190 protein-coding genes, 3 tRNA genes, 2 rRNA genes, 1 other RNA gene and 8 pseudogenes (2 of these 204 running past the window's edge) are annotated in these 230,686 nt (G+C 60.1%); 82 read left to right on the top strand and 122 right to left on the bottom strand.

Annotated features, from left to right (window positions below; all coding sequences use genetic code 11):
• Positions 1-603, top strand: the 3' end of a protein-coding gene (locus tag AB4O12_RS26080; protein WP_095180402.1) for an L-serine ammonia-lyase. 774 nt of this gene lie to the left of the window's left edge; only the last 603 of its 1,377 coding nucleotides appear in the window; the start codon falls outside the window, past its left edge; it ends in the stop codon at positions 601-603.
• A 263-nt stretch (positions 604-866) separates the two neighbouring features.
• Positions 867-1,184: a DUF3509 domain-containing protein gene (locus AB4O12_RS26075; RefSeq protein ID WP_016771632.1), complete on the top strand. Its 318-nt coding sequence runs from the start codon at positions 867-869 to the stop codon at positions 1,182-1,184.
• Here AB4O12_RS26075 and AB4O12_RS26070 read toward each other — a convergent pair.
• On the bottom strand, positions 1,181-1,681 hold the full coding sequence (locus tag AB4O12_RS26070) for a phosphate-starvation-inducible protein PsiE (protein WP_039759287.1): 501 nt from the start codon (positions 1,679-1,681) through the stop codon (positions 1,181-1,183). The two genes, AB4O12_RS26075 and AB4O12_RS26070, sit on opposite strands and share 4 nt — an antisense overlap.
• A gap of 347 nt (positions 1,682-2,028) precedes the next feature.
• Here AB4O12_RS26070 and AB4O12_RS26065 point away from each other — a divergent pair.
• Positions 2,029-2,283, top strand: a pseudogene (locus tag AB4O12_RS26065) (YebG family protein); the annotation flags it as partial.
• A 155-nt stretch (positions 2,284-2,438) separates the two neighbouring features.
• Here AB4O12_RS26065 and AB4O12_RS26060 read toward each other — a convergent pair.
• A complete protein-coding gene (locus tag AB4O12_RS26060) occupies positions 2,439-3,458 on the bottom strand; it encodes a Glu/Leu/Phe/Val dehydrogenase family protein (protein ID WP_041479665.1) in 1,020 nt (339 codons plus the stop codon).
• 184 nt (positions 3,459-3,642) lie between these two features.
• Between AB4O12_RS26060 and AB4O12_RS26055 the strand changes: the two genes are divergently transcribed.
• Positions 3,643-4,446, top strand: a complete 804-nt coding sequence (locus AB4O12_RS26055; protein WP_056782998.1) for a SirB1 family protein — start codon at positions 3,643-3,645, stop codon at positions 4,444-4,446.
• 139 nt (positions 4,447-4,585) lie between these two features.
• Here AB4O12_RS26055 and maiA read toward each other — a convergent pair whose 3' ends face one another.
• The 3 genes from maiA to hmgA are packed head-to-tail and all read right to left on the bottom strand — an operon-like array spanning position 4,586 to position 7,846.
• A complete protein-coding gene (maiA, locus tag AB4O12_RS26050) occupies positions 4,586-5,221 on the bottom strand; it encodes a maleylacetoacetate isomerase (protein ID WP_056782996.1) in 636 nt (211 codons plus the stop codon).
• A gap of 12 nt (positions 5,222-5,233) precedes the next feature.
• A complete protein-coding gene (gene fahA, locus AB4O12_RS26045) occupies positions 5,234-6,538 on the bottom strand; it encodes a fumarylacetoacetase (RefSeq protein WP_460059941.1) in 1,305 nt (434 codons plus the stop codon).
• 3 nt (positions 6,539-6,541) lie between these two features.
• On the bottom strand, positions 6,542-7,846 hold the full coding sequence (gene hmgA / locus AB4O12_RS26040; RefSeq protein ID WP_150742806.1) for a homogentisate 1,2-dioxygenase: 1,305 nt from the start codon (positions 7,844-7,846) through the stop codon (positions 6,542-6,544).
• 163 nt (positions 7,847-8,009) lie between these two features.
• On the opposite strand from hmgA, the gene AB4O12_RS26035 reads away from it, so the two are divergent.
• The gene (locus AB4O12_RS26035; RefSeq protein ID WP_150636138.1) at positions 8,010-8,789 is read left to right on the top strand and encodes an IclR family transcriptional regulator; all 780 of its coding nucleotides are present in this window, start codon (positions 8,010-8,012) and stop codon (positions 8,787-8,789) included.
• A gap of 26 nt (positions 8,790-8,815) precedes the next feature.
• Here the strand turns inward: AB4O12_RS26035 and AB4O12_RS26030 are convergent, their stop codons facing one another.
• From AB4O12_RS26030 to AB4O12_RS26015, 4 genes are all read right to left on the bottom strand, one after another.
• Positions 8,816-12,280 carry a dermonecrotic toxin domain-containing protein gene (locus tag AB4O12_RS26030; RefSeq protein ID WP_460059940.1) on the bottom strand — a complete coding sequence of 1,155 codons (3,465 nt, stop codon included), beginning with the start codon at positions 12,278-12,280 and terminating at the stop codon, positions 8,816-8,818.
• A 153-nt stretch (positions 12,281-12,433) separates the two neighbouring features.
• Positions 12,434-14,809, bottom strand: a complete 2,376-nt coding sequence (locus AB4O12_RS26025; RefSeq protein ID WP_460059939.1) for a LuxR C-terminal-related transcriptional regulator — start codon at positions 14,807-14,809, stop codon at positions 12,434-12,436.
• A gap of 315 nt (positions 14,810-15,124) precedes the next feature.
• Complete coding sequence (locus tag AB4O12_RS26020) at positions 15,125-16,492, bottom strand: DUF1329 domain-containing protein (protein WP_016771641.1); 1,368 nt, start codon at positions 16,490-16,492, stop codon at positions 15,125-15,127.
• Between the two features lie 23 nt (positions 16,493-16,515).
• Positions 16,516-18,309, bottom strand: coding sequence for a DUF1302 domain-containing protein (locus AB4O12_RS26015; RefSeq protein WP_460059938.1), 1,794 nt, complete (start codon positions 18,307-18,309; stop codon positions 16,516-16,518).
• 710 nt (positions 18,310-19,019) lie between these two features.
• Here AB4O12_RS26015 and AB4O12_RS26010 point away from each other — a divergent pair.
• Positions 19,020-20,093, top strand: coding sequence for an S-type pyocin domain-containing protein (locus tag AB4O12_RS26010; protein WP_305382232.1), 1,074 nt, complete (start codon positions 19,020-19,022; stop codon positions 20,091-20,093).
• A gap of 255 nt (positions 20,094-20,348) precedes the next feature.
• Here AB4O12_RS26010 and AB4O12_RS26005 read toward each other — a convergent pair whose 3' ends face one another.
• The 4 genes from AB4O12_RS26005 to AB4O12_RS25990 form a co-directional block, all read right to left on the bottom strand.
• Positions 20,349-21,260, bottom strand: a complete 912-nt coding sequence (locus tag AB4O12_RS26005; protein WP_056782986.1) for an SDR family oxidoreductase — start codon at positions 21,258-21,260, stop codon at positions 20,349-20,351.
• Positions 21,261-21,413: 153 nt separating this feature from the next.
• Entirely contained in the window at positions 21,414-22,316 is a 903-nt protein-coding gene (locus tag AB4O12_RS26000) for an alpha/beta fold hydrolase (protein ID WP_350482091.1), read from the bottom strand.
• Positions 22,316-23,098 (bottom strand): class II aldolase/adducin family protein, encoded by a 783-nt coding sequence (locus AB4O12_RS25995; RefSeq protein WP_073473740.1) that lies wholly within the window; start codon positions 23,096-23,098, stop codon positions 22,316-22,318. Before AB4O12_RS25995 ends, AB4O12_RS26000 begins: the two co-directional genes overlap by 1 nt.
• A gap of 175 nt (positions 23,099-23,273) precedes the next feature.
• Entirely contained in the window at positions 23,274-23,729 is a 456-nt protein-coding gene (locus AB4O12_RS25990; protein ID WP_110646375.1) for a flavodoxin, read from the bottom strand.
• A gap of 153 nt (positions 23,730-23,882) precedes the next feature.
• On the opposite strand from AB4O12_RS25990, the gene AB4O12_RS25985 reads away from it, so the two are divergent.
• A complete protein-coding gene (locus tag AB4O12_RS25985; protein WP_016771648.1) occupies positions 23,883-24,359 on the top strand; it encodes a PAS domain-containing protein in 477 nt (158 codons plus the stop codon).
• Positions 24,360-24,413: 54 nt separating this feature from the next.
• Positions 24,414-25,019, top strand: a complete 606-nt coding sequence (locus tag AB4O12_RS25980) for a hypothetical protein (protein WP_024011639.1) — start codon at positions 24,414-24,416, stop codon at positions 25,017-25,019.
• A gap of 3 nt (positions 25,020-25,022) precedes the next feature.
• Here AB4O12_RS25980 and AB4O12_RS25975 read toward each other — a convergent pair whose 3' ends face one another.
• Positions 25,023-25,982, bottom strand: coding sequence for a MerR family transcriptional regulator (locus AB4O12_RS25975; RefSeq protein ID WP_460059937.1), 960 nt, complete (start codon positions 25,980-25,982; stop codon positions 25,023-25,025).
• A gap of 211 nt (positions 25,983-26,193) precedes the next feature.
• Here AB4O12_RS25975 and AB4O12_RS25970 point away from each other — a divergent pair, with 211 nt between their 5' ends.
• The 5 genes from AB4O12_RS25970 (at position 26,194) to AB4O12_RS25950 (ending at position 28,699) form a co-directional block, all read left to right on the top strand.
• On the top strand, positions 26,194-26,763 hold the full coding sequence (locus AB4O12_RS25970; RefSeq protein ID WP_041477999.1) for an antibiotic biosynthesis monooxygenase: 570 nt from the start codon (positions 26,194-26,196) through the stop codon (positions 26,761-26,763).
• Between the two features lie 58 nt (positions 26,764-26,821).
• Positions 26,822-27,532 (top strand): dihydromonapterin reductase, encoded by a 711-nt coding sequence (gene folM / locus AB4O12_RS25965; RefSeq protein WP_095180387.1) that lies wholly within the window; start codon positions 26,822-26,824, stop codon positions 27,530-27,532.
• 72 nt (positions 27,533-27,604) lie between these two features.
• Entirely contained in the window at positions 27,605-27,976 is a 372-nt protein-coding gene (folX, locus tag AB4O12_RS25960) for a dihydroneopterin triphosphate 2'-epimerase (RefSeq protein WP_016771653.1), read from the top strand.
• A 95-nt stretch (positions 27,977-28,071) separates the two neighbouring features.
• Positions 28,072-28,368: a DUF1244 domain-containing protein gene (locus tag AB4O12_RS25955; RefSeq protein ID WP_056782977.1), complete on the top strand. Its 297-nt coding sequence runs from the start codon at positions 28,072-28,074 to the stop codon at positions 28,366-28,368.
• Positions 28,361-28,699: a HopJ type III effector protein gene (locus tag AB4O12_RS25950; protein WP_151550915.1), complete on the top strand. Its 339-nt coding sequence runs from the start codon at positions 28,361-28,363 to the stop codon at positions 28,697-28,699. Before AB4O12_RS25955 ends, AB4O12_RS25950 begins: the two co-directional genes overlap by 8 nt.
• A gap of 194 nt (positions 28,700-28,893) precedes the next feature.
• Here AB4O12_RS25950 and trxB read toward each other — a convergent pair whose 3' ends face one another.
• Positions 28,894-29,856, bottom strand: a complete 963-nt coding sequence (trxB, locus tag AB4O12_RS25945) for a thioredoxin-disulfide reductase (RefSeq protein ID WP_016771656.1) — start codon at positions 29,854-29,856, stop codon at positions 28,894-28,896.
• Positions 29,857-30,168: 312 nt separating this feature from the next.
• Between trxB and cysZ the strand changes: the two genes are divergently transcribed.
• Both cysZ and AB4O12_RS25935 read left to right on the top strand, forming a co-directional pair.
• Positions 30,169-30,921, top strand: coding sequence for a sulfate transporter CysZ (gene cysZ / locus AB4O12_RS25940; RefSeq protein WP_038861129.1), 753 nt, complete (start codon positions 30,169-30,171; stop codon positions 30,919-30,921).
• A gap of 40 nt (positions 30,922-30,961) precedes the next feature.
• Positions 30,962-32,161, top strand: a complete 1,200-nt coding sequence (locus AB4O12_RS25935) for a glycosyltransferase family 4 protein (RefSeq protein ID WP_460059934.1) — start codon at positions 30,962-30,964, stop codon at positions 32,159-32,161.
• Positions 32,162-32,288: 127 nt separating this feature from the next.
• Here AB4O12_RS25935 and AB4O12_RS25930 read toward each other — a convergent pair whose 3' ends face one another.
• The 3 genes from AB4O12_RS25930 to AB4O12_RS25920 form a co-directional block, all read right to left on the bottom strand.
• Positions 32,289-33,392 carry an NADH:flavin oxidoreductase gene (locus AB4O12_RS25930; protein ID WP_122750878.1) on the bottom strand — a complete coding sequence of 368 codons (1,104 nt, stop codon included), beginning with the start codon at positions 33,390-33,392 and terminating at the stop codon, positions 32,289-32,291.
• A 155-nt stretch (positions 33,393-33,547) separates the two neighbouring features.
• A complete protein-coding gene (locus AB4O12_RS25925; RefSeq protein ID WP_016771660.1) occupies positions 33,548-34,030 on the bottom strand; it encodes a glutathione peroxidase in 483 nt (160 codons plus the stop codon).
• A 123-nt stretch (positions 34,031-34,153) separates the two neighbouring features.
• Positions 34,154-34,639 (bottom strand): FKBP-type peptidyl-prolyl cis-trans isomerase, encoded by a 486-nt coding sequence (locus AB4O12_RS25920; protein ID WP_016771661.1) that lies wholly within the window; start codon positions 34,637-34,639, stop codon positions 34,154-34,156.
• Between AB4O12_RS25920 and AB4O12_RS25915 the strand changes: the two genes are divergently transcribed.
• From AB4O12_RS25915 to AB4O12_RS25905, 3 genes are read left to right on the top strand one after another with little or no spacing between them, the layout of a single operon-like run.
• Positions 34,608-34,934, top strand: coding sequence for a DUF3565 domain-containing protein (locus tag AB4O12_RS25915; protein WP_073473919.1), 327 nt, complete (start codon positions 34,608-34,610; stop codon positions 34,932-34,934). The two genes, AB4O12_RS25920 and AB4O12_RS25915, sit on opposite strands and share 32 nt — an antisense overlap.
• A gap of 51 nt (positions 34,935-34,985) precedes the next feature.
• Entirely contained in the window at positions 34,986-37,085 is a 2,100-nt protein-coding gene (pta, locus tag AB4O12_RS25910; protein ID WP_282384090.1) for a phosphate acetyltransferase, read from the top strand.
• Positions 37,086-37,991 carry an acyltransferase gene (locus AB4O12_RS25905; RefSeq protein WP_236169719.1) on the top strand — a complete coding sequence of 302 codons (906 nt, stop codon included), beginning with the start codon at positions 37,086-37,088 and terminating at the stop codon, positions 37,989-37,991.
• A 216-nt stretch (positions 37,992-38,207) separates the two neighbouring features.
• Here AB4O12_RS25905 and cysN read toward each other — a convergent pair whose 3' ends face one another.
• The 3 genes from cysN to AB4O12_RS25890 form a co-directional block, all read right to left on the bottom strand.
• A complete protein-coding gene (gene cysN, locus AB4O12_RS25900) occupies positions 38,208-40,106 on the bottom strand; it encodes a sulfate adenylyltransferase subunit CysN (RefSeq protein ID WP_073473760.1) in 1,899 nt (632 codons plus the stop codon).
• Between the two features lie 9 nt (positions 40,107-40,115).
• On the bottom strand, positions 40,116-41,033 hold the full coding sequence (cysD, locus tag AB4O12_RS25895; RefSeq protein ID WP_016771664.1) for a sulfate adenylyltransferase subunit CysD: 918 nt from the start codon (positions 41,031-41,033) through the stop codon (positions 40,116-40,118).
• A 248-nt stretch (positions 41,034-41,281) separates the two neighbouring features.
• On the bottom strand, positions 41,282-42,040 hold the full coding sequence (locus AB4O12_RS25890; RefSeq protein WP_130901481.1) for a Nif3-like dinuclear metal center hexameric protein: 759 nt from the start codon (positions 42,038-42,040) through the stop codon (positions 41,282-41,284).
• Between the two features lie 104 nt (positions 42,041-42,144).
• Between AB4O12_RS25890 and algW the strand changes: the two genes are divergently transcribed.
• The 3 genes from algW to AB4O12_RS25875 all read left to right on the top strand — a co-directional run bounded on the left by algW (position 42,145) and on the right by AB4O12_RS25875 (position 46,228).
• The gene (gene algW / locus AB4O12_RS25885) at positions 42,145-43,302 is read left to right on the top strand and encodes a Do family serine endopeptidase AlgW (protein ID WP_016770590.1); all 1,158 of its coding nucleotides are present in this window, start codon (positions 42,145-42,147) and stop codon (positions 43,300-43,302) included.
• An 88-nt stretch (positions 43,303-43,390) separates the two neighbouring features.
• Positions 43,391-45,496 (top strand): TonB-dependent siderophore receptor, encoded by a 2,106-nt coding sequence (locus AB4O12_RS25880; protein ID WP_460059931.1) that lies wholly within the window; start codon positions 43,391-43,393, stop codon positions 45,494-45,496.
• 12 nt (positions 45,497-45,508) lie between these two features.
• Complete coding sequence (locus AB4O12_RS25875; protein ID WP_460059930.1) at positions 45,509-46,228, top strand: DUF4198 domain-containing protein; 720 nt, start codon at positions 45,509-45,511, stop codon at positions 46,226-46,228.
• Positions 46,229-47,598: 1,370 nt separating this feature from the next.
• Here the strand turns inward: AB4O12_RS25875 and hisC are convergent.
• The 10 genes from hisC to AB4O12_RS25825 form a co-directional block, all read right to left on the bottom strand.
• Entirely contained in the window at positions 47,599-48,651 is a 1,053-nt protein-coding gene (hisC, locus tag AB4O12_RS25870; RefSeq protein WP_460059928.1) for a histidinol-phosphate transaminase, read from the bottom strand.
• A gap of 3 nt (positions 48,652-48,654) precedes the next feature.
• Positions 48,655-49,992, bottom strand: a complete 1,338-nt coding sequence (gene hisD / locus AB4O12_RS25865) for a histidinol dehydrogenase (RefSeq protein ID WP_056782950.1) — start codon at positions 49,990-49,992, stop codon at positions 48,655-48,657.
• Positions 49,993-50,118: 126 nt separating this feature from the next.
• Positions 50,119-50,754, bottom strand: a complete 636-nt coding sequence (gene hisG, locus AB4O12_RS25860; protein WP_016771668.1) for an ATP phosphoribosyltransferase — start codon at positions 50,752-50,754, stop codon at positions 50,119-50,121.
• A 128-nt stretch (positions 50,755-50,882) separates the two neighbouring features.
• A complete protein-coding gene (gene murA, locus AB4O12_RS25855; RefSeq protein WP_460059927.1) occupies positions 50,883-52,148 on the bottom strand; it encodes a UDP-N-acetylglucosamine 1-carboxyvinyltransferase in 1,266 nt (421 codons plus the stop codon).
• A gap of 22 nt (positions 52,149-52,170) precedes the next feature.
• The gene (locus tag AB4O12_RS25850; RefSeq protein ID WP_016771670.1) at positions 52,171-52,410 is read right to left on the bottom strand and encodes a BolA family protein; all 240 of its coding nucleotides are present in this window, start codon (positions 52,408-52,410) and stop codon (positions 52,171-52,173) included.
• A gap of 115 nt (positions 52,411-52,525) precedes the next feature.
• Entirely contained in the window at positions 52,526-52,831 is a 306-nt protein-coding gene (locus tag AB4O12_RS25845) for an STAS domain-containing protein (protein ID WP_056782947.1), read from the bottom strand.
• Positions 52,828-53,481, bottom strand: a complete 654-nt coding sequence (locus AB4O12_RS25840; RefSeq protein ID WP_076565863.1) for an MlaC/ttg2D family ABC transporter substrate-binding protein — start codon at positions 53,479-53,481, stop codon at positions 52,828-52,830. The genes AB4O12_RS25845 and AB4O12_RS25840 overlap by 4 nt, the downstream gene beginning before the upstream one ends.
• 11 nt (positions 53,482-53,492) lie before the next feature.
• Positions 53,493-53,960 (bottom strand): outer membrane lipid asymmetry maintenance protein MlaD, encoded by a 468-nt coding sequence (gene mlaD, locus AB4O12_RS25835; protein WP_016771673.1) that lies wholly within the window; start codon positions 53,958-53,960, stop codon positions 53,493-53,495.
• Positions 53,960-54,757, bottom strand: a complete 798-nt coding sequence (gene mlaE / locus AB4O12_RS25830) for a lipid asymmetry maintenance ABC transporter permease subunit MlaE (protein ID WP_016771674.1) — start codon at positions 54,755-54,757, stop codon at positions 53,960-53,962. Before mlaE ends, mlaD begins: the two co-directional genes overlap by 1 nt.
• Positions 54,757-55,566 (bottom strand): ATP-binding cassette domain-containing protein, encoded by an 810-nt coding sequence (locus tag AB4O12_RS25825; protein WP_056782943.1) that lies wholly within the window; start codon positions 55,564-55,566, stop codon positions 54,757-54,759. The genes mlaE and AB4O12_RS25825 overlap by 1 nt, the downstream gene beginning before the upstream one ends.
• Before the next feature lie 272 nt (positions 55,567-55,838).
• On the opposite strand from AB4O12_RS25825, the gene AB4O12_RS25820 reads away from it, so the two are divergent.
• The 10 genes from AB4O12_RS25820 to AB4O12_RS25775 all read left to right on the top strand — a co-directional run bounded on the left by AB4O12_RS25820 (position 55,839) and on the right by AB4O12_RS25775 (position 62,841).
• Positions 55,839-56,813: a KpsF/GutQ family sugar-phosphate isomerase gene (locus AB4O12_RS25820; protein ID WP_024011623.1), complete on the top strand. Its 975-nt coding sequence runs from the start codon at positions 55,839-55,841 to the stop codon at positions 56,811-56,813.
• Complete coding sequence (locus AB4O12_RS25815; RefSeq protein ID WP_016771677.1) at positions 56,813-57,337, top strand: KdsC family phosphatase; 525 nt, start codon at positions 56,813-56,815, stop codon at positions 57,335-57,337. Before AB4O12_RS25820 ends, AB4O12_RS25815 begins: the two co-directional genes overlap by 1 nt.
• Positions 57,338-57,345: 8 nt before the next feature.
• A complete protein-coding gene (gene lptC, locus AB4O12_RS25810) occupies positions 57,346-57,918 on the top strand; it encodes an LPS export ABC transporter periplasmic protein LptC (RefSeq protein ID WP_024011622.1) in 573 nt (190 codons plus the stop codon).
• Positions 57,905-58,450 (top strand): lipopolysaccharide transport periplasmic protein LptA, encoded by a 546-nt coding sequence (gene lptA / locus AB4O12_RS25805; RefSeq protein ID WP_016771679.1) that lies wholly within the window; start codon positions 57,905-57,907, stop codon positions 58,448-58,450. Before lptC ends, lptA begins: the two co-directional genes overlap by 14 nt.
• A complete protein-coding gene (lptB, locus tag AB4O12_RS25800) occupies positions 58,450-59,175 on the top strand; it encodes an LPS export ABC transporter ATP-binding protein (RefSeq protein ID WP_024011621.1) in 726 nt (241 codons plus the stop codon). Before lptA ends, lptB begins: the two co-directional genes overlap by 1 nt.
• Before the next feature lie 166 nt (positions 59,176-59,341).
• Positions 59,342-60,832 carry an RNA polymerase factor sigma-54 gene (locus AB4O12_RS25795; RefSeq protein ID WP_041477979.1) on the top strand — a complete coding sequence of 497 codons (1,491 nt, stop codon included), beginning with the start codon at positions 59,342-59,344 and terminating at the stop codon, positions 60,830-60,832.
• A gap of 73 nt (positions 60,833-60,905) precedes the next feature.
• Positions 60,906-61,214, top strand: a complete 309-nt coding sequence (gene hpf, locus AB4O12_RS25790; RefSeq protein ID WP_007912419.1) for a ribosome hibernation-promoting factor, HPF/YfiA family — start codon at positions 60,906-60,908, stop codon at positions 61,212-61,214.
• Between the two features lie 11 nt (positions 61,215-61,225).
• Positions 61,226-61,690: a PTS IIA-like nitrogen regulatory protein PtsN gene (gene ptsN / locus AB4O12_RS25785; RefSeq protein ID WP_041477978.1), complete on the top strand. Its 465-nt coding sequence runs from the start codon at positions 61,226-61,228 to the stop codon at positions 61,688-61,690.
• A gap of 2 nt (positions 61,691-61,692) precedes the next feature.
• Positions 61,693-62,550: an RNase adapter RapZ gene (gene rapZ / locus AB4O12_RS25780; protein WP_041477977.1), complete on the top strand. Its 858-nt coding sequence runs from the start codon at positions 61,693-61,695 to the stop codon at positions 62,548-62,550.
• Positions 62,551-62,565: 15 nt separating this feature from the next.
• Complete coding sequence (locus AB4O12_RS25775) at positions 62,566-62,841, top strand: HPr family phosphocarrier protein (protein ID WP_016771685.1); 276 nt, start codon at positions 62,566-62,568, stop codon at positions 62,839-62,841.
• A 34-nt stretch (positions 62,842-62,875) separates the two neighbouring features.
• On the opposite strand, the gene AB4O12_RS25770 is transcribed toward AB4O12_RS25775, so the two are convergent.
• From AB4O12_RS25770 to pmbA, 6 genes and pseudogenes are all read right to left on the bottom strand, one after another.
• Positions 62,876-63,769: a ZIP family metal transporter gene (locus AB4O12_RS25770; RefSeq protein ID WP_041477976.1), complete on the bottom strand. Its 894-nt coding sequence runs from the start codon at positions 63,767-63,769 to the stop codon at positions 62,876-62,878.
• A 29-nt stretch (positions 63,770-63,798) separates the two neighbouring features.
• Positions 63,799-64,410 (bottom strand): superoxide dismutase, encoded by a 612-nt coding sequence (locus tag AB4O12_RS25765; RefSeq protein ID WP_095180375.1) that lies wholly within the window; start codon positions 64,408-64,410, stop codon positions 63,799-63,801.
• A gap of 1 nt (position 64,411) precedes the next feature.
• Positions 64,412-64,852, bottom strand: coding sequence for a hypothetical protein (locus AB4O12_RS25760; RefSeq protein ID WP_252887322.1), 441 nt, complete (start codon positions 64,850-64,852; stop codon positions 64,412-64,414).
• 27 nt (positions 64,853-64,879) lie between these two features.
• Positions 64,880-64,996 (bottom strand): annotated as a pseudogene (locus AB4O12_RS25755) (hypothetical protein); the annotation flags it as partial.
• A pseudogene (locus AB4O12_RS25750) lies at positions 64,990-65,070 on the bottom strand (FagA protein); the annotation flags it as partial. The pseudogenes AB4O12_RS25750 and AB4O12_RS25755, both read right to left, overlap by 7 nt.
• Positions 65,071-65,322: 252 nt before the next feature.
• Positions 65,323-66,670 (bottom strand): annotated as a pseudogene (gene pmbA / locus AB4O12_RS25745) (metalloprotease PmbA).
• Between the two features lie 108 nt (positions 66,671-66,778).
• Between pmbA and yjgA the strand changes: the two are divergent.
• The gene (gene yjgA, locus AB4O12_RS25740; protein WP_016771692.1) at positions 66,779-67,303 is read left to right on the top strand and encodes a ribosome biogenesis factor YjgA; all 525 of its coding nucleotides are present in this window, start codon (positions 66,779-66,781) and stop codon (positions 67,301-67,303) included.
• Between the two features lie 51 nt (positions 67,304-67,354).
• On the opposite strand, the gene tldD is transcribed toward yjgA, so the two are convergent.
• From tldD to mreB, 8 genes and pseudogenes are all read right to left on the bottom strand, one after another.
• Positions 67,355-68,797, bottom strand: coding sequence for a metalloprotease TldD (gene tldD, locus AB4O12_RS25735; protein WP_016771693.1), 1,443 nt, complete (start codon positions 68,795-68,797; stop codon positions 67,355-67,357).
• A gap of 4 nt (positions 68,798-68,801) precedes the next feature.
• On the bottom strand, positions 68,802-69,662 hold the full coding sequence (locus tag AB4O12_RS25730) for a carbon-nitrogen hydrolase family protein (RefSeq protein WP_423520746.1): 861 nt from the start codon (positions 69,660-69,662) through the stop codon (positions 68,802-68,804).
• A gap of 128 nt (positions 69,663-69,790) precedes the next feature.
• The gene (locus AB4O12_RS25725; protein WP_460059926.1) at positions 69,791-73,594 is read right to left on the bottom strand and encodes a YhdP family protein; all 3,804 of its coding nucleotides are present in this window, start codon (positions 73,592-73,594) and stop codon (positions 69,791-69,793) included.
• A gap of 75 nt (positions 73,595-73,669) precedes the next feature.
• A complete protein-coding gene (rng, locus tag AB4O12_RS25720; protein ID WP_016771696.1) occupies positions 73,670-75,127 on the bottom strand; it encodes a ribonuclease G in 1,458 nt (485 codons plus the stop codon).
• Positions 75,128-75,185: 58 nt separating this feature from the next.
• On the bottom strand, positions 75,186-75,782 hold the full coding sequence (locus AB4O12_RS25715; protein ID WP_150636098.1) for a Maf family protein: 597 nt from the start codon (positions 75,780-75,782) through the stop codon (positions 75,186-75,188).
• Between the two features lie 37 nt (positions 75,783-75,819).
• Positions 75,820-76,311 (bottom strand): rod shape-determining protein MreD, encoded by a 492-nt coding sequence (gene mreD, locus AB4O12_RS25710; RefSeq protein WP_042608773.1) that lies wholly within the window; start codon positions 76,309-76,311, stop codon positions 75,820-75,822.
• Positions 76,311-77,379, bottom strand: a pseudogene (gene mreC, locus AB4O12_RS25705) (rod shape-determining protein MreC). Before mreC ends, mreD begins: the two are co-directional and overlap by 1 nt.
• Positions 77,380-77,555: 176 nt before the next feature.
• Positions 77,556-78,593: a rod shape-determining protein MreB gene (gene mreB, locus AB4O12_RS25700; protein ID WP_002555108.1), complete on the bottom strand. Its 1,038-nt coding sequence runs from the start codon at positions 78,591-78,593 to the stop codon at positions 77,556-77,558.
• Positions 78,594-78,804: 211 nt separating this feature from the next.
• Between mreB and gatC the strand changes: the two genes are divergently transcribed.
• From gatC to AB4O12_RS25670, 6 genes are all read left to right on the top strand, one after another.
• On the top strand, positions 78,805-79,092 hold the full coding sequence (gatC, locus tag AB4O12_RS25695; RefSeq protein ID WP_122601838.1) for an Asp-tRNA(Asn)/Glu-tRNA(Gln) amidotransferase subunit GatC: 288 nt from the start codon (positions 78,805-78,807) through the stop codon (positions 79,090-79,092).
• 16 nt (positions 79,093-79,108) lie between these two features.
• Positions 79,109-80,560, top strand: coding sequence for an Asp-tRNA(Asn)/Glu-tRNA(Gln) amidotransferase subunit GatA (gene gatA / locus AB4O12_RS25690; protein WP_016771701.1), 1,452 nt, complete (start codon positions 79,109-79,111; stop codon positions 80,558-80,560).
• 10 nt (positions 80,561-80,570) lie between these two features.
• On the top strand, positions 80,571-82,016 hold the full coding sequence (gene gatB, locus AB4O12_RS25685; RefSeq protein ID WP_016771702.1) for an Asp-tRNA(Asn)/Glu-tRNA(Gln) amidotransferase subunit GatB: 1,446 nt from the start codon (positions 80,571-80,573) through the stop codon (positions 82,014-82,016).
• Positions 82,017-82,234: 218 nt separating this feature from the next.
• Entirely contained in the window at positions 82,235-82,606 is a 372-nt protein-coding gene (locus AB4O12_RS25680) for a septal ring lytic transglycosylase RlpA family protein (protein WP_460059925.1), read from the top strand.
• 97 nt (positions 82,607-82,703) lie between these two features.
• Complete coding sequence (locus AB4O12_RS25675; protein WP_052392150.1) at positions 82,704-83,714, top strand: calcium/sodium antiporter; 1,011 nt, start codon at positions 82,704-82,706, stop codon at positions 83,712-83,714.
• Positions 83,711-84,091, top strand: coding sequence for a carboxymuconolactone decarboxylase family protein (locus AB4O12_RS25670; RefSeq protein WP_123443389.1), 381 nt, complete (start codon positions 83,711-83,713; stop codon positions 84,089-84,091). The genes AB4O12_RS25675 and AB4O12_RS25670 overlap by 4 nt, the downstream gene beginning before the upstream one ends.
• Positions 84,092-84,191: 100 nt before the next feature.
• Here AB4O12_RS25670 and AB4O12_RS25665 read toward each other — a convergent pair whose 3' ends face one another.
• From AB4O12_RS25665 to kdgD, 5 genes are all read right to left on the bottom strand, one after another.
• Positions 84,192-85,133 carry an AEC family transporter gene (locus tag AB4O12_RS25665; RefSeq protein ID WP_041477966.1) on the bottom strand — a complete coding sequence of 314 codons (942 nt, stop codon included), beginning with the start codon at positions 85,131-85,133 and terminating at the stop codon, positions 84,192-84,194.
• Positions 85,134-85,383: 250 nt separating this feature from the next.
• Positions 85,384-86,937: a galactarate dehydratase gene (gene garD / locus AB4O12_RS25660; RefSeq protein WP_016771706.1), complete on the bottom strand. Its 1,554-nt coding sequence runs from the start codon at positions 86,935-86,937 to the stop codon at positions 85,384-85,386.
• An 11-nt stretch (positions 86,938-86,948) separates the two neighbouring features.
• Positions 86,949-88,310 carry an MFS transporter gene (locus tag AB4O12_RS25655; RefSeq protein ID WP_041477964.1) on the bottom strand — a complete coding sequence of 454 codons (1,362 nt, stop codon included), beginning with the start codon at positions 88,308-88,310 and terminating at the stop codon, positions 86,949-86,951.
• Between the two features lie 153 nt (positions 88,311-88,463).
• Positions 88,464-89,909, bottom strand: a complete 1,446-nt coding sequence (locus AB4O12_RS25650; RefSeq protein WP_024011600.1) for an aldehyde dehydrogenase family protein — start codon at positions 89,907-89,909, stop codon at positions 88,464-88,466.
• 71 nt (positions 89,910-89,980) lie between these two features.
• A complete protein-coding gene (kdgD, locus tag AB4O12_RS25645) occupies positions 89,981-90,892 on the bottom strand; it encodes a 5-dehydro-4-deoxyglucarate dehydratase (protein WP_039759443.1) in 912 nt (303 codons plus the stop codon).
• Between the two features lie 298 nt (positions 90,893-91,190).
• Between kdgD and AB4O12_RS25640 the strand changes: the two genes are divergently transcribed.
• Entirely contained in the window at positions 91,191-91,571 is a 381-nt protein-coding gene (locus AB4O12_RS25640; RefSeq protein ID WP_056782919.1) for a hypothetical protein, read from the top strand.
• A gap of 3 nt (positions 91,572-91,574) precedes the next feature.
• Here AB4O12_RS25640 and AB4O12_RS25635 read toward each other — a convergent pair.
• The 4 genes and pseudogenes from AB4O12_RS25635 to AB4O12_RS25620 all read right to left on the bottom strand — a co-directional run bounded on the left by AB4O12_RS25635 (position 91,575) and on the right by AB4O12_RS25620 (position 96,151).
• Positions 91,575-92,325, bottom strand: a pseudogene (locus AB4O12_RS25635) (FadR/GntR family transcriptional regulator).
• A 186-nt stretch (positions 92,326-92,511) separates the two neighbouring features.
• Positions 92,512-94,239 carry an ABC transporter ATP-binding protein/permease gene (locus tag AB4O12_RS25630; protein WP_056782917.1) on the bottom strand — a complete coding sequence of 576 codons (1,728 nt, stop codon included), beginning with the start codon at positions 94,237-94,239 and terminating at the stop codon, positions 92,512-92,514.
• A 96-nt stretch (positions 94,240-94,335) separates the two neighbouring features.
• The gene (locus AB4O12_RS25625; RefSeq protein ID WP_003221630.1) at positions 94,336-94,896 is read right to left on the bottom strand and encodes a response regulator transcription factor; all 561 of its coding nucleotides are present in this window, start codon (positions 94,894-94,896) and stop codon (positions 94,336-94,338) included.
• Positions 94,889-96,151 (bottom strand): ATP-binding protein, encoded by a 1,263-nt coding sequence (locus tag AB4O12_RS25620; protein WP_016771713.1) that lies wholly within the window; start codon positions 96,149-96,151, stop codon positions 94,889-94,891. Before AB4O12_RS25620 ends, AB4O12_RS25625 begins: the two co-directional genes overlap by 8 nt.
• A gap of 409 nt (positions 96,152-96,560) precedes the next feature.
• On the opposite strand from AB4O12_RS25620, the gene AB4O12_RS25615 reads away from it, so the two are divergent.
• The gene (locus tag AB4O12_RS25615; RefSeq protein WP_016771714.1) at positions 96,561-97,277 is read left to right on the top strand and encodes an SIMPL domain-containing protein; all 717 of its coding nucleotides are present in this window, start codon (positions 96,561-96,563) and stop codon (positions 97,275-97,277) included.
• A 169-nt stretch (positions 97,278-97,446) separates the two neighbouring features.
• On the opposite strand, the gene AB4O12_RS25610 is transcribed toward AB4O12_RS25615, so the two are convergent.
• Complete coding sequence (locus AB4O12_RS25610) at positions 97,447-97,809, bottom strand: DUF6124 family protein (protein WP_041477958.1); 363 nt, start codon at positions 97,807-97,809, stop codon at positions 97,447-97,449.
• A gap of 1,273 nt (positions 97,810-99,082) precedes the next feature.
• Here AB4O12_RS25610 and AB4O12_RS25605 point away from each other — a divergent pair.
• The 8 genes from AB4O12_RS25605 to AB4O12_RS25570 all read left to right on the top strand — a co-directional run bounded on the left by AB4O12_RS25605 (position 99,083) and on the right by AB4O12_RS25570 (position 109,862).
• Positions 99,083-100,708: an ABC transporter substrate-binding protein gene (locus tag AB4O12_RS25605; protein WP_236169302.1), complete on the top strand. Its 1,626-nt coding sequence runs from the start codon at positions 99,083-99,085 to the stop codon at positions 100,706-100,708.
• Positions 100,709-101,011: 303 nt separating this feature from the next.
• The gene (locus tag AB4O12_RS25600; protein ID WP_041477956.1) at positions 101,012-102,610 is read left to right on the top strand and encodes an ABC transporter substrate-binding protein; all 1,599 of its coding nucleotides are present in this window, start codon (positions 101,012-101,014) and stop codon (positions 102,608-102,610) included.
• Positions 102,611-102,786: 176 nt separating this feature from the next.
• Positions 102,787-104,208, top strand: coding sequence for an OprD family porin (locus AB4O12_RS25595; protein ID WP_016771718.1), 1,422 nt, complete (start codon positions 102,787-102,789; stop codon positions 104,206-104,208).
• A 77-nt stretch (positions 104,209-104,285) separates the two neighbouring features.
• Complete coding sequence (locus tag AB4O12_RS25590; protein ID WP_150636090.1) at positions 104,286-105,881, top strand: ABC transporter substrate-binding protein; 1,596 nt, start codon at positions 104,286-104,288, stop codon at positions 105,879-105,881.
• 73 nt (positions 105,882-105,954) lie between these two features.
• Positions 105,955-106,965 (top strand): ABC transporter permease subunit, encoded by a 1,011-nt coding sequence (locus tag AB4O12_RS25585; RefSeq protein ID WP_016771720.1) that lies wholly within the window; start codon positions 105,955-105,957, stop codon positions 106,963-106,965.
• 11 nt (positions 106,966-106,976) lie between these two features.
• Positions 106,977-107,903, top strand: coding sequence for an ABC transporter permease subunit (locus AB4O12_RS25580; protein ID WP_016771721.1), 927 nt, complete (start codon positions 106,977-106,979; stop codon positions 107,901-107,903).
• Positions 107,904-107,913: 10 nt separating this feature from the next.
• Positions 107,914-108,882, top strand: coding sequence for an ABC transporter ATP-binding protein (locus AB4O12_RS25575; protein ID WP_016771722.1), 969 nt, complete (start codon positions 107,914-107,916; stop codon positions 108,880-108,882).
• Complete coding sequence (locus AB4O12_RS25570) at positions 108,882-109,862, top strand: peptide ABC transporter ATP-binding protein (protein WP_071174376.1); 981 nt, start codon at positions 108,882-108,884, stop codon at positions 109,860-109,862. The genes AB4O12_RS25575 and AB4O12_RS25570 overlap by 1 nt, the downstream gene beginning before the upstream one ends.
• 207 nt (positions 109,863-110,069) lie before the next feature.
• On the opposite strand, the gene AB4O12_RS25565 is transcribed toward AB4O12_RS25570, so the two are convergent.
• The 3 genes from AB4O12_RS25565 to AB4O12_RS25555 form a co-directional block, all read right to left on the bottom strand.
• Positions 110,070-110,333: a hypothetical protein gene (locus AB4O12_RS25565; protein WP_071174375.1), complete on the bottom strand. Its 264-nt coding sequence runs from the start codon at positions 110,331-110,333 to the stop codon at positions 110,070-110,072.
• Between the two features lie 155 nt (positions 110,334-110,488).
• Positions 110,489-111,673, bottom strand: a complete 1,185-nt coding sequence (locus AB4O12_RS25560) for an MFS transporter (RefSeq protein WP_071174374.1) — start codon at positions 111,671-111,673, stop codon at positions 110,489-110,491.
• An 823-nt stretch (positions 111,674-112,496) separates the two neighbouring features.
• On the bottom strand, positions 112,497-114,080 hold the full coding sequence (locus AB4O12_RS25555) for a peptide chain release factor 3 (protein ID WP_039759481.1): 1,584 nt from the start codon (positions 114,078-114,080) through the stop codon (positions 112,497-112,499).
• Between the two features lie 448 nt (positions 114,081-114,528).
• Between AB4O12_RS25555 and AB4O12_RS25550 the strand changes: the two genes are divergently transcribed.
• From AB4O12_RS25550 to AB4O12_RS25530, 5 genes are all read left to right on the top strand, one after another.
• Positions 114,529-115,218, top strand: coding sequence for an ABC transporter permease (locus tag AB4O12_RS25550; protein WP_166554532.1), 690 nt, complete (start codon positions 114,529-114,531; stop codon positions 115,216-115,218).
• A 20-nt stretch (positions 115,219-115,238) separates the two neighbouring features.
• On the top strand, positions 115,239-116,132 hold the full coding sequence (locus tag AB4O12_RS25545; protein ID WP_252887314.1) for a glycine betaine ABC transporter substrate-binding protein: 894 nt from the start codon (positions 115,239-115,241) through the stop codon (positions 116,130-116,132).
• Positions 116,133-116,145: 13 nt separating this feature from the next.
• Complete coding sequence (locus tag AB4O12_RS25540; RefSeq protein ID WP_460059923.1) at positions 116,146-116,799, top strand: ABC transporter permease; 654 nt, start codon at positions 116,146-116,148, stop codon at positions 116,797-116,799.
• A complete protein-coding gene (locus tag AB4O12_RS25535; RefSeq protein ID WP_016771732.1) occupies positions 116,796-117,953 on the top strand; it encodes an osmoprotectant ABC transporter ATP-binding protein OsmV in 1,158 nt (385 codons plus the stop codon). Before AB4O12_RS25540 ends, AB4O12_RS25535 begins: the two co-directional genes overlap by 4 nt.
• Positions 117,954-118,607: 654 nt before the next feature.
• Positions 118,608-119,771 carry a type III PLP-dependent enzyme gene (locus AB4O12_RS25530; protein ID WP_073473833.1) on the top strand — a complete coding sequence of 388 codons (1,164 nt, stop codon included), beginning with the start codon at positions 118,608-118,610 and terminating at the stop codon, positions 119,769-119,771.
• Positions 119,772-120,068: 297 nt separating this feature from the next.
• Here AB4O12_RS25530 and AB4O12_RS25525 read toward each other — a convergent pair whose 3' ends face one another.
• The gene (locus tag AB4O12_RS25525; RefSeq protein ID WP_110646622.1) at positions 120,069-120,824 is read right to left on the bottom strand and encodes a tetratricopeptide repeat protein; all 756 of its coding nucleotides are present in this window, start codon (positions 120,822-120,824) and stop codon (positions 120,069-120,071) included.
• Entirely contained in the window at positions 120,821-121,501 is a 681-nt protein-coding gene (locus tag AB4O12_RS25520; RefSeq protein WP_024011586.1) for a Fe2+-dependent dioxygenase, read from the bottom strand. The genes AB4O12_RS25525 and AB4O12_RS25520 overlap by 4 nt, the downstream gene beginning before the upstream one ends.
• 208 nt (positions 121,502-121,709) lie before the next feature.
• Here AB4O12_RS25520 and AB4O12_RS25515 point away from each other — a divergent pair, with 208 nt between their 5' ends.
• The 3 genes from AB4O12_RS25515 (at position 121,710) to AB4O12_RS25505 (ending at position 127,390) form a co-directional block, all read left to right on the top strand.
• The gene (locus tag AB4O12_RS25515) at positions 121,710-124,031 is read left to right on the top strand and encodes a TonB-dependent receptor (protein ID WP_460059921.1); all 2,322 of its coding nucleotides are present in this window, start codon (positions 121,710-121,712) and stop codon (positions 124,029-124,031) included.
• A gap of 236 nt (positions 124,032-124,267) precedes the next feature.
• On the top strand, positions 124,268-126,796 hold the full coding sequence (locus AB4O12_RS25510) for a PepSY domain-containing protein (RefSeq protein ID WP_460062511.1): 2,529 nt from the start codon (positions 124,268-124,270) through the stop codon (positions 126,794-126,796).
• A gap of 225 nt (positions 126,797-127,021) precedes the next feature.
• Entirely contained in the window at positions 127,022-127,390 is a 369-nt protein-coding gene (locus tag AB4O12_RS25505; protein WP_056782898.1) for an endonuclease domain-containing protein, read from the top strand.
• Positions 127,391-127,856: 466 nt separating this feature from the next.
• On the opposite strand, the gene AB4O12_RS25500 is transcribed toward AB4O12_RS25505, so the two are convergent.
• The 4 genes from AB4O12_RS25500 to ptsP form a co-directional block, all read right to left on the bottom strand.
• Positions 127,857-129,398 carry an alkaline phosphatase D family protein gene (locus tag AB4O12_RS25500; RefSeq protein WP_460059920.1) on the bottom strand — a complete coding sequence of 514 codons (1,542 nt, stop codon included), beginning with the start codon at positions 129,396-129,398 and terminating at the stop codon, positions 127,857-127,859.
• Between the two features lie 175 nt (positions 129,399-129,573).
• Positions 129,574-131,307 (bottom strand): PTS fructose-like transporter subunit IIB, encoded by a 1,734-nt coding sequence (locus AB4O12_RS25495; protein WP_073473839.1) that lies wholly within the window; start codon positions 131,305-131,307, stop codon positions 129,574-129,576.
• 11 nt (positions 131,308-131,318) lie between these two features.
• Positions 131,319-132,260, bottom strand: coding sequence for a 1-phosphofructokinase (gene pfkB / locus AB4O12_RS25490; protein WP_110646626.1), 942 nt, complete (start codon positions 132,258-132,260; stop codon positions 131,319-131,321).
• Positions 132,261-135,122, bottom strand: coding sequence for a phosphoenolpyruvate--protein phosphotransferase (ptsP, locus tag AB4O12_RS25485; protein ID WP_460059919.1), 2,862 nt, complete (start codon positions 135,120-135,122; stop codon positions 132,261-132,263).
• A 304-nt stretch (positions 135,123-135,426) separates the two neighbouring features.
• Here ptsP and cra point away from each other — a divergent pair, with 304 nt between their 5' ends.
• The gene (gene cra / locus AB4O12_RS25480; RefSeq protein ID WP_024011578.1) at positions 135,427-136,422 is read left to right on the top strand and encodes a catabolite repressor/activator; all 996 of its coding nucleotides are present in this window, start codon (positions 135,427-135,429) and stop codon (positions 136,420-136,422) included.
• A 3-nt stretch (positions 136,423-136,425) separates the two neighbouring features.
• Entirely contained in the window at positions 136,426-137,202 is a 777-nt protein-coding gene (locus AB4O12_RS25475) for a TatD family hydrolase (protein ID WP_273527909.1), read from the top strand.
• A 122-nt stretch (positions 137,203-137,324) separates the two neighbouring features.
• Here the strand turns inward: AB4O12_RS25475 and AB4O12_RS25470 are convergent, their stop codons facing one another.
• From AB4O12_RS25470 to AB4O12_RS25455, 4 genes are all read right to left on the bottom strand, one after another.
• Entirely contained in the window at positions 137,325-138,014 is a 690-nt protein-coding gene (locus AB4O12_RS25470; protein ID WP_370695133.1) for a methyl-accepting chemotaxis protein, read from the bottom strand.
• 1,583 nt (positions 138,015-139,597) lie between these two features.
• Positions 139,598-140,437, bottom strand: a complete 840-nt coding sequence (gene ampE / locus AB4O12_RS25465) for a regulatory signaling modulator protein AmpE (protein ID WP_056782885.1) — start codon at positions 140,435-140,437, stop codon at positions 139,598-139,600.
• Entirely contained in the window at positions 140,434-140,994 is a 561-nt protein-coding gene (gene ampD, locus AB4O12_RS25460) for a 1,6-anhydro-N-acetylmuramyl-L-alanine amidase AmpD (RefSeq protein ID WP_460059918.1), read from the bottom strand. The genes ampE and ampD overlap by 4 nt, the downstream gene beginning before the upstream one ends.
• A 64-nt stretch (positions 140,995-141,058) precedes the next feature.
• Positions 141,059-143,236 carry a DUF1631 domain-containing protein gene (locus AB4O12_RS25455; protein WP_460059917.1) on the bottom strand — a complete coding sequence of 726 codons (2,178 nt, stop codon included), beginning with the start codon at positions 143,234-143,236 and terminating at the stop codon, positions 141,059-141,061.
• 267 nt (positions 143,237-143,503) lie between these two features.
• Here AB4O12_RS25455 and nadC point away from each other — a divergent pair, with 267 nt between their 5' ends.
• Entirely contained in the window at positions 143,504-144,352 is an 849-nt protein-coding gene (gene nadC / locus AB4O12_RS25450; protein ID WP_056782879.1) for a carboxylating nicotinate-nucleotide diphosphorylase, read from the top strand.
• 117 nt (positions 144,353-144,469) lie between these two features.
• Here the strand turns inward: nadC and AB4O12_RS25445 are convergent, their stop codons facing one another.
• Positions 144,470-144,769 carry a DUF6388 family protein gene (locus AB4O12_RS25445; protein ID WP_041477935.1) on the bottom strand — a complete coding sequence of 100 codons (300 nt, stop codon included), beginning with the start codon at positions 144,767-144,769 and terminating at the stop codon, positions 144,470-144,472.
• 354 nt (positions 144,770-145,123) lie between these two features.
• On the opposite strand from AB4O12_RS25445, the gene AB4O12_RS25440 reads away from it, so the two are divergent.
• Complete coding sequence (locus AB4O12_RS25440) at positions 145,124-145,375, top strand: type II toxin-antitoxin system HicA family toxin (protein WP_056782877.1); 252 nt, start codon at positions 145,124-145,126, stop codon at positions 145,373-145,375.
• Positions 145,372-145,713: a type II toxin-antitoxin system HicB family antitoxin gene (locus AB4O12_RS25435; RefSeq protein ID WP_056782875.1), complete on the top strand. Its 342-nt coding sequence runs from the start codon at positions 145,372-145,374 to the stop codon at positions 145,711-145,713. The genes AB4O12_RS25440 and AB4O12_RS25435 overlap by 4 nt, the downstream gene beginning before the upstream one ends.
• A gap of 20 nt (positions 145,714-145,733) precedes the next feature.
• On the opposite strand, the gene AB4O12_RS25430 is transcribed toward AB4O12_RS25435, so the two are convergent.
• From AB4O12_RS25430 to rlmE, 16 genes are all read right to left on the bottom strand, one after another.
• Positions 145,734-145,806 (bottom strand) — tRNA-Thr (locus AB4O12_RS25430).
• A 189-nt stretch (positions 145,807-145,995) separates the two neighbouring features.
• The gene (pnp, locus tag AB4O12_RS25425) at positions 145,996-148,101 is read right to left on the bottom strand and encodes a polyribonucleotide nucleotidyltransferase (RefSeq protein ID WP_024011572.1); all 2,106 of its coding nucleotides are present in this window, start codon (positions 148,099-148,101) and stop codon (positions 145,996-145,998) included.
• A 204-nt stretch (positions 148,102-148,305) separates the two neighbouring features.
• On the bottom strand, positions 148,306-148,575 hold the full coding sequence (gene rpsO, locus AB4O12_RS25420) for a 30S ribosomal protein S15 (RefSeq protein WP_016771751.1): 270 nt from the start codon (positions 148,573-148,575) through the stop codon (positions 148,306-148,308).
• Between the two features lie 143 nt (positions 148,576-148,718).
• A complete protein-coding gene (gene truB / locus AB4O12_RS25415) occupies positions 148,719-149,636 on the bottom strand; it encodes a tRNA pseudouridine(55) synthase TruB (protein WP_150636060.1) in 918 nt (305 codons plus the stop codon).
• Between the two features lie 4 nt (positions 149,637-149,640).
• Positions 149,641-150,042 carry a 30S ribosome-binding factor RbfA gene (gene rbfA / locus AB4O12_RS25410; RefSeq protein WP_016771753.1) on the bottom strand — a complete coding sequence of 134 codons (402 nt, stop codon included), beginning with the start codon at positions 150,040-150,042 and terminating at the stop codon, positions 149,641-149,643.
• A 159-nt stretch (positions 150,043-150,201) separates the two neighbouring features.
• Positions 150,202-152,727: a translation initiation factor IF-2 gene (gene infB / locus AB4O12_RS25405; protein WP_041477933.1), complete on the bottom strand. Its 2,526-nt coding sequence runs from the start codon at positions 152,725-152,727 to the stop codon at positions 150,202-150,204.
• Between the two features lie 27 nt (positions 152,728-152,754).
• Positions 152,755-154,236: a transcription termination factor NusA gene (gene nusA, locus AB4O12_RS25400; RefSeq protein WP_024011569.1), complete on the bottom strand. Its 1,482-nt coding sequence runs from the start codon at positions 154,234-154,236 to the stop codon at positions 152,755-152,757.
• Positions 154,237-154,283: 47 nt separating this feature from the next.
• A complete protein-coding gene (gene rimP / locus AB4O12_RS25395) occupies positions 154,284-154,742 on the bottom strand; it encodes a ribosome maturation factor RimP (RefSeq protein ID WP_007973115.1) in 459 nt (152 codons plus the stop codon).
• Between the two features lie 139 nt (positions 154,743-154,881).
• Positions 154,882-154,958: transfer RNA gene (locus AB4O12_RS25390), tRNA-Met, on the bottom strand.
• A 97-nt stretch (positions 154,959-155,055) separates the two neighbouring features.
• Positions 155,056-155,141 (bottom strand) — tRNA-Leu (locus AB4O12_RS25385).
• 22 nt (positions 155,142-155,163) lie between these two features.
• Positions 155,164-155,547: a preprotein translocase subunit SecG gene (gene secG / locus AB4O12_RS25380; protein ID WP_016771756.1), complete on the bottom strand. Its 384-nt coding sequence runs from the start codon at positions 155,545-155,547 to the stop codon at positions 155,164-155,166.
• 4 nt (positions 155,548-155,551) lie between these two features.
• Positions 155,552-156,307, bottom strand: a complete 756-nt coding sequence (gene tpiA, locus AB4O12_RS25375) for a triose-phosphate isomerase (protein WP_041477932.1) — start codon at positions 156,305-156,307, stop codon at positions 155,552-155,554.
• A 65-nt stretch (positions 156,308-156,372) separates the two neighbouring features.
• Positions 156,373-157,710 carry a phosphoglucosamine mutase gene (gene glmM / locus AB4O12_RS25370; protein ID WP_460059916.1) on the bottom strand — a complete coding sequence of 446 codons (1,338 nt, stop codon included), beginning with the start codon at positions 157,708-157,710 and terminating at the stop codon, positions 156,373-156,375.
• A 16-nt stretch (positions 157,711-157,726) separates the two neighbouring features.
• Positions 157,727-158,578 carry a dihydropteroate synthase gene (folP, locus tag AB4O12_RS25365; protein WP_056782869.1) on the bottom strand — a complete coding sequence of 284 codons (852 nt, stop codon included), beginning with the start codon at positions 158,576-158,578 and terminating at the stop codon, positions 157,727-157,729.
• An 8-nt stretch (positions 158,579-158,586) separates the two neighbouring features.
• Positions 158,587-160,494: an ATP-dependent zinc metalloprotease FtsH gene (gene ftsH, locus AB4O12_RS25360; protein WP_016771759.1), complete on the bottom strand. Its 1,908-nt coding sequence runs from the start codon at positions 160,492-160,494 to the stop codon at positions 158,587-158,589.
• A 202-nt stretch (positions 160,495-160,696) separates the two neighbouring features.
• On the bottom strand, positions 160,697-161,326 hold the full coding sequence (rlmE, locus tag AB4O12_RS25355; protein ID WP_056782866.1) for a 23S rRNA (uridine(2552)-2'-O)-methyltransferase RlmE: 630 nt from the start codon (positions 161,324-161,326) through the stop codon (positions 160,697-160,699).
• Positions 161,327-161,427: 101 nt separating this feature from the next.
• Here rlmE and AB4O12_RS25350 point away from each other — a divergent pair, with 101 nt between their 5' ends.
• A complete protein-coding gene (locus AB4O12_RS25350) occupies positions 161,428-161,736 on the top strand; it encodes a YhbY family RNA-binding protein (protein WP_016771761.1) in 309 nt (102 codons plus the stop codon).
• A gap of 9 nt (positions 161,737-161,745) precedes the next feature.
• On the opposite strand, the gene AB4O12_RS25345 is transcribed toward AB4O12_RS25350, so the two are convergent.
• The 8 genes and pseudogenes from AB4O12_RS25345 to grpE form a co-directional block, all read right to left on the bottom strand.
• Positions 161,746-162,150, bottom strand: coding sequence for a hypothetical protein (locus tag AB4O12_RS25345; protein ID WP_056782864.1), 405 nt, complete (start codon positions 162,148-162,150; stop codon positions 161,746-161,748).
• A gap of 28 nt (positions 162,151-162,178) precedes the next feature.
• Complete coding sequence (gene greA, locus AB4O12_RS25340) at positions 162,179-162,655, bottom strand: transcription elongation factor GreA (RefSeq protein ID WP_038861135.1); 477 nt, start codon at positions 162,653-162,655, stop codon at positions 162,179-162,181.
• Positions 162,656-162,657: 2 nt separating this feature from the next.
• Complete coding sequence (carB, locus tag AB4O12_RS25335) at positions 162,658-165,879, bottom strand: carbamoyl-phosphate synthase large subunit (protein WP_016771764.1); 3,222 nt, start codon at positions 165,877-165,879, stop codon at positions 162,658-162,660.
• A 124-nt stretch (positions 165,880-166,003) separates the two neighbouring features.
• A pseudogene (gene carA, locus AB4O12_RS25330) lies at positions 166,004-167,141 on the bottom strand (glutamine-hydrolyzing carbamoyl-phosphate synthase small subunit).
• Between the two features lie 258 nt (positions 167,142-167,399).
• The gene (gene dapB, locus AB4O12_RS25325; protein ID WP_041477928.1) at positions 167,400-168,203 is read right to left on the bottom strand and encodes a 4-hydroxy-tetrahydrodipicolinate reductase; all 804 of its coding nucleotides are present in this window, start codon (positions 168,201-168,203) and stop codon (positions 167,400-167,402) included.
• Between the two features lie 9 nt (positions 168,204-168,212).
• Complete coding sequence (gene dnaJ, locus AB4O12_RS25320) at positions 168,213-169,337, bottom strand: molecular chaperone DnaJ (RefSeq protein WP_460059915.1); 1,125 nt, start codon at positions 169,335-169,337, stop codon at positions 168,213-168,215.
• 297 nt (positions 169,338-169,634) lie between these two features.
• The gene (gene dnaK / locus AB4O12_RS25315) at positions 169,635-171,551 is read right to left on the bottom strand and encodes a molecular chaperone DnaK (protein WP_042608859.1); all 1,917 of its coding nucleotides are present in this window, start codon (positions 171,549-171,551) and stop codon (positions 169,635-169,637) included.
• Between the two features lie 102 nt (positions 171,552-171,653).
• Positions 171,654-172,220 carry a nucleotide exchange factor GrpE gene (gene grpE / locus AB4O12_RS25310; protein WP_258707586.1) on the bottom strand — a complete coding sequence of 189 codons (567 nt, stop codon included), beginning with the start codon at positions 172,218-172,220 and terminating at the stop codon, positions 171,654-171,656.
• A gap of 240 nt (positions 172,221-172,460) precedes the next feature.
• Between grpE and recN the strand changes: the two genes are divergently transcribed.
• The gene (gene recN / locus AB4O12_RS25305; RefSeq protein WP_256809570.1) at positions 172,461-174,134 is read left to right on the top strand and encodes a DNA repair protein RecN; all 1,674 of its coding nucleotides are present in this window, start codon (positions 172,461-172,463) and stop codon (positions 174,132-174,134) included.
• A gap of 76 nt (positions 174,135-174,210) precedes the next feature.
• Here the strand turns inward: recN and fur are convergent, their stop codons facing one another.
• Positions 174,211-174,615 carry a ferric iron uptake transcriptional regulator gene (gene fur / locus AB4O12_RS25300; protein ID WP_016771770.1) on the bottom strand — a complete coding sequence of 135 codons (405 nt, stop codon included), beginning with the start codon at positions 174,613-174,615 and terminating at the stop codon, positions 174,211-174,213.
• A 97-nt stretch (positions 174,616-174,712) separates the two neighbouring features.
• On the opposite strand from fur, the gene AB4O12_RS25295 reads away from it, so the two are divergent.
• Positions 174,713-175,240: an outer membrane protein assembly factor BamE gene (locus AB4O12_RS25295; protein WP_016771771.1), complete on the top strand. Its 528-nt coding sequence runs from the start codon at positions 174,713-174,715 to the stop codon at positions 175,238-175,240.
• Positions 175,241-175,301: 61 nt separating this feature from the next.
• Here AB4O12_RS25295 and AB4O12_RS25290 read toward each other — a convergent pair whose 3' ends face one another.
• From AB4O12_RS25290 to AB4O12_RS25280, 3 genes are read right to left on the bottom strand one after another with little or no spacing between them, the layout of a single operon-like run.
• Entirely contained in the window at positions 175,302-175,616 is a 315-nt protein-coding gene (locus AB4O12_RS25290) for an RnfH family protein (RefSeq protein ID WP_041477926.1), read from the bottom strand.
• A complete protein-coding gene (locus AB4O12_RS25285) occupies positions 175,609-176,043 on the bottom strand; it encodes a type II toxin-antitoxin system RatA family toxin (RefSeq protein ID WP_016771773.1) in 435 nt (144 codons plus the stop codon). Before AB4O12_RS25285 ends, AB4O12_RS25290 begins: the two co-directional genes overlap by 8 nt.
• Before the next feature lie 7 nt (positions 176,044-176,050).
• A complete protein-coding gene (locus AB4O12_RS25280) occupies positions 176,051-177,454 on the bottom strand; it encodes a sodium-dependent transporter (protein WP_016771774.1) in 1,404 nt (467 codons plus the stop codon).
• Between the two features lie 119 nt (positions 177,455-177,573).
• Here AB4O12_RS25280 and smpB point away from each other — a divergent pair, with 119 nt between their 5' ends.
• A complete protein-coding gene (gene smpB, locus AB4O12_RS25275; RefSeq protein WP_007953781.1) occupies positions 177,574-178,056 on the top strand; it encodes an SsrA-binding protein SmpB in 483 nt (160 codons plus the stop codon).
• A gap of 117 nt (positions 178,057-178,173) precedes the next feature.
• Here the strand turns inward: smpB and AB4O12_RS25270 are convergent, their stop codons facing one another.
• Entirely contained in the window at positions 178,174-178,941 is a 768-nt protein-coding gene (locus tag AB4O12_RS25270) for an FCD domain-containing protein (protein ID WP_016771775.1), read from the bottom strand.
• 263 nt (positions 178,942-179,204) lie between these two features.
• On the opposite strand from AB4O12_RS25270, the gene AB4O12_RS25265 reads away from it, so the two are divergent.
• From AB4O12_RS25265 to ssrA, 8 genes are all read left to right on the top strand, one after another.
• A complete protein-coding gene (locus tag AB4O12_RS25265) occupies positions 179,205-180,899 on the top strand; it encodes a lactate permease LctP family transporter (RefSeq protein ID WP_016771776.1) in 1,695 nt (564 codons plus the stop codon).
• Between the two features lie 160 nt (positions 180,900-181,059).
• Positions 181,060-181,884, top strand: a complete 825-nt coding sequence (locus tag AB4O12_RS25260) for a (Fe-S)-binding protein (RefSeq protein ID WP_041477925.1) — start codon at positions 181,060-181,062, stop codon at positions 181,882-181,884.
• Complete coding sequence (locus tag AB4O12_RS25255; protein ID WP_122750846.1) at positions 181,881-183,338, top strand: LutB/LldF family L-lactate oxidation iron-sulfur protein; 1,458 nt, start codon at positions 181,881-181,883, stop codon at positions 183,336-183,338. Before AB4O12_RS25260 ends, AB4O12_RS25255 begins: the two co-directional genes overlap by 4 nt.
• Positions 183,335-184,006 carry a LutC/YkgG family protein gene (locus AB4O12_RS25250; RefSeq protein WP_256809572.1) on the top strand — a complete coding sequence of 224 codons (672 nt, stop codon included), beginning with the start codon at positions 183,335-183,337 and terminating at the stop codon, positions 184,004-184,006. Before AB4O12_RS25255 ends, AB4O12_RS25250 begins: the two co-directional genes overlap by 4 nt.
• Positions 184,003-186,813, top strand: a complete 2,811-nt coding sequence (locus tag AB4O12_RS25245; protein WP_460059914.1) for an FAD-binding and (Fe-S)-binding domain-containing protein — start codon at positions 184,003-184,005, stop codon at positions 186,811-186,813. The genes AB4O12_RS25250 and AB4O12_RS25245 overlap by 4 nt, the downstream gene beginning before the upstream one ends.
• Before the next feature lie 112 nt (positions 186,814-186,925).
• Positions 186,926-187,207: a hypothetical protein gene (locus AB4O12_RS25240; protein ID WP_460059913.1), complete on the top strand. Its 282-nt coding sequence runs from the start codon at positions 186,926-186,928 to the stop codon at positions 187,205-187,207.
• 206 nt (positions 187,208-187,413) lie between these two features.
• Complete coding sequence (locus AB4O12_RS25235; protein WP_016771781.1) at positions 187,414-187,689, top strand: hypothetical protein; 276 nt, start codon at positions 187,414-187,416, stop codon at positions 187,687-187,689.
• A gap of 95 nt (positions 187,690-187,784) precedes the next feature.
• Positions 187,785-188,172, top strand: a transfer-messenger RNA (tmRNA) gene (gene ssrA / locus AB4O12_RS25230).
• A gap of 603 nt (positions 188,173-188,775) precedes the next feature.
• Here the strand turns inward: ssrA and AB4O12_RS25225 are convergent.
• The 3 genes from AB4O12_RS25225 to AB4O12_RS25215 form a co-directional block, all read right to left on the bottom strand.
• Entirely contained in the window at positions 188,776-189,687 is a 912-nt protein-coding gene (locus AB4O12_RS25225) for a restriction endonuclease (RefSeq protein WP_460059912.1), read from the bottom strand.
• A gap of 640 nt (positions 189,688-190,327) precedes the next feature.
• A complete protein-coding gene (locus AB4O12_RS25220; RefSeq protein ID WP_460059911.1) occupies positions 190,328-191,404 on the bottom strand; it encodes a BsuBI/PstI family type II restriction endonuclease in 1,077 nt (358 codons plus the stop codon).
• On the bottom strand, positions 191,404-193,209 hold the full coding sequence (locus tag AB4O12_RS25215) for an HsdM family class I SAM-dependent methyltransferase (protein ID WP_460059910.1): 1,806 nt from the start codon (positions 193,207-193,209) through the stop codon (positions 191,404-191,406). Before AB4O12_RS25215 ends, AB4O12_RS25220 begins: the two co-directional genes overlap by 1 nt.
• Before the next feature lie 587 nt (positions 193,210-193,796).
• Here AB4O12_RS25215 and rimJ point away from each other — a divergent pair.
• From rimJ to AB4O12_RS25200, 3 genes and pseudogenes are all read left to right on the top strand, one after another.
• Complete coding sequence (rimJ, locus tag AB4O12_RS25210; protein WP_122508189.1) at positions 193,797-194,384, top strand: ribosomal protein S5-alanine N-acetyltransferase; 588 nt, start codon at positions 193,797-193,799, stop codon at positions 194,382-194,384.
• A gap of 282 nt (positions 194,385-194,666) precedes the next feature.
• A pseudogene (locus AB4O12_RS25205) lies at positions 194,667-195,545 on the top strand (methyl-accepting chemotaxis protein); the annotation flags it as partial.
• 42 nt (positions 195,546-195,587) lie between these two features.
• Complete coding sequence (locus AB4O12_RS25200; RefSeq protein ID WP_370593494.1) at positions 195,588-196,451, top strand: methyl-accepting chemotaxis protein; 864 nt, start codon at positions 195,588-195,590, stop codon at positions 196,449-196,451.
• Positions 196,452-197,330: 879 nt separating this feature from the next.
• Here the strand turns inward: AB4O12_RS25200 and AB4O12_RS25195 are convergent.
• From AB4O12_RS25195 to AB4O12_RS25185, 3 genes are read right to left on the bottom strand one after another with little or no spacing between them, the layout of a single operon-like run.
• Positions 197,331-198,881, bottom strand: a complete 1,551-nt coding sequence (locus tag AB4O12_RS25195) for an FGGY-family carbohydrate kinase (protein ID WP_460059909.1) — start codon at positions 198,879-198,881, stop codon at positions 197,331-197,333.
• Positions 198,878-200,473, bottom strand: a complete 1,596-nt coding sequence (locus tag AB4O12_RS25190; protein WP_460059908.1) for a glycerol-3-phosphate dehydrogenase/oxidase — start codon at positions 200,471-200,473, stop codon at positions 198,878-198,880. The genes AB4O12_RS25195 and AB4O12_RS25190 overlap by 4 nt, the downstream gene beginning before the upstream one ends.
• The gene (locus AB4O12_RS25185; protein ID WP_460059907.1) at positions 200,470-202,074 is read right to left on the bottom strand and encodes an FAD-binding oxidoreductase; all 1,605 of its coding nucleotides are present in this window, start codon (positions 202,072-202,074) and stop codon (positions 200,470-200,472) included. The genes AB4O12_RS25190 and AB4O12_RS25185 overlap by 4 nt, the downstream gene beginning before the upstream one ends.
• 188 nt (positions 202,075-202,262) lie before the next feature.
• Between AB4O12_RS25185 and gliR the strand changes: the two genes are divergently transcribed.
• The gene (gene gliR / locus AB4O12_RS25180) at positions 202,263-203,279 is read left to right on the top strand and encodes an AraC family transcriptional regulator GliR (protein WP_460059906.1); all 1,017 of its coding nucleotides are present in this window, start codon (positions 202,263-202,265) and stop codon (positions 203,277-203,279) included.
• A gap of 478 nt (positions 203,280-203,757) precedes the next feature.
• Positions 203,758-204,123: a DUF6124 family protein gene (locus AB4O12_RS25175; protein WP_095180333.1), complete on the top strand. Its 366-nt coding sequence runs from the start codon at positions 203,758-203,760 to the stop codon at positions 204,121-204,123.
• A 252-nt stretch (positions 204,124-204,375) separates the two neighbouring features.
• Here the strand turns inward: AB4O12_RS25175 and AB4O12_RS25170 are convergent, their stop codons facing one another.
• The 7 genes from AB4O12_RS25170 to AB4O12_RS25140 form a co-directional block, all read right to left on the bottom strand.
• Entirely contained in the window at positions 204,376-204,744 is a 369-nt protein-coding gene (locus tag AB4O12_RS25170; protein ID WP_016771789.1) for a glyoxalase superfamily protein, read from the bottom strand.
• A gap of 198 nt (positions 204,745-204,942) precedes the next feature.
• The gene (locus tag AB4O12_RS25165) at positions 204,943-206,400 is read right to left on the bottom strand and encodes a D-aminoacylase (RefSeq protein WP_460059905.1); all 1,458 of its coding nucleotides are present in this window, start codon (positions 206,398-206,400) and stop codon (positions 204,943-204,945) included.
• Between the two features lies 1 nt (position 206,401).
• On the bottom strand, positions 206,402-207,262 hold the full coding sequence (locus tag AB4O12_RS25160; RefSeq protein ID WP_024011492.1) for a MurR/RpiR family transcriptional regulator: 861 nt from the start codon (positions 207,260-207,262) through the stop codon (positions 206,402-206,404).
• A 16-nt stretch (positions 207,263-207,278) separates the two neighbouring features.
• Positions 207,279-208,628 carry a GntP family permease gene (locus AB4O12_RS25155; protein WP_150743425.1) on the bottom strand — a complete coding sequence of 450 codons (1,350 nt, stop codon included), beginning with the start codon at positions 208,626-208,628 and terminating at the stop codon, positions 207,279-207,281.
• 365 nt (positions 208,629-208,993) lie between these two features.
• Positions 208,994-209,887 carry an NAD-dependent epimerase/dehydratase family protein gene (locus AB4O12_RS25150; protein ID WP_460059904.1) on the bottom strand — a complete coding sequence of 298 codons (894 nt, stop codon included), beginning with the start codon at positions 209,885-209,887 and terminating at the stop codon, positions 208,994-208,996.
• Between the two features lie 103 nt (positions 209,888-209,990).
• Positions 209,991-210,902 (bottom strand): LysR family transcriptional regulator, encoded by a 912-nt coding sequence (locus tag AB4O12_RS25145; RefSeq protein WP_252887289.1) that lies wholly within the window; start codon positions 210,900-210,902, stop codon positions 209,991-209,993.
• Positions 210,903-211,010: 108 nt separating this feature from the next.
• On the bottom strand, positions 211,011-211,601 hold the full coding sequence (locus AB4O12_RS25140) for an NADPH:quinone oxidoreductase MdaB (RefSeq protein ID WP_095180328.1): 591 nt from the start codon (positions 211,599-211,601) through the stop codon (positions 211,011-211,013).
• A gap of 181 nt (positions 211,602-211,782) precedes the next feature.
• On the opposite strand from AB4O12_RS25140, the gene AB4O12_RS25135 reads away from it, so the two are divergent.
• Positions 211,783-212,097 carry a putative quinol monooxygenase gene (locus tag AB4O12_RS25135; RefSeq protein WP_460059903.1) on the top strand — a complete coding sequence of 105 codons (315 nt, stop codon included), beginning with the start codon at positions 211,783-211,785 and terminating at the stop codon, positions 212,095-212,097.
• On the opposite strand, the gene AB4O12_RS25130 is transcribed toward AB4O12_RS25135, so the two are convergent.
• Positions 212,087-212,851 carry a sulfite exporter TauE/SafE family protein gene (locus AB4O12_RS25130; RefSeq protein ID WP_460059902.1) on the bottom strand — a complete coding sequence of 255 codons (765 nt, stop codon included), beginning with the start codon at positions 212,849-212,851 and terminating at the stop codon, positions 212,087-212,089. The genes AB4O12_RS25135 and AB4O12_RS25130 overlap by 11 nt on opposite strands.
• Before the next feature lie 216 nt (positions 212,852-213,067).
• On the opposite strand from AB4O12_RS25130, the gene AB4O12_RS25125 reads away from it, so the two are divergent.
• On the top strand, positions 213,068-214,006 hold the full coding sequence (locus AB4O12_RS25125; protein WP_460059901.1) for a LysR substrate-binding domain-containing protein: 939 nt from the start codon (positions 213,068-213,070) through the stop codon (positions 214,004-214,006).
• Positions 214,007-214,047: 41 nt separating this feature from the next.
• Positions 214,048-214,398: a cupin domain-containing protein gene (locus AB4O12_RS25120; protein ID WP_016770579.1), complete on the top strand. Its 351-nt coding sequence runs from the start codon at positions 214,048-214,050 to the stop codon at positions 214,396-214,398.
• Positions 214,399-214,598: 200 nt separating this feature from the next.
• Here AB4O12_RS25120 and mmsB read toward each other — a convergent pair whose 3' ends face one another.
• Both mmsB and AB4O12_RS25110 read right to left on the bottom strand, forming a co-directional pair.
• Positions 214,599-215,486: a 3-hydroxyisobutyrate dehydrogenase gene (gene mmsB, locus AB4O12_RS25115; protein ID WP_252877399.1), complete on the bottom strand. Its 888-nt coding sequence runs from the start codon at positions 215,484-215,486 to the stop codon at positions 214,599-214,601.
• A gap of 10 nt (positions 215,487-215,496) precedes the next feature.
• Positions 215,497-217,023: a CoA-acylating methylmalonate-semialdehyde dehydrogenase gene (locus tag AB4O12_RS25110; protein WP_024011486.1), complete on the bottom strand. Its 1,527-nt coding sequence runs from the start codon at positions 217,021-217,023 to the stop codon at positions 215,497-215,499.
• A gap of 149 nt (positions 217,024-217,172) precedes the next feature.
• Between AB4O12_RS25110 and AB4O12_RS25105 the strand changes: the two genes are divergently transcribed.
• Positions 217,173-218,120 (top strand): LysR family transcriptional regulator, encoded by a 948-nt coding sequence (locus AB4O12_RS25105; RefSeq protein ID WP_016771799.1) that lies wholly within the window; start codon positions 217,173-217,175, stop codon positions 218,118-218,120.
• On the opposite strand, the gene AB4O12_RS25100 is transcribed toward AB4O12_RS25105, so the two are convergent.
• The 8 genes from AB4O12_RS25100 to AB4O12_RS25065 all read right to left on the bottom strand — a co-directional run.
• Positions 218,117-218,572: an OmpA family protein gene (locus AB4O12_RS25100; RefSeq protein WP_460059900.1), complete on the bottom strand. Its 456-nt coding sequence runs from the start codon at positions 218,570-218,572 to the stop codon at positions 218,117-218,119. The two genes, AB4O12_RS25105 and AB4O12_RS25100, sit on opposite strands and share 4 nt — an antisense overlap.
• 43 nt (positions 218,573-218,615) lie before the next feature.
• Entirely contained in the window at positions 218,616-219,884 is a 1,269-nt protein-coding gene (locus tag AB4O12_RS25095; protein ID WP_460059899.1) for a diguanylate cyclase domain-containing protein, read from the bottom strand.
• Positions 219,881-220,450, bottom strand: coding sequence for a YfiR family protein (locus AB4O12_RS25090; protein WP_041477864.1), 570 nt, complete (start codon positions 220,448-220,450; stop codon positions 219,881-219,883). The genes AB4O12_RS25095 and AB4O12_RS25090 overlap by 4 nt, the downstream gene beginning before the upstream one ends.
• 119 nt (positions 220,451-220,569) lie before the next feature.
• Positions 220,570-222,678, bottom strand: a complete 2,109-nt coding sequence (gene recD, locus AB4O12_RS25085; protein ID WP_460059898.1) for an exodeoxyribonuclease V subunit alpha — start codon at positions 222,676-222,678, stop codon at positions 220,570-220,572.
• Positions 222,675-226,361, bottom strand: a complete 3,687-nt coding sequence (gene recB, locus AB4O12_RS25080) for an exodeoxyribonuclease V subunit beta (protein ID WP_460059897.1) — start codon at positions 226,359-226,361, stop codon at positions 222,675-222,677. The genes recD and recB overlap by 4 nt, the downstream gene beginning before the upstream one ends.
• Positions 226,358-229,810 carry an exodeoxyribonuclease V subunit gamma gene (gene recC / locus AB4O12_RS25075; RefSeq protein WP_460059896.1) on the bottom strand — a complete coding sequence of 1,151 codons (3,453 nt, stop codon included), beginning with the start codon at positions 229,808-229,810 and terminating at the stop codon, positions 226,358-226,360. The genes recB and recC overlap by 4 nt, the downstream gene beginning before the upstream one ends.
• Positions 229,811-229,963: 153 nt before the next feature.
• Positions 229,964-230,079 (bottom strand): 5S ribosomal RNA (gene rrf / locus AB4O12_RS25070).
• Between the two features lie 154 nt (positions 230,080-230,233).
• A 23S ribosomal RNA gene (locus tag AB4O12_RS25065) occupies positions 230,234-230,686 on the bottom strand (it continues 2,441 nt past the right edge of the window).

Raw genomic sequence — 230,686 nt, 5'->3', positions numbered from 1 at the left:
AGTTCGACCCTGTCGGCGATGGAATGGGTCAACCTGTTCGCCCTTGCCGTCAACGAAGAAAATGCCGCCGGCGGGCGCATGGTCACCGCGCCGACCAATGGCGCCGCCGGGATCATTCCGGCCGTTCTGCACTACTACATGAAATTCAATCCGGATGCGTCTGACGATGACGTCGTCGCGTTCTTTCTCGGTGCAGCCGCCGTCGGCATTTTGTGCAAGAAAAACGCCTCCATCTCCGGTGCCGAGGTCGGCTGTCAGGGCGAAGTCGGTTCGGCATGCGCAATGGCCGCCGCCGGCCTCGCCGACGTCCTCGGCGCGACACCGGAGCAACTGGAGAACGCTGCCGAAATCGGCCTGGAACACAACCTCGGCCTGACCTGCGATCCGGTCGGTGGCCTGGTGCAAGTGCCGTGCATCGAGCGCAATGCCATCGCGGCGGTGAAGGCGATCAACGCCACGCAAATGGCCCTGCGCGGCGACGGTAATCACTTTATTTCCCTCGACCGGGTGATACGCACCATGCGCGACACCGGCGCCGACATGCACGACAAGTACAAGGAAACCTCGCGGGGCGGGCTGGCGGTGAACTGGGTGGAGTGCTGATCGGCCTGACTGCACTGTCAGCGATCATCCGCTCATTCCTGCCCTGAAAATGCGCCACAAAAAACGGCGAGCCCCGAGGCTCGCCGTTTTTTTCGCCATGTTTATTGTTCGACAATTTTTCCGGCATGCCCCTTGCTACATCACCCTTGAGGCAAACGGACATTGCAAACCTCAGCGAACGAGATGCCAGTGGTCTGGTGTTGCGAACCAAATCAGATCATGGCCGGTCAACAACTGCACGTTCAATCAGGCGGTGACGCATCATGGACAACCCATTTCAGATCATTACCGATGCTTTCGCGCCGGACTATCAGATCAATCTGAGCATTCAGGGCCTGGACGGCAGCATCATGCTGACCCTGTCCAACGCCGGCCGCATTGTGGCCAAGCGCATGATCAGTGCCGAACAGCGCAACGATCCCGAGCGTTTGAAGAGGCTGGTGCAAAGCATCCAGTTCGGCATCGCCATCGAACAGGGCCACAGCGCCATGTCGATTCTCGAAGCCATGACCAGCGGCGCCGGGCTCACCCCGCCACCGCCACGCGTCAAGGGCCAGCCCGGCCAGGCGGCGGGCCTTTAAAGCTCGCCCTTCTCCACTTCAGGATGTTCGCTGGAGCCCGTGCCGAGCTTGCGCTGCGGGTTCTCGATCTTCACTGAGGGGAATTGCGACGAAGCGTAACGCACCACCAGGATCGCAAACGCCAGCAGCAGAATGCCGCCGCACAGGTAGATAATGCCCATGTCCGGCGGGTTGTGGTGCGAGACGTTGGAGATCAGCAGGCGCGTCAGTGCAGTGATCGCCACGTAGATCAGGAAGCGCACCGGCATGTGGTTGGTCTTGAAATAAATCCCGACCATCGCGCCCAGTTCCAGATAGATGAACAGCAACAGAATGTCATCGATCTTGATGTGCCCGACTTCGAGCATCCCGAGAAACTCCATCACCGCCGCCCACGCTGTCACCGCACCGATGGCGAACAGCGCCAGATAGTGAAAGGTTTCGACGAACAGGTTGCCCAGGGACTCGGCCAGTTGATGCACGTTACGCCGCAGTTTCTCGGCCCAATTTATTTTCACGATGAGTTTCCTTAGCCCGTTTCGGGCGGATGATGCGTATCGCACGTGACGGTTTTGCGCGCGCGCCTTGTAGCAACGGTTTTCATGCAGGTTCAGGGCCACGCATCATGGCGATCCGCCGCAAATCCCGCGCCGTGGCGTTTGGTCGCAGGCTCGCGGCTTTGCACAATCCCCGTGGGAGCGAGCCTGCTCGCGAATAGCAGCCACACCGTACCCCTGACAAAACCCAAATCCGGTCTACATTGAAAAGCCACTACCCATGGCGCAGGGATTCGCTTATCCTTTTAGCTGTATATGGATACAGTAGTCGTCAAGACAACTTAATGTGAAGGCATGTGAGGTGGTGAATGGCCGTCGAAGTGGTATACCGCAGCAGCCGAGATCTGGAGCGCTTGTTCATGGATAAAGCCGAAGCTGATCGTCATGACAAAATGCTCGAACTGGCCGAATATCTGGCCGATGTGCTGCAAAAAGCCGTTCCGTCCCTGACTGAACAGCAAGTGGAAGAAGCCGGGATCTACATGGCGAAGAATCGCGATGTGTTCGCCAGAGCGTTCAAGAGCCAGCCCGATGCGCTGTCGGAGCTGATCAATGCGCCGGCCGAGCCTGTCGAAAAAGCTGAAGCGGCAGAACCTGATGAGGCGCCGGCGAAGCCAGCCAAACCAGCGAAAGCGCCGAAGTAATTAGAAAGATCGCAGCCTTCGGCAGCTCCTGCACTCGGAATGTAGGAGCTGCCGAAGGCTGCGATCTTTTGCTTTCAGCGATACAAAACCTTTTCGGCCAACTCATCCGCCACCCGCGCCGGCGAACGTTTTTCCGCCTGAGCATGGGCGAAGACTTCGGTCAGCCGCGAACTGATTTTCGACAGATGCGCCGTAATCGTCGGCAACTCCTCACCGCGATGTTTAAGCGATACGTAAATCAGCCCGCCGGCATTGATCACATAATCCGGCGCATAAAGAATCCCGCGCCGTTCCAGTTGATCCGCCACATCCAGATGGGAAAGTTGATTGTTCGCCGAACCGGCCACCGCCGAGCAGCGCAGCTGTGAAACGCTGTGACTGTTGAGCACACCGCCCAACCCGCACGGCGCGAGAATGTCGCACGGCGTGCTGAGCAATGCGTCGTTGGCGATCGGGTGAGCATTGAGCTGCTCCATCGCCAGTTGCACCTTGCCGTGGTCGATGTCACTGACGAGCAACTCGGCGCCTGCCGCGTGCAGTTGCTCGGCCAGCGCAAAACCGACATTGCCAAGCCCCTGGATGGCAACGCGCAGACCTTCGAGGTTGTCGCTGCCCAGGCGCGCCATCGCCGTGGCGCGTATGCCGGCGAACACGCCCATGGCCGCATGCGGCGCCGGGTCGCCTGCCGAAGTGGTGCTGGTAACGTGGCGGGTCTGCTGGGCAATGCAGTCCATGTCCGCCACTGACGTACCGCTGTCGATGGCGGTGATATAGCGGCCGTCGAGTTGCTCGATGCAACGTCCGAAAGCCTCGAACAACGCGGCGCGATTCTCGACATGGGCCGGGCGCACGATCACCGCCACCCCGCCACCTTGCGCGAGGCCGGCGAGCGCCGCTTTGTAGCTCATGTTTTGCGCCAGGCGAATGGCGTCCTCGACCGCAGATTCGTCGTTGGGATAGGCAAGGTAACGGCACCCACCCAGGGCTGGCCCCAGATGGCTGTTATGAATGGCAATGACCGCCTTCAACCCGGTGGCCGGGTCCACGCTCAGGTGCAGCGATTCCAGGCGAGTGCTTTGCATGAGAGCGAACATCGACAGGCTCCCGAATCACTTCTTGTAGAACGCCAGTATAGGCTTGCCCCTGAAAATTGCTGGCGCACACCGGCATGAGCCGCCGAGCGGACAATGCTGCGCCGCTATAACTCGCGCTCAGTGAGCCCGGCACTGGACGAACAACCCGGACGGGGCTAAAACGAGGCATTGGAGGGAGATTTTGATGAGTGCGCGCCAACGCTTTTTCGAATGCCTGCATCGTTCACCGCCGGCCCTGCTGGAAGCTGCGCTGTGGATAAGTGCCGAGCACGACAAAACCCTCGAGCCCGAGGCATGGTTGCGCACCTTCAAGGATCTGCAACTACGCGTCAGCTATGGGCTGCCGATGCTGCCGGTCAGCGAACTGGCGCAACCGCTGTTGCGACGCATGGTCGATCTCGGTTTCGCGCAGGATGATTTCCTGCCGCTGCGCCCGCAGGCGGCGCTGCTGCATCGCGTGTTGCACACCCAACGCGGTCAGCCGTTGGCATTGGCGTTGATCGCACTGGAATTGGCGCGTGGGTTGGAGATTCCTCTGGTCGGGGTCAACTTCCCCGGACATTTTCTGCTGCGGGTACCCGGCGCCGACCACTTGCTCGATCCTTGCGGCGGGCGGCGACTGTATCCCAATGACTGCCGAGAACTGTTGCAACGCCAATACGGGCCGAACATGCAGCTCAGCGCCGAACATTTGCTGAGCGCAACGCCGGTGCAGATGCTGCAACGTCTGTCACGCAACCTGCGCCAATTGCACCTGACCCACGACGATCACATCGCCGCGCTGATCGACGCAGAACGAGTGCTCGAACTGGGCGATGCGAAGGCCTCCGATTACATGGCCCGGGCCAGTCTGTATCAACGGCTGGATTGCCCGAACGCTGAACGCTTCGATCTGGAGCATGCATTATTGCTCAGCGAAGACCCGATCCAGCGCCTGCGCCTGACCGAACGCCTCGGCCATCTGCCGCCCAACTCCGTCGTGCATTAACTACCTTCCGCAGGCTGCCACCATCCTTGAGGCCCACACAAACCTGTGTGGGAGCGAGCCTGCTCGCGAAAGCGGTGTGTCAGCTGAATGAAAGGCCACTGACACTCCGTCTTCGCGAGCAGGCTCGCTCCCACAGGAATTACGGGGTGTCTGGTTGATTGGCAGGATGCGCCTTGATAAACGCCGGATGTTCAGCCGCCAACGCAGCCACACGGCAAATTTTCGGATACGCCTCCAGGCTGACGTTGAACCGCTCAGCCGCATACAACTGCGGAATCAGATACACATCTGCCACGCACGGCCATTCGCCAAAACAGAAACCGCTGTCGCCGATCAACTGCTCCACCGTCGCCAGCCCTTGGCTGATCCAATGGCTGATCCACTCCACCACTTGCGCCTCATTCTGCCCCGCCTGGCGCAGGCGATTGAGCACGCTGACGTTGTGCAGCGGGTGCACGTCGCAGCCGATCACCGCCGCGACACCGCGCACCTGCGCGCGCGCCAGCAGATCATCCGGCAGCAACGGCACCTGTGGATAACGCTCTTCCAGATACTCGATGATCGCCGGCGATTGAATCAGCAGCGCACCATCATCGGTGCGCAAGGTCGGCACCCGGCCCTGCGGATTGAGCGCCAGATACGCCGGTTGCCGATGTTCACCGCCCGACGGTGCGATCAGGTTGACCGGCAACGCCTGGTAATCGAGGCCCTTCAACGCCAGCGCAATCCGCACCCGGTACGATGAAGTGGAACGGTAATAGCCATAGAGATCCATAAGCCGCTCCTGTCAGCGCGCAGCGATCACGGTGCCGCGACATTCGCCGAAGCCGATCGAGGCAAAACCGTCGCGGGCGCAGCGGGCACGCAGGATGATTTCGTCACCGTCCTCAAGGAATTTGCGCACTTCGCCGGAGGCCAGTTCGATCGGTTTCTTACCGCCCTCGGTAATCTCCAGCAGGCTGCCAAACTGGCCGTTTTCCGGGCCGGACAAAGTGCCCGAACCGAACAGATCGCCGGCCTGCAACTGGCAACCGTTGACGCTGTGATGCGCAACCATTTGCGCGACGGTCCAGTACATGTAGCGGGTGTTGCTCAGGGTCAGGCGATGGGCGGGCAGGTTCTGCTCGCGCATGGTTTCGGTACGCAACAGCACTTCCAGCTCGATGTCGAAGGCGCCGCCATCCTGATCGCGCTTGTCGAGCAGATACGGCAGCGGCTGCGGATCACCTTCAGGGCGGGCCGGTTGCGCCGTGCGGAATGGTTCCAGTGCTTCAGCCGTCACCACCCACGGCGAGACGCTGGTGATGAAACTCTTCGACAGGAATGGGCCGAGTGGCTGGTATTCCCAAGCCTGGATATCCCGCGCCGACCAGTCGTTGAGCAGGCAGAAACCGGCGATGTGCTCGGCAGCGTCACCGATGGCAATCGGCTCGCCCATCTCATTGCCCTGGCCGATCCAGATACCCAGTTCCAGTTCGTAATCCAGACGCGCGCATGGACCGAATACCGGTTCTGTCTGCCCGGCCGGCAGCGTCTGGCCTTTCGGCCGGCGCACGTCGGTGCCGGACGCTCGCACCGTGGAAGCGCGACCGTGGTAACCGATCGGCACGTACTTGTAGTTCGGCAGCAGCGGGTTATCCGGGCGGAACAGTTTGCCGACGTTCTGCGCGTGCTCGATGCCGACGTAGAAGTCGGTGTAATCGCTGATCCGTGCCGGCAGGTGCATCTGGCAATCGGCAGCCAGCGGCAAGAGTTTCGCGCCTTGCGCTTCGATGTTGCCACGCAGGGTGCTGCCTTCACTGAACAGTTCGATCAGGCGTTCGCGCAGGGCAACCCGCGCCTCACGGCCAAGTTCAAAGAACGCGTTCAACTGCCCGCCGTGCATGGCTTCCACCGCACTGCGTGCGACACCGTCGAACAGACCGGCCTCAAGCGCCACCTGCAAATCGAAAATGTGCTCGCCGATCGCCACGCCCGCGCGAGGCGCCGAACCGTGCAGGCTGAACACGCCCAGCGGCAGATTCTGCAAGGGGAAATCGCTGTGACCGTTGGCCGAAGCGACCCAGCTGCGGGGAATGGAATTCTGTGTCATGGGTTATCTCCGGGTCGGGTCGAACGTGGCGGGCAGCGTCGCCCAGCAAGCGTCGTAACTGGGTTGCAACTGTGGGCATTCGAGGGCGAAACGACTTGGACGAAGCACCTGGCTGGTCTCGAACATGAAGGCCATGGTGTTATCGATTTTTGCAGGTGCAAGCTCGGCGTTGATCGCCCTGGTGCAGGTTTCGCCGTCCGGGCCGTGGGCGCTCATGCAGCTGTGCAGCGAAGCGCCACCGGGCACGAAGCCTTCGGCCTTGGCGTCGTATTCGCCCTGGATCAGGCCCATGAATTCGTTCATCAGGTTGCGGTGGAACCACGGTGGCCGGAAGGTGTTTTCGGCGACCATCCAGCGCGGCGGGAAGATCACGAAATCGAGGTTGGCCAGACCGTGCACGCTGGTCGGCGAGGTCAATACGGTGAAGATCGAAGGATCGGGATGATCGAAACTCACCGTGCCGATGGTGTTGAAACGGCGCAGGTCGTATTTGTACGGCACGTTGTTGCCGTGCCAGGCGACCACATTGAGCGGTGAGTGATTGAGTTCGGTGGCCCACAACTGGCCAAGGAATTTCTGCACCAAAGTAGTCGGTTGCTGCAGGTTTTCGTAGGCAGCGACCGGGGTGAGGAAATCCCGTGGATTGGCCAGACCGTTGCTGCCGATCGGCCCCAGATCCGGCAGGCGCAGCGGCGCGCCGTGGTTCTCGGCGAGGTAGCCGCGAGCCTGTGGATCGAGCAGTTCAACGCGAAATTTCAGGCCACGCGGCAGAACGACGATTTCCAGCGGCGCCACTTCGAGTACGCCCAGTTCGGTGGCGATACGCAGGCGACCGAGTTGCGGCACCAGCAGCATTTCCCCATCGGCGTTGAAGAACACCCGCTCCATCGAACGATTGGCGGCGTAGTTATAAATGCTGATGCCAGACGGTTTCTCGGCACCGGCGTTGGCCGCCATGCTGACCAGGCCATCGATGAAATCCGTCGGTTCGGTCGGCAGCTCCAGTGGATTCCAGCGCAGACGATTGGGGGTTACTTCACCCAAAGGTCCGCCGGCCAGTTGCCGTTCCAGTTTGACGAACGCCGGGTGGTTGGCCGACGGCTGAATCCGGTACATCCAGGTGCGCCGCGCTTCGCTGCGCGGCATGGTAAACGCGGTGCCGGAGAACAGCTCGGTATACAGGCCGTATGGGGCTTTCTGCGGAGAGTTCTGGCCAACGGGCAGCGCGCCGGGCAACGCTTCAGTGCTGAATTCGTTGCCGAAGCCGGACTGGTAAACCAGGTCCTGCGCGGTTGAATCGGGGTTCATGGAGCCTCCTGAACAGGGAGTCGGCAGTGGCCCATCGCTCTGGCTCAGAGGTCTCGGCACGCCGGGGTTGTTATTATCGTAATCTGATTACGCATAACGTAATTTGCTCGCTATCCAGCGTCAAGCTATAAAGACGCCCATTCGAACCGGAACCGCCAGCCCCATGGAAAAAACCAGCGACAGCAACGGCAAACAGAAAGTCCGCTCCGCCGAAGTCGGCACCGACATCCTCAAGGCTTTGGCCGAGTTGTCACCGTCGACTTCGCTGTCGCGTCTGGCCGAACATGTGCAGATGCCGGCAAGCAAGGTGCATCGCTATTTGCAGGCGTTGATAGCCTCCGGATTTGCCGAACAGAACACCGCCACCAACCATTACGGCCTCGGTCGCGAAGCACTGCGCGTGGGCCTGGCCGCGCTCAACAGCATGGACGTGCTGAAAGTTGCCGCCCTGCCGCTGTCCGAGCTGCGCGATGAACTCAACGAAACCTGCTTTCTCGCGGTGTGGGGCAATCAGGGCGCAACCGTCGTGCACATTGAACCGGCGGTGCGCGCGGTGACGGTGGTGACGCAATTGGGTTCGGTGCTGCCGCTGCTCAGCTCGTCCACCGGGCTGGTGTTCAGCGCTTACCTGCCGCACCGGGAAACCGATGAATTGCGCGAGCAGGAGATCGCTGTCGCGGAGCATCCGCTCAAGGATGAAACAGCCTATGCAGCGCTGTGTGAACAGATCCGCGAACGCGGTCTGCATCACGTGCATGGTCTGTTGATGCCGGGTGTGGATGCGCTTTCTGCGCCAGTGTTCAACGCGGTCGGGCAGATCGCTGCGGTGCTGACCATCGTCGGCCCGACCTCGCTGTTCCACGCCGACGAAAACGGCCCGGCGGCGCAGCGGTTGTTGGCTGCGACCCGGGCCGTGAGTTGGCGCATGGGTTACGAAAGATAAATCAGACTATGAGCCCTCGAAACGGCTCAGCGAACCGTGGTCTTGCTTACTGCAGACTCAGCCTCTTGCATCAGTGCCTTGAAGAACCCGATCAGTTCATCGGCCGGGTCTTCATGGCCGGTGTAATACGTAACCAGCTCCGCGACCGTGCGGGCATCTTCAAACAGACTGAGAAACGAGCGTTGCGCACGGGTAAGTTCTTTAGCCGGCGCGCCCGCCGCTGCAGCCTGACCCAATGTCAGCAGTCCGCTCAATACATCCTGCACATGCCCCAGCGCGGCGGAATAATCACCGCGCCGGTGCGACTGCGACGCGTCGTAGATGCTTTTCATCACCTGCACAGCCACCACCACAGTGCCTACGGGTGGCACCAGCAGGCTGACAATGTTTGCGGCCTTCAACAGATTTTCATAAACCACACTGGCGATTATTTCGTTGAGACTGGTGGTCCGTTCGTCGATGTCACTCAATACACGGCGCACTCGCTCGTCATGGAAAGTGAACAGATCGGGCAGTAACGAACGCTGCTGTGTGCGAATGACCGGTCGGGTATCAACCGTTGCGACCAGATTATCGAAGTAGTCATTGGTCACTTTCTGGTCAACCAGCAGTATCCGCTCGCTGTAATAGCTCCTGAATGGGCCTTTTCGAAAACGAATCGAAGGAATGAACTCAGCGATCGGTCGGAAGTTGACTTGATCCGGTGCGTCAGGCGTATAGAGCAAGTCGAAGAAACCTGACGACAACTTCAGTCGAAAAATATAAACGCCGCCAACCGCGCGGTCCCCAGGAGTCGTCAGACCCAGCGCGCCAATATTGAATTTATACAGCCCGATATCACCTTCGGCGGTGCTGGTCCCTACCGACTGATAACCGCCACTCTCTTTCAGGTTATCGATGACCCCTTGGACAGCAGAGAAAGACTCTGTCGATAATCTGCCGTTGGTGAAATCGGCAAACGCATTGCGATACATCTCACAGCGGATTTTCCGGGCATGTACCGCGCGCTTGAAAGCGTAATCAGGATGAGCCTTGTTCAGATATTGCTCTTCCAGCATCGCGCTGTATCGGTCACCAGGGCGGAAGGTTTTCGATAGCGAAGACAAATCCCGGATATCCAGTTTTTCAACGAGGGGATGTCCATTCACCAAGTAATATTTGGGGCTGTACTTGGTTTCATAGGCCGGATGATCCGCTTCGAAAGCGAGTCCCTCAAGCAAGACGTCGGTAACGCTCTTACGAAACTCTTCGGTCTGAATAATGATCTGGTCGGGATTGACCGAAATGTTGCTGCCGCGCGAACGCAATAGGTCTTCTATCTGGGCTTTCACCGCGTCATAGGTGAACTGCTCGAATGTCGGAAAACCATTGTCTCTTGCATCAACCGTGGACAGCGCCTTGAGTTCGGTTGTCAGACGCGAATAGCGCTTGCGCCCCTCAATGCCAAGCGCCCGATAAGCTGCCGGTGCAATGGCCTTGTGCAGCGCAACTTCGGCTCGGTAGGCGACATTTACGTAGTCCGCCAAAGGTGCCTTGGCGTTCAGATAAAGATCGACCGGCCGGCTATCAAGCGTGTAGCGGTAGCTCAGTTGAGTACCAGCGCTGCCAAGCAACTCACCCGCCTCGTGCAGGTAGTCGGGATGAATCATCAATGCGGCGTATTCACGATCCGCCGACAATGCCGACTCCAGCCAGCGGTTCGCCGCGTAGATATCGGAAAATTTCTGCAGTTCGAATTGCCCGTCAGCTGTTTTGACCAACATCAGCGACGGTGCGTATTCTTTGGCCGAAATCATCAGAACATCTTTCAATGCTGGGACTTGCAGCCTGATTTTCAAGCCCTGAATAGTCACCGCAGGGTCGTTGGCCATGGCTCGCGCGATGATGTTCGCATCGGTGGAATCCAGCTTCCCGGACTGGCGAGCTACAAAAACTGCAAACTCCATCTGGCTGAAGAGATAGTTGCGATAGGCCTCCTGCCAAGCAACCGACGGCGAGTATGCAAGACTGCCGGTAAACTCCAGGCGCAGATTACGATTTTCCAGCCACTGCTCGAGCGCTACTGCCGTCAGCCGACTTCCGTCGGGAGCGCCGATGATGGTCAGAGTCGCTTTGTAACCATTGTCGTGCAGACCGAAAACAAGAAACTCCGTCAGCGTCCGGGTTTCTTCCTGCTCGATGGTCCGTCCGGCAATCTGCAAAGTGTACGAGCTATGGACACTGATCGCTTCAGGATCCAGGCGTTCGTCAAAGGCCCTCTGCGCCCATGCGGAGAACGTGCGCAGCACATAGTCCTTGAAAGAAAAACACGTATCGAACGCGCTCGAATATGCAGCCTCATACTGGTCTTTGGATTCTTCAAGCTCGCTATAACGTTGTTGAACATCGCTACCAGCGGCATGCAGCCAAAGCGGCCAGTCGGTGCGCTTCAGTGCTGCCCAAAGCAGATAAAAGCGGGTGTCGATGCCGTAACGCAGCACATGCAGGCGTTGATTCTCTTGAAGCATGGAGATCAGTGGTTTTTCCAGTTGTTCCCGGCCCCTGATCAAGGATGAAACATTTTCAAGCTGACCTTTGAGGTGAGTGTCGACACAAAAGACATGAGGACTTTGCGTGGCTTTTGGATAACTGATCTGCTCGCTACGCAGGGAAAGTCTCTGCTGAAGTTTGCTGTGCAAATCGGTATTTCTTTCAAAGAACTCGAAGCCGTTTTCCGGCGTGTGCAGCAGATAGGAAGTCGACTCGTTGACCAGTTGCATCTCTGCGACCGCACGCTCGGCGTTGTCCAGAACGAAACAGGGCTGGCGCACCAGAAGATAATCCTGTGCCGGTTGCAGGTTGACTTCAAACGCTGCGCGACCGGCATCTGCTTCCAGCAGATGAGCGAATCGCTCGCCCAATCGGGCATCGAAATTGTTGGCCATGACCGACAGCGACAGCTCTGCACCGGTGACCACGGCATAGGCCTTGATGAAAGCCTGTTTGTTCGACAGCGGTGCATTGTCGGCATGGACGGGTTTCGCTGGCGCAGCCCAGAACTTTGCGATCTCGGCTCGCAATGTTTTTTCCAGTCCGGCAGTTACAGCAGCGATCAGATCTTCAACAACAATGGTATTGAGCACCTTGACTTTGAATTGCTCACTGAACGTATCCGGCAGAACAAAAACCCCATCGCCACCCATAATATAGGCAGGACTTATATGGTTATTCAGACAATTAACCGTCACATCCCAAAGAGTGCCTGATGGCCGATTTTCATCGGCAGGGAAAGCAGGATCCGTATTGATATAGACCTTGTCGATATCAACTGTTTTGCCCAGACGCTTCAATTCACCCTCAAGCATGCTGCGCAGAATATCCAGCACGCTCGGCATGGCGTCGATGATCTTGAACAGATCTGTTTTAGCCTGTGTTGCCTTTTCCCACTCTTCCGGCCAGGTAACCTGCTCACCGAAAGAACCACGCATCAAACTTTCATATAACTTGGCCACAAACTTTCCTTACTTGATTATCCAGAGCTGCAAGTGCAGCCACCGCCGATAATTGCAAGGTAGTTTCTTTTTCAGCCGACATGAAGCTCGAACAAATTACAAAACATGCCACCCAACAACGAACACCATGTTGTGCTACTGAAATTTACAAAACTAAACCAGTATCCCCATCAACTTGGCTTTCGCCACAGCCTGAGTTCTGCGTTCTACACCCAACTTACCGTTAATCCTCCTCGCATGAGTTTTTACTGTATGTAATGAAATAAACAGTTGCTCGGCAACTTGCTGATTAGAAGCCCCTTGAGCAATCAACATCAGCACTTCCCGTTCGCGCCGACTGAGGCCAGGCGCCTGATCATCGTTTTCCCGTGGCCAGGCAGAAACCTCCTTGCCAGACCCAGTGAGGCTACCTCGGCGTAATTCCCACTCGCGCACGGCTTGCTGCAATCGGCAACGCTCCGCCAGCGTTGCGGCTCGCTGGAACGCTTGCTGCGCCGCCGCCGTGTCACCGTGCGCTTCGGCCAACTGGGCGAAGGCCAGCAACAATTCCGTTTCCGCCGCCAACATGCCCTTGGCCTGAGCACGTTTCAGCAATCGTTCAATGGAGGGCCGAGCGCTTTCGTCCGGGTCCGATTGCGCATTCGCGCAGGCCAGCAGGTATTCGATGCGAATAATCAGTTCGAACGTCGCGGGTGGCGCCTGCAGCGCCGAAGGTCCCCGGTAATGCCGTAACAGTCGGCTCAACGCTTCTTGCACAAGATGCGGTCGGCCCTGTTGCAACCAGAACTGGCTGCTTACCTGCAACACAACACCGCGATAGACCGTATCGGGAATCTGCCGCTGCTGCATGACCCTTTCGGCCTCGCGCAGGCGCTCGAAAGCGCAGGCATAATCGCCGCGATTGCCGGCCAGTTGCGCCTGCCCCAAATAGCCATACAAGACTCGTTTGTCTGCACTGCGCAGGCAATCTTCAAGGCCTTGACTGAACAGCTCCGCAGCCTGCGCTTCAAGGCCCATGCACAGCGCCAGTCGTCCGCGCCGAAGGGCAATCCGGCCGAGCAGTGGCACGGGCAGCGTGGCGCGCTGGCGCAGCAAGTGCTCGATCTCCACCAGCAGGCTTTCGGCACGCAAAGGCGCGCCCCGCTGCTCGAGCCATTGCGCATGGTCAAGCTCAAGCAAGCCTTCGAACAGCAAGGAGCCGTGAGCCCGCGCCAGGCACAGCGCTTCGCGGTTGAGGGCATGGGCCTGATCCAGCTCGCCGCACAGTAACGCCTGCTGGGTCAGTCCCGACAGGCACATCAAACGCGCCTGCCAGGCCTCGTCAGCCAGCGCAGACAAAGCCTCCTGAAAGCAGGCGCGTGCCGACTCCATTTGCCCTTGCAGGTGAAACAGCCATCCCTGTTGCGCCTGCCAGCGGGCCAGCAGTTGCTGCTCCAGTTGCGCTGTCGGCTGCGGCATGAAGCGGCCGAGATGAGCCAGGCATTGCCCGGCCTGTTCGAACCGGCCGGCAAACAATAAGGCGCCCGTGACCAGCACGATCAGCTGTGGTGTCATCAGGGTCAGCTGCTGGCTTTGCTGCTCGTGCAAACGCAACAGCAGGACGACGGTCTGGTCTTCGAACAAGTCTTCGAAGCCGAAATGCTGCAACAGGCTGACGGCAGTTTCGTATTCCTCGGCCAACAACGCTTGCTCGAACGCCGCTCGCCAATCCTGCGTCGCGCTGAACCACTGACAGGCGCGCCGGTGCCAGGAACGCGCACACGGCCAGTGCGACTCCTGGATGATTCGCGACAGCGGGCGGAACACCTGGAGCCAGTCAGCGGACGCTTGCCAAGGCTCGATGAAGCAGCCCAGCACTTGCAGATCACGCAGCAGCTGAGCGCCTTCGCCAGGGCCGAACAAATGCTCGCATAACGGCGCGTTGAACCGTGGCAGGTGAGCCAGCACACGCCATGCCTCGTCCTGCTCCGGCGTCAGGTTGCTGAACAGTTCATGCTGCAGATAATCGAGCAGAGTGTCGACACGCTGCTGCGGTTGCAGGTTTTGCGACCAGTCGCATTTCTGCAGGAGCGCCATGCGCGACCCCGCGCACCAACCGCCAGTACGCTGGATGATACGGGTGGCGACGCGGTCCGCCTGGTCAGGCGGCAAATGGTGCAACACCGATACAACTTCATCGTGAGTCAGCGCCAGGCTGGCACTCTCGAATTCGTAGAGTTCGTCATCGAGCAACAGGCGCGGCCAGTTGCACTGCGGCCGGCGGCGAGTGCTGATCCACCAGGTGAGCGCCGGGCTGCTGACCGCCAGCAAGCGATCCAGCAGAGCATCCACAGCCGGATCCGGCAGCCGACTGTAATCGTCGATAAACAGCGACGTCGGCCTCGACCAATGGGCCAGCTCCGCCATCAGTTGCGTATCGTCAAGGCCTTCGACCAGCCCGAGCGCCCGCGTCAGACGCAGGCAGAATTCTTCGGTGCTGAGCGCCGCTCCCGCCAGCGGCAGCCAGATTGCCTCGCACTCCGCGCGCACCTGAAGGAGACATTCGGTGAGCAGTGCGGTTTTGCCGCTGCCTGCGGGCGCGCACAACAGCCTGACCCGTGCGTTCGATGTCAGCAAAGGTGCGCTCAAACGGCTGCGAGGTTGATGATGCGAAGAAAGCCTGGGCAAAAATCCGGGTCGATCCAGGCACGGGGTCATGGCGGTCATCGGGTGAGCCTTCTTATCGTTGTGCGCTCACCCTAGCCCTCTCCCGCGCCCTTGTTGACGAGTATTCAGCACGCTGATTGATGGCCATAAAAAAGGCGACCGTGCGGTCGCCTTTTGTCCAGCGGTACAGCAGAGCCGTTAGCGCACGCCCTCGGCGCGCAGGGCCGAAGGTGTGTAATCGGCAGCCTTGGCTTCAAAACCGAATTCGAAGCTGTGCTTCTCTTCGTTCTTCATGCCCAACGCAATGTAGCGGCCGGCAATGATGTCGTAGAGCGCTTCCAGCGTGTAAGCCTGAGCCTGATGATCGTAGTAGTACTGGGCGTGACCTTCGGCAACGCGCCACAGTTGCCCGCGACCGTCGTAGTGATCGGCCAGTGCCACTTGCCAGCTGTCCTCGTCGATGTACATGTGGCGCTTGGCGTAGATGTGCCGCTCGTTCGGTTTCACCGTGCCGATCACTTCCCAGACGCGGTGCAGTTCGTAACGGGTCAGGTCCTGATTGATGTGCCCGGCCTTGACGATGTCGTCGTACTTGAGCTTCGGCGAGTCGAGCTTGTAGCTGTTGTAGGGAATGTACATTTCCTTCTTGCCGACCAGTTTCCAGTCATAGCGATCCGGAGCACCGGAGAACATGTCGAAGTTGTCGGAAGTCCTCAGGCCATCGGCCGCTGTACCCGGGCCGTCATAGGCCACTTGCGGCGCGCGACGTACGCGGCGCTGACCGGCGTTGTAGATCCACGCCAGACGCGGTTCCTTCACCTGATCGAGAGTTTCGTGCACCAGCAGCACGTTACCGGCCAGCCGCGCCGGGGCGGTCACCGATTGCTTGAAGAAGGTCAGTACGTTGGCGGCTTTATCCGGGTCGATGTCTTTCATCAGTTGCGGCACGGCGATCTCTTCTTCGAAGCGGATCGGCGTGTAGCTGCCGTTGGTCTGCGGTGTGACCTGAGTGATGATCCGCCGCAGATTGCCGCCGTGGTAGCGGGTGATGTGGTTCCACAGCACCTCGACGCCGTTCTTCGGAATCGGGAAGGCGTAGTAGCGGTTGCCGGTGAAATTGGCCAGGCCGTTGCCGTCGTTGATTGCGTTGACGTTCAGCGCGCTGCGCTTGGCCGACTCATAGATTTCCGCCGGCGCCCCCACGGTGCGGTGGGTCGGGTAAACCGGGATCTTGTAGGTTTCCGGGTAACGTTTGAACATCGCCACCTGGCCATCGGAGAGCTTGCTTTTGTACTGCTCGACGTTCGCGGCGGTGATGGTGAACAGCGGTTTTTCGTTGGCAAACGGGTCGGCGAGGAAGCCCTTGCTGTCCACCGCACCGGCGTTTTTCGGGATGCCGCCGGTCCAGGCCGGAATCGAACCGTCCGCATTGCCGGCCTTCTCGGCGCCGAGCGGGGTCAGGCTGGTGCCGAGTTTGTTCGCTTCATCCGGCGACACCGCCGCCATCACGTTGGCGGCCAGCAGACTCAAGGCCAGCACGCCACATTGCAGAATCGTTTTGCGCATTGCAGTCATCCTTCTCGGGCAGATCAGAAGTTCACGCCGAAGCTCAGGGCCACGAAGTCACGGTCTTCGAGGACGTTGTAGTCGCCACCGAAAAAGTCGGTGTAACTCAGACTCGCGGTGTAGGTGTTGCGGTAGTCGGCATCGACGCCGAAGCTCACGGCTTTCGCACCTTCGTTGAACAGTCCGTTGGGGCCGTAACCGGCGACATCATGGGACCACGACAGGTTGGGCTTGAGGTTGATCCCGCCGATGACGTTGGCGTAATCGAGAATCGCCCGGGCGCGATAGCCCCACGAAGTCGAGGTAACGAAGCCGTCGGTATCGCCGCCGAAACCATACTGGCCATAGACCGAATCACGGCCATAACGCAGCTCACTGCGTGACTCCAGACCACCGACATGCACCACCGCTGCTTCGCCGACCACGGTCAAGCGTTCGGCGCCGAGCACCTGATCGAAGAAGTGCGTGAGGGTGCTCTGAATCTGCGTGACTTCCTTGCGCCGGTAGCCTTTGTTGTCGGCACCCGGCGAAGTGGCGAGTGGCGATGCGGTGCCGCCGGCAATCGGGTTGACCAGCGCCAGGGTGAGATCGTTGGTGTTGACCTGCACCGGCGCGTTCGGCCGGTAGCTGATCTCGCCGGTCCACGCGGTGCCGGTGGGCAGCGTGGTGGAGAAACTGGCGCCGTACAGACGAATGTCTTCCGGGTATTCGAGGTAATACTGACCGCGCCCGAGCATCACGCTTTGCGCCAGCCCCGCACCACTGCCGGGCGCGAGTCCGTTGGCAATGCCGACCAGGCCAGGCAACGCCGCCAGTGTCGACAGCCCCGCCGTGGTGGTGCCGACCGTCGGCGTACGGCTGTGGTAGTTCATGAAGTAGAGGCCGTACTCGGTGTCGTCGCCGAGCCAGCGCAGCGCCGTGCCCCACTGCCCGGAATCGCGCGCATCACGATCGCCGCCACGGGGGATCACCACGCCCTCGCGGGTGACCTGGATGCCTTGGCCGAACGCAGTGGTCAGCGGCACCAGTGGCGCCACCGCTGGGCTGCCGACGGTGTAGCCGTTGTTGCAACCGTCCGCCGCCACGTCAACGCCGAAGAACGTGCCGCAGTTGTCGAGAACGGTCTGGTCCCACTCCAGTTGGTAGAAGCCTTCGACCGAGAGTTTGTCGGTCAGGCTCTGCGAGCCAAACAGCATGTTCACCGGAATCAGGCCTTCCTTGATCTCGGCACCGGGACGGCGGAATGCCGAGACGTCGACCGGGTTGATGCTGTTGATCGAGTTGCCGATGAAGGTACTTTCGCCCCAGCTCACCACCTGCTTGCCGGCCCGCACGGTGCCGGGCAAATCGGCGATGGCGTAGTTGTGATAGACGAAGGCATCGAGGATCTGCGCGCCGGAAGACTTGGCGCCTTCCTTGCGGCCGCTGTCGCTGATCTGTTTGAACTCGCGGTCTTCGTCCTTGAGTTCGAAGTCGTACCAGTATTTGCCCCGCACGAACACGCCGGTATCGCCGTACTTCAGTTCGAGGTCATGGATGCCCTTGAAGATCTTCGAAAAGGTTTCGCCCTTCTTGAAATTCAGGCGCCCGTCATCACCGGTGGACGATTGTCCGCTGCCGCCATTGACCGTGCCGACCAGCGAGTTGTCGGCATCGCGCAGACCCCAGCTCGCGCCGACCGAAAGTGACGAGTCGAAGGTGCCTTCGATTTCGCCGATGTTGAAGGCGACCGCGTGCGCCTGGGCGCCGCAACCCAGAGCCACCGCAGCGGCCAGCGCCTGCGGTGTGAAGATGGCGCGCATTGTTGTTTTTGTCATGCGTCTTCCCCGGTGAGTGACAGAAGGCCCCACCCTACTGCCGGGTGAAGCGGTCGATAAGCGCACCAAGGAGGTATTTGCGTTGTCGCTCGAAAGGATGAATGGCCTTGTACGGCGGGGCCTGGGGCGGTTCATGGACTGGCTGGATAGCGCGTCATCAGCGCCATCCATGCGCACGCCACTGTTGCGCGCCCCGTAACAGTGCATGTCTGGAATCGGTATTTTTCCTACAGGCTTGAGACCTTATTCTGAGCGCGCTTTCCTCGGCACACGCCGCAAAGCGCCAAGCTCGCCACGCTGAATCGCCAGCGACTGGCTACAGATTCTGGATAAATCGATGTTTTCGGTTTACCGCCCCGGTGTTCACTGACGTTGATTTGTAGCTCCTTGATCCAACGTCTTACCTTGGCCGCTGCGTTTGCAGCGGCCTTTTTTATGGGCGTTTAAAAAGGCTGGTTAGCGGTTCGGGAGCGCTTCCGATCAGCGCGTCAGACATTTCTTCGAAGCTCGGACGAATTCCCTCTGCATCGATGAAAACCCGCGAAAACCCTTTCGACATAACGCCCTGTTACCGACGGGCTTCTCGGATTTGATTACCGCCACTCTGATGTAACTTGAAACACCTCAACCATTCGCTGGTGACACGGATGTCATCGCCACCCGTGCGCACTTTCGAGCGAGTGAAAACGCACATTCACAAGGATATGAATATGCCAAAGCCTCCACCGTTAGAACTGGATCCGCTCCAGCGTGACATTGCCGAAGCGGTGCGCCGGGAGCAGGAAGAAATCCGCGTACGCGAACAGGCGCGTCTGGCCGCGTTGGCGGAGAAACAGCGTCGGGATACCGAACAGGCTCGACTGGCGGCTGAGACCGCGCGCCTGAATGCTGAGGCTGAAGCTCGGAAGAAAGAGCGGCTGGCTGAGTTGAAAATCGCCCAGGCCGAGGCACAAGCCAAAGCTGAAGCAGCGGCGCTGGCCAATGCGGCAGAACAGGCTCGGTTACAGGAGGAACGCAAGCATGTCTTTCCGGCTTATGGAGCAGTGGCCCGCAACGGCCCGGCCGTTTCTTTCGCTTCGACAGCCGTCCCGCTCGGCCCGGCTACCTCGGCGGGAATACTCAATGCGCTACGTACGGCAAAAGCGACCCTGACAGCGACGGGCACGACGCTGTTCGGCAGTCCGGTACTGATGGGATTCGCAGCGCTGTTGATGCCGTCACCTCTGGGCAACGGCGAACGCTTTGCGATGAGCGTTCCACTGGCCGAGTTGTCGTCCGAGCCGGCCGAGACGCTGCGTGAAATCGCAGACCGGCAGGGCACTTTGGAGATGCAGGTCGGGCTAGGGGTCAGGCGACTCGGGGCTGGCACGCAAGTGTTCGTCGCTACGAGTGATGACTTCCATATTCGCTCAAGTGTGATGGTCCTTAATGCCGCATACGATTTGCTCAACGACGTATACCAGGTCGCGCTATCGAACTCGCCCACCGACTTGCTGACCTGGACTCCGGCTATCTCGCCGGGAGACCAATCGACCGCCTTGCCAATAGTGGATACCGGTTCGCCCGCCTATTCCGGCGCTTCCGTTGTTCCGATTGAAGGGCGGCTGGATCTGAACCCGATCCTGGTCGAACGCTGGGATCGATTCATCATCGTTTTTCCGGCTGATTCGGGGATAGAGCCGCTTTATGTGGTGTTCAGCAGTCCTTATGAGGGGGCAACCGAAAAGGGAAAGCACAGCGGGCGTGGTTTCAACCCAGACGAGACTGGAGATGAAATGACATAGTCACTGTGTTCGCGTTACTTCAGGCAACGCCACATCTGGACATGATGATCAGACGGCACAATCGAGACCTGATCAACGAGTATGGGACCCTGGAAGCGTCGTACTCTCGGCTCTTCGCTGCGGGAATTTTGCTTGAGGGAGAAAAGGGCCTAGCTATCAAAGGACCTAACTGGAAGCCGCCCAAGTTCATGACAGAAAAAAGATACATTTGAAAACTGGAGCCACCCGCCGCGAGGGTTGGTGGCTCCGTTAACTTCAAATCGAATACTTCTGCAAATTCGCCATCATTTCCTTCAATGCTTCAATATTGTCCTTCGGGTGCGCCGCCCCTTCGAAATCGCAAATCTGCTGCCAGTGCGCCGCGACGTCTTCCGGCGAGAACCCTTCGCGCGGATCGAAGCCGGCACCGAGGCTGCGTTCCCAGCGCACCTTGCCCATCCAGCCGCCGCCGACTTCGAACAGGCCCGACGTTTCCTGGCATTGCTCGCTGGCCAGATACACCACCAGCGGGCTGACCAGTTCCGGCTTCAGTTGCTCGAATACTTGCGGCGGGATCAGGCCCTCGGTCATGCGCGTGCCGCCGGTCGGGGCGATGGCGTTGACCAGAATGTTGTTCTTGCGCCCTTCGATCGCCAGCGTTCGGGTCAACCCGTAAAGCCCGAGTTTGGCCATGCCGTAGTTGGACTGACCGAAATTGCCATAGATGCCTGAAGTCGACGCAGTGAAAATCACGCGACCGTAGTTTTGCTCGCGCAGATGCGGCCAGGCGGCACGGGTAACCTTGTAGGCGCCTTCGACGTGGACGCGATAGACCAGATCCCAGTCGGCGTCGTCCATCTTGTGAAATGACTTGTCGCGCAGGATCCCGGCGTTGTTCACCACGACGTCGACGCGGCCGAAGGCATCGAGGGCGTTCTGTACCAGTTTGTCGCCGTCAGTCACCGAGTCGTGGTTGGCTTCGGCAATACCGCCGGCCTCGCGGATTTCCGCCACTACGCGGTCGGCAGCCGAAGCGTTGGCGCCCTCGCCCTGCGTCGAGCCACCGAGATCGTTGACCAGCACTTTGGCTCCCTGTCTGGCGAACAGCAGCGCATGCGCACGACCGAGGCCGCCACCGGCGCCGGTCACTATCACGACTTTATCTTCGAAACGCACAGGTTCATTCATCGCGGCAACTCCAGCAGGCCAAGAGGTAATGAACCCGAGTGTCAGGCACGACGCTTTGGGTCACAACGAACACGGCTGCGGCTGAATGGTGCGCGATAAGGCTGAGGGATGATCGAGTGTCCGGTCGCCGAGAGCCTGTGCTCTTGGCGAGAATCAGGAGTACGCCACTTTGCGTGGAGGCAATACCAGACGATCGCGAAACGCCAGATAGTGCTTGAGCACCAGCGCCGGCGCCTCGGTTTGCGGATAGTGGCCGATGCCGGGTAAGAGCACGGTGTCTGCATCAGGGATCAGTTCGCGATATCGCTCGACCATGTGCACGCCGGAGATCGGGTCAAATGCGCCATCGATCACCCGCAAGGGAATGTCACCCTGCTGCATGGCCGTCACCCAGCGCTCACGTTGCACCCGGCGCTCGGGGATGTAAGTGATCAATTTATGCAGGATGCGCGGGCCATGGTTGCTGTCGACCAGACTCCAGTAGTCATCCAGTTCGCTTTCAGATGGCTGGGTCTGCGGGCCGAAGATCTGCCGGAAACCTTTGACCAGCGCCTCACGGCTGAAGGCGCGGCCAAGCAGCCAGCCAATCGGGCTGAGCAGCAGTTTCTGCATCAGCAGCGGACGATGGGTTTCCGGAAACAGACCGCCATTAAGGAACACGCAACTGGCAACTTCGATGCGTTTTTCGTAATGCCGCGCGAGCAGTTCCTGAGCGACGCTGTCGCCGTAGTCGTGAGCGAGAATATGCACCGCTTGTTCAACCTGCAGATGGGCGAGCAGCGCCTGTTGCAGATCGGCCTGTTCCAGCAGGCTGTAGGTGTGATTGCGCGGTTTTGCCGAATCGCCGAAACCGAGCATGTCGCAGGCGATCACCTGATAACGCTGCGCCAGTGGCTGCCACAGGTAATGCCAATCCCAACTGGCGGTGGGAAAACCGTGAATCAACAGCAGCGGCTCACCCTGCCCGACTGTCCAGTAGCGGATCGACTGGCCATGAAAAACGAATGTCCGGCTGCGCTTGCGCCAGACACTCAGAGGAATCTCGGCGAGCGGCATTAGAATTTATACCCCGGGTCTTGAAGATCGAGTTTGCGCAACAGCGCCGGCCACGCCAGCGCGCCGCCCATGCCCTGCGCGCTCTTGGTGACGCCGGCAATCATTGCCTTGGCGCCGGCGAGAATCTGCGGTTCGATGGCGATCAGTTCGGCACCTCCCGTCTGCGCCATGACCTGAATGTCGCAGGCTCGCTGGAAGGTGAACATCATCAGAAACGTATCGGCAATAGTGCCGCCACAAGTCAGCAGACCGTGGTTGTTCAGCATGAGGAAATTGTTGTCGCCGAGGTCGGCTTGCAGGCGCGCCTTTTCTTCATGGTTCAGGGCCACGCCCTCGTAGGCGTGATAGGCCAGGCTCGACAACACAAACAGTGACTGTTGACTGATCGGCAGCACCCCCTGCCTTTGCGCCGACACCGCAACGCCTGACGCAGTGTGCGTATGCAGCACGCAAACCACATCGTGGCGCACTTCGTGGACGGCGCTGTGAATGGTGTAACCGGCGGGGTTGATTTCGTACGGGCTGTCCATGAGTTTGTTGCCGGCCTGATCGACTTTCACCAGGCTCGAAGCGGTGATCTCGTGGAACATCAGGCCAAACGGATTGATCAGGAAATCTTCGGTGCCGGGCACCTTGGCCGAGATATGCGTGAAGATCAGATCGTCCCAGCCGTGCAGCGCGACCAAGCGATAACAGGCGGCAAGATCGACGCGGGTCTGCCACTCGGCAGCGCTGACCTGATCTTTGACGTTCGGCGACGATTGGACGGGGGCTACGCTCACTGTATGCACCTCTGCGTTCTTCTTGTTCTGCTCGTGTCAGCAGTCTAGTCAGGCGCAGGGCATCGCGTAGTTGCATTGGCAGCCAGCTTGATGACTGAACGAGTCAGCCGGGCAAACAGCCTGGATCCGTTGCAATGCAACAACGCTTAGAAGGTGCAGCGATTATTGCCCGCGATCAGCCCTTGAGCGCTTCAATCAACTGCGCCAGCCACGGCTCGGCATCGGTTTCCGGCGTGACGCTTTCGCTGGCGTCGATGCGCAGCATTTCCTGAACCTCGTTTACCCCCAGTTCGGCAAACAGTTCGCGCATCTGCTCGCCACCGCCGCAGAATGTGTCGCCGTAGCTGGCATCACCGAGGGCGATCACCGCGCCGGGCAGGCCGCGCAACGAAGCCGGCAACTGATCGCGCAGGGTCGAATACAACGGTTGCAGGTTGTCCGGCAGCTCGCCCATGCCAGTGGTCGAAGTCACAGCGAGAAGGGCCTCGGGACCGAACGCCTGAATATCGGCCAACGCGGCGCGCGAGTTGTAGAAGGTTTCAAAGCCGGCGGCTTTCAGCAGGTTCTGGGCGTGGCGGGCGACTTCTTCGGCGGTGCCGTAGACCGAACCGGAGAGGATGGCGACTTTCATCAATCTGATCCTGGAACTGAAAAAAAGAGCCGCGATAGTAACAGCCCATGCCGCGAAGTTGCGATTGGCTCTCAATGCAAGCTGCTGGCCTATAGACAGTCCGCGGCTTTCTTCTAGAATGCCTGCCACTGACATAACGGAAGGGATTCTCGGATGATCAACGCCAGTCTGCTGCAAATGGTGATCAACGCGTCGAATGACGGAATCGTGGTTGCTGAAAAGGAAGGCGAGCAGGACAACATCCTTATTTACGTCAACCCTGCCTTCGAGCGCATGACCGGTTATAGCAGTGAGGAAATCCTCTACCAGGACTGTCGTTTTTTGCAGGCTGGAGACCGTGATCAACCAAGTCTGCAGCTGATTCGCGAGACATTACGTGAAGGCGGATCCTGCCGGGAAATCCTGCGCAATTATAGAAAGGATGGCACGCCGTTCTGGAACGAATTGTCATTGTCGACGATAAAAAATGCCGATGACGGGCAGACTTATTTCATCGGCGTGCAAAAAGATGTAACGCTTCAGGTCAAGGCGCAGCAGCGGGTTGCGCAGCTGGAAGCGCAAGTCGCGGCGCTGCAAAGCGAGCTTGCGGCGTTGAAAGCGACGAACGGCGCAAACAAAACCGCGAACTGATGGTCATTAACTACAATCACCAATGACTTTGTAACTATTCACTTCGAGTTAGCCATGCAGCGCGACGCCCTCCTCACTCAGGACGAGCTGGATTTTATCCAGACCATGCAGCACAACCCGCAACTTAACGTGCGGGATGCAACGTCGAGTCTGCTGGTTAATGGTGGTTCGCAGATCCGTGACCTGCTGACACGTCTGGCTGCTCACGAGCAGGTGACGATCCAGGCCAACTTCGAAAATCAACAGATGACTTTTCCGCTGCATCTGGTGGAAGACGAGTTCCACGCGCTGCATCTGCGTCTCGGTGTGCCGAGCATCTACGAAGACGGCCCGATGGTGCGCCCATGGCGCCTGGTTCTTGAAGAGCCCGTGGCGCTGGAAAACGCCAAAGGCCAGCCCGGCACGCTGTGGGTACACGAGGTGTCGCACAAAGGCGTGTTGCTGGAAGTGCGCAACAAGACCAAACCACCGAAACATTTCGCCCTGTGGTTCAGCCCTTCCGGTTATGAGCGCATCTCGTTGCGCGGCCATTTCGAGCGTGAGACCGAGCAAGGTTTCTTCGCCTACGAACTGAGCCAGACCGATGCCGACGAAACCGAGCGCTTGCGCCAGTTCATCCTGCAACAGCATCGCCTGACCCACCCCGCCCTGCACGCCTGAGTTTCAGGTATCCAGTTTGCCTGCCATGAATTGCTTCATGCGTTGACGCATTGTTGCGCCCTCATTCCCCAGGCATGCCACCGATGAACCGGCCAGGCTGTCTTCGGCCAGTTCCGAGGCATCGCCGGCCAACATCAATTGGCAATCCAGACTTAGTGCCAGGCGATTCAGGCGCCGGGGCAGCTCCGGACCGGGGGCATGGTTTGAAAACAGCACAAGTGCGTCAGGCTTGACCTTTTCGCAGACCAGCGTCAATTCATCGAAAGGCTGGCCCGTGGTGAGCACTCGCACGCCAGACTCGTTGCCGCTGAGAAACAGCGCCGCGACCAGCAACTCAAGCTCTCTGCATTGCCCCGCAAGCGCACTGACGACCACCCGGCGCGGTTGAGCCCCCCGCAGCATGACGATGCGCTGCAGCACGCGCGCCCTGAGAAATCCGTCGAGAAACAACCATTCGCTGGTTTGCCCGAAAGCGTCCTGGCGCTGCAGCAGTTGACGCCACAACGGCATCAGAATGGCTTCGAACACCACCGGCAGCGCGTACGACGAGAAAATCTGCCCGTAGACGCGATCCAGCTGCTGATCGTCGAACGCACTGACCGCCTGCTGAACCTGCTCCTGCCATTGCTTGTAATCGGCCTGCACATGGTCATCGGGGATAAAGTTTGCCAGCACCTTCAAAGGCTCTGTTTTCGCCAGGATCTTGCCGACTTTGCTCACGGCCACGCCGCGATCAATCCAGTCGACGATGCTGCGCACGCGCTCGATATCGTTCATGGAATACAAACGATGCCCGCTTTCGGTGCGCGTCGGCTGGATGAGTCCGTAACGGCGCTCCCAGGCACGCAGGGTCACCGGGTTGACGCCAGTCAGGCGCGCCACTTCGCGGATGGGAAACAGCTCTTCGCGCTCGAGCGTGCCGAGTGCTGTCGAAGCCGGGCGAGGGTCCGTGATTACAGGCATCTGGCGGTCAACTTCCATGTCGGTTCATTGGATCCCATTTTAAACATGATGGACTGGAAACCTTCAAGTAGTGATCTACGACGAATGTGGCTGGTTTAATCGACAAAATCAGGAATAATCCTTGCTTGCTGCAAAGCGCAAGCCTCTACCCCGGCCTGCGTCAGGCGAAGTTCTTACCCGGAACGACGCACTCGAAATACGGAGATACAAAATGTCTACTTCCCCCGTTACGTTGATGGTAGCGCGTCGCGTCGCTGATGGCCGCTATCACGATCTCATTGCATGGTTGCGCGAAGGCGAGCAACTGGCCACCGACTTCCCCGGCTACCTCGGCTCCGGCGTCCTTGCGCCACCGCCAGGTGACAACGAATTCCAGATTATCTTTCGCTTTGTCGATGAGCAGACCCTGCACGCGTGGGAATACTCGGCGTCGCGTACCGCCTGGCTGAATCGTGGCAGCGATCTTTTCGAACATCCCAAAGAGCACCGGGTCAGCGGCATTGAAGGCTGGTTTGGTGCTGCCGGCCAACGCCCGCCGCGCTGGAAACAGGCCGTGGCGATCTGGCTGGCGTTTTTTCCGGTGTCGCTGATATTCAACTTTGCCCTCGGCCCGCTGCTCGCTGAGCTGAGCCTGTTGCCGCGCATCTTGATCGGCACGGCGTGCCTGACGCCGCTGATGGTGTATTTCTTCATCCCGTTGTCGACGCGTCTGCTGGCGAACTGGTTGAACAGCACGCCGACGCGGCCATTGGCTGGCGCACCGTCGGCGCAGAATCGCTGATCTGCAGCGGGCGGCGAGCCTGTTATAGTTTTCGCTTCAACCGCGATGCGAGCCGCCCATGCCAGATTCCGCAGCCCCGATCCTCATCACCGGCGCCGGCCAGCGTGTCGGTTTGCACTGCGCGCAGCGCTTGATCGAGGATGGCCACCCGCTGATTTTCACTTACCGCACCGAGCGACCGGGCGTACAGGCCCTTCGCGATCTTGGTGCGACAGCGCTGTTCGCGGACTTTTCCAGCGAGGCCGGGATTCTTGCCTTCATCGACGCGCTGAAAGCCCACACCGAGAGCTTGCGCGCCGTCGTGCACAACGCCTCCGAATGGCTGGCGGAAACCCAGGGCAGCGAAGCACAAGCCTTCAATCGCATGTTCAACATTCACATGCTCGCGCCTTACCTGATCAACCTGCACTGCGCCGGGTTGCTGCAACGCTCGACACCTGCCGACATCATTCACATCAGCGACGACGTCACTCGCAAAGGCAGCAGCAAGCACATCGGTTATTGCGCCAGCAAAGCCGGGCTCGACAGTCTGACCCTGTCGTTTGCCGCGCGCTTTGCGCCTGCCATCAAGGTCAACGGCATCGCCCCGGCGCTGTTATTGTTCAACCCCGACGATGACGCGGCTTACCGCAGCAAGGCGCTGGCCAAGTCCGCGTTGGGCATCGAGCCGGGCAGCGAGGTGATCTACCAGAGCCTGCGCTATCTGCTCGACAATCCCTATGTCACCGGCACGACCCTGACCGTCAACGGCGGCCGGCACGTCAAATAGGCCGTCCCGCTTCGGCCGCGAGTCGAGTAAGATCCACCAGAACGCCTGCAATAGACTGGACGGAGCAAATCAATGCCACAACTTCAACCGGGGATGGCGCGCATCCGGGTCAAGGATCTGCGCCTGCGCACCTTTATCGGCATCAACGAGGACGAAATCCTCAACAAGCAGGATGTGCTGATCAACCTGACCATCCTGTACGCAGCGCAGGAGGCGGTGCGTGACAATGACATCGACCACGCACTGAATTACCGCACCATCACCAAAGCGATCATCGCCCACGTCGAAGGCAACCGCTTCGCGCTGCTCGAACGCCTGACCCAGGAATTGCTCGACCTGGTGATGACCAATGCATCGGTGCTGTACGCCGAAGTCGAAGTCGACAAGCCCCACGCGCTGCGCTTCGCCGAGTCGGTATCGATTACGCTCGCGGCGAGTCGCTAGCTTCAAGCCTCAAGCCGCAAGCTGTAAACTTTGCTCACAGACACCCATCTTGCAGCTTGAAGCTTGCCGCTCAAAGCTGTCTCGAAGAGACCCCCATGACTGATCAACAACGCCTGGAACTCGAAGCCGCCGCCTTTCGCCGACTGGTCGCCCACCTCGACAGCCGCAAGGACGTGCAGAACATCGACCTGATGAACCTTGCCGGGTTCTGCCGCAACTGCCTGTCGAAGTGGTACAAGGCCGAAGCCGACCAACGCCAGATCGAGGTCAGCCTCGATGACGCCCGCGAAGTGGTGTACGGCATGCCCTACGCCGAGTGGAAAGCCCAATACCAGCAAGAAGCCAGCGCCGAGCAGCAAGCAGCGTTTGCCAAAGGAAAACCCAATGACTGATCTGAACACCCTGCGCGCCAGCCTCAAGAGTGGCGAGCATGCTTTCGCCGACACCCTGGCGTTCATCGCCGCCGGTTACGACTACCAGCCTCAAACGTTCAACAACGGCGGCGTGGAAAACGCTGCCGGCCAGAATGAAGGCTCGTGCAAGACACTGGGTCTGGCACTGCTGGAAGGTCTGAGCGATGAAGAAGCGCTGCTGGCGTTCGGCGAGCATTACCGTTCGGTGCTGGCGACGCCTGAGGGCAGCGATCACGGCAATATCCGCGCGTTGATCAAGCACGGCCTGGCCGGGGTGAAATTCACCGCACAACCCCTGACCCGCCGCTAACAACGGGATTCGGATCGTTCCCACGCTCCGCGTGGGAATGCCTCATTGGACGCTCTGCGTCCGCTTTGGGACGCAGAGCGTCTCGGGCTGCATTCCCACGCAGAGCGTGGGAACGATCGAATTGCGTTGGAGCAGGAAGAGCGTGCACAAAAAAACCGGCCAATCTCTGGCCGGTTTTTTTGTGCCCTGCGGTCTTAGAACGTGGCGTTCTGCAGGCCGTCCAGGTAGCGCTCGGTGTCCAGTGCCGCCATGCAACCGGCGCCGGCCGAGGTGATGGCCTGACGGTAAACGTGGTCAGCCACGTCACCGGCAGCGAAGATGCCTTCGACGCTGGTGGCCGTCGCATTGCCTTCGCGGCCGCCCTGCACAACCAGGTAACCGTCTTTCAGCGTCAACTGGCCCTCGAACAGCGAAGTGTTCGGGGTGTGGCCGATGGCGATAAACACGCCGTCGACTTTGATTTCGTCGAAGCTGCCATCGTTATTGCGCAGACGCGCACCGGTGACGCCCATGTTGTCGCCGAGGACTTCGTCCAGGTTGGCGTTCAACTTGAGGATGATCTTGCCTTCGGCCACACGGGCGTTGAGCTTGTCGATCAGGATCTTCTCGGCGCGGAAGGTTTCGCGACGGTGAATCAGAGTCACGGTGCTGGCGATGTTGGCCAGGTACAGCGCTTCTTCGACAGCGGTGTTGCCACCGCCAACCACAGCGACCGGCTTGTTGCGGTAGAAGAAACCGTCGCAGGTCGCGCAGGCCGAGACGCCTTTGCCCATGAACGCTTCTTCCGACGGCAGACCCAGGTAGCGGGCGCTGGCACCGGTGGCGATGATCAGTGCATCGCAGGTATAGACGGCGCTGTCGCCGGTCAGGGTGTATGGCTTGGCAGCGAAGTCCACAGCGTTGATGTGATCGAAAACGATCTCGGTCTCGAAACGCTCGGCGTGCTCGCGCATGCGCTCCATCAGCACCGGGCCGGTCAGACCATGAACATCACCCGGCCAGTTGTCGACTTCGGTGGTGGTAGTCAGTTGACCGCCGGCCTGCATGCCGGTGATCAGCAGTGGCTTGAGGTTGGCGCGGGCCGCGTAGACCGCAGCGCTGTAGCCGGCGGGGCCGGAACCGAGAATGATCACTCGCGAATGACGGACTTCAGACATGAATCTGCTCCTGTTGGCCGGCCATGAAAAATCTGGCGCGGACGCCGGACGGCCGGCGGAATAAAAAAGGACCGTGGACACCTTGGGGAAGGCTTGAACTCGACAGTCCTGTAAAAAGTTGGGTGCAGCGTATCGAGGGGGGCAAGATTAAGGAAATACGGTTTAACAATCCAGCTCATAGGTGGTCTCTATGCCGAGACGCTGACGAGATAGACCTCTTTGTTACAGTGAATGTCGATTGCTCTGCCGCGCTTTCGCCGCTTGGTCAAAGCCGGTAACGTCGGCGCGTTTTCCCTTGCTTCGGAGCACCTTATGCCCGCCCCTGTTCTGTCCGGCCCGCAATACCTGCGCGAAGGCCTCAAACTGGTCCTGAGCCCTGGCCTGCGCCTGTTCGTGTTGTTGCCGCTGGCGATCAACCTTGTGCTGTTCGTCGGATTGATCTATCTGGCCGGCCACCAGTTCAGCCTGTGGGTCGACACGCTGATGCCGTCGTTGCCTGAATGGCTGAGTTTCCTCAGCTATATCCTCTGGCCGCTGTTCGTGGTCCTCGTGGCCTTGATGGTGTTTTTCACCTTCACCATGCTCGCCAACATCATTGCCGCACCGTTCAACGGCTTCCTTGCGGAAAAAGTCGAAGTGGTGGTGCGCGGCACTGATGATTTCCCGGCGTTCAGCTGGGGCGAACTGATCGCGATGATCCCGCGCACCCTTTCCCGGGAAATGCGCAAGCTCGGCTACTTCCTGCCGCGCGCCATCGGCCTGTTCATCCTGTCGTTCATCCCAGTGGTGAATATCGTCGCCGCGCCGTTATGGCTGCTGTTCGGCGTGTGGATGATGGCCATCCAGTACATCGACTACCCGGCGGATAACCACAAACTCGGCTGGAACGAGATGCTCGCCTGGCTGCGGCAGAAGCGCTGGCAGAGCATGAGTTTTGGCGGGATCGTCTATCTGGTGTTGCTCATTCCGGTGGTCAACATCCTGATGATGCCGGCTGCGGTAGCCGGGGCGACATTGTTCTGGGTGCGCGAACGTGGCGCCGAAAACCTGGTGATACAGCACTGACCGCGTCACAAATCCATCATCCGATCGTAACAAGCTCGACATGGCCTCAGCCGACACTGAGGTCATGACGATAGCTCTACATATCACCCTCATCAGCGAAACCTTCCCACCGGAAATCAACGGCGTGGCCAATACCCTTGGCCGCTTGTGCGAGGGTTTGCGCGCACGAGGGCATCAGGTGGAGCTGGTGCGCCCGCGCCAGGCCGGTGATCCACAACGCAGCGAAGACGATGCACTGTTGCTGTGTCGCGGATGGCCGCTGCCGGGCTATCCGGGGCTGCAATGGGGCCAGTCGTCGATGCATAAACTGCTGCGCCGCTGGAAACGCCAGCGGCCGGATGTGCTGTACATCGCCACAGAAGGCCCGCTGGGATTGTCGGCACTGCGCGCGGCACGGCGCCTGGGGATTGCGGTGGTGAGCGGTTTTCATACCAACTTCCAGCAATACACCAGCCAGTACGGCCTCGGTCTGCTGACGCGGATGCTCACCCATTACCTGCGCTGGTTTCACAATCGTTCGGCAATGACTCTGGTGCCGAGCGTCAGTCAGCGCTTGGAACTGGAGCGGCGGCATTTCGAGCGGCTGGCGTTGTTGTCGCGGGGTGTGGACAGCCAGTTGTTTCATCCAAGCAAGCGTCAGAGCGCGTTGCGTGAGCAATGGGGACTCTCTGATAAAGATATCGCGGTCATCCACGTAGGAAGGCTCGCCCCGGAGAAAAATCTGGGCCTGCTCAAACGCTGCTTTGAAACCCTGCAGCAGACTTATCCACAGCGCCATCTGAAGCTGATCGTGGTCGGAGATGGCCCGCAGCGTTCGGCGCTGGAAAAAGAACTGCCGGAAGCGATCTTCTGCGGCGCGCAGCGGGGAGAAGCCCTGGCGGCGCACTACGCCTCAGGAGATCTGTTCGTATTTCCCAGCCTGACCGAGACCTTCGGCAATGTGGTGCTGGAAGCCCTGGCTTCGGGACTCGGCGTTGTTGCCTATGATCAGGCAGCGGCGGCGCAGCATATTCGCCACGGCTACAACGGCGTGTCAGCGATGCCGGGCGATGAGCAGGCGTTTTGCGAGGCGGCGGCGTGGTTGCTGGAGGAGGATGAGCGGTTGCGTTGCGTACGGCTGAATGCGCGGCAGCATGGCAGTCGCCAGGGCTGGGCAGCGATTATCGAGCAGTTCGAGGGGTATTTGCGTGGGGCTTGTGCGGGGGAGCTGGTGGTGCCTGGGGCGCAGACACAACCTTAGATTTGCGTCGACACAGACACCGCTTTCGCGAGCAGGCTCGCTCCCACATGGGTACTGCATTCTTTCAGATGGAATGCGGTCGAAGGTGGAAGCGAGCCTGCTCGCGAATGGTTCGAACTGGCGCAGCTTAGACCAGCGACATCAACGCCTCACGGCTGAACGGCAGAATGTCCTGCTCACGCCCTTCACGGACTTTCTGCGCCCAGTCCGGATCGACCAGCAGCGCGCGGCCCACTGCTACCAGGTCGAACTCTTCTTTGTTCAGACGCTCCAGCAGGTTTTCCAGGCTGGCCGGTTGCGCGACCTTGTCGGTGTTGACCATGAACTGCAAGAACTCGCCGTCCAGGCCGACGCTGCCCACGGTGATAGTCGGTTTGCCGGTCAGCTTGCGGGTCCAGCCAGCAAGGTTCAGATCCGAACCGTCGAACTCCGGCTCCCAGAAGCGTCGGGTCGAGCAATGGAAAATGTCCACGCCAGCGTCAGACAGCGGCTTGAGAAACTCGCCCAGCGCTTCGGGGGTTTGCACCAGACGCGCGGTATAGTCCTGCTGCTTCCATTGCGAGAAGCGGAAGATGATCGGGAAACCCTCACCGACAGCCGCGCGCACTGCTTGAATCAATTCGATGGCAAAACGCGAACGGTTGGCCAGACTGCCACCGTATTCATCGGTGCGCTGATTGCTGCCTTCCCAGAAGAACTGGTCGATCAGATAGCCGTGGGCGCCATGGATTTCCACACCGTCCATGCCGATGCTTTGCGCATCTTTGGCAGCCTGGGCGAACGCGGCGATCACGTCCTGAATGTCCTGTTTGGTCATGCCGTGCACCACGACCTGACCGTCCTTGAGTTTCTCCGATGGACCGTAGCCCGGCACGCTGGCGTCCGGCTCGGTGCCGAGGCGACGTACGCTGCCGACATGCCACAGTTGCGGGACGATCTTGCCGCCCTCGGCGTGCACGGCGTCGACAACTTTTTTCCAGCCGGCGAGCGGCGCGTCACCGAAAAATTGCGGCACGTTTGGATAGCCATTGGACGCGACGTGGCCGACGGTGGTGCCTTCGGTGATGATCAGGCCAACCCCAGCGGCCGCACGTCGACGGTAGTACTCAATGACTTTGGAATTCGGCACACCGCCCGGCGAAAACGAACGGGTCATTGGCGCCATGACCACGCGGGTCGGCAGTTCGAGGGCACCGAGGTGGAACGGTTTGAACAGGGCTTGAACAGGCATCGAGAGGCTCCACGAAAACATTGGCGACGGACATTAATCGATATGACGGCGATAATATCCGCCACGTTCTTCGCGTGACAGCACTATTGATCTGAATGATTAAGGGTCAAAAGGCAGGCAAAAAAAATCGCAGCTCAATGCTGCGATTTTCTGATTCAGGCTAAGGCTTTTTCGATCGCGGCAATCACTGTCGGATCATCCGGCGCCGTGCGCGGCGAGAAGCGCGCCAGCACCCGGCCATCCTTGCCGAGCAGAAACTTTTCGAAGTTCCAGGTGATGTCACCGGGAAACTCGGCGCCCTCGCCCGCCAGCAGGCGATACAACTGATGCCGCTCGTGACCATTGACTTCGAGCTTGCTCGACAACGGAAAGGTCACGCCATAGTTGAGGCTGCAAAACTCCTGGATTTCTTTCTCCGAGCCTGGCTCCTGACCGGCAAACTGGTTGCACGGCAGGCCCAGCACAGCAAAGCCTTTATCTTTGTATTGCTGGTAGAGGTTTTCCAGTGCCGCGTACTGAGGGGTCAAGCCGCATTTGGAGGCCACATTGACCACCAGCACGACTTGGCCCTTGAACGGCGCCAGCGGTAGCTCCTGACCATCCAGGGCTGTCAACTTAAGGTCGTGAAAAGCACTCATGCCGAACTCCAGGATTCTCGTGTTCTACTCGAAACAGCCACTTGGCGAGGCCACCAAGGACAGCCGCGGACTAAAAAGGCGCCCACAGGCGCCTCTCCAGTACTCGAAGCTTAGCGCAGAAAATCAGTGGTGATGGCCACCTTCGCCATGGACGTGACCATGAGCGATTTCTTCCTGGCTGGCGTCACGGATATCAACGATCTTCACTTCGAAGTTCAGGCGCTGACCGGCCAGAGGGTGGTTGCCATCAACGGTGACGTCATCGCCGTCCAGATCACGGATGGTGACGATCTGCATCTGGCCGTCCGGCGCCGAAGCGTGGAACTGCATGCCGACTTCCAGCTCGTCAACGCCTTCGAACATGCTGCGGCTCAGGGTGCTGACCAGCTCGGCGGCGTATTCGCCGTAAGCGTCTTCAGGCTCAACGGCTACTTTCAGCTCGTCGCCGACAGCTTTGCCTTCAAGGGCTTTTTCCAGGCCCGGGATGATGTTGCCTGCGCCTTGCAGGTAAACCAGCGGAGCGCCGCCGGCGGAGCTGTCGATGACCTCACCAGCGTCGTTGGTCAGGGTATAGTCGATGGAGACAGCCTTATTGGCGGCGATCAGCATGGGGCGAGACCTTTTGCATAAGAATATAGAAAGGCCAAGTTTAGCGAAGCAATCGCGTGAAAGCGACCACAACCCGGACAAACGGGTTTCGACCATCACCGGCTTCCATCAGGACGAAGATGGCCATTGGGTGGTCGAGCTTTCCTGTGGCCACACCCAGCACCTGCGCCACCAGCCGCCGTGGCAAACCCGCGCCTGGGTCCTGGATCCGGCGCAACGTATTGAAAAAACAGGTCAACCCTTTGCCTGCGGTTGGTGTGCACAAGGCTCGGTTAGCGCTAACCTTGGCGACTGAATTTCGGTAGTCGGCCAGACATAGGCTGACACCCTTGCATAGAGAATTCCCATGCAAACTTTTTTTATCGCCCCCACCGATTTTGGCGTGGGTCTGACCTCCATCAGCCTCGGGCTGGTGCGCACGCTTGAACGAGCCGGCCTCAAAGTCGGCTTCTTCAAACCGATCGCCCAGCCGCATCCCGGCGACACCGGCCCTGAACGTTCCACCGAACTGGTGGCGCGCACCCATGGCCTGAAACCGCCACAACCGTTGGGGCTGGCGCACGTCGAACGCATGCTCGGCGACGGTCAGCTCGACGAATTGCTCGAAGAAATCATCACCCTGTATCAGCAGGCGGCGGTCGGCAAAGACGTGCTGGTGGTAGAAGGCATGGTGCCGACCCGCAGCGCCAGTTACGCCGCGCGGGTCAATCTGCATCTGGCCAAGAGCCTGGATGCCGAGGTGATTCTGGTCTCGGCGCCGGAAAACGAAGTGCTCGCCGAGCTTTCTGGCCGTGTCGAGCTTCAAGCGCAATTGTTCGGCGGCCCGAAAGATCCGAAAGTCCTCGGAGTGATCCTTAACAAGGTCAAGACCGACGAGAGCATGGACGCCTTCGCCACGCGTCTGAAGGAGCATTCGCCGTTGCTGCGCAGCGGTGATTTCCGCTTGCTTGGCTGCATCCCGTTTCAGCCGGAACTCAATGCGCCACGCACCCGCGACGTCGCCGACCTGATGGGCGCGCAAGTGCTCAACGCGGGCGACTACGAAACCCGGCGCATGAGCAAAATCATCATCTGCGCACGAACCATGCGCAACACCGTCGAGCTGCTCAAGCCCGGCGTGCTGGTGGTGACGCCGGGCGATCGCGACGACATCATCCTCGCCGTCAGCCTTGCCGCGATCAACGGTGTGCCGCTGGCCGGCCTGCTGCTGACCAGCGACACCCTGCCCGACCCGCGCATCATGGACCTGTGCCGAGGCGCCTTGCAGGCCGGTCTGCCGGTGTTGTCGGTGAGCACCGGCTCGTACGACACCGCCAATCTGCTCAATGGCCTGAACAAGGAAATCCCGATCGATGACCGCGAGCGCGCGGAGATCATCACTGATTTCGTCGCCAGCCACCTCGACGCCAACTGGCTACATCAGCGCTGCGGTACGCCTCGGGAGATGCGCCTGTCGCCGGCGGTGTTCCGCTATCAATTGATCCAGCGTGCGCAAGCGGCGAACAAGCGCATCGTGTTGCCCGAAGGCAGCGAGCCGTTCACCGTGCAAGCAGCGGCGATCTGTCAGGAACGCGGGATCGCCCGCTGCGTATTGCTGGCCAAACCCGAAGATGTCGAAGCGGTCGCCCGCGCCCAAGGCATCGTGCTGCCGCCGGGTCTGGAAATCCTTGACCCGGACCATATCCGCGAGCGCTACGTCGAGCCGATGGTCGCTCTGCGCAAGAGCAAAAGCCTCAACGCTCCGATGGCTGAGCAGCAACTGGAAGACACGGTGGTGATCGGTACCATGATGCTGGCGCTGGATGAGGTCGACGGCTTGGTTTCGGGTGTGATCAACACCACCGCCAATACCATCCGCCCGGCCTTGCAACTGATCAAGACCGCACCGGGCTGCACGCTGGTGTCGTCGGTATTCTTCATGCTCTTTCCGGAAGAAGTGCTGGTCTACGGCGACTGCGTGATGAATCCACACCCGAGCGCCGCAGAACTGGCCGAGATCGCCCTGCAAAGCGCTGACTCGGCGGCCGCATTCGGCATTACCCCACGGGTGGCGATGATCAGCTATTCCAGCGGCGAATCGGCGCGCGGTGAAGAAGTCGAGAAAGTCCGCGAGGCGACCCTGCTCGCCCATGAGCAACAAAACTCGCTGTTGATCGACGGACCGTTGCAGTACGACGCTGCCGCGAACGCCGACGTGGCGCGGCAACTGGCGCCGAACAGTCAGGTCGCCGGGCGCGCCACGGTGTTTGTGTTCCCCGATCTGAACACCGGCAACACCACGCACAAAGCCGTACAGCGCAGCGCCGATTGCGTCAGCCTCGGGCCGATGCTGCAAGGCCTGCGCAAACCGGTGAACGACCTGCCGCGCGGTGCGCAAGTCGATGACATCGTCTACACCATCGCGCTCACCGCGATTCAAGCCGCCAACCGACCTATGGATGTGTAAATGCTGGATTTTCTACCCGCCCCCGTGCGCGGCGTGATCGCCTCGCTGCTGTTGGCGCTCAACACGATTCTGCTGTGCTCGTTCCTGTTCTGTGTGGCGCTGGTCAAAGCCCTGCCGTTTGCCTTTACCCAGCGCATCGCCGGTTGGCTGATGAGCCACACCCACGAGGCCTGGATCAGCAATAACAAAGGCTGGATGAATCTGGTACGGCGCACCCGCTGGCACGTCAGCGGCCTGCAAGGCCTCGACTATCAGCACTCGTACCTGATCACCAGCAACCACCAGAGCTGGGTGGATATTCTGGTGCTGCAATACGTGCTCAACCGCAAGATCCAACCGCTGAAATTCTTCCTCAAGCAGGAGCTGATCTGGGTTCCGGTAATCGGGCTGGCCTGGTGGGCGCTGGGCTTTCCGTTCATGAAGCGCTACTCCAAGGCGTATCTGGAAAAACACCCGGAGAAGAAAGGCAAGGACCTGGAAACCACGCGCAAGACCTGCGCGAAATTCCGGCATAACCCGGTGGGGATTTTCAACTTCGTCGAAGGCACACGCTTCACCGAAGGCAAGCATGCGCAGCAGCAGTCACCGTTCAAGTACCTGCTCAAGCCCAAGGCCGGCGGGATCGCCTTTGTGCTGGATGCGATGGGCGAACAGCTGGAGTCGATCGTCAACGTGACGATTCATTATCCAGCGGGGCGTCCAGGGTTCTGGGATTTGCTCTGCGGCAATGTGCGCGATGTGGTGGTGCATTTTGAAGAAATCAAAATCCCGCCGGCCTTCATCGGCAAGAACTACGACCAGGACGGCGAGTATCGATTGCAGTTTCAGGGCTGGATCAATCAGCTGTGGCTGGACAAGGATGCGTTGCTGGAGCAGATGCACCGCGAATATCCAGGTCACCAATAAACCCCTGTGGGAGCGAGCCTGCTCGCGAAAGCGGTGGATCAGCATACAAAGATGTTGAATGAGATAAAGCATTCGCGAGCAGGCTCGCTCCCACAGTTGATCGTTCCCACGCTCCGCGTGGGAACGATCACCCGGCACAAAAAAGCCCGCCGATGATCACTCATCGACGGGCTTTTTCTTGCCGCTTGCAGCTAGAAGCTTGTAGCTGCTTCTGCCTTAGATCGCGCCACGCTGACGCAACAGCTCCAGCACTTGCTTGACGCTTTCTTCCAGACTCAGCGACTGCGTGTCGATCACCAGATCGGCATTGAGCGGCACGTCGTACGGGAAGGATTCGCCCGGGATATTGTCGCCGCCAGCAGCGTACAGCCCTTGCGGATCACGCTCGGCGCACACGGTCGGCGAGGCCTGCACGTAGACCGTCAGCAAGCGATCCTTGCCGATCAGTTCCTTGGCCTGCTCGCGACCTTCGGCACTTGGCGCGACGAACGCGGCCAGGGTCAGCAGCCCCGCTTCGTTGAACTGACGCGCCACGTGGGCGGCTCGACGCCAGTTCTCGGTACGCCCGGCGCGATCCTGTGGCAGACCTTTGTTCAAGTCATGACGCAGGTTCTGGCCATCGAGTACAAACACCGCGCGGCCCATGTCGAACAGCTTGCGCTCGACCGCATACGCCAGGGTGCTTTTACCCGCGCCGGACAGGCCGCTGAACAGCACGGTGGCCGGTTGCTGGCCGAAGCGCTGGGCACGCTCTTCAGTCGCCACGTGGGCCAATTTGCCGTGGTGGGTTGCAGTGCCATGGGCCACTGGCTGAGCGACGATCATGCCGGCGCCAACGGTGCCGTTGGTCAGGCGATCGATGACGATGAATGCGCCGGTGGTGCGGTTGCTTTCGTAACCGTCGAGGGCGATCGGCGCGTCGAGCGCGATCTTCACCTTGCCGATTTCGTTGAGCTGCAACGCGCTCGCCGGGCCTTCTTCCAATGTGTTCACGTCGACCTTGTTGACGATGCTGGCGATCGAGCCCGGCACGTAACTGGTGGCGCGTTTGATGTCGTATTTCTTGCCCGGCAGCATCGGCTCTTCAGCCATCCACACCAGCATCGCTTCGAAGCTGTCGGTGACCGGTGGCACGTTGTCGGCATGCACCAACAGGTCGCCACGGGAGATATCGATTTCGTCTTCCATGGTCAGGGTTACCGCCTGACCTGGGCCGGCGTGCTCCAGTTCACCTTCGAAGGTGACGATGGATTTCACCCGGCTGCTCTTGCCCGACGGCAGCACCACGACTTCATCGCCCTTGTGCACGATGCCGCTGGCCAGGGTGCCGGCGAAACCACGGAAATTCAGGTTCGGACGGTTGACGTACTGCACCGGGAAACGCAGATCGGTGAAGTTGCGATCGCCCGCCACTTCCACAGTCTCGAGGATTTCCATCAGCGACTGGCCGGTGTACCACGGCGAGCGCTCGGACTTGTTCACCACGTTGTCGCCTTTAAGGGCAGACATCGGCACGAAGTGCATGCTGGTCGGCTTCATCTTCAAGCCTTCGGCGAACTTCAGGTAGTCGGCCTTGATCGACTCGAACACGCCTTCGTCGAAGTCCTTCAAGTCCATCTTGTTGATGGCGACGACGATGTGTTTGATGCCCAGCAACGAAGCGATGAAGCTGTGGCGACGGGTCTGGGTCTGCACGCCGTAACGGGCGTCGACCAGAATGATCGCCAGGTCACAGGTGGATGCACCGGTGGCCATGTTGCGGGTGTACTGCTCATGGCCGGGGGTGTCGGCGATGATGAATTTGCGCTTGGCGGTGGAGAAATAGCGGTAAGCGACATCAATGGTGATGCCCTGCTCACGCTCGGCCTGCAGCCCGTCGACCAGCAATGCCAGATCGATGTCGTCACCGGTGGTGCCGACTTTCTTCGAATCGCGGGTGATCGCTTCGAGGTGATCTTCGTAGATCATCTTCGAGTCGTGCAGCAGGCGCCCGATCAGGGTGCTCTTGCCGTCATCGACGTTACCGCAGGTCAAAAAGCGCAGCAGCTCTTTACGTTCGTGCTGGCCCAGGTAGGCGAGGATGTCCTCGCTGATCAAATCAGAAACATGCGACATGACAGCCCCTTAGAAATAGCCTTGACGTTTTTTGTCTTCCATCGAGCCTGCGCCATCGTGGTCGATGACCCGGCCCTGGCGCTCGGAAGTTCGCGTCAGGAGCATTTCCTGAATGATGTCCGTCAGGCTTTCGGCCTCGGACTCCACCGCGCCCGTCAACGGGTAGCAGCCAAGGGTGCGGAACCGCACTTTCTTTTTCACGATGCGCGCTTTGTCTTCATCGGACAGGTGCTCGAGGATGCGCTCGTCGTCGATCATGATCAGCGTGCCGTTCTTCTCGATCACTTCGCGTTCGGCGGCAAAGTACAGCGGCACGATCGGGATGCCTTCGAGGTAGATGTACTGCCAGATATCCAGTTCGGTCCAGTTCGACAACGGGAACACACGGATGGATTCGCCCTTGTTGACCTTGCCGTTGTAGACGTTCCACAGCTCCGGACGCTGGTTTTTCGGGTCCCAGCGGTGCTTGCTGTCACGGAACGAGTACACGCGCTCTTTGGCGCGGGATTTCTCTTCATCGCGACGGGCGCCGCCGAACGCTGCGTCGAAACCATGCTTGTCGAGTGCCTGTTTCAGGCCTTCGGTTTTCATGATGTCGGTGTGCTTGGCGCTGCCGTGGGTGAACGGGTTGATGTTCTGCGCTACGCCATCGGGGTTGATGTGGGTAATCAGGTCCAGGCCCAAGTCTTCGACCATCTTGTCGCGGAACTTGTACATTTCCTGGAATTTCCAGCGGGTGTCGACGTGCATCACCGGAAACGGCAGTTTGCCCGGGAAGAACGCCTTGCGTGCCAGGTGCAGCATCACGGCGGAGTCTTTACCGATGGAGTACAGCATCACCGGGTTATCGAACTCGGCGGCCACCTCGCGGATGATGTGGATGCTTTCCGCCTCCAGCTGTTTCAGATGCGTCAGTTTGTCGACCATGGCTACTCACGAAAGCTTTCTTATGAACGGCCAGCGGGCCGTGTTCGAGCGAGGAATCCTAGCACAGCGACCTCTTCTAATCAGGACGCCAACTAGATCGAAAGGGTATATGAATATGCCCACCAGTTCGGCCGTCAGGGCCGAACGTGGAGCGAGCCTGCTCGCGAAGGCGGAGTGTCAGGCACCTTTGTATTGAAGGTCTGACGCCTTCGCGAGCAGGCTCGCTCCCACAGGAGTTTGCGGTGAGCTCAGATCGGGTTCGGGATGTCGATGAAGATGTGCTCAAGGGCAAAGCGCTTCGCCAGATACTCGCCCAGCGCCTGCACGCCATAGCGTTCGGTGGCGTGATGGCCGGCGGCGATGAAGCTGATGTCGTTTTCCCGCGCACTGTGGAAAGTCTGCTCGGAGGCCTCGCCACTGATGAACAGATCGACCCCCGCCGCCACGCCCTGATCGATATAACCCTGGCCACCGCCGGTGCACCAACCGACGCGGCGGATCATGCCGCTGCCTTCTATCAGCAGCGGCTCGCGGCCCATGACTTCCTGAACCTTGCGCGCGAAATCCCGTGCGGTCATCGGCTCATTCAGCGAACCGACCAGCCCGACGACTTTCGGGTTGCTCGGGTCCAACGGCCCTTCAACAGTGATGTCGAGCTGACGCGCCAGTTGCACGTTGTTGCCAACGTCCGGGTGCAGATCCAGCGGCAGGTGATAAGCGAGCAGACTGATGTCGTGCTTGAGCAAGGTTTTCAAGCGGCGCTGTTTCATGCCGGTGACGCAGGGGTTTTCGCCTTTCCAGAAATACCCGTGATGGACCAGGATCAGGTCGGCCTCGGCCTCGACGGCGGCATCGAGCAACGCCTGGCTGGCGGTGACGCCACTGACGATGCGCATCACTTGCGGGCGGCCTTCGACCTGTAATCCGTTAGGGCAATAATCGGCGATTTTCGCACTGCCCAGGTAACGGTCGGCTTCTTCGACGAGGGTGCTGAGGGCAACGGCCATGAAAGACTCCTAAATATCCCGTTCAGAGGCGCGCGCGGCCTCGTATAATGCGCGACATTATGGGCGGTCTGACCTCGCCTGCAACCTTTCCAGGAACGTGCTTAATGCTCAAGGCGCTGCGTTTTTTTGGCTGGCCGCTGTTGGCCGGTGTGCTTATCGCTCTGTTGATTATTCAGCGTTACCCCGAGTGGGTCGGGCTGCCGAGCCTCGACGTCAATCTGCAACAGGCGCCACAGACCACGATCGTGCAACAGGGGCCGGTGTCCTATGCGGATGCGGTGGGCATCGCCGCGCCGTCGGTGGTCAACCTGTACACCACCAAGGTCATCAACAAACCGGCGCATCCCTTGTTCGAGGATCCGCAGTTCCGCCGCTTCTTCGGTGACAATTCGCCGAAACAGAAGCGCATGGAATCGAGCCTCGGTTCCGGGGTGATCATGAGCCCGGAAGGCTACATCCTCACCAACAACCACGTCACCAGCGGCGCCGACCAGATCGTCGTGGCTCTGAAGGATGGCCGCGAAACACTCGCGCGGGTGATTGGCAGCGATCCTGAGACTGACCTTGCGGTTCTGAAAATCGACCTGAAAAACCTCCCGGCAATCACCGTCGGCCGCTCCGACAGCATTCGCATCGGTGACGTCGCGCTCGCTATCGGCAACCCGTTCGGCGTCGGTCAGACCGTGACCATGGGCATCATCAGCGCCACCGGCCGCAATCAGCTGGGCCTGAACAACTACGAAGACTTCATCCAGACCGATGCGGCGATCAACCCGGGCAACTCCGGCGGTGCGCTGGTCGACGCCAACGGCAACCTCACCGGTATCAACACGGCGATCTTTTCCAAGTCCGGCGGCTCGCAAGGGATCGGATTTGCCATTCCGGTGAAACTGGCGATGGAAGTGATGAAGTCGATCATCGAGCACGGCCAAGTGATTCGTGGCTGGCTGGGCATCGAAGTACAACCGCTGACTCAGGAACTGGCGGAGTCGTTTGGCTTGTCCGGGCGTCCGGGGATTGTCGTCGCGGGGATCTTCCGTGACGGCCCGGCGCAGAAAGCCGGCCTGCAACTGGGCGATGTGATCCTGAGTATCGACGGCGAACCGGCCGGCGATGGCCGCCGCTCGATGAACCAGGTGGCGCGGATCAAGCCGACCGACAAGGTGACGATTCAAGTGATGCGTAACGGCAAGGAGCTGAAGCTGACGGCTGAAATCGGCCTGCGTCCACCACCGGCACCGGTGAAAGAAAAAGAAGAGTAAAAATGTTTTCGCGCCAACGGCGCGAATAACAGACATTCTCAACGGGCATGTTATATTGTTTCAATTCTCGCAATTGGAACAACATAACATGTCGTCTCGCAAAAAGGCCTCACTGTTGGGCCTGACTCTGGGTTTGCTCTGCGATCCCGCCCTCGCCGATGAGCCGCAGCCCGTTGAGCTGGAAGCCATCAGCGTCACCTCCGACTACGAAACACCCACCGGCCCGGTCAGCGGTTATCGCGCGACTCGCTCCGCCAGTGCGACCAAAACCGACACGGCGATTCGCGATATCCCGCAAGCCATCAGCGTGGTCCCGGCCAGTGTGCTCTCGGATCTGGGCAGCAGCAGCGTCGAACGCGCGCTGGATTTTGCTGGCGGCGTATCGAAGCAGAACAACTTCGGCGGCCTGACCCTGTACGAATACAGCGTGCGCGGCTTCACCACGTCCGAGTTCTACAAGGACGGTTTCAGCGCCAATCGCGGCTACCCGAGCACGCCAGATGCGGCCAACATCGAGCGCATCGAAGTGCTCAAAGGCCCGGCCGCCAGCCTGTACGGCCGGGGCGATCCCGGCGGTACGGTGAACATCGTCACCAAGAAACCGCAGCCGGAAGCGTTCACCACTCTGCAAACCAGCGCTGGCAGTTGGGACCGCTATCGCACCGCGCTGGACGTCAACACGCCCCTCGATGATCAGGGCAATGTGCTCTCGCGCATCAACCTCGCCGTAGAAGACAACAACAACTTTCGCGACCACGTCGACAGCCAGCGGGTCTTCGTTGCGCCCTCGATCAGTTGGCAGTTGAGCCCGGACACCTCGCTGCTGGTGGAGAGCGAAATCGTCCGTCACAACTCGACGTTCGATCGTGGCGTTGTGGCGCCGAACAACAAATGGAGCGGCGTATCGCGCTCGACGTTCTTGGGCGAGCCCAACGACGGCAACATCGACAACCACAACAACCTGCTCCAGGCCACTCTTGAACACCATCTGAACGACAGCTGGAAACTGCGTTTGGCCAGCCACTACAAGGAAGGCAAGCTCTGGGGCGACGCCTCGGAACAGAGGGCGCTGAACGCCGACGGCCAAACGGTCAACCGCCGCTTGCGCGAACGCGATACGAATTGGCACGACAGCATCACCCAACTGGAACTGCGCGGTCTGTTCGATCTCGGGCCGTGGCAGCATGAATTGCTGATCGGCACCGAATACGAGAATTACCGCAAGGACGAACGCGTCACCACCATTGCTGGCGGCCCCTACGCCATCGACATCTATAAGCCGGTTTACGGCCAGCCGAAACCCAACGGCGCACGCTCGGGCACCGACTTCTTCGAACACGTTGAAAGTCATGCGCTGAATCTGCAGGACCAGATCATCTTCACCGACAAGCTGCGCGGCATGCTCGGCGCGCGCTTCGAGCACTTCGATCAGCGCATCGACGATCACAGCCGCAACGCCAAAAGCCAGCAGCGCCACGACGCGCTGACTCAACGCGCCGGCCTGCTCTATCAGCTCACGCCGAACACCGGCCTGTTCGCCAACGCCTCCACCTCGTTCAAACCGAACAACGGCCTGGATGCTTCCGGCAAATCCTTCGATCCGGAAGAAGGTGTCGGTTACGAAGTGGGGATCAAGAACGAACTCTTCGATGAGCGGGTGAGCAGCACCCTCGCCTTCTTCCACATCGACAAGGAAAACGTCCTCGCCCTCGATCCGGGCAGCGACACCAGCCGCGCCATGGGCAAGGCGCGCAGTCAGGGTTTCGATTGGCAAGTGAGCGGCCAGGTGACCGACGCGGTGCGGGTCATCGGCGCCTTCGCCTACATCGACGCCGAGGTGACCAAGGGCGACGCGACCATTCCTACCGGCAGCCGCATCCTCGGCGTGGCCAAACGCAGCGGCAGTCTGCTGGGTGTGTATGAATTTCAGGATGGCCGTCTGCGCGGTTCAGACGTCGGTGCAGCGTTCACCTACGTCGGCGATCGCTCGGGCGAATCCGGCAGCGACTTCGAATTGCCGGCCTACCAGACCGTCGACTTGCTCGCGCACTACAAGGCCAGCGACAGCGTGACGGTCGGCTTCAACCTGAACAACATCTTCGACGAAAAATACTACGAGCGCTCCTACAGCAACTACTGGGTCAACCCCGGCGAGCCGCGCAATTTCACCGTCAACCTGACACTCAACCTGTAAAAGGACGTCACCATGCACTACGGCAAATCCCTTCTGCTCATCGCTGCGCTCTTCACCGGGCAAGTGTCGGCCCACGGCCTGTGGACAGAGGAACGACGCGGCAACATCGAAGTGATCTACGGCCACGGCGCCGAAGACAACGCCTTCAAGGCACAAAAAGTCAGCGGTGCCTGGGCTTATGACGCAAGCGGCAAAATGATCCCGGTCAGCGTCGAGCGCCTGGCCGATCATGCCCGTTTGAAACCATTGAAGCCGCCGGCGGTGATGGCCGTGGCGCTGAACAATGGCATGTGGTCGCAGACGGCGGACAAGAAGTGGATCAACGAAGGACGCAGCAAAGTGCCCGGCGCTACCGAGGCCACGCAGACCTTCAAGTACAGCCTGTCGATCTATCAGCCGGGGGCGAAATTGCCGAAACTGGACCAGATCAAACTGCTGATCCTGCCGGAGGTCGATCCGCTGACGGTCGGGCCGGGCAAATCGTTACCGGTGCGGGTGCTGCTCGATGGCAAACCGGCGGCAGGGGTGAAGTTGATTGGCGACTATCGCAGCGCGCCCAACACCCTGAGCACCGAGACCGACAAGGATGGGCGTGCGCAGGTGCTGGTGCGTAATGAAGGGTTGAATGTGATTGCGGCGCAGGTTGAAGTGCCGGTGAAGGACAGTGTGGATGTGGACAGTCGTGGGTTGTTCAGTTCGCTGACATTCGTTGGCGAGCCGCATCACGAATAAAAGCACACCCTCACCCCAGCCCTCTCCCGGCGGGAGAGGGAGCCGACCGAGTTGTCTTGCGGGATACATCGACCTGAAAGACCGAGTTGATTATGGATTCAATACAAATCGTTCAAGTCGGTGAACCTCTGCAATATTCCCATTCAGTCCCCTCTCCCTCTGGGAGAGGGGGCCGACCGAGTTGTCTTGCGGGATACATTGACCTGAAAGACCGAGTTGATTATGGATTCCAATACAAATCGTTCAAGTCGGTGAACCTCTGCAATATTCCCCGTTCAGTCCCCTCTCCCTCTGGGAGAGGGGGCCGACCGATTTGTCTTGCGGGATACATTGACCTGAAAGACCGAGTTGATTATGGATTCAATACAAATCGTTCAAGTCGGTGAACCTCTGCAATATTCCCATTCAGTCCCCTCTCCCTCTGGGAGAGGGGCCGACCGAGTTGTCTTGCGGGATACATCGACCTGAAAGACCGAGTTGATTATGGATTCAATACAAATCGTTCAAGTCGGTGAACCTCTGCAATATTCCCATTCAGTCCCCTCTCCCCTCTGGGAGAGGGGGCCGACCGAGTTGTCTTGCGGGATACATCGACCTGAAAGACCGAGTTGATTATGGATTCAATACAAATCGTTCAAGTCGGTGAACCTCTGCAATATTCCCCGTTCAGTCCCCTCTCCCTCTGGGAGAGGGGGCCGACCGAGTTGTCTTGCTGGATACATCGACCTGAAAGACCGAGCTGATTATGGATTCAATACAAATCGTTCAAGTCGGTGAACCTCTGCAATATTCCCCGTTCAGTCCCCTCTCCCTCTGGGAGAGGGGGCCGACCGAGTTGTCTTGCGGGATACATCGACCTGAAAGACCGAGTTGATTATGGATTCAATACAAATCGTTCAAGTCGGTGAACCTCTGCAATATTCCCCATTCAGTCCCCTCTCCCTCTGGGAGAGGGGGCCGACCGAGTTGTCTTGCGGGTACATTGACCTGAAAGACCGAGTTGATTATGGATTCAATACAAATCGTTCAAGTCGGTGAACCTCTGCAATATTCCCATTCAGTCCCCTCTCCCCTCTGGGAGAGGGGGCCGACCGAGTTGTCTTGCGGGATACATCGACCTGAAAGACCGAGTTGATTATGGATTCAATACAAATCGTTCAAGTCGGTGAACCTCTGCAATATTCCCATTCAGTCCCCTCTCCCTCTGGGAGAGGGGGCCGACCGAGTTGTCTTGCGGGATACATTGACCTGAAAGACCGAGTTGATTATGGATTCCAATACAAATCGTTCAAGTCGGTGAACCTCTGCAATATTCCCCGTTCAGTCCCCTCTCCCCTCTGGGAGAGGGCTAGGGTGAGGGGCTTTTGCTTTTAGAGGTCGCCAAGGCCGTCGATCAACGCCTGATTCTGCTCCGGCGTACCCACCGATATCCGCAAGAACTGCGCAATCCGTTCCTGCTTGAAGTGCCGCACGATCACGCCCTGCTCGCGCAGCTTGGCCGCCATGCCCGCCGCATCATGCTGCGGGTGGCGAGCGAAGATGAAGTTGGCCGCCGACGGCAGCACTTCAAAGCCTTTAGCCTGCAACTGCGCCACCACCCATTCGCGGCTCTCGATCACCTGACGACAGGTCTTGTCGAAATACTCGCGATCGGCAAAAGCCGCCGCCGCGCCGACAATCGCCAGACGATCCAGTGGATAGGAGTTGAAGCTGTTCTTGATCCGCTCCAACGCCTCGATCAGATCCGGGTGCCCTACCGCCAGACCGACACGCAGGCCGGCCAGCGAGCGTGACTTGGACAGCGTCTGCGTCACCAGCAGGTTCGGATAGCGATCCACCAGATTGATCGCCGTCTCGCCACCGAAGTCGATGTACGCCTCATCCACGACTACAACCGAATCTGGACTGGCCTTGAGGATTTGCTCGACGGCGTCCAGCGCAAGCAGGCATCCGGTCGGGGCGTTCGGGTTGGGGAAAATGATCCCGCCATTCGGTTTGGCGTAGTCGGCCGGGTTGATCTGGAATTGCGCATCCAGTGGCACCGCATCGAATTCAATGCCGTACAGACCGCAGTAGACCGGATAGAAGCTGTAGCTGATGTCCGGGAACAGCAGCGGCTGATCGTGTTGCAGCAGACCGTGGAAGATGTGCGCGAGCACTTCGTCCGAACCGTTGCCAAGGAACACCTGACTGGTTTGCACGCCGTAATATTCGGCCACGGCGTTTTTCAGCAGATCACTGTTCGGGTCCGGATACAGGCGCAAGTTGTCGTTGAGTTCGGCTTGCATCGCCGCCAGCGCTTTTGGCGACGGGCCATACGGATTTTCGTTGGTATTGAGCTTGACCAGTTTGGTCAGCTTCGGCTGTTCGCCCGGCACGTAGGGCACCAGATCCTTGACGAACGGGCTCCAGAATTTACTCATCGCTCAGTTCCCCTGCCCTTTCAGAAAGTCTTGGTCTTTGATGCGGTATTCGGCGCTGCGCGCGTGGGCGCTCAGCGATTCACCACGGGCGAGTACCGATGCAGTTTTGCCCAGCTCGGAAGCGCCGGCCTCGGAGCAGAAGATGATCGACGAGCGCTTCTGGAAGTCGTAGACACCCAGCGGCGAGGAGAACCGCGCGGTGCCGGAAGTCGGCAACACGTGGTTCGGACCGGCGCAGTAATCGCCCAACGCTTCGGAAGTGTGGCGGCCCATGAAGATCGCACCGGCGTGACGAATCTGCGGCAACCAGGCTTGTGGATCGGCGACCGACAACTCCAGGTGTTCCGGGGCGATACGATTGGCGACTTCGATGGCCTGGGCCATGTCACTGACCTGGATCAGCGCACCACGGCCATTGATCGAAGTTTCGATGATGGTTGCGCGGTCCATGGTCGGCAGCAGTTTGTCGATGCTTGCGGCTACCTTGTCGAGGAACTCGGCGTCCGGGCTGACCAGAATCGCTTGCGCGTCTTCGTCGTGCTCGGCCTGGGAGAAGAGGTCCATGGCGATCCAGTCCGGATCGGTCTGGCCGTCGCACACTACAAGAATTTCCGAAGGGCCGGCGATCATGTCGATGCCGACCTGGCCGAACACATGACGCTTGGCCGTGGCGACGTAGATGTTGCCCGGGCCGACAACCTTGTCGACACGCGGCACGCTTTCGGTGCCATAAGCCAGTGCGGCAACCGCTTGCGCGCCGCCGATGGTGAACACGCGGTCGACACCGGCGATGCAGGCAGCGGCCAGCACCAGCTCGTTGATTTCACCGCGCGGGGTCGGCACGACCATGACCACTTCGGTCACGCCGGCCACCTTCGCCGGAATCGCGTTCATCAATACCGACGACGGATACGAAGCCTTGCCACCCGGCACGTACAGGCCGGCACGATCCAGTGGCGTGACTTTCTGGCCGAGCACCGTGCCGTCAGCCTCGGTGTAGCTCCAGGAATCCTGCTTCTGTTTTTCGTGATAGCTGCGCACGCGGGCGGCGGCTTTTTCCAAGGCCTCGCGTTGCGGCACAGTGATGCGGGTCAGGGCCAGTTCGAGACGCTCGCGCGGCAGGATCAGGTCGGCCATCGAGGCGACTTCAAGACCGTCGAACTTCTGGGTGAACTCGACCAGCGCCGCGTCACCGCGCTCGCGCACAGCCTTGATGATGTCGAGCACGCGCTGATTGACCGAGTCGTCAGACACACTTTCCCAGCTCAGCAGATGATCCAGATGATGCGCGAAATCCGGGTCAGCAGCGTTGAGTCGGCGAATTGCAGTCGGTGCGGTCATAGCGAGAGCCTCATAGGAATTGGCAAAAAACTCAGGCGCCCGAAACTAGCATTCGATCCGCTTGGGCACCTGAGAATTCTGGCTATGAGGCGGATAGACGGCGCGGCCTCGGGCCGCGCTGGTAGATCAGCCGCGGTGTCGCGATTCCACTGCGTTGCGCAGGGTGTCGATCAACGCCTGGATTCGGGCGTGCTGCATTTTCATTGAAGCCTTGTTGACCACCAGACGCGAGCTGATCGTGGCGATCAGTTCCTGTGGCTCCAGGCCGTTGGCGCGCAGGGTGTTACCGGTGTCGACCACGTCGATGATCTTGTCGGCCAGCCCGATCAGCGGCGCCAGTTCCATCGAGCCGTACAGCTTGATGATGTCGACCTGACGGCCCTGCTCGGCGTAATAACGCTTGGCAACGTTGACGAACTTGGTCGCCACGCGCAGACGGCCCTTGGGCTCGGCCGCGCCGATCTTGCCGGCAGTCATCAGCTTGCACTGGGCGATCTGCAGGTCCAGCGGCTCGTACAGGCCCTGGCCGCTGTATTCCATCAGCACGTCCTTACCGGCGACGCCGAGGTCGGCCGCGCCATGCTCGACATAGGTCGGCACGTCGGTGGCACGCACGATCAGCAGACGCACGTCGTCCTGGGTCGTGGGAATGATCAGCTTGCGGCTCTTGTCCGGATTCTCGGTCGGCACGATGCCCGCTTCAGCGAGAAGCGGCAGAGTGTCGTCAAGGATGCGGCCCTTGGACAGTGCGATGGTCAACATGGGAAACGTCAGTCCTTATCAAGGTACTCATGCCCGGTCGCAATCGGCGCCGGACACACATCGAGGGTGCGTACACCCTCGACTCGAAACGAATTCAGTGGACACGTCCCTGTGTCCCGATGCAGCGATCAGCCCGGAACGCGACGGATCTTGGCACCCAGCATTTGCAGTTTTTCTTCGATGCACTCGTAACCACGGTCTATGTGGTAGATGCGGTCGATCAGCGTGTCGCCTTCGGCAACCAGCGCCGAGATCACCAGACTGGCCGATGCGCGCAGGTCGGTGGCCATGACTGGCGCGCCCTTGAGCTTCTCGATACCGGTGACGATGGCAGTGTTGCCTTCAACCTGGATATGCGCGCCCATGCGGTGCAGCTCGTACACGTGCATGAAACGGTTTTCGAAGATTGTCTCGATCACCGCACCAGTACCTTCGGCAATGGCGTTGAGCGAGATGAACTGGGCCTGCATGTCGGTCGGGAACGCCGGGTACGGCGCGGTGCGCACGTTGACCGCCTTCGGGCGCTTGCCGTGCATGTTCAGCTCGATCCAGTCTTCACCGCAGGTGATTTCCGCACCGGCTTCACGCAGCTTTTCCAGCACCGCTTCGAGAATGGTCGGATCGGTGTCCTTGACCTTGACGCGGCCACCGGTCACGGCAGCAGCGACCAGATAGGTGCCGGTTTCGATACGGTCAGGCATGACTTTGTAGAAAGCCGAACCCAGACGCTCGACGCCATCGATGGTGATGGTGTCTGTGCCGGCGCCGGAAACCTTGGCGCCCATGGCATTGAGGAAGTTCGCCAGGTCGACCACTTCAGGTTCGCGCGCGGCGTTCTGCAACACGCTGCGGCCTTTGGCCAGTGCAGCGGCCATCATGATGTTCTCGGTACCGGTCACGCTGACGGTGTCGAAGAAGAAGTGCGCGCCGCGCAAACCACCTTCAGGTGCCTTGGCCTTGATGTAGCCGCCTTCGACGTCGATGACCGCGCCCATGGCTTCCAGACCGCGGATGTGCAGGTCGACCGGACGCGAACCGATGGCGCAACCGCCGTGCAGTGCGACTTCGGCTTCACCGAAACGCGCGACCATCGGGCCGAGCACAAGGATCGACGCACGCATGGTTTTCACCAGTTCGTACGGCGCGATCAGGGTCTTGATGGTGCGCGGGTCGATTTCGACGCTGAGCTTCTCGTCGATTACCGGCTCAATGCCCATGCGCCCGAACAGCTCGATCATGGTGGTGATGTCGTGCAGGTGCGGCAGGTTGCCAACGGTGACCGGGCCATCGCACAGCAAGGTCGCGGCCAGAATCGGCAGGGCGGAGTTCTTCGCGCCGGAAATGCGGATCTCGCCATCAAGACGAGCGCCACCGGTAATAATCAATTTATCCATTAGTATCTCGACGCCCTAGGGCTCAGGTGCGCTCGGCCCAGGCCGCGCGGCTGAAAAATTTCATAGTGACCGCATGGATGCTGCCATCGGTGATCCATGGGTTCAAATGGGCATAGACCTGCTGCTGACGCTTCACCGGGCTCAACGCCGCCAGTTCATCGCTAATCACGTTCAGCTGGAAGTTGCAGCCTTCGCCTTCAACTTCTACCAGCGTTCCTGGCAGCTTTCCTTCAAGGAAGCTCTTCACTTCTACGGCCTGCATGCTCAACCTCAATCGGCGCCCTGTGCGCACGGGTCGGACATCATACAAAAAAGCCCCGCGCCTGCGAACCCCGCAACGCAGGACTCTGACGGGGGGCTTCTTTATAGATGATGGTTCAGGGTTGCGCCAACAGCTCGGTCAGTTCACTGACCTGAGCGATTTCGCGCATGTCTTCAGGCATCGCACGGATGCTGACGGCCTTGCCGGCCGCCTGGGCATCGCGCATGAAGCACAGCAGCAACGACAGGCCGACGCTGCTGGACTTCTGCACCGCCGAACAATCGATGACCAGCGCGGACGCCTTGCTCGACTTGATCAGCGCCTGCCCTTCCTTGCGCAGCTCAGGCCCGGTGCGGTAATCCAGCACGCCGCTGAGCACCAGCTCGTCGACATCACTCATACGAACTGCCGCCTCACTCATTGCGCTGGCTTCGCGGCGGCTTTGTCGGTTTCCTGCTTGGCCTTGGCCACTTCACCGGCCCAGCCATCGATGGTCTTGTCCAGATCGTTGCCATTGCGTTGCATGGCGTCGGCGAACTGGTCACGGAACAGCTTGCCGATGTTGATGCCGTTGATGATCACGTTGCGCAGTTTCCACTCGCCGCTGATCTTCTCAAGCGTGTACTGCACCGGATAGATCGCGCCATTGCTGCCCTTGACGGTCATGTTGACGCTGGTGCGGTCGCCCGATTCGTCTTTGGCCGGGTCAACCGTGATGCCCTGGTTGTTGTATTCCAGCAGAGCGTTGCCATAGAACTGGAACAGACCGCGCTTGAAGTTTTCCTGAAAGCGCTGCATCTGCTCAGGCGTGGCCTTGCGCGAATACTTCACGGTCATGATGCTTTTGGAGATGCCCTCGGCATCCACCACCGGCCCCACAATGCTGTTGAGCGCCGCATAAAAATCCTGCGGATCCTGCTTGTACTTCTCTTTGTTTGCCTGCAAGTCGGCAAGCATCCGGTTCGTGGTGTCCTGAATCAGGTCATGAGCCGATTGCCCCGGTGCAGCGTTAGCCATCAACGGCAGGGCCGCGAGCAACACCAACAGGCCACGTCGCAAGATAGAGATCATTCAAAAGCTCCTCATTTGGCGTCTTTGCTAACGGTATTGAGCAGGAATTTACCGATCAGGTCTTCCAGTACCAGTGACGACTGCGTGTCGTGGATGGTTCCACCGTCTTTCAACTGGGTGTCTTCACCGCCGACGCTGATACCGATGTATTTCTCGCCCAGCAGACCTGCGGTGAGGATAGATGCAGTCGAATCGACCGGCAGGTTGTCGACCTTTTTATCCACTTGCAGCGTGACCCGACCGGTGAAGCTGTCGCGATCCAGATCGATAGCGGTGACCTTGCCGATGGTCACACCGGCCATGGTCACTTTGGCTCTGACCGTCAGACCGGCGATATTGTCGAAATACGCATACAACTTGTAAGTGTCGGTGGACGAAGTCGGAGACAGGCCGCTGACGCGCAAGGCGAGCAGCAGCAAAGCCAGGATCCCTGCCAGCAGGAACAGGCCGACACCGATTTCCAGGGTGCGGTTTTGCATCAGAAATCTCCAAACATCAAAGCGGTCAGAATAAAGTCCAGACCGAGCACTGCCAGCGAGGCAAACACCACGGTCTTGGTGGTGGCACGACTGATTCCCTCGGACGTGGGTTCACAGTCATAGCCTTGGAATACGGCGATCCAGGTCACGACAAAGGCGAAAACGACACTCTTGATCACGCCATTTAGCACATCACTGGTGAAGTTCACGCTGTTCTGCATGTTCGCCCAGTACGAGCCTTCGTAGACGCCCAGCCAGTCGACCGCCACCCACGAACCGCCCCAGATGCCGACGACGCTGAAAATCATCGCCAGCACCGGCAGGGAAATGAAGCCGGCCCACAGGCGCGGCGCAATGATGTACTTGAGCGGATCGACACCGATCATTTCCAGGCTGGACAGCTGCTCGGTGGATTTCATGTTGCCGATCTCGGCGGTCAACGCCGAACCGGCCCGCCCGGCAAACAGCAACGCCGTGACCACCGGCCCCAGTTCACGCAGCAGCGTCAGGGCGACCATCTGCCCTACAGCCTGCTCTGAACCATAGCTGGAAAGAATGCTGAAGCCCTGCAGCGCCAGGACCATGCCGATGAAAATGCCGGAGACCACGATGATCACCAGCGACATGACGCCGACCGAATGCAGCTGCTTGACCAACAGGCCAAAACCACCGCTGATACCGCCACGGCCCAGCAGGGCGTGAAACAGGAACAGGGTCGCCCGACCAAACACCGCGACCGCGTCGATCGCCGATTCGCCGAACCGACGCACGCGTTCCATCAATGAAATTCTGCGCATCAACGCTTCCCCAGAAGATCTGCGCGGTAATCCGTCGCTGGAAAGTGATACGGCACCGGGCCATCGGGATCACCGGTCATGAACTGGCGGATACGCGGGTCATCCGAATTCATCAGCTCATCCGGCGTGCCCTGCCCCAGCACCTGACCATCGCCCACGACATAGATGTAGTCGGCAATGCTCGCGGTTTCCGCCAGGTCGTGCGAGACCACGATGCTGGTGATTCCCAGTGCATCGTTGAGCAGGCGGATCAGGCGCACCAGCACGCCCATGGCGATCGGGTCCTGGCCCACGAAGGGCTCGTCGTACATGAGAATCTGCGGATCGAGGGCAATCGCCCGGGCCAGCGCCACGCGGCGCTTCATGCCGCCGGACAGTTCGTCCGGCATCAGGTCGATGGCGCCACGCAGCCCCACGGCCTGCAATTTCAGCAGGACGATGTCGCGAATCATGTCTTCCGGCAGTTGCGTGTGCACCCGCAGCGGAAAGGCCACGTTCTCGAACACATCGAGGTCGGTGAACAGCGCACCGCTCTGAAACAGCACGCCCATGTGCTTGCGCGCATCGAACAGATCACTGCGCGACAGCGTCGGCAGATTCTGCCCGTTGACCCAGACTTCGCCGCCGGACGGCCGCAACTGCGCGCCCATCAGGCGCAGCAGCGTGGTCTTGCCGCAGCCGGAAGGCCCCATGATGCCGGTGACCTTGCCGCGCGGGATGCGGATATCGACGTTATTGAAAATGCTCCGCGCACCGCGCTTGAAGGAGACTCCCTTCAGCTCGACCGCGTAGGCGTTATCGGCACTCATCTAAACTCCTTGCGATGCAGCCTCTCACTGGGATGCCAGACTTTCCTCGGAAACACCTGCATCCCGGGCAGGCCGAACTGGCGGCGAACTATATCACTGCAAAGGCTGAGCGCCCAAGCGAGAACCCGGCCAAGATCGCCGACTGAAGAGGGCCTGAGCGACTTTCAGAGGGTTTTGGTAACCAGTAATGACAAAGCACGTCGAACTTGCGTGAGGCTTTGCCACATACCCGCTATAATCGCCGCCTTTTCATCGGCCCATACGATTCTGACATGAGCAAAACCCGCGACCTGATTCAATCGGCACAACGCACCATCCGCCTCGAAGTGGAAGCCGTCCAAGGCTTGATGGCCCATATCGACGCCGATTTCGTACGCGCTTGCGAGATGATTCTGGCCAGCAAGGGCCGTGTGGTCGTAGTCGGCATGGGCAAATCCGGGCACATCGGCAACAAGATCGCCGCCACCCTGGCCAGCACCGGCACTCCGGCGTTTTTTGTGCATCCGGCCGAAGCCAGCCACGGCGACATGGGCATGATCACCCGCGACGATGTGATTCTGGCCCTGTCGAACTCCGGCTCGACCAACGAAATCGTAACGCTGCTGCCATTGATCAAACGCCTGGGTATCCAGCTGATCAGCGTCACCGGCAATCCACAGTCGCCATTGGCGAAGGCTGCCGAGGTCAATCTCAATGTGCATGTCGAGCACGAAGCCTGCCCGCTGAATCTGGCACCGACCTCTTCGACCACGGCCGCACTGGTCATGGGCGATGCCCTGGCCGTGGCGCTGCTGGAAGCTCGTGGTTTCACCGCTGAAGATTTCGCGTTCTCGCATCCGGGCGGTGCCCTTGGCCGTCGCCTGCTGCTGAAAGTCGAAAACGTCATGCACGCCGGACAGGAGCTGCCGCAGGTACAACGCGGCACCCTGCTCAAGGACGCGCTGATGGAAATGACCCGCAAGGGTCTGGGCATGACCGCAATTATTGAGGCCGATGGCAAGCTCGCCGGGATCTTCACCGACGGTGATTTGCGCCGCACGCTGGATCGCGCCATCGACATCCGCAGCGCCACCATCGACCAGGTGATGACTGCACACGGCAAGACCGCCCGGCCCGACATGCTCGCCGCCGAAGCCCTGAAAATCATGGAAGACCATCGAATCAACGCCCTGGTAGTCGTCGACGAGGAGGATCGCCCGATCGGCGCCTTCAACCTCTCCGATCTGCTGCGCGCAGGAGTCATGTAATGAGCAACGATCTGCTGCAACGTGGCAAAGCAATCAAACTGGCTGTGTTCGACGTCGACGGTGTGCTCACCGACGGGCGCCTGTACTTCCTCGAAGACGGCAGCGAGTTCAAGACCTTCAACACCCTCGACGGCCAGGGCATCAAGATGCTGATGAATGCCGGCGTACAAACGGCGATCATCAGTGGCCGCAAGACCCCGGTGGTCGAGCGACGCGCGAAAAACCTCGGCATCCCGCACCTGTTTCAGGGGCGCGAGGACAAACTGGTGGTGCTCGACGGCCTGCTCGCGCAACTGGGCCTAAGCTATGAGGAAGTCGCCTATCTCGGTGACGATCTGCCAGACTTGCCGGTGATCCGCCGTGTAGGGCTGGGCATGGCGGTGGCCAACGCTGCCGATTTCGTCCGCGAACACGCCCACGGCGTTACCCGCGCCCGTGGCGGCGAAGGTGCCGCCCGCGAATTCTGCGAATTGATCCTGCGCGCCCAGGGCCGCCTCGAAGCGGCCAACGCCGCGTACCTGTGAGCCTGACCATGTTTAGCAAAAAGTTTCGCAATTTCCTGCTGTTCGGCTGCATCGCGGCGATTTTCGCTGCGGTGGGCTACTGGAACATCAGCCCGGAGCGCTTCCTCGACAAGCCGCCGGTCTCGGCCGCCGAGAATCCGATCGACTGGTACGCGACCAACACGCACACCATTCAATACCTGCCCGACGGCAAGGTGCAGTACGAGATGACCTCCGACAAGGCCGAGCACGTCAAGGCCACCGATGTCACTCTGGTAACCAAGCCTGATTTGAACATGTACCGCGGCACCGACTTCCCGTGGCACGTGACCAGCGAGCGCGGCGAAGTGAATTCGGGCGGCACCGAAGTTGAATTGATCGATTCGGTACGCGTACAGCGCACCGATGAGAAACAGCGCGGCACCCTGATCACCAGCACCCGCATGACCGTGTTCCCGCAGCAAGAATATGCGCAGACCGCGCAACCCGTTAGAATCGAGGGCGCTGGCGGCGTATCGACTGGCGTCGGAATGAAAGCGTACCTGAAGGACAGCAGGATACACCTGCAATCGAACGTAAGAGGACAGTATGAGGCTCGTTAAAACCCTCCCTATTTTGCTCAGTCTGGGCGCAGCACTGGGAAGCGCGAGCGCCTGGTCCCTGCCGAACGATCAGCAGCAGCCTATCCGCATTCAGGCCGACGACGCCCAACTGGACGACAAGAATGGCATCGCCACCTATAAAGGTGACGTGATCATTACCCAGGGCTCGATGATCGTTAAAGGCAACACCGTGACCATGACGCGCGCGCCCAATGGCGACATCGATGTGGTGACATCGGTAGGCAACCTGGCTTACTTCGAGCAGTTGCAGACCCAGGGCGACGCCAACCCGGTCAAGGGCTACGGCGTGACGATTCAATACCACGCCCAGCAGAACCGGGTGGTGCTGATCGACAAGGCCAAGGTTATCGACAAGGATAACAACGTCACCCAGGGCGAAAAAATCGTCTACGACACCGTGAAGAAGCTGGCCAGCGCCGGTCGCGCCACGGGCAGCAAGGTCACCGAATCGCGTCCGCGCATCGACATGGTGATCCAGCCGAAGAAGAAAACCGAAGAGAAATCCCAGTAATGGCAACTCTGAAAGCTCAGCACCTGGCCAAGGCCTATAAAAGCCGCCAGGTCGTGCGTGACGTCAGCCTGTCGATCGACAGCGGGCAGATCGTCGGCTTGCTCGGCCCGAACGGCGCCGGCAAGACTACGTGCTTCTACATGATCGTTGGCCTGGTGCAGGCAGATCAGGGCCGTGTGCTGATCGATGATCTGGACGTCAGCCACCAGCCGATGCACGGCCGCGCCAAGGCCGGTATCGGCTATCTGCCGCAAGAAGCGTCGATCTTCCGTAAACTGTCGGTCGCCGACAACATCATGGCGATCCTCGAGACCCGCCCGGAGCTGGACAAGGCCGGTCGTCGCAAGGAGCTGGAAAGCCTGCTGCAGGAATTCCACATCAGCCACATCCGCGACAACCTCGGCATGAGCCTGTCCGGTGGTGAACGCCGCCGGGTGGAAATCGCTCGCGCCCTGGCGACGGCACCGAAATTCATACTGCTCGACGAACCGTTCGCCGGCGTTGACCCGATCTCGGTCGGCGACATCAAGCAGATCATCCATCACCTCAAGGCCAAGGGCATCGGCGTGCTGATCACCGACCACAACGTGCGTGAGACGCTGGATATTTGCGAAACCGCTTACATCGTCAACGACGGTCAACTGATCGCTGAAGGCGATGCCGAGACCATCCTGGCCAACGATCTGGTCAAGGAAGTGTATCTGGGTCACGAGTTCCGCCTGTAAGCGCGACAGCGCTGTATCGATTCAAGGCGCATTTATCCGCTTTAATTGTTACAGCGCTCTAGGCAAACACTTCAGTTTCAGGCATATAATTTGCTTAAGTTTGGCGCTTCGGCGCCCTGTAGTGGATGGCGCAAAGCGCCGGCGAATAAGGTGTTAAGCCCCTGCCATGAAACCATCGCTAGTCTTGAGAATGGGCCAGCAGCTGACGATGACACCGCAGCTGCAACAGGCCATCCGCCTGCTCCAATTGTCGACCCTGGACCTGCAACAGGAGATCCAGGAGGCTCTGGAATCCAATCCGATGCTCGAGCGCCAGGAAGAAGGCGACGACTTCGACAACGCCGATCCGCTGGCCGACAACGCCGAACAGAAGCCCGCCGAAATCCAGGAACCCTCCTACCAGGAAACCGCCCCGACGGTGGATAACCTCGAGGATGGCGATTGGAACGAGCGTATCCCCAACGAACTGCCAGTGGATACTGCCTGGGAAGACGTCTACCAGACCAGCGCCAGCAGCCTGCCGAGCAGCGATGACGATGAGTGGGATTTCACCACCCGCACGTCGGCCGGCGAGAGCCTGCAAAGCCATCTGCTCTGGCAACTGAACCTGGCACCGATGTCCGACACCGATCGCCTGATCGCCGTGACTCTGATCGACTGCATCAACAATCAGGGCTATCTGGACGAAACACTCGAAGAGATTCTTGAAGCGTTCGACCCGGAACTGGACATCGAGCTCGACGAAATCGAAGCTGTCCTGCATCGCATCCAGCAATTCGAGCCCGCCGGTATCGGCGCACGCAACCTCAGCGAATGCCTGCTGCTGCAATTGCGCCAGCTGCCCGCGAAGACGCCGTGGCTGACCGAGGCCAAGCGTCTGGTCGCCGATTACATCGACCTGCTCGGCAGCCGCGATTACAGCCAGTTGATGCGGCGCATGAAGCTCAAGGAAGACGAGCTGCGCCAGGTCATCGAACTGGTGCAGAGCCTCAATCCGCGTCCCGGCTCACAGATCGAGTCGACCGAAGCCGAATACGTCATTCCCGACGTGATCGTGCGCAAGGACAACGAGCGCTGGCTGGTCGAGCTGAACCAGGAATCGGTGCCTCGCCTGCGCGTCAACGCCCAGTACGCCGGTTTCGTGAAGCGTGCCGACACCAGCGCCGACAACACTTTCATGCGCAACCAGTTGCAGGAGGCCCGCTGGTTCATCAAGAGCCTGCAGAGCCGCAACGAAACCCTGATGAAAGTGGCCACGCAGATCGTCGAACATCAGCGCGGCTTCCTCGAATACGGCGACGAAGCAATGAAGCCGTTGGTATTGCATGACATCGCCGAAGCGGTCGGCATGCACGAATCGACGATTTCCCGGGTGACCACACAAAAATTCATGCATACCCCGCGCGGTATTTATGAGCTGAAATACTTTTTCTCCAGCCACGTCAGCACCTCCGAAGGCGGCGAATGCTCGTCCACGGCGATCCGCGCGATCATCAAGAAACTGGTCGCTGCGGAAAATCAGAAAAAGCCGTTGAGTGACAGCAAGATCGCTGGTTTACTGGAGGCACAAGGCATTCAGGTGGCTCGCCGCACCGTCGCCAAGTACCGCGAATCCCTCGGAATCGCGCCTTCGAGCGAACGCAAGCGGTTGATGTAAGCCACGTTACAGCGTTCCAGTGGCAGGCTTTTCGGCCTGCCGCTTTATGCACTGGCAACGAAGGAGAAGCTGTATGCAAGTCAACATCAGTGGACACCAACTGGAAGTGACCCAACCTCTGCGTTCCTACATCGAGGAAAAACTCCAGCGACTGGAGCGACATTTCGACAAGATCACCAACGTGCAGGTCACGATGTGCGTCGAAAAGCTGAAACAGAAGATCGAAGCCACCTTGCATATTCCCGGCAGTGAAGTGGTCGCAAACGCAGAAGATACCGACATGTACGCTGCGATCGACTCACTTACCGACAAGCTGGATCGCCAACTCAAAAAGCATAAGGAAAAGACCCAGAGCCTCCTCCAGGGCGCGACCGGTCGTTAACACCCCTATCCATGATCCGACTTGAAACCATCCTGACCCCCGGCCGTTCCCAAGTGAACGCGCCGGGCGGCAGCAAGAAAAAAGCCCTCGAACAGATTGCCAACCTGATCCACCGCGAAGTGCCGGATCTGGCGATGCAGGATGTCTTCGAGGCGCTGATCGCCCGTGAAAAACTCGGCTCCACCGGTTTTGGCAACGGCATCGCCATTCCCCACTGCCGCCTCAAGGGCTGCGCGGGGCCAGTGAGCGCCCTGCTGCACCTCGAAGCCCCGATCGATTTCGACGCCATCGACGGCGCTCCGGTGGACCTGTTGTTCGTACTGCTGGTCCCGGAAGCCGCAACCGACGCGCATCTGGAGTTGTTGCGCCAGATCGCCAGCATGCTCGACCGCAAGGAAGTGCGCGACAAATTGCGCAGCGCTCCGAGCAATGAAGCCTTGTACCAGGTTGTACTGGACGAGCAGAACGGGCACTAATCATGCGTTTGATCATTGTCAGTGGCCGTTCGGGCTCGGGTAAAAGTACCGCCCTGAATGTCCTTGAGGACAACGGCTACTACTGCATCGACAATCTGCCGGCCGGTTTGCTGCCGGAACTGGCCGAGCGAGCGCTGATTCACACAGAACTGGCGCAGCCGCTGGTCGCCGTGTCGATCGATGCGCGCAACCTGCCCAGCCATCTGTCACGTTTCCCTGAGTTGCTCGAAGACGTGCGTGCCAAGCATATCAAGTGCGATGTGCTGTACCTGGACGCCGATGAAGAAACCCTGCTCAAGCGTTTTTCCGAGACCCGTCGTCGTCACCCGCTGAGCAACGCCAATCGCTCACTGGCCGAGGCGATTCACGACGAAACCGCCCTGCTCGGTCCGATCGCCGATCTGGCCGACCTGAAGATCAACACCACCAGTCTGAATCTGTATCAACTGCGCGACACCATCAAGTTGCGCCTGTTGAATCAACCGGAGCCCGGTACGGCGTTTCTGGTCGAGTCGTTCGGCTTCAAGCGCGGCATGCCGGTCGACGCCGACCTGGTGTTCGACGTGCGCTGCCTGCCCAATCCGTACTGGAAACCGGAGCTGCGCGCTCAGTCGGGCCTTGATGCACCGGTGGCCGAGTACCTGGCGCAGCAGCCGGATGTCGAAGAAATGTATCAGGACATCTACGCCTACCTGAACAAGTGGCTGCCACGCTTCGCCGCCAGCAACCGCGCCTACGTCACCATTGCCATTGGCTGCACCGGCGGGCATCACCGCTCCGTCTACCTGACCGAACGACTGGGTCAGGCCCTGCAGAAAACCCTGAAGAACGTCCAGGTTCGCCACCGCGACCTCACCTAAAGGATTTACACCGCGATGCCTGCTCGTGAAATCGAAATCATCAATAAGCTGGGCCTGCATGCCCGGGCATCGGCCAAATTTGTCGGCGTGGCGGGTCAGTATCCAGACTGCACGATCCGAGTGGGACGCACACCTGAAACGACTGTCGACGGCAAGAGCATCATGGCAATGATGATGCTCGCGGCGGGTAAAGGCACCAAGATCCATTTGAGCACCGAAGGCGAACAGGCTCAGGAAGCCATGGACGCATTGGTCGATCTGATCGAAAGGTATTTCGACGAAGGTGAATAATCCTTGAGGCGGGGACACTGTTCCTCGCCTCCATTCACCCCAACGCCGTATCCATCACCATCATCAGACAAAACCCGATCAGAAGGCCCAGACTGGCCAGCTTGTCATGCCCATGACGGCGCGATTCCGGGATCACTTCGTGGGTCACCACCAGCAACATCGCCCCCGCCGCCAGTGCCAGCCCCAACGGCAACAGCACCTGAGCCAGACTCACGAGCCACGCACACAGCAGCGCAAATATCGGTTCGACCAGCCCCGACGCCGCGCCGATCAGAAACGCCCTGACCCGCGACATTCCCGCCCCGGCCAGCACCAGAGCAATCACCAGTCCTTCCGGCACATCCTGCAACGCAATGCCCATCGCCAGACTGTCGGCGTCCGCCATCCCGCCTCCGGCAGATACGCCAACCGCCATGCCTTCCGGAATGTTGTGCGCGATGATGGCGAACACGAACAGCCAGATTCGCGGTGGAATCACCGGATGCTCCAACGTGCCGACGAGCATCTCCGGCGAGGCACCGCAAATGCGCCGATCCACCAGATACAGACCGAACGCACCGAGCAGGATGCCGAAGCAGATCAGGCCACTGGCGGCCCACGGCGTCAGGCCAAGGCTCTCAGCTGCAGCTATGCCCGGCACGATCAACGAAAACGCCGTCGCCGCCAGCATCACCCCGGCACCAAATCCCAGCAAGGTGTCGCTGAGTGCCTGCGGCATGCGCCGGATCACCAGCACCGGCACCGCGCCAAGCGCCGTGCCCAAGGCGCAGATGGCACCGCCCTGCAAGGCACGTAACAGCCTCGGTTCCAGATTCAGCCATTGCAAAGCGTGGGCGACCAGTAAAGTCATACCCGCCAACAGCAAAAGCGAACCCACCGCGTAACGAAACATGCGCCCACTGCCAATCGCCAGTGTTTCCGTGCCCATAGTCAGCCCTGATTGTTTTTATTGAAGGCTTAAACCAGTGCGGCCTGATAGCGCGCAGCAACTTCCGGCCAGTTGATCACGTTGTAGAACGCGTTGATGTATTCCGGGCGACGGTTCTGGTAACGCAGGTAGTAAGCGTGCTCCCAGACATCGAGGCCAAGGATCGGGGTGTTGCCGTTCATCAACGGGCTGTCCTGGTTGCCGCTGCTTTCCACGACCAGTTTTTTATCCGGTGTCACGCTCAGCCACGCCCAGCCGCTGCCAAAACGGGTCAGCGCGGCTTTGGTGAACGCTTCCTTGAAACTGTCGAGTCCGCCCAGTTGCTCGTCGATGGCCTTGGCCAGCGCGCCGCTGGGCTTGCCGCCACCGTTGGGCACCATCACTTCCCAGAACAGCGAATGGTTGGCGTGGCCGCCGCCCTGATTGATCACCGCCGCGCGAAGTTTTTCCGGCAGTTGCTGCACGCTGGCGACGAGTTTTTCCACCGGCCACTCGGCGAACTCGGTGCCTTCCACGGCGGCGTTGAGGTTGTTGATGTAGGTCTGGTGATGCTTGGTGTAATGGATTTCCATGGTCTGCGCATCGATGTGCGGCTCGAGGGCATCGTAGGCGTAAGGCAAGGCAGGCAAGGTAAAAGCCATTTCAATGGACTCCATACTGATGAGAAGTTGCGGCGCGGCGGGCATTGCCGGTGTCCGGATGCAGCAGGCGCTGGGTGCGTGGGTATTCGCCGTGCTCGCTGATGAAGTTCAACAGTTCGACATAGGTCTTGCTGCTCTGGCGCAGCGCCGCCTCACGCAGGGCCGGACGCAAGCGCTCGTCCTGCATGGTCTGCAACAAACGTTGATGGATGGCACAGAGATATTCGGCGCTCTCCTCCGGTTGGTTCAGGCGCAGATGCAGGTCAGCCAGGTTGTGATGTGAGACGACGCAGGCCGCCACCGCTTCGTCGGCATCCGCCCAGCGTTCGAACAACACTTGCGCCAGGGCCAGGGCTTGCAGGTAAGCCTCGCGGGCGTCGATCAGTTCGCCCAGCATGAAGCAGCGATTGGCCCGTTCGATCGTGCGTTTCCAGTGCTCCATGATGAGCCTCCAAAGCGGTTGCGGGGTTTACACGCCGCCGGCGGTGAGTTTCTCGGGGTTGAGCAACTCTTTCAGCTGACTGCGCGACAGGCGGGTGTGTTCCAGGGCGACGTCGATTACCGCACGGCCTTCCTTGCAGGCTTTAGCGCGCAACGGATCTGACGACTCATCCAGCGCCAGCTTTCGAGGTAGGGCTGCTCGTGCAAGGCAGAACTCATGATCCGTGACTCGTCCGGAAATGAGATTTATTATTAGATGATAATGAGAACCAAAACAAGCGTTCGAGTTTGCGCTGTTCATTTGTGGGAGCGAGCCTGCTCGCGAATGCGCCGTGTCAGCCAGCACATTTGCAACTGATCCACCGCTTTCGCGAGCAGGCTCGCTCCCACAAGGGATTTGTGCGAAGCGAATAAAAAAGGCGCGCCATCCACAACGGATGGCGCGCCTTTTTTTGTTGGCGGATTCGCGGCTTAGCTGCCGGCGACAGTCATCCGCTCGATCAACACAGACCCGGTGCGAATAGTTGCTGCGCAGCTCCAGATCATTACCCACCGCGACAATCTGCTTGAACATGTCGCGCATGTTGCCGGCGATGGTCACTTCCTGCACAGCGAACTGGATCTCGCCGTTCTCGACCCAGAAGCCCGCCGCACCGCGCGAATAGTCACCGGTGACCATGTTCAGGCCATGGCCCATCAATTCGGTGACCAGCAGTCCTCGGCCCATGCGCTTCAACAGCGCTGCCTGATCCTCATCACCGTGGGTGACGAACAGGTTGTGCACACCGCCCGCGTTGGCGGTGCTCGGCATGCCCAGCTTGCGCCCTGAGTAGGTACCGAGGATGTAGGAGACCAACTCGCCCTTTTCGACGAACGGTTTCGCGTAAGTCGCCAGGCCATCACCGTCGTAGGAAGCACTGCCCATGGCGCGCATCAGATGCGGACGCTCATCGATGGTCAGCCATTCCGGGAACAGCTTCTGCCCCAGTGTGCCTTCGAGAAACGACGATTTGCGATACAGACTGCCGCCGGATACTGCCGAGAGGAAGCTGCCGAACAGACCGCCCGCCAGCTCAGCGGAAAACAGCACCGGCACTTCACAGGTCGGCACCGGACGCGCGCCCAGACGGCTCGCCGCCCGTTGCGCTGCACGCTGGCCGATGCTCACCGGATCGGCGAGCAGACTGCCCTGGCGATTGACGTCATACCAGTAATCGCGCTGCATCTGCCCGTCAGCTTCGGCGATCATCACGCAACTCAGGCTGTGCCGGGTCGACGCGTAACCGCCGATGAAACCGTGGCTGTTGCCATAAACCCGGCAGCCCTGATGGGTGCTGAGGGTGGTGCCGTCGGCGTTCTTGATCCGCGCATCGGCATCGAACGCCGCTGCCTCGCAGAGCAAAGCCTTCTCAATGGCCTGTTCCGGGGTGATGTCCCATTCGTGGAACAGGTCGAAATCCTGCACATCCCTGGCCATCAGTGCGGCGTCGGCCAGACCCGAGGCTTCGTCCTCGGAGGTGTGTTTGGCGATCGCGAGTGCTGCAGCGACGGTTTCACGAATCGCCTCCGGCCCGGTGGCCGAGGTGCTGGCCGAGCCTTTGCGCCGGCCGACGTACAGGGTGATGCCAAAACCCTGATCACGATTGAATTCAACGGTTTCGACCTCGCGCTGACGCACCGAGGTCGACAGCCCCTGCTCCAGCGACACCGCGACTTCACAGGCGCTGGCGCCCTGGCGCTTGGCTTCGGCGATGATCTGCTCGACCTGTTCTTGCAGTGCCGGCAATGCCTGCGGGCCGACGCTTTGAACTGCACTCATGCTCATCTCCACTCAAATTCTGCTTTCGGCTGGGGTCATCGAGCGACCGGGCCGGACAAGCGGCCCCCGACTGGTTATCATGGCGGCGTTTCTTTGCGGACTGCCACCATGGTTGATTCTTACGACGACTCCCTCGATACGGGAGAAAAAAGCAAATCTCAGGTCAAACGCGAGTTGCATGCGCTGGTTGACCTCGGCGAGCGCCTGACCACACTCAAGCCTGATCTGGTCGCCAAACTGCCGTTGACCGACGCTTTGCGCCGGGCATTGGCCGATGCGCCCAAGCACACCGCGAACATCGCGCGTAAACGGCATTTGCAGTTCATCGGCAAACTGATGCGCGACCAGGACACTGACGCGATTCTGACTCTGCTCGATCAACTCGATGCCTCCACTCGCCAGTACAACGAGCGTTTCCATAATCTGGAACGCTGGCGTGACCGCCTGATCGCGGGCGATGACGCCGTGCTGGAGAAATTCGTCATCGAGTACCCGGACGCCGATCGCCAGCAATTGCGTTCCCTGATCCGTCAGGCCCAGCATGAGGTTGCGCAAAACAAACCACCTGCTTCGAGCCGCAAGATCTTCAAATACATTCGGGAGCTGGACGAGACTCAACGCGGTCTGCGTTGATAATCGCCACCGGGTGGCCGTCCTGCGCGCCACCCGAAAGCCCCACCGTTCTTATGCGCCCGTGCCACCCACGGTGATCGCATCGATTTTCAGCGTTGGCTGGCCGACACCTACCGGCACCGACTGCCCATCCTTGCCGCACGTACCCACACCGCTGTCCAGCGCCAGATCGTTACCGACCATCGACACCCGGCTCATCGCCTCGGGACCGTTGCCGATCAATGTCGCGCCTTTGACCGGTGCGGTGATTTTGCCGTCCTCGATCAGATAAGCCTCGCTGGTCGAGAACACGAACTTGCCGCTGGTGATATCGACCTGACCGCCGCCGAGGTTGGCGCAGTAAATGCCCTTCTTCACCGAGGCGATGATTTCCGCCGGATCACTTTCGCCACCGAGCATGTAGGTGTTGGTCATCCGGGGCATCGGCAGATGCGCATAGGATTCGCGACGACCGTTACCGGTGCGCGCCACGCCCATCAGCCGCGCGTTGAGCTTGTCTTGCATGTAGCCCTTGAGTACGCCGTTTTCGATCAGCGTAGTGCACTCGGTCGGCGTGCCTTCGTCATCGACGCTGAGCGAACCGCGACGGCCGCTCAAGGTGCCGTCATCGACGATGGTGCAAAGTTTGGAGGCAACCATTTCACCCATGCGCCCGCTGTAGGCCGAGCTGCCCTTGCGGTTGAAATCGCCTTCCAGACCGTGACCGACCGCTTCGTGCAGCAGCACCCCGGACCAGCCGGAACCCAGCACCACCGGCAAGGTACCGGCTGGCGCCGGAATCGCTTCGAGATTGACCAGAGCCTGGCGCAGCGCTTCGCGGGCATAACCCATGGCGCGGTCTTCGGCGAGGAAGTAGCGGTAATCGGTACGCCCACCGCCGCCGTGCCCGCCGCGTTCGCGACGGCCATTCTGTTCAACGATGACGCTGACATTGAAGCGCACCAGCGGGCGCACATCAGCGGCCAGACCGCCGTCGGTGGAGGCCACCAGAATCCGCTCCCAAACCCCGGCCATGCTCACGCTGACTTGCTGAATCCGTGGGTCGAGCGCGCGGGTGGCGACGTCGATGCGTTTGAGCAACTCGACTTTTTCCGCGCGGCTGAGCACTTCCAGCGGGTTATCCGGCGCGTACAGTTGCGCGACGTCCTGGCTGGTGAATGCCTGCACGGTGCCGTTCTGTCCGGCGCGGGAGATCGAACGCGCGGCGCGGGCCGCTGCGCCGAGGGCCTCGAGGGTGATCGCGTTGCTGTAGGCAAAACCGGTTTTCTCACCGGACTGTGCACGCACGCCGACACCCTGATCGAGGTTGAAGCTGCCTTCCTTGACGATGCCGTCTTCCAGCGCCCATGACTCGGAAATCTGGCCCTGGAAATACAGGTCGGCGGCATCGATGCCCGGCCCGGCCAGATCGCCGAGCACGCCTTGCAGGCTCTCGATCGTGACACCGCCGGGTGCCAACAGGTGATCACTGACTGAGGACAACAACTCGCTCATAGGTTTACGCCTTAAATTCGTGTTCTGAAGCAGGCCGCTGGGCGCCCTGCGAGAAAAACCGCCGATGACGCGTCACCGGCATGCGCGCCCGGATGGACGCTTGTTCATCGCTGTCGCGGGCGGCCAGCAACACCGCCTCGCCTTGATCCTGTTGGGCCAGTACGCGCCCCCACGGGTCGACAATCGCCGCATGCCCGAAGGTTTCACGCGGTCCGGGATGGCTGCCGCCCTGTGCGGCCGCGAGGATATAACACTGTGTTTCGATGGCCCGCGCGCGGATCAGTACATCCCAATGCGCGGCGCCGGTTACGGCCGTAAACGCCGACGGTGCGGTAATCAATTCGGCACCGGCGGCACGCAATTCACTGTACAGCTCCGGGAAACGCAAGTCGTAACACACACTCAGACCGACTCGCCCCACCGGCGTATCCGCCACCACTACATTACCGCCATAAGCATAGTCATCGGATTCACGGTATTGGCCGCGATTGTCGGCGACATCGACATCGAACAGATGCAGCTTGTCATAGCGCGCGACGATCTCACCGTTATCGTTGATCAGCAACGAGCAGGCATTGGCTTTGGCCGTGGGTTGACCCAACGGTGGCAACGGCAATGTGCCGGCGACTATCCATAAGGTGAGGTCGCGGGCGGTCTGTTTCAACCAGGGCAGGATCGGCCCTTCGCCCAAGGCCTCGGCGCGGCCGATATCGGCGACGTCGCGACGGCCCATGGCGGCGAAGTTTTCCGGCAGCACCGCGAGTTTCGCCCCGCCGGCGGCGGCCTGTTCGAGCAGGCGCCGGGCCTGGGCCAGATTGGCCAGCACGTCGCTCTGGCTGACCATTTGAATCACCGCTAAAGACATGGCCGCTCCTCGGGATTTGCATATGACTGTGTAGGAGCAGCCGAAGGCTGCGATCTGTTGATTTTTTTTAAGAGCCAGATCAAAAGATCGCAGCCTTCGGCAGCTCCTACAGGGGTAGTGTCTGCTAGTTAAAAAGGCTTGTCGAAGGTGATTTTCGGCTCTTTCCATGGGCCTTTGACGGTGTACTTGACGCTGGCGAAGCGCGCGACGCGGTCGCCGATCAGCTTGTCGATGAGGAACAGCGCGCCGCCGACCGCCGGTGCGCCGACGAGCAACGCGGCGATCGGCAGGTTGTTGGTCACCGGCAAGGTCACCAGCAATTTCGCATCGACCTTGTCACCAACCAGATCCAGCGTGCCGTCCAGCTCAAGGTTGCTCGAAGGCCCGGTCAGGCGAATCGGCTCACGTGTCACGTAGACACCATTGTTCGCCACCAGCAAACCTTTGACCCGGTCGTAGCTCAGGCCTTTGCCGAACAGGTCGGAGAAGTCCAGACGCAGGCGCCGGCCGATCGAGTTGAAGTTGAGCAGGCCGAACACCCGCAGCGCCTGAGCACCGCCTTCCACTTCAACGAACTGGCCTTTGTTCAGCGAGGCATCGAGGGTGCCGGAGAAGCGCTTGGTCGCCAGCCACGCCGGCGAGCCCGGCCAACGGCCGTCGACATCCATATGGAATTCTTCGCTGGTCACGCTCGGCGCGAAGCCCCAGCCTTTGAGCACGTCGGCCAGATTCTTGCCGCCAATGCGGCCCTTGTACCAACTGCTGGTCGCCCCCGGCGCGCCTTCCCAGCCGCCGTTGCCTTGCAGGAGGATGCCCTTGAGGCCCATGTCGAGGTTGTTCAGCGCGATGCCCTTGGCGGTCGGCCGCACTTTCAGCGACCAGCCACCGACCAGATCGGGACCGAGGAACAACTGATTGAGGGTGATATCCAGCGCCGGGATTTTCGTCGGGTCGACCGACGCCAATGGATCAGGCGCGTTCTCGTCAGCCTGCACCGCCGGGTCCGGCGCCGGCAGTTTCACGTATTGCAGATTCACCGCAATCGGTACGCCCTTGGCATCCGGCAGGCTGGCGCTGCCCTTGACCTGTTGGCTATCCAGCGCCAGGTTCCACGCGCCTGGCTTGCGATTGATCTGCACCGAAGCCTGATCCAGCGTGGTGCCGAACGCGGTCAATTTGCCGACCTTGATGTCAGCGCTGCTGAGCAGTTGCTTGGCGCTGCCGCCCGGATCCTGCCCGGCGTACTTGCTGGCCAGATCCTGCCACGGCGCGACGTCCAGTTCCGACAGCACCCCGCGAATGCGCAGGCCCTTGGCGCCCGGCAACACCGCTTCGCCAGCGCCGAGAAACAGTTCGCCACGGCCGTCGGCGAAATTGCTCGGCGGCGCAGCAAAAGTGAAATTGGCCAGTTGATCGTAATTGAACCAGTAACGCCGCTCCTGCCCTTGCAGGGTCATGCGAAACACTGTGTCGCGCCCGACATCGGCGGTCATGCCGAACGGCGCCGGCAGATCCACCGCCACGCCTTTGAGGCTGGAGCTGACCAGCAACTGGCTGTCGGCCCCGGAAAGATTCAGCTGCAACTGATACGGAATCGTCCCGGACACCGGCAACGGCTGGGTCACACCCAGCCAGTCAGTGAGCTTCTTCACTTCTACCTGCCCCGACGCCGCAACTCGGGTCTTGATCTGGTTGGGGCTGCCATCAGCGAAGATCTGCGCAGTGACCGGTTTGTCGAAGGCCCGTGCAGAGATGTTCTGGCCGCTGAGGCCTTTATTGCTGTCGAAGCGGAAATCGCCCTTGAGCTGGCTCAGTTCCAGTTTCGGTTCGGCCAGTTTCAGCCGTGCGTTGGCGGTCTTGAAATCGACGAGTATTTTCGGCTGCTCGCCCTTGGCCAGCGGAATATCCAGCTTGAGCTTGCCATTCAGATCACCCGCGCCCTCCCAACCGGCAAAGGTCTCACCAGTGCCGATCGGCGCATCCTGAAGAATCTTCAAGCCGTCGCCCAGGCCACCGGCAAATGCGCCATCCAGGAACAAATGCGAGTTCTGCCCGGCCGGTACATGAGGAATATTGACGAAGACATCGCTGACTTGGGTGTCGAGCAACTGGCCTTTGCTGGCCCAGATGCGCACGCCGCTGTCCTCGATGAACACGTCACCGCTGACCTTGCTCACATGGGGCCAGCCCGGCTGAAAGGCCAGTTCGGCGTCATGCACTTTGAAGAACAGGCTGATGCTGCGATCAGCCTCGCCGGCGTTCTTGCTCAGCGAGCCCTGATACTGGAAGAAGCCCTGATCCACCGCGCCTTTGAGGATCGCTGTGCGCAGCCACTCATCAAGCGCCGGGCTCAACACCGCCGGCAGGTATTTCGCGGTGTAGCGGCCGTCGCCATCAACCAGGCCGACGCGCAGGTCCATGTAGTCTTCCTGGCTATGGTCAAAGTGCAGGCGAATGAGGAAATCGCCGGCAATCTTGCCCTCCTCGCCCAATACCTTGAGGTATGGCGCAATCAGGGTGAAGCCATCCTTGTCGAGCTTCCAGGTCAGCCGCGCATTGGCCTGCAGGTATTGCCATGGCTTGGCGAAAATCGGATCGAGGTGCAGGACGAAGTCCTTGCTGTCGAGGCGCAACTCGCCGCCGTCGAGGTTGCCACTCAGGCTGCCACTGACATTGCGCGCCGCCGGAGCGCCGTGGTAGGCATCGAAACCGACGTTGTCGAGGTTGGCGGCAAAGCCGAATTTGTTGCCATCGGTGGCGGTCGGGCGGAAGTCCAGCAACACGTTACGCAGGCCGCCGGTTACCTTCAAACGCTCGACCACTGTGGCGAAGCTTTGTGGCAACGGCCCCAGCGCATTGAGCAGCGGCGTGATCGGGGTCAGATCGAGGCGATCGGCCTGCAAATGCCAGAGCTCTTCAGCCTTGGCGCTGGCGCGGGTCTGCTGCACCTGCACATGGGATTCCCAGCGGGTTTCGCCGAAGCTCATCGCCAGTGAATCGAGGGTGACTTTCACCCCTTCGGCTGTGTTGCGGTAATAGGCGTTGAGCGCCAGATTGCTGATCTGGATCGGCTTGCGCTCGGCGTAGGCACCGGTCACTTGCGGCGCATTCAGGCGCAACGCGGCGCTTTGCAACGCGCCTTCGGCCCAATCGACCCAGAGTTCGCCGCCGGCCTTGATCTCGGAAAAATTCCATTGCTGGGTCAGGCGCTCTGGCAGCCATTTCGCCCAGTCGCTCTGCGGCAGACTGGCATAGCCCTCGATGGCGCTGTTCTGCCACTGATCAGGACGCAGCTGGCTGCGCAGGCTCAGCGCGACAGGCTGGCCATCGGGCAAGGTCAGACGCGCGTCGAGACGCTGGCGGCTGGCGCCGGTACGCAGATTGAGGCCGACATAGGTGAGCGTCATGGGCGGGTGATCGAGCGGTTGCAGGGTCACCTGGCTGTCGAGCACCGACAATTGTCTGATCATCTGCGAGCGCTGGAACAGTTGCGCCGCATCGAACGGCTGATCCTTCTGCACCGGCAGCCCTTCCAGCGCCCAGGTACCGTCTTCGGCTTCCTTGAGGCTGATCTTCAAACCGTTGAGTTCGATATGCGCGAGGCGTACTTCGCGGGCGAGCAAGCTGCCCCACATATCCGGCACTACCCGTACGCGGTCGAGGCGCAGCGCGTTGGCGCCGTCGCCGACCATCACGTCATGGGCCATCAGGATCGGCGCGAAACCGCTCCAGTTGCCTTCCAGCTCACCGATCTGCAAGGGCATGCCGAGGGCGGCGCTGGCCTTGTCTTCGATGTCGGCGCGGTATTCGGCCACCAGTGGCGTCAGCTCGCGGCCGAGGCTGACGTACAACGCCATCAACACCAGAACCAACGCGCACAGGCCCAGCCCCCAGCGGGTGAGTGCGGCCAGAATGCGTGTCAGACGCTCCATGTCAGTTGGCTCCCATGGCAAAAAAACTGCGAAAAGCTGAGGCCAGCCGCGTTGAATGAAGGGTGATGCAGGGTTTCAGAGCAGCACCACGTCATATTGTTCCTGGGAATACATGGTTTCCACCTGGAAGCGTATGGTGCGACCGATGAAGCCTTCAAGCTCGGCGACGTTACCGGACTCTTCATCGAGCAGACGATCGACCACCTTCTGGTTGGCCAGCACCCGGTAACCCTCGGCCTGATAAGCGCGGGCCTCGCGCAGAATCTCGCGGAAGATCTCGTAACAGATGGTTTCGGCGGTCTTCAGTTTGCCGCGTCCCTGACAACTGCTGCACGGTTCGCACAGCACCTGCTCAAGGCTTTCGCGGGTGCGCTTGCGGGTCATCTGCACCAGGCCCAACTCGGTGATGCCGATGATGTTGGTCTTGGCGTGGTCGCGCTCCAGCTGTTTCTCCAGAGTGCGCAGGACCTGACGCTGGTGCTCTTCATCTTCCATGTCGATGAAGTCGATGATGATGATCCCGCCGAGATTGCGCAGGCGCATCTGCCGGGCGATCGCCGTGGCCGCTTCGAGATTGGTCTTGAAAATGGTTTCTTCGAGGTTGCGATGACCGACGAACGCCCCGGTGTTGACGTCGATGGTGGTCATGGCTTCCGCCGGATCGATCACCAGATAGCCGCCTGACTTCAGCGGCACCTTGCGCTCCAGCGCGCGCTGGATTTCGTCTTCGACACCGTACAGATCGAAGATCGGTCGTTCACCCGGGTAGTGTTCCAGACGATCAGCGATTTCCGGCATCAGTTCGGCGACAAACTGCGTGGTTTTCTGGAAGGTTTCCCGGGAATCGATGCGGATCTTCTCGATCTTTGGATTGACCAGATCACGCAGGGTGCGCAGGGCCAGGCCGAGGTCTTCGTAGATCACGCTCGGCGCGGCGATGGTCTTGATCTGCTCGTTGATCTGGTCCCAGAGGCGCCGCAGGTAGCGGATGTCCATGAGGATTTCATCAGCGCCCGCGCCTTCAGCGGCTGTGCGCAGAATGAAACCGCCGGCCTCCTTGATGCCTTCTTTGGCCACGCAATCGCTGACCACCTGCTTGAGGCGCTCGCGTTCGGCTTCGTCTTCGATCTTCAGGGAAATGCCAACGTGGGCAGTGCGCGGCATGTACACCAGATAACGCGAAGGGATCGACAGTTGCGTGGTCAGGCGTGCGCCTTTAGAGCCGATCGGATCCTTGGTGACTTGCACCACCAGGCTCTGGCCTTCGTGCACCAGCGAACTGATGCTTTCCACCGCCGGGCCTTCGCGCAGGGAGATTTCGGCGGCGTGAATGAAAGCCGCACGATCGAGGCCGATGTCAACAAATGCCGCCTGCATGCCCGGCAGGACGCGAACGATCTTGCCTTTATAGATGTTGCCGACGATCCCGCGTTTCTGCGTGCGCTCGACGTGGACTTCTTGCAGCACACCGTTTTCGACCACCGCCACGCGCGATTCCATCGGCGTGATGTTGATCAGAATCTCTTCACTCATGGCAGGATCTCGTTCAGGCATGTTCACGATAGTGGCCGCATCTGGATTCGTACGACGCTCAGGGCGTGTTCAGGTTTTGCCAACAGGGTATGCCGAAATGGCCCAACACCTCGCAGGTTTCGCACAACGGCAAGCCGACCACCGCCGAATAGCTGCCTTCGAGCCCGGCGACAAACACCGCACCCAGGCCCTGAATGCCATAGCCGCCGGCCTTGTCGCGCGGTTCGCCACTGGCCCAGTAGGCAGCGGCCTCATCGCGGCTGATGGTGCGGAAACGCACGCGACTGCGCACCACCCGCGACTCGCAGCGCTCGCCTTCAAGCACGGCGATGGCGGTCAGCACTTCGTGTTCGTTGCCGGACAACATCATCAGCATGGCGCATGCATCGGCTTCGTCCACCGGTTTGCCAAGTATTTTGCCGTCGAGCACCACTGCGGTGTCGGCGCCAAGCACGCAGAACGGCTGATCAGAGACGACCGAACAGCGACCGGCCTCAGCCTTGCCACGCGCAAGGCGTTCGACATAGGCCGAAGGGGATTCTTCAGGAAGCGGGGTTTCGTCGATGTCCGCGCTGATGGCGGAGAACTGCACGCCGATCTGCGTGAGCAATTCACGGCGACGCGGTGAGCCGGAGGCGAGGTAAAGCAGTTTCATCAAAACATCTCCCTGTTCAGTGCCCTGCTTCACCGGCTCAATAGATTCTGTAGCGTCGGCACATCCCGCGAAGGGCGAAGCTGACCCACGGCCAGAGCAAGGCACTGACCAGCGCCGGCAAGACCAGCGCCAGGGTTGGCTGACGGTTGCCGGTCAGAGCGCTCAGCCACAGTTGCGCCAACTGTGCGAGGCCGAAGATCACCAGGATCACCAGGCACTGCTGCCACATCGGGAACATGCGCAGGCGCTGCTGCAACGACAACACGAGGAAAGTAATCAGGGTCAGGATCAGCGCGTTCTGTCCGAGCAGGTCGCCCTGCAGGACATCTTCGGCCAGCCCCAGACAGAACGCCGTCACCATACCGACCGTGTGCGGCATGTACAGCGCCCAAAACGTCACGAGCAAGGCCAGCCACAGCGGGCGAAGGATTTCCATGAAGATCGGCAAAGGTGAAACGCTGAGCAGGATGCCGACGAAGAACGTCAGCCAGATCATCCAGCCGTTTGCGGATTTTTTCGCGCCGACCATTATTCTCGTCCCCCGGTAGTCGCTGGCGGTTTCGCCGGTGGTTTGCTCGCGGCCGGCGGTTTGGCAGCGGCCGGAGCGGCAGCGGGCGGCTTGCTCGCGGCGGGCTTGGCCGGCGTGGTGGCAGGCGCTGCGGCTTCAGTGGCCGGCGCTGCGGTAGCGGTCGACGGCGTGGCAGGCATGATCAACGGTTTCGGCACGCTGGCCGGCAACATCGGGCCGCCGCCGTGGGCATCGAGCTGTTCTTGGGCCTGGGCGGCGTCATTGGCGCGTTCCTCGGCGGTGCGGCTGTCGCTGAACACCAGCAGCAGGTAGCGGCTGCGGTTCAGGGCGGCTGTGGGCACGGCGCGGACGATAGCGAACGGTTGGCCGGAGTCGTGGATGACCTCTTTTACCGTGGCCACCGGATAACCGGCCGGGAATCGCTGGCCGAGACCGGAGCTGACCAGCAGATCGCCTTCCTTGATGTCCGCCGTATCGGCGACATGACGCAATTCCAGTGCGCTCCGGGTTGCCGGTGCCGCTGGCAATCGCGCGCAGACCGTTACGGTTCACCTGCACCGGAATGCTGTGGGTGGTGTCGGTCAGCAGCAGGACACGCGAGGTGTACGGCATCAATTCAACCACCTGGCCCATCAGCCCGCGTGCATCGAGCACCGGTTGGCCGAGCACCACGCCGTCGCGCTCACCTTTGTTGATGATGATGCGATGGGTAAAGGGGTTGGGGTCCATGCCGATCAACTCGGCCACTTCGACCTTTTCATTGACCAATGCGGAGGAATTGAGCAACTCGCGCAGCCGAACGTTCTGCTCGGTCAGGGCCGCGAGCTTTTGCATGCGTCCCTGCAACAGCAGGTTTTCGGTCTTGAGTTTTTCGTTTTCGGCGACGAGCTCGGTGCGGCTGCCGAACTGACTGGCGACCCCTTCCCACAAGCGGCCGGGCAGGTCGGTGATCCAGTAGGCATCCATGAGCACCAGCGACGCTTGCTTGCGCGCGGGCTTGAGCAGGTCGAAACGTGCATCGACCACCATCAGTGCGACCGCGAGCACGGCCAGCACCAACAGGCGCACGCCCAACGAAGGGCCTTTGGTGAAAAGCGGTTTAATAAGCCGCTCCTCCCAGGCAAATGTTCTGTTTATTCATACGGCATCAAACCGGCCTGGATGAAGACTGACAGAAGATAAACGCCAACAGGCAGCACTGCAAAGTGCTGCCTGTGCGTTCACCCACGTATTGCATTCGAAGCTTATTCGCTCGAAAGCAGATCCATGGTGTGCTTATCCATCATTTCCAGCGCACGGCCACCGCCGCGAGCAACGCAAGTCAGCGGATCTTCGGCAACGATCACCGGCAGACCGGTTTCCTGGGCCAGCAACTTGTCGAGGTCACGCAGCAGCGCGCCACCACCGGTCAGCACCAGGCCACGCTCGGCGATGTCGGAAGCCAGTTCCGGCGGCGATTGCTCCAGCGCGCTTTTCACCGCCTGAACGATGGTGGCCAGCGACTCTTGCAGAGCCTCGAGCACTTCGTTGGAGTTCAGGGTGAATGCGCGTGGAACGCCTTCGGCCAGGTTGCGACCGCGTACATCGACTTCGCGCACTTCGCCGCCCGGGTAGGCCGTACCGATTTCCTGCTTGATGCGCTCGGCGGTGGATTCACCGATCAGGCTGCCGTAGTTACGGCGCACGTAGGTGATGATCGCTTCGTCGAAACGGTCGCCGCCGACACGTACGGATTCGGCGTAGACCACACCGTTCAGGGAGATCAGGGCGATTTCAGTGGTACCACCACCGATATCCACGACCATCGAACCGCGCGCTTCTTCAACCGGCAGGCCGGCACCGATCGCAGCAGCCATCGGCTCTTCGATCAGGAACACTTCACGGGCACCGGCGCCAAGGGCCGATTCACGGATGGCACGACGCTCAACCTGGGTGGACTTGCATGGAACGCAGATCAGCACACGAGGGCTGGGCTGCAGGAAACTGTTTTCGTGAACCTTGTTGATAAAGTACTGCAGCATCTTTTCGCAGACGCTGAAGTCGGCGATCACGCCGTCCTTCATCGGACGAATGGCAGCAATGTTGCCCGGCGTACGGCCGAGCATGCGCTTGGCCTCGGTGCCGACAGCAACGACACTTTTCTGGTTACCGTGTGTCCGAATGGCCACAACCGATGGCTCATTCAGGACGATACCGCGCTCGCGCACGTAAATAAGGGTGTTGGCAGTGCCCAGGTCAATGGAAAGATCGCTGGAAAACATGCCACGCAGTTTCTTGAACATGGGAAAGGGACCCTAGGCAACGCGTGGGTAAAAAAGTGCGGCAAACTCTAACAACGACAGGGATTTTGGGCAAGGCGCCAATATGTTAAATTGGCCGCTTTTCTGTGCACCAAGCCCCACAATCGCGGCCTTATGACCGTAGAAGTGCGGTAGTGTTCCGACAATCTAACACACGGACGCCGTCCGTTCTGTTTTCCACTGGAGAATCCCGATGGCGCTAGAACGCTCCGACGTGGAAAAAATCGCGCATCTGGCCTGCCTTGGCCTCAGCGATGCCGATCTTCCGCACATTACTTCCGCCCTCAACAGCATTCTCGGGCTGGTCGACGAAATGCAGGCCGTTGATACCGACGGTATCGAGCCGCTGGCCCACCCCCTGGAAGCCAGTCAGCGCCTGCGCGCCGACGTGGTGACCGAGACGAATAATCGCGAGGCCTACCAGTCCATCGCACCAGCGGTCGAAAACGGCCTGTATCTGGTTCCGAAAGTCATCGACTAAAGGGAAAGAGCCTGCAATGCATCAAATGACTCTGGCCGAGATCGCCCGCGGTCTCGCCGATAAAAAGTTTTCCTCCGAAGAGCTGACCAAAGTCCTGCTGGCGCGTATTACCCAGCTCGATCCGCAGCTCAACAGTTTCATCAGCCTCACCGAGGATCTGGCCATCGAGCAGGCGAAAGCCGCCGATGCACGCCGGGCCAACGGTGAGAGCGGCGCCCTGCTCGGCGCGCCGATCGCCCACAAGGACCTGTTCTGCACCCTGGGCATCCGCACCAGCTGCGGCTCGAAGATGCTCGACAACTTCAAAGCTCCGTATGACGCCACTGTCGTTGCGAAACTGGCCGCTGCTGGCGCCGTGACCCTGGGCAAGACCAATATGGACGAATTCGCCATGGGTTCGGCCAACGAGTCGAGCTGGTACGGCGCAGTGAAAAACCCATGGAACCTGGAACACGTGCCGGGCGGTTCGTCCGGTGGCTCGGCCGCCGCCGTGGCCGCTCGCCTGCTGCCTGCCGCCACCGCAACCGACACCGGCGGTTCGATCCGCCAGCCGGCAGCATTCACCAACCTCACCGGCCTGAAGCCGACCTACGGTCGCGTTTCGCGCTGGGGCATGATCGCTTACGCCTCCAGCCTCGATCAGGGCGGCCCGTTGGCGCGCACGGCCGAAGACTGCGCGATCCTGCTGCAAGGCATGGCCGGCTTCGACCCGAACGACTCCACCAGCATCGATGAGCCGGTTCCGGATTACTCCGCCAGCCTCGGCGAGTCGCTGCAAGGCCTGCGCATCGGCGTGCCGAAGGAATACTTCAGCGCCGGTCTCGACCCGCGCATTGCCGAGCTGATCCAGAACAGCATCCAGCAGTTGCAGAAGCTCGGTGCGGTGATCAAGGAAATCAGCCTGCCGAACATGCAGCACGCCATTCCTGCGTACTACGTGATCGCCCCGGCAGAAGCGTCTTCCAACCTGTCGCGTTTCGACGGCGTACGTTTCGGCCACCGCTGCGAAAACCCGGAAAACCTCATCGACCTGTACAAGCGCTCCCGTGGCGAAGGCTTCGGCGCGGAAGTACAGCGCCGGATCATGGTCGGTGCCTACGCGCTGTCCGCCGGTTACTACGATGCCTACTACCTGAAAGCGCAGAAGATCCGTCGCCTGGTGAAGAACGATTTCATGGCTGCGTTCAATGAAGTCGACATCATCCTCGGCCCGACCACGCCGAACCCGGCCTGGAAGCTTGGCGCGAAGAACAGCGACCCGGTCGCTGCATACCTGGAAGACGTCTACACCATCACCGCCAACCTCGCCGGCCTGCCGGGCCTGTCGATGCCGGCCGGTTTTGTCGACGGTCTGCCGGTGGGCGTGCAGTTGCTCGCGCCGTATTTCCAGGAAGGCCGCCTGTTGAACGTTGCCCACCAGTATCAGCTCAACACTGACTGGCACACCCGCACCCCAACCGGCTTCTGAGGAGACACACATGCAATGGGAAGTCGTGATCGGGCTGGAGATTCACACTCAGCTCACCACCCGGTCGAAAATCTTTTCCGGTAGTTCCACCACATTCGGTTCCGAGCCGAACACCCAGGCCAGCCTGATCGACCTGGGCATGCCCGGCGTGCTGCCGGTGCTCAACCAGGAAGCGGTGCGCATGGCGGTGATGTTCGGTCTGGCAATTGACGCCGAGATCGGCCAGCACAACGTGTTCGCCCGGAAAAACTATTTCTACCCGGATCTGCCGAAGGGCTACCAGATCAGCCAGATGGAATTGCCGATCGTTGGCAAAGGCCACCTGGACATCGCCCTGGAAGACGGCACGGTCAAACGCGTCGGCATCACCCGCGCGCACCTGGAAGAAGACGCCGGCAAGAGCCTGCACGAAGAATTCAACGGTGCCACCGGCATCGACCTGAACCGTGCCGGCACGCCGCTGCTGGAAATCGTTTCCGAACCGGACATGCGCAGCGCCAAGGAAGCCGTGGCTTACGTCAAGGCGATCCACGCACTGGTGCGTTACCTGGGCATCTGCGACGGCAACATGGCCGAAGGCTCGCTGCGTTGCGACTGCAACGTCTCGGTACGCCCGAAAGGCCAGGTCGAGTTCGGCACTCGCTGCGAGATCAAGAACGTCAACTCGTTCCGTTTCATCGAGAAAGCGATCAACTCGGAAATCCAGCGCCAGATCGAACTGATCGAGGACGGCGGCAAAGTGATCCAGCAGACCCGCCTGTACGATCCGAACAAGGATGAAACCCGTCCGATGCGTTCGAAAGAGGAAGCCAACGACTACCGTTACTTCCCCGATCCGGACCTGCTGCCGGTGGTCATCGAAGAGTCGTTCCTCGGTGAAGTGCGTGCAACCCTGCCGGAACTGCCACCGCAAAAGCGCGAACGCTTCCAGAGCCAGTTCGGTCTGTCGGCCTACGACGCCAACGTGCTGGCCACCAGCCGTGAACAGGCGGATTACTTCGAGAAAGTCGCAGCCATCGGCGGCGACGCGAAACTGGCGGCGAACTGGGTGATGGTCGAGTTGGGCAGCCTGCTCAACAAGCAGGGCCTGGACATCGAGGATTCGCCAGTCTCCGCCGAGCAACTGGGCGGCATGCTGCAGCGCATCAAGGACAACACCATCTCCGGCAAGATCGCCAAGGTGGTGTTCGAAGCGATGGCCAATGGTGAAGGCAGTGCTGACGAGATCATCGAGAAGCGCGGCCTCAAGCAAGTCACCGACACCGGCGCGATCTCGGCCGTGCTCGACGAAATGCTCGCGGCCAACGCCGAACAGGTCGAACAGTACCGCGCGGCAGACGAAGCCAAACGCGGCAAGATGTTCGGCTTCTTCGTCGGCCAGGCCATGAAAGCCTCGAAAGGCAAGGCCAACCCGCAGCAGGTGAACGAACTGCTGAAAAGCAAGCTCGAAGGCTGACCACCAATGGAGCCAGATCCAAAGCCTGGCTCCATTCCCTGTGGAAGGGACCTGTGGCGAGGGGATTTATCCCCGTTGGGCCGCGAAGCGGCCCCAATTGCTGAGCTTGATTTGCACCAGATAAACCGAGTTCTCAGTTTTGGGACTGCTGCGCAGTCCAACGGGGATAAATCCCCTCGCCACAGGTCACTCCTACATTTGATCCGGGATACCTTTGAATGAAGCGTCTGTTGCTGAGCAGCGCCCTGCTCTCTCTGCTGGCCGGTTGCGCCAGTACCGACACCATCGACCCGCACGGTTACGACCAGACCGGCGTCGCCTCCTATTACGGAGCCAGGCATCACGGTAAACGCACCGCCAGCGGCGAAGCGTTCAACCAGCATTCCCTGACTGCCGCCCACCGCCAGTTGCCGTTCGGCACGCGGGTGAAGGTCACCAATCTGAAAAACGATGAATCAGTCGTGGTCCGCATCAATGACCGTGGCCCGCACACCCGTGGCCGACTGATCGATCTGTCACGCGAGGCCGCCGATGAAATCGGCATGGTGCGCAGCGGCACCGCACGGGTTCGCGTGCAGGCCCTCGACTGATGGAGCGCCGACCATTTTCGGACTAGCCGATCTGCCGCTGATCAACGTCATCGAATTGCTCAGCGGCCTGGTTCTTTTGATCATCGGCGCCGAGCTGATGGTGCGCGCCGCCGTGCGTCTGGCCGAGCGCCTGCATGTGCGTCCGTTGATCATCGGCCTGACCATCGTCGCCCTCGGCAGCAGCGCGCCGCAGATGACCGTGAGCCTGCAAGCGGCGTTGACCGACAACCCGGACATCGCCGTCGGCAGCGTGGTCGGCAGCGGCATCTTCAATATCCTCGTAACCCTTGGCCTGTCGGCACTGATCATCCCGCTGCGCGTATCGCGGCAACTGGTACGTCTGGATATCCCGTTGATGATCGGCGCCAGCCTGCTGGTATTCATCCTCGCCTGGAATAAAGACCTCGGGCGTTTCGACGGCGTCCTGCTGCTCGGCGCTCTGGCGCTGTACCTCGGCTTGCTGTTGCGTCAGTCGCGACATTCGACGCGCCCTCATACAGAGCGACCAACCGAGACGCAGCAATCCTGGTTGATCAGTGTGCTGATGATTCTCGCTGGCCTGGCCATGCTGGTGTTCGCCGGGCGTTTGCTGCTCGGCGCCGCCGTGGTCGTGGCCACCGACCTGGGCCTGTCGGAACGGGTCATCGGCCTGACCGTGGTTGCGGTCGGAACTTCGTTGCCGGAACTGGCGACGTCGCTGATCGCTGCGTTGCGCGGGCAGCGTGACATTGCCGTGGGCAACGTGATCGGCGCCAATCTGTTCAACCTGCTCGGGGTGCTCGGGCTGACCGCGCTGCTCGCACCGACGCCGCTCTCCGTCTCCCCCAACGCGCTGGATTTTGACTTGCCGGTGATGCTCGGCGTCGCTGCGCTGTGTCTGCCAGTGTTTTACTCGGGCTACCGCGTGACCCGGGCCGAAGGCTTGCTGCTGCTCGGTTTGTATCTGGTCTACGGGCTGCATGTGGTGTCGTTCACCACTGGTATGCCGCTGGCCGGCAAACTCGAGCGCTTGATGCTGTTTTATGTCCTGCCGGCGCTGCTGACGTTTCTGCTGTTCACGTCGATCCGCGCCTGGCGTCGCCAACACCACAAGAGAGATGTGCCATGAGCGAGTCGAAGCAGTCCGGGGTTGAAATCCGTCGTCAGGTCATGGGCGATGCGTTCGTTGATCGCGCCTTGGGCAACGCCACCGAGTTCACCCAGCCGTTGCAGGATTTCGTCAATGAACACGCCTGGGGTGGCGTGTGGAATCGCGAAGGTTTGTCGCTGAAAACCCGCAGCCTGATTACCCTCGCCGCGCTGACCGCGTTGAAGTGTCCGCAAGAGTTGAAGGGCCACGTGCGCGGTGCGCTGAACAACGGCTGCACGGTGGAAGAGATTCGCGAAGCGCTGCTGCATTGCGCGGTGTATGCCGGCGTGCCAGCGGCGATCGATGCGTTTCGCGCGGCGCAGGAAGTGATCGACAGCTATCAGAAACCGCAGTGACCGCCTTCGCGAGCAGGCTCGCTCCCACAGTTGGAATGCGTTTCCCTGTGGGAGCGAGCCTGCTCGCGAAGAGGCCCTGACAGACACTGCAAATCCTTGGTCAGATCCACCCACCCCACTGCAACACAAAGATCCCGACATTGGTGGTAATAGCCGCCATCAACGTGGTCATCACGATAATCGCTGCTGCAAGCTCATGATTGCCCTGCGCCGCCCGGGCCATGACGAAACTCGCCGCCGCCGTCGGGCTGCCAAAGTAGAGAAACAGAATCCCCAGCTCCGCGCCGCGAAAGCCCCACAGCCATGCCCCCAGTGTCGCCAGCACCGGCAGACCGATCATCTTCACCAGGCTGGAACTGAGCGCCATGTTGCCGCTCTTGCGCAGCGCCGCCAGTGACAGCGTGCCGCCGATACAGATCAGCGCCAGTGGCAAAGTGGTCTGCGCCAGATACTGGCCGGAGGTCTCCAGCCAGCCCGGCAGTCCGATCTTGAAATAGGCAAACGGCGCTGCCGAAATCACGCTGATGATCAGCGGGTTGCTGAACACGCTTTTGCAGATGCTCCACGGATCGGACTTGATCACCGGGCTGTATACCGCCAGCACGATGGTCGACAGCGTGTTGTAGAACAGGATCACCAGCGCCGCGAGAATCGCCCCGAGGGAAATGCCGTAATCGCCGTACATGCTCGCGGCGAGCGCCAGGCCTATCACGCCGTTGTTGCCGCGAAACGCACCCTGGGTGTAGATGCCGCGATCTTCCCGCGGACACTTGAAAATCGCCCAGCCCCAGGCCACGGCGAAACTCACCAGGGTGGCGAGGGAAAAGTAGATGAGTAGCGAAGGTTGCAGTGCGGCGTGCAGGTCAGCGTGGAGAATGCCGAGAAACAGCAGCGCCGGCATGGTCACGTTGAACACCAGCGACGAGGCGGTGTGGATGAAGTTGTCGTTGATCCAGTCGATGCGCTTGAGCAGCACACCGAGAAACAGCATGGCAAACACCGGCGCGGTGATGTTCAGGGTTTCAAGAAAGATTGCCAGCATGCCGGGGAGCCTTGGGTGAGCTTAGTCAGGGGGGCAATGATAAAGCAAAAGCCCCTCACCCTAGCCCTCTCCCAAAGGGAGAGGGAACCGATCGGGGGATATTTAAACAATCCACCGACCTGAAATGACATCGTCGAATCCATAATCGACCCGATTTGTCAGGTCGATGTATAGCGCCAAACAACTCGGTCGGCCCCTCTCCCTCCGGGAGAAGGCTGGGGTGAGGGGCTTTTGATCTTCCATGAAACGATCAGGTAATCGGCGCCGGGTTGAACAAGGTGATGTCGTTATGCAGCTTGTGTTTCTCCGCCCAGGTCTGTTGCTTGCCACTGGCAACGTCCAGGTAATAGTGAAACAACTCCCAGCCGAGTTCTTCGATGGTCGCGCGCCCGGTGGCAATGCGTCCGGCGTCGATGTCGATCAGGTCCGGCCAGCGCTGCGCCAGTTCAGTCCGCGTCGAAACCTTGACCACCGGCGCCATGGCCAGCCCGTAAGGCGTGCCGCGACCGGTGGTGAATACGTGCAGGTTCATCCCTGCTGCCAGTTGCAACGTACCGCAGACAAAATCGCTGGCCGGCGTCGCGCAGAAAATCAGGCCCTTGTGCTTGAAACGCTCGCCCGGGCCGAGCACGCCATTGATCGCGCTGCTGCCGGACTTGACGATCGAGCCCAGGGACTTCTCGACAATGTTCGACAACCCGCCCTTCTTGTTGCCCGGCGTGGTGTTGGCGCTGCGATCGGCTTCGCCCTTGGCCAGGTAACGGTCGTACCAGTCCATTTCGCGCACCAGCTCTTCGGCGACGGTTTGCGTTTGCGCCCGTGAGGTGAGCAGGTAGATCGCATCGCGCACTTCGGTGACTTCGGAAAACATCACCGTCGCCCCCGCACGCAACAGCAAGTCCGAGGCATAACCCAGCGCCGGGTTGGCGGTGATGCCGGAGAACGCGTCGCTGCCGCCGCACTGCATACCGAGAATCAGCTCGGAGGCCGGCACGGTTTCGCGGCGGCGCTGGTCGAGTTTCTTCAAACGCACTTCGGCCAGCTCCATGATCTGTTCGATCATTTCGGTGAAGCCGTGACTGGAATCCTGCAAGCGGTACAACCACGGATCGCTGAGATCCACCGACGCATCGTCCTCGTGCATCACCTGCCCGGCCTGCAATTTCTCGCAGCCCAGACCGATCACCAGCGCCTCGCCGCCCAAGTTCGGGTTGCGCGCCAGATTGCGCACGGTACGAATCGGGATGTAGGCATCGGTCGCGGTAATCGCCACACCGCAGCCATAACTGTGGGTCAGCGCCACCACGTCATCGACGTGCGGGTACTTCGGCAGCAGCTCTTCCTTGATGCGCTTGACCGCGTGATCGAGCACACCGGTGACGCACTGCACGGTGGTGGTGATGCCGAGAATGTTGCGCGTGCCGACGGTGCCGTCGGCGTTGCGATAACCCTCGAACGTGAAGCCTTCCAGCGGTGCCTGCGCATCCGGCACGTCGGTGGACAGCGGCAAGCTGTCCAGCGGCGGCGCGGTGGGCATGCGCAGTTGATCTTCCTTGACCCAACTGCCGCGACGGATCGGCTGCAACGCATAGCCGATAATCTGCCCGTAACGAATCACCGGGCCGCCCTCAGGAATATCCTCCAGAGTGACCTTGTGGCTCTGCGGTACGAAATCCAGCGTGACCAGGCCATCGGCAAACTCGGTACCGGCCGGTACGCCCTGATCGTTGACCACCACTACAACGTTGTCCCGCTCGTGCAGGCGGATGTAGCGCGGCGAGTCGGAATGTTCAATCAACTGCATGACGCCGCTCCTCAGGAATGCGCTTGAGACAAATTGCCGGTGGCTTCATTGCCGCCCTTGGCTGGCGGCTCTTTCAAGACCACACGCTTGATCGGGCCGACGATCACCAGATAGCTGAACACCGCGACCAGTGCGTTGGCACCGACAAACACCAGCGCCCACTTGAACGAGCCGGTGGAGCTGATGATGTAGCCGATGACGATCGGCGTGGTGATCGAAGCGATGTTGCCGAAGGTGTTGAACAAGCCACCGCTCAGACCGGCGATCTGTTTCGGCGAAGTGTCGGAAACCACCGCCCAGCCCAGTGCGCCAACGCCTTTGCCGAAGAATGCCAGAGCCATGAAGCCCACCACCATCCATTCCACGTCAACATAGTTGCACGCGACGATGCTGCTCGACACCAGCAGGCCGGCGATGATCGGCGCCTTGCGGGCGAAGGTCAGCGAATGGCCCTTGCGCAGCAGGTAGTCGGAAATCACCCCGCCGAGCACGCCGCCGATAAAGCCGCAAATGGCCGGCAACGAAGCGATGAAACCGGCCTTGAGAATGGTCATGCCACGCTCTTGCACCAGATACACCGGGAACCAGGTCAGGAAGAAGTAGGTGATGCCGTTGATGCAGTACTGGCCCAGATACACGCCGAGCATCATGCGGTTGGTCAGCAACTGACGGATGTAATCCCACTTCGGACCGTCGGACTTCTTGCCCTTCTGATCCATGTCGACCATGCCGCCGTTGTCAGCGATGTGCTTGAACTCGGCCTCGTTGACACGTGGGTGTTCGCGCGGGCTGTAGATGACTTTCAGCCACACCAGCGAGAACACGATACCGAGGATACCCATGACGATGAACACGTGCTCCCAGCCGAAGCTGTAGACGATCCAGCCCATCAACGGCGCGAACAGCACGGTGGCAAAGTATTGCGCCGAGTTGAAGATCGCCGAAGCGGTACCGCGTTCAGCGGTCGGGAACCACGCCGCCACGATGCGCGCGTTGCCGGGGAACGATGGCGCCTCGGCCAGGCCCACCAGGAAACGCAGCATGAACAGCGCAACCACTGCCGTGGACATGCCGAATTCACCGACGAAGCCTTGCAGCACGGTGAACAGCGACCAGGTGAAAATGCTCAGGGCATAGACTTTTTTCGAGCCGAAGCGATCGAGCAGCCAGCCACCGGGAATTTGCCCGGCCACGTAAGCCCAACCGAATGCGGAGAAGATGTAGCCGAGGGTGACGGCGTCAATGCCAAGGTCCTTTTGCAGGCTGGAGCCGGCAATGGCGATCGTGGCACGGTCGGCGTAGTTGATCGTGGTCACCAGAAACAGCATGAGCAGGATCAAATAGCGGACGTGAGTCGGCTTGGAGGATTGCATGCAGATGTACTCCCACTGATTATTTTTATGCGGGTAAAACATTCTTTGGTCTTTGTGGGAGCTGGCTTGCCAGCGATGGCATCAGCGCGGCGTGCCTGCAGCACCGCGTTGCCTGAATCGCTGGCAAGCCAGCTTCCACAGGTATTGCATGTATCAGGAACCGATGTAGGCAGTCTTCACGACCGTGTAGAACTCTTGTGCATAGCGGCCCTGCTCACGGGAGCCGTAGGACGAGCCTTTACGCCCGCCGAACGGTACGTGGTAATCCACACCGGCGGTCGGCAGGTTGACCATCACCATCCCGGCCTGTGAGTGGCGCTTGAAGTGGTTGGCGTACTTCAGCGAGGTGGTGGCGATGCCGGCCGACAAGCCGAATTCGGTGTCGTTGGCCATTGCCAGCGCAGCTTCGTAATCGGCCACACGAACAATGTTGGCCACCGGGCCGAAGATCTCTTCGCGGCTGATGCGCATCGACGCTTCGCTGTCGGCGAACAGCGTTGGCGCGAGGAAGTAGCCCTCGGTGTCGCAAGTCACCACACCGCCGCCGCTGACCAGACGTGCACCTTCGGACTGGCCGATGTCGATGTACTTCATGTCCTGTTCCAGCTGCGCCTGGGAGACCACCGGACCGATGTCGGTGCCGGCCTTCAGCGCGTGGCCGACCTTGATCGACTTCATGCGCTCGGCCATCGCTTCAACGAACTTGTCGTGAATGCCGGCGGTGACGATCAGACGGCTCGATGCTGTGCAGCGCTGGCCGGTGGAGTAGAACGCGCTCTGCACCGACAGCTCGACCGCTTGCTTGAGGTCGGCGTCGTCGAGAATGATCTGCGGGTTCTTGCCGCCCATTTCCAGCTGCACCTTGGCCTGGCGCGAAACGCAGTTGACCGCGATCTGGCGGCCAACGCCCACCGAACCGGTGAAGCTGATGCCGTCGACTTTCGGGCTGTTGACCAACGCCTCGCCAACCACGCGACCGCTGCCCATTACCAGGTTGAACACACCGGCCGGGAAGCCCGCGCGGGAGATGATTTCGGCCAGCGCCCAGGCGCAGCCCGGCACCAGATCGGCAGGCTTGAGCACGACGCAGTTGCCGTAGGCCAGGGCCGGAGCAATTTTCCACGCCGGGATGGCGATCGGGAAGTTCCACGGAGTGATCAGACCGACCACGCCCAGCGCTTCGCGAGTGACTTCGACGTTGACGCCCGGGCGTACCGACGGCACGTAGTCACCGGACAGACGCAGGCATTCACCGGCGAAGAACTTGAAAATGTTGCCGGCGCGGGTCACTTCACCGATCGCTTCCGGCAGGGTCTTGCCTTCTTCACGGGCCAGCAGCGTGCCGAGCTCTTCGCGACGGGCGAGAATTTCCGTGCCGACTTTATCCAGCGAATCGTGACGAGCCTGGATGCCCGACGTGGAGTACGCCGGGAACGCAGCGCGGGCAGCGTCGATGGCGGCGTTGACCTGGGTCAGGTCAGCCTTGGCGTAATCGCCGATGGTGTCACTGAGTTCGGACGGGTTGATGTTGGCCGAGTAATCGGCACCGGCGACCCATTCGCCATTGATGTAGTTGTCGTAGCGTTTTGCAGTTGTCACAGGGCAGCCCTCAACTCTAAAAGCCTTCACGCAAAAAGCCGCTGATTGCTCAGCGGCCTCGCTTTTCTCGCTTATTGCGCGCCTTGCTTGTCGATCAGCGCGGCGAGCATTTCGTACTCTTCGCCGGTCAGGTCGGTCAGCGGCGCACGCACCGGACCTGCGTCATAGCCGGCGATTTTTGCACCTGCCTTGACGATACTCACGGCGTAACCGGCCTTGCGGTTACGGATGTCCAGGTACGGCAGGAAGAAGTCGTCGATGATCTTGCCGACGGTGGCGTGATCTTCGCGAGCGATCGCGTGGTAGAAGTCCATCGCGGTTTTCGGGATGAAGTTGAACACCGCCGAGGAGTACACCGGCACGCCCAAAGCCTTGTAGGCAGCGGCGTAGACTTCAGCGGTCGGCAGACCACCCAGGTAGCTGAAGCGATCACCGAGGCGGCGACGGATCGACACCATCAACTCGATATCGCCCAGGCCATCCTTGTAGCCGATCAGGTTCGGGCAGCGCTCGGCCAGACGTTCCAGCAGCGGCGCGGTGAGACGGCAAACGTTGCGGTTGTAGACGACCACGCCGATCTTCACCGATTTGCACACGGCTTCAACGTGGGCGGCAACACCGTCCTGGCTCGCTTCGGTCAGGTAGTGCGGCAGCAGCAGCAGACCTTTGGCGCCCAGACGCTCGGCTTCCTGAGCGTATTCGATGGCCTGGCGGGTCGAACCACCGACGCCGGCGAGGATTGGCACGCTGGTTGCGCAGGTGTCGACGGCAGTCTTGATGATTTCCGAGTATTCGCTGGCGGCCAGGGAGAAGAACTCACCGGTGCCACCGGCGGCGAACAGAGCCGAAGCGCCATACGGAGCCAGCCATTCCAGGCGTTTGATGTAGCCCGCGCGGTTGAAATCGCCCTGCGCGTTGAAATCGGTCACCGGGAAAGACAGCAGGCCGGCAGAGAGGATGGACTTCAGTTCTTGTGGATTCATTATTCGAACACCCTGGTAGCAACGTTTTATTGTGAGTGGACCGTTCAGCCTTCGCCGAAGTTGTAGGTCATCGTACAACTTAAAATATAACCGTCAACTGCATTTCATCGTTGGCAGGGCTTTTTTGTCGGACAAGATTGGCTTTTGCGCTTTATGAAATGGCTACAAGGCTCGTGCTTGACGCTTTCGAAGGCTGAAATATCCGGTCTGGATTCGTTTAATTCTGTAGCGACCTGCGGCTCGTAAAGTACGTCGACTGCCACGAAGGATCGTGGCGGACCACTCAAAGGAAGCCGCTATGTCGATGCATTTTGCCGCCCCCACCCTCACCCACGTCGCCCCAGCGCAAGACGATTGCGTGACGCTTCAGCTCTCGCAATTGCCGGACATCCTCACCGTGCAGGTCCCGGATTCCAGCGATTTCGCAGCAAACTGGAGCGTCTACGCGGTCCTCGGCAGCGATGCCGAGGAACCTGAATGGGAAGGTGATGAGGTGGACACTGGCGCCTGGGACGACGCCGAGGATGAAATGGAAAAGTTGCTCGACATCGAGGTGCAGCTGCCGAAAGAGGCATTGCAACCGTACCTGAACCGCGAGGTGGAGCTGCGTTACAAGTTTCGCGATGAGTCGAGCATGGAGCCGTATTCGCTGCCGCTGCGAATGCGCATAGAGGCGTAAGACTCAGCTTCGCTGCGCCTGCGCCTCTTCATGAGCCTGGCGCAGTCTTTCACGGCTATTGGTCAGGTGCAGACGCATCGCCGCACGCGCGGCATCGGAGTCCTGACGGGCAATCGCGTCGTAGATTTCCTCGTGCTCGCGGCTCAGGCGGCTCATGTAGTGCTGTTGATCATCGTGGGCCAGCCGCGCCGAGTTCAGCCGCGTACGTGGAATGATGCTGGTGCCCAGGTGCGTCATGATGTCGGTGAAGTAGCGGTTGCCGGTGGACAGGGCGATTTCCGGGTGGAAAGCGAAGTCCGACGACACCGCATCGCTGGCATGGGACGCGCTTTCGTTCAAGGCGTCGAGGGCGGCGCGCATGGTTGCCAGTTGCTCGGGGCTGCGGCGTTGCGCGGCAAGGCCAGCGGATTCGACTTCGAGGCTGATGCGCAATTCGAGAATCGCCAGCACGTCACGCAGGGTGACAACGGTGGCCGGATCAATGCGGAAACCGCTCGGGCTCGGCGTATCGAGAACAAAGGTGCCGATGCCGTGGCGGGTTTCTACCTGGCCGGCGGCCTGCAGACGGGAAATTGCCTCGCGGACCACGGTGCGGCTGACGCCATGGGCTTCCATGATCGCCGACTCGGTGGGCAACTTGTCGCCACGCTTGAGCAGGCCATCGCGGATCTGCTCGCTCAACACCGTCACCAATTCCTGGGCGAGGCTGCGGCGCTTGCGGGGGGAGGCGCGGGGTGTCGATCAGCTTTTCCATGGTCTGCATCTTGTCTCGAAAGTTCGGCTTGGCGCCATCATAGCTCAAGCGGGTTGTACGATCACCGGGCAGATCACATTGCCCTACTGTGGGAGCGAGCCTGCTCGCGAAAGCGGTGGTTCAGACGACAGATTCGTCGACCGATATGACCCCTTCGCGAGCAGGCTCGCTCCCACAGGTGGGTGTTCAGACAGTTATGGCCTGTTCGACCAGACGACCGCTGTCGATCCGCACGTGCCGTGGATGGAATCGTTTCAAACTGCTTCGGTGACCGACGCTGACAATGCTCAGCCCCGGAATCTCATCGATCAACGCCTGATACAAGGTCGCCTCGTCCTCTTCATCCATCGCCGATGTAGCCTCGTCCATGTACAGCCATTGCGGTGCGTAGAGAAGCGCGCGGGCGAAGGCCAGGCGTTGTTGCTCGCCCGGTGAAAGCATGCGCTGCCAGTGATTGGCTTCATCCAGCCGCCCGACCAGGTGTGGCAGACGGCAGGTTTCCAGCACCTGTGCATAACGTTCTGGCGCGTAGGTATCGCCCGGTTGTGGATAACTCAACGCTTCACGCAATGTGCCGATCGGCAGATAAGGCTTCTGCGGCAGGAACAGATAGCGCGCCGCCGGTAAACGAATATTGCCGTGCCCCGCCGGCCACAAATGCCCCATCGCTCGCAGCAGTGTCGACTTGCCGCTGCCGGACCGCCCGCTGAGCATAACGCGCTCACCCGGTTCAACGGTCATGTCGGCGTCGGTCAGCAGGTGACGACCATCGGCCAGATCGAGGCCGAGGTTGTGCACCTGCAACTCACTGCCCTGGTTCTGCACGTCGATGGCCGGGGTGCGTTGTTCGTTGTCGCTCATGGCCTGACGGAAACTCAGCAAACGATCACAGGTGGCGCGCCACGCGGCGAGATCCGAGTAGGCGGTGATGAACCAGCTGAAATTCTCCTGCACGTTGCCGAACGCCGAGTTGATTTGCATCAGCTCGCCCAGTTCGATCTTGCCGGACAGATAGCGCGGTGCGGCGACGACAAACGGGAAAATGATTGCGATCTGCCCGTAGCCGGAGGTGAAGAACGTCAGGCGCTTGGACACGCGCATGATGTCCCAGAAATTGTGCCAGACCAGTCCGAAGCGATTGCTCAAGCGGCGGTTTTCATTGGGTTCGCCGTTGTACAAGGCGATGCTTTCAGCGTTCTCACGCACGCGGACCATGGAAAAACGCAGGTCTGCTTCGAAGCGTTGTTGCTTGTTGTTCAGACCGATCAGACGGCGACCGATCAAATGCGTCAGCCAACTGCCGACCGCCGCGTACAACAGTGCGCACCAGAACATGTAGCCGGGAATCTCGATGCCGAACACTTCGATACTGCCCGACACGCCCCACAAAATGATCGAGAACGACACCAGACTGACAATCGTGCGCAGCAGCCCGAGGCCCAGGCTCAGGGTGTTGGCGGTGTAAGTGTTGAGGTCTTCCGAAATCCGCTGATCGGGGTTATCGGTATAACCGCCCTGCTCCAGCTGGTAGTAATTCTTGTGGTCCAGCCAGCGCTTGAAGTGCTTTTCGGTCAGCCACGCCCGCCAGCGGATCGTCAGCATCTGCGTCAGATACAACCGATACACCGCGCCGAGAATCGCCACCGTCGCGATGCCGCAGAAATACAGGATCAACTGCCAGAACGCGGCTTCATCCTTTCTCTGCAAAGCGTTGTAGAAATCCTTGTACCAACTGTTGATCCACACCGAGATGGCTACGCTGAACAGCGTCAGCGCAATTACGGCAATCAGCAACGTCCAGGCCTTGCCCTTCTCTTCGCTGCGCCAGTAAGGCGTGGTCATCGCCCAGACCTTGCGAAAAAACTGCCCGCGCACAGCATCGTTGACCGCGGAATATTCAGCGTTCTGATTCATGGATAAGGCTCGATAGTAAAAAGAACGGACACGCGCCGATCATAGATGATCGGCGCGTTTTATCGCGAGGGCTGGCGATAGTCGTTCAGCGCAGGTTCAGCGACGCACCGGGCGCTTCTGCAGTTTGCGCTGCAAGGTGCGGCGGTGCATGCCCAGCGCGCGGGCCGTGGCGGAAATATTGCCTTCGTGCTCGGTGAGCACGCGCTGGATGTGCTCCCATTGCAGACGATCGACCGACATCGGGTTTTCCGGCACCAGACTGTCGAGATCGGCGTGCTCAGACAGCAGCGCGGCCAGCACGTCGTCGGCATCGGCGGGTTTGCACAGGTAGTTGCAGGCGCCACGCTTGATCGCCTCGACTGCCGTGGCAATGCTCGAATAACCGGTGAGGATCACCACGCGCATTTCCGGATCGAGTTCCAGCAGCTTGGGCAGCAGGACCAGACCGGAGTCGCCGTCCATTTTCAGGTCCAGCGCAGCGTAATCAGGCAGATCGGCCTGGGCGATGGTCAGGCCTTCTTCAGCGGAACCGGCAGTGCTGACGCGAAAGCCGCGACGGGCCATGGCGCGGGCCATGACGCGGGTGAAGGTCGCGTCGTCGTCGACCAGCAGCAGATGCGGCAGTTCTTCGCCTTCGACTTGGATTTCGTCACTCATGTTGGTCTCCTCGGGCGCCGTGGGGCAGGCGCAGCTCGGTGAGCGTGCCGCCTTCCTCATGACTATAGAGTTTCACTGAGCCGCCGGCGCGTGTCACGCTGGCCTTGCTCAAAAACAGGCCCAGGCCGAAACCTTTGCCCTTGGTGGTAAAAAACGGCTTGCCGATCTGCTCGGCGATGGCCAGCGGCACACCGGCGCCGTGGTCGCGAATGCTGATCGTCAAAGTCTCTGCGTCCCAGTCGAGGGTCACCTGGAGATTTTCCGGGCAGGCGTCGGCTGCATTGTTGAGCAGATTCAGCAATGCCTGGGTCAGATCCGGCGGCGGCGCCATGCGCGGCACCGCCCCCTGACCGAGACGCTGGAAGCGATAACTGGCTTCCGGGCGCATCAGGTGCCAGCGGTTCAGCGCTTCGTCGAGCCAGTCGGTAACGTCCTGCATCTCCACCGCCAGACGCCGATTGGCCTCGGCGGCACGGACCAGTTGCTGCAAGGTTTCCTTGCACAGCTTGACCTGATCCTGCAGCACTTTCAGATCGTCCTGCAGCAGTGCATCGGGGTGATCCTGCTGCATTTCCTTGAGCAACACGCTCATGGTCGCCAGCGGTGTGCCCAATTCATGCGCCGCACCGGCGGCCTGGGTCGCAACGGCGAGCAGCTGCTGATCACGCAGCCCTTCCTCCCGGCGGATCGCGCGCAATTCTTCCTGCCGGCGCAGCTCTTCAGCCATACGCGCGGCGAAGAACGTGATGACCGCAGCAGCCAGGGCAAAGCTCAGCCACATGCCGTAGATCTGCAGATTCTCACGGGCGACCGGCAGGGTTTCCAGCGGATAGAAACGCGTCAGCATCAGCGTGTACAGCGCCAGCGCGATACCGGACAGAATCACCGAATAACGCCACGGCAAGGTCACCGCCGCGATGGTCAGCGGCACCAGATAATAGGAAACGAAGGGGTTGGTCGAACCGCCGGAGAAATACAGCAGCGCACTGTGAATCACCAGATCGCAGGCCAGTTGCAGCGCGTATTCGAGCTCGGTCACCGGCCACGATGTGCGCAGGCGCACGGCAGTGAACACGCAGAGCAGAATCGAACAGCCCAGGGTCATCGCCAATTGCACCCACGGCAACGGCAGCAATTGCAGCCAGTAGGCCAGACCCACGGACCCGGCCTGCGCGGCGAGCACAAGTGTGCGGATGAAAGTCAGCCGCCAGAGGTTCTGGCGAGTGGCGGAAGTCAGTTGTACGGGGGCGAGCATGAGCTCTCCTGATGAGCGCTCCAGGCGGATCGCACGGAGTATAACCAAGGCGCGGGGTTCAGAGGCGAAAGTGCGGCAAACGACCACATGGCGACGATGAAGAATTCATCTGAGTTGAAGAAAATTCCGAAGGCTATTGGAGATCATTGTGGCGAGGGGATTTATCCCCGCTGGGTGGCGGAGCCGCCCCAAATCATGCGACCTCATTTAACCAGAAATACCGTATCAGCCGGATTTGCGCCTGCTGCGCAGCCGATCGGGGATAAATCCCCTCGCCACAGAAGCACTCCCCACTGCGCGCAGGTATCTGTATAGAAGTTGTAACTGGGCGAACCGGATCATAGAAGTTAGAGTCTGATGGTTCACGCAGGCCGCGACCCATCACCTGCGCCTCATTCAAGGAGCCTTCATGCACACATTTCGCCGCAGCGCCGCCCTCCTCGCCCTGACCGTCGGCAGCGTCGCCAGCCTTCCGGCGCTGGCCGCCGATGAGCTGCACTACAACCAGATTTCCCTGCGCGCCGAAGTCAGCCAGGAAGTGGCCCGCGACCAGATGATCGTGACGCTCTACACCGAAGAGCAGAACACCGACCCGGCCAAACTCGCCGCCGCCATCAGCACCACCATGAACAAGGCCACCGCCCAGGCCAAACAAGTCAAAGACATCACCTTGCGCACGGGCAGCCGCAACAGCTATCCGATCTACGACACCAAAGGCCAGAAGATCACCGGCTGGCGCGAACGCGCCGAACTGCGCCTGGAAAGCACCGACTTCGCCGCCCTGTCCAAACTCACCGGCGAGCTATTGACCGACCTGAAAATGGGCGGCATGGACTTCGCCATCGCCGACCCGACCCGCAAGGCCAGCGAAGACCAGTTACTCAAAGAAGCCGTCACCGCCTTCAAGACCCGCGCCCAACTGGCCACCGATGCACTGGGCGGCAAGGGCTACAAAATCGTCAACCTGAACCTCAACAGCAACGGTTACCCACAACCGTACCTGCGCGCGCCGATGATGATGAAAGCCGCGGCCATGGATTCCGCCCCGGTGACCCCGGAAGTAGAAGCCGGCACCAGCCAGGTCAGCATGACCGCTGATGGCTCGATTGAAGTGTTGATGCAGTGATTTGAGCTTGGCTGAATGAAGGACCGGCAATCAGTCAATGGTTGCCGGTTTTTTTGTGCCCGGGTTTTGTAGTGAATGATCCACCGCTATCGCTGGCAAGCCAGCTCCCACAGGTTGAACGCATTTGAATGTGGGAGCGAGCCTGCTCGCGAAGAACGATGACGCGATCTCAAGCGTGCGGATCAACCCGATCCAGCGCCCGATTCACCGCCAGCTCCGCCAGCATGATGATCTGCTGAATCGCCAGCGCCGTATTGCGCTGCGGCCTACCAAGCTGATCGGCAAAATCGCTGGCCAGCGTATTGGCTGAAGCAAGGGACTCACAGGCGTGGGCGAGCAGGCTTTCAGTGTCGATGTCGGGCCGGATCAAAAACATCGTGCTGGGTGGATGGGGTTTGCCGGGTGGCGGGCAGAGATAGAAATCGAGGGCACGCTTGATGGCTTCGCGGTTCTTCGCGAGATCGTCGGCACGCAGCGCGGCTTCAAGGGGGGTTGAGGTTTCTTCGGGTGGGTCGGGGACTGGTTTGCTCATGCGCTTCACCTATGAGGTTGAGCCATCTCGATGCCGTTTCTCACACGACGAAGAGGTGGCAGCTTTGTGCGGGGTGAGAAAACCGGTCATAGGCACCCGGCCGGACATAGGCCCGCCCGCACAGAGCCGCCATAACGCACTTGCAGGCAGCAAACTTGCTGGCGGCAATTATGCGGATCTGGGCACTGAATGACTATGAATGTCGGGTTCTCACACCCGATCGCTGAACAACCAGCGACGACCCAAGCCTAGAGAGCGCACGTCCGACGGACAACCTGAAAACCTTGTGGGAAGGTTCTGGCTGTTTCGCAGCGGATTTAAACAGCCAAAAAGCAAACCCTCACCCTAACCTCTCCCAGAGGGAGAGGGGACTGACCGAGGTGTTTGGGGGAGATACGCCAACGTGAAACTCCGAGTTGAACTCAGGATTTGAAAAGCACACAAATTAGCCCCCTCTCCTCGGGGAGAGGGCTGGGGTGAGGGGCAAATCCACAACAAAAATAACGCCGAACACCCGCTCTTCACCACTCAATAGGCCGAGTGTCAGCTCGCCTGCTCTTGATCTTGATCCACCGGCGACGTCGGAAGGCTGAGTGGAGGGATTGATCCGGGTGTGGGAGCGCAGCGACCGTACGACGCAGTCGTACACAGCGAGTGTAGGTGCAGCGAAGCAAACCGGAGCCGCTGCGCCCGGATCAGTCCCGGAGCGAAGGGACCCCGAGCCCCAGCGAGTGGGCCGAACGTAGGAGCTAGCGTTTTTTGCTTACTTTTTTAGGCGCTTGTAAAAAAGTAAGTCGCCGTAAGGGCGAAACCGTAATCAGCAACACCGCAAAAAACGGATATTCACCCAAACCAACCAACGCCTGGTCGGCCCAAAGGCCGCCAAGGTGCCACCAATCGAAACACCCAGTTGCACCAAGTAAAACCCCCCAATCCCTGCCCCAATCCACCCCACCAAAGCCCACCGCGAAAACCCCTCAACCCCGCCCATCCCCAAGGGTATAAATAAGTAACACCAAGCCCCACCCAAGCGCACCCGACACCTCCAGTGCACCATTTCAGTGCCCCGAATGCACCGCAAAAACCACCCGCAAACGGTCAAATGCGTCAAAAGTTATACGGATGCGACATTAAGGTACGTTCGTGCCACCGTTTAACGCCGCCGACCGCTCTGGATCTTGCATTGGGTATGGGGCCTGCATAAGTATCCGCAGGCACGACTCACGAGGTCGTACCTCACAACTAAAAAATGACAACAAATCATGAGGCCAACATGCTTAAACACGCGGTCATTCCGTTTCTAGTCGGCGCAGGCTTGTTAGCCTCCGCACCTTTCGCCACCGCTGCGACTAACCTGGTGTTCTGCTCCGAAGGGAGCCCGGCCGGTTTTGATCCAGGCCAATACACCACCGGAACCGACTTCGACGCCTCAGCCGAAACCATGTTCAACCGCCTGACCCAGTTCGAGCGCGGCGGCACCGCCGTGATTCCTGGCCTGGCGACCAAGTGGGACATTTCCGATGATGGCCTGACTTACACCTTCCACCTGCGTGAAGGCGTCAAGTTCCACACCACCCCGTATTTCAAGCCGACTCGTGAGTTCAACGCCGACGACGTGCTGTTCACCTTCAATCGCATGATTAACAAGGATGACCCGTTCCGTAAGGCGTACCCGACCGAATTCCCGTACTTCACCGACATGGGGATGGATACCAACATCACCAAGATCGATAAAGTCGACGACCACACCGTCAAGTTCACCCTGAAAGAAGTCGACGCTGCGTTCATCCAGAACATGGCCATGAGCTTCGCCTCGGTGCAGTCCGCCGAATACGCGGCCCAACTGCTCAAGGATGGCAAACCCGCCGACATCAACCAGAAGCCGGTCGGCACTGGTCCGTTCGTGTTCAAGAGCTACCAGAAAGACTCGAACATCCGTTACACCGGCAACAAGGACTACTGGAAACCTGAAGACGTGAAGATCGACAACCTGATCTTCGCCATCACCACCGACCCGTCAGTGCGTATCCAGAAGCTGAAAAAGAACGAGTGCCAGGTCACCCTGTTCCCGCGTCCGGCCGATCTGAAAGCGCTGAAAGAAGACAAGTCGCTGAAGATGCCGGATCAGGCTGGCTTCAACCTCGGCTACATCGCTTACAACGTGATGGACAAGGTCAAGGGCAGCAACGAGGCCAACCCACTGGCTGACCTGCGCGTGCGTCAGGCGCTGGACATGGCCGTGAACAAGCCGCAGATCATCGATTCGGTTTACCAGGGCGCGGGCCAACTGGCGGTCAACGCCATGCCGCCGACCCAGTGGTCCTACGACACCACCATCAAGGATGCCAAGTACGATCCTGAGAAAGCCAAACAGCTGCTCAAGGAAGCCGGCGTCAAGGAAGGTACCGAGATCGTCCTGTGGGCGATGCCGGTGCAGCGTCCGTACAACCCGAACGCCAAACTGATGGCTGAAATGCTCCAGTCCGACTGGGCCAAGATCGGCTTGAAAGTGAAGATCACCAGCTACGAGTGGGGCGAGTACATCAAGCGCTCCAAAGGTGGCGAGAACCAGGCCATGATCATTGGCTGGAGCGGTGACAATGGTGATCCGGACAACTGGCTCAACGTTCTGTTCGGCTGCGACTCGCTGAGCGGCAACAACTTCTCCAAGTGGTGCGACAAGAAGTTCGACGGCCTGGTGAAAGAAGCCAAACGCACTACCGACCAGGGCAAGCGCACCGAGCTGTACAAACAGGCGCAACACGTCCTCAAAGATGCAGTTCCAATGACACCTATCGCTCACTCGACGGTGTATCAACCCATGCGCGCCAACGTGCAGGATTTCAAGATCAGCCCATTTGGCCTGAATTCCTTCTACGGCGTCAGCGTCAGCAAGTAAGACATTGCAACGGCGGCGTTTCTGACGTCGCCGTTGCTTTATCTACCGGGAAAAAAGGAAAAGTCCTACACCCAAATCCGCCGCAGATGATTGCTTCGGTATAGGCGCGTCGACTTTTCCTACGAGCATTAAGGCAATTACGTATTTACTGCCAGAGGCACGGTGCCTACCGTCGCGTACTGACCAGTGTCTGCGTGGGCCACCGGTTTTGCCGTACGTATTTGGATTGAGCTCAATGCGACCAGAAAGTCCCGGGATCGGGATCCAGGTGCATTGCATAACACTAAAAAAAGAGGGAGCGTCATGCGCCATACCTTGGTTTTTTCCGCACTGTTGGGCGCCGGCCTGTTGGCCGCCACGTCTGCAAGCTACGCCGCCAGCGACAGCCTGGTGTTCTGCTCGGAAGGCAGCCCGGCGGGTTTCGATACCGCGCAATACACGACGGCCACCGACAACGACGCCGCCGAGCCGCTGTACAACCGCCTGGTGGAGTTCGAAAAAGGCGCGACCAATGTCGTACCCGGTCTGGCAACCAAGTGGGACATTTCCGAAGATGGCCTGAAATACACCTTTCACCTGCGTGAAGGCGTGAAATTTCACACAACCCCTTACTTCAAGCCGAGCCGCGATTTTAACGCCGACGACGTGCTGTTCACGTTCAATCGCATGCTCGATGCGCAACAGCCGTTCCGCAAGGCCTATCCCACCGAGTTTCCGTACTTCAACGGGATGAGCCTGAACAAGAACATCGCCAAGGTCGAGAAGACCGGGCCGCTGACCGTGGAGTTCACGCTCAACAGTGTTGACGCCGCGTTCATCCAGAACATCGCCATGAGCTTCGCCGCCATTCTGTCTGCCGAATACGCCGACAAGCTGCTGGCCGACGGCAAGCCGAGCGACATCAACCAGAAGCCGATCGGCACCGGACCGTTCGTGTTCAAGAGCTACCAGAAAGACTCGAACATCCGCTACACCGGCAACCCGCAGTATTGGGATCCGAGCCGGGTCAAGCTGAAGAACCTGATTTTCGCGATCAACACCGACGCTTCGGTACGCGTGCAGAAGCTCAAGGCCAACGAGTGCCAGATCACCCTGCACCCGCGTCCTGCCGATGTTGAAGCGCTGAAGGCCGACCCGAAACTGCAACTGATTTCCAAGCCGGGCTTCAACCTCGGCTACATCGCCTACAACGTGCGCCACAAGCCGTTCGATCAACTGGAAGTGCGTCAGGCGCTGGACATGGCGGTGAATAAACAGGGAATTCTCAACGCTGTTTATCAAGGCGCCGGCCAACTGGCCGTCAACGCCATGCCACCAACCCAGTGGTCCTACGACGACACCATCAAGGACGCCGCCTACAACCCGGAAAAAGCCAAGGAACTGCTCAAGGCTGCCGGCGTGAAAGAAGGCACCGAGATCACCCTGTGGGCAATGCCGGTGCAGCGTCCGTACAACCCGAACGCCAAACTGATGGCCGAAATGCTCCAGTCCGACTGGGCCAAGATCGGTCTGAAAGTGAAGATCGTCAGTTACGAATGGGGCGAGTACATCAAGCGCACCAAGAACGGCGAGCACGACGTCAGCCTGATCGGCTGGACCGGTGACAATGGGGATCCGGACAACTGGCTGGGCACGCTGTACAGCTGTGACGCCATCGGCGGCAACAACTACTCCATGTGGTGCGATCCGGCTTACGACAAGCTGATCAAACAGGCCAAGGTCGTCACCGACCGCGATCAGCGCACCGTGCTTTATAAACAGGCCCAGCAATTGCTTAAACAGCAAGTGCCGATCACGCCTGTCGCCCACTCGACGGTCAACCAGCCGTTAAGCACCCGGGTCGAAGGATTCAAAGTCAGCCCGTTCGGCCGCAACGTGTTCTCGGGTGTCAGTATCGATTAAACCAACCGATTAGCCGCAATGCTGAGGGGAGCCGTCTACTCCCCTCACGCAAGCGCTTTGCCGAAATTCGCCCATCCGGCTTCTTGCAAACGTTTGCGATGTGTGAACGAGTTCTAAACCAATAACCGGCATACCAAAAAAAGCCGGGATAAAAAGAAAGTAAAGGAGCTTCACCCATGAAACTGAGCAGCACCGCGATACTGGCCCTGGCCATCAGCAGCATCACTGCTACCGCGTACGCCGAACCTGCAAGTCAGGAGTTCGTCCCTACCACATTGGCCGGCAGCAGCGCCCAAAGCGAGGCCAAAGGCTTTATCGATGGACAAAGCCTGGGCGGTACAACCCGTAACTGGTACGCCAACGAATTGCGTCGTCGCGACGACCGTTTCAGCTACGTGAAAAACAGCGACAAGAACACCACGCCTACCGTTCGCACTCCGACGCCACGCCGGATCAACTGGGTGCAAGGCACCATCGTCAACTACACCTCGGGCTTCACCCAAGGCACCGTGGGCGTGAGCACCGAAGTCGCCGCTTATAACGCCATTGTGCTGGATCGTGATCGCAAGGACATTGCTGGCGGCTCCAACCGGACCCTGGCGGATTCCGACGGCGACGCTGTCGACCAATGGAGCAAGCTGGGTCTGGCCAATGTCAAGCTTCGTGTATCCAACACCACATTGACCGCAGGTCGCCAGAACTTCAGCACGCCGATTGTCGATGTCATCGGTAACCGTCCGCTGCCTTCGAGCTTTGAAGGTATTACCCTGCACAGCGAAGAGTTCAACAACCTGTCGTTCGACGCGGGTGGCTTCGACCGCGTTTCCCCTCGTACCGAGCAGAGCCTGTCGAAATTTCGCACCGAGTATTCAGCCACTGGCGTGGAGACTGACAAGGTTTACGTTGCCGGCGTCAACTACCAACCGTTCAAGAGCCTGAAAACCAGCTTTTACGGTTCCAACGTGGAAGACTTCTGGAACCAGTACTACTTCGGCGCAACCCACGAACTGGGCGACAGCCAGGTGCTGAGCCTGACCACCGGCCTGAACTACTACAAGACCGTCGACGAAGGCAAAAAGTTGATGGGCAACATCGACAACGACACCTATTCGCTGTCGCTGGGTCTGGCCCACCAGGCCCACAGCCTGACCTTCTCGTATCAACAAGTGAACGGTAACGAGTACTTCGACTACCTGCACGAAACCAACGGCATCTACCTGGCCAACTCCCTGCTGTCGGACTTCAACGGTCCGAACGAGAAGTCGTTCCAGATTGCCTACGGCATCAACATGGCCGAATACGGCGTGCCGGGCCTGAAGTTCAACATCTACCAGGCACGCGGCTGGGGCATCGACGGTACTCACTACCGTGGCACCGCTTACACCATTCCGGATGACAAGCGCGGCGACCTGAGCCTGATGGATGGAGAATCCCACTACGAATACGGTGTCGGTGCGTCCTACGCAGTGCAAAGCGGCCCGCTCAAAGCCACTGCAATTCGCGCGACCTACACCACTCACCGCGCCAGCGAGCACCAGGCTGACGGCAACATCAACGAGTTCCGCCTCGTAACCACCATCCCGTTCAACATTCTGTAAAAACGCCAACCAACGGCTGACTCATGATGAGTCGGCCGTTCGGTTTTCTGTCTTCAACCGATTGCAGAGGGTTATCGATGAAAATGCTTCCCCTACGTGCGGCCATCGCGGCTGCGTTGCTGAGTGTCGCTGTCGGCGCCTCGGCCAAACCCTTGGTGGTCTGCACCGAAGCCAGCCCGGAAGGCTTCGATATGGTCCAGTACACAACTGCAGTCACGGCGGACGCTGTGGCCGAAACCATCTTCAATCGCCTGGCCGATTTCAAGCCCGGCACCACCGAAGTGATCCCGGCGCTCGCCGATTCCTGGGACATCAGCGAAGACGGCCTGACCTACACGTTCCACCTGCGCAAAGGCGTCAAGTTTCACACCACCGAATATTTCAAGCCGACCCGCGACATGAACGCCGACGACGTGGTCTGGAGCTTCCAGCGTCAACTGGACCCGAATCACCCGTGGCACAAACTGTCCAGCGTGGGCTTCCCGTACTTTGAAAGCATGGGCTTCAAGGAACTGCTCAAAAGCGTAGAAAAAGTCGACGACAACACGGTCAAGTTCACCCTGACCCGCCGCGAAGCGCCGTTCCTGGCCGACATCGCCATGGCGTTCTCGTCGATCTACCCGGCCGAATACGCCGACCAGTTGCTCAAGGCCAACAAAACCGGCGATCTGAACAACAAGCCGATCGGCACCGGCCCGTTCATCTTCCAGCGCTACGCCAAGGATGCGCAGGTGCGCTTCAAGGCCAACCCGGATTATTTCCGTGGCAAGCCACCGGCCGACGCGTTGATCCTGGCGATCGCCACCGACAACAACGTGCGCCTGCAAAAGCTCAAGGCCAACGAGTGCCAGGTCGCGCTGTATCCGAAACCGGATGACATCCCGAGCATCAAGAAAGACAGCAACCTGAAAGTCGACGAGCTGGACGCGATGACCGTTTCGTACATCGCCATGAACACCCAGCACAAGTACATGAGCGACGTACGCGTGCGCAAAGCCATCGACATCGCGTTCGACAAGGAAGCCTACGTCAACGCGCTGTTCGGCAAGGGCAACGCGTCGGTGGCGGTCAACCCGTACCCGCCGACCCTGCTCGGCTACAACCATGATCTGAAAAACCCGCCACGCGACCTCGACAAGGCGCGCGCGCTGCTCAAGGAAGCCGGGGTTCCGGAAGGCACTACCTTCACCCTGTTCACCCGTAACGGCGGCGGTCCGACCAACCCCAACCCGATGCTTGGCGCGCAAATGATGCAGGCTGACCTGGCGAAAGTCGGGATCAAGATCGACATCCGCGTGATGGAATGGGGCGAGATGCTCAAGCGCGCCAAGGCCGGCGAGCACGACATGGTCTCGGCCGGATGGGCGGGCGACAACGGCGACCCGGATAACTTCCTGACGCCTATGCTCAGTTGCGAGGCCGCCAAGAACGGCGAAAACTACGCACGCTGGTGCAACGAGAAATTCCAGGCACTGCTGGATGAAGCGCGGGCTAAAGTAGATCCGGCCGAACGCGCCGCGCTCTACGAACAGGCTCAAGTGCTGTTTAATCAGGACCAGCCATGGATCAGCATGGCCCATACTCGGATGTTCACTGCAATGCGCAACAATGTAGAGGGCTACCACATCAGCCCTCTCACCACTAATAACTTCGCCACCACCCAGGTGAAGTAGATAAGAAACGCCCGGCGTCCCTTACCTGAGGGACGCCGGACACGCCTAACCGGCTGATGAGGTACCACACAAGATGTTTAGTTTTATTGCCCGCCGACTGGGGTTGTTGATCCCCACGTTTTTCGGCATCACCTTGCTGACTTTCGCGTTGATTCGCATGATTCCGGGCGACCCTGTGGAAGTGATGATGGGCGAACGTCGGGTCGACCCCGAAATGCACGCTCAGGCAATGGAACGCCTGGGGCTGAACAAGCCGCTGTATGCCCAGTATCTGGACTACATCGGCAAACTGGCCCAGGGCGATCTCGGTGAGTCGTTGCGTACCCGTGAAAGCGTGTGGACCGAGTTCACCTCTCTTTTCCCGGCGACCCTGGAACTGTCCATGGCCGCCCTGCTGTTCGCTGGCATCCTCGGGCTTCTGGCCGGGGTGATCGCGGCACTCAAACGAGGATCGCTGTTTGACCACGGGGTGATGGGCATCTCCCTCGCGGGCTATTCGATGCCGATCTTCTGGTGGGGCCTGATCCTGATCATGTTCTTCTCGGTGAGCTTGGGCTGGACTCCGGTGTCCGGGCGCATCGACCTGCTGTATGACATCGAGCCGAAAACCGGCTTCATGCTGATCGACACGCTGCTGGCCGATGACGTCGGCGCGTTCTTCGACGCCCTGCATCACCTGATCCTGCCGGCGATCGTGCTCGGCACCATTCCGCTGGCGGTAATCGCGCGGATGACCCGTTCGTCGATGCTCGAAGTGCTGCGCGAGGACTACATCCGCACTGCCAAGGCCAAAGGCCTGTCGCCGTCGCGCGTGGTGTTCGTGCACGGTCTGCGCAATGCGCTGATTCCGGTGCTGACCGTAGTCGGCCTGCAGGTCGGCACGCTGCTGGCCGGTGCGGTCCTGACCGAAACCATCTTCTCTTGGCCCGGCATCGGTAAATGGCTGATCGAAGCCATCGGCGCCCGGGACTATCCGGTGGTGCAAAACGGCATCCTGTTAATCGCCTGCCTGGTGATTCTGGTCAACTTCGTGGTGGACATCCTCTACGGCTTTGCCAACCCACGCATCCGTCATCAGCGCTGAGGTCAATACCCATGAGCACTCCAACATCCTCAGTAGCCACCGCCACGTCCGCCGTGGATCAAAGCCTGCTGTACCCGTCGCCGTACAAAGAATTCTGGCAAGCGTTCTCGAAGAACAAGGGCGCCGTTGCCGGCCTGCTGTTCATGCTGCTGATCATCTTCTGCGCGATCTTCGCGCCGTGGGTCGCGCCGCATAATCCGAGCGAGCAATACCGTGACTTCCTGCTGACGCCACCGGCGTGGCTCGAAGGCGGGCAGATGCAATTCCTGCTCGGCACCGATGAACTCGGCCGTGACCTGCTGTCGCGTCTGATCCAGGGTTCGCGCCTGTCGCTGCTGATCGGCTTGTCGTCGGTGGTGATGTCGCTGATTCCGGGGATCCTGCTGGGTCTGTTCGCCGGTTTCTTCCCGAAAGTGGTCGGCCCGACCATCATGCGTCTGATGGACATCATGCTGGCCCTGCCATCGCTGCTGCTGGCCGTGGCGATCGTCGCCATCCTCGGCCCTGGCCTGATCAACACCGTGATCGCGATTGCCGTGGTTTCCCTGCCGTCCTACGTGCGTCTGACCCGTGCTGCCGTCATGGGCGAACTGAACCGCGACTACGTCACCGCCGCGCGTCTGGCCGGTGCCGGTCTGCCGCGCCTGATGTTCATCACCGTGCTGCCCAACTGCATGGCGCCGCTGATCGTGCAGGCAACCCTGAGCTTTTCTTCGGCGATTCTCGATGCCGCTGCACTGGGCTTCCTCGGCCTCGGCGTACAACCGCCAACCCCTGAGTGGGGCACCATGCTGGCCTCGGCCCGCGACTACATCGAACGCGCCTGGTGGGTGGTAAGTCTGCCTGGTCTGACCATTTTGCTCAGCGTGCTGGCAATTAACTTGATGGGCGACGGCCTGCGCGATGCGCTGGACCCGAAACTCAAGAACGCCGCCTGAGGAGATTCAAATGTCACTGCTAGAAATCAAGAATCTCAACGTCCGCTTCGGCGACAAGACCGCGACCCCGGTGGTCGACGGCCTCGACCTCAAGGTCGACAAGGGCGAAGTGCTGGCCATCGTTGGCGAGTCGGGTTCGGGTAAATCCGTGACCATGATGGCGCTGATGGGCCTGATCGAGCATCCCGGCATCGTCACCGCCGACTCGCTCAGCTTCGACGGCAAGGACATGCTCAAACTGAGCAACCGCCAGCGTCGGCAGATCGTCGGCAAAGACCTGTCGATGGTCTTCCAGGACCCGATGACCGCGCTGAACCCGAGCTACACCGTCGGATTCCAGATTGAGGAAGTGCTGCGCCTGCACCTGAAAATGTCCGGCAAGCAAGCGCGCAAGCGTGCCATCGAACTGCTGGAAAAGGTCGAGATCCCCGGCGCCGCCAGCCGTATGGACGCCTATCCGCATCAACTGTCTGGCGGTATGAGCCAGCGCGTCGCGATCGCCATGGCGATTGCCGGCGAGCCGAAACTGTTGATCGCAGACGAACCGACCACCGCGCTGGACGTGACGATTCAGGCGCAGATCATGGATCTGCTGCTGGCGTTGCAGAAAGAGCAGAACATGGGCCTGGTGCTGATCACTCACGACCTCGCGGTCGTGGCTGAAACCGCCCAGCGCGTCTGCGTGATGTATGCCGGCCAGGCCGTGGAAGTCGGTCAGGTGCCGCAACTGTTCGACATCCCGGCGCACCCGTACAGCGAAGCGCTGCTCAAGGCGATTCCCGAGCACAGCCTCGGCGCCTCGCGTCTGTCGACCTTGCCGGGCATCGTCCCGGGCCGCTACGACCGTCCGCAGGGTTGCCTGCTGTCGCCGCGCTGCCCGTACGTGCAGGACAACTGCCGCACCCAGCGTCCGGGCCTTGATCCGAAAGCCAACAGCCTCGCCCGCTGCTTCTACCCGCTGAACCAGGAGGTGGCGTAATGGCCGTCGTACTTACCGCCCGCGACCTGACCCGTCACTACGAAGTCTCCCGTGGCCTGTTCAAGGGCCACGCCACCGTGCGCGCGCTCAACGGCGTGTCTTTCGAACTGGAAGCCGGCAAGACCCTTGCCGTGGTAGGCGAATCCGGCTGCGGCAAATCCACTCTCGCCCGCGCCCTGACGCTGATCGAAGAGCCGTCGTCGGGTTCGCTGCAGATTGCCGGCCAGGAAGTCGCCGGCGCCGACAAGGCCGAGCGCAAGCAACTGCGCAAAGACGTGCAGATGGTGTTTCAGAGCCCGTACGCGTCGTTGAACCCACGGCAGAAAATCGGTGATCAACTGGCCGAGCCGCTGCTGATCAACACCAAGCTGTCGGCCACCGAGCGTCGCGAGAAAGTCCAGGCGATGATGAAGCAGGTCGGCTTGCGCCCTGAGCATTACCAGCGCTATCCGCACATGTTCTCCGGCGGTCAGCGCCAGCGTATCGCTCTGGCGCGGGCAATGATGCTGCAACCGAAAGTGCTGGTCGCGGACGAACCGACTTCGGCACTGGACGTATCGATTCAGGCCCAGGTGCTCAACCTGTTCATGGATTTGCAGCAGGAGTTCAACACCGCCTACGTGTTTATCTCGCACAACCTCGCGGTGGTGCAGCACGTGGCCGATGACGTGATGGTGATGTACCTCGGCCGCCCGGTAGAACTGGGACCGAAAAACGACATCTACGAGCGCCCGCTGCATCCGTACACCCAAGCGCTGCTGTCGGCGACCCCGACGATTCACCCGGACCCGAACAAGCCGAAAATCAAGATCGTCGGCGAACTGCCCAACCCGCTGAACCCGCCACCGGGCTGTGCTTTCCACAAGCGCTGCCCGTACGCGACCGAACGTTGCAGCACGGAAGAGCCGCTGTTGCGTGAACTGGATAATCGGCAGGTGGCTTGCCACTACGCCGAGCAGTTTCTCGACGGCGCGGCGTAGGCCCACGAAATATCTCATGTGGGAGCGAGCCTGCTCGCGAATGCGGTGTAACAGTCACCAACATTGTCGACTGAAATGACGCTTTCGCGAGCAGGCTCGCTTCCACAGGGAGTTCGTGTTGATTCAAGAATTCATGCGATAACAAAACCCCTTCCACCTCGATTGCGCATCAGTCGAGGCCGAAGGGGTTTTTCTTTGCCCGGCGATCTACGTCTGGCTATCGCCTTCGTCATCCGGGTCATCGGTATCCGGATCGTCCGTGGTCGAGTCGTCGTCATCGGCGCTGCCACCCTGATTCATATCCCCCGGTTCCGACTCGGACTTGGCCAGCATCAGGCCGCTATGCCCTACCTGGCCGTTAAACGCCTGAGATTCGTGATCCTCGCACTCGGCCCACGCCGTTGCGGTGCCGAGGGATAGCATCACCATCACTTTCAACAACATCAAAACCCGTAGCAATCTGCTTTTCATGGCCGACTCCATCCTGTTGCGCTAAGACATGCTTGCCGGACTGGCTCGATGTGAAATCTAGTTGCGATCCGACCGGCTCACCACTTAGGACGCGACCGCGCAGGCAGAAATGCCATCGACCGCCAGATTGCTTTCGAATAACCCTGATAACCGAATCAGCTAAGCCCGCGCGTGGCCTGCCAGGTCAGTGGAATGGAGATCAGCACCAGCAGCGCGCTCATCAGCCACACACTGTGCCCGCCAAACTGGCCATACAGCTGACCGCTGAGCACCGGCGACAACAGCGCGCTGGCACTCCAGCTCATGAAGAACAAGCCGAAGTACTGACCGCTCTTGCCGCTCTGGGCAAACTGCATCGCCAGTACATTCAACGGCGGCATGAACAAGGCCTCGCCCAGCGTCCAGATCAGCGTCGACAGACAGACAAAAGCCAAGCCGGAACCGAACGGCAACATGCCCAGCCCACAGGCCAGCAACAAGCTGCCCGCGAGCATCTGCCAGCGCGAGCCCCAACGCTCGACCGAGTGCGACAGCGGAATCTGCAAAGCGATCACCAACAGCGCATTGAGCCCGAACTGCCAACCGATCGCTTCGGTACTCAGGTGGTAGTAATCACGCAGATAATTGCCCAGCGTGCTGTAGACCGTGTCGAACGCAATGCCGAGCACGGCCGTCGCCGCCAGCAGCCAGAGGAACGGCTTGTCGCGATACGGCAGGCTTGAGCCATCGGTCGATTCGTCTTCAACCACCAGCACCGGCCGCCGCCACGTCGTGCGCACGAACCACAGCAACGCCAGCATCGTCATCGCCGCACTGGCAAAAAACACCCAACGAAAATCCGCCTGCGCCAACACCCCGCCCGCCACCCCGGCAGCGGCCATGCCGAGATTGCGCGCGACCCGACTCAGAGCCTGCGCACGGGAACGTTGCGCGACCTCGCAATACTCCATGATCAGGCGCTGATGCAACGTCCGAATCGCCCCATCGATGACACCGCTAAGCAACAGCAAACAAGCCAGCCACGGCACCTGCGTCACCAGCCCCAACAGCATCAGCACCCACACCGAAACGAAAAACAGCGCCGCCGTCAGCCGCGCCGTGCGCACGTGATCACTGAGCCAACCACCGAGCATCGAACCGACCAACAACCCCGCGCCATAGGCCGACAGCAACCAGCCGACGGTTTCAATCGCCAGCCCCAATTCCTGACGCAAGTACAACGCCATGAAGAGTTTGACCATGGCGCTGAGGCGATTGATGAACAATAGAGCCGCGAGGACCCAGGCCATGGGGGTGAAATAGCCGTTGGGGCGCAGGAGTTGGGTCAGTCCTTTGAGCATGTAACGTCCGATGGGCGCGAGGGTTTGATGAACAGTAGACGGCTTGGATTGGAATGTCGTGGGGGTGAGGTCAGCGGAAGTAAAAGCAGAGTATGGCTACGACGTAGAGGGAAAACGCCTTACGGAAAAATCGCCGCGCCCGGATTCAACTTGATTTTTCACGCGGCGTTAAAGATCAAAAGCCCCTCACCCTAACCCTCTCCCGGAGGGAGAGGGGACTGACCGGGTCGCTTGGGCAAGGTACGCCGACCTGAAATACCGAGCCGAACTCGGGATTTGAACAGATCATCAATCGGCCCCCTCTCCCTCGGGAGAGGGGCTGGGCGGGCGGCGTTCCGATGAGGGGCGAATCCAACACAGATCCAAAGCAGACCACACGCTTCTCGCCACTCAAAACAATGAGCGCAAGCTCGAGTGCCTTTGATCTTGCTTTTGATCCACGGGCGACGTCGGAAGGCTGAGTGGAGGGATTGATCCGGGCGTGGGAGCGCAGCGACCGTTCGACGAAGTCGAACACAGCGGAAGGAGGTGCAGCGAAGCAAACCGGAGCCGCTGCGCCCGGATCAGTCCCGAAACGAAGGAACCCGAGCCTGCGAGGGCCGAACGCAGGAGCAAGCGTTTTTTGCTTACTTTTTTAGGCGCTTGTAAAAAAGTAAGTCGCCGTAAGGGCGAAACCGCCAGCCGCAGCCCCCGCAGCAACGGATATTCACCCAAAACCCCAACAGCCTGGTCGGCCCAACGGCCGCCAAGACCAAAAGCGGCAGCCCATAAAAAAGCCCCCAAGGCCTACACCTCAGGGGCTTTCAGAAAAACACCTCAAACCTTAATGATGCTCCCGCGTCGCGCGGAATTTCACATCCGGCCAGCGCTCTTCCATCAGCGCCAGATTCACCCGCGTCGGCGCCAGGTAAGTCAGGTGACCACCGCCATCCAGCGCAAGGTTCTCCACCGCTTTGTTGGAAAACTCCTCAAGCTTCTTCTTGTCGTCGCACTCGATCCAGCGCGCCGAATACACAGTGATCGGCTCATACGAGCACTCGACCTTGTATTCCTCTTTCAAGCGGCTGGCGACCACATCGAACTGCAGTACACCGACGGCGCCAAGAATGATGTCGTTGCTGCGCTCCGGGAAGAACACCTGCGTCGCGCCCTCTTCCGCCAACTGCTGCAGGCCCTGACGCAACTGCTTGGACTTCAGCGGATCACGCAGACGCACGCGACGGAACAGTTCCGGGGCGAAGTGCGGAATACCGGTGAAACCAAGGACTTCGCCTTCGCTGAAGGTGTCGCCGATCTGGATCGTGCCGTGGTTGTGCAGACCGATGATGTCGCCAGCGTAGGCTTCTTCGAGCTGTTCACGCTCGGAAGAGAAGAACGTCAGGGCGTCGCCGATGCGCACGTCCTTGCCGGTACGCACGTGGCGCATCTTCATGCCTTTTTCGTACTTGCCGGAGCAGATACGCATGAAGGCGATGCGGTCGCGGTGTTTCGGGTCCATGTTCGCCTGGATCTTGAAGATGAAGCCCGAGAACTTCTCTTCCACCGGCTCGACGGTACGCTCATTGGCCACACGGGCCAGCGGACGCGGCGCCCAATCGACGACAGCATCGAGCACATGGTCGACACCGAAGTTGCCCAGCGCAGTCCCGAAAAACACCGGGGTCAGTTGGCCGTCGAGGAATTCCTGCTGGTTGAATTCGTGACAGGCGCCCTGCACCAGTTCCAGCTGCTCGATGAAACGATCGTACTCGTCGCCCAGATGCGCGCGCGCCTCGTCGGAGTCGAGTTTTTCGATGATCTTGGTTTCGGTGCGCTCGTGACCGTGACCGGCGGTGTAGACAATGATGTAGTCGTCGGCCAGGTGATACACGCCCTTGAAATCGCGGTAGCAACCGATCGGCCAGGTGATCGGCGCAGCCTTGATCTTCAGAACGGCTTCGATCTCGTCGAGCAGTTCAATCGGGTCGCGGATGTCACGGTCGAGTTTGTTGATGAAGCTGACGATCGGCGTGTCACGCAGACGGCAGACGTCCATCAGCGCAATGGTCCGTGGCTCTACGCCCTTACCGCCGTCGAGCACCATCAAGGCCGAGTCCACCGCTGTCAGGGTGCGGTAGGTGTCTTCGGAGAAGTCTTCGTGGCCCGGGGTGTCGAGCAGGTTGATCATGTGTTCGCGATAGGGGAACTGCATGACCGACGTGGTAATGGAAATACCCCGCTGCTTCTCCATCTCCATCCAGTCGGATGTCGCATGGCGATCGGATTTGCGGGATTTCACCGTACCGGCCACTGCAATCGCCTTGCCCATCAACAGGAGCTTTTCGGTGATTGTGGTTTTACCGGCATCGGGGTGGGAAATAATGGCGAAAGTGCGGCGTTTCGCGACTTCGGCGGCCTGTTGGGTCATGGGAAATCGCCTGGCGGTGATTCAAAAAAGGGCGGCGAGTATAGCTTAAAAAGTGATCGCCAAACCACCGTCCCTCGGCCGCGCAAAACCCCGTAGGAGCTGCCGAAGGCTGCGATCTTTTGATCTTGTTTTCAGCAGCAAAGTCAAAAGATCGCAGCCTTCGGCAGCTCCAACAGGGTGGCCAAATAGTGTCTAACGTGGGAACCTTTTAAAGCACGGAGACGTCCATCCCCTGTTACGAACTTTCGTCAGGGGCTGAAAAATCAGCAAGTTAGCCTGACGAGGCTGCGCTCATGGCTCGCTTTCGCACCGCTTGGCCGGTGCTGGAAAACGGCTACTTTTCGCGAACGCTGACTCCGGCAGCCAGGAATGGCTTGCCACGCGGAGCAGCGCTCGCCGACTACAAAAAAGGAGTCCGCCTGTGGCTATCCGCTATGGCAAAGGGCTGATGGGAGGTGCGGTGGTGATCGCGCTCCTGGCCCTGCTGGTCCACTGGATCGGCATCAACACGATCGAACACTACCGCGACGATTTGTTGTTTTACCTGCAAGCTCATCTGATTCTCGTCCTCGCTTCCATGCTGGCCGCCCTTGTTGTGGGCATTCCCGCCGGTATCTTCCTCAGCCGCCCGAGCATGGTCGGCCGCGCCGAACGCTTCATGCAGATCTTCAATATCGGCAACACCGTGCCACCGCTGGCCGTGCTCGCGATTGCGCTGGGCATCCTCGGCATCGGCAGTGGTCCGGCAATCTTCGCGCTGTTCCTCGCCTCGCTGTTGCCGATTGTGCGCAACACCTATGAAGGCCTGAAAAATGTGCAGGGCTCGCTGAAAGAAGCCGCTGTCGGCATCGGCATGACGCCGCGCCAAGTGCTGTGGAAAGTCGAATTGCCCAACGCCGTGCCGATCATCGTCGGTGGCGTGCGGGTCGCACTGGCGATCAACGTCGGCACTGCGCCGCTGGCGTTCCTGATCGGCGCCAACAGCCTCGGCAGCCTGATCTTCCCCGGCATCGCCCTGAACAACCAGCCGCAACTGCTGCTCGGCGCCGCGTGCACCGCGCTGTTGGCGCTGTTGCTCGATGGCGTGGTCACCCTCGCCAGCCGTCTCTGGCTGGAACGCGGTCTGCGCCCGTCTTAAGGCTTTGCGAAGGAATATTTATGAAACGACTTAGCTTGATCTTAGGCTGCGTCCTGCTGTTCGCAGGAATCGCGCAAGCCGCTGAAAAACCTGTCATCCGCCTCGGCGCCCGGGTCTTCACCGAGCAGACCCTGCTCGCCGAAATCACCGCGCAATACCTGCGCAGCAAAGGCTACGACGCGCAAATCACCGGCGGTCTGGGCAGCAACCTCGCCCGCAGCGCCCACGAAAGCGGCCAATTGGACCTGCTCTGGGAATACACCGGCGTGTCGCTGGTGGCCTATAACCACGTCACTGAAAAACTCGACAGCGCGCAGTCCTACGCCCGGGTCAAAGAGCTCGACGCGAAAAAAGGCCTGATCTGGCTGACGCCGTCGAAATTCAGCAACACCTACGCCCTCGCTCTGCCGAAAAAAATCGCCGAGCAATATCCGCAGATCGGCAACATCAGCCAGCTCAACGAAGTGCTGCGCGCCGAAGCCGAGACCAACCACCTGGTGGCGCTGGATACCGAGTTCGCCAACCGCTCCGACGGTCTCGACGGCATGGTCAAGCTCTACGACATGAACCTGACCCGCAAGAACATCCGCCAGATGGACGCCGGCCTGGTCTACACCGCGCTGCGTAACGGTCAGGTGTTTGCCGGTCTGGTCTACACCACCGATGGCCGGCTCAATGCCTTCGGCCTGAAATTGCTGGAAGACGACAAGCATTACTTCCCCGACTACACCGCCGCTCCCGTGGTGCGTCAGGCCACGCTGGATGCCAACCCGAAACTGGCCGAACAACTCAAGCCGCTGGCCGAACTGTTCGACGACGAAACCATGCGCCAACTCAACGCGCGGGTCGACGTCGATCATGAAAGCCCATCGTCCGTTGCCGCCGATTTCCTGCGCCAGCATCCACTGAATTAAGAGAGGAGAAGTCATGGAATTTCTGAACGCCTTTTCCCATCTCGACTGGCAGCAGGTGATGCACCTGACCTGGCAGCACATCACTCTGGTCGGCATCGCCGTGACCCCGGCGATCGTCATCGGCGTGCCGCTGGGCATCCTGATGACACGCTTTCCCACCCTCGCCGGCCCGCTGCAAGCCAGTGCCACGGTGCTGCTGACCGTGCCGTCGATCGCCCTGTTCGGTCTGCTGCTGCCGTTCTATTCCAAGTTCGGCCAGGGCCTGGGGCCGCTGCCGGCGATCACCGCCGTGTTCCTTTATTCGCTGCTGCCGATCATGCGCAACACCTACCTCGCCCTGACCGGCGTCGAGCCGGGCATCCGCGAAGCTGCGCGCGGCATCGGCATGACCTTCGGCCAGCGCCTGCGCATGGTCGAACTGCCGATTGCGGTGCCGGTGATCCTCGCTGGCGTGCGCACCGCCGTGGTGATGAACATCGGCGTGATGACCATTGCCGCGACCATCGGCGCCGGCGGCCTCGGTGTGTTGATCCTCGCCTCCATCAGCCGCAGTGACATGTCGATGCTTATCGTCGGCGCGCTGCTGGTCAGTCTTCTGGCGATTTTCGCCGACCTCGTTTTGCAGTGGCTGCAACGCTCGCTGACTCCAAAAGGACTCCTAAAATGATCGAACTTCAAAACCTCAGCAAAACTTTCCAAAGCAACGGCAAAGATGTCAAAGCCGTGGACTCGGTGAGCCTGACCGTCAATGAAGGCGAGATCTGCGTGTTCCTCGGGCCATCGGGTTGCGGCAAAAGCACCACGCTGAAAATGATCAACCGCCTGATCAAACCGACCTCGGGCAAGATCCTCATCAACGGCGAAGACACCACCGATCTCGACGAGGTGACCCTGCGCCGCAACATCGGCTATGTGATCCAGCAGATCGGTCTGTTCCCGAACATGACCATCGAAGAAAACATCGTCGTGGTGCCGAAACTGCTCGGCTGGGACAAACAGAAATGCCACGACCGCGCCCGCGAACTGATGAGCATGATCAAGCTCGAGCCCAAGCAGTATCTGCATCGCTACCCGCGTGAACTGTCCGGTGGTCAGCAACAGCGTATCGGCGTGATCCGCGCCTTGGCCGCTGATGCGCCGCTGCTGTTGATGGACGAGCCGTTTGGCGCGGTCGACCCGATCAACCGCGAGATGATCCAGAACGAATTCTTCGAAATGCAGCGCGCGCTGAACAAGACCGTGATCATGGTCAGCCACGACATCGACGAAGCGATCAAGCTGGGCGACAAGATCGCCATTTTCCGCGCCGGCAAACTGCTGCAGATCGACCACCCGGACACCCTGCTCGCGCATCCGGCGGATGATTTCGTCAGCAATTTCGTCGGTCAGGACAGCACGCTCAAACGCCTGCTGTTGGTGAAAGCCGAAGACGCGGCGGACAACGCGCCGTCGGTCAGCCCGGAAACGCCAGTGGCCGATGCGCTGGAATTGATGGACGAGCACGACCGTCGCTACGTGGTGGTCACCTGCGCCGAGAACAAGGCGCTGGGTTACGTGCGCCGTCGCGACCTGCATCGCCAGACCGGCACCTGCGCGCAATTCCTGCGTGAGTTCAACGCCACCGCAGCGTACGACGAGCACCTGCGGATCCTGTTGTCGCGCATGTACGAGTTCAACCGCGCCTGGCTGCCGGTAATGGACGCCGAACGGGTATTCCTCGGTGAAGTGACGCAGGAATCGATCGCGGCGTACCTGAGCTCGGGACGTTCGCGCGGAATGAAGACCAGTATCGTCTCGCCGGCTGAGACGGTGGTCGCATAATCCGTCTGCGTGGTTGAAACCCGATCCCTGTGGGAGCGAGCCTGCTCGCGAAAGCGCAATATCAGTCGACGCTGATGGCGGCTGTGAAAATGCCTTCGCGAGCAGGCTCGCTCCCACAGGATCTACGCAATTTTGTTGATCTTCACTGGGTGACAAAGAATCTCAACAGCCTCTCCTGCAAGAGCGTCGTCAATTCAGCTTCTTCAAGGTCCAAATCCCCCTTCAAAAGACTCTCTCGCTGCCAACGTCGCCGATGTTGCCGCTATCATACTTACCTGTGATCTAGCCGACAAAAGCCACGAACGTGCAGGTATTTTTAACACTCGAAAATTCGCCGGGAACATCTGCCCGTCATCTCGGTCGGGTAGAAGGAGTGATGAACGCGACGCACGTCAGAAGCGTGCAAAAACGCGACATTTTTAGTTGATCTCGCGTCCCTCACGCCCTAAAGTTCGCGCCGAACGTCCATGCTGGAAACGATCCATCCGGCTCAAGTACTGACGACGAGACAGCAAGGCCAAGGGATAACCGCACATCTCTGGGCCTTTTTGCTTTCGGCGGCAATGCCTTGGGAAGTAGGCGAACCAAAGTGGGGATACGGAGGGCGTTCATGCACCCATTGTTTTTACGAGTTTGCCCATAGGAGCACCCAGCATGTCGATCCAGGTCGAAGACTATTTCGCGCGCGCTACATTCGACAAAATGAAGGCGTTCGCCGACAAACAGGAAACCCCGTTCGTGGTGATCGACACCGCGATGATCGCCCAGGCCTACGATGACCTGCGCGCCGGTTTCGAATTCGCCAAGGTCTACTACGCGGTCAAGGCCAACCCGGCCGTCGAGATCATCGACCTGCTCAAAGACAAGGGCTCAAGCTTCGATATCGCCTCGATCTACGAGCTGGACAAAGTCATGGATCGCGGCGTCAGCCCGGACCGTATCAGCTACGGCAACACCATCAAGAAATCCAAGGACATCCGCTACTTCTACGACAAGGGCGTGCGTCTGTTCTCCACAGACTCCGAAGCCGACCTGCGCAACATCGCCAAGGCTGCACCGGGTTCGAAAGTCTATGTGCGCATCCTCACTGAAGGCTCGACCACCGCTGACTGGCCACTGTCGCGCAAGTTCGGCTGCCAGACCGACATGGCCATGGACCTGCTGATCCTCGCCCGCGACCTGGGTCTGGTGCCGTATGGCATCTCGTTCCACGTCGGCTCGCAACAGCGCGACATCAGCGTCTGGGACGCGGCGATCGCCAAGGTCAAAGTGATCTTCGAACGTCTGAAAGAAGAAGACGGCATTCACCTGAAGCTGATCAACATGGGCGGCGGCTTCCCGGCCAACTACATCACCCGCACCAACAGCCTGGAAACCTACGCCGAAGAGATCATCCGCTTCCTGAAAGAAGACTTCGGTGACGACCTGCCGGAAATCATTCTGGAGCCGGGCCGTTCGCTGATTGCCAACGCCGGTATTCTGGTCAGCGAAGTGGTACTGGTTGCGCGCAAGTCGCGCACTGCCGTCGAGCGCTGGGTGTACACCGATGTGGGCAAGTTCTCCGGCCTGATCGAAACCATGGACGAAGCGATCAAGTTCCCGATCTGGACCGAGAAGAAAGGCGAGATGGAAGAAGTCGTGATCGCCGGCCCGACCTGCGACAGCGCCGACATCATGTACGAGAACTACAAGTATGGCCTGCCGCTGAACCTGGCGATTGGTGATCGTCTGTACTGGTTGTCGACCGGTGCGTATACCACCAGCTACAGCGCGGTCGAGTTCAATGGCTTCCCGCCGCTGAAGTCGTTTTACGTTTAAGGAGCAGCTGCAAGTTTCGAGCTGCAAGCTGCAAGAGAAAAGCCCACGAATTTGTGGGCTTTTTTGTGGGTGTTCGGCTGGGGAGGTTTTTTGTACTAGATACCATAGCCCCTCACCCCAGCCCTCTCCCGAGGGAGAGGGAGCCGACCGAGTGGTCTTCCGTCCGACATCGACCTGAACCACCTTGGCGATTATGGATTCGGCAAAACCATTGCAGGTCGGCGTACCTCCCAAGCATCCCTCGGTCGGTTCCCTCTCCCCCTGGGAGAGGGGGGCTAGGGTGAGGGCTCGGCGGTTTCAGCCGCGCTGCAACTCTGCATACCGAGCGGCATACCGACTAGCCATCGCCTGAATTCGCAAGCCTGTCGCATCAGCCAGCGTCTGACTCGCCACCCGCAGGAAATTCAGATTGCCGGCGGCCAAGGCTTTCTCCAGCCAATCGACCGCTTCATCAACCCGACCCTCCGCCGCCAACACCGCGGCATAACTGAACTGCCCACGAAAATCCCCTGCCTCGGCCGAACGCCGATACCACTCGCGCGCCGCCAGCGGATCCGCCGGACACACCTGCCCTTCCTCCAGATAACGCCCCAGCAGATTCATCGATTTCGCATGGCCCAACTCAGCCGCGCGCCGATACAACGCCAGCGCTTGCTGATGATCAACCGTCACCCCGCGCCCGGTCGCCAGCAAGTTGGCCAGGTTGTACATCGCCCAATCAAGACCTGACTCGGCAGCGATTCGATAATGCTGCGCCGCCACCGAGGCATCCGCCGCACATCCCCAACCATGCTCATGGCAACGCCCGAGCATGTTGCGCGCCATCAGATGCCCGCGACCGGCGGCAATAGCGAACCAGCGCAGCGCCAATGGCTGATCCTGGGCGATGCCTTGGCCATCCAGCAGGATCTGCCCAAGCAGCGCCTGCGCTTCAACCTCGCCCTCGCCCGCCGCCAGCAATATCGCCTGCGCCGCTCGAGCCGGGCTTTCTTCAAGCATCGCCGCCAACCCGGCCGCATCGAGAACTTCCTCGCGGCGCAACTGGAAACTCATACCTCGACCCAGCGCCGCAGCAGGTTGTGATAAGTGCCAGTGAGGCGGATCAGCGAAGGGTGATCGGGAACGTCCTGAGTCAGCTGCTGAATCGCCCCGTCCATTTCGAACAGCAACGCGCGCTGGCTGTCTTCGCGCACCAGGCTCTGCGTCCAGAAAAATGACGCATAACGCGCACCACGTGTAACCGCGTTGACCTTGTGCAAACTGGTGCCCGGATACAACACCATGTCGCCGGCCGGCAGCTTCACGCGCTGGGTGCCGTAGGTGTCCTGAATCTCCAGTTCGCCGCCGTCGTAATCTTCCGGCTCGCTGAAGAACAGCGTCGCCGACAAATCGGTGCGCACCCGCTCGATGCTGCCCTTGGGCTGGCGCACGGCGTTGTCGATGTGAAAATCAAAACTGCCGCCGGCCGTGTAACAGTTCACCAACGGCGGGAAGACCTTGTGCGGCAGTGCGGCGGACATGAACAGCGGATTTTTCCACAGCCGCTCGAGCATCGCCGCGCCGATTTCCTTGGCCAGCGGGTGGCCTTCGGGCAGTTGCAGATTGTGCTTGGCCTTGGCCGACTGGAAGCCGGCTGTGATCTTGCCGTCGGCCCAATCCGCTTGCTCCAGGGCCTGGCGGATGCGCTGCACTTCGTCTTTTGCGAACAGCCCGGGAATGTGCAGCAGCATGGCGATGTCACCTGATGGCAAGAAGGCGGCAATGGTATTGATTCTTATTGACTGTGTAAAACCCCCGAGACGGATGAACAAGCAGAAACCGTAAGGGCAAATTGTAAAGAATGTAAATTCAATGCGAATAACAATGTTTCGCAATTGATACGAATACCTGTTTACCCTATATTCCGCCGCCTCAAATCCTTGGGGAGGGGGAATAAAAATGGCACGTCAACACGCACAATTACCGGTCAGTTCACCACGTCTGCTCGCCTCGGCAATCGGTGTCGCAATCACCGCCGGCTCCGCTGGGCAGATGGTCTTCGCGGCGGAAAAAACCGAGAGCAAAACTTCCGGCAACGCCATTGCCCTGGACGCCACCGCCATCACCGGCGAAGCCCAGGACTCGACGTCCTACCAGGTCGAAAAAGCCTCCTCGCCCAAGTACACCGCGCCGCTGGTCGACACGCCGCGCTCGGTCACCGTCATCCCGCAACAAGTGCTCAAGGACACCGGCGCGCTGAATATGCAGGACGCCTTGCGTACCGTGCCGGGCATTACCTTCGGTGCTGGTGAAGGCGGCAACCCGCAGGGCGACCGTCCGTTCATCCGCGGCTTCGACGCCCAGGGCGACACCTATCTGGACGGCGTGCGCGACACCGGTTCGCAGAGCCGTGAAATCTTCGCCGTGGAAAACATCGAAGTCAGCAAAGGCCCGAACTCGGCGATTGGCGGTCGTGGCGCGGCCGGCGGCAGCATCAACCTGGTGAGCAAGAAAGCGCACCTGGGCAACTCCTTCGACGGCGGCCTCACCTACGGCTCCGACCAGACCCAGCGCTACACCCTCGACGGCAACTACCAGTTCAGCGACAGCGCTGCCGGCCGTCTCAACCTGATGAGCCACGAGAGCAACGTCGCCGGTCGCGACAAGGTCGATTACGACCGTTGGGGCATCGCGCCGTCGCTGGCCTTCGGCCTGGGCACCGATACCCGTGTAAACCTCGACTACTACCATCTGGAAAGCAACGACACCCCGGACTCGGGCATCCCATACACCATTCCAACCGGTGGTTCGGCCGCACGCACCAAGTCCAACCCGGACAAGCCATACGCCGGGGGCGATCACGACAACTTCTATGGTCTGGATCGCGACTTCCGCAAGGGCCGCACCGACACCGCGACCTTCGCCATCGAGCACGACCTGAACGATGCGCTGACCATCAAGAACACCCTGCGCCACGGCAGCAGCATGCAGGATTACATCCTCACCCAGCCGGACGACAGCAAGGGCAACGTCAACAACGGCAGCGTCTGGCGTCGGGCCAACACGCGGGTGAGCAACACCGAAACCACCACCAACCAGACCGACCTGTTCGGCACCTTCTACGTGGCCGGTTTCAAGAACAGCTTCTCCACCGGTGTCGAATACACACGCGAGCAGAGCGAGAAATCCTCGTACAACGTCAACACCGACACCACGCCGCGTACGACCAATGTGCCTTCCAGCAGCAACTGCACACCGGCGATGATTGGCGCCTCGAGCAATTACAACTGCACCTCGCTGTCGAACCCGAACCCGAACGATCCGTGGAACGGTGCGATCTCGCGCAACTACGCCGGCACCGACACCCAGGCCGACACCTACGCGCTGTACGTGTTCGACACGCTGGAGTTGTCCGAGCAATGGCTGGTGAACATGGGCCTGCGCTACGACCACTTCGACACCGACTACAAGACCTACAACGCCGCAGGGACCACCACCTCCAAGGGTGATGACACCAGCGAATTCGTCACCGGCCAGTTCGGCGTGGTCTACAAGCCGGCGGAAAACGGCAGCATCTACGCCTCTTATGCGACCTCGGCGACACCGCCGGGCAACACCTTGGGCGAAGGTCAGGAAGGCAACCCGCTGGGCGGCACCCCGGATCGCAGCGGCAACCTGCTGAGCAGCGACATGGAGCCGGAAACCACCAAGAACTACGAAATCGGCACCAAGTGGGATCTGCTCAACGATCGCCTGTCGCTGACCGCCGACATCTTCCGCACCGAGAAGGAAAACGCTCGCGTGCAGGTCGACACCAGCTCCTACGAGAACGCCGGCAAGACCCGCGTGCAAGGCTTCGAACTGTCGGCCAGCGGCAAGATCACCGACAAGTGGCAGGTGTTCGCCGGTTACGCCTTCATGGACAGCGAACAGGTTGACGGTGGTCCGTTGGGTCGCGCCAACGACGGCAACGATCTGCCGAACACGCCGAAAAACAGCGCCAGCCTGTGGACCACGTATCAGGTCACGCCGAAGCTGACGATCGGTGGTGGCGCGTTCTACGTCGACGACGTCTACGGCAGTGTCGCCAACACGACGATGGTCGATTCGTACGTGCGTTACGACGCGATGGCGGCCTACAAGCTGACCAAGAACGTCGACCTGCAACTCAACGTGCAGAACCTGACCGACGAAACCTATTACGACAAAGCCTTCTCGACCCACTTCGCCAACCAGGCGGCGGGCCGCACGGCGCTGTTGAGCACCAATTTCCACTTCTGACCAATGTGAAAACCTGTGGGAGCGAGCTTGCTCGCGAAAGCGGTGGCTCAGTGAAGTCGATGCTGACTGACACGACGCCTTCGCGAGCAAGCTCGCTCCCACATAAGATCTGCGAAACGGATCAGGCCCCGTTCATTCAGTTGAACGGGGCTTTTGTGTGTTACGCAAAACGCATCTTGATAACCCACGGCATAATGCGCGCCGTGATGACAATTTCCGAACGGACGGCGAGTGACGTGTTGAAGAAAACCCTGTTCCAGTTGCACTGGTTTTTTGGCATCACCGCAGGACTGGTGCTGGCCCTGATGGGCATCACCGGCGCGGCCTATTCGTTTCAGGACGAGATCCTGCGCGCGCTGAATCCGTCCGTTCTGCAGGTGGAAAAACAGGTCGCTGGAGTGCTGCCGCCAGTTGAACTGGTGGAACGCATCGAAGCCGCGTCCGGCAAGAAAGTCGCGATGCTATGGGTCGAGACCGACAGCGGTCACGCCGCACGGGTATTCTTCACTCCGCCCAAGGGTGAACGGCGTGGCGAAATGCGCTACTTCGATCCGTACACCGCCGAGTTCAAGGGCGACGCCACTGGCCAGGACTTCTTCGGCCTGATGCTGCAACTGCACCGCTTCCTCGCCATGGGCGACACCGGGCGCAACATTACCGGCGCCTGCACCTTGATGCTGTTGTTCTTCTGTCTCTCTGGCCTGTATTTGCGTTGGCCACGCCAGTGGAACCGCTGGCGCGTGTGGTTGACCCTGGACTGGAAAAAGAAGGGCCGCGCGTTCAATTGGGATCTGCACTCGGTGGCCGGCACCTGGTGCCTTTTGGTCTATCTGCTGCTGGCGTTGACCGGCTTGTCATGGTCGTACGAGTGGTACAACAAAGGCCTGACCCGACTGCTTTCCGACGCGCCGCAAAACGAACGCGTACGCGGCGGTCGCGGCCCGGCGCCGGAAGGTCCGCCACCGACCGCCGACTACGCGGCGATGTGGAGCAGCATCTACAGCGCTGCCGGCCCGGGTCTGGCCGCGTACAACATTCGCATGCCGGCGGTGGCCGGCCAACCGGCAACCGTGTTCTACCTGCTCGACAGCTCGCCCCATGACCGCGCGCTGAACCAGATCACCCTCGATCCGGCCACCGGCGTGGTCAAACGCGTCGACCGCTATGCCGACAAAAGCTTCAAGGCCCAACTGCTGACCAGCATTTATGCGCTGCACGTCGGCAGCTATTTCGGCCTTGTCGGGCGCATCATCGTGACGATCGCAGCGGTGTGCATGCCGCTGTTTTTCATCACTGGCTGGCTGCTGTATCTGGACCGTCGACGCAAGAAAAAGCAGATCAAGGATGCCCGCCAAGGTCTCGCACAACCGTCCGCCGATGCTTCGGCATGGCTGATCGGTTTCGCCAGCCAGAGCGGATTCGCCGAACAACTGGCGTGGCAGACCGCCGGACAATTGCAGGCCGCCGGATTGCCGGTCAACGTGCAGCCGCTGGCCAATCTGAGCGAACAGGATCTGCGTGAGTCGAACAACGCATTGTTCGTGGTCAGCACCTTCGGCGACGGCGAAGCGCCGGACAGCGCCCGTGGTTTCGAGCGCAAAGTGCTGGCCAAGACCTCGACACTCGACAGCCTCAACTACGCCGTGCTCGGCCTCGGCGATCGGCAGTACGCGCACTTCTGCGGCTTCGCCAAGCGCTTGCATCAATGGCTCGGCGAGCACGGCGGCAAGACCTTGTTCGCCCCGGTGGAGGTCGACAGCGGCGATCCTTACGCGTTGCGTCACTGGCAAACGCAACTCGGCCAGCTCACCGGACAGGCGCCGAGCGAAACCTGGCAAGCACCCAGCTACGACAACTGGACGCTGGTCCGTCGCGAACTGATGAACCCCGACAGCAGCGGCGCGCCGGTCTTTCTGCTCGGCCTCAAAGCCCCGGACACCCGCAGCTGGCTGGCCGGTGACCTGGTCGAAGTGCTGCCACGCAATTGCCCGTGGGCCATCGAGCACTTCCTCGACGGCCTCGGCATTCGGGGCGAGACCCCGGTGAAGGTCAACGGCATCGATGAGCCGCTGGAAATTGCCCTCGCCTCACGGCAACTGCCCGAGCACCGCGCGCATCTGGTCGGTTTGCATGCGCAGTCGCTGGTCGACGCGATGGTGCCGCTGGCCATGCGCGAATACTCGATCGCCTCGATTGCCGCTGACGGCGTGCTGGAACTGATCGTGCGCCAGGAACAGCACAACGACGGCAGCCTCGGCATCGGCTCCGGCTGGCTCACCGAACACGCGCCAGTGGGCGGCAGCATCAGCCTGCGCGTGCGGCGCAACAGCGGTTTCCATCTGCCGAACGAACCCGTGCCGATGATCCTGCTGGGCAACGGCACCGGCCTGGCCGGCCTGCGCAGCCTGCTCAAGGCACGCATTGCCGACGGCCAGCAACGGCAGTGGCTGCTGTTCGGCGAGCGCAACCGTGAGCACGACTTCCTCTGCCGCGCCGAGCTGGAAGAGTGGCTGGTCAATGGTGATCTGGCGCGATTGGACCTGGCGTTTTCGCGGGATCAGGCCGAGAAGATTTATGTGCAGGATCGCTTGCGTGAGTCTGCGGATGAATTGAAGAAATGGTTGGCAGATGGTGCTGTCATCTATATCTGCGGCAGCCTTCAAGGTATGGCCTCAGGCGTAGACCAGGCGCTCAACGATATCCTCGGCAGCGCCGAAGTCGAACGCCTGATCGAACAGGGCCGCTATCGCCGGGATGTTTACTAACGCCTGCGAAAAGCCCCTCACCCTAGCCCTCTCCCAATGGGAGAGGGGACCGATTGGGGGATGCTTGAGATCGACGCCGACCTGAGCGTTCTTCACTGAATCCATAGCCATAATCACCTCGGTCGGCTCCCTCTCCCTCTGGGAGAGGGCTGGGCGGGCGGCGTTCCGATGAGGGAAATGGGCTACTGTTAAATCTCCACTCAACTTCACAAGGACCGTGAAGCCATGCCAAGCCGCCCTACCCTCGCCCAATTCGCCCGCCACTTGCGCACCAACCAGACAGATTGCGAACACCTGCTCTGGCAGCGCCTGCGTTCCCGGCAGATAGCCAACCTGAAATTTCGCCGACAGTTTCCATGTCCGCCGTTTGTGCTGGATTTCTATTGTGTGGAGTTGAGGTTGGCGATTGAGCTGGATGGTGGCCAGCATTATGAGACGGCCGGGGTGGTTCACGATCGGCGCCGGTCGAACTTCCTGTCTCAACAAGGCATCGACGTCGTGCGATTCAGCAATCTTGAGGTGCTTCAGCAGATGGATGATGTGTTGGAGCAGATCATCAGAATTGCGGCAGAGCGGAAAATGCCCTCACCCTAGCCCTCTCCCAGAGGGAGAGGGGACTGATTGGGGGATGCTCGAGATCGACGCCGACCTGAGCGTTCTTCACTGAATCCAAAGCCATAATCACCTCGATCTTCCAGGTCGATGCATGACGCAAGACACCTCGGTCGGCCCTCTCCCTCCCAGAGGGCGAGGTGACTGATTGGGTGATGCTTGAAATCGACGCCGACCTGAGCGTTCTTCACTGAATCCAAAGCCACAATCACCTCGGTCTTCCAGGTCGATGCATAGCGCAAGACACCTCGGTCGGCCCTCTCCCTCCCAGAGGGCCAGAGGACTGATTGGGGGATGCTTGAGATCGACGCCGACCTGAGCATTCTTCACTGAATCCAAAGCCACAATCACCTCGATCTTCCAGGTCGATGCATGACGCAAGACACCTCGGTCGGCTCCCTCTCCCTCCGGGAGAGGGCTGGGGTGAGGGGCTTTCGATCCAGCGTGATTAAACAGGCTGCAACTTCTGCTCAAACACTGCTACCCCATCCAGATCCCGCAACACCACACTCATCTCCCCGCTTTGCCCTTCGATATTCACCTCACCAAAAAACTGAAATCCGGCAAACGGTGAGGTGTTCTGTGCGGGCGGTGCTTTCTCGAACACCACCTCAGGCCCGAACGTCTTGTCCAGTGGATTCGGCCCGAAACTGCCGGCGTTCAACGGCCCGGCAACAAATTCCCAGAACGGTTCGAAATCCTGGAACGCGGCGCGGTCCGGATGATAGTGATGCGCCGCGCAGTAATGCACGTCCGCCGTCAGAAACACGAAATTACGCACCTGCTGCGCACGTAAAAATCCGAGCAATTCGGCAATTTCCAGTTCACGTCCCTGCGCCGGGCCGGGGTCGCCGTTGGCCACGGCTTCCCAGCGCGCAACGCCCGGACTGACCTCGCCGTCCGGCACGCCAAGGCCGATGGGCATGTCGGCGGCGATGACTTTCCACTGCGCCGTCGACGCCTGCAATTCACGCTTGAGCCAGTCCAACTGCTCGCGGCCGAGAAACGGTTTTGCCGCGCCGAGGTTGTCGTCGTTGGCTTCGCGATAGCTGCGCATATCCAGCACGAATACGTCAAGCATCGGCCCGTAACTGAGCTTGCGATAAATGCGCCCGCCGCCGTCCGCCGCTTGCAAACGCATCGGCGCATATTCCAGCCACGCCTGCCGCGCGCGGCCGACCAGCTTGTGGATATCTTTCTCCTGATAACGCTCATCCAGCTGCTTGCCCGGCGACCAGTTGTTGACCACTTCGTGATCGTCCCACTGCCAGATCTGCGGCACTTCGGCGTTGAAGCGGCGGATGTTTTCGTCCATCAGGTTGTAGCGATAGTTGCCGCGATAATCGTCGAGAGTCTGCGCGACTTTGCTCTTGGCTTCGGTGGTGATATTGCGCCAGATGCGCCCGCTTTCGGTGGTCAGTTGCGCGGGCACCGGGCCGTCGGCGTAGATGGTGTCGCCGCTGTGAATAAAGAAGTCCGGCAGGCGCAGGCGCATGGCTTCGTAGATGCGCATGCCGCCGATGTCCGGGTTGATTCCGAAGCCCTGACCGACGGTGTCACCGCTCCAGACAAAACGGATGTCGCGTTTTGTCGTTGGCACGCTGCGCAGATGGCCGAACCACGGTTCGCTGGCGACGCCGCTCTGGGCGTCTTCGAAGTGCACGCGATAGAAGATTGCCTGGTTGGCCGGCAGGCCGGTGAGTTCGACGCGGGCGGTGAAATCGCTGCGCGCATCGGCCAGTGGCGAGACGAATTTGCGCGGGTTGCCAAACAGGCTGCCGGTGTCCCACTCCACCACCATGCGCGCCGGGCGATCGCTGCGGCTCCAGATCATCGCGCGGTCGCCGAGCAGGTCGCCGGACTGCACGCCGTCGGCGAGCTGCGGACGATCCTTGACCGAGGCAATCACCGCCGGCGCCAGCCCCGGCAGCAACAGCCCGGCACCGACCGCTTGCATGACGCGACGCCGACCGAGATTGAAATCGCTCATGGTGTTCTCCCTGCAAAAGGGAAAACTTAAGCACGGGTGTATGAACCGGCTATGACAATGCAGACTCCTGTGGGAGCGAGCCTGCTCGCGAAGGCGTCCTGCCAGTTACCACATCTTCAGCTGGCACTCCGCTTTCGCGAGCAGGCTCGCTCCCACAGGGATTTGGTGTTGTCGGTCAGGCCTTGGCGGGCTCCAGCGGTAGTTCGACAGCCTCCGGCCGTTTGAGCAGCGCATACACCACCGCCGTAACCAGGCTCCCCGCAACAATCGCCAGCAGATACAGCAGCGCATGGTTGATCGCATTCGGGATCGCCAGCACGAACAAGCCACCGTGCGGCGCCATCAGTTTGCAGCCGAAGTACATCGACAAGGCACCGGTCAGCGCCCCCCCGGCGATGCTCGCCGGGATCACCCGCAGCGGATCTTTCGCGGCAAACGGAATCGCCCCTTCCGAGATAAAGCACAGGCCCAGCACGAACGCTGCTTTGCCGGCCTCGCGTTCAGTCTGGGCGAACTTGCGCCGGGCAATGAAGGTGGCGATACCCAGGCCAATCGGCGGCACCATGCCGGCGGCCATGGTCGCGGCCATCGGTGCGTAACTCTGCGAGGCCAGCAGCCCCACCGAAAACGCATAGGCAGCCTTGTTGATCGGCCCGCCGAGGTCGACGCACATCATGCCGCCGAGCAATACGCCGAGCAGAATCGCATTGGTGGTGCCCATACTGTCGAGGAACTGGGTGAGCGCGGCGAGCATGCCGGCGACCGGTTTGCCGACCACGTAAATCATCACCAGGCCGGTGACCAGACTGGCCAGCAACGGGATGATCAGAATCGGCTTCAACGCTTCCAGGCTCTGCGGCAATTTCACATAGCGGGCAATGGCTTTGGCGGCATAACCGGCGATGAAGCCGGCAATGATCCCGCCGATGAATCCAGCGCCCAGAGTGCCTGCGAGCAAACCGCCGATCATCCCCGGCGCAAGGCCCGGGCGATCGGCGATCGAGTAGGCGATGTACCCGGCGAGCAGCGGCACCATCAGCTTGAACGCGGTTTCGCCGCCGATCTGCATCAGTGCCGCCGCCAGCGTGCCTTCTTCCTTGTACGCGGTGATGCCGAACACGAAGGACAACGCGATCAGCAAACCACCCGCCACCACCATTGGCAGCATGTACGACACACCCGTGAGCAGGTGTTTGTAGACGCCGGTTTTTTCCGACTTGGCCGCAGCCTTGCCGTCGCTTGCCGCACTTTCCACTGCGCCTTCGGCCAGGGCTTTTTTCAGGGTCGCTTCGGATTGCTTCAGGGCAACGCCAGTGCCGCAGCGATAGATCTTTTTGCCGGCGAAACGCTCGGTGGCGACGTCGATATCCGCCGCCAGCAACACCACGTCAGCCTCGGCGATGGCCGTTGCGCTGAGTGGTGTTTTCGCGCCGACCGAGCCTTGGGTTTCGACCTGCAATTCATAACCCAGGCGCTTGGCAGTCTGCTGCAACGCTTCGGCGGCCATGAAGGTGTGGGCGACGCCGGTCGGGCAGGCCGTGATGGCGACGATGCGTGGCGCACGTGGCGCATCAATAGCCGGTTCGACTGCGCTGGCGACGTAGACTTCGGCTTCTTCAGCACCGCGACGCAGCACCGCTTCGACATCCTGCAAGGCCTGCGCCGGAGCGATCTGGAACACGCGCTTGCCGACGAAGCGACTCATGTCCACCGCGCCAGTGGTGACCAGCAACACCCACTCGGCGGCTTCGATGGTCGCCGCCGACAATTCGCGTTCCGGGTGCGCCGGATCGACCACTTCAACGCTGGTGCTCCAGCCCTGACGCTGCGCCGCTGCATCGAGCAGACGCGCGCACAGCACACTGGTGACCATGCCGTTCGGGCAAGCCGTAACAATGGCTAACTTCATCACAAACCCTCTTATTGTTCTGTCAGGGGGCGCACGCGCACGCCCTGTTCGAGCTGCGCCAGTTGCGCTGCGTCGTTGATACCAAAACCGATCTGGGTCACCGCCATCGCCGCAATCGCGGTGGCGGTGCGCAGGGTTTGTTCCGGCGTATCAGCACTGAGCAGACCGTGGAGCATGCCGGCCAGCAAGGAATCGCCGGCCCCGACCGTGCTGGCCACGCTGACCTTCGGCGGCGTGGCGTGCAGGGCTGAGCCGACACTGAACCAGTTGACCCCGTCGGCGCCGTGGGAGATCACCACGTGCTCGATGCCTTGCGCATGCAAACGTGCCGCGGCTTGTGCTTCGGCGATCGGCGAGACCACTTCGCAGCCGAGGGCGTGGGCCAGTTCTTCGGTGTTCGGCTTGATCAGCCAGGGGCTGGCCTGCAACGCAGCGCGCAAGGCTTCGCCGCTGGAATCGAGGGCGACTTTCAAGCCGAGCGCGTTCAACCGTTCAATCAGCTCGCGCAACCACTGCGCAGTGACACCACGCGGCAGACTGCCGGCGACCACCACCGCATCGTGCCCCGGTGCGATCTGCTGCAAGCGATCAAGCAAGGCTTGCTGCGCCGTTGCATCGACCACCGGGCCCGGCCCGTTGATGTCGGTGATGCGCCCGTCCTGTTCGGCGACTTTGATGTTGCTGCGCGTCTCGCCCGGCACGCGGATGAACGCGTCGACAAAACCACGCTTGGCGAACAGGGTTTCGAACGCTTGCTGATTGTCTTCGCCGAGAAAGCCGCTGACGGTGACCTGATGGCCGAGATCCGCCAGCACCTGGGCGACATTGACGCCTTTGCCCGCAGCGTGGGTGTGCATCTCCTCGCTGCGATTGACCTGACCGGCATCCAGCCGTGACAGCTCGACGGTGAGGTCGAGAGCCGGGTTGAGGGTCAGGGTGAGAATCTTGGCCATTTACAGGGCCTCCACTAATGCGCGTACTTCATTCGCGCTGCCCACGGCCAGGGCCTGTTGAGCGAGGGTTTGCGCCTGGGGCAGGCTGAGTTCACGGATGCGCGCCTTGACCTCGGCAATGCTGCGACCGGAGACGCTGAGCTCGTCGACACCGAGGCCAACCAGCACCGGCACCGCCAGCGGATCTGCCGCCAGTTCGCCGCAGACGCCCACCCATTTGCCATGGGCATGGGCGGCGCGCACGGTGATGTCGATCAGTTGCAGGACCGCCGGGTGCAAGCCGTCCGCTTGAGCAGACAGGGTCGGGTGACCACGGTCGATGGCCAGGGTGTATTGGGTCAGGTCGTTGGTGCCGACGCTGAAGAAGTCGACTTCCTTGGCCAGCACTGGCGCAAGCAACGCGGCCGACGGCACCTCGATCATGATCCCCAATTGCAGGTCGGCGACTGGAATTTCCAGACGCAGGCGTTCGGTCATGTCGCGGGCCTGGCGCCACTCTTCGACGCTGCCGACCATCGGGAACATGATCCGCAGCGGACGGTTGTCGGCCGAGCGCAGCAAGGCGCGCAGTTGCGCTTCCATGATCTGCGGCCGCTGCAGGGTCAGGCGAATGCCGCGCACGCCGAGGAACGGGTTTTCTTCCTTGGCGATCGGCCAATACGGCAACGGTTTGTCGCCGCCGACGTCGAGCGTGCGCACCACCAGCGGCCGCCCGGCCAGACCATCAAGGACGCGACGGTATTCGGCTTCCTGGGTCGCCTCATCCGGCGCCTGTGGGTGGGCCATGAAAATCAGTTCGGTGCGCAGCAGACCAATGCCTTCGGCGCCCTGCTCCACCGCGCTGGTCACGCCTGCGCTTTCGCCGATGTTGGCGAACACTTCGACGGCGTGGCCGTCGGTGGTGTGCGCCGGTTGATGACGTTGTTCGGCGGCGATCTTCAGGCGTTGCTCGCGGGTGTCGCGCTCTTCAGCGGCACGCTTGAGGGTCGCGGCATCGGCGTCGACATGCAGACGGCCACGCTGACCGTCGAGCAACAGCGGCGTGCCCGGCTCGAGCAACAGCACCGCTGCACCCGCGCCGACCAGTGCTGGAATACCGAGCGCGCGGGCGACGATGGCGCTGTGCGCGGTAGCACCGCCGCGCGCGGTGAGAATCCCCGCAACCCGCGCAGGATCCAGACGCGCGACATCGGACGGGCCGACTTCGTCCATCACCAGAATGTACGGTTGCTCAGGTTCGTTCGCGGTTTGCACGCCACACAATTGCGCCAGCACTCGACGGCCGATGTCACGCAGATCCGCAGCACGCTCGGCGAGCAACGCGTCCTGCAGCGATTCCTGCTGTTTGGCGGCGGCTTCGATCACCGCCATCCACGCCGCTTCGGCGCTTTCGCCTTGCTTGAGGCGGGTGTCGACTTCGTCGGTCAGATCCGGGTCGTCGAGCATTTCCTGGTGGGTGATGAAGATCTCCCGAATAGCCTTGGCCTTGCTGCGTTCGATCAAGCCCTGAATGTCGCGGCGCACGTCGCTCAGGGCTTGCTTGAGGCGCTCGCGCTCGATTGCCGCCGACTCGCCGCGCAACGGGTAATCGATGGCTTGCAGCACCTGAATGTGCGCAGGGCCGATGGCGATGCCCGGTGCGGCAGGAATCGCCTGCAACAGGCTGCCGGAGGCCGGGGCGATCAGCACTTCGGCGATGTCGGCGATCACTTCGCGCTGCTGACTCACGGCCGGCAGCGGCTCGACTTCCTCACCGAGGCCCTCTTCAATCGCCGCGAGCAGGACCGGCAAGGCATCGGCGGCGATGCTCGGCTCGGCGATCAGCTCCAGCACCTGACCGCGCCGGGCACCGAGACTGAGCAGTTTGCTCAGGCTCTTCACCGACACGGCGCTGTCCTGGCTGTCGACGATCCGCACGCGGATTTCGCCGTCAAAACTCTTCGCCAGTTGCGCAAGAATCTTCGCTGGTCGTGCGTGCAAACCATGGGCATTGGCCAGGGCAATACGTGCACTCGGCCAGTCGGCCGGCAGTTCACCGCCGAGCACTTCGAGGACTTTGCGGCTGCTGGTGGCGCGGCCCAGTTCGTGGCCGCGACCTTCGATCAGCAACGCGCACAAACGCTCGAGCAACGCCTGATGCGCTTCGCCCAGACTGGCGAGGCAGAACAGTCCGCTGAGCGGCTGGCCGAGGTAGCGCATCGGTTTGTCCGGGGTGACGAACGCCAGTCCCGGACGCTTCACGGTCTGCTCGCTGTGCAGCCACCACAGGCCATCGCCCAGTGGCAGCGCTTCGACTTGCTGCAACACGCCGGCAAAGCCGTTGCTCACACAATCGGCCTGACGCAGCAGACGTGCGCCGCGCCAGACCAGTTCTTCGAAATCATCGGCCGACACGCCGAGGCCGATCATCTGCGCATCCAGCGCCAGTTCCTGCGGCGCGCCTTGCAACAGTTTCAGCAGCGCTTCGGGGGAGCTGGCGCGACGCAGGGCCTGGCCCAGATCGGTCTCGCCGAGGGCGCGGGTCAGCAGTTGCAGCAGGCGCAGGTGTTCGTCGGATTTCGCCGCGATGCCGATCGCCAGATAAACGATCTGGCCATCGCCCCAATCGACGCCATCAGGAAACTGCATCAGGCGCACGCCGGTGGCGAATACCTGATCGCGGGTTTCCGGGGTGCCGTGGGGAATGGCGATGCCTTGACCGAGAAAGGTCGAGCCCTGGGCTTCCCGGGCCTGCAGGCCGGCGAGGTAGCCGTCGGCAACCAGACCGTCGGCAACCAGATGACTGGCCAGCAATTGCAGGGCAGCGGGTTTATCCACGGCCGACTGGCCCATGGATATCTGCTCTATAGTGAGCTCGAGCATGCGATCTCCTTTTTGGCGCAGTTCACGCCAGGTATTGTTTTGAATGGTTCACAGCTTAGGCGCTCTGCCGCGCTTTTCAGCGGCAGTTTTGGCGGTTTCACGGCAGGACCGGCCAAAGGCGTCTAAAACGTAGAAAATACGCTTGCTGAAACGTTTAATCTAGATTGATCGGCACGTTACTCGATAATGTCTCATCCTTGAAGTCCAACTGGTCGGATCTGCCCAGGCAATAAGTCGACTGCCCTTATCGGGTAGGATTGGCGAAAATGTCGCGGCATGCTCGAAAAAACAAGGAAATACCGGGTTGAAACTCAGTGATATCGCGCGGTTGGCCGGCGTCTCCGTCACCACCGCCAGCTACGTCATCAACGGCAAGGCCGAACAGCAACGCATCAGCAACGCGACCGTCGAGCGCGTGCGCGCGGTGGTCGATCTGCACGGCTTCACGCCCAATCCGCAAGCGGCCGGCCTGCGCAGTCGGCACACGCGCACCCTGGGCTTTATCTTGCCGGATCTGGAAAACCCCAGTTACGCGCGGATCGCCAAGTTGCTCGAACAAGGCGCGCGGGCGCGCGGTTATCAATTGCTGATCGCCAGCTCCGACGACGCGCCGGACAGCGAGCGCCAGTTGCTGCAACTGTTCCGCGCGCGTCGCTGCGATGCGCTGATCGTCGCCAGTTGCCTGCCGGCCGGTGATGACAGCTATCGGCAGTTGCAGGCCAAGGGGCTGCCGATCATCGCCATCGACCGGGTCATGGAGCCGGAGCATTTCTGCTCGGTGATCAGCGACGACCGCGAGGCCAGCCTGCATCTGACCCAAAGTCTGCTCGATCCGCAGCCAAAGCAGATCGTGCTGCTCGGCGCCCGCCCGGAGCTGAGCATCAGCCAGGAGCGTGCCGCCGGTTTCCGCGCAGCGCTCAACGATTTCAAAGGCGAGGTGCTGGTCGAGCACGCCGAGTCGTTCAGCCGCGAGTGCGGCAAGCAATTGATGGAAGAACTCCTGCAGCGTCTGGGGCATTTGCCTGACGCGCTGGTGACCACTTCCTACGTGCTGCTGCAAGGCGTGTTCGATGCGCTGCATGATTTCCCGCTGAAATCGCGGCCGCTGCGCCTCGGCACCTTCGGCGACACGCAGTTGCTGGATTTCCTGCCTCTGCCGGTCAATGCCATGTCCCAGCAACACCAGTTGATCGCCGACAAGGCCCTGGAACTGGCGCTGGCCGCCGTGGAACAGGACGACTACCAACCGGGCGTGCAAGCCATTGCGCGGACCTTCAAGCAGCGTATTCATCGGGACTGAATCGTGGAGCTGATCGACAGCCACACCCACCTCGACTTCCCCGACTTCGACGCCGATCGCGCGGCGCTGCTGGCCGAAAGCCGCGCCCTCGGCGTGCGGCGCATCGTCGTGCTGGGCGTGCATCAGGGCAACTGGCAACGGGTGTGGGATCTGGTGCAGAGCGATGCCGAGCTGTATGCGGCGTTCGGATTGCACCCGGTATTTCTCGATCAGCATCGCCCCGAAGATTTGAGCGCGCTGGGGGACTGGCTGACGCGCTTGCGCGGAAATCGTCAGCTGTGTGCGGTGGGCGAGATCGGCCTGGATTACTTCATCGAAAACCTCGATCGCGAACGGCAACAGGCGTTGTTCGAAGCGCAGCTGCAACTGGCCGCGGACTTCGAGTTGCCGGCGCTGATCCACGTACGCCGCAGCCACGCAGCGGTGATCGCCACGCTCAAGCGCTTCAAGCTCAAACGCGCCGGCATCATCCACGCCTTCGCCGGCAGCCGTGAGGAAGCGCGGGAATACCTCAAGCTCGGGTTCAAACTGGGTCTCGGCGGTGCTCCGACCTGGCCGCAGGCGTTGCGCATGCATCGGGTCCTGCCGGAACTGCCGCTGCAATCGGTGGTGCTGGAAACCGACTCACCGGACATGGCCCCCGCCATGTTCCCCGGCCAGCGCAACAGCCCGGCGCATCTGCCGGCGATTTGCGCGGCGCTGGCCGAGCTGATGAATATCACGCCTGAACAACTGGCCAACGCCAGCACCGCCAACTGCTGCGAAGTCTTCGGCTGGTAACACGTACCCGGGTAGGAGCTGACGAGTGCAACGAGGCTGCGATCTTTTGATCTTCAGAGGCAAAGTCAAAAGATCGCAGCCTCGTTGCACTCGTCAGCTCCTACAGAGGGATGATGTGGGATTCAGACGCGAAACGCGCTGATCAGTTGTTTGAGTTCAACCACCTGCGCCGACAGCGCGCGGCTGGCATCTTCGGTCTGGTGCGCGCCTTGCGCCGTGCGTTCGCCGGCACGGTTGATCTCGACGATATTCTGGTCGATGTCGTGGGCCACGGCGGTCTGCTGTTCGACGGCGGCGGCGATCTGCTGGTTCTGATCGACGATCATGCCCACCGCGCCAAGGATGTTTTCCAGCGCCTGCTGGACCTTCTCCGATTGGCCCACCGTGCCGTTGGCCATCTGATGGCTGACGCCCATGGCCTTCACCGCCGCGCCGACGCCACCGTGCAGCTTGGCGATCATCTGCTCGATTTCTTCGGTCGATTGTTGGGTGCGTTTGGCCAAGGTGCGTACTTCGTCGGCGACCACGGCAAAACCGCGCCCCTGCTCGCCGGCTCGCGCGGCTTCGATCGCCGCATTGAGCGCCAGCAGGTTGGTCTGTTCTGCGATGCTCTTGATCACCTCAAGCACACGGCTGATCGACTGGCTGTCGCTGGCCAGTTGATTGATCACCAGCACCGACTGATCGATTTCGCTGGCCAGCGCGGCAATGCTGCCCTGCTGCGATTCCACCAGACCACGACCGCTGAGGGTTTCGTCGTTGACGCTGTGGGCGCTGCTCACCGCGGCCGCAGCACTGCGAGCGACTTCCATTGAGGTCGCCGACATCTGGTTCATCGCCGTCGCCACTTGTTCGATCTGCGAGCGCTGCCCGGCCACGGCCTGATTGCTCTGCGCCGACACGCTCTCCACCTGCCCGGCCTGGCGCTCGACCTCACCCACGGTGTGGCCCACGCGTTCGATCAAGTCGTGAATCTTCTTCACCGTACCGTTGAACACCTCGCCCAACTCGCCCAGTTCATCACGGCTGCTGGCCTTGAAGTTGACGGTCATGTCACCGGCCGCGACCTTGTCCATCATCGCGCCCAGGCTTTTCAGGGTGGTCCGGGTCGAGGCGTAGAAACCGCCATAAAGATAGAAAATCAGCACAAACACCACCGACAACGCCGAGGCTTGCAGAATCATGTGCGTGCGGTTCTGCGCCAGACGCTGCTGCAACTGGCTGTCGAGGAATTTCAGCGTGGCCTGATTGAGCTGGTAGGTGTGTTCCATCAGCCCGGTGACCTGATCGTAGAATGCCTGCCACGGCGCATCGAGGGTGTCGGCCATCACCACTTGCTCTTCGAACAGTTCGCTGGCCCGCTTGAGCGAAGCCTTGCTGGTGTCGGCCTGGGCAGTGAGGGATTCGCGTGCGGCGCTGCTGGAGCCGAGGGCGTCTTGCAGTTTCAGGGCGTACTCGGCCTGGAGTTTTTCGATCTGCACCAGCAACTCGTCGAAACGCGTGCTCGAGGAACTGTTGAGAAAGCCCTGGCCCAACGAATACGAACCCATCGCCCGGCCTTCGCCGAGGGTTTGCGTGACGCTGGGGGTGATCAGCGTAACCAGTTCGCTGAGCTGACGAATGTCGCTCTGGTTGTCGCGGCTCAACCCGGCCTGACTGGTGATGATCTGGCTGAAAATCTGCGCACTGGCCAGCAACTTGCCGATCAACGCGCTTTTGCTTTGCAGCGAGCTCTCTGCTTGCTGGGCCTTGAACGCGGCGATCATTTCATCGCGCTTGGCCTCGAATTGCTTGATCTGCTCGGGGTCTTCGGTCATCGCCGTCAGCCCTTCGAGCCGCGCGAGCAAAGCCTGCTCCAGCGTCTGGATCTGCGCTTCGACATTGCCGGCCTTGCCGGACTGGCCGAGGGTAACGTCGATCTGCACCAGATTGTTCAGGGTCTCCAGATCCCGGCGCAGGTTCAGGCTGCTGCCCAGCAGGTCGAGGCTCTGCAATTCGACGCGTGTGCCCTGAAATTCGCGATAGGAATCGCGTACCAGATAGAAATTGGTCACCAGCATCGGCACCAGGAACAGCACGCTGATCAGGCTGAACTTCATGCCGAAGCTCAGACGGTTCATCAGCGAGACGGCGGGATAGAGCAAGCTCTTCACTGGAAGTCTCCCTTGGTTTTTCTTGTTTTTATTGGCAGGCGCGGGACGAGAGCAGATAGCCACTATCGGGCGCTATCTCTGTATAGCGTAAATCGGCGGGAGGTTTTGTAACTTAAGGTTAATGGCAATGCAGTGATCGCCAAATCAAAAGCAAAAAGATCGCAGCCTTCGGCAGCTCCTACAGGGAAATGCGTTCCAAGGTAGGAGCTGCCGAAGGCTGCGATCTTTTGATCTTGCTGTAATCAGTGAACCAGAACCGTCCACAAGGCAAACCCGGCATACCACAGCACCGCCGCACGCAGCAGCAGTTCCCAAAGGCAATCGAGGGTGTTGATGCCGTCCGGGCCGACCACTGGCGGTGGAACTTCCCCGGCTGCCAGGCCGACCTTGTTGATCAACTGCGCAGCGCTGATGTTCCAGTTCAGCAGCTCATGCAGCATCACCCGGCTGACCGCAACGAAGTTGCCGACCAACGCAAGACTCGCCGCCAGCAAGCGCACCGGCACCCAATCGAAGGCATGACGCAACTGCGCAGCACGCTCGACCAGCGCCGGATTGCAGCCGTGCTCTTCGGCTAGCGCCAGCAGGCGATAGGCCAATGCCGCCACGGGGCCGAGGAGGAAGTACCAGAAGATCACCGCGAAGAAACTCTGATAGGCCTGCCACAGCAGATGCCCTTGCACCCGCTCGAGCAACTGCTCGCCGTTGTCGGCGCAGATATCCAGATCGCGCTTGGCGACGTGCGCCGCCGCTTGCAGATCCTCACGGCGCCAGGCATCGCGGAACGGGCCGAGGCCGCCGAGCAGATCGCCGCGTCCGAGGCTGTAGATCACCACCAGCAAATGCACCGGCAGCGCCAGCAAACCGTACGCCACAGGTTCCAGCACCAGCAGCAACAGCGCCAGCAACGCCACCGGGCACAGCACCAGAATCGTCAGCACCAGCCACGGTTGCCTGGCCAGCCGTTTGCTGTTTTCGAGTTTGTGCAGTTCGCGGATCCATCCGCCGTCGCGTTGAAGCCGATGGCGCAGAGCCGAAAACTTCTCGATCCACAGCGCCAGCAGTAACACCAGAAAACTCATTGTCCTTCCTCTTTTACCAGGGCGGCGCGGTAGCGTGCCCAGTCGAATGCCGGTCCCGGATCGGTCTTGCGCCCCGGCGCGATATCGCTGTGGCCGCAGATGCGCTGATCGGTGATCGCCGGAAAGCGTTTCTGCAACTGCCGGGTCAGCGCAGTCAACGCGCGATATTGCTCGTCGGTGAACGGCAGATCATCGGTGCCTTCCAGCTCGATGCCCACGGAAAAATCGTTGCAGGTTTCACGGCCTTCGAACATCGAAACGCCGGCATGCCACGCCCGTTCCAGACAGGAGACAAACTGGGTGACGTTGCCGTCACGTTCGATCAGAAAATGCGCCGAGACGCGCAGGTCAGCGATGCCTGCAAAGTACGGGTGTTCGGTGACATCCAGACGATTCTGGAAAAATTCCTGCACCTTGCCCGTGGCGAATTGCGCCGGCGGCAGGCTGATGTTGTGGATGACCAACAGGGACACTTCGCCCGCCGGGCGCTCATTGAAGTTGGGCGACGGGCAGATCTGCACGCCATGACACCACCCGCTCGCGGGATCCAACTGCATACCGATTCCTTCAACGCCGACCATGTGGGCGCCCAGTATGCCGCGATCCGCCCTCACCGCGCGATCACTTGCCGCGATTGAGTCGCCGCAGGTCGCCCAGCACCGATTCCAGTGCGCGGTCGAACAGCAAGGTGTCATCCAGTGCGCGCGCGGCGCCACGGCTGAAAGCCAAGGCGAGGTCGGTGCGGCTGTGCTCCAGCACTTTCGTCCCGGTGCGGTCGACGAAGACATATTTGCCGGTCTCTTCGATGATCGCGGCGAGTTTGCAACGCAAGGTCTGTTCCTCGTCTGCGTCGAACACCACCCAGTTGCCCACACGCAACTGCTCGACCTGAGACAGAGCGGCAGCGTCTTGCGCCAGGCGCGGCGCCGGGGTGGCTGCTGCCTGGTCGGCACTGTGCTGCAAGACCTCGGGCGTGACTTCGATCAGCGGCATGGCGCTGTGCTCGGCATCGTCGGAACGTTCCAGCACGCGTACGTGCAGAGCCTCCAGTTCGCTGAAAAATTCGCTGGTGGCAAACGGGTCGAACGCGGTACTGCTCAGGCCATCGCGCAGCGACTTGAGCAAGCCCGGCACCAGCGCCAGCAGGCGCAGGCTGGATTCGCCGTCGTCATGGCGCTGCACGCTCCAGACCAACTGCTCCATGGTCTGCACGTCGGCGTGCCATTCGGCGGACTGATCACCGTGCTTGAGGCAGGTCAGCAACAGCACTTTGCTCCAGGCCTGCTGGACGAAACTGACCACCGTCGCCGGCAGCACCTGGCCCAGCAGAGCCTGCTGCAACGCCTGTGCAACGCGATGCTGAGCCAGTTCGGCTTTTGCCCGGCCTTCCTCGGCATCACGCAAGCGTTGTTCCAGCAGTTCAGTGCGACGACGTTCTTCCTGAGTGAAGGCGAGGAAGTCGGCGAGCAGTTCGGAGAAGATCGCCGGGTCGTCGACAAACTCGCTGAGCAAGCGCTGTACCACTTGCTCGATGCGCACATAGAGGTTGTCGCGCTCAGCGCCGTCGCAATCGCTCCAGCCCATTGCGGCCTCGGCGATTTCGTTGAGCAGGCGCCGCGCCGGGTGCGTGCTGCGGCTGAAGAAACTCTTGTCCAGCACCGCAACCTTGAGCATCGGAATCTGCAATCGGCCGATCAGCGCCTTGAGCGCATCGGGCACATTGCGATCGTCGAGGATGCAGTCGAAAACCATGGCGATCAGGTTGATCACATCTTCGTCGGCAGTCGCGACAACGCGGGACCTGCCGCTTCTGACGCTGACCCGGGTCAGCAACTGTTCGAGCTGATGACGCAGATCGAAATCTTCCTGAGCCTCCAGCGCCGGTACGTATTGCTGCAAGTGCGACAACAACCGCAGCAGGTCGCGGGTGTTGATCGGATGCGCCGGTGCGCCGGGCTCCAGGGTCGGTGTGACGCGGCCGCGGACCTGGGCGAGCAATTGCTGCATCGCGGCGAACACTTCCTCGATGCCTTCGTCCGCTGGCGGCTCGTCGAGATCTTCAATCAATGTGTCGCTGTCCGCAGGCTCGACCATGCGACGAGCCACGGCGGGTTTCAGATGTGGCAACACGCCGGTGGCGAGCAACAACTGATTGGCCTCGCCATACAACTGTTCGGTGTCAGCCAGCACATAGCGTTCGAACAGCTTGAGCAGGATCAGCTTGACCTTGATCTCGACGCCGAGGTTACGTCCGGCCTGCAGGAAATATTCGCAGAGCATCGCCGGACTCAGCGGGTTGTGCTGATCGTCCAGACGCTTGCCGAGCATCGAGCTGAAGCGTGCGGTCAGTTGGTCGAGAGCGAAGCCGTCGCGCTTGAGCACACGGCTGACCATGGTCTGCACGGCGACGGTGCGCTCCATGGCATCGGTGCGCGGCGCCGACTCTTCGACCACCGGCGTGCGTGGCAGGGTGTTGGCGGCGGGGTCGTATTGGGTAAGGCCGGCGAAGGCTTCGAAAAACAATTCGAGAAAGCCACGCTCGATGTTCTTGCGCTTGAGGCGCAGGTCGCGCATGGCTTCAAAAAAAATGTTCTGATCGACATCGTTGCGCGCCCGGTCGGCCATTTCGAACAGCGTGTCGTCAGCGTTATCGAACAATTCCTGCAAATCGTGGCGCAGCTGCTGCGCAGCCTTGTCGCGAACCTGCAGCAGAATCACCGGCAAGCGGGCAAGCGGCGAGTGGTCCGCCAGATCGGCAGTCGCCCGGTGCAAAGGCACCACTTTCCCGTCGTTGCGCATCCAAGCCTCCTGGAACGGTGATTCGGTTCGTCGCTTTCGACACTGCCCCAGCGGAGTCGTTCGTCAAAGCCATGACGTCAAATACAAGGCGGATTATCTGGCAAAAGAGGCCGACGATGCTATAGGCCTCAGGGTTTCCCCTATACACCATGCCTCTCGCACTCAGCGCAGGAAAATCGACCAGATGCGTCAGGCACGAACGTTCTCGCCTTGGGTTGGCTCGCGCCCTGCCCCTATAATCGAACCACTTTGTTTGTGGAGTCCGTTATGCCGAATCTACGTCTCGCCGATCTGACCGCCGAAATCGAAAACAACGTGCGCCGTGCGTTGCTCGAAGACGTCGGCAGCGGCGACATCACCGCGCAACTGATCCCGGCCGAACGCCTGGCCAAAGCCACCATCATCACCCGTGACGACGCCGTCATCTGCGGCACCGCGTGGGTCGATGCGGTGTTTCGCCAGCTCGATCCGCGCGTGGCGGTGCATTGGCAAGTGGTCGACGGCCAGCGGGTCAAAGCCAATCAGCCGCTGTTTCACCTGGAAGGCCCGGCTCGCTCACTGCTGACGGGGGAACGCAGCGCGCTGAACTTCTTGCAGTTGCTGTCCGGCGTAGCGACGCGCGCGCAGTACCTGGCGGACTTCGTCGGCGAGACGCAGGTCAAGTTGCTCGACACGCGCAAAACCTTGCCGGGCCTGCGGATGGCGCAGAAATATGCGGTGACCTGCGGCGGCTGCCACAACCATCGCATCGGTCTCTACGATGCCTTCCTGATCAAGGAAAACCACATCGCCGCCAGTGGTGGCATCGCCGAAGCCGTGGCCGCCGCACACAAGATCGCCCCGGGCAAACCGGTGGAGATTGAAGTGGAAAGTCTTGAGGAGTTGCAGCAAGCGCTGGAAGCCGGCGCCGACATCATCATGCTCGACGAACTGAGCCTGGATGACATGCGCGAAGCGGTACGCCTGACCGCCGGCAAGGCGAAACTGGAAGCCAGCGGCGGCATCAACGAAAGCACGCTGCTGCCGATCGCCGAAACGGGCGTGGATTACATCTCGATTGGCGCGATGACCAAGGATGTCAAAGCGGTGGATCTGTCGATGCGACTGAGTCTCTGAGCTACAAGCTACAAGCTACAAGCTACAAGCTACAAGCTACAAGCTACAAGCTACAAGCTACAAGCTGAGCGATTGTGCTTTTACTTGTAGCTTGCAGCTTAAAACTTGTAGCTGCTTTTAAACGACGAGATTGTTCATCTCGCAGTACTCTTCCCACTCGACACCCAAGACTTCCGCCGCTTCCTTGTGCAGCACGAGGCGCTGCGCCTCGAACTCTTCCGGCGAGCTCGTGTACTTGAGCGTCAGCTCCCACGGCTGCAAGCCCTGCGCTTCGGCTTCGTCTTCGAAGGCCCACTGGATCTGGTCTTTTTGATCATCGGGACTCAGGTCCTTGATCTCATCCTTCAGGTCCGGCACATCCAGAAGGTATTTTTCCAGCGCTTGTTCGTGGCGTTGCTCTTGGGTCAATTCAGTCATGGGGTTCTCGCTGATCTTAGGAATGGAGGATGGATCTGGATCATCAAGGATCTCTCTGACGCAGGAAGCCATTGGAAGCTCGGTTTTTCCTGGCCTTCAGGACCATTCGTGGATCATATGAAAACAACGGTGCTTGCTTGTCTGGTACGAAGGAATCCTAACAGAGACGCAAGCCAGTGCAACCGGGGGAATGAAATGAAGGGTGGTATGCGCTTGGTTACAGTTTCCGGTTTCCATGCGCGAAATTCACTGCGTATAAATCCTCGCCATCGCCTTTGAGGTCAAGGCGAACGAAACCTTCACATTGACCGCCCAAAAACAGGCAACTATATTCAGTTGCAATCATAGGCCAGCATGTCAAAGACTGAAAAACTTCTCGCCAAACTTGTCAACGGCCAAAGCGCATTCACATGGTCCGAGCTTGTCACTCTGTTGGCGCGTCTTGGTTACTCTCAGCTGGAAGGATCCGGTAGCAGGATCAAATTCGACAACGGGAATCCGAGCGCAATGATCAACCTGCACAAGCCACATCCCGGAAATGAAATCAAAACATACGCAAGACGCCAGATTATCGAGCAACTGAAAACAGGAGGCCTGATTCCATGAGTTCCCAGCTGCACTACAAAGGCTATGTTGGCTCTATCGAGGCGAGCACGGAAGATAAGTGCCTGTTCGGAAAACTCCTTTTCATCAGGGCGCTGGTTAATTATGAAGGACAAACGGTGGCTGAACTGGAAGCAGCCTTTCGCGAGGCGGTAGATGACTATTTACAAACCTGTCAGCAGCTCGGGCAGAAGCCTGAAATCCCATGCAAAGGATCGTTCAATGTTCGCATAGGTCACGATCTGCATTTAGCAGCGGCTCTGGCGGCAACCCGTCAAAATGTGTCGTTGAATGATCTGACACGTCAAGCACTGAACGAATACCTCCAACACCACGCATAAAACCGAAGGCGAAAATTTTTTGCCCGAGACAGGAATCGAACCTGCGACCTTCGCGTTACGAGTGCGCTGCTCTACCGGCTGAGCTACACGGGCGGTGGGCTAAACCTAGCACCGGACTCGAACTGCGGCAAATTTGTGGGTTGTCTGATGGTTTTCTTTTGAGAACCACATTTGTGGCGAGGGGATAAATCCCCTCGCCACAATTTCTTTATTTCAGATAAAAAAATGCCCCCGCCGTTTGCACGGCGGGGGCATCTTTATTGCGCTAAAGCGTTGGGGTGATTAAACGCCCGAAGCCTTGGCAGCTGCCACGTCTTTGATGGACAGCTTGATACGGCCGCGGTTGTCCACGTCCAGTACCAGCACTTCCACTTCCTGGCCTTCCTTCAGGATGTCGGTGACTTTCTCAACGCGAGCGTCGCTCAGCATCGAGATGTGCACCAGACCGTCCTTGCCCGGCAGGATGTTGACGAATGCGCCGAAGTCGACGATGCGCTCAACCTTGCCGACGTAGATCTTGCCGATCTCGGCTTCTGCCGTGATGCTCAGAACGCGCTGACGCGCTGCTTCTGCGGCATCCTTGGTTTCGCCGAAGATCTTGATCGAACCGTCGTCTTCGATGTCGATCGAAGCCTTGGTTTCTTCGCAGATCGCACGGATGGTCGCGCCACCTTTACCGATAACGTCACGGATCTTGTCGGTGTCGATCTTCATCGCGATCATGGTCGGAGCGTTGGCCGACAGTTCGGTACGCGACTGGCCAATGATCTGGTTCATCTGGCCGAGGATGTTCAGGCGCGCTTCAAGGGCCTGGCCCAGAGCGATTTCCATGATCTCTTCGGTGATGCCCTTGATCTTGATGTCCATCTGCAGCGCAGTAACGCCTTTGGCGGTACCGGCTACCTTGAAGTCCATGTCGCCCAGGTGATCTTCGTCGCCGAGGATGTCGGTCAGGACGGCGAACTTCTCGCCTTCTTTAACCAGACCCATGGCGATACCGGCTACCGGTGCCTTCATCGGTACACCAGCGTCCATCAGTGCCAGGGAAGCACCGCACACGGAAGCCATCGAGCTCGAACCGTTGGATTCGGTGATTTCCGATACCACGCGGATGGTGTACGGGAACACGTCAGCGGCTGGCAGCATGGCCGAAACCGAACGACGGGCCAGACGGCCGTGACCGATTTCGCGACGACCGGCGCCACCCATGCGACCACACTCGCCTACCGAGAACGGCGGGAAGTTGTAGTGCAGCATGAACGGGTCTTTCTTTTCGCCTTCCAGGGTGTCCAGCAGTTGCGCGTCACGGGCGGTGCCCAGTGTTGCAACAACCAGTGCCTGGGTCTCGCCACGGGTGAACAGAGCCGAACCGTGAGTCTTCGGCAGAACGCCGACTTCGATGTTCAGCGGACGTACAGTCTTGGTGTCGCGACCGTCGATACGTGGCTTACCGTTGACGATGTTTTCGCGAACGGTGCGGTATTCGATTTCGCCGAAGGCTGCTTTGACTTCAGCAGCGCTTGGCTGGCCTTCCTCACCGGACAGCTTGGCGACCACTTGGTCCTTCAGCTCACCCAGGCGAGCGTAACGGTCGGCCTTGATGGTGATGGTGTAAGCCTGGGAGATCGCTTCGCCGAACTCGGCACGGATAGCGCCCAGCAGTTCGGTGGCTTCTGGCGCAGGAGCCCAGTTCCAGGTTGGCTTGGCGGCTTCGGCAGCCAGTTCCTTCACAGCGTTGATCACAACCTGGAATTCGTCGTGAGCGAACAGTACCGCGCCCAGCATCTGGTCTTCGGTCAGCTCTTTGGCTTCCGATTCAACCATCAGCACGGCGTCGGAAGTACCGGCAACGACCATGTCCAGGCTCGAAGCGGCCTGCTGCTCGTAAGTCGGGTTCAGCAGGTAGCCGGTGCTTTCGTGGAAAGCCACGCGAGCGGCGCCGATCGGGCCGTCGAATGGAATGCCGGAGATGGCCAGGGCAGCCGAGGTACCGATCATCGCAGCGATGTCCGGATCGGTCTTCTTGCTGGTGGAAACGACGGTGCAGACAACCTGCACTTCGTTCATGAAGCCTTCTGGGAACAGCGGACGGATCGGACGGTCGATCAGTCGGGAAGTCAGGGTTTCTTTCTCGGAAGGACGGCCTTCACGCTTGAAGAAACCGCCAGGGATCTTACCGGCGGCGTAAGTCTTTTCCTGGTAGTGCACGGACAGAGGGAAGAAACCCTTGCCCGGATCGGCTTGCTTTGCACCGACAACAGTCACCAACACGCTGACGTCGTCGTCAACGGTGACCAATACTGCGCCGGAGGCCTGACGGGCGATACGGCCTGTCTCGAGGGTAACGGTCGATTGACCGAACTGGAATTTTTTGATTACCGGGTTCACGGTGTCCTACCTTCTTTGTGGCTCTTGGGGGAAACGGTTTCTTGCGAATTCTTGGGCAATCTCGGGAATCGGCCCGATGGCAATTGTCCGGGTGCTACAGGTAAAGCCATGCTGCAGATAAAACTTGAGGCTGGGAGCCTGCAAGACGCCAGCGGAAAACCGCTGACGCCCGACAGACCACCAACCTCATAGCGCAATCGCTGATTAGCGACGCAGACCCAAGCGAGCGATCAGCGCGGCGTACCGGCTTACGTCCTTGCCTTTCAGGTAGTCCAGCAGCTTGCGACGCTGGTTAACCATGCGGATCAGACCACGACGGGAGTGGTGATCTTTACCGTTGGCCTTGAAGTGACCTTGCAGTTTGTTGATGTTGGCGGTCAGCAGTGCAACCTGCACTTCTGGCGAACCAGTGTCACCAACAGCTTGCTGGTAGTCAGCAACGATTTGAGCTTTTTCTTGAACGTCGAGAGCCATGAGGCAATCCTTCCTTATCAGGAAACTGTTTCAGGGAAACAGCTTCAACAGGCCAGGGACAAATCCCTGTATCTATAAATGAGTAGTGACCATGCCTGTTAACAGCCACACTCGCCGGCCCGCTTAACGCAGACCGGTTCCGGTCATTCTGACCGAATCAAGCGACGCGGCGCGATACGCCCGTCTTCGCTCACTTCACCGATACCGATGAAGCGACCATTGTGATCCTGTACTCGTACCATGCCGAACTTCGGTGCATCCGGGGCACGTACCGGCTGGCCGTTGAGCCAGTAGAACGCGCTCGCTTCCGAGAAGTGCAGCAACGGCCAATCCTGCAGGCCGCTGTCCGATGGCATCAGGAAGCGATCGATCGCTTCGTTGCCGCCTTCGGCATGTACCGCTTCCAGCTCTTCGAGAGTAACAGTCTGCGCCAGGGTGAAAGGCCCGGCCTGGGTCCGACGCAATTCTGCGACGTACGCACCACAACCGAGTTGCTCACCGATATCCTCCACCAGGGTCCGAATATAGGTGCCCTTGCTGCAGTCCACCGCAAGCCGCGCAGTATCGCCTTCGAAGGCCAGCAATTCCAAGCGCGCAATAGTAACAGAACGCGGTTCGCGCTCCACTACTTCGCCTGCACGTGCCAGTTTGTACAGCGGCTGGCCATCACGCTTGAGTGCCGAGTACATCGGCGGTATCTGACTGATTTGCCCACGAAATTTCGGCAGAACCGCTTCGACATCGGCGCGACCAACGGTCACCGGACGCTCCTGCAAAACCTCGCCTTCGGCATCGGCCGTGGTGGTGGTCTTGCCCAGTTGCGCCAGAGTCTCGTAGCCCTTGTCGGAATCGAGCAGGTATTGCGAGAACTTGGTCGCCTCGCCGAAGCACAGCGGCAACACGCCGGTGGCCAACGGGTCGAGGCTGCCGGTGTGCCCGGCCTTCTCGGCATTGAGCAGCCAGCGTACCTTCTGCAATGCCGCGTTGGAGGTGAACCCCAACGGCTTGTCGAGCAGGATGATGCCGCTGACGTTACGACGGATACGTTTGACCTGAGCCACCGAATTACTCCTTGGTGTCTTCAGGTGCAGGAGCGGCAACGTGCTGATTGTCTTCAGCGACGGCGCGCTCGATCAGCGCCGACAGATGCGCGCCACGCACGACGGATTCGTCGTAGTGGAAGTGCAGTTGCGGCACGCTGCGCAGCTTCATTTCGCGGGCCAATTGCATGCGCAGGAAGCCTGCGGCGGCATTGAGCACCTTGATGCTTTGCGCGATGTCTTCAGCGTTGTCCTGACCCATCACGGTAATGAAAATCTTCGCGTGACCGACGTCACGGGACACTTCCACAGCGGTGATGGTGACCAGGCCGACGCGCGGGTCTTTGACTTCGCGACGGATCAGTTGCGCAAGCTCGCGCTGCATCTGATCGCCGATACGTTGGGTACGGCTGTATTCTTTTGCCATGATTTGTTACCTGTTACTGCCCAGCGGTGAAACCCGCAAGGTCTGAAAGCGGCAAACGCCCGGCCTGACAAAAGCCAGACCGGGCGTTGCGTTTAGAGTCCGGACGCTGTGCCGTGCATTTGCATGCGACGGCCCATCGTGGCCCTTGAAGTGCGCGAGTCAGAGGCTGCGAGCAACCTGAACCTTCTCGAAGACTTCGATCTTGTCGCCGACTTTGACGTCGTTGTAGCTCTTCACGCCGATACCGCATTCCATGCCGGCACGTACTTCGGAAGCGTCATCCTTGAAGCGGCGCAGGGATTCCAGCTCGCCTTCGAAGATAACGATGTCTTCACGCAGTACACGGATCGGACGGTTACGGTGCACGACACCTTCGATCACCATGCAACCGGCGATCGCGCCAAACTTCGGCGAACGGAACACGTCACGCACTTCGGCGACACCCAGGATGTTCTCGCGAACATCGCTGCCGAGCATGCCGGTCAGGGCTTTCTTGACGTCTTCGATGATGTCGTAGATCACGTTGTAGTAACGCATATCCAGACCTTCCTGCTCGACGATCTTGCGAGCGCCGGCATCGGCACGCACGTTGAAGCCGAACAGTACAGCGTTGGAAGCCAGTGCCAGGTTGGCGTCGGATTCGGTGATACCACCGACACCGCCACCCACGACGCGCACTTGTACTTCGTCGTTGCCCAGGCCATTCAAGGCACCGTTCAACGCTTCCAGCGAACCACGGACGTCGGATTTGAGGACGATGTTGAGCGTCTTCTTCTCGGCCTGACCCATGTTTTCGAAGATGTTTTCCAGCTTGCCGGCGTGAGCGCGAGCCAGTTTGACTTCGCGGAACTTGCCTTGACGGAACAGAGCCACTTCACGGGCTTTCTTCTCGTCGGCAACCACGCTCATCTCGTCGCCAGCGTCCGGGGTACCGTCCAGGCCGAGGATCTCGACAGGGATGGATGGACCGGCTTCCTTGATCGGCTTGCCGTTCTCGTCGAGCATGGCACGTACACGGCCGTAGTTCGAACCGACCAGGACCATGTCGCCTTGACGCAGCGTACCGTCCTGAACCAGCACGGTTGCCACCGGGCCACGACCCTTGTCGAGACGCGATTCAACCACCACACCACGGCCAGGAGCCGACGGTGTAGCTTTCAGTTCGAGAACTTCGGCCTGCAGCAGAACGGCTTCAAGCAGCTCGTCCACGCCAGTACCCATCTTCGCCGAAACCGGAACGAATGGTGTGTCGCCACCCCAGTCTTCGGAAGTCACGCCGTGAACCGACAGTTCGCTGCGGATGCGATCGAGATCAGCGCCCGGCTTGTCGATCTTGTTCACTGCTACCACCAGCGGCACGCCAGCTGCCTGAGCATGCTGAACCGCTTCGATGGTTTGCGGCATCACGCCGTCGTCCGCTGCAACCACGAGGATCACGATGTCGGTCGCCTTGGCACCACGGGCACGCATTGCGGTAAACGCAGCGTGACCCGGGGTGTCGAGGAAAGTGACCATGCCGCGATCAGTCTCAACGTGGTATGCACCGATGTGCTGGGTGATACCGCCGGCTTCGCCAGCAGCTACCTTGGCACGACGGATGTAGTCGAGCAGGGAAGTCTTACCGTGGTCAACGTGGCCCATTACGGTCACGACTGGTGCACGGGAGAACGACTCACCTTCAAACTTCAGGGACTCGGCCAGGGAATCTTCCAGAGCGGTGTCGCTGACCAGGGTCACTTTGTGGCCCAGTTCTTCGGCTACCAGTTGAGCAGTTTCCTGATCAAGCACCTGGTTGATGGTCGCTGGGGTACCCAGTTTGAACATGAACTTGATGATTTCAGCCGCTTTGACCGACATCTGATTGGCCAGATCGCCAACCGTGATGGTCTCGCCGATCTGCACATCACGCACGACAGGGCCGGTCGGGCTCTGGAAACCGTGGGCGTTGCGCTTCTTCAGCTTGGCCTTGCCGCGACCACCACGACGGAAGCCATCGCTTTCTTCGTCGGTAGTGCGTGGCGCCACACGTGGTGCCGGCGCTTTTTCTTTGACCGATGCGCGATGCGGAGCGTTTTTGCGCTCGCCATCACCGCCACCGCTGCGACGATTGTTATCGTCGGCACGTGGCTTGTCCGGACGGCGCTGTTCGTTCTGCTTGTTGCGAACGTCAGCCGATGGAGCAGGAGCAGCAGCCACCGGTGCGCTTTCGCGAACAGGTTCGGCAGCAGCCGGTGCCGCAACGGCGTCGCTGGCAGCGGTTTGCGCAGCAGCAGGCTGGCGACGCGCTTCTTCTTCGGCGCGCTGCTTGGCTTCTTCTTCAGCCTTCTGACGGGCAGCATTTTCTACTGCGCGACGCTCATCCAGTTCACGCTTGCGCTCGGCTTCGATTTCTTCCGGGCTGCGCTGTACGAAAACTTTCTTCTTGCGAACTTCAACGCTGATGCTCTTGCTACCAGCCACACGCAGGGTGCTGGTGGTTTTACGCTGCAGCGTGATCTTGCGTGGTTCTTCCACTTTCGCCTTGTGACTGCTCTTCAAGTGAGTCAGCAGGGATTGCTTCTCACTGTCAGTCACATTTTCGTCGGCGGCGGTGTGCGGCAGACCTGCCTCACGCATCTGCTGCAACAGGCGCTCTACCGGTGTTTTGACCTCATCGGCCAGTTGTTTCACCGTGACTTGCGTCATGCACTTCTCTCCTCAGGCCGCGCCTAATTACTCGAACCAGTGGGCTCGGGCGGCCATGATCAACTTGCCGGCACGATCATCGTCAATGCCGTCGATGTCGAGCAGGTCGTCAATAGACTGCTCGGCCAGGTCTTCGCGGGTAATTACGCCGCGCACCGCCAGTTCCATCGCCAAATCCTTGTCCATACCCTCAAGCGAGAGCAGGTCTTCGGCCGGATGGGCGTCTGCCAGCTTTTCCTCAGTAGCGATGGCTTTGGTCAACAAGCGATCCTTGGCGCGAGCACGAAGCTCGTTGACGATGTCCTCGTCAAAGCCGTCGATGTTGAGCATTTCCTCCACCGGTACGTAGGCAATCTCTTCCAGGCTGGTGAAGCCTTCATCTACCAGCACCTGAGCCAGTTCTTCGTCGACTTCCAGCTCGTCGATGAAGTTGCGCAGGATGTCGCCGGTTTCTGCTTGCTGCTTAGCCTGGATGTCCGATTCGGTCATCACGTTCAGGGTCCAGCCAGTCAACTGGCTCGCCAGACGCACGTTCTGACCACCGCGACCGATGGCCTGAGCCAGATTGTCTGCGCCAACGGCGATGTCCATGGCATGGGCATCTTCGTCAACGATAATTGCCGCAACCTCGGCCGGGGACATGGCGTTGATAACGAACTGGGCCGGGTTGTCGTCCCACAGCACGATATCAACACGCTCACCGCCCAACTCACCCGATACCGCCTGGACGCGCGAACCGCGCATACCGATGCAGGCACCTTGCGGGTCGATGCGCTTGTCCTTGGAGCGGACAGCGATCTTGGCACGCGAACCCGGATCACGGGAGGCGGCCATGACCTCGATGAGGCCTTCGGCGATTTCCGGCACTTCGATACGGAACAGCTCGATCAGCATTTCCGGCGCGGTACGCGACAGGATCAGCTGCGGGCCGCGGTTCTCGGTGCGGATTTCCTTGAGCAGCGCACGCAGACGCACGCCGACACGGAAGGTTTCGCGAGAAATGATGTCTTCACGGGCCAGCAATGCTTCAGCATTGTTGCCCAGATCGACGATCACGTTGTCGCGGGTAACTTTTTTCACGGTGCCGGAGATGATTTCTCCCAGGCGCTCGCGATAGGCGTCGACCACTTGAGCGCGCTCGGCTTCGCGAACTTTCTGCACGATGACCTGCTTGGCAGTCTGTGCAGCGATGCGGCCGAACTCGATGGATTCGATTTTCTCTTCGACGACGTCACCGACCTTGGCACCAGGATGCGTTTCGGCAACCTTGCTTGGCCAGGTCTCGATGGCCGGATCGTCGAGATCATTCTCTTCGACGACCGTCCAGCGACGGAAGGTTTCGTAAGAACCGGTGTGGCGGTTGATTTCCACACGCAGGTCCACTTCGTCTTCAAAACGCTTTTTGGTAGCAGTGGCCAGAGCCAGCTCCAGCGCTTCAAAAATTACGCTTGCCGGTACACCCTTTTCATTGGATACCGACTCAACAACCAGCAGTACTTCTTTGCTCATCGTACGCCTCGCCTTTCGCAAGCCATTGGATCCGCGGGATCCGCGTCTCAGTCAAAACTGGGAATAATGTTGGCCTTGTCGATCATATCGATCGGCAACAGGAACTCGTGGTCTTCTACCTGCACCACGACGTCCTGCTCTTCTACACCGCGCAGAAGGCCCTGAAAGTTGCGTCGACCTTCGAAAGGCGAGCGCAGCTTGATCTTCACTTGTTCACCGGCAAATTTGGCAAACTGCTCAAGAGTGAACAGCGGGCGCTCCATGCCAGGCGAGGAAACTTCAAGGGTGTATTCAACGGAGATCGGATCTTCAACATCCAGAACGCCGCTGATCTGACGGCTGACAATGGCGCAATCGTCCACCAGCACGCCACCCTCTTTATCGATATAAACGCGCAACATCGAGTGACGACCCTGAGCCGAAAACTCGATACCCCAGCATTCATAGCCCAGGGCCACGACCACCGGGGCCAGCAAGGCCTGCAACTCTTCTAGCTTGCTCGACACCTGAACCCCCTAGTGCATGATATGTGCATGCTTTGCAAAATAAAAAAATGGGCATAACGCCCATCCTTGAAACGCCGTCGAACAGCGGCGTTGAAAGTATCCAGCTAACAAAAAGCCCCTTAAAAGGGGCTCCTTAAACTGGTTGCGGGGGCCGGATTTGAACCGACGACCTTCGGGTTATGAGCCCGACGAGCTACCAGACTGCTCCACCCCGCGACAAAGCTGGGGCGGAAGTATACGACCGATCCCTTTTAGGGTCAATGTAACCTTCCACCTGCAAGAAAGCCCGCAACAGCGGGCTCTCCTGACTAATTGGTACCGAGAAGGGGACTCGAACCCCTACACCCTATGGGCACAACCACCTCAAGGTTGCGTGTCTACCAATTCCACCACCTCGGCAATACTACGTTTGAAACCCTTCTTACTTCTGCTCTTGAGCTGGAGGCACGTCAGTCGCTGGAGTAGCCGACTTTTGCTCTTGAAGCACCGGTACATCATCAGAAGCCGGTTGTTGCTTAGGTACTTCCAACACTGCTGGATCTGGCAGACCTGCTTGAGTCAGCTGATGAGCTTTCTCTTTAGCAAAGTAACCTAACCCCAAGCTGGTTATGAAGAAACCGGCGGCAAGTATAGCAGTAAACTTACTAAGAAAGGTAGAGGAACCTTGGCTTCCGAACACAGTATTTGAAGCACCTGCTCCGAAAGACGCGCCAGCGTCCGCACCCTTACCCTGCTGCAGCAAAACCAGAGCAACTACGCCCAATGCACCCAGCAGATGAAAAACGACTACGACTGTTTCCAGCATTTTTTCAGTTTCCCGCGGCGCGACAAATCGCACCGAACTCATCTGCATTCAGGGAAGCTCCACCAATGAGCCCCCCATCGATATCCGGCATGCCGAACAGTTCGACCGCATTGGCCGCCTTCACGCTGCCGCCGTATAGAAGCCGCACACCTCGTGCGACTTCAGAATTCTCTGCCGCCAACTGCTCGCGAATGGCCTTATGCACATCCTGAGCCTGTTGCGGCGTTGCAGTCAGCCCGGTACCAATGGCCCAGACCGGCTCGTATGCAATCACTGCCTTGGCAAAGGCACCGACACCCAGCTCCTCGATGATGCTGCCCAGCTGACGCCCGACAACTTCAAGAGTTTTTCCGGCTTCGCGCTGCTCGAGGGTTTCCCCTACACACAACACCGGAATCAAGCCACATGCCTGTGCCGCTGCGAACTTGCGATTCAGCATCCCGTCTCGCTCGCCGAGAATCTGGCGGCGTTCGGAGTGCCCGACAAGCACCAGGGAACAACCTGCATCCACCAGTTGGCTGGGAGCAATCTCACCAGTCAACGCACCTTGCATGGCTTCCACCGCAGAATTCTGCGCGCCGACCGAAATCGACTTGCCTTTCAAGCCATCAATCACTTGATTGATATACAAGCAAGGCGGGAACACCGCGACATCAACACCGCTAGGCAAGGCCAGATGACGAAGGCCGTTGATCAGCTCAGCGACGCTGGCGCGGGTACCGTGCATCTTCCAGTTACCAGCTACCATAGGGCGACGCATGCTGTACCTCGTCGGTCAAAGTGGGCGCAGATGTTACCCAACACAATCATGGCTTGCAAGCCGTATCAGGCAGAAACTTCGGTTACCAGTTTTGCCAGCTCTTCGGCATAGCCGCGAACCTGGTTTTCGTCCTCGCCTTCGACCATTACGCGCACCAAGGGCTCTGTGCCGGACTTGCGCAGAAGCACGCGACCGCGCCCCGCCATCGCCTGAGTTACACGGGCACTGGCTTCCTTGACAGCCGGATGCTCCAGCGGGCTTTCACCGCCGCCAAAGCGAACGTTGATCAGCACCTGAGGGCACTTGCGCAACGCCTGCCGGGTTTGTGCCAAGCCTTCGTTGCGGGATTTCAGAGCCATCAACACCTGCAGAGCCGCGATGATCGCGTCGCCCGTGGTGGTGTGGTTGAAGCAGACCACATGCCCGGAGTTTTCCCCACCAACGAGCCAGTTGCGCTCTTGCAGTTCGGCAATCACGTAGCGGTCACCGACATTGGCGCGAACGAACGGGATCGACAGATCCGCAAGGGCCAGTTCGAGACCAAGATTGCTCATCAACGTACCGACGACGCCACCCTGCAACTTGCCACGCTCATGCAGATCGCGGGCAATGATAAACAGCAGGTCGTCACCATCAACAATGGCGCCGGTGTGATCGACCATCAATACCCGATCACCATCACCGTCGAAGGCGACACCCAGGTCCGCATGCTCAGCCAGAACGGCGGCCTGCAATGGCCCCATATGCGTGGAACCGCAGTTATCGTTGATGTTCAACCCATTCGGCTGGGCAGATAGCACGACAACTTCGGCACCCAGCTCACGGAAGACGCTCGGTGCAACCTTGTAAGTCGCACCATGCGCGCAGTCGATGACGATCTTCAGGCCGGCGAAATTGGAGCCAGTAGGAACGCTGCTTTTGCAGAACTCGATGTAGCGACCCGATGCGTCATTGATTCGCGACACCTTGCCGATCTTGCTCGACTCGACGACGGTCATTGGCGTATCGAGCAACTCTTCGATCATCAACTCCAACTCATCCGGCAGCTTGGTGCCTTTACCAGAGAAGAACTTGATGCCGTTGTCATCATGTGGGTTGTGCGATGCACTGATCACGATACCGGCTTCAGCCTGGAACGTACGCGACAGATAGGCGATGGCCGGCGTCGGCATCGGACCGAGCAGCATCACATCGGCACCCGCCGAGGTCAGCCCGGCCTCGAGTGCCGATTCGAACATATAGCCGGAGATCCGCGTGTCCTTGCCGACCAGCACCTTGCAGGCCCCCATCTTGCGGAAAGCCATACCAGCCGCCCAGCCGAGCTTGAGCATGAAGTCAGGCGTGATCGGGTATTCACCAACACGACCGCGAATGCCGTCGGTACCAAAATATTTCTTGCTCATAAGTGCTCCATCATTCTTATTCGGCTGATTCAACGGCCGCGATCATTCGCACAACATCGACGGTTTCCGCCACATCGTGGACGCGCAATATACGTGCGCCTTTAACTGACGCCAGCGCCGCCAGCGCCAGTCCGCCGTGCAGGCGCTCGCCCACGGGACGGTTCAACGCGTGGCCAATCATACTCTTGCGCGAAACACCTACCAGCAATGGCCGCCCCAGCGCATGCAGGGCCTCCATGTGTTTGAACAAGCTTAGATTGTGCTGCAGGGTCTTGGCGAAGCCGAAGCCGGGATCAAGAATGATCCGCTCGGCAGGAATGCCCGCCTGGGCGCACTGATCCATGCGCTCGGCGAGAAACTCGCCGACCTCGCGGGTGACATCCTGATACTGCGGATTATCCTGCATATCGCCCGGTTCGCCGAGCATGTGCATGAGGCAGACCGGCAATCCGGTAGCCGCCGCCGCATCCAGCGCACCATCGCGACGCAACGAACGCACATCGTTGATCAGGCCGGCACCGAGCCGTGCGGTTTCGCGCATGACTGCCGGGGTGGAAGTATCGACCGAGATGATCACATCCAGCTCGCGATTGATCAGCTCGACAATCGGCGCGACGCGCTCGAGCTCCTCCAGAGGAGAAACCGCTCGCGCGCCTGGCCGGGTCGATTCGCCGCCGACATCAATCAGCGTCGCGCCAGCCAGCACCATGGCTTCGGCATGGCGCAAAGCCGCATCGAGCTGGCTATAGCGGCCGCCGTCGGAAAAGGAATCAGGAGTGACATTGAGAATGCCCATGACATGCGTCTGGGCCAAATCAAGAACCCGGTTGCCACAAGGCAACCGGGTCAGGGACTGTACAGAAGTCATTTCAAGCCTTAAACGTCAGCAGCCGGACCGCCAATCGGTTTTTCCGGACGCTCGTCCTGCACGACAGGCGGCGGAGGCGTACCGGTGCCACCCGACCAGTCGCGAGGTTCGCGAGGCGTGCGACCCGCCATGATGTCGTCGATCTGCTCGGCATCGATGGTTTCGTACTTCATCAGCGCATCAGCCATGGCATCCAGTTTGTCACGGTTATCCGTGAGGATCTGCTTGGCGGTGCCGTAGCACTGATCGATGATGCTGCGCACTTCGGAGTCGATCAGCTTGGCTGTCTCACCGGAGAAGCTGGCAGCCTGACCACCACCGCCGCGACCGAGGAACACTTCACCTTCTTCTTCGGCGTACATCAGCGGACCGAGTTTTTCCGACAGACCCCATTTCGTCACCATGTTCCGGGCAATCTGACTTGCACGCATGATGTCGTTGGAGGCACCGGTAGTCACACCATCGAAGCCCAGAGTCATTTCTTCAGCAATACGACCGCCGTACAACGAGCAGATCTGGCTGATCAGCGCACGCTTGGACAGGCTGTAGCGATCTTCTTCTGGCAGGAACATGGTCACACCCAGCGCACGACCGCGCGGGATGATCGATACCTTGTAGACCGGATCATGCTCAGGAACAACGCGACCGACAATGGCATGGCCAGCTTCGTGGTAGGCCGTGTTCTGCTTTTCTTTCTCGGACATGACCATGGATTTGCGCTCGGCGCCCATCATGATCTTGTCTTTCGCCAGTTCGAACTCTTTCATCTCGACGATACGCTTGCCGCTACGGGCAGCGAACAACGATGCTTCGTTGACCAGGTTGGCCAGGTCAGCCCCGGAGAAACCAGGAGTACCACGCGCGATCACTGCCGGAGCAACGTCGTCGCCCATTGGCACTTTGCGCATGTGCACTTTCAGAATCTGCTCGCGACCACGAATGTCTGGCAAGCCAACCACCACCTGACGGTCGAAACGGCCCGGACGCAGCAGCGCAGGGTCGAGTACGTCCGGACGGTTGGTCGCAGCAATCACGATGATGCCGTCATTCATTTCGAAGCCGTCCATCTCCACCAGCAACTGGTTGAGAGTCTGCTCACGTTCGTCGTGACCGCCACCCATGCCGGCGCCACGATGGCGACCTACGGCATCGATTTCGTCGATGAAGATGATGCAAGGTGCATGTTTCTTGGCCTGCTCGAACATGTCACGGACGCGGCTCGCGCCGACACCCACGAACATTTCAACGAAGTCAGAACCGGAAATGGTGAAGAACGGCACTTTCGCTTCGCCGGCAATTGCCTTGGCCAGCAAGGTTTTACCGGTACCCGGTGGGCCGACCATCAATACGCCGCGCGGAATACGACCGCCCAGACGCTGGAATTTGCCCGGATCACGCAGAAACTCAACCAGCTCGCCGACTTCTTCCTTGGCTTCGTCGCAACCGGCAACGTCAGCCAAAGTGGTTTTCACCTGATCTTCAGAGAGCAGGCGTGCCTTACTCTTGCCGAAGCTCATCGGCCCGCCCTTGCCACCGGCACCACCCTGCATCTGGCGCATGAAGAACATGAACACCGCGATGATCACCAGGATCGGGAAGCTGGCTACCAGAAGCTGGGTCCAGATGCTTTGCTGTTCAGGCTGCTTGCCTTCAACCACAACGTGATTGTCGACCAGATCGCCGATCAGGCCATTGTCCTGAATTGCCGGACGAATGGTCTTGAAGCTGTCGCCATCGGTGCGCTTGCCGGTAATCACATAGCCGTCAACGGCTACGCGCTCGACCTTGCCATCCTTGACCTGCTGGATGAAGTCGGAATAGTTGAGGGTCTGCGGCTCGTTAGGGCTGGAGAAGTTGTTCATCACCGTCACCAGGACTGCCGCGATGATCAACCACAGGATCAGATTCTTTGCCATATCGTTCAATTAACTACCCTCTGAAGCAAGCTCCGCTACTGGCGCGCGCTTCGCATGATATTCACCGGCCTAACTTACTACATTACCTACAACTCTGGCAGGCGCCGTCTGTAACCCTTTGTGAAACACTTTCTACACAATATTCGCTTATGCCTGCAGAGCGAAATATGAAAAACCTATCGCCCCGCCGAAAAACCTCGTTTCAGGCATCACCACCGCGATAACCCCAGGCCAGCATGTACTGCTCTCGGGAGCTGCCACGGGAAGAGTCTGGCTTGATCATCTGGATCTTGTCGAATTTCTTCCGAGCATCCTTCAGATAAACGTCGAACCCTTCGCCCTGGAAAATCTTGATGACGAAATTGCCACCGGGCTTGAGGATCCGTTCCGCCAGGTCCAGCGCCAGCTCGCACAGGAACATGGCCTTGGGCATATCCACTTCGGGCGTACCACTCATATTGGGGGCCATATCGGAAATCACAAGGTCCACCTGCGAATTACCCACAGCCTCAAGGATTTGAGCCAGCACCGAGTCCTCAGTGAAGTCACCTTGAATGAAGGTCACGTCCGGAATGCCGTCCATTTCAAGAATGTCCGAAGCGATCAGACGCCCCTGGCCACCGATCAGCCGACTGGTCACCTGCGACCAGCCACCCGGCGCCGCGCCGAGGTCGACCACGCTCATGCCCGGGCGGATCAATTTGTATTTTTCCTGGATCTCCAGCAGCTTGTAACTTGCACGCGAGCGGTAGCCATCCTTCTGCGCCTGCTTCACATAAGGATCGTTGACATGTCTTTTCAGCCAACCAAGGCTTGTCTTGGAACGCGCCATTGGGCACCTCGATGATTAGGGTCGTGATTAGTTGGGCGGATCCACGAACCCTCGGGTAAAATGGCCGCCATTTTACAGAATCCAGACGAAAGGGTCAGATTATGCCGCTCACTCCAGAGCAGAAGAAACAGTACAAATCCATCGGCCACCACCTCAAACCAGTGTTGACGGTAGCGGACAACGGTTTGACTGAAGGTGTTTTAGCCGAACTTGAACGCGCCTTGGCCGATCACGAGCTGATCAAGATCAAGCTCAATATCCTCGATCGCGAGTCGCGCCTGGCGCACATCGCCGAGCTGTGCAAGGTCGGCAAAGCGGACCTGGTTCAGGTCATCGGCAAGATGGCTCTGGTCTACCGCAAGAACTTCAGCGCCAACAAGCAGCTGTCGAACGTTCATCGCTTCAAGTGATGCGCAGGGTCAAGGGTGTGCTTCGCGCACCCTGCCACCCCATCCCGGCACCGGCTGCATGACCAGCACCAGCCCGGAAAATCCCAGCACCAGATAACTGAATACCTGCCAGCGCTGCGCATCCGGCCAGCCGACACGCACAGCGACATACATCGCGCACGCGTACAACGCCATCAACAGCACCTGCCCGCGAAAATCCCGCCATAGACTGGCAAGGCCCTCGGCCTGTACCAGCACCAAAGCCTGAAAGATCACGCACAGCGCGGCGAACCCCACCACCAGCACTTCGAATGCACTGGCGACTTCGTCGATCAACAGCGGCGCCAAGCCGATCTGGCCCAGCGCCGGCTGCAAACCGACATGAATCAACCATAGCCCACCGACCCAAAGCATCTGGGTCAGTTGCCAAAGCATGGCGCCCGCATGCAGCGGGCGCCTTCTTTCAGATGTGACGAACTTCGACAATCTCGTACTCGATCACGCCGCTTGGCGTTTTGACGGCGACAACGTCACCCTCTTCCTTGCCAATCAAGGCGCGGGCCAGCGGCGAACCGACGGAGATCTTGCCGAGTTTGAAGTCAGCCTCATCCTCACCCACGATGTGGTAAGTGACGCTTTCATCAGTCTCGACGTTGGCGATCTCGACGGTGGTACCGAAAATCACTTTACCGGTGTGAGGAATGGTCGTGACGTCGATGATGACCTGATTCTGAATCCGGCCCTCGATATCACGAATACGCGCTTCGACCATGCCTTGCTGTTCGCGGGCAGCATGGTATTCAGCGTTTTCCTTCAAGTCACCCAACTCGCGGGCCGTACCGATGTCCTGGCTGAGCTTCGGACGGACGACCTTGGTCAGGTGAGCATGCTCCTCTTCCAGGGCGCGAGCGCCCTGAACAGTCATTGGGTACTTGGTTATGCTCATGCCTTCAATCCTGCGTGTAGATCCTGCAAGCGGCGCACGGTCTTTTCCGGACCGAACTTCAGCGCTTCGCAGATCGCTTCGCCCGCAGCAATAGTGGTGGTGCAGTAGATCTTGTGCTGTAGGGCGTTGCGACGAATGGAGTACGAATCGGCGATCGACTGACGACCTTCGGTGGTGTTGATGATCAGCGTGACTTCGTCATTCTTGATCATGTCGACCACGTGCGGACGACCCTCGGTCACCTTGTTCACGCGGCGCACTTTCAGGCCTGCGGCTTCGATCAGCTTGGCAGTGCCGGCAGTGGCGACCACTTCGAAGCCCAAGTTGATCAGATCACGGGCCACGCCTGCAACCAGTGGCTTGTCGTCATCGCGCACGCTGATGAACGCGGTACCGCCGGTCGGCAGAACTTCGCTGGCACCCATCTGCGCCTTGGCGAATGCTTCGCCGAAGGTGTCGCCGACGCCCATCACTTCACCGGTCGACTTCATCTCTGGGCCGAGGATCGGGTCAACGCCGGGGAACTTGGCGAACGGGAACACCGCCTCTTTCACGCTGTAGAAGTTCGGGATGATTTCCTTGGTGAAGCCGATTTCCTTCAGGGTCTTACCGGCCATCACGCGCGCAGCGATCATGGCCAGGGAAACACCGATGCACTTGGAAACGAACGGTACGGTACGCGAGGCGCGCGGGTTGACTTCGATGACGTAGATGTCTTCGCCCTGCAAAGCCAACTGCACGTTCATCAGGCCGACAACGCCCAGTTCCAGAGCCATTTTCTTGACCTGTTCGCGCATCTCGTCCTGGATGTGTGCCGGCAGCGAGTACGGCGGCAGCGAGCAAGCGGAGTCACCGGAGTGAACGCCCGCCTGTTCGATGTGCTGCATGATCGCGCCGATCACTACATCTTTGCCGTCGCAGACCGCATCCACGTCCATTTCGATGGCGCAGTTGAGGAAGTGGTCGAGCAGCACCGGGCTGTCGTTGGACACTTGCACCGCGTCACGCAGATAGCGCTTGAGTTCGTCTTCCTTGTAAACGATTTCCATCGCACGGCCGCCCAACACGTAGGACGGGCGCACCACCAGCGGATAACCGATCTTCGCCGCAGCACGAACGGCTTCGTCTTCGCTGCGCACAGTGGCGTTTGGCGGCTGACGCAGGTTCAGACGCTCGACCATTTGCTGGAAGCGCTCACGGTCTTCGGCGCGGTCGATGGCGTCAGGGCTGGTGCCGATGATCGGCACGCCAGCAGCTTCCAGTGCGCGAGCCAGTTTCAGCGGAGTCTGGCCGCCGTACTGGACGATCACGCCTTTCGGCTTCTCGACGCGGCAGATTTCCAGTACGTCTTCCAGGGTTACCGGCTCGAAGTACAGACGGTCGGAAGTGTCGTAGTCGGTGGATACGGTTTCCGGGTTGCAGTTGACCATGATGGTTTCGTAGCCGTCTTCGCGCAGGGCGAGAGCAGCGTGAACGCAGCAGTAGTCGAACTCGATGCCCTGGCCGATACGGTTCGGACCGCCGCCCAGAATCATGATCTTGTCGCGACCCGACGGCGCGGCCTCGCACTCTTCCTCGTAGGTCGAGTACAGGTAAGCGGTGTCGGTAGCGAACTCGGCGGCGCAGGTGTCAACGCGCTTGTAGACCGGGAACACTTCCAGCTTCTGACGATGCGTACGCAGGTTTTTCTCGGTGACGCCCAGCAGTTTCGCCAGACGCTGATCGGAGAAGCCTTTGCGCTTGAGCTTGAACATCAGGTCGCGGTCGATCGAGGACAGACCGAGGGTCTTGACCTTCTCTTCGTCCTTGATCAGGTCTTCGATCTGCACCAGGAACCACGGGTCGATCATATTCATGCCGAAGATGTCTTCGACCGACAGACCGGCGCGGAAGGCGTCAGCCACGTACCAGATACGCTCGGCGCCCGGCACGGTCAGTTCGCGCTTGAGCACGCTCATGCTGTCCGGGTTGCTCAGATCGAGCTTCTCGTCCAGACCGCAAACGCCGACTTCCAGACCGCGCAGGGCTTTCTGCAGGGATTCCTGGAAGGTCCGGCCGATGGCCATGACTTCACCGACCGACTTCATTTGCGTGGTCAGGCGCGCGTCAGCCTTGGCGAATTTCTCGAAGGCGAAGCGTGGCAGCTTGGTAACGACGTAGTCGATCGACGGTTCGAAGGACGCCGGGGTCTTGCCGCCGGTGATGTCGTTCGACAGCTCATCAAGGGTGTAGCCCACAGCCAGTTTGGCCGCGACCTTGGCGATCGGGAAACCGGTGGCTTTCGAAGCCAGTGCCGAGGAACGCGAAACACGCGGGTTCATTTCGATCACGACCATACGGCCAGTGTTCGGGCAGATACCGAATTGAACGTTGGAACCACCGGTCTCGACGCCGATCTCGCGCAGTACCGCCAGCGAGGCGTTACGCAGGATCTGGTATTCCTTGTCGGTCAGCGTCTGGGCTGGAGCTACGGTGATCGAGTCGCCGGTGTGCACGCCCATCGGGTCGAAGTTTTCGATCGAGCAGACGATGATGCAGTTGTCCTTTTTGTCGCGGACAACTTCCATCTCATATTCTTTCCAGCCGATCAGCGATTCGTCGATCAGCAGCTCTTTGGTCGGCGACAGGTCCAGGCCACGGGCGCAGATTTCTTCGAACTCTTCACGGTTGTAAGCGATACCACCACCGGTGCCGCCCATGGTGAAGGACGGACGGATGATGCACGGGAAACCGAGGGTTTCGAGGACCGCGTTGGCTTCTTCCATGCTGTGGGCGATGCCGGAACGCGGGCACGCCAGGCCGATGGATTTCATCGCCTTGTCGAAACGCGAACGGTCTTCAGCCTTGTCGATGGTGTCGGCGTTGGCACCGATCATCTCTACGCCGAACTTCTCGAGAACGCCTTCGCGCTCCAGGTCCAGGGCGCAGTTCAGAGCGGTCTGGCCGCCCATGGTTGGCAGCACGGCGTCCGGACGCTCTTTTTCGATGATCTTGGCCACGGTCTGCCACTTGATCGGTTCGATGTAGGTGGCGTCGGCCATGTCCGGGTCGGTCATGATGGTGGCCGGGTTGGAGTTCACCAGGATGACGCGGTAACCCTCTTCGCGCAGGGCCTTGCAGGCCTGGGCGCCGGAGTAGTCGAATTCGCAGGCCTGGCCGATCACGATCGGGCCAGCGCCGAGAATCAGGATGCTTTTAATGTCTGTACGTTTTGGCATGGTTTGTCACTCAAATCCGCAGGTCAGTCGGCAAGCCGTCTTGATCGATTTCTGAAGTCCCGAAGGGGCCGCCGGAACCGGGGCCGCCCTCGAGGGCTTCTCTCTACAGTCTCAAGGCGAACGCTTAGCGTCGCTTGGCCATCTCGTTGATGAAGCGGTCGAACAGTGGCGCGACATCGTTCGGGCCGAGGGCTCGCTTCAGGGTGACCCCGGAAGCTGAACGCGCTCTTGTCGGTGCGCTCGATGCCTTGCAGGGTGCCGTCGAACAGCGATTTGTGGATCGCGCGCACGTTGGCTGGCAGGGTGGCTTCGTCTACCGCAAAACCGTGGTTCTGGCTGGTGATCATCACCACGCCTGTATCCAGATCCTGCACCGGGTGGTTGGCACCGTGGTGGCCGTGGCCCATTTTCAGGGTCTTGGCGCCGGAGGCCAGAGCCAGCAGTTGGTGGCCGAGGCAGATGCCGAATACCGGCGTCTCGGTTTCCAGCACTTCCTTGATCGCCTGGATCGCGTAGTCGCATGGCTCCGGGTCACCAGGGCCGTTGGACAGGAACACGCCGTCCGGCTTCAGCGCCAGCACATCGGCGGCTGGAGTCTGCGCAGGCACTACGGTGACGCGGCAGCCGCGCTCGACCAGCATGCGCAGGATGTTGACCTTGACGCCGTAGTCGTAGGCGACCACGTGATATGGCAGCTCGGAAGCTTCGATGGTCGCGTGGCTGTCGGTTTTCAGATCCCAGACGGTCGAGCGCCATTCGTACTGGGTCTTGGTGCTGACGACTTTCGCCAGGTCCATGCCCTTCAGACCCGGGAAGCCCTGCGCAGCGGCGATGGCTGCTTCTTCGGAGATGTTGTCGCCGGCCATGATGCAGCCGTTCTGAGCGCCTTTTTCACGCAGGATGCGGGTCAGGCGACGGGTGTCGATACCGGCGATTGCCACTACATTGTTGGCTTTCAGGTAATCAGACAGGGACATCGTGTTGCGCCAGTTGCTCGCTACCAGCGGCAGGTCACGGATGACCAGGCCAGCGGACCAGACGCGGTCGGACTCGGCGTCTTCCGGCGTGGTGCCGGTGTTGCCGATGTGCGGGTAAGTCAGGGTAACGATCTGCTGGGCGTAGGAAGGATCGGTAAGGATTTCCTGATAGCCGGTCATTGCGGTGTTGAACACCACCTCACCAACGGTCTGACCGTCGGCTCCAATGGCTTCGCCGCGAAAAATGCTGCCATCAGCAAGGGCGAGTATGGCTGGCTTAGTCAAGAAGACCTCCCGTAAATAACGCATGAAAGGGCAATCGCAGGTTGTAAAAAAGCGGAGTGACGTATGGACACGTCACCCCGCTTCTTCACTGAAATTATTCTGCGCGCTTTTAGTGGACACACTAAAGCTGTAGCTTACAGAAAAGGGCGTTTTTGGTCCACCGCTAAAGAGCCTTAAAGGCCGGAGAATGCGACAGGTCGTCGCCAAGCGGTAAAAACCGGCGCAAAACGGGACGTTTGCGCCGGGTTCAGCAACGACTCAACGCAGGTCGAGCACGTCTTGCATGTCGTACAGGCCCGGCTCGCGACCATCCAGCCACAGCGCCGCACGCACCGCGCCCTTGGCGAAGGTCATGCGGCTCGATGCCTTGTGGGTAATCTCGACGCGCTCGCCATCGGCAGCGAACAGCACGGTGTGATCACCGACGATATCGCCAGCGCGCACGGTGGCGAAACCAATGGTTTCACGCTCCCGCGCACCAGTCTGGCCCTCGCGACCGTAGACCGCGACCTTCTTCAGATCACGCCCCAAGGCATCGGCAATCACTTCACCCATGCGCACCGCGGTACCGGAGGGAGCATCGACCTTGTGGCGGTGATGGGCTTCCATGATCTCGATATCGACATCGTCTCCCAGCACGCGCGCAGCGGTGTCGAGCAACTTCAGGCACAGGTTGACGCCGACGCTGAAGTTGGCGGCGAAGACGATCGGAATGTCCTTGCCCGCATCGGCCAGCAATTGCTTCTCTTCAACACTGAAACCGGTGGTGCCGATGATCATCGCTTTGCCGTGTTTGCGGCAGAACGCGAGATTCTTCAGGGTCACGGTCGGGTGAGTGAAGTCGATCAACACATCGAACTCTTCAACCACACGATCCAGATCACCGGACAGCGGCACGCCGATACGGCCCAGCGCTGCCAGCTCACCGGCATCCGCGCCGACCAGCGTGCTGTCGGGACGATCGACCGCCGCCGTCAGACCGGCGCCCGGCGTCTGCTGCACCGCTTCAATCAGGGTCTTGCCCATGCGCCCGGCGGCGCCCATCACTGCAATACGTCGCATGCCGACTCCTTACAAATCGCCGAAGAAACGCTTCACACCGTCGAACCAACCGGTGGTTTTCGGCGAGTGGCTGTTGTCGTCGGCCAGAGAGCTGCGGAATTCTTCCAGCAGTTCACGCTGACGACGGTTGAGGTTGACCGGCGTTTCCACAGCGACACGGCACATCAGGTCGCCGGCACCGCCGCCACGCACTGGCGCAACGCCTTTGCCGCGTACGCGGAATTGCTTGCCGGTCTGCGTGCCTTCAGGGATTTTCAGTTTGACGCGACCGTCGAGGGTCGGAATCTCCAGCTCGCCGCCCAGTGCAGCGTCGACGAAGCTGATCGGCACTTCGCAGAACAGATGCTTGCCGTCACGCTGGAAGATGTCGTGTTCGCGCACATTGATCACAACGTACAGGTCGCCAGTCGGCCCGCCCCGGGTACCCGCCTCGCCTTCGCCGGACAGACGAATACGGTCGCCAGTATCAACACCGGCAGGCACTTTGACCGACAGGGTTTTGTACTCTTCGACGCGACCGTCGCCGTGGCAGGAGTCGCACGGATCGGAAATGATCTTGCCCTGGCCATGGCAGCGCGGGCAGGTCTGCTGCACCGAGAAGAAGCCCTGCTGCATGCGCACCTGGCCGATGCCGCCGCAGGTCGGGCACGTCGTCGGCGACGAGCCTTTCTTGGCGCCGGAACCATCGCACGGCTTGCAGTTGACCAGTGTCGGAACGCGGATATTCACCGACGTGCCGCGCACCGCTTCTTCCAGATTCAGTTCCAGGGTGTAGCGCAGATCGCTGCCACGCTGAGCGCCGCCACGGGCACCGCCGCGACCGCCACCGAAGAAATCACTGAAGACATCGCCGAAGATGTCCGAGAAGTTCTGGCCACCGAAACCGGCACCGCCGCCACCCATGCTCGGATCGACGCCGGCATGACCATACTGGTCGTATGCCGCGCGCTTGCTGGCGTCGGACAACACTTCATAGGCCTCGTTGCCCTCTTTGAATGCTTCTTCCGAAGCTTTGTCGCCGGGATTACGGTCGGGGTGGTGCTTCATGGCCAGGCGGCGATAGGCCTTCTTCAGGTCCGCTTCGCTCGTGCCCCGCTCGACACCCAATACTTCGTAATAGTCACGCTTTGCCATAAGTTCTTTGCACTCTTAAGGACGTTCGGCAAACCCCTCCTGAGCCTCGCCAAACTCGTTGAGCCCCCATTAAGGCCCGGACCCAACTCACGTCAATTCAACGATCCTGGTCTTGATTGATGCGGTATCTGCGGCGCGAAAAGCAGGAGCATTCCCGGCCATACCGCCAACATCCGAACGGTGTCGCATGCTGTAAAAATTCGCGTATTCCAGATACGCCAACGCGGGAGGCAAGCTCCCGCGCGGCGACATCCTACCAGTCACCGCCGCAAGGCAGTCAACCGGGCGACCAACAACTTACTTGTGGTCTTTGACTTCTTCGAACTCGGCGTCGACAACGTCGTCAGCCTTCTCAGCCGATTCGCCTTGCGGGGCCGCGCCATCAGCTGGCTGAGCCTGTTCGGCGTACATCTTCTGAGCAACCGGAGCGGAGACTTTCGACAGCTCTTCAACCTTGGCTTCGATGGCAGCCTTGTCGTCGCCTTTGACGGCGGCTTCCAGCGCAACCACTGCAGCTTCGATTGCAGTCTTCTCTTCGGCGGTGACCTTGTCGCCCGCGTCCGCGATCATCTTGCGAGTCGAGTGCACCAGTGCGTCACCCTGGTTACGGGCAGCGGCCAGTTCTTCGAACTTGCGGTCTTCCTCGGCATTCGCCTCGGCGTCACGCACCATGCGCTCGATTTCTTCGTCGGACAGACCGGAGTTGGCCTTGATCACGATCGACTGGGTCTTGCCGGTAGCCTTGTCTTTCGCGCCGACGTGCAGGATGCCGTTGGCGTCGATGTCGAAGGTCACTTCGATCTGCGGCACGCCACGTGGAGCTGGTGGAATGTCGGCCAGGTCGAACTTGCCCAGCGATTTGTTCTGTGCGGCTTGCTTGCGCTCACCTTGCAGAACGTGAATGGTCACAGCGCCCTGGTTGTCGTCGGCAGTCGAGAACACTTGCGATTTCTTGGTAGGAATCGTGGTGTTTTTCTCGATCAGCGCGGTCATCACGCCACCCATGGTTTCGATACCCAGGGTCAGCGGGCTGACGTCGAGCAGCAGCACGTCTTTAACGTCACCGGCCAGAACAGCGCCCTGAATCGCAGCACCCATGGCAACGGCTTCGTCCGGGTTGACGTCTTTACGCGCTTCTTTACCGAAGAAATCGGTAACCAGCTTCTGCACCAGCGGCATACGAGTCTGACCACCGACCAGAATCACGTCGTTGATCGCGCTGACGTCGATACCGGCGTCTTTCATGGCAATGCGGCAAGGTTCGATGGTGCGCTGAACCAGGTCTTCAACCAGTGCTTCGAGCTTGGCACGGGAGATTTTCACGTTCAGGTGCTTAGGACCGGTCGCGTCTGCAGTGATGTACGGCAGGTTGACGTCGGTCGACTGAGCGGACGACAGCTCGATCTTGGCTTTCTCAGCGGCTTCTTTCAGACGCTGCATGGCCAGCGGGTCACCTTTGAGGTTCATGCCGCTTTCTTTCTTGAATTCGTCAACGAGGTAGTCGATCAGACGAATGTCGAAGTCTTCACCGCCGAGGAAGGTGTCACCGTTGGTGGCCAACACTTCGAACTGGTGCTCACCGTCAACTTCAGCGATTTCGATTACGGAAACGTCGAAAGTACCGCCACCCAGGTCATAAACGATCACGGTGTGATCGCCCTTGGCCTTGTCCATACCGTAAGCCAGAGCGGCTGCGGTTGGTTCGTTGATGATGCGTTTTACGTCCAGACCAGCGATGCGGCCGGCGTCTTTGGTGGCCTGACGCTGGCTGTCGTTGAAGTAGGCCGGAACGGTGATCACCGCTTCGGTCACTGCCTCGCCGAGGTAGTCTTCGGCGGTCTTCTTCATCTTCTTCAGAATTTCAGCCGAGATCTGTGGCGGTGCCATTTTCTGGCCGTTCACTTCTACCCAGGCGTCATTGTTGTCAGCCTTGACGATCTTGTAAGGGACCATCTGGATGTCTTTCTGCACAACTTCTTCGTCGAAACGACGACCGATCAGACGCTTTACCGCGTACAGGGTGTTGTGCGGGTTGGTTACAGCCTGACGCTTGGCCGACTGACCTACCAGAATTTCGCCATCGTTGGCGTAAGCGATGATCGACGGCGTGGTACGCGCGCCTTCAGCGTTTTCAATAACTTTGGCTTTGCCGTTTTCCAGCACGGAGACGCAGGAGTTGGTAGTCCCCAGGTCGATACCGATAATTTTGCCCATGTTCACTCTCCCGAAACTTTGGATTTTGTTGCCGCAGCAGTGGTGGCTGACTGCGGTAGCACTTAAACGCTTGACTTCTAAATGGGGGCCTTGCGGCTAATTTCAAGCCTGCTCGTCAATCGAAGGCGAAACCGGTGCCGGCGCCTTGCTGACCACGACCATCGCCGGGCGCAGCAGGCGACCATTGAGCTGGTAGCCCTTCTGGAAAACCTTCAACACGCTATTCGGCTCGACGTCGGCACTTTCCTGCATGGCCATCGCCTGATGGTGAACGGCGTTGAACGGTTCGCCATGCGGATCGATCGCTTCAAGCTGGTAGCGCTTGAGGGTGTCGTGGAACATTTTCAGGGTCAGCTCGATGCCTTCGCGCATCGGACGGATGCTTTCGTCGTCCGGGCTCGACAGCTCGAGGCCGCGCTCCAGGCTGTCGACGATCGGCAGCAGGTCGCTGGCAAATTTCTCAAGGGCAAACTTGTGCGCCTTCTCGACGTCCTGCTCGGCACGGCGGCGAACGTTCTGCAGATCGGCAGCAACACGCAGAGACTGATCCTGCGCGGCGGCCAATTGCTCTTCGAGCACTTGCACACGGGTCGCCAGGTCGTCACCCGAACCTTCGGGCACCTGATTGGCATCTGGGTTTTGCGTATCTACTGTCTGTTCGTCAGCCATAGAATTCTCCTTTCAATTTCGTCCGCGAGCCTGACTCGCGCTTCTGCCCCGATATATGGGGCCGCAAAATCAGGCTTCAAGGGCTGAAAACAATTGTCCCTACAAAAAAGTGCTGAATACTCATTCTTGAATGCGCTAAGAAAACTTTTCGATCAAGCAAATCGAGCTAAGGGCGGGCATTGTCAGGCCTGAACAAAACACTGTATAAATAACCAGACCTCAAGCCTGGGAGCTGCCTTTATGCTGGTGCACCTGTCCGTACACAACTACGCCATCGTTGAACATCTCGATCTCGAACTTGATCGCGGGATGAGCGTGATCACAGGGGAAACCGGCGCCGGCAAGTCGATCATGCTCGATGCCCTGGGCCTCACCCTGGGTGATCGCGCCGACAGCGGCGTGGTTCGCCCGGGCGCTGATAAAGCCGACATTCTCGCCACCTTCGATCTCGCTGATATCCCTGAAGCCAGCGCCTGGCTGGCCGAGCGCGATCTGGAAAACGACGGGCCTTGCATCCTGCGCCGGGTCATCACCTCGGAAGGTCGTTCGCGCGGTTATATCAACGGCACGCCCTGCCCGCTTGGCGACCTCAAAGCCCTCGGCGAGCTGCTGATCGATATCCACAGCCAGCATGAACATCAATCGCTGCTGAAAACTGATACTCATCGCCGCCTGCTTGACGAGTACGCCGGCGCCACCGACCTGGCGCGTCAGGTGCAGCTTGCCGCGCAACGCTGGCGTCAGACCCGCCAAGAACTGGAGCGGCTGTCCAACTCCGGCGACGAACAGCGCGCACGCCACCAACTGCTCAGCTATCAGCTCGAAGAACTGGAAAACCTCGGCCTCGGCGAAAATGAACTGGAGCAGCTGGAGCAGGAACACAAGAACCTGACCAACGCCGAAACCTTGCTGGGCATTTGCCGGCAAGTGGTCGAGCAATGCAGCGAAAGCGACTCCGGCAATGTGCTGAATGCGCTGACCGCCAGCCTCAATCGACTTTCCAGCGTGAACAGTTCGGTGGGGGCGCTGGGTGAAGCCAGCAGTCTGCTGACCAGTGCACAGATTCAGGTAGAAGAAGCAGTCGGCGAGCTCAATCGCTTCCTCGACAACTTCGATGCCGACCCGGCTCGTCTGCAATATCTCGAAGAGCGCCTCGACGCGATCTACACCTTGGCGCGCAAACACCGGATTCAACCGACCGAAGTCGGCGAGATGCAGCAAAAGCTGCTCGATGAAATCGAAACCCTCAACGCCAACGATGAATCCATCGAACGCCTGGGTGAAGAACTGGCGTCCTACGCCCGCCACTACCAAGAGAAAGCGCGCGAGCTGAGCGACCTTCGTCATCAAGCTGCCGGTAGCCTCGCCAGTGCAGTGGAGCAGGAAATCCAGCGCCTGGGCATGCCCGGCGGCCGCTTTATCATCGAACTGAAAGCCAACAGCAGCGACGAGTTGCTGCCGAACGGGCTGGAACAGGTCGAACTGCTGGTCAGTGCCAACCCCGGCCAACCGCTCAAGGCGCTGGCAAAAGTCGCCTCCGGTGGTGAGCTGTCGCGGATCAGTCTGGCGATTCAGGTCATTACCGCCCAGACCTCCCGCGTGCCGACGCTGGTGTTCGACGAAGTGGACGTAGGTATTGGCGGTCCGACTGCCGAGATTGTCGGCCAGTTACTGCGCCGTCTCGGTGATCGCGGCCAGGTCCTGACCGTGACGCACTTGCCGCAAGTGGCGGCGCAAGGGCATCAACATCTGTTCGTGCACAAGGTTCGCGACGAGAAGGCGACTCACACCGCTGTCGCGAAGCTGACAAAGAACGAGCGCATCGAAGAAGTCGCGCGCATGCTCGGCGGCATCGATCTGACCAAGGAATCCCTGGCTCACGCGAAAAAAATGGTGGTGACCGCCAAGGCGTAATAAATAGTAGAAAGCACGAAGGCGACCCTTGGGTCGCCTTCGTTCGTTTAGCGAATGTGAAATTCGCGCGACATGCTTACTTTTTCTTGCGTACGTACAGCACCAGGTTGTGATCAACCATCTCGAAGCCATGCTTCTCGACGATCGATTTCTGAAGTTTTTCGATTTCTTCGTCGAAGAATTCGATCACTTCACCCGATTCCACGTTGACCATATGGTCGTGGTGGCCACCGTCAGCCAGTTCGAAGACCGCGTGGCCGCCGTCGAAGTTGTGGCGGACCACGAGGCCGGCCGCTTCGAACTGGGTCAGTACACGGTAAACCGTGGCCAGACCAACGTCCTCACCAGCTTCCATCAACGCCTTGTAGACGTCCTCGGCACTCATGTGGCGCTGCTCGGTAGAGTCGAGCATTTGCAGGATCTTGACCCGTGGCAGGGTCACTTTGAGGCCGGCTTTGCGTAGTTCGCTATTTTCAACCATGGTCAGCTTTCTCGCGATGCTGCTTCGCAGCTTCTCTTAATGCGGGTATGATCGGCGTTTACGTTGTCCCAGCCAAGATAGTGGAAGTCGCCCACCGATGCAAAACACCAAGCTCTTGCTAACCAGTTTCACCTTTGTGGGACTGCTCGCACTCGCCGGTTGTTCATTCCCCGGGGTTTACAAAATCGACATCCAGCAGGGCAATGTCGTCACGCAGGACATGATAGACCAGTTACGCCCGGGAATGACCCGGCCGCAAGTACGGTTTATCATGGGCAACCCTCTGCTTGCCGACACGTTCCATGCCGATCGCTGGGATTATCTGTACAGCCTGCAACCGGGTGGCGGTGAACGCCAGCAGGAACGAATCAGCGTTATCTTCAACTCCAACGACCAGCTTGTCAGCCTGTCCGGTGACTTCATGCCCGGCGTGAGCCGTGATGAAGCCATTCTCGGCAAGGACAGCGGTACTACCGTGACCGCGCCTGCTGAAAACGCCGACAAGCCAGAAGCTGAAAAACCAGCCAAACCAGGCTCTTTGCTGGATCAGATCCAGAAGGACGTCGATGGCGTGGAAACCGTACCGGTTCCGACACCAGAGCCGCTGGACACCTCGCCGCAGTAATAGGCGAGGCAATAAAAAACCCGGACATTCCGGGTTTTTTATTGCCTGCCGTTTGGCCTGATCAAGAATTGCGTGCTTTGGCCTCGGCAGCCTTGGCCGCACGCAAACGTCGAACCTCTTTGGGATCAGCCAGCAGCGGTCGATATATTTCGATCCGGTCGCCCGCCTGAACAGGGCGAGAATCCGCGTCAGTCACGACCTTGCCAAAAATCCCCAGCGGGCACTGGGCCAGATTCAGCTCAGGAAACTCTGCCGCGATGCCCGATTCGTGCACCGCAGCCCGAACGCTAACGCCTTCAGCCACGCTGATCGCACGCATAACCTGGCGATCAACCGCTGCGTACACGACTTCTATCTCGATCACCGGCTCAACCATGCATCTGCTTGGCGCGCTGGCAGAAAGCATCCACCAACTGATTGGCCGCCTGATTGAACAATGGCCCCAGAGTTGCGCGCACCAGCGGCCCGGCATAATCGAACGACAGATCCAGACTGATCTTGCAGGCCTTCTCGTTCAGCGCCTTGAATACCCAGATGCCGTGCAACTGAGTGAACGGGCCTTCCTCAAGATTCATCTCGATCGACTGCCCCGGCACCAGCGTATTGCGCGTGACGAAATGCTGACTGAGGCCACCCTTCGCTACGCCGACACTGGCGCGCATGTGTTCTGGGGAGCTTTCCAGCACTTCAGCCTCCGAGCACCACGGCAGAAACTCCGGGTACCGCGCGACATCGTTGACCAGGTCGTAGAGAAATTGCGCCGGGTACGGCAGAAGCGCGGATCGTTGGATATGTGTCGTCATGTAAGCGTTACTTCCAGAGCTGAGCGGCAAAGACTACAAGAATGCCGATAGGCGCCACGTAGCGCATCAAGAACAGGGACAGAGCAAACAGAACCGGGTTACGGATGGACAATTCATCCCGCACCGCTTCACGCCCCATCACCCATCCCGCGAACAGCACGAAACACAAGCCACCGAGGGGCAACATGATCCGCGAGGTGAAGAAATCGATCACGCCGAAGAAGTCGAGACCGCTCTGCGCACCCCATTGATAGAGGCTGAACGCCCCGCCTTCGTTCACGAAAAACTTGGCTTCCTTCCAGATATTGAAAGAAAACACCGTGCCCAGACCAACGAACCAGCAGGTGAACGCCAGCCAGAACGTCACCCAGATGCGGCTGATTTTAGTGCGTTCAACCAGGTAAGCCACCATTGGCTCAAGCAGCGAAATCGCCGAACTCCACGCCGCCACCGCGACCAGCACAAAGAACACCACGCCCATCAACTGGCCGAAAAATACATTACCAAAAGCAAATGGCAGGCTGACGAACATCAGTCCCGGACCTTCGCTTGGGTTCAGGCCAGCAGCGAACACAATCGGAAACAGTGCCAGACCAGCGACCAGCGATACGAAAGTATCCAGCAGCGCGACACCGACCACCGTGCCCGACAACGAGGTGTTCTTTGGCATGTAGGCGCCGTAGATCATGATCGAACCGACGCCGACGCTCAGCGAGAAGAACGCGTGCCCCATCGCCGGCAGCAAACCGTCGAGGACTTTTTCCGGGTGGAAGTCGAACATGAAATGCACGCCTTCCATGAAATGCCCGGTGGTCATGCTGTAACCCAGCAGCACCAGAATCATCACGAACAGCAGCGGCATCATGATCCGCAGGCTGCGTTCAAGCCCGGCGACCACGCCTTTGGCGATCACGAAGGCCGACAGCAGCATGAAAATCGTGTGCCAAAGTGTCAGGCGCCATGGATTGGAGATGACATTGCCGAAATAGGCGCCGACCTGATCGGCCGTCGCGCCCTGGAAATCGCCACGCCCCATGTCGACGATGTAATCCAGCGACCAGCCGCCGACCACACTGTAGAAAGAAAGAATCAGCAGGGCCGTGATCATCCCGGCAAACGCGCCCCACGACCATTTCGCCGAGTGTCCGGCTTCCAGTGCCAGCACTTTCAAGGCGTTCGCCGGACTTTGCCGGGCGCGCCGGCCGATCAGGGTTTCCGCGAGCATGACCGGGACACCGATAAGCGCGATGCACGCCAGGAACATCAGCACAAAGGCACCGCCGCCGTAGACCCCGACCATGTAGGGGAACTTCCAGATACTACCCAGTCCCACGGCCGAACCGGTCGCGGCGAGTATGAATACCCAGCGGCTAGCCCAACTGCCGTGGACAGAAACCTTGTCTGTCGACATCGTTTATCACGCCCAAGCGTTAGAAAAAGAGGCCGCATTGTCCGGGATTCACTCAACCTGCTCAAGCGCGCAGCAACACCGTAGCCGACAGCCGAACAACTCCATATAATGCCGCCCCTATGGCTAAACAGAAGAAACACCCAACAGGGACCATCGCGCAGAACAAAAAGGCGCGACACGATTACTTCATCGAGCACAAGTTCGAGGCTGGTCTGGTCCTGGCCGGCTGGGAAGTAAAAAGTCTGCGGGCGAGCAAGTTGCAGCTGGTCGACAGCTATGTGCTGCTCAAGGACGGCGAAGCATGGTTGCTTGGCAGCCACATCACGCCGTTGATGACCGCGAGCACTCACGTCATCGCCGACCCGGTGCGCACGCGCAAACTGCTGCTCAACCGCCGCGAGTTGGACAAGCTCGCCGCCGCCGTGCAGCAGAAGGGTTATGCCTGCGTCTGCCTGTCCTGGTACTGGAGCAAGCACATGGTCAAGTGCGAGATCGCTCTGGGCAAGGGCAAGAAGGAATACGACAAGCGTGACACCGAGCGCGAGCGCGATGCCGGTCGTGAATTGCAGCGTGCGGTGCGCAACAAGGGCAAGGAAGACTGATCTTCCTCCTTTAGCGCCAATTCGCGAGCAGGCTCGCTCCCACCTTGGAATGCATTTCAAAGGTGGGAGCGAGCCTGCTCGCGAAAGCTATTTCAGCATCAACACCAACACACCTGATCACATCCCCTTGCGCCGCTCCGCCCGAGCCATGCGCTGCACCTCCTGACGCACCTCTTCCAGCACTTCCTGCACATACAGAATATGTCGGCTGGACACTTCCCTCGCCTGCTCGGCACGCCCTTCGATAATCGCCAGATACAATTCCCGGTGCTGCGAGATCAGCATGTCGCGAGTTTCCGTGCGCTGTTTGTACATGCCGCCAATGTTGGTCACGACGTTGCGCTTGAGCAGATCGAACAAACCACGAATGGTATGCAGCAACACCGCGTTGTGGCTGGCCTCGGCAATCGCCAGATGAAATTTCGCATCCGCCGCGCCCTCTTCCGCCCGGCTGACTTCTTCGTGACGCGAGTAGCAATCCTGCAGCTCTTCGAACGCAGCGGTCAGGCGCTCACGATCGACATCGGTGGCGCGCAATGCGGCGTAGTAGGCGCACGATGCCTCCAAGGTGTGCCGGAATTCGAGCAAATCACGTTGCGCTTCGGGATTGCTTTCAAGCAATTGCAGCAGCGGATCGCTGAACGTCGAACCCAGGCCCTCCACCACATAATTGCCGCCGCCCTGGCGACTGACCAGCAAGCCTTTGGCCGCGAGTTTCTGAATCGCCTCGCGCAACGACGGGCGTGATACGCCAAATTGTTCGGCCAGCGTGCGCTCGGCCGGCAGACGTTCGCCCGACTTCAGCGTGCCCTCGAGGATCATCCCCTCGAGGCGCTCGACAATATCGTCAGACAAACGGCGCTGACGTATCTGATCAAAGCCCATAACTCATTTCTCCACGATCCCGACCGCTCGCCGGGGTGTCTATTCTGGCCTATCCGCGCGCCGCCGACACCTGCCAGCCACCACTTCGCCAAAGCGGATCAGTTGCCCTCTGCACCGCATCTTCGACGAAAGTTTCAGAGCGGCAAATTGACACACCGACATCAAGGCTTTTACCCTAGCCAACAGCGCTTGTAAATTGGTCTTACCAATTATCCAAGATTGCTCACAGTGCCTGACCAACAACAATTAGGGGCCACCCCACCATGCAAACCTGGCAACAGCTCTACAGTCCGCTCGGCAGTCTTGGCGTCTCCGCTCTCGCGGCCGTCATTCCCATCGTGTTCTTCTTTCTCGCCTTGGCGGTGTTCCGTCTCAAAGGCCATGTGGCCGGCAGCATCACCCTCGCGCTTTCGATTGCCGTGGCGATTTTCGCCTTCCAGATGCCAGTGGACATGGCGTTCGCCGCCGCTGGTTATGGTTTCGCTTATGGTCTGTGGCCGATTGCCTGGATCATTGTCGCGGCAGTGTTCCTCTACAAGCTGACGGTGAAGAGCGGTCAGTTCGAGGTCATCCGCAGCTCAGTCCTGTCGATCACCGATGACCAACGCTTGCAGGTGTTGCTGATCGGTTTCTGCTTCGGCGCATTTCTGGAAGGTGCCGCCGGTTTCGGCGCGCCGGTAGCGATTACTGCCGCACTCCTTGTAGGCCTAGGCTTCAACCCGCTGTACGCCGCCGGCCTGTGTCTGATCGCCAACACCGCTCCGGTGGCGTTCGGCGCGCTGGGGATTCCGATCATCGTTGCAGGCCAGGTCACTGGCATCGACGCCTTCAAGATCGGCGCGATGACCGGTCGCCAGCTGCCACTGCTGTCGCTGTTCGTGCCGTTCTGGCTGGTGTTCATGATGGACGGCCTGCGCGGTGTGCGCGAAACCTGGCCGGCCGCGCTGGTGGCAGGTCTGAGTTTCGCCATCACCCAATACTTCACCTCCAATTTCATCGGCCCGGAACTGCCGGACATCACTTCGGCGCTGGCCAGCCTGATTTCCCTGACCCTGTTCCTCAAGGTCTGGCAACCGCGCCGTGCCGCCGGCCAGCACATCGTCGGCGCCGTGTCGGCTTCGGTGGTCAGCGCCAGCGTCGGCGGTTTCGGCCAGAAGCGCACCACCGTCGCGTCGCCCTACAGCCTCGGGGAAATTTTCAAGGCGTGGTCGCCGTTCCTGATCCTCACTGTGCTGGTGACGATCTGGACGCTGAAGCCTTTCAAAGCGATGTTCGCCGCCGGCGGTTCGATGTACAGCTGGGTGTTCAACTTCGCGATTCCGCACCTTGATCAACTGGTGATCAAGACTGCGCCAATCGTGGCCAACCCGACCGCCATTCCAGCGGTATTCAAACTCGACCCGATTTCCGCCACCGGCACGGCGATTTTCTTCTCCGCGCTGATTTCGATGCTGGTACTGAAGATCAATTTCAAAACTGGTCTGACCACTTTGAAAGAGACCTTCTACGAACTGCGCTGGCCAATCCTCTCGATCGGCATGGTGCTGGCGTTCGCCTTCGTCACCAACTACTCCGGTATGTCCTCGACCATGGCCCTGGTGCTGGCGGGTACTGGCGCGGCGTTCCCGTTCTTTTCGCCATTCCTCGGTTGGCTGGGCGTATTCCTCACCGGTTCGGATACTTCGTCGAACGCGCTGTTCAGTTCGTTGCAAGCGACCACTGCCCACCAGATCGGCGTCAACGACACCTTGCTGGTGGCGGCCAATACCAGCGGCGGCGTGACCGGCAAGATGATCTCGCCGCAATCGATCGCCGTGGCCTGCGCCGCGACCGGTCTGGTCGGCAAGGAATCGGATCTGTTCCGCTTCACCCTCAAGCACAGCCTATTCTTTGCAACGATTGTCGGTTTGATCACCTTGGCTCAGGCCTACTGGTTCACCGGCATGCTGGTGCACTAAACCTACAAGACGCCTACAAGAAAGACGGAAATAACCGACGCCGGCCCGTGATCCGGCGTCAGCAATTCACCACCGGGTCTGTAAGGCTGCTGAAAGCAATGCGCTTTATATTCGGCAGCCGCAGCAGACGGATAACCGGGCCTCCCCGGAGACACGCCTGATGAGCGAGCTTTTTTACAACGCTGTGCCGAACGCGACCCGCGTGGCACCGCCACTGCCCGAACCTCGGCAATACCCCAGCGAGAAACCGTCGCGGGTCTACCTGTTCGGCACGTGTGTGGTCGACCTGTTCTACCCCGAAGCCGGGATGGACGCGATCCATCTGCTGGAGCGCGAAGGGATCCGGGTCGAGTATCCGCAGGGGCAGAGCTGCTGCGGCCAACCGGCCTACACCTCGGGTTACACCGAGCAGGCGCGGACGGTAGCGCGCTCGCAACTGGCGTTGTTTGCCGGGGATTATCCGGTGGTGGTGCCCTCGGGTTCCTGCGCCGGCATGCTGCGCGAGCATTACGCCGACTTGTTCAAGGACGAGCCGGAAACGTTGAAACAGGTGCAGGCCCTTGCGGCTCGCACTTATGAACTGGCCGAGTTTCTGCTGTTCGTCTGCAAGGTGCAGCTCAAGGACAGCGGCGAACCGGTGAAAGTCGCGCTGCACACCTCGTGTTCGGCACGCCGCGAAATGAACACCCACCTGCACGGCCGCGAGTTGTTGGCGCAGTTGAGCAATGTGGAGCGGGTCAATCACGACCACGAAAGCGAATGCTGTGGCTTCGGTGGGACATTCAGCGTCCGTATGCCAGACATTTCCGGCGCGATGGTGGCTGACAAGACCCGTGCGTTGAAAGAATCCGGCGCACACAAGGTACTGAGTGCCGACTGCGGCTGTTTGATGAACATCAACGGCGCGCTGGAGAAACAGCAGGAGGCGTTACGCGGGCAACATCTGGCGAGCTTCCTCTGGCAGCGAACCGGAGGTGCACAATGAGCACCTCAACGATTATTCCTACGGTCGCCGTAGAAGAAGATTTCCGCACCCGGGCACACAATGCCTTGGGTGATCAGCAGCTGCGGAACAACTTCCGCACTGCCATGGATTCACTGATGACCAAGCGGGCAGCGGCTTTCAGCGATGCCCACGAAAGAGAACACTTGCGCGCACTGGGCAATTCGATCAAGGCCCGCGCGCTGTCCAAGTTGCCCGACCTGCTCGAGCAACTGGAACAGAACCTGACCCGCAACGGTGTGACAGTGCACTGGGCGGAAACGGTGGACGAGGCCAATGGCATCGTCCTGTCGATCATCCGCGCTCACGAGGCGCGGCAAGTGATCAAGGGCAAATCGATGGTCAGCGAAGAGATGGAGATGAACCATTTCCTCGAGGCTCGGGACATTGAATGTCTGGAGTCCGACATGGGGGAGTACATCGTCCAGCTCGACCACGAGAAGCCTTCACACATCATTATGCCGGCGATCCACAAGAATGCCGGTCAGGTCGCGTCCTTGTTCCACGACAAACTTGGCGTGGAATACACCAAGGACGTTGACCAACTCATTCAGATCGGTCGCAGGGTCCTGCGGCAGAAATTCTTCGAAGCCGACATCGGCGTCTCCGGCGTCAACTTCGCCGTGGCCGAAACCGGCACCCTGCTGCTGGTGGAAAACGAAGGCAACGGGCGCATGACCACCACCGTGCCGCCGGTGCATATCGCCGTGACCGGCATCGAAAAAGTCGTGGAAAACCTGCGCGACGTGGTGCCGCTGCTGTCACTGCTGACGCGCTCGGCGCTGGGCATTCCGATCACCACTTACGTCAACATGATCTCTGGCCCGCGCAAGGAACATGAACTCGACGGCCCGCAGGAAGTGCATCTGGTCCTGCTCGACAACGGTCGCAGCCAGGCCTTCGCCGACAGTGAATTGCGCCAGACCCTGAACTGCATCCGCTGCGGCGCCTGCATGAATCATTGCCCGGTGTATACCCGAGTGGGCGGCCACACTTATGGCGAGGTCTACCCGGGGCCGATCGGCAAAATCATCACCCCGCATATGGTCGGCCTGGCCAAGGTTCCGGACCACCCGAGCGCGTCCTCACTGTGCGGCGCCTGCGGTGAAGTCTGCCCGGTGAAAATTCCAATCCCGGCCATCCTGCGCCGTCTGCGCGAGGAAAACGTCAAAGCCCCGGACGCACCGAATCAGGTGATGCGCGGCCAGGGCAGCAAATATTCGCGCAAGGAGCGCTTCATCTGGAACGCCTGGGCCAGACTCAACAGCTCGCCGACGCTGTACCGCTTGTTCGCTTTTTTCGCCACGCGCCTGCGCGCCCTTACGCCGAGCAATATCGGCCCATGGACGCAAAACCACAGCGCGCCAAAACCGGCCGCGCGTTCGTTGCATGACATGGCCCGCGAGCATCTGGCCAAACAGGGAGAGCGTCGATGAGCGCCAAGCGAAATATCCTCGGCAAGCTGCGGAAAAGTCTGACCGGCACCACGCCAATTGCCGACAACTTCGATGTCGATCTGGTCACCCAGCCCTACACCTACAGCGCCGAGCAACGCATCCCGCAACTGCGCAAACTGATGGAGGCGGTGCACACCGAAATCCACCTGACCTCGGGCGCCGAGTGGCCGGCATTACTGGCGCAACTGCTGCGCGACCGCCAATTGCCGAGCCTGCTGATCGCACCGACCACACCGCACGGGCAACGCATCGCACAGCACTGGGCGAACAATCCAGAGCTGCCAGAACTGAAGTCCTACGACCGGCCGATGGAAGAGTGGAAAGCCGAACTGTTCAACGACACCCCGGCCAGCCTCACCGGCACCCTCGGTGCCATCGCCGCGACCGGCAGCCTGATCATCTGGCCAACCCGTGAAGAACCGCGCCTGATGAGCCTGGTGCCGCCTGTGCATTTCGCCCTGCTCAAGGCCAGCGAAATCCGCGACAACTTCTATCAGGTGCAAGAGGAATTCGAATGGGCGCAAGGCATGCCGACCAACGCGCTGCTGGTCTCCGGCCCGTCGAAAACCGCCGATATTGAACAGGTGCTGGCGTATGGCGCGCATGGCCCGAAAGATCTGGTCGTGCTGATTCTGGAGGATCAATGAGTCTTCCTGCTGCTTTCCTGCGTGATGCCGAGCAACTGATTCCAGCAGACCGGCGTTTCGACGATCCGCTGTCGACCCTAGCCTTCGGCACCGACGCCAGTTTCTATCGGCTGATCCCGAAACTGGTGATCCGCGTCGAGTCTGAAGACGAAGTCGTGGCGCTGCTGCAACTGGCCCAGCGCGACAAGGTGCCGGTGACCTTCCGCGCTGCCGGCACCAGCCTGTCCGGGCAGGCGATCAGCGACTCCGTGCTGATCGTGCTCGGGGATAACTGGAATGCCCGCGAGATTCGCGGCCAAGGCGCGCAGATCCGCCTGCAACCGGGGGTGATCGGCGCGCAGGCCAATGCCTGGCTGGCACCGTTCGGGCGCAAGATCGGCCCGGACCCGGCGTCGATCAATGCCTGCAAGATCGGCGGCATCGTCGCCAACAACGCCAGCGGCATGTGCTGTGGCACCGCGCAGAATACCTATCACACCTTGGCCGGAATTCGGCTGGTGCTGGCCGACGGCACGCGCCTCGACAGCGAAGACCCTGCCAGCGTCGCGGCATTTCGTTCAAGCCACGGCGAACTGCTCGAACAACTGGCGACATTGGGACGCGAGACCCGCGCCAATGCCGAACTGGCCGCGAGAATTCGCCACAAATACCGTCTGAAAAATACCACCGGCCTGTCGCTCAACGCCCTTGTGGATTTCGACGAGCCTGTGGATATCCTGAGCCACCTGCTGGTCGGCTCCGAGGGCACCCTCGGCTTTATCAGTGCGGTGACTTACGACACCGTCATCGATCACCCGAACAAGGCCTCGGCGCTGATCGTGTTCCCCGATGTCGAGACTTGCTGCAACGCGGTGACCGTGCTGAAAAGCCAACCGGTATCCGCCGTGGAACTGCTCGACCGACGCAGTCTGCGCTCGGTGCAGGATAAAAAAGGCATGCCCGCTTTCGTACAGCTGCTGTCGGAAAATGCCTGCGCGCTGCTCATCGAATCCCGCGCGGCTTCGTCAACATTGCTGCAGGAACAACTGGCGCAAATCATGGCGTCGCTGCGCGATTTCCCCGTAGAGAAGCAGGTCGACTTCACCGAAGATCCGGTGGAAAACGCCCGCCTCTGGGCCATCCGCAAAGACACCTTCCCCGCCGTCGGCGCCGTGCGCAAAACCGGCACCACAGTAATCATCGAAGACGTGACCTTCCCGGTCGAACAACTGGCCATCGGCGTCAATCGCCTGATCGAGCTGTTCGACAAACATGCCTACGACGAAGCGATCCTTTTCGGACACGCACTGGAAGGCAATCTGCACTTCGTCTTCACCCAAGGCTTCAACAGCCCGGAAGAAATCGCACGCTACCAAGCGTTCATGGACGACGTCGCGCAACTGGTTGCAGTGGAATTCGGCGGCTCGCTGAAAGCCGAACACGGCACCGGCCGCAACATGGCGCCGTTCGTGGAACTGGAATGGGGCAGCGACGCCTATCAACTGATGTGGCAGCTCAAACGCCTGCTCGACCCCAACGGCATTCTCAATCCGGACGTGGTGCTCAGCGAAGATCCGCAGATCCACCTCAAGCACCTGAAACCGCTGCCAGCGGCGGACGAGATTGTGGACAAGTGCATCGAGTGCGGTTTCTGCGAACCGGTCTGCCCCTCGAAAGGCCTGACCCTTAGCCCGCGCCAGCGCATCGTCATCTGGCGCGATATCCAGGCGAAAAAGCGCGCCGGCGTCGACACCACCGACCTGGAAAAAGCCTTCGACTATCAAGGCATCGACACCTGCGCCGCCACCGGCCTGTGCGCGCAACGCTGCCCTGTAGGCATCAACACCGGCGAGCTGGTGAAAAAGCTCCGTGGCCGACACGCCACGCATCATAAAACCGCTGACTGGATCGAAGGAAATTTCGCCAAGACCCTACAAGGCGCGCGCTTCACCCTGCACGTCGCCAACGGTGCGCGAATGATGCTCGGCGCACCGCGTCTGGCGAAGTTGTCGGCGACGCTGACGCGCTTGTCCAAAGGCCAGGTGCCGTTGTGGACCAACGCCATGCCACAGCCGGAAAAAGCCATTCGCTTCAGCCCGAGCGTGGCCGACGAGCGCCCGCGCGTGGTTTATCTGGCAGCTTGCGTGTCGCGGGTCATGGGCCCGGCGGCGGGTGACAAAGAGCAGATGTCGCTGTACGACAAAACCCGTGGCCTGCTGGAAAAGGCCGGTTACCAGGTAGTCTTTCCCGATGATCAGGACAACCTCTGCTGCGGCCAGCCGTTCGCCTCCAAAGGCTACGCCGAACAGGCCGAGCACAAACGTCAGGAGCTGATCAGCGCCCTGCTCCACGCCAGTCGCGGCGGCCTCGACCCGATCTATTGCGACACCAGCCCGTGTACGTTGCGCCTGGTTCAGGACATCGGCGAAACGCGACTGGATCTGTACGATCCGGTGCGCTTCATCCGTACGCATTTGCTGGATCGCTTGGACTTCACACCCCAGGAAGCGCCGATTGCCGTGCACGTGACCTGCAGCACTCAGCACTTGGGCGAAAGCCAGGCGCTGATCGATCTGGCGCGCAAATGCAGCAACACCGTGGTGATTCCCGAAGGCATACATTGCTGCGGATTTGCCGGCGACAAAGGCTTCACCACACCGGAGCTGAACAGCCATTCGCTGCGTACGCTCAAGGACGCCGTGCAGCACTGCAGCGAGGGCATTTCCACCAGCCGCACCTGCGAAATCGGCCTGACCCAGCACGGTGGCATCGACTACCACGGGCTGGTTTATCTGGTGGATCGGGTGACACGGGCGAAAGCCTGCTGAGGAAAAAATCAGAACCCTTGAGCGAGGCGGTAGTCCACTGCACATGCCCCGGACGATTCGGGGCCTGTTCAACGGTCAGCGAAGTCTGAACCCTCAGTTCAAGGAGATACACATGAACCGCTCTGTAATGTTAGGTCTGTTTGTCACTGCCTCGATGATGGCGTCCACTTCGTTCGCCGCTGAAAAACCTGGCGATTTATGCGATGCCAATCTGCAGAGAATCGATAGCGCAAAATCCCAATACCTGACGTCGACAGACCTGAATGCGCGCGTATCGGCCAGTGTCAACAAAGCCCGCAAACTCAAGGAACAAGGCAGGATTGATGACTGTGTCGCTGAGACCCAGCAAACCCTGCTGGACATTCAAAACGCTACCGGTGACACCAAAAAATGATTCATGCGCCGACCTTTTACAGGTCGGCTGCATCGGCACCTGGCCGACCGATCTGGCCTTTTGACACTCGTTGCAAATAAAACCGAATTCCTGCGCAGCGAAGCGGTCAACCAGACAGGTCCTATACTGACCTCGCTTGTCTTGACCTCGGCATCGCGGCCAGACCGTCCGGCAGCACCGAGCCCCCATCGTTCAAGGAGATACCCATGAAGCATTCTGCAATTGCTGGATTGTTTATCACTGGTGCACTTCTGGCCTCGCCGGTGTTCGCGGCGGACAAAGACCTCTGCGCCGGGAATCTTCAAAGCATCAAAGATTTCGTCACCAGCCAGCCGTCCCTTCCTGAAAGCTCCATGAATAACATCAAGGAAGCACAGGAAAAAGCCACTGCGGCCCAGGCGTCCGGCAACGACAAGGAATGCATCGAGGTTACCAACGGCATCATCAGCAAGATGCAGATCCGTAACCCGACGCGTAACTGATGTCCCGCAGGCCAACCTTCGGGTTGGCCTGCCAAGCGTTTTGACGTACACTGTGCACGCTTGTTGCCCGAACAGATTCACCGGGCAATGAGTTCGGGGCCGTTTAGGATTCGACGCCGGTTGCGAAACTCTAGGTGCATGCCGACTTGGTAACAGAAGTCGTAAATCCACTGTTGCAACTACTTATAGTTGCCAATGACGACCAATACGGTGTTGCTCTCGCTGCTTAATTGCAGCTGACAATGCTCCTGGTACCTTCGGGTCCAGCAATCATCAGGGGATGTCTGTAAACCCGAAATGATTGTCATATAGAACAGAATCGCCGTGCAGTACGTTGTGGACGAAGCGGCTAAAACTTACACAACTCGCCCAAAGCACCCTGCCCGTCGGGTCGCTGAGGGTTAACTTAATAGACACGGCTACGCATGTAGTACCGACAGCGGAGTACTGGCGGACGGGGGTTCAAATCCCCCGGCTCCACCAACTCGATGAAGAAGACGCCTTAGGGCGTCTTTTTTTGTGGCTGGGATTCGGTGCAATCAAGGACTTCAGTTCCGGTAGCCAATCCGCCCACCAGCCCCAGACGGTCAAGCAAACAACAGTCGATAAGACTCAGCGGTGATAATAACGACCAAGCCTGAGCCAAGGAAAAATGACTCGATGGGACGGGGTTCTAGCTAGCGCGAGAGCTCAATACCTCGAATGACCGTGTTAGCCTTAACCCAACTTTGCCGCAACAACCTGATGGGTAGTCTCGCCATGATTAACGAACACCCGCATGCACACGACCTCGGCTTTTCAGAGATGATGAGAATCAAAAGGCTCTCACGTAACCGGCAGGTGGAGGCTGTCTATGCCGCTAGCCCACAAGCGCTAGACTTAGCATCTGAAAGTGCCAAAGCAATCCTTCGTGGAAAGACTGGCTCAATCGCCCGTACCAAACGATTTACTGACATGAGCGATTGTTGAACGTCGGCAAGCCTTCGCTATCAATTGGGATAGGAGCTGTAGCAGGCCACGTTAAGCAGGGCCCTAGCCTTGAAAAATGTCCCGCACGTTGACTGCCCCTGCCAGCGACGTTGCAAGTCATTCGCCCGCGAAGTAGTCACTGTCGAGTTGCTTCACTTCGTAAACTTGCTTGATGCTCACGCCCAGGTTGTTCTCTACCATCAGGCGCGCCAGTTCAACACCGTCGATCAATACCACTTTGATATCCAGCCCGAGCGCTGCTGTGCGAGCCCCTTCAGAAAAGTCCGAGGTGGTAATAAACACGCCCTTGCGCGCGCGCTGTCGAGTGAGTGCGCCGATAAACTTGTCGATTTCGGGGCGATGAACAGTGTTGGCCCAGCGCTTGGCCTGCAGATAAATCACATCAAGGCCTAGCTTGTCTTCTTTGATGATGCCGTCAATGCCGTCATCATTGGTCGCTTGGGTCGCCTTACCAGCCTCTTTACGCGAGCCGCCATATCCCATGGCGATCATGAGATCGACGACCAACTGTTCAAAGAAGCTAGGGCTGGCCAGCCTAACTTGCGTCAGCAGCTCATCTGCCAAAGACTGCACCAGTGCCTGATGCGCCTCTGCTAGTTGCTCGTCTGGAGTGGTTTCGGCCGTACCAACGTTCAGCACAGCGGGGACATCATCTACTTGCGCTTTGGCAGTATGGAATTCTGCGAATTCGGGATACTGCTTCAGCCAACTAACCGTGATGCGCTGCGGGCCATTGGCCAAGGCGTCAAGGCCTCGCGGAGTAATTTGCACCATGCCCTTGGTCGGAATGCAAAGCAGCCCAGCTTTATTCAAATAGGTACGAGCCCAGCCCACTCGATTGTTGATCACCGTCTGATAACCGGAAGGCAGGCGCTCCTTGCGTTCGTCCTCGGTCAACTGAAACTGATCGGCTACACGCTCGCGCAACTCATTTAGCGGCAGCGTCGCACCGTTCTGTACAGTGCTCAACACGGGGCGCATCACACTTTGAAAATCCGGAATAGCCACTGTTGCTCCTTAATTTACCGCCTGCTTCAGACACCGCCGTACGAGTCTCATCGAGGGTAGCTGCCGTTTCGAGCATCTAGCGCAAACGCTCGGTTCTTCAGAAAAAAGGTGACAGCTTTATTTTCTTCAAATAAGTCCGTCACCTTTTCCCATACCTGCTGCGCTCGACAAAAACGGGCCTATGCGCTTGAGTCCACGTATATCAGTGAACGCCAGACCGTTACATCGGTACCGTGGCTTTCTGGTTGCCTAGTCGGCTGTACACGTCCCGTTTTCTCAATGAGCCCCTCTCCGCGAGCCCGGCGCATCACACCACCTAGAGCGCGCGCTTCACTTGGTTTCTGAAGCCCAGTTGCCCATATGTCGTCGGGTGTGAATTCTGGCTGCCTCTGAGCGACCTGTCGCACTGCCGCGTATGCCATTTCGGTCCAATCTTTATCCGCCATATCCCCCCCTAGACACCTTCCGAAAGAATATCCACAGCTCTTCAAATAATCGCATGAGGAATTATTCGCAGCATGCCTACCTATGAAATCACTCCGGTCCAACAAAATCCTTTTTAAACGGAGCAAGGGACTGGTCCATTAAAGGGTATTTTTTTGAGCCTAGCTAACACTCAATCGCGCCTTGCTAGTAGGCCCTAAGGACCTAGCAGCTGGTTTAAGCCAGACAGAGAACCCACTCCGTCACGGAGCATGAGAATTTTATCGGGCTCACTCATGAACCAGGCAAAAGAACCCCAAGCCAATCCTGTGGCGGTCTTCTTGAAGCCTGCCGACTCCCGATCCGCATATGCCGTGACAAAAGCGACTTGTGAGCGCTTAAAGCCGCCATTGTCCGTCAGGTCAAAAAGGGCATCTTGGCGGCGAGCGGTAATTGCGCCATCGGTAGCAACCACCTCAATAAAGATGATCAGGGGATTGGTCGGTCCGAGATCCACCAAAATCAAATCAGGTAAATTTTTATGCGCGTCAATGTCGAGTCCGATGGTGGAAGCCATGCGTAGATCCTGCATGGCAACCTTGTTGCTCGACTCACTGAGCCAAAGCACAGCAGGTTTCTCCAGAAACTGCTTGGCAAAAACCTCGACGACTGCCCTAGAAATCAACGAACTAGGGCCATAGGACAATGTGCGCGTTTCGCCATTAGGAAACTTTACAAGCACGCCTTCCTGGTCGGCAGCTCCCATGCGCATCAGCGAAATCCGCGCAAGCGCACCTTTATTCAGGTGCTCATCTTGCCACTTGAAAATAGCCTCCTCTAACTGCTCGCCTTGGAGTGCAGGGTCGAACAAGGCAGCCAGATCAGTTTTGAGAGCATAGCGAGGCTTACCGGATGTGGTGGGAACATCCTTGTCTTCCATGACTGCACCAACTGCTACAAGACCCTCGCGGAGGGTCTCGTCACGAATAGGCTCACGGGTGTTATCGGCGTACCACCGCTTGCCGGGAATCTCGAACGACTTCTTGCGCAAGTTAGATCTATAGCTGAGGCGCTCCTCATCGCTATCATTGGCCGCCTGTACATCGGTCATGCGATATACATGCACAGGCCCCAACCTAACGCTGGAGTGCTCCACAGCCCCGATATACAACATCGCAAATACAGCGCTTGCAGCTAACTCGCGAGTGCAGTAAATCCGATTCGGTGTGCCTTCCGGGAAGATCAGCGGGAGCCTTTCAGCGACCAGTTCCCTTGGTACGTAAGGTGGCAGCACTACATATCCCCTTCAAACAATCGATTGCATGCACTCTCAATGGATTCGCGATCAGCACCGGCATCGACCAGCCGCGCCAGCTCTACAAGTTCGTCGGGGCATGGCAGCGGCAGAGACTCCAGCTCGTAGGCAGAGACGGCGACAGACCCACTTACGCAGCGAAAAGCGCGGTCTGCGGCCGAGCTGTTGATAAATGCACCCAGCACATCAGCGCGAATCCTTGGTGATTCGATGATCGGCCGAATCATATTGACGTGATTCTCGATGACGACGCCGCCATGCTTTTCTAGGAACTCGGCAGGCAGCGCTGTGGCTATGAGGCGCCGACTTTGCTCCTTGGCCGTGGTGCGCTGCAGCAGAACGCAGGGCTTAGTGGTCACCAGCCAATTGTCCCCGGCCTTCAGCTCGAAGTATGGGGCATGATTTTTTTTATCCGCGCGGAATACGAAACGGCCATCGGCGGTGATTGCTTCAGCCCAGATCAGTGGCAGCCGCTTGCTGCTTGGGCGATGCGCAAGCTGACTCTTGAAACGGTTCCACACCAACGGGCCAGTACTTACGCCATAGCCCCAGTCGGCGAGACGGTAGGGCATGTGCGTCAGCCGTTGGACCAGAGCGCTCTGCTCAGTCGTGCGCGGCAAGAGCCAAGGAAGCGATGAGTCGGCGGGGAGGATGATCTTGCCCGTCTGCTGGACATCCAGCCCGTTCATGGATGGGGCAATTTCGGCAACAACGACTGGAGCACTGTCCGCGCCTTTACGATATGTCGCCAGAGCTGTCTCCTGTAGCACGTCGTCAAAAACGCCCTTTCGAGCGGTAACGAAATCGATGGTCAGCGGCGGCGCTGAGCGCCCCAACAAGGCCCGTAGATTTTTAAAGTAGACGCCGGCTAGAAATGAGGTCGGGGTGACGTAGGCAATAACGCCGCCCAACTTGGTGTGACGTAGCGCCAGATCGGTAAACAGCCCATACAGGTTCGCGTGGCCATACAGCGAGCGCTTGTAACGGTCGCGAGTCTCGGCGTCGAGCTTGGCTCGGCCATATGGAGGATTGCCGATCACCAAATCGAAACGGTCTTTCGGCTGGCTGCGGCGAAGCGAGTCGCAAACGGTAACCATAACGGGCAGCTTACGGCCGGCCAGCCGGCTAATCGGCAGTACCACAGCATCCAAGGTGACTTGGCTAAGCCAAGCCCCGAAGGGATCAATTTCATAGCCGCGCAAGCGATTGCCGATGCTCTGCATTAGAAACTTTGGGCTGCAATGCTTCTGTTCGTCCATGATCCGCTGGGCGATGGGTGCCAAAAAGGCTCCTCCACCGCAAGCAGGATCAAGCACACGACACTTCGCCCAGTCAACATTAGCTACCGTTACTTGGTCGAGCAGACGGGCAGTCAAGACAGGTGGAGTGTAGAAAATACCGTACTCCCCACGATGCTCGGCTGGGAGCATACCGGTATAGGTGAGGCCAATTTGATAGGCGGCGGTCTCTGCATTAAATTTTGCGGCAGTGCGACCAATTGTTTCCGCGAGTGCGGCGGCAGCCTCTGGCAGCGGCTCGGTAGGGAATGGATGGAGCGGTGAACGTAACTCTTGGGGGACGATGTCGACGCTGGTCAAACCACACCACCAAGCCTCGATCAGGCGCACACCAAATGCACGCGCAAGGGCTAGTTGGTGATCCGCCGGAAAAGTGGCAACCAGGGCGCGAGCCATGACTCTAGCGGAGGCCAGCACCTGGCTGGGGGATTCCGCAGCCGTTTGGTCCGCTTGCTGTGCCTGTTTCGTCTGTGCCGTGTGAGCCATATTTCCCCCTTTTTCGCGGGCTGGGATTCTACAGGACTCGGCGTCCTGCCAACCGCTTTTGTGCAAATTGCGTGATAAGTGACACCCAACGGTCGCAAAAGAGCCATTACGCAACCATCTTCCAGTCGGAGTCAGGTCAGATGGTATGCAACTTCTTCAGCGAGTTTCTGGAGGCCGCGTACCTATGGCGCTGTAAGTATCTGCCACGAGTGAAATCGGCGACATGGCGAAGAAGCTGACTTTAGACCGCATAAAGCCATAAATTAGGGGATAAGCCAACAGAAAATACTGGCTAGATATACAGCTATATTGAGATAGCGCTTTTCCCCTTCGGCCTGATAACGAATCACTCGCAAACTACGGTTACCGTTTTTTTGAAGTCGGGTTAGCTTGCTCCGATGCGCACGAGATGAACTTTTCTTCACCACGCCCACCCGACCAATCCCATAAAATCCCCCCGCTCATTCAAAAAACTACGGTTCGCCCGCGCTCCTAGCGGGCTTTTTTTCGCCTCGGCTTCTCCATATCTTGCCGCTCCCCACCATATGCGCGACTCTGCCAGCAGATCCCTCGCCAAGGAGCGCTCGATGCCGCTGTTATCCCTGCCCTGCCCGCGCCTGACGCTGGCGATCCTCTCTCCCGATCAAGCCGAGCTCGAAAGCGCGTTCTACCAGCGCAACCTCCGCCACCTGGCGCCGTGGTCGCCCATCCGCACCACCGACTACTTCTCCACCGCCAACATCCGCCGTCGCTTGGAGATCCAGGCCAGCGCCTTCGAAGCCGGGTTAGCCATGCATTTCGCGCTGCTGTCGCCGGACGGTCAGCAGATGATTGGAGCGTGCAATTTCAGCGGGATTATTCGTGGGGCGTTTCAGGCGTGTTATTTGGGTTATCACATCGATGAGGCGCATCAGGGGCAGGGTTTGATGCAGGAGGGGCTGGAGGCGGGGATTGGTTATATGTTCGATGTGCAGAATCTGCATCGGATCATGGCCAATTACATTCCGGGCAATGAGCGCAGTGCGCGTTTGCTTGAGCGTTTGGGTTTTGAGCGTGAGGGCTATGCGAAGGCGTATCTCAACATTGCCGGGCGTTGGCAGGATCATGTGCTGACGGCGCTGGTCAATCCGGGGTTCGAGGCGCCGGATCAGCGCTGGTCGCGGCGCCTGGGTTGAGTTGCGCGAAATCTGTCCGACAAAAATCCTTTCAGCTCTCGGGTTTGCGGCCGATACAGACCTGCTAACACCCCTGCTGGCTCAAAAGAACAACAATCTTCCAGCTTAACTGACGACCAAGAAACCCAACGTTTCTGGAGGATTTGCATGAATAGCTGGTTCGGTAACATCAGCGTGAACATGAAACTCGGCCTGGGCTTCGGCCTGGTGCTGGCCCTGACCTGCGTTCTGGCGCTGACCGGCTGGACCAGCCTCGGCGGCCTGATCGACCGCAGCAACTGGATGAGCGACATCACCCAGCTCAACGCTGGCCTGACCAAACTGCGCGTGGTGCGCCTGCAATACATGCTGACCAATGGCGACGAAACCGCCGCGCAGAATGTGCAGACCACCCTGGAAAGCTTCGCTGCTCAGCAGCAGGCGTTGATCAGCAAATTCAAGAGTCCGGAGAACGTCAAACTGCTCAAGCAGCAGGCGGCGACCATCGCTGAATACCAGACCTCGCTGAACAAAATGCGCAACGCCTATCGCACCGGCAACAGCGCCCGCGACACCATGAGCGTCAATGCCCAGAACGCCTACAACCTGATCGAATCGATCAGCCAGCGCGTGCAGCAGATGGAGTTGAGCGATCAGCGTTTCGAGCAGTTCCAGGCGGTTACTGCCGCGAAGGAAGCCTTCATCCTCGCGCGCTATGAAGTGCGTGGTTACACCGCGACCAGCAATGCCGAAACCGAGCAGAAAGCCGTCGGCCAGATCGACGCGGCCATCGCCAGTCTCAAGCCACTGAATGCGCAATTTGCCGCGACTCAGCAGGATGCCCTGCGCCAATTGGAAACCGCGCTGACCAGCTATCGCAGTGCGTTGATGGCGTACAAGAACGCCAACACCGAGGCGGTGCAGGCGCGTAAGGAAATGACCGATCAGGGCACCACCATCGTCGCCCTGAGCGAACAGCTGTACCAGATCCAGCTTGATCGCCGTGACGCCGAAAGTGCCCAGGCGCGCACCTTCCAGTTGATCAGTACGTTGCTGGCGCTGCTGGTTGGCGTGATTGCTGCGGTAATCATCACCCGTCAGATCACCCGTCCGTTGCAGGAAACCCTCGCCGTGGTCGAGCGCATCGCCAGCGGCGACCTGACCCAGAATGTCACCGTTACCCGCCGCGACGAACTCGGCGTGTTGCAGCAAGGCATCGCGCGCATGGGCGTGACCCTGCGTGACTTGATCAGCGGCATCCGCGACGGCGTTACCCAGATTGCCAGCGCCGCTGAAGAGTTGTCGGCTGTAACCGAACAGACCAGCGCCGGTGTGAACAGCCAAAAAGTCGAGACCGATCAGGTCGCCACTGCCATGCACGAAATGACTGCCACTGTGCAGGAAGTTGCGCGTAATGCTGAGGAAGCGTCGCAAGCTGCCGCTGCTGCGGACGGCGAGGCCCGTGAAGGCGACAAGGTTGTGAATGAGGCCATCGCGCAGATCGAGCGTCTGGCCAGCGAAGTGGTGCGTTCGACCGAAGCGATGAGCGTGCTGCAACAGGAAAGCGACAAGATCGGCAGCGTCATGGACGTGATCAAGGCTGTTGCCGAACAGACCAACCTGCTCGCGCTCAACGCCGCGATTGAAGCGGCACGTGCCGGTGAAGCCGGGCGTGGGTTTGCCGTGGTGGCCGATGAGGTGCGCGGTCTGGCTCAGCGTACGCAGAAGTCGACTGAGGAAATCGAAGGTCTGGTCGCCGGTCTGCAGAACGGCACCCAGCAGGTTTCGGCAGTGATGAACAACAGCCGCGCGCTGACCGACAGCAGCGTCGCCCTGACGCGCAAGGCCGGCGCCTCGCTGGAAAACATCACCCGTACAGTGTCGAACATCCAGTCGATGAACCAGCAGATCGCCGCCGCTGCCGAACAGCAAAGCGCCGTGGCCGAAGAGATCAGCCGCAGCATCATCAACGTGCGCGACGTGTCCGAGCAGACCGCAGCGGCGAGTGATGAGACGGCAGCGTCGAGTGTTGAACTGGCGCGGTTGGGTGGTCAGTTGCAGCAGATGGTCAGCCACTTCCGCGTTTGATGTTGGTTTTGCGCTGTAGCTGAAACCGAATCGCGGGCAAGCCCGCTCCCACAGGTTTTCGTGGTCGACCACTGTTGATGTGTTCACCTCGATAACTGTGGGAGCGAGCCTGCTCGCGAAAGCGGTGGATCAGCCAAATCAACAGTGCCTGACACTCCGTCTTCGCGAGCAGGCTCGCTCCCACATTGGATTTCTGTGGGTCGCTGGATTTTGAGCACACCGCAATACCCCTGTGGGAGCGGGCTTGCCCGCGATGGCGGTGGGTCAATCCAATCAACATTGCCTGACACTGCGCCTTCGCGAGCAGGCTCGCTCCCACATTTGGATTTATGTGACTCACAGGATTTTGAGCTCACCGAAAATCCCTGTGGGAGCGGGCTTGCCCGCGATGGCGGTGGGTCAGTCAAACCAACGTCGCCTGACACTGCGCCTTCGCGAGCAGGCTCGCTCCCATATTGGATTTGTGTGGGTCGCTGGATTTTGAGCACACCGCAAAATTCCTGTGGGAGCGGGCTTGCCCGCGATGGCGGTGGGTCAGTCAAATCAACATTGCTTGACGCTGCGCCTTCGCGAGCAGGCTCGCTCCCACATTGGATTTGTGTGGGTCGCTGGATTTTGAGCACACCGCAATACCCCTGTGGGAGCGGGCTTGCCCGCGATGGCGGTGGGTCAATCAAATCAACATTGCTTGACGCTGCGCCTTCGCGAGCAGGCTCGCTCCCACATTTGGATTTGTGTGACTCACCGGATTTTGAGCTCACCGAAAATCCCTGTGGGAGCGAGCCTGCTCGCGAAAGCGGTGGATCATTCAGATCATCATTGACTGACACTCCGCCTTCGCGAGCAGGCTCGCTCCCACTGGGGTGTATGGTGTCGGGACTATTCGGGATACCCGGTGATTTTGCGGATGCTTTGGTACAGCGGTTTGAGCTGCCGGTACATGCGCAGATAGACGTCTTTGTACAGTTGCTGGTAAATCTCCTGCGCCTCGGGTTGTGGGTTAAAGACCGCTCCAACCCGAGTCATCGCCGCAATGGCCGATGGGAAATCCCTGTGCAGTCCCAACCCCACCGCGCAGCATATCGCCGCCCCCAACCCGGAGGCTTCATACACATGCGGGCGCTCTGCCGGCAGGCCGAAGATGTTGGCGGTCAGTTGCATGGCGGCGTCGCTTTGTGAGCCGCCGCCGGCGACGCGCAGGCGCTGGATCGAGACTTTTGAGCGTCGCTCGATATTCTCCATGCCTTGGCGTAGCGCGTAGGCCAGTCCTTCGAGAATCGCCCGGTAGATATGCGCGCGGGTGTGTACGTCGCCGAAGCCGATCATCGCGCCTTTGGCTTCCACGCCCGGTTCGCGGATGCCCGGTGACCAGTAGGGTTGCAGCATCAGGCCCATCGAGCCCGGGGGCACTTCGTTGACCAGCGCGTCGAACAGTTGCTCCGGCTCGATGCCCTGGGCTTTCGCCTGCTGCATCTCGCGCAGGCCGAATTCGTTCTTGAACCAACTGACCATCCAGTAGCCGCGATAGATCATCACTTCGCAGTTGTACTGATCGGGCACGGCCGAGGGGTACGGCGGGATCAGCGGGACGATTTCCGGGTAGCGCGAGCGGGTGCTGGTGATCGTCGCGGTGGTGCCGTAAGACAGGCACACGGTGCGTGCGTCGACCACGCCGGAGCCGATCACTTCGCAGGCCTTGTCCGCGCCCGCCGCGATCAGCGGCAGGCCCTCGGGGATGCCGGTGTGGCGGGCGGCTTCGGCTGTGATGTAGCCGAGGGTTTCGCCGGGTTTGTGCAGGCTCGGCAACTGCTCCGGGCGCACCGCCAGTGCCTGCCATTTCCAGTCGCGCGGCGCCGCCCATTTCAGCCGTTTGAAGTCGAAGGGCAGATAGCCGACGCAGCAGCCGACCGAATCGACGAAGCGCCCGCACAAGCGATGGGTGAGAAAACCCGAGAGCAGCAAAAACTTGTCAGTCGCCGCCCACACCTCGGGCTGATGCCAGGCGATCCAGTTGGCCTCGGCCTGGGCGCGAAAATAATCCACCGTCGCTTGGGCGCCGACCAGTTTGAACAGCCAGCCCCACGGCCCCTTGATGCCGCCCTCGACCTCAGCCTGACGTTGATCGAGCCAGACAATTGCCGGGCGCAGCGGTTTGCCCTTGGCGTCCACGTTGATCACAGTGCCGCGCTGGGTGGTCAGGGACACCCCGGCAATCTGCGCACGGTCGATGCCGGTCTGCTGCCAGAGTTGCTGACAGGCCTCGCCGAGTTTCGCCCAGTAATAGTCCGGATCCTGCTCGGCCCAACCGGGTTGCGTCGAGTAGTACGCCTGCAAGTCGACTTTGCCCTTGCCGAGCAGATTGCCCTGCAGATCGAAGAGCAACGCGCGCACGCTCTGGGTGCCGTTGTCGATGGCTAATAGGTATTTCATGGGGTGATCTCCGGCAACCCGTGATCGCGCAGCCACAACAATCGATAACGCTGAATTTCCGCTAGCCAGCGCTCATCATCCCAGGCCAATCGTGGCTGGCACAGCGTGCGGATCGCCGGCAAATAATCCTCGCCACCGCGCGGCAGCAACAGGCCCAAACGGGTGCGACGCAGCAGCAAATCATCCAGGTGCACAACCATTTCCGCCTCGCAGGCAAACGCCAGCTCTGCCCACAAAGTATCGGTGGCGCCAACCGTTTCCAGACCGAGTTCGCCGAGCAATTGCGCCAGCCTCGGCAGGTCTCGACCGTGACGTCCGGCCAGGCGTCGCCATTGATTGCCGCTCAGTCCCGCAATCGTCAGCGGCGGCACAGCGGCGAACACCGGCGCGCCGTCATCGACAAAAGAACGCCCGAGCATCACCGCACACGCCTTGAGCACTTCGATCGCTTGCGGACGAAATGTGGTCAGTTTGCCGCCGGCCAAAGTCACGCAACCCGGCTCCTGCCACAACACATGTTCGCGGGTCTCGTTGGAAGGTTTGCCCTGCTGCGCACCCGTTGCGCTGCCCACCACCGGACGCACGCCTGACCAGGTCGACAGCACGTCGTCGACGCCCACTTCGGCGCCGGGAAATTGCTGCTGGCACGCGGCGAGCAGATAGTCGAGTTCGTCGCTGGAAATGCGCGCGCTGTGGTCGAGGTCCTCGCGATGATCGAGGTCCGTGGTACCGACCACCGTCGCGCCCTCCCACGGAAACACGAACACCGGGCGCCGATCGCGCTGATGCAGAAAAGTGAACGCCTGCGCCACTGGCAAACGCCAGCCCGGCAGCAACAGATGACTGCCGCGCAACGGGCGCAATTGCTTCGCTGACTCAACGGGACGCAGGCGCTCAGCCCACGCGCCTGTGGCCACGGCCAACACAGCGGAGCGCAATTGCAGCGTGGCGCCGCCCTCGCCATCTTCGATCTGAACCCCGCACACGCGCCCGCCTTCACGCAGCAGTTGCGTGACCCGCACACCATTGAGCACCACCGCGCCATCGGCCCGGGCCTCGCGCAGTACGCGCATCACCAGCCGCGCGTCATCAGTCAGCGCATCGACAAAACAGCTGCCGCCGAGCAGGCCGTTTTCCTTCACCCCGGGGGCGAGAAAACGCAGTTGCTGCGCGTCATGAAAACGATGGTTGCGCCGCCCCGCCAGCGCGTCGTACACCGAGAGCAAGCCGCCCATGACGCGCGGCCCGGGAAAGCCGCCGCGATAGTGCGGCATCATGAAACTCATCGGCTCGACCAGCCCCGGCGCTTCATCAAGCAAACGCTGGCGCTCGCGCACCGAATCGCGGGTCAGGCGCCACTGGCCCTTGGCGATGTAACGCAAACCGCCGTGGACCATTTTCGATGATCGGCTGGAGGTGCCCCAGGCAAAATCGCGCTGCTCCAGCAGCAGACAACGCCAGCCCCGGCGCGCGGCTTCGCGGACGATTCCGGCGCCGCTGATGCCGCCGCCGATGACGATCAGGTCCCAGGTTTCATCCGCCAGCGTCGGCAGGATCTGTTCGCGCCACTGCGCGTTCCAGTTCGCCGTCATGGCCGCGACTCTGGCAACAGCGTGCCCGGGTTGAGGCGCCCCTCCGGGTCGAAATGTTCGCTCAGCGCCTGCAACGTCTGCATCGCCAGCGGGCCTTTTTCGCGCAGCAGATACGGCGCGTGATCCTTGCCGACACCGTGCTGATGGCTGATGGTGCCGTGGTTGTCGACGATGGTCTGGCTGGCCGCGTGTTTGAGCATCCGCCAGCGCGCCAGCGTCGCCGCATAGTCCGCTGCCGGGCGAAAAACGTAAGTGGTGTAAATGCTCGAGCCTTCGCCGTAAACGTGCGAGAGATGAGTGAACACATGCACGCGCTCGCCCTCGGCGGCCAAGGCGTCGCGCAGGCTGTTTTCGATGAGGCTGAGCAAGTGGTCGACGTTGCTCCAGTCGGTGGCGGTTTCGAGGGTGTCGACCACGTAACCGGCGTTCCACAGGTTCTCGCGCAGGTAGGGAAAGCGGAAGCGGTTCTGCGCCCACTTCTTGCCCAGCAGGGTGCCGGTGAACACGCCGCCGAAGGCTTTCAGATGCTGGCGCGCGTGTTTCAGCGACAGTGCGTTTTGCTGGCGATTGCCGGTGACACCGAAGGTCAGCAGGCATTTGCCGTCGCCGGCGCCGCGCAGCTTGAGGTACTTCTCCAGCCAGGCGATCTGTTGCGGATGGCCGGCCAGCGCCAGTTGCGTTTCGGTTTCCACCGCGTTGGACAGACGCAGCATCGACAGCGGTACGCGCGCCTGCGCCAGTTGCCGGATTGCTTGCAGCGCGTGCGGCCAGTCGGGCAGGAACACACCGTAGAAACGTTCGTCCGCCGGCAACGCGCTGACTCGCACTTTGACCTCGGAAATGATCCCGAAACGGCCTTCGCAACCGAGCACCATTTCACGCAGATCGGGACCTGCCGCCGACGCGGGAAAGGTTGGAATCTGCAGAGGCCCGGCGAACGTTTCCAGGGTGCCGCCGGCAAACAATTGCTCGATCCGCCCGTAGCGCAACGACTGCTGGCCACTGGAACGACTGGCCACCCAACCGCCCAGCGTCGACAGCTCCCATGACTGCGGGAAATGTCCCAGCGTGTAGCCGCGCGCGCGCAATTGGCTTTCGACTTGCGGCCCGCTGGCGCCCGGGCCGAACGTCGCCAGCAGGCTCTGTTCGTCGAGGTCGGTCAGACGATTCATCCGCGCCAGCGACACCGTCAGCACCGGGCGCGCGGAGTTTGGCGGATTGATGTGTCCGGCCACCGACGTGCCGCCGCCATAGGGAATCAGACAGAGGTCCTGATCATGGGCGAGGGCCAGCAATTGGCGGATCTGCTCGGCGGTTTCGGGAAACGCCACGGCATCGGGATAAGTACCCAGCGCGCCTTCGCGTAATGCCAACCAATCCGGCAGGCTCTGGCCGCGAGCGTGCAGCAGGCGATCGTGAGTATCGACGCTGTACAAGCGATGCGGCACCAGACGCGAGGTCGGCACTTGCGCCAACGCCGCTGCCAGGGTCGCATCGGGCAATGCCCGGCCAGCGCCCAAGCGTTCGTGGAGAAATGTCGCGCCCTGGGCCGGCAGTTCGACCACCGTGCCTGCCTCTCCCCAGCCGTTCCAGCGTCGCATGCGTGTGTCCTTTTTCTGCCGTTGGATCAAGCTTGCATACTAGTCAGCGCTGGAGATCTGTCACGGTCGCATCCGGCCAGATCATGTAGCGAATGGCGCCAAACGTCCGGCCATTTACTTTCGCCGGGCAATCCACTTACCTTGCGGCATTCATTCGCTCACGCGCCGTCGATCAAAGGACCGCGACCATGCCATCGCTTGGCTTCACTTCCGTTCCGCCGCTGCTCAAATACCTGCGTCATGCCGAACAGTTGGGCATGGCCATCGAGCCTGCATTGGCGGCGGCCGGGTTGCAGGCGCAGCAGTTGAGCGACAACACCTTGCGCCTGCCGGGTGAGGTTCACGAGCGCTTGCTGGATTATTTCTGCGAGCACTCCGGCGATGGGTTGTTCGGGCTGCATGCGGCGAATTTCGTCCTGCCCAATTCGTGGAGCGTGCTCGGTTACATCACCATGAATTGCGCGACGCTGGGCGATGCGATGAGCCGGATCATGCCGTTCGAAAAACTCGTCGGCGACATGGGTGTCAGCCGCGCCCAGGTGCAGGGCGAGCACGTGCATCTGATCTGGACCTGCCGCTACGAGCGGCCACGGATTCGTCGGCATTTGGTGGAAAACGTGCTCGGTTCGTGGCTGCACTACGCGCGCTGGATCGCCGACACGCAGCTGTCACCGGCCTGCGTATGGCTGGAGCATGCGCGGCCGGATGAGGTGACGCAGGCCGAGTACGAGGCGTTTTTCGGCTGCCCGGTGCGGTTCGATCAGGGGTATTCGGCGCTGGTGGTGCCGCTGGCGTATTTGCAGTTGCCGCTGCGCCAGGCCGATGCGCAATTGCTGCGAACCCTGGAAGAACACGCGATGGATTTGCTGGCGACGCTGGAAGATGCGTCGCTGGCGCAGCAGGTGAAAAACATCCTGCGCGGTTTGCTCAAGGAGGGCTTGCCGCGCAAGGAGCAAGTGGCCGAACAGCTCAGCGTCTCGGTGCGCACGTTGCAGCGGCAATTGCAGCAGGTCGGGACGTCGTATCAGCAGATTCTCGATGAGCTGCGTCAGGAACTGGCCGAGCATTATTTGCTCAACAGCACGTTGCCCATTCAGGACATTGCGCAGTATCTGGGCTTCACCGAACCGCGCTCGTTTCATCGCACGTTCAAGAGCTGGCGCGGGATGCCGCCGGGGGAGTTTCGGCTGCGGAATCGGCGGTGATGCTGATGGCCTCTTCGCGAGCAGGCTCGCTCCCACAGTAGTTCTCGGTTGCCTGCATTTCCGAGTTCACCGCAGCCCCTGGTGGGAGCGAGCCTGCTCGCGAAGGCGTCATTTGCCACACCGATTAAACGCGTCTTGGCACAACTGTTTAAAGCCGCCAGACATTCAGCGAAACCACCCACAATTCCTTGCGCCGCTGCCTACGCCTGCGCCAGAATCCGCCGGCTTGTGCGCCTTGGGGCCTGCCGTTAACTTGATTCGGTCACTGATTTCTCAGTGATCGAACTTAGCGGCTCGGACAGCATTCCGGTTGTACAAGTCCAATCCGGTCAGGCTCCCGCCTGCACTCGATGGTGGCTGTGCGCATGGCATCTTCGGATGCACCGGGTTGAATGCTTACCGGTCCGCTAACTTGCGCACAGCTGCCTCCCTTTGCTTAGCGGCGAAACGGATGCAGCTTCATAAGAGGCAAGCATTCATGTTCAAAGTAACCCCAAACCCGCCCCCCACCGACTCGGCATCCCCCTACGAATCCGCCGACTCGAAGAAATTCCACGAAGCCGCCGACCGCGCCCTCGACCATTACCTCGGCCCGTCCAGCGCTGAGTTCATGGCCCCGCCCTACAAATCCAACACGCTGTACATGGCCAATCCCGAGGCCGACAACGAATCGCTGCTGGCCGATGCCTGCGAAACGTTGGGGTCGGCGACGGTGATGCTCAACGATCAGGCGGGGCTGGTGAACGGCTCGCAGCGCAAGACGTTGCAGGGCATTGCGCAGATTGTGATGGTGGCGGAGATGGCGGTGAATCGGGTGCTGGATCGGTTGGTGCCGACTGATTGAGGGTTTTTGGGGGATTTGGTGTGGGCTGATTTTGGTGGGGTGTCAGGGATTGCCCTCACCCCAGCCCTCTCCCAGAGGGAGAGGGGGCCGACCGTGCGATGCTCACGAAATACGCCGACCTGAAATGATCGCTGTGAATCCATATTCGACACGGTCGTTCAGGTAGACGTTTGAAGCACGGTCAACTCGGTCGGTCCCCTCTCCCTCCGGGAGAGGGCTAGGGTGAGGGGCTTTTGATCTCAGGCATGCAGATCAAAGACTGATCGCATTGGTAAACACCAACCGATTGCCAAACGGATCGGCAATGGTCATGTCCTGACTCCCCCAAGGCATCGCCTGAATCTGCGGATGCGAGAACTTGTAATCCTTGGCCATCAGTTGCTGCTGAAACGCCTCCAGCTCATCGGTCTCGATACGCAGCGCCGAACCCGGGCAGGCATCGCCGTGATGCTCGGACAGATGCAGCACACACTCGCCCCGCGACACCTGCAGATACAGCGGAAAATTCGCTTCGAAGCGATGCTGCCAGTCGATCTTGAAACCGAGAAAATCGACGTAAAACTCGACAGCCTTGGCCTCATCGAAGATCCGCAGGATCGGGGTGGTTTTGCCGAAGCTCATGGGGTGCTCCCTGACTGATTGGCCCCACAGTGTAGACGGGGAGGATGTCAGCAAATCGGCTTGTGGATGGCTTTCTTTAATTGCACAGTGCCACTATGAGACATAGATCAAAAGATCGCAGCCTTCGGCAGCTCCTGCATTGGAATGCGATCTCCTGTAGGAGCTGCCGAAGGCTGCGATCTTTTGGCGCCATCATCATCAATAAAATCCTTCGCGCAAATTACCTTCGCGAGCCAGAAACCGCCCTGCCCTGCTGCCATTCGCCTGTCCGTCGCGATAACTCAAAACGCCGTTGACCCACACCCCTTCAATCCCCTGAGCGGCCCGCTGCGGATCGTTGAAATCGGCCACGTCACGCACGGTCGCCGGGTCGAACAACACCAGATCCGCCCAATGTCCTGCACGAATCTCGCCTCTTTCCTGCAAGCCAAAACGCGCCGCCGACAGGCCGGTCATCTTGTGCACGGCGGTGTGCAGAGGAAACAACCCGACGTCGCGACTGAAATGGCCCAGCACCCGTGGGAAAGCGCCCCACAGGCGCGGATGCGGGAACGGGTCTTCGGGCAGTCCGTCAGAGCCGACCATCGAAAGTGGATGGGCAAGGATTCTTCTGACGTCGGCCTCGTCCATGCCGTAGTACACCGCGCCCGCCGGTTGCAGACGTTTCGCGGTTTCTTCCAGCGACAGTTTCCATTCGCCAGCAATGTCGATCAGGTCGCGCCCGCTGACTTCCGGGTGCGGTGTCGACCAGGTGATCGTGATGCGGTGGGCGTCGGTGACTTGCTTCAAATCCAGAGTCGAGGAACTCGCCGCATAGGGATAGCAATCGCAGCCGACCGGATGGGTTTTCGCTGCCTCTTCCAGCGCTGCGAGCAAGTTCGGACTGCGTCCCCAGTTACCGACGCCGGCGCATTTGAGGTGAGAAATGATCACCGGCGATTGCGCGTGTCGGCCGATCTGAAATGCTTCGTCCATCGCCTCCAGCACCGGGGCGAATTCGCTGCGCAGATGGGTGGTGTACACCGCGCCGAACGCCGTCAGTTCTTCGGTCAGTTGCATGACTTCATCGGTCGAGGCGTTGAAGGCGCTGGCGTAGGCCAGGCCTGTGGATAAACCCAACGCGCCAGCCTCGAGACTGTCGCGCAACTGCTCGCGCATGCCGGTGATTTCGTCGGGGGTCGCGGTGCGGAACAGGTCGTCGAGGTGATTGCTGCGCAGCGCCGTGTGGCCAACCAGCGCGGCGACATTCAGCGCGGTATTGGCCGCTTCGACGGCGGCGCGGTAGTCGCTGAAACGCGGATAGACGAACGCCGCTGCGCTGCCGAGCAGGTTCATCGGGTCCGGCGGATTGCCCTTCAAAGTGACCGGCGAAGCACTGATGCCGCAATTGCCGACAATCACCGTGGTCACGCCTTGGCTAAGCTTGGGCAGCATCTCGGGTTGGCGAACGACCACGGTGTCGTCGTGGGTGTGCACGTCGATGAAACCCGGCGCCAGCACCCGGCCGGCGGCGTCGATTTCTTCGCTGGCGCGGGCGTCAGACAGGTCACCAATGCGCTCGATGCGGCCATTGAGAATTGCCACGTCTGCGCGGTAGCCCGGCGTGTTGTTGCCGTCGATAACCAGCGCGTTGCGGATCAGGGTGTCGTACTGCATGTCAGTCTCCCAGCGGCAGGTGATCGTCGCCGCCACGGTATTCGTCGAGGGCGAGTTTGATTCGCCGCAGACGTTCTTGATTGTCTTCAGGGCTGGCCAGCGCCAGTTCGGTGGCGAGCACGTCGATGGCCAACAGCATGCCGTAGCGCGCCGCCGTCGGTTTGTAGATGAACGAGGTTTCCGCGCCTTGCAGCGGCAGGACGACGTCGGCCAGTTCGGCCAACGGTGAATCGCCGCGAGTGATGGCGAGAATGCGCGCGCCGTAATTGCGCGCCAGCTCCACGGTTTCCAAAAGCTCCGGGGTGATGCCGGTCAGCGAGCAGGCAATCAGCACTTGCTCGGCGTTCAAACTGGCGGCGGTGACGCGCATCATCACCGCGTCATGACACACCGCAATCGGGTAACCGAGGCGCACCAGACGCACCTGTAATTCATCGCTGCACAGGGTCGAGCAACCGCCCATGCCGAACGCGTGAATCATCCGCGCCTGGCTGAGCAATTTCACTGCGTCGGCGAAGCGCGATTCATCGAAACCGGCCAGATGCTGGCGCAGCGTGGTTTCGATGTCGCCGACAATCTGCCCGTAGAACGCCGACTGCTCGGGCGTGCCCGCCGGGTCCAGAAAACGGCTGCCAACGCCGCTGGCCTGGGCCAGTTGCAGACGTAGATCACGCAGGTCACGGCAGCCGACCGTGCGGGCAAAGCGCGACAGCGTGGCGGTGCTGACCTCTGCGCGTTGTGCGAGGTCTTCGAGGCTCGCGCTGGCGGCAAACCCGACATCGTCGAGCATCAACCGCGCAATGCGCCCCTCGCCGGCGCTGAAGGAATCCTGGCGGGCGCGGATCTGGTAGAGGATGTCCATGGGCGGCGGGCTCCGGTTACAGCAGGTAGGAAAGGCCGACGGTCAGCGCGAAAGCGACCAGCGAAATCAGCGTTTCGAGCACGGTCCAGGTCTTGAACGTCTGCGCGACCGTCATGTTGAAGTATTCCTTGATCAACCAGAAGCCGCCGTCGTTGACGTGGGAAAAGATAACCGAGCCCGCGCCGGTCGCCAGCACCAAAAGCTCAGGGTGTGGATAACCCAGACCGATGGCCACCGGCGCGACAACGCCTGATGCGGTGGTCATCGCCACGGTGGCCGAGCCAGTGGCAACGCGCATCAGCGCAGCGAACAACCAGCCCATGATCAGCGGCGACAGGTGAAATTCGTGAGCGAGGCCGACGATCTGATCGGTAACGCCGGCATCCACCAGTATCCGGTTCAAGCCGCCACCAGCGCCGACAAGCAAGGTGATGCTGGCGGTGGGCGCGAGGCATTCGTTGGTGAATTTGAGGATCGATTCGCGGTTGAAACCTTGGGCAATCCCTAGCGTCCAGAAGCTCAGCAAAGTCGCCAGCAACAGCGCGATCACCGAATTGCCGATGAACAGCAGGAACTGGTTGAAAGCGCTGCCGGGGGTGGAAATCAGATTGGCCCAGCCGCCGATCAGCATCAGCACCACCGGCAGCAGAATGGTTGCCATGGTGATGCCGAAACCCGGCAATCTGTCGCGCGGCTCGCGCTCGAGAAATTGCTTTTCCAGCGGATTGTCCGCCGGCAATTGAATGCGCGGCACGATGAATTTCGCGTACAGCGGGCCGGCGATGATCGCGGTCGGAATGCCGATCGCGATCGCGTACAACAAGGTCTGCCCGACCGAGGCCTGATAGGCCTGCACCGCGAGCATCGCCGCCGGGTGCGGCGGCACCAGCGCATGCACCACCGAGAGGCCGGCGACCATCGGCAGACCGACCATCAGAATCGACACGCCAACCCGGCGCGCCACTGTGAAAGCGATCGGCACCAGCAGGACGAAACCGACTTCGAAGAACAGCGGCAAGCCGACCAGAAACGCGATGCAGACCATCGCCCAATGCGCGTTCTTCTCGCCGAATCGCTCGATCAGCGTGCGCGCCATCTGCTCGGCTCCACCGGACTCGGCCATCATCTTGCCGAGCATCGTCCCCAACGCCACCACCAGCGCAATATGCCCCAACGTCTTGCCGACGCCCGCCTCATACGCACCGACCACCGCCGACGGCGGCATCCCGGCCACCAACGCCAGGCCCAGGGAAATCAGGGTGATGACAATGAACGGATTGAGCCGGTAACGGGCGATCAACACGATCAGCGCGATGATGGCCACGGCGGCGTAGACCAGCAGCCAATAGCCGAAGGAAGGCGTCATGCGGTACTCCTCGAAAGGGTCACGTTCGAATGGGTTGTGAAACTCATAAATCATTTCGAGATAGAGATTTCAAACCGCATGAAATTAATTTTCGTGGAGAGACAAGGTGTGTCGCTGATGGGTATGGCGTGTCGTGATTAATGAAAATCGGAGGGCGGGATTTTCATGGCTTCCTGGCCACCACAAAGTCCCTGTGGGAGCTGGCTTGCCAGCGATGACGGCGCCACGTTCAACATGGGTGGCGACTGATCCACCGCTATCGCTGGCAAGCCAGCTCCCACAGGAATTACATTTTTCCAGGCAGAACGCGGTCACCTGTGGGAGCGAGCCTGCTCGCGAATGGCTTCACTCGGTGCGCGCTGGACTCACACCATTTCGTTACGAATCCATTCAACCACCGACGTGCGCTTCGGCGTCCAGCCCAGCAGTTCCCGGGCGTGTTTGCCGCGTACGCGGCTGTTGGAACCGAGGCCGTAGTTGGCCATTTCGTAGCCCCATTCGGCTTCGGCGTCAGGCAATGGCCAGTCTTGCGGTTTGCCCAGATCGAGGGCTTCGGCCATGGCGGTGGTCATGTCGATGAACGAGGCTTCACCGCTCTCGACAAAGTAGAAAGTGCCCGGCACATTCCTGGTCAGCGCCAGCAGATACAAGGCGACGACGTCTTCGATGTGCACGTTGGACCAGATGTTCTGGCCGCTGCCAACGTGGCGCACCACGCCGCTCTTGCGCGCCTGCTTGAGCAGTCGCGGCAATTGCACGCTGTCGCGTTTGACGCCAAGGCTGTGGCCGTAAATCAAGGTGTTGCAGATCACCGCCGAGTTCACGCCATCCTTCGCCGCCGCGAGTACGAGGTTGTCGATGGCTACGCGATCGGCCTTATCGACAGTCGGTTGCGGCAGGTGGTCTTCGTAATAAATGACATCGCTGGATTTGCCGCCGGAGGCATCGCCGACGATGCTCGAACCGCTGGTGTGCAGAAAGACTTTATTCGAGCCGCGCAAAGCGTCGAGTAACGCTTCCACCGCACCGCGATGATCGCTGCTAGCAGCGTTGATGACGGCATCGGCAGCACGCGCCCGTTGCGCCAGCAATTGGCTGTCATCGAGGGTGCCGATTACCGCGTTCATGCCCAATGCTTTCAGCTCATCAGCCTGCTCCGCGCTGCGCACCAGGCCGGTGACGTTGTGCCCGGCCTGCACCAGGCCGGTGGCGATGGACCCACCGATAAATCCGGCCGCGCCGGTAACGAATACGTTCATGGAGAAACTCCCTGCGTGAATAAGTGATGCAGCGAGTATCGGCCGATGAAACCCGGCGAAAAACCCGCCCTCGGCCAATTCACTCTTGCGCAGGGATCACGAATCAGCCCTTGAATTCGGCGCTGGCGTAGGCGGCGAGTTTGCCCTGGATAAAGTCGAGGAAACACTGAATGCGCAACGCCAGTTGCGAGTTGCGGTAGTACACGGCGTTGATCGGCTGGCGATAGCCACTGTTGAATTCACCGAGCAGGACTTTCAGGCGTCCGGCGCGGATGTCGTCGATGGTCATGAAATGCGACAGACAGGCAATGCCCTGCCCTTCCAGTGCCAAATGGCGCACGGTCTCGCCGCTGGAAGCGCTGATTGCCGGGGTGATCGGCCAGCGGTCGCCATGCACATAGCGCAGCGGCCATTGGTTGAGGCCTTCGTTCTGGGTAAAGCCGAGCAACGTGTGTTCGCTCAAATCCGCCACTTGTCGTGGCGCACCGTGCTTTTTCAAATAGGCGGGGCTGGCAACAATCATCAACGGACTGCAACCGAGCGAACGCGCGTGCAGCGTCGAATCGGCGAGGGTGCCGATGCGGATGGCGACGTCGGTGCTTTGTTCCAGCAGGTCAATGATCAGGTCATTGCTGTTGAGTTCGAGCAGGATGTCCGGGTACAGCTGCCGGAATTCGTCGATGTAGGGAACGATGGCGTGGAGCATGAACGGCGAGGCAGCGTTGATGCGCAGGCGCCCGGATGGGGTCTGCTGGCGCGAGGACAGGCGTTCTTCGAGTTGATCCATCTGGTCGAGAATCAACTTGGCCTGTTCGAAGAAATACTTGCCCTCCTCGGTCAGGTCCATGCGTCGCGTGGTGCGGTTGATCAGCGTGGTGTCGAGCTTGGCTTCGAGCTTCGACAGCGTGCGACTGACGGCCGACGGCGTCTGGCCGACCTGCTCGGCGGCGGCGGAAATCGAACCGCACTCGATCACGCAGACGAAAATCTGCAACTCATCGGATCTGGCTTTCACGGGTGTCCTCTTTGGAATCGCCAAGATCGCAACCAATCGCCATGCCCTCTGCAGGAGCTGCCGAAGGCTGCGATCTTTTGCTGTGACCCCGATATTAGCCTGAAAGCCTCAAGCCTTGAGGCCAAACACCTCAGTCAGATGCTGCTCATAACGCGCCACATCGTTTTCGATATTCGGACGCTTCATTACGTCGACGCAGAGGAAGGTCGGCAGCGCGGTCATGCCCAGAAACTCGTTGGCCTTGTGGAACGGGAAGTACACCGCGTCCACGCCTTTGGCTTCGAAGAAATCCGTCGGGTCATCGAAGGCTTGCTGCGGCGCGTTCCAGGTCAGCGACAGCATGTATTGCTTGCCCTGAATCAGACCGCCACTGCCGTACTTCTGCGAGGCATCGGAACGGGTGCGGCCGTCGCTGGCGTAGAGGCTGCCGTGACCTTCGGTGAAGACTTCGTCGAGGTACTTTTTCACCGTCCACGGCGCGCCCATCCACCAGCCCGGCATCTGATAAATGATCACGTCGGCCCAGAGGAATTTCGCCACTTCTTCGGCAACGTCATAGCCCTCGTCGATAAACGTGGTCTTGACGTCGACACCGCCGCGATCCAGCACGCTCAGCGCGGTTTCGTGCAGGGTGGTGTTATAGCGGCCATCGGAATGGGCGAATTTTTTACCGCCATTGAGCAACAGCACTTTCTTCATCGGAAAACCTCGGCGCAGCCTTCAAGGCTGGATTGAAACAGGAATTGGAATGGCCGCAGATTAACCATCGATCTCGCGCGAAAACAGCCACATCGACGCAAAATACATTTGATCAAAACGCACGAATCGATCGCCAATTGTTGCCGTAGCATCGCCGCTTTCTGCTTTTGAGGAAGTTGTGATGAGTGAACGCCAGGGTTTCATCCTGCACGCCAAGACCCACCCGGAAAAAGCCGCCGAATTCGAAGCGCTGTTCCGCGCTTACGTCGAGCCAAGCCGCGCCGAACCGGGCTGCATCGAGTACCACATGCTGCGCGACAAGGAAGATCCGACGCTGTTTATCTTCTACGAGATCTGGGCCAGCCAGGCGCATCTGGATGTGCACTCGGCGTTGCCGCACATGAAAGCGTTCTTCGCCAAACGCATGGATTATCTGGAGCGCGATTTCGATATCCGCCCGATCGACATGCTCAGCGAATCGTCGGCTAGCCGCTGATCAGCAAATGGGCGCCGAGCGTGCCCAGTCCGATAAAGAAGACCCGCTTGAACAGCACCGCACTGATGCGCTGACGCAGCCACTGACCGAGCAACATGCCAAGCATGGCCGGGATCAGCGCCAGCAGCGAGGCGCTCAATTCGCCACCGCCGAGTGCGCCGTGCCAGAGCAGCCCAGCGGCCAGCGCCAGGGTCGAGACGGTGAAGGACAGGCCGAGCGCCTGCACCAGCTCATCGCGGCTCAGCCCCAGCGCTTGCAGGTACGGCACCGCCGGAATCACGAAGACGCCGGTGGCGCAGGTGATGACGCCGGTGATCAGGCCACACAGCGGGCCGAGCCACGATTCATGCGCGGATTTGACGTGTAGCGTGGGCAAGAACAATCCGCTCAATGCATACAGCAACAGCGCCGCGCCAAGTCCGCGCACTACCCAATGTCCGCTGGACATGTCGAGCCAGAGGGTGCCGATGCCGGTGCCGAGGAAGATCATCAGCAGCATGGGCCAGAGGCGTTTGATCAATCCTTGCAGATGACCGCCGAAGGCCAGTTGCCAGAGGTTGGTCAGGGTCGCGGGGACGATCAACAAAGCGGCTGCCTGCGCCGGCGCCATAGCCAGACCGAGCAGGCCCATCGCGACAGTGGGCAGGCCGAGGCCGATCACGCCTTTGACCGTGCCGGCGAGGAGGAAGGTGGCGATGACCAGTAGAGAAAGGGTCAGGCCGAGGGTTTGGTAGAAGTCGGTCAGTTTGTGCATTGGGGTAATGTGCACTGATTCGGGCTGGGGGAAAATCTGCCATATACTTAGGCAGCCTCTTCCTTTGCAAGAGGCTGACATCGGCTTTGAGGCATCTGACCTCTTCGCGAGCAGGCTCGCTCCCACACGGGATCTGCGCTGTACATAAGTCCCTGTGGGAGCGAGCCTGCTCGCGAAAGGGCCAGCCCAGCCACCGCGAAACCACAGGCAAACCCCATGCACTTCGACCTCACCGACCTGCGCCTCTACCTGCATATCCTCGACACCGGCAACATCACCGCCGGCGCCGCCCGCAGCCACTTGTCCCTCGCCGCCGCCAGCGCCCGAATCCGCGCGATGGAAGCCTCGCTGGGCGCTGAATTCCTCGACCGCGGCCGCCGTGGCGTCACCCCGACGCCAGCCGGCAAAGCCCTCGCCCGCCACGCGCGCATTCTTTTGCAACAGGCCGAACGCATGCAGCAGGATCTGGCCGATTATGCGCATGGCGTCAAAGGCCAGGTGCGGCTGTTATGCAACACCACGGCGATTACCGAGTACCTCCCGGAAGTGCTCGCGGACTTTTTGCGCAGCCATCCCAATCTCGACATTGATCTACAGGAACTGCCCAGTGCGCGAATTACTCATGCCTTGCGTGAAGGCGCAGCGGATCTGGGGATTGTGTCCGACGCGGTCGACACCAACGGCCTGCAGACCCAGGCGTTTCGTGATGATCCGCTGGTGCTGATTCTGCCGCTCGATCACCCGTTGTCCGACGCCACCGAGGTCAGTTTCAGCGACGCGTTGCAGCACGACTTTGTCGGATTGAGCGCCGACAGCGCACTGGCGATTTATCTGGAAGAACAGGCGCTGCACAGCGGCGCACGGATGCAGGTGCGCATTCGCGCCGATGGTTTTGATGGCGCGATGCGTATGGTCGCCCGAGGGGCGGGACTGGCCATCGTGCCCTTGGCCGCTGTCGAACGTACGGCGCTCAAACGGTTCCAGTGCGTGACCCTGAATGAGCCGTGGGCGCGCCGCGCGTTATTGCTCTGCGCGAAAGACTTCGCCGCGCTGCCGGGTTATGCCCAAGCGCTGTTACAAGCACTTATTGCTGCGCGCGTTTCTGAGCACTCCGATGTCGACCCCAGACAACTGAGCGGCGACCGGCCGCTATAGGGTGCGACTTCAATTCTCAAGTCCACCTGCCCGGAGTCCCCATGACCGCGACCGCCCCAATCACCGTTCTGCGCGACACCCACCCGCTGCCAGTGCTCGACGCCTGCAAATGGGAAAAACTCGAAGGCGACCCGCACACCGTCAACCTCAACGCCTACACCAGCGAAGACGGCAGCAAGATCATGGGCACCTGGATCTGCACACCGGGCAAGTGGCGCGTCGATTATGTGAAGTGGGAGTACTGCCATTTCCAGGAAGGCTACTGCGTGATCACCCCGGACGGCATGGCGCCGATTCATCTGCGTGCTGGCGATATCTTCGTGGTTGAGCCGGGCATGAAAGGCACGTGGGAAGTGGTCGAGACCGTGCGCAAATACTTCGTCTTCGCCTGATGCACAAAAGCCGGGAAATCACCCGACGTGATTTCCCGGCAAATATCCCGGCGTTGCTAAAACCTGTGGCGAGGGGATTTATCCCCGCTCGACTGCGCAGCAGTCGCAAACCCTGAGCACTCGGTTTGCCTGACACAATGTAGAGGGCTGCTGCGCAACCCAACGGGGATAAACCCCCTCCCCACAAAGGGCTGATCGCGTTACTGCGGCTTGCGATAGCTGTTGATGATCGCCGAGAAGTCTTTCCCACCGTCACCGCGCTGACTCATCGCCTGATACAACTGCTGTGCCACCGCGCCGAGCACCACCGGTTGATGCGCCTGCCGCGCCGCTTCCGTCGCCAGCCCGAGATCCTTGAGCATCAGTTCTGCACCGAACCCGCCGGTATAACCGCGCGAGGCCGGCGCCGTTTCGACGATGCCCGGCCACGGGTTGTACATCTCCGAACTCCAGCAGCGCCCGGTCGAGCTGTTGATGATCCCGGCCAACACGCCGGTGTCGATCCCCAGCGCATCGCCCAACGCCATCGCCTCACTGACGCCAACCATCGAGATCGCCAGCAGCAGGTTGTTGCAGATCTTGGCGATCTGGCCGGTGCCGACTTCACCGCAATGGACGATGTTGCGGCCCATCTGCGCCAGCACCGGTTGCAGGGTGGCGAACAGTTCCGAGGTGGCGCCAACCATAAAGGTCAACGTTCCGGCCGTCGCACCGCCAGTACCGCCGGAGACCGGCGCATCGGCCATGGCCACGCCGTGTTTGGCGGCGGCCGCTGCGACGTCGCGGGCGGTCTGCGGATCGATGGTGCTGCAATCCACCGCCGGCACGCCTTGGCGAATGCCGGCGAGCACGCCCTCTTCACCCAGCCAGACACTGCGCACATGCACCGCGGCCGGGAGCATGGTGATCACCAGTTCGGCATCTTCCGCCGCCTCGCGGGCCGAAGCGCGGATGGTGCCGCCCAGTTGCTCGAGTTCCGCCAGCACGGTTTTGTTCAGGTCGACCAGGTTCAACGAGTGGCCGGCCTTGATCAGGTTGCGCGCCATCGGCGCGCCCATGTTGCCTAGCCCGATAAATGCGATTTTCATGATCGAATCCTCAGCGCAGGTTGATGGTGGTGTTCACGCCGTCGTTGACGCTGTCGTCGTCGAACCAGCGCGCCGTGACCGTTTTGGTCTGCGTGTAGAACTGCACCACTTGCTTGCCGTACGGGCCGAGGTCGCCGAGTTTCGAACCGCGCGAACCGGTGAAGCTGAAGAACGGTACCGGCACCGGAATCGGAATGTTGATGCCGACCTGGCCGACGTCGATTTCAGTCTGGAATTTACGCGCCGCCGCACCGCTCTGGGTGAACAGGCCAGTGCCGTTGCCGAAAGGATTGGCGTTGACCAGCGCAATCGCCTGGTCGAGGGTGTCGACTTCCAGCACCACCAGCACCGGGCCGAAGATTTCCTGGGTGTAAATCTGCATGTCGGTGGTCACACCGGAGAACAGGGTCGGGCCGACAAAATTGCCTTGTTCATAACCCGGCACGCTGATGTCACGACCATCGAGTTCAAGCTTGGCGCCTTCCTTGATGCCGCTTTCGATCAGTTCGAGGATCCGCGCCTTGGCTTTTTTCGAAATCACCGGGCCGACATCGGTACCCGGCTCGCTGCCGGCGTTGACCTTGAGTTTCTGCGCCAGCGCTTTCAGGTCTGGCAGCCACTGTTTTGCGGCACCGACCAGCACCACCACCGACGTGGCCATGCAACGTTGCCCGGCCGCACCGAAACCGGCGCCGACCAAGGCATTCAGCGCTTGCTCGCGATTGGCGTCCGGCAGTACCACGGCGTGGTTTTTTGCGCCCATCATCGACTGCACGCGCTTGCCGTGTTTGCCGGCCAGGTCATAAACGTGGGTGCCGACAGCGGTCGAACCGACGAACGACACGGCTTTGATGTCCTTGTGCGTGCACAGGCCATCGACCACATCCTTGCCGCCGTGAACCACGTTGAGCACGCCAGCAGGGACGCCCGCTTCGATCGCCAGCTCCACCAGCAGCATGGTCGACAGCGGATCCTGTTCCGACGGCTTGAGCACGAAGGTGTTGCCGCAGGCGATCGCCATCGGGAACATCCACAGCGGAATCATCGCCGGGAAGTTGAACGGCGTGATGCCGGCGCACACACCGATCGGCTGGCGCAGAGTGTAAGTGTCGACGCCGCCAGCGACGTTCTCGGCGAACTCGCCCATTTGCAGGGTGCCGATCGAGCACGCGTGCTCGACCACTTCCAGGCCACGGAAAATATCGCCTTCGGCATCAGCAATGGTCTTGCCCTGCTCGGCGCTGAGGACCACTGCGATGCGCTTGGAGTGCTCGCGGATCAGCGCTTGCAACTTGAGCATGATGCGCATCCGCGCGCCGATCGGGGTCAGTTTCCAGGTCTGGAACGCGCGCTGGGCGGCGCTGACAGCGGCATCGACCTCAGCGGCGGTGGCGAACGGAACCTTCGCCAGCACTTGCTGGGTGGCCGGGTTGACGATGTCGTGCCACTCGGTGGTCTGCGACTCGACCCACTCGCCGTCGATCAGCAGCTTGACCTTTTGCAGCGTGGTGTCGTTGGGCGTAAGCGATGCGTTCATGCTGGTCTCCAGAACTTGTTTTTATCGTAGGAGCCAAGGCGAAAGGTTCGCCTTGAGATGAGGCGTGTGTCGCGAATTGGTTGTCGGACTGTTTTTGGAGTATAGATGTGCAAACTTCTAATAAGAACGCACATATAAGCCCGTCCATCATGCAAAAAAACATCACCTCGCTAGGCTCGCTGAACTGGGACGACCTGAAGTTTTTCCTCGAAGTCGCCCGCACCCGCAAGGCCAGTACCGCCGCCAAACGCCTGGCTGTCGACTACACCACGGTGTCGCGACGGATCAGTTCGCTGGAAGCGGCGCTCGGCACATTACTGTTCGAGAAATCCCGCACCAGCGGCTTCGTCCTGACCACTGAAGGCCAGCGCTTGCTCGGTTATGCCGAGTCGATCGAAAGCACATTGCACATGGCTTGCGAGCAGGTTTCGGGCTCGGGCGTGGCCCTGTCCGGCCATGTGCGCATGGGCTGCACCGAAGGCTTCGGCAGTTTTTTCATCACTCCGCAACTGAGCCATTTCGTCGACGCCTACCCGGCAATCTCGGTGGACATCCTGCCGCTGCCGCACTTCATCAGCCTGTCCAAGCGCGAGGCCGACATCGTCATCGCCCTCGAGCGGCCGGAGCACGGGCCGTACGTCTGCTGCAAACTCTGCGACTACCGTTTGCAGCTGTACGCAACCCAGGACTATCTGGACAAACACCCACCGATCCGCCGCCCGGCCGATTTGAGCAAGCATCAATTCATCAGTTATGTGGACGACCTGGCGTTCAGCTCGGAGCTGCTCTACCTGGCCAACGTGCTGCCCGGCGCCAGCGCAAACTTGCGCAGCACCAGCGTGATCGCGCAATACGTTGCCGCGCAGCAGGGGCGCTCGCTGGCGATCCTGCCGTGCTTTCTCGCCGCACAAGACCCGCGATTGCTGCCGGTGCTGCCGGAGGAAATCGACATCACCCGGCAGTTCTGGATGTACTGCCGGGAGGATCTGAGGAAGCTGAAGCGGATTACGTTGTTGTGGGATTACATCCGCGAAGTGACTGAACGCAATCAGGCGTTGTTGATGGGTGAAACGCGGGAGATGCGCTTTGCCGATTAGTCGGCGCTGACCACGATCGACACCCGGCGATTTTCCGTACGCCCCGCTGCGGTGTCGTTGGAAGCCACCGGTTCGCTGCTGCCCAGGCCTTGCAGCTGGATGTTTTCCTGCTTCATGCCGACCGTGCCGAGGACGTTGGCGACGCTCTTGGCCCGGCGCAGCGACAGTTGCTGATTGTAGGTTTCCTTGCCGGACGCATCGGTGTGGCCATCTACCCGAACGCGCTCGATCCCCACGCCGAGCAGCGCCTTGCCGATGCGTTCGACGATTTCCGTGCTGGCTGCGTTCAGGCTTTCGACGTCACTGCCAAACAGCACTTTGCCCGACAAGCCGAACTCCCAGCCGTCGTCGGTCAACTCGAAACCCTGCTGTTTGAGCACGGCGACCTGCGCCGGTGTCAGGCCCTTTTGCGGGGCGGTCTGGCAACCGCTCAGGGTCAGCGCGGCGATCATCAGCAATGCGGAAAAAGTCGAACGGGAAGAGTGAACACGGACATCAGCTCCTGGTATGAACGGAATCGACCGGGCGCTCCGACCCGGCGGTGAATTGCGCGCCGCGCGACAGGCGCTTGGCCTGGTACATTGCCGCGTCGGCTGCGTTGAGCAAGGCACCCGGCGTGGCGCCATGATCGGGGTAAACGGCGATGCCGATACTGAGCGAGGTCACCACACTGCTGTCGCCGGGCAGGGTGATCGGCATGTCCATGCTGGCGAGAATCTTGTCAGCGATGTGCTCAGCGTCTTCGACCGTGTGCAGTGGCGCAAGCAGCACGGCGAACTCGTCGCCGCCCAGCCGCGCGACCAGATCATCCTCGCGCAATTGCGCTCGCACGCGATTGGCGATGGCCACCAGCACTGCGTCGCCCGAGGCGTGGCCGAAGTTATCGTTGATGCCTTTGAAGCGGTCGCTGTCGAGAAACAGCACGGCGACCCGCTCATCGTGTTTTTTGCCGTTGCGCAAGGCGCGCATCAAGCGGCCTTCGAAAAACGCGCGGTTGGGCAAACCGGTGAGGCTGTCGTGGGTCGCTTGGTGAGCGAGAGTTTCGTTTTCGTTTTGCAGATGGGTTTGCCACGACTCGAGTTCGCCGAGCAAGGCATTGAAGTCGTTACCCAGATTATCCAGTTCAGCGATTTGCGCCGGCGGCACGCGCCGATCCAGCGCTCGCTCACTGCGCGCGGCGTGGGCGACGGCGGCGAGGCTGTGCAACGGGCCGATGATCGCGCGCAACTGCCGCCGCGCCAGATAGAGCGCGACCCAGGCGCTGATCGCGGTGCAGAGCACAATCCCGGCCAGGCCGCTGAGCAGGAAGCGCATCAGGCTGCCGCCGTGACCGATGAGCAGGACGCGACCGATTTCGCGGTCCTGATGCTCGATCGGCAGGCTGACCGGTTTTTCCAGAAGAGCGCGGGTGATCTGCATTTCCAGCTCGGAGAACAAGCCGGTCTCGACGCGCTGCCATTGCGCAATCAATTGGCCTTGCGCGTCGAGCACTCGGGCATCCGCTACTTCCTCGGTGGCGGCGATGATCGCCAGCGCCTCGGTTGCCGCCGCTTTGTCATTGAACACGACGGCTGCCTCGACGGTGTAGCTGATCGAACGGGCGATCAAGTGCAGGTTGTGGTCGGCATAGACCCGCAGCGCGAGCACGCCCAGCAAGGTCAGCGAAACACTGGCCATCGCCACCGCCACCAGCGCGACAATCAAATGCCCACGGCCAATGACCGAACCAAGGGTGGGGCGAGCCTTCCAACTGAACAGCTTCATGGCGCCGCCGCTTTGCGACGGGACAACTGCAACACGCTGGGGTGAATGCGCACACCACTGCGAGCCACGGAGTCGAGATTGACCTCGAACGACACTTGTTCATCGCCAACGCGCAGGCAGAACAGACTGCCGACGGTGCATTGATCGTCTGCTTCGCTGATGCTCAGCACCGGATGCCCGATCAACGATGCGAACAGGCGACTGCGTTCATCGGCGGTCAGCTTGCCGATGTACACCGCGTCGCATTCGCTGACGATGGCCGGGTTGTCCGCCAGCAGACGCCGCACAGCCACCGGCCGACCCGTGGCTTGGGTGGTGCCTTTGACCAGGTCATCGGTGTATTCGGTGGGGCCGACGATGCACAGACGCAATTGCGCCGGCTCCACTGGCCAGCGTGCGTAACTGAGGATGCCAAGAACCACTTGCGTGACCGCTTTGGCCCGTTGCTCGGCCGGCCCGGTTTGCGCTTGGGCGATGGCGCTGCCCGTGAACAACCAGAGCAAAACGATCAGCAATGCGTGCTGGCAGGCCACCACACGCTGTGTCGCCCAGACGGCCACCTTCATGGAGGGATTCTCTTGGAGCGTAACGAAATGATGCCGCAACGATAGCACAGCGCCAGAACACCAGCGAGGCGCCTGCCTCTGACCGGTTGGTCAGTACTCGTTGTCGGTCATTCAGCGCTTCATCCCGGAGGCTCGGTGCCCTCTTCCAGTTCCAGCATCAGCCCGCTCAGACGCTTGACCTTGCGCAGCACCGCCTCTTCAAACACGCCTGCACGCGGCTCGATCAGGGTGAACCAGTGCCGCGCGCGAGTAATCCCGGTGTAGATCAGCTCTTTGGTCAGTACCGGATTCAGCGCATCCGGCAGGATCAGCGCCGTGTGGGCGAACTCCGAACCCTGGGACTTGTGCACCGTCATGGCGTACACGGTTTCGACATCATTGAGTCGACTCGGCAACACGAAGCGCACGCCGCCCTGACCATCGTTACGCGGGAAGGCCACGCGCAGAACCGTTTTGCCGATTTCTGCGCCTTCACGCTCGGGCAGTTTCAGGGCGATACCGATGTCGCCGTTCATCAGGCCCAGACCATAGTCGTTGCGTGTCATCAGCACCGGCCGACCTTCATACCACTGCTGATCGCTCTCGATCAGACGCGCCTTGAGCAACGCAGCGGTAATGCGCTGGTTCAGACCTTCAACACCCCATGGCCCTTTGCGCACCGCGCACAGCAACTGGAATGTGTCGAACGCCTGCAAGACTTCCCGCGCCCAATCGGTCCAGTCCGCATGCTCAAGTGGCCGCGTCGACGGTGGACGCTGATCGCGCAGTACGCTCAAGTAATGGCGATAACCTTGCGGGCCGTTGCCGTGACCTTCGAGCAGCAGGCGTTCGAGCTTGAGATCGTGCTCGCCTTTGAGCGGCAGCGAATACACGTCGTCGTAGCCGCCGGCCGCGAGCAACTGTCGCGCCTCGTCGGCCAATTGCTGATTGACCCGGCGCGCGAGCTGACCGATACCGCTGCCCTCGCCGAAGCGGCGCGAGTGACGCAGCATCACCACTTGTTGCGCCAACGGATGGGTGCCGTCGTAGTCTTCATGCAAACCGCTACCCTGCAACGACTCGCCACTGACAGACTCCAGCCATTGTCGCGTTTGCGGGCTGTACCAACCGCCCTCGGCGTCACGGCACAGATCGCCCAACACCGCACCGGCCTCGACCGAGGCCAACTGATCCTTGTCGCCCAGCAGCACCAGCCGAGCATGGGCCGGCATGGCGTCGAGCAAGTTCGCCATCATTTCCAGGTCGATCATCGACGCTTCATCGACCACCAGCACATCCAGCGGCAGGCGGTTGCCGGCATGGTGACGGAAATGCCGGGTGCCCGGTCGACTGCCGAGCAGACGGTGCACGGTGGTCACATCGCTGGGGATCGCCGCGCGCACCGCTTCGGCGACTTGCAGTGATTGCACTTGCTGACTGATCGACTCGGTCAAACGCGCAGCGGCCTTGCCGGTCGGTGCCGCCAGACGAATGCGCAGCGGATGGCCAGCCTCGACGGCCGGTGCCTGCAACAACGCGAGCAAGCGCACCACCGTGGTGGTTTTCCCGGTGCCCGGGCCGCCAGTGATGATGCTGAAGGCGCTGCGCGTAGCGATGGCGCAGGCGAGTTTTTGCCAATCGATGACAGCTGCGGATTCCGCGCCGCCGAACAATTCGTTCAGACGCTGCGGCAGATCATCCGGCGTCGGCTCCTGCTGCAACAAGCGTTGGCGCAACGCTGCATCGATGCGGCGTTCGTAGGTCCAGTAGCGGCGCAGGTACAGGCGTTTCGAGGACAGCACCAGCGGACGTGTCTGCGCTGTTTCACTCGGGTCAGCGGCCAGGGCCACCAATGGACTACTTGCCAGCACTTTGCACCAATGGGCTCCATCGAGCGTTTCGAGCAATTGCGAGGGCAGCAGCAACACACCGCCCTGCACGTCGCCTTCGGGCGGCAATGACAGTGCAAAATCCGGCGCCTTGAGGGTTTCAAACAGGTCCAGACACACATGACCATGGCCGAGTTGGTGACTGGTCAACGCCGCCGCGAGCAACACCAACGGGTCGGTCTCGGGCTCGAGTTCATGCAGGAACGCGACAAAGGCGCGGTCCAGCGCGCGCAGCCAGCCGCGCTCGACCCAACGGCTCAGCAACAACAGCAAATCATCGGCGCGGGTCAGCGGCGAGAGTTTCGACAGGCTGTCCGCTTCCAGCGGCGTCGGCAGCAGATCGGCGAATGTGCGGCTCATAGCAGGACTCCCTGTTCCCGGGCGGGTTCGGACTTGGGTTCGGGTTTGCCCTGGAACATCCGGTCGAGGCGTTCGATCAATTCCCGTGGTGGACGCACGAAGTACACGCCGCGACTATCCGCACGCGTACCGCGTAGAAACAGATACAGCGCCCCGCCGATGTGACGGTCGTAATCGTAATCCGCCAGCCGCGCCTTCAACTGGCGATGCAGTGCCAGCAGATACAGCACGTATTGCAGGTCATAACGGTTGTCGAGGATCGACTGCTCCATCGCCTGCACCGTGTAGGCCTGATCATCCACGCCGAGCCAATTGGATTTGTAATCGGCGACGTAATAGCGGCCAGCGTGCTCGAAGGTCAGGTCGATAAAGCCCTTGAACATGCCGTTGAGTTGTACCGGCTCCGCCGACACCCGGGCGACGCCATTGTGGGTGTGCTGGCGCACCTGTTCGTCGAGCTTGAGCACGTCGACTTTGTGGCTGGCAAACCAGAACTCCATCTCGACGCGGTATTGCTTCAACTGCTCAAGAACCACCGGCGGTTGCCCGCCAGCGATCGGCAACGGTGACTTGAGCAAATGTTGCAGCCAGTCAGTCAGCGTGGTGATCCAGCCTTGCCAGCCGCGCAGGTTGCAACGCCGGGCAATTGCATCTTCCAGCGCTTCGCGGGTAACCGAAAAACCTTCAGCGCCCGCCCATTCGAGCAAGCCATGTAAAAACGTGCCCGGGTTAGGGCCACGCGGGAAGCGGTGGATATCGGCGCCACCACTGCTGATTTCATGTGGCGCGTCGGGATCGAGGCGCTCGTCGTCGAAGAGCTTTTGCGCCTGCGGACTGTCCGGTGCTTCAACGCTGCCGACGCTCAATATGTCGCTGATGCGCAAAGCGCTATAGGAAGCGATCCACCAGTTTTCACTGGCTTTGCGCTTGGGCCGTAGCGTCGCTCGTAGCACTGCTTCATTGCGCGGCGGTTGGTAATGCTCATCAGTGGGCTGAGGCATTTCGCTGATGCCGATGGCCGGGCAGTCTTGCTGCAGATCCCGCAGCCAGCGATTCAGTTCGCTGGACTCGCCCAAAGCGGCACCGCCACCGAGCAAATAACCCAACGCCGACAGGTGCAGCACCGAGCTGTTGTTATTGCCGCGCTTGAGATCAGTGACGCCCAGCCAACAGGCATGCTGCGCGCGGGTTAACGCGACATACAGAAGACGCAGATCTTCGGCCAGACGCTCATCGTCAGCCAGGGCGATCAACTCGGGGGTCGGCTTGAGGCTGATCTGCGCCTTGCCTGCAACGTCGTGGTAATGCAGCGGCAAACGGCTGCCATCCACCGGTTTCGCCGAGCAAATGAATGGCAGGAACACCAGCGGATATTCCAGACCCTTGGATTTGTGGATGGTCACCACTTTGACCAGTTGCTCGTCGCTTTCCAGACGCAGAATCTGCTCTTCACCGGCCTGACCGGACAGTGCCAGCAGCTCGGCCAGATGGCGGATCAGCGCTTGCTCGCCGTCCAGTTCAGCAGCGGCTTGCTGCATCAGCTCCGACAGGTGCAAAAGGTTGGTCAGCACGCGCTCGCCGTCACTGCGCTGCATCAGGGTTTGCGGCAGGTGGAAGTCGTGAAGCAGGCGTCGCAACATCGGCAACACGCCCTGTTTGCGCCAGAGCTCTCGATAGCCACGGAACTGCATGACCCGGGCTTCCCAGACCATTTCGTCCTGGTTCAACCGCTCCAGCTCGGTCAGCGGCAGGTTCAATGTGGTGCAAGCCAGCGCAGCCTTGAGCGAGCGTTCGACATCGGGTTCGGCGCAAGCCTTCAGCCAGGCCAGCAGATCGTGCGCCTCTTGCGCGGCGAACACGGAATCCTTGTCTGACAGATAAACACTGCGCACCCCTCTGGCGGCGAGTTCGGCGCGTACGGCTTGGGCTTCCTTACCGTCGCGGACGAGGATCGCTATGTCCGAAGGGCGTAAACCTTTGAAGTCGTCTGCTTGAAAGAAACCAGCGCTGCCGGTTTGCCCGCCATTGAGCAGTGCGGTGATTTGACTGGCGCAGGCGGCGGCCATTTGCTGGCGATAGACCGCGCCGGACAGCGGCTGATCGCTGGGCAGTAGCCAGACATTCAGTGCTGCGACGTCTTGCCCGGCAATCCGCAGCGTTTCCTTGCGTCCCTGAGACTCGACCGGGAGGAACGGTACCGGGTTTTCGCCGGTTTTCTCGCGAAACAAAAACGCGCCGCGTCCTTGCTCTCGGGACTCGGCGCGTTCGAATACGTGATTGACCGCTGTCACCATGCCGTGGCTGGAGCGGAAGTTGGTGCCTAGTGTATGCAAACGGCCGGTAGTGGCCTGACGTGCGCGCAGATAGGTGTAGATGTCGGCACCACGGAAGGCATAGATCGCCTGCTTGGGGTCGCCGATCAGGAACAGGCCGGTGTCAGGGTGATTGTCTTCGATGCGGTAAATGCTCTCGAAGATGCGGTACTGAACCGGGTCGGTGTCCTGGAATTCGTCGATCAGCGCGACCGGGAACTGCTCGCGGATCAGCGTTGCCAGACGCTCGCCGCCCTCCGATTGCAGCGCGGCATCCAGACGCAGCAACATGTCGTCGAACCCCATTTCTGCGCGACGGCGCTTCTCTTCTTCAAAACGCGCGCCGACCCACTTGGCAGCGTGTTGCAGAACAGCAGCATCGGGCGTCGGCAAGGCATCCAGGCTCGACTTGAGTCCGGACATGGCGTCCAGCCCCGGATGACTGGGAGCCTGGCCTTTCCAGGCCTCGGCCATGCCATCGGGCGTCAATCGGGTGAAGCCGGTGCCAATGTCCAGTTGCTCAAGCGACTCGTCTTCCGCCCAGGTCTTGAGTTTCTCGAACCAGGGCTCGAAATAACGCGCCTGCATCTTGCGGCCATCGACGGTTTTGCTGGCGACGCCTTCATGGCAGAGCGCGAGCAGTTCGTCTGCCCAATCACGCCAAGGCGCTTTCAGTTCGACCAACGCCGCCCGCCGCTCCAGCAAACACTCCTCGATCAGCTCCGCGGGCGCCTTGCCTTCATCGGTGTCACGCTCGCTGGCAAACAAGCCGCGCACCCGAGGCAACAACGCGGCGGGGCCACCCCAATTGCTGCGCACCCAGTTCAGCGCATCGCCCTGCATCGGGTAGCAGAACAGTCGCCAGTAATCGCGCAACACTTCGCCAAGCAGATCGCTGTGATCGGTTTCCAGGGATTGCGTGAACAGGCTGCCGCTGTCGAACGCATGCTCGCGCAGCATGCGCTGACACCAGCTGTGAATGGTCGAGACGGCGGCTTCGTCCATCCACTGCGCGGCGATATCAAGGCGGTTGGCGCAGCCCGGCCATTGCTGCGGATCGAACTGATCGCGCAGCTCGGCAATCAATCCGTCGGGGGCAACAATTTCATCGCGGAAAAACCGCGCGGCCTCAGCCAAGCGTGTCCGAATGCGTTCACGCAGCTCTTTGGTAGCAGCGTCAGTAAACGTCACTACGAGGATTTGCGGCGGCAGTAATTCTCGTGCAAAACCGCTTGTCTCGCCGCCATGGCCGAGAATCAGCCGCAGATAAAGTGCCGAAATCGTAAAGGTTTTACCGGTGCCGGCGCTTGCTTCGATCAACTGACTGCCGCGCAGCGGGAAGGCCAGAGCCAACGGTGTTTTGGTACTCATGCGCGCGCACCTTCGCTGGACAAGGAACGCCACGGCGCTTCGAATAATGGGCGGTACAACGCGTCGCACCAGCCGGTGAAGGTTTCGTCTGCCAACAATGCATCGAAGTCGGGATATTGCCGGAGCAGTGCCGGGCTTTCACGCCGCTCACCCTCGTTGGTCTGACCGTCGCCTTCATAGGCTTTTCGCGCAGCGGCTTCGGCTTTGACCGGGTCGGATTGCGACAGCCAGGCGAACGCGGTTTTTATCGCAATCGGCAAAGGTTGGCGCATGCCGGTTTGCCAGGCGAGCAGCAAGTCACCGAGCAATCGCAGCGCTCGGTCCCGCTCCATTGGCTCAAGCAACAGTGTGTCGTCACTGGCGACCAATGCCGTCGTCAACGCATGCTCGCTGGCGCAGGCGACCAGATGGGTGACCCACGGTTTGGTCAGCCGGTGCCACTTGCGCGTTTTGATCGAGCCGATGCTGTTGGGAATGGTCGTGACTGAAAGTAGTCCGCCATCGGCGCGTTGATGCAGGCTTGCAAGCCAGCCCTCCAGCCGCATACCTTGCAAGTCGAGACTGACCGGGATCGCACTGGTCAACGGCGTCGGCCATAACGTCAGCAACTGTTGATAACGCTGCAGAAGATCCGGTAGCGGTTCGATCAGTTCACGCTGTAGGCATTCGCCAAAACCGGCCATAGGCAGCAGACCACTATTTTGCAGGCGCAGCGCCCGGGCGTGCAGTGCCTGATCGACATCGTCCGGCTGACTGAGTGCGGCTTCCAGCAAACTGTCGCTCAGCGTGTAGCGCTGTAGCGCGTCCAGCACGAAAGGTTCTTCATCGGCCAACGGCGCTTGCGCAGCCTCGAAATAGACCTTGAGACGTTGTGTGAAAAAATGCCGAACCGGATTACGCAGAAAGTCCTGCAGCAATGCCAGCGTCAACGGTTCCTCTTGAACATATGGCGCGAGTAACGGTGCTTCGCTTTGCTGCGCTTTCTCTTGATGTAACACCTGCCACTCGCTGGCGTAGCTGAACAGTTGCTCGCCTTCGTGGAAATAGCGGGCACTGAAAGGTTGCAGGGGGTGTTCTTCGGTCAGCGCTTCCAATAGATCCTGGGTGGGGTCGATTGAACGCCAGCCGCTGGCGAGGTGATCGCGCAACTGGCCGATGAGCACCGAGGCGGGTCGTTCGCTGTTGTCGCGGATGCTGCGACCGACCCAACTGATATAGAGCTGAGTGCGTGCGGATAACAGCGCTTCAAGTAACAGATAGCGGTCGTCCTCACGTCGTGAGCGGTCGCCAGGCCGGTAATCACTGCCCATCAGATCGAAGTCCAGCGGCGGCTGCGCGCGCGGATAATCGCCGTCGTTCATGCCCAGCAGACAAACCAGTTTGAAAGGAATGGCACGCATCGGCATCAAGGTGCAGAAATTCACCGCACCGGCGAGGAATCGTTGCGACAATCGGCCCTGATCGAGCCCGGCGAGCCAGGCTTCGCGCACAACAGTCAGCGGCAGTTCGTCAGTCAGGCCGACCGCCTCGCAGGTTTCCAGCCAGGTCTCGCGAAGCTCTTCGAGCTGGGTCAGCAGGTAGTCGTCGTGCTCGTTGCTCGCCTGAAAGAACACCTGCATCAGCGCCTGCAAGCGCAGCCCCCACACTTTCGGTTGAGCCGGTTGCGTGAGTTGCTGATGAGCGATTTCCAAGGCATCCAGCAGCGCAACCAATGGCCCGATCAGGGCAGCATCAAGTCCACCAATTTCGTCGTAAGGCTCGATACCTGCACATGCATCGGCACTGCCGACGGCGTAGCCCAGCAGCATTCGGCGTAGACCGAAATGCCAGCTGTTCTGCTCCAGTTCCTCAGGCAATCCGAGACCGGCCCGTTGTTCGGCACTCATGCCCCAACGCACGCCGGCACCCTCGATCCAGCGGTGCAGGGTTGGCAGGTCACGTTCCTCTACGCCAAAGCGAGCACGCAGAGCTGGAACATCGAGCAGGTCGAGAATCTCGCTGACCGGGAAACGGCTGTCCGGCAGCTTGAGCAGGTGCTCGACGGCGATTAGTAATGGATCACGTCCTCGCTGGCCCTGGTCCGCCAAAGTGAACGGAATGAAGCGCGGGTCAAATCGATCGAGCTGACCGAAAACCGCGCGGATATGCGGTGCGTAGCTGTCGATATCAGGGACCATCACGATCACGTCCCGTGGGCGTAGAGCCGGGTCGGCGCTGAAACGCGCCAGGAGTTGATCGTGCAGGATTTCGACTTCACGCTGGGCACTGTGGGCGATGTGAAACCGGATCGATTGGTCCTGCGTCAGGTCGACAGCGGGCCAGAGCGCACGAGTCTCGTTGAGGGGGCGCAATTCGAGGATGTCGTCCTGAAGCTGGTTAAGCATGTTGTGCGGCTGGGCTTCGCTGAACAGGTCGATGCGGCCGTCACGAAAGGCTGCGCGGTAGCTGTTGGGATCGTCGTAGCTGTCGAGCAGGTTGATATAGTCGCGACCTTGTTTGCCCCAAGCGGCCAGCAACGGATGTGCGTGCTGATGCAGGGTCTCGGCATCAAGTACAACTGGCATCCCGCTTTTGCGTTGTTGCCGCTTGTATTGATGTCGCAGCAGGTCCTTGTCGGCGACGATATCGGCCCAGTGATGGCGACAGGGATTGTGTACGCAAAGCAATACCTGGCTAAAACGTGCCAGACCGGCGAGCGCTTCAAGAACTTGTGCGGGCAATAAAGAAATGCCAAAGACGATCACGCGCGGCGGCAGCGCAGCCGGGGCCTTGTCGAGTATGTTGATGCGTTCCATGAAGCGTTGATGCACGCCGGCACGACTCTGCGCCATGCCTTGTTCGCCGACGTCATCCAGCAGCGCTCGCCACAACTCTGCCTGCCAGCAACTGGTCGCTGGCAGAGGCTTGATTTCACCTCGCACATTGCGCAGTTGGTGGCGGCCTTCCGCCCAATCTTCCAGCCAATCGGCCCGGTAGACCTGATATTGGTCGAACAGATCGGCCAGACGCTCTGACAATTGATAGCGCTTGCGCAGATCGCTGTCATTGGTGAGGAAGCGTTGCAGCGGCTCGAAATGTGGGCGGTCGATTACCTGTGGCAAGAGGCGCATCAGGCGCCAGGTCAGCGGAGCCTTATCGAGCAGGGATTTCGCCGGAATCTCTTCTCGTCCCAATACCAAGCGATAGAGCTGCCACATGAAACTGCCGGGTAGTTGAACGTCAATCGCCGCAGCGATCCCGCAACCGCCAAGGTCATCGTCTTCAGGATCTTCGGCCAATGCGAGTTTGAGCCATTGGGCGATGCCGTTGCTTTGCACCAAAGCGATTTCGTTTTCCAAGGGTGCCAGTGGGTAGCGCCGCATGATGCTGACCACAAGACTGCGCAGCTCATCGAGACTGTTGCTCTGAACCACCATGAATGCAGCGTTGAGGGACTGGGCGTCCGACATATGGATTCCTTGGAAAATCGCTAAAGCCGAGGCAGAACCTTAGCATTGTCGGCCGGCTGTGACAGCCGGACGAGGTCTGCGAAGGCTGTAAGAACTTTCTCGCAGGCAAAACAAAACCCCAACTGCTTTCGCAATTGGGGTTTCGGAATTTAATCTTGACGATGACCTACTCTCACATGGGGAAACCCCACACTACCATCGGCGATGCATCGTTTCACTGCTGAGTTCGGGATGGGATCAGGTGGTTCCAACGCTCTATGGTCGTCAAGAAATTCGGGTACTGACTCGGGACCGGATGGCCTCGCTTCAGAAAATTGGGTATGTGACAGCTAGGTGTTTGTGAATTTCGAACTTTCGGTTCGTTTCGTCTTCACACACCGCAATCTGGTGCCTTTTCAGGTCAGCAAATTGCTTGGGTGTTATATGGTCAAGCCTCACGGGCAATTAGTATTGGTTAGCTCAACGCCTCACAGCGCTTACACACCCAACCTATCAACGTCGTAGTCTTCGACGGCCCTTCAGGGAACTCAAGGTTCCAGTGAGATCTCATCTTGAGGCAAGTTTCCCGCTTAGATGCTTTCAGCGGTTATCTTTCCCGAACATAGCTACCCGGCAATGCCACTGGCGTGACAACCGGAACACCAGAGGTTCGTCCACTCCGGTCCTCTCGTACTAGGAGCAGCCCCTCTCAAATCTCAAACGTCCACGGCAGATAGGGACCGAACTGTCTCACGACGTTCTAAACCCAGCTCGCGTACCACTTTAAATGGCGAACAGCCATACCCTTGGGACCGGCTTCAGCCCCAGGATGTGATGAGCCGACATCGAGGTGCCAAACACCGCCGTCGATATGAACTCTTGGGCGGTATCAGCCTG

The organism is Pseudomonas sp. S2_A05 (assembly GCF_054668485.1).
Note: the sequence above shows the minus strand (reverse complement) of the source record. Positions and strands in the feature narration are given on the sequence as shown.

What these genes read in the sequence shown, in the direction of transcription:
- hisG (WP_016771668.1), bottom strand. Translation starts at nt 50,754, where the DNA reads ATGTTGACCATCGCACTGTCCAAGGGCCGCATCCTTGACGACACTCTG.
- AB4O12_RS25990 (WP_110646375.1), bottom strand. Translation starts at nt 23,729, where the DNA reads ATGAAAGTCGCCATCCTCTCCGGTTCGGTCTACGGCACCGCCGAAGAA.
- AB4O12_RS25580 (WP_016771721.1), top strand. Translation starts at nt 106,977, where the DNA reads ATGAGCACTCCAACATCCTCAGTAGCCACCGCCACGTCCGCCGTGGAT.
- AB4O12_RS26060 (WP_041479665.1), bottom strand. Translation starts at nt 3,458, where the DNA reads ATGTTCGCTCTCATGCAAAGCACTCGCCTGGAATCGCTGCACCTGAGC.
- AB4O12_RS25090 (WP_041477864.1), bottom strand. Translation starts at nt 220,450, where the DNA reads ATGAAGGTGGCCGTCTGGGCGACACAGCGTGTGGTGGCCTGCCAGCAC.
- AB4O12_RS25160 (WP_024011492.1), bottom strand. Translation starts at nt 207,262, where the DNA reads ATGGACATCCTCTACCAGATCCGCGCCCGCCAGGATTCCTTCAGCGCC.
- AB4O12_RS25195 (WP_460059909.1), bottom strand. Translation starts at nt 198,881, where the DNA reads ATGAAATACCTATTAGCCATCGACAACGGCACCCAGAGCGTGCGCGCG.
- glmM (WP_460059916.1), bottom strand. Translation starts at nt 157,710, where the DNA reads ATGAGCAAGAAATATTTTGGTACCGACGGCATTCGCGGTCGTGTTGGT.
- AB4O12_RS25505 (WP_056782898.1), top strand. Translation starts at nt 127,022, where the DNA reads ATGCCAAGCCGCCCTACCCTCGCCCAATTCGCCCGCCACTTGCGCACC.
- AB4O12_RS25470 (WP_370695133.1), bottom strand. Translation starts at nt 138,014, where the DNA reads ATGGAAGTCGCTCGCAGTGCTGCGGCCGCGGTGAGCAGCGCCCACAGC.
- AB4O12_RS25625 (WP_003221630.1), bottom strand. Translation starts at nt 94,896, where the DNA reads ATGAGTGACGAAATCCAAGTCGAAGGCGAAGAACTGCCGCATCTGCTG.
- hisD (WP_056782950.1), bottom strand. Translation starts at nt 49,992, where the DNA reads ATGACCGCACCGACTGCAATTCGCCGACTCAACGCTGCTGACCCGGAT.
- AB4O12_RS25290 (WP_041477926.1), bottom strand. Translation starts at nt 175,616, where the DNA reads ATGGTTGAGCCGGTGATCGAGATAGAAGTCGTGTACGCAGCGGTTGAT.
- AB4O12_RS25905 (WP_236169719.1), top strand. Translation starts at nt 37,086, where the DNA reads ATGCTGGATTTTCTACCCGCCCCCGTGCGCGGCGTGATCGCCTCGCTG.
- smpB (WP_007953781.1), top strand. Translation starts at nt 177,574, where the DNA reads ATGGCTAAACAGAAGAAACACCCAACAGGGACCATCGCGCAGAACAAA.
- AB4O12_RS25555 (WP_039759481.1), bottom strand. Translation starts at nt 114,080, where the DNA reads ATGACCCAACAGGCCGCCGAAGTCGCGAAACGCCGCACTTTCGCCATT.
- AB4O12_RS26075 (WP_016771632.1), top strand. Translation starts at nt 867, where the DNA reads ATGGACAACCCATTTCAGATCATTACCGATGCTTTCGCGCCGGACTAT.
- AB4O12_RS25770 (WP_041477976.1), bottom strand. Translation starts at nt 63,769, where the DNA reads ATGGGCACGGAAACACTGGCGATTGGCAGTGGGCGCATGTTTCGTTAC.
- AB4O12_RS25915 (WP_073473919.1), top strand. Translation starts at nt 34,608, where the DNA reads ATGGAGACAGCCTTATTGGCGGCGATCAGCATGGGGCGAGACCTTTTG.
- AB4O12_RS25730 (WP_423520746.1), bottom strand. Translation starts at nt 69,662, where the DNA reads ATGTCTTTAGCGGTGATTCAAATGGTCAGCCAGAGCGACGTGCTGGCC.
- secG (WP_016771756.1), bottom strand. Translation starts at nt 155,547, where the DNA reads ATGCTGGAAACAGTCGTAGTCGTTTTTCATCTGCTGGGTGCATTGGGC.
- AB4O12_RS25725 (WP_460059926.1), bottom strand. Translation starts at nt 73,594, where the DNA reads ATGGAGCGTCTGACACGCATTCTGGCCGCACTCACCCGCTGGGGGCTG.
- AB4O12_RS25280 (WP_016771774.1), bottom strand. Translation starts at nt 177,454, where the DNA reads ATGTCGACAGACAAGGTTTCTGTCCACGGCAGTTGGGCTAGCCGCTGG.
- AB4O12_RS25890 (WP_130901481.1), bottom strand. Translation starts at nt 42,040, where the DNA reads ATGGCCGTTGCCCTCAGCACCCTCGTCGAAGAAGCCGACCGTTACCTG.
- AB4O12_RS25255 (WP_122750846.1), top strand. Translation starts at nt 181,881, where the DNA reads ATGAGCACCTCAACGATTATTCCTACGGTCGCCGTAGAAGAAGATTTC.
- ftsH (WP_016771759.1), bottom strand. Translation starts at nt 160,494, where the DNA reads ATGGCAAAGAATCTGATCCTGTGGTTGATCATCGCGGCAGTCCTGGTG.
- AB4O12_RS25675 (WP_052392150.1), top strand. Translation starts at nt 82,704, where the DNA reads ATGGTGCGCGCCGCCGTGCGTCTGGCCGAGCGCCTGCATGTGCGTCCG.
- AB4O12_RS25140 (WP_095180328.1), bottom strand. Translation starts at nt 211,601, where the DNA reads ATGAAGAAAGTGCTGTTGCTCAATGGCGGTAAAAAATTCGCCCATTCC.
- AB4O12_RS25955 (WP_056782977.1), top strand. Translation starts at nt 28,072, where the DNA reads ATGACTGATCAACAACGCCTGGAACTCGAAGCCGCCGCCTTTCGCCGA.
- nadC (WP_056782879.1), top strand. Translation starts at nt 143,504, where the DNA reads ATGCCGAATCTACGTCTCGCCGATCTGACCGCCGAAATCGAAAACAAC.
- AB4O12_RS25175 (WP_095180333.1), top strand. Translation starts at nt 203,758, where the DNA reads ATGTTCAAAGTAACCCCAAACCCGCCCCCCACCGACTCGGCATCCCCC.
- tpiA (WP_041477932.1), bottom strand. Translation starts at nt 156,307, where the DNA reads ATGCGTCGCCCTATGGTAGCTGGTAACTGGAAGATGCACGGTACCCGC.
- AB4O12_RS26035 (WP_150636138.1), top strand. Translation starts at nt 8,010, where the DNA reads ATGGAAAAAACCAGCGACAGCAACGGCAAACAGAAAGTCCGCTCCGCC.
- mreD (WP_042608773.1), bottom strand. Translation starts at nt 76,311, where the DNA reads ATGGTCGGCGCGAAAAAATCCGCAAACGGCTGGATGATCTGGCTGACG.
- AB4O12_RS25245 (WP_460059914.1), top strand. Translation starts at nt 184,003, where the DNA reads ATGAGTCTTCCTGCTGCTTTCCTGCGTGATGCCGAGCAACTGATTCCA.
- AB4O12_RS25530 (WP_073473833.1), top strand. Translation starts at nt 118,608, where the DNA reads ATGTCGATCCAGGTCGAAGACTATTTCGCGCGCGCTACATTCGACAAA.
- lptB (WP_024011621.1), top strand. Translation starts at nt 58,450, where the DNA reads ATGGCAACTCTGAAAGCTCAGCACCTGGCCAAGGCCTATAAAAGCCGC.
- AB4O12_RS25150 (WP_460059904.1), bottom strand. Translation starts at nt 209,887, where the DNA reads ATGAACGTATTCGTTACCGGCGCGGCCGGATTTATCGGTGGGTCCATC.
- AB4O12_RS25110 (WP_024011486.1), bottom strand. Translation starts at nt 217,023, where the DNA reads ATGAACGCATCGCTTACGCCCAACGACACCACGCTGCAAAAGGTCAAG.
- folX (WP_016771653.1), top strand. Translation starts at nt 27,605, where the DNA reads ATGCCACAACTTCAACCGGGGATGGCGCGCATCCGGGTCAAGGATCTG.
- AB4O12_RS25920 (WP_016771661.1), bottom strand. Translation starts at nt 34,639, where the DNA reads ATGCTGATCGCCGCCAATAAGGCTGTCTCCATCGACTATACCCTGACC.
- AB4O12_RS25155 (WP_150743425.1), bottom strand. Translation starts at nt 208,628, where the DNA reads ATGACGCCTTCCTTCGGCTATTGGCTGCTGGTCTACGCCGCCGTGGCC.
- AB4O12_RS25440 (WP_056782877.1), top strand. Translation starts at nt 145,124, where the DNA reads ATGTCAAAGACTGAAAAACTTCTCGCCAAACTTGTCAACGGCCAAAGC.
- AB4O12_RS25925 (WP_016771660.1), bottom strand. Translation starts at nt 34,030, where the DNA reads ATGAGTGCTTTTCACGACCTTAAGTTGACAGCCCTGGATGGTCAGGAG.
- infB (WP_041477933.1), bottom strand. Translation starts at nt 152,727, where the DNA reads ATGACGCAAGTCACGGTGAAACAACTGGCCGATGAGGTCAAAACACCG.
- rng (WP_016771696.1), bottom strand. Translation starts at nt 75,127, where the DNA reads ATGAGTGAAGAGATTCTGATCAACATCACGCCGATGGAATCGCGCGTG.
- cysD (WP_016771664.1), bottom strand. Translation starts at nt 41,033, where the DNA reads ATGGTCGACAAACTGACGCATCTGAAACAGCTGGAGGCGGAAAGCATC.
- AB4O12_RS25670 (WP_123443389.1), top strand. Translation starts at nt 83,711, where the DNA reads ATGAGCGAGTCGAAGCAGTCCGGGGTTGAAATCCGTCGTCAGGTCATG.
- AB4O12_RS25455 (WP_460059917.1), bottom strand. Translation starts at nt 143,236, where the DNA reads ATGCGCAACGACGGGAAAGTGGTGCCTTTGCACCGGGCGACTGCCGAT.
- trxB (WP_016771656.1), bottom strand. Translation starts at nt 29,856, where the DNA reads ATGTCTGAAGTCCGTCATTCGCGAGTGATCATTCTCGGTTCCGGCCCC.
- AB4O12_RS25190 (WP_460059908.1), bottom strand. Translation starts at nt 200,473, where the DNA reads ATGACGGCGAACTGGAACGCGCAGTGGCGCGAACAGATCCTGCCGACG.
- AB4O12_RS25980 (WP_024011639.1), top strand. Translation starts at nt 24,414, where the DNA reads ATGCAGCGCGACGCCCTCCTCACTCAGGACGAGCTGGATTTTATCCAG.
- AB4O12_RS25845 (WP_056782947.1), bottom strand. Translation starts at nt 52,831, where the DNA reads ATGAGTGAGGCGGCAGTTCGTATGAGTGATGTCGACGAGCTGGTGCTC.
- AB4O12_RS25240 (WP_460059913.1), top strand. Translation starts at nt 186,926, where the DNA reads ATGAACCGCTCTGTAATGTTAGGTCTGTTTGTCACTGCCTCGATGATG.
- gatC (WP_122601838.1), top strand. Translation starts at nt 78,805, where the DNA reads ATGGCGCTAGAACGCTCCGACGTGGAAAAAATCGCGCATCTGGCCTGC.
- garD (WP_016771706.1), bottom strand. Translation starts at nt 86,937, where the DNA reads ATGCAGTTGATTGAACATTCCGACTCGCCGCGCTACATCCGCCTGCAC.
- AB4O12_RS25985 (WP_016771648.1), top strand. Translation starts at nt 23,883, where the DNA reads ATGATCAACGCCAGTCTGCTGCAAATGGTGATCAACGCGTCGAATGAC.
- yjgA (WP_016771692.1), top strand. Translation starts at nt 66,779, where the DNA reads ATGGTTGATTCTTACGACGACTCCCTCGATACGGGAGAAAAAAGCAAA.
- AB4O12_RS26010 (WP_305382232.1), top strand. Translation starts at nt 19,020, where the DNA reads ATGCCAAAGCCTCCACCGTTAGAACTGGATCCGCTCCAGCGTGACATT.
- AB4O12_RS26055 (WP_056782998.1), top strand. Translation starts at nt 3,643, where the DNA reads ATGAGTGCGCGCCAACGCTTTTTCGAATGCCTGCATCGTTCACCGCCG.
- AB4O12_RS25130 (WP_460059902.1), bottom strand. Translation starts at nt 212,851, where the DNA reads ATGCACAAACTGACCGACTTCTACCAAACCCTCGGCCTGACCCTTTCT.
- tldD (WP_016771693.1), bottom strand. Translation starts at nt 68,797, where the DNA reads ATGAGCGAGTTGTTGTCCTCAGTCAGTGATCACCTGTTGGCACCCGGC.
- AB4O12_RS25345 (WP_056782864.1), bottom strand. Translation starts at nt 162,150, where the DNA reads ATGCTTTGGCAACTGACCCAGATGCTTTGGGTCGGTGGGCTATGGTTG.
- lptA (WP_016771679.1), top strand. Translation starts at nt 57,905, where the DNA reads ATGAGGCTCGTTAAAACCCTCCCTATTTTGCTCAGTCTGGGCGCAGCA.
- AB4O12_RS25445 (WP_041477935.1), bottom strand. Translation starts at nt 144,769, where the DNA reads ATGACTGAATTGACCCAAGAGCAACGCCACGAACAAGCGCTGGAAAAA.
- AB4O12_RS25215 (WP_460059910.1), bottom strand. Translation starts at nt 193,209, where the DNA reads ATGGCTCACACGGCACAGACGAAACAGGCACAGCAAGCGGACCAAACG.
- cysZ (WP_038861129.1), top strand. Translation starts at nt 30,169, where the DNA reads ATGCCCGCCCCTGTTCTGTCCGGCCCGCAATACCTGCGCGAAGGCCTC.
- AB4O12_RS25665 (WP_041477966.1), bottom strand. Translation starts at nt 85,133, where the DNA reads ATGCTGGCAATCTTTCTTGAAACCCTGAACATCACCGCGCCGGTGTTT.
- AB4O12_RS25950 (WP_151550915.1), top strand. Translation starts at nt 28,361, where the DNA reads ATGACTGATCTGAACACCCTGCGCGCCAGCCTCAAGAGTGGCGAGCAT.
- AB4O12_RS26015 (WP_460059938.1), bottom strand. Translation starts at nt 18,309, where the DNA reads ATGACAAAAACAACAATGCGCGCCATCTTCACACCGCAGGCGCTGGCC.
- ampD (WP_460059918.1), bottom strand. Translation starts at nt 140,994, where the DNA reads ATGCAGTTGGATCCCGCGAGCGGGTGGTGTCATGGCGTGCAGATCTGC.
- gatA (WP_016771701.1), top strand. Translation starts at nt 79,109, where the DNA reads ATGCATCAAATGACTCTGGCCGAGATCGCCCGCGGTCTCGCCGATAAA.
- recN (WP_256809570.1), top strand. Translation starts at nt 172,461, where the DNA reads ATGCTGGTGCACCTGTCCGTACACAACTACGCCATCGTTGAACATCTC.
- AB4O12_RS25570 (WP_071174376.1), top strand. Translation starts at nt 108,882, where the DNA reads ATGGCCGTCGTACTTACCGCCCGCGACCTGACCCGTCACTACGAAGTC.
- nusA (WP_024011569.1), bottom strand. Translation starts at nt 154,236, where the DNA reads ATGAGCAAAGAAGTACTGCTGGTTGTTGAGTCGGTATCCAATGAAAAG.
- AB4O12_RS25235 (WP_016771781.1), top strand. Translation starts at nt 187,414, where the DNA reads ATGAAGCATTCTGCAATTGCTGGATTGTTTATCACTGGTGCACTTCTG.
- mmsB (WP_252877399.1), bottom strand. Translation starts at nt 215,486, where the DNA reads ATGAAAATCGCATTTATCGGGCTAGGCAACATGGGCGCGCCGATGGCG.
- rpsO (WP_016771751.1), bottom strand. Translation starts at nt 148,575, where the DNA reads ATGGCTCTCGACGTTCAAGAAAAAGCTCAAATCGTTGCTGACTACCAG.
- AB4O12_RS25095 (WP_460059899.1), bottom strand. Translation starts at nt 219,884, where the DNA reads ATGAAGCTGTTCAGTTGGAAGGCTCGCCCCACCCTTGGTTCGGTCATT.
- AB4O12_RS25935 (WP_460059934.1), top strand. Translation starts at nt 30,962, where the DNA reads ATGGCCTCAGCCGACACTGAGGTCATGACGATAGCTCTACATATCACC.
- recD (WP_460059898.1), bottom strand. Translation starts at nt 222,678, where the DNA reads ATGAGCCGCACATTCGCCGATCTGCTGCCGACGCCGCTGGAAGCGGAC.
- AB4O12_RS25535 (WP_016771732.1), top strand. Translation starts at nt 116,796, where the DNA reads ATGATCGAACTTCAAAACCTCAGCAAAACTTTCCAAAGCAACGGCAAA.
- AB4O12_RS25565 (WP_071174375.1), bottom strand. Translation starts at nt 110,333, where the DNA reads ATGAAAAGCAGATTGCTACGGGTTTTGATGTTGTTGAAAGTGATGGTG.
- AB4O12_RS25600 (WP_041477956.1), top strand. Translation starts at nt 101,012, where the DNA reads ATGCGCCATACCTTGGTTTTTTCCGCACTGTTGGGCGCCGGCCTGTTG.
- AB4O12_RS25495 (WP_073473839.1), bottom strand. Translation starts at nt 131,307, where the DNA reads ATGAAGTTAGCCATTGTTACGGCTTGCCCGAACGGCATGGTCACCAGT.
- folM (WP_095180387.1), top strand. Translation starts at nt 26,822, where the DNA reads ATGCCAGATTCCGCAGCCCCGATCCTCATCACCGGCGCCGGCCAGCGT.
- AB4O12_RS25265 (WP_016771776.1), top strand. Translation starts at nt 179,205, where the DNA reads ATGCAAACCTGGCAACAGCTCTACAGTCCGCTCGGCAGTCTTGGCGTC.
- folP (WP_056782869.1), bottom strand. Translation starts at nt 158,578, where the DNA reads ATGACTTCTGTACAGTCCCTGACCCGGTTGCCTTGTGGCAACCGGGTT.
- AB4O12_RS26005 (WP_056782986.1), bottom strand. Translation starts at nt 21,260, where the DNA reads ATGAATGAACCTGTGCGTTTCGAAGATAAAGTCGTGATAGTGACCGGC.
- fahA (WP_460059941.1), bottom strand. Translation starts at nt 6,538, where the DNA reads ATGACACAGAATTCCATTCCCCGCAGCTGGGTCGCTTCGGCCAACGGT.
- AB4O12_RS25545 (WP_252887314.1), top strand. Translation starts at nt 115,239, where the DNA reads ATGAAACGACTTAGCTTGATCTTAGGCTGCGTCCTGCTGTTCGCAGGA.
- AB4O12_RS25560 (WP_071174374.1), bottom strand. Translation starts at nt 111,673, where the DNA reads ATGCTCAAAGGACTGACCCAACTCCTGCGCCCCAACGGCTATTTCACC.
- AB4O12_RS25500 (WP_460059920.1), bottom strand. Translation starts at nt 129,398, where the DNA reads ATGAGCGATTTCAATCTCGGTCGGCGTCGCGTCATGCAAGCGGTCGGT.
- AB4O12_RS25615 (WP_016771714.1), top strand. Translation starts at nt 96,561, where the DNA reads ATGCACACATTTCGCCGCAGCGCCGCCCTCCTCGCCCTGACCGTCGGC.
- AB4O12_RS25840 (WP_076565863.1), bottom strand. Translation starts at nt 53,481, where the DNA reads ATGATCTCTATCTTGCGACGTGGCCTGTTGGTGTTGCTCGCGGCCCTG.
- ptsN (WP_041477978.1), top strand. Translation starts at nt 61,226, where the DNA reads ATGATCCGACTTGAAACCATCCTGACCCCCGGCCGTTCCCAAGTGAAC.
- dnaJ (WP_460059915.1), bottom strand. Translation starts at nt 169,337, where the DNA reads ATGGCAAAGCGTGACTATTACGAAGTATTGGGTGTCGAGCGGGGCACG.
- AB4O12_RS25185 (WP_460059907.1), bottom strand. Translation starts at nt 202,074, where the DNA reads ATGCGACGCTGGAACGGCTGGGGAGAGGCAGGCACGGTGGTCGAACTG.
- AB4O12_RS25640 (WP_056782919.1), top strand. Translation starts at nt 91,191, where the DNA reads ATGTCGATGCATTTTGCCGCCCCCACCCTCACCCACGTCGCCCCAGCG.
- AB4O12_RS25975 (WP_460059937.1), bottom strand. Translation starts at nt 25,982, where the DNA reads ATGCCTGTAATCACGGACCCTCGCCCGGCTTCGACAGCACTCGGCACG.
- AB4O12_RS25680 (WP_460059925.1), top strand. Translation starts at nt 82,235, where the DNA reads ATGAAGCGTCTGTTGCTGAGCAGCGCCCTGCTCTCTCTGCTGGCCGGT.
- recB (WP_460059897.1), bottom strand. Translation starts at nt 226,361, where the DNA reads ATGAGTACCAAAACACCGTTGGCTCTGGCCTTCCCGCTGCGCGGCAGT.
- pta (WP_282384090.1), top strand. Translation starts at nt 34,986, where the DNA reads ATGCAAACTTTTTTTATCGCCCCCACCGATTTTGGCGTGGGTCTGACC.
- AB4O12_RS25585 (WP_016771720.1), top strand. Translation starts at nt 105,955, where the DNA reads ATGTTTAGTTTTATTGCCCGCCGACTGGGGTTGTTGATCCCCACGTTT.
- AB4O12_RS25575 (WP_016771722.1), top strand. Translation starts at nt 107,914, where the DNA reads ATGTCACTGCTAGAAATCAAGAATCTCAACGTCCGCTTCGGCGACAAG.
- AB4O12_RS25795 (WP_041477979.1), top strand. Translation starts at nt 59,342, where the DNA reads ATGAAACCATCGCTAGTCTTGAGAATGGGCCAGCAGCTGACGATGACA.
- hisC (WP_460059928.1), bottom strand. Translation starts at nt 48,651, where the DNA reads ATGAGTAAATTCTGGAGCCCGTTCGTCAAGGATCTGGTGCCCTACGTG.
- AB4O12_RS25590 (WP_150636090.1), top strand. Translation starts at nt 104,286, where the DNA reads ATGAAAATGCTTCCCCTACGTGCGGCCATCGCGGCTGCGTTGCTGAGT.
- maiA (WP_056782996.1), bottom strand. Translation starts at nt 5,221, where the DNA reads ATGGATCTCTATGGCTATTACCGTTCCACTTCATCGTACCGGGTGCGG.
- fur (WP_016771770.1), bottom strand. Translation starts at nt 174,615, where the DNA reads ATGGTTGAAAATAGCGAACTACGCAAAGCCGGCCTCAAAGTGACCCTG.
- AB4O12_RS25250 (WP_256809572.1), top strand. Translation starts at nt 183,335, where the DNA reads ATGAGCGCCAAGCGAAATATCCTCGGCAAGCTGCGGAAAAGTCTGACC.
- AB4O12_RS25715 (WP_150636098.1), bottom strand. Translation starts at nt 75,782, where the DNA reads ATGAAACTGCTTTACCTCGCCTCCGGCTCACCGCGTCGCCGTGAATTG.
- AB4O12_RS25605 (WP_236169302.1), top strand. Translation starts at nt 99,083, where the DNA reads ATGCTTAAACACGCGGTCATTCCGTTTCTAGTCGGCGCAGGCTTGTTA.
- AB4O12_RS25815 (WP_016771677.1), top strand. Translation starts at nt 56,813, where the DNA reads ATGAGCAACGATCTGCTGCAACGTGGCAAAGCAATCAAACTGGCTGTG.
- AB4O12_RS25285 (WP_016771773.1), bottom strand. Translation starts at nt 176,043, where the DNA reads ATGACGACACATATCCAACGATCCGCGCTTCTGCCGTACCCGGCGCAA.
- pfkB (WP_110646626.1), bottom strand. Translation starts at nt 132,260, where the DNA reads ATGGCCAAGATTCTCACCCTGACCCTCAACCCGGCTCTCGACCTCACC.
- AB4O12_RS25655 (WP_041477964.1), bottom strand. Translation starts at nt 88,310, where the DNA reads ATGCAATCCTCCAAGCCGACTCACGTCCGCTATTTGATCCTGCTCATG.
- ampE (WP_056782885.1), bottom strand. Translation starts at nt 140,437, where the DNA reads ATGAGTTTTCTGGTGTTACTGCTGGCGCTGTGGATCGAGAAGTTTTCG.
- AB4O12_RS25520 (WP_024011586.1), bottom strand. Translation starts at nt 121,501, where the DNA reads ATGCTGCTGCACATTCCCGGGCTGTTCGCAAAAGACGAAGTGCAGCGC.
- AB4O12_RS25200 (WP_370593494.1), top strand. Translation starts at nt 195,588, where the DNA reads ATGGGCGTGACCCTGCGTGACTTGATCAGCGGCATCCGCGACGGCGTT.
- grpE (WP_258707586.1), bottom strand. Translation starts at nt 172,220, where the DNA reads ATGGCTGACGAACAGACAGTAGATACGCAAAACCCAGATGCCAATCAG.
- AB4O12_RS26000 (WP_350482091.1), bottom strand. Translation starts at nt 22,316, where the DNA reads ATGCCGCTCGCCGAGATTCCTCTGAGTGTCTGGCGCAAGCGCAGCCGG.
- algW (WP_016770590.1), top strand. Translation starts at nt 42,145, where the DNA reads ATGCTCAAGGCGCTGCGTTTTTTTGGCTGGCCGCTGTTGGCCGGTGTG.
- AB4O12_RS25880 (WP_460059931.1), top strand. Translation starts at nt 43,391, where the DNA reads ATGTCGTCTCGCAAAAAGGCCTCACTGTTGGGCCTGACTCTGGGTTTG.
- AB4O12_RS25930 (WP_122750878.1), bottom strand. Translation starts at nt 33,392, where the DNA reads ATGCCTGTTCAAGCCCTGTTCAAACCGTTCCACCTCGGTGCCCTCGAA.
- AB4O12_RS25295 (WP_016771771.1), top strand. Translation starts at nt 174,713, where the DNA reads ATGCAAAACACCAAGCTCTTGCTAACCAGTTTCACCTTTGTGGGACTG.
- kdgD (WP_039759443.1), bottom strand. Translation starts at nt 90,892, where the DNA reads ATGAATCCACAAGAACTGAAGTCCATCCTCTCTGCCGGCCTGCTGTCT.
- AB4O12_RS25270 (WP_016771775.1), bottom strand. Translation starts at nt 178,941, where the DNA reads ATGGGCTTTGATCAGATACGTCAGCGCCGTTTGTCTGACGATATTGTC.
- gliR (WP_460059906.1), top strand. Translation starts at nt 202,263, where the DNA reads ATGCCATCGCTTGGCTTCACTTCCGTTCCGCCGCTGCTCAAATACCTG.
- ptsP (WP_460059919.1), bottom strand. Translation starts at nt 135,122, where the DNA reads ATGCTCGAGCTCACTATAGAGCAGATATCCATGGGCCAGTCGGCCGTG.
- rlmE (WP_056782866.1), bottom strand. Translation starts at nt 161,326, where the DNA reads ATGGCGCGTTCCAAGACAAGCCTTGGTTGGCTGAAAAGACATGTCAAC.
- rbfA (WP_016771753.1), bottom strand. Translation starts at nt 150,042, where the DNA reads ATGGCAAAAGAATACAGCCGTACCCAACGTATCGGCGATCAGATGCAG.
- AB4O12_RS25595 (WP_016771718.1), top strand. Translation starts at nt 102,787, where the DNA reads ATGAAACTGAGCAGCACCGCGATACTGGCCCTGGCCATCAGCAGCATC.
- hpf (WP_007912419.1), top strand. Translation starts at nt 60,906, where the DNA reads ATGCAAGTCAACATCAGTGGACACCAACTGGAAGTGACCCAACCTCTG.
- AB4O12_RS25775 (WP_016771685.1), top strand. Translation starts at nt 62,566, where the DNA reads ATGCCTGCTCGTGAAATCGAAATCATCAATAAGCTGGGCCTGCATGCC.
- AB4O12_RS25435 (WP_056782875.1), top strand. Translation starts at nt 145,372, where the DNA reads ATGAGTTCCCAGCTGCACTACAAAGGCTATGTTGGCTCTATCGAGGCG.
- dnaK (WP_042608859.1), bottom strand. Translation starts at nt 171,551, where the DNA reads ATGGGCAAAATTATCGGTATCGACCTGGGGACTACCAACTCCTGCGTC.
- AB4O12_RS25825 (WP_056782943.1), bottom strand. Translation starts at nt 55,566, where the DNA reads ATGAGTGCCGATAACGCCTACGCGGTCGAGCTGAAGGGAGTCTCCTTC.
- mreB (WP_002555108.1), bottom strand. Translation starts at nt 78,593, where the DNA reads ATGTTCAAGAAACTGCGTGGCATGTTTTCCAGCGATCTTTCCATTGAC.
- carB (WP_016771764.1), bottom strand. Translation starts at nt 165,879, where the DNA reads ATGCCAAAACGTACAGACATTAAAAGCATCCTGATTCTCGGCGCTGGC.
- mlaD (WP_016771673.1), bottom strand. Translation starts at nt 53,960, where the DNA reads ATGCAAAACCGCACCCTGGAAATCGGTGTCGGCCTGTTCCTGCTGGCA.
- AB4O12_RS25260 (WP_041477925.1), top strand. Translation starts at nt 181,060, where the DNA reads ATGAGCGAGCTTTTTTACAACGCTGTGCCGAACGCGACCCGCGTGGCA.
- cysN (WP_073473760.1), bottom strand. Translation starts at nt 40,106, where the DNA reads ATGTCGCATGTTTCTGATTTGATCAGCGAGGACATCCTCGCCTACCTG.
- rimJ (WP_122508189.1), top strand. Translation starts at nt 193,797, where the DNA reads ATGCCGCTGTTATCCCTGCCCTGCCCGCGCCTGACGCTGGCGATCCTC.
- AB4O12_RS25550 (WP_166554532.1), top strand. Translation starts at nt 114,529, where the DNA reads ATGGGAGGTGCGGTGGTGATCGCGCTCCTGGCCCTGCTGGTCCACTGG.
- AB4O12_RS25610 (WP_041477958.1), bottom strand. Translation starts at nt 97,809, where the DNA reads ATGAGCAAACCAGTCCCCGACCCACCCGAAGAAACCTCAACCCCCCTT.
- mlaE (WP_016771674.1), bottom strand. Translation starts at nt 54,757, where the DNA reads ATGCGCAGAATTTCATTGATGGAACGCGTGCGTCGGTTCGGCGAATCG.
- AB4O12_RS25875 (WP_460059930.1), top strand. Translation starts at nt 45,509, where the DNA reads ATGCACTACGGCAAATCCCTTCTGCTCATCGCTGCGCTCTTCACCGGG.
- AB4O12_RS25105 (WP_016771799.1), top strand. Translation starts at nt 217,173, where the DNA reads ATGCAAAAAAACATCACCTCGCTAGGCTCGCTGAACTGGGACGACCTG.
- rapZ (WP_041477977.1), top strand. Translation starts at nt 61,693, where the DNA reads ATGCGTTTGATCATTGTCAGTGGCCGTTCGGGCTCGGGTAAAAGTACC.
- AB4O12_RS25630 (WP_056782917.1), bottom strand. Translation starts at nt 94,239, where the DNA reads ATGAATCAGAACGCTGAATATTCCGCGGTCAACGATGCTGTGCGCGGG.
- AB4O12_RS25125 (WP_460059901.1), top strand. Translation starts at nt 213,068, where the DNA reads ATGCACTTCGACCTCACCGACCTGCGCCTCTACCTGCATATCCTCGAC.
- AB4O12_RS25765 (WP_095180375.1), bottom strand. Translation starts at nt 64,410, where the DNA reads ATGGCTTTTACCTTGCCTGCCTTGCCTTACGCCTACGATGCCCTCGAG.
- recC (WP_460059896.1), bottom strand. Translation starts at nt 229,810, where the DNA reads ATGTCGGACGCCCAGTCCCTCAACGCTGCATTCATGGTGGTTCAGAGC.
- AB4O12_RS25540 (WP_460059923.1), top strand. Translation starts at nt 116,146, where the DNA reads ATGGAATTTCTGAACGCCTTTTCCCATCTCGACTGGCAGCAGGTGATG.
- AB4O12_RS26020 (WP_016771641.1), bottom strand. Translation starts at nt 16,492, where the DNA reads ATGCGCAAAACGATTCTGCAATGTGGCGTGCTGGCCTTGAGTCTGCTG.
- AB4O12_RS25970 (WP_041477999.1), top strand. Translation starts at nt 26,194, where the DNA reads ATGTCTACTTCCCCCGTTACGTTGATGGTAGCGCGTCGCGTCGCTGAT.
- AB4O12_RS25170 (WP_016771789.1), bottom strand. Translation starts at nt 204,744, where the DNA reads ATGAGCTTCGGCAAAACCACCCCGATCCTGCGGATCTTCGATGAGGCC.
- hmgA (WP_150742806.1), bottom strand. Translation starts at nt 7,846, where the DNA reads ATGAACCCCGATTCAACCGCGCAGGACCTGGTTTACCAGTCCGGCTTC.
- murA (WP_460059927.1), bottom strand. Translation starts at nt 52,148, where the DNA reads ATGGATAAATTGATTATTACCGGTGGCGCTCGTCTTGATGGCGAGATC.
- AB4O12_RS25620 (WP_016771713.1), bottom strand. Translation starts at nt 96,151, where the DNA reads ATGCTCGCCCCCGTACAACTGACTTCCGCCACTCGCCAGAACCTCTGG.
- AB4O12_RS25525 (WP_110646622.1), bottom strand. Translation starts at nt 120,824, where the DNA reads ATGAGTTTCCAGTTGCGCCGCGAGGAAGTTCTCGATGCGGCCGGGTTG.
- AB4O12_RS25120 (WP_016770579.1), top strand. Translation starts at nt 214,048, where the DNA reads ATGACCGCGACCGCCCCAATCACCGTTCTGCGCGACACCCACCCGCTG.
- AB4O12_RS25165 (WP_460059905.1), bottom strand. Translation starts at nt 206,400, where the DNA reads ATGCAGTACGACACCCTGATCCGCAACGCGCTGGTTATCGACGGCAAC.
- AB4O12_RS25850 (WP_016771670.1), bottom strand. Translation starts at nt 52,410, where the DNA reads ATGCAGGCCGTAGAAGTGAAGAGCTTCCTTGAAGGAAAGCTGCCAGGA.
- dapB (WP_041477928.1), bottom strand. Translation starts at nt 168,203, where the DNA reads ATGCGACGTATTGCAGTGATGGGCGCCGCCGGGCGCATGGGCAAGACC.
- AB4O12_RS25135 (WP_460059903.1), top strand. Translation starts at nt 211,783, where the DNA reads ATGAGTGAACGCCAGGGTTTCATCCTGCACGCCAAGACCCACCCGGAA.
- AB4O12_RS25760 (WP_252887322.1), bottom strand. Translation starts at nt 64,852, where the DNA reads ATGGAGCACTGGAAACGCACGATCGAACGGGCCAATCGCTGCTTCATG.
- AB4O12_RS25100 (WP_460059900.1), bottom strand. Translation starts at nt 218,572, where the DNA reads ATGATCGCCGCGCTGACCCTGAGCGGTTGCCAGACCGCCCCGCAAAAG.
- lptC (WP_024011622.1), top strand. Translation starts at nt 57,346, where the DNA reads ATGTTTAGCAAAAAGTTTCGCAATTTCCTGCTGTTCGGCTGCATCGCG.
- gatB (WP_016771702.1), top strand. Translation starts at nt 80,571, where the DNA reads ATGCAATGGGAAGTCGTGATCGGGCTGGAGATTCACACTCAGCTCACC.
- AB4O12_RS25515 (WP_460059921.1), top strand. Translation starts at nt 121,710, where the DNA reads ATGGCACGTCAACACGCACAATTACCGGTCAGTTCACCACGTCTGCTC.
- AB4O12_RS25820 (WP_024011623.1), top strand. Translation starts at nt 55,839, where the DNA reads ATGAGCAAAACCCGCGACCTGATTCAATCGGCACAACGCACCATCCGC.
- AB4O12_RS25350 (WP_016771761.1), top strand. Translation starts at nt 161,428, where the DNA reads ATGCCGCTCACTCCAGAGCAGAAGAAACAGTACAAATCCATCGGCCAC.